Source organism: Mesorhizobium sp. YIM 152430 (assembly GCF_029210365.1).
Taxonomy (GTDB): Bacteria; Pseudomonadota; Alphaproteobacteria; order Rhizobiales; family Rhizobiaceae; genus Aliihoeflea.
Map to the genome: position 1 here is coordinate 53,623 of NZ_JARGES010000043.1, position 221,685 is coordinate 275,307.

Below are 221,685 nucleotides of genomic sequence, written 5' to 3' on the forward strand. Positions count from 1 at the left end.
CCTTCAATGCCTTTGCTTCATCGAGAAGTTGGGCATCGATCGACAAATTGACGGACTTTCGAGACGGTGAACGGTTCAACATGAGCAATTCTCCTGCGCATAAAATATGCTCAAATTCTACCCCTCGCAACTACCCCTCGATTTCCTCCCGCAGCATTTCGAGTTCCAGCCACTCCTCCTCCATGCGGGCGAGGTCGGCGCGCAATCCGTCGAGCGTCGCCGCCGCCTTGGCAAAGTCGTCGGGATCGCGGACGTAGAATTGCGGGTCGGCCATCTTCGCTTCGAGCACGACCATCTTCGCGGACGCCGCCTCCATCTCGCCGGGCAGCTTTTCGAGCGCGAATTTCTGCTTGAAGGAGAGCTTCTTCGATGCGTTGGCGGTGCCGGCCGGCCTGGGCGAACCCGCAGCCGGCTTCTCGCGCGGCTCGGATTTCGTCGGCTTCTGCGCAAACGCCTTCGTGCCGCGCTGGGCAAGCATGTCGGCATAGCCGCCGGCATATTCGATCCAGCGGGCGTCGCTTTCGGGCGCGACGGTGCTCGTCACCGTGCGGTCGAGGAAGTCGCGGTCGTGGCTGACGAGGATGACCGTGCCGGGGAAGCCCGCGACCAGTTCCTGCAAAAGGTCGAGCGTTTCCATGTCGAGGTCGTTGGTCGGCTCGTCGAGGACCAGGAGATTGGCCGGGCGCGCGAGAAGCCGCGCCAGCACGAGGCGCGCGCGCTCGCCGCCGGACAGTTCGCGGATCGGCGTGCGCGCCTGTTCGGGCTTGAACAGGAAATCCTTCATGTAGGAGACGACGTGGCGCTGTTCGCCGTTGACGACGACGCTGTCGCCGCGCCCGTCGGTCAGGTAATGCGAAAGCGTCTCGTCGAGATCGAGGTCGCGCTTCTGGTCCAGCGTGGCGATCTCGAGATTGACGCCGAGCCGGACCGTGCCGGCATCGGGAGAAAGTTCGCCGGTCAGCATCTTCAAAAGCGTCGTCTTGCCGGCACCGTTCGGACCGACGAGGCCGATCCGGTCGCCGCGCTGGATGCGGGTGGAAAAATCGCGCACGATCTGGCGCGGACCGAAGCTCTTGGCGATGGACTTGGCCTCGATGACCAGCTTGCCGGATTCATTGGCGTCGCTTGCCTGCAAATTCGCCTTGCCTTCGGCGCCGCGATGGGTGCGGAACTGCTGGCGCATGGAATGGAGTTCGCCGAGCCGGCGCATGTTGCGCTTGCGCCGCGCGGTGACGCCGTAGCGCAGCCAGTGTTCCTCGCGCACGATCTGCCGGCCGAGCTTGTGCTGGTCGCGCTCTTCCTCCTCCAGCACCTGGTCCCGCCATTCCTCGAAATGGGCGAAGCCCTTGTCGAGGCGGCGCGTCTGGCCGCGATCCAGCCAGACGGTCGTTTTGGAAACCCGTTCGAGAAAGCGCCGGTCATGTGAGATGACGACGATGGCCGAAGTCGAGCGGACGAGTTCGCCTTCGAGCCATTCGATGGTGGCCAGGTCGAGATGGTTGGTCGGCTCGTCGAGAAGCAGGATGTCGGGCTGTGGCGCCAGAACGCGGGCGAGTGCCGCCCGCCGCGCCTCGCCGCCCGACAGCGTCTCGGGCGCCGCAGAACCGTCGAGGCCGAGGCTTTCGATCAGATAGGTCGCGCGATGCGGATCGTCGGTCGGCCCAAGCCCCGCCTCGACATAGGCGAGCACGGTGGCGAAGCCCTCCATGTCGGGCGTCTGGCGCAGATAGCGGATCGTCACCGAGGGCTGGCGGAAGATCTCGCCGTCTTGTGCCTCGACGAGGCCGGCGGCGATCTTCAGCAGCGTCGACTTGCCCGAACCATTGCGGCCCACGAGCGCGATGCGGTCGCCGGCCTGCGCGGAGAGGCTTGCGCCGTCGAGCAGCGGCGTGCCGCCGAAGGAGAGTTTGATGCCGTCGAGATTGAGAAGCGGGGGCGCCATGGAATTCCTATTGGCCGGACGGATGGGCGATGAGGATCGCGCGGCCGGAGGTCAGGTGAACGGTCAGATCGCCGGTGACCTCGTTGGAGAGCGTCAGCGACGAGCCGAAGGGAACATGCTTCCCGTCCAGCGGCCAGCGAACGCCTTCGAGCGTCAAGCCGGTAAGGTCGGTCATCGCGACGACCGAGAACACGGTGCCCGGCAGATAGTCGAACCGAGATGCGCCTTCAAGCAGCGGAACGCCTTCCTGCGTGCCACTGGTCAGCAGGATGGCAAGCCCGCGCTCGGCCAGCCGCACGCCGAGCGCCAGATGCAGGAAAGCATGGTCTGCGCGCGGGCCGCCGAAGGCGCCGACCAGCGTCAGGGCGGTCGCGCCGCGCGCCAGCGCCGCCTCGACGGCGATCTCGCCATCGGTCAGATCCTTGGCGGGCGGGAAGATCTCGCGCGGAACGTCCGGATGGGCGGCATCGAGCTCCGCGTCGACGGAATCGAAGTCGCCGGTCCAGAGCTCGGGCACGAGGCCGAGCGGGCCGGCGTGGCGCATTCCCGAATCCGCCGCGATGACGCGGCTGCCCGCGACCTGGCGGGAAAGGCGCGGCGTCGGCTCGGCATCGCCGCCGAGAAGGATGGTGAAACGGGAAACGGGCGCGGTCATCGTGCGCCCCCTTAGCAAGGCTGAATGTGGAAGGGAACAGACGGCTTCCATCCGGCCGGCAACCGCTCTAGTTTGCGCGCCATGTTCATACCGTTCTTCCTCGAACTGAAAGCCGCGCGCATTCCCGTCTCGCTGCGGGAATATTTGTCGCTGCTCGAAGGCATGGACGCCCATCTCGTCGATTACGACGTCGAGGGCTTCTACTATCTGGCGCGCGCGGCGATGGTGAAGGACGAGCGCCACATCGACCGCTTCGACCAGGTGTTCGGCCATGTCTTCAAGGGTGTCGAGGCGGTGTCGGGGGAGAGCGCCGTCGACGTTGCGAACATTCCCGAGGAATGGCTACGGCGGTTGGCCGAAAAGCACCTGACCGACGAGGAAAAGAAGCTCGTCGAAAGCCTCGGCGGCTTCGAAAAGCTGATGGAGACGCTTAAGGCACGGCTGGAAGAGCAGAAGGGCCGCCATCAGGGCGGGTCGAAATGGATCGGCACCGCCGGCACCTCGCCCTTCGGCGCCTATGGCTACAATCCCGAAGGCGTGCGGATCGGCCAGGAAGGGAGTCGCCACCGACGCGCGGTCAAGGTCTGGGACAAGCGCGAATTCCGCAATTTCGACGATTCGGTCGAACTCGGCACGCGCAACATCAAGGTCGCGCTGAAGCGCCTGCGCCGCTGGGTGCGCGAGGGCGCGGACGAGGAATTCGACCTTGGCGGCACGATCAAGTCGACCGCCGAGCACGGCTATCTCGACGTCCAGACGCGCCCCGAACGGCGCAATGCGGTGAAACTCCTGATGTTCTTCGATGTCGGCGGCTCGATGGACGATCACATCCGCATCGTCGAGGAACTGTTCTCGGCCGCGCGCGCCGAATTCCGCCAGCTCGAATATTTCTACTTCCACAATTGCGTCTATGAGGGCGTGTGGAAGGACAATGCCCGCCGGCACTCCGAGGTCATCCCGACCTATGACGTGCTGCACAAATACGGCGCGGACTACAAGGCGATCTTCGTCGGCGACGCCTCGATGAGCCCCTACGAGATCGCCTATCCGGGCGGCGCTGTGGAGGACTGGAACGCGGAGGCCGGCATCGTCTGGCTGCAACGCGTCCTCCAGCACTGGCCGAAGGCCGTCTGGCTCAACCCGGTGCGCGAGAAGCACTGGGGCTACACGCATTCGATCCAGATGATTCGCGAGATCTTTTCCGAGCGCATGTTTCCGCTGACGCTGAACGGGCTGGAAAAGGCGACACGCGAGCTTTCGCGCAGCCGCTGACGCTTCCCTGACATGACCGGGGGCTTGCGCGAAGTTTGGCCCGGCGCCACCTTCCCGCTTGCCGTCAAGCGCCTTCGCCAGTTATGATTAACAAATCATGAAGACGCTCTCGATCGACATCCGCAAGGCCGACCCGCACGACGCGGATGCGATCGCCGGTGTGCATCACGATGCCTGGATCGGCACCTATGCGGGCCTGATCCCGCACGGCGCGCTGAACTCCATGCTGTCGCGCCGCGGCGCGCAATGGTGGGAAAAGGCGATCCGGCGCGCGGCGAGCGTCCTCGTCGTCGAGATCGACGGCCATGTCGTGGGCTATGCCACGCTCGGCCGCAACCGCGCCCGCGACCTGCCGCAGGACGGCGAGATCTACGAGCTCTATCTCCTGCCCGAATATCAGGGCATCGGCCTCGGCACCCGCCTCTTCAAGGCCGCGCGCGACCGGCTGAAGGCCCACGGCCTATCCGGCCTCGTCGTCTGGGCGCTGGAAGACAATGACGGCGCCCGCGCCTTCTATGAGGGCGCCGGCGGCCGCGACATTGCCGAAGGCGTCGAGATATTCGACCAGAAGGCGTTGAAGAAGGTCGCCTACGTCTGGAATTGAGGCGTTGGCGCTGCCGGCTTTGAACGGCGCGTCAGACGCGATGTCGAGGCGACGGGCAGGACGCCGCCTCCTCTCTCCGCCCATCACCCCTGAGACGCGACGTGACCTGCCGCTTCCTTGCATTGCAGCATGAGACGCGCTAACCGCTTGCGCACGATTTCCGAACTTTGCGAAGACAGGATCAGCGTATGCGTCTCGACGCCATTGCCATCGGCGACAACCCGCCTCACGACGTCAACGTCCTCATCGAAGTGCCGGCCGGCGGCCAGCCGATCAAGTATGAGATGGACAAGGAGGCCGGCGTGCTCGTGGTCGACCGCTTCCTCTATACGCCGATGCGCTACCCCGGCAATTATGGCTTCGTCCCGCACACTTTGTCGGAAGACGGCGATCCGATCGACGTCCTCATCTGCAATACGCGCGAACTGGTCCCCGGCTGCGTCATCAACGTGCGCCCGATCGGCGTCCTGATCATGGAGGACGACGGCGGCAAGGACGAGAAGATCATCGCCGTGCCGACCCCGCACGTCACGCGCCGCTACGAGAATGTCCACGACTATACCGACCTGCCGGAAATCACCTTGAGGCAGATCGAGCACTTCTTCGAGCACTACAAGGATCTGGAGCCGGGCAAATGGGTGAAGATCGGCGGCTGGCAGGGCGCCGAGAAGGCCCGCACCATGATCGTCGAGGCGATCGAGCGGGCGAAGTCGAAGGGCTGACGTCCCGACAATAATGCGATGCGAAGGCCCGGTCGATCCGGGCCTTCCTCGTTTCAGGCGATGGTCACGCCTGCCCTCTTCATGTCGTCGGTCATTGCGGCGAGCGATCCGGCAAGATCGATCGCACGGCAGGCATCCATGGCGACGGTGACGGAAAAGCCGAGCCTGGCGGCATCGAGGGCGGAATAGGCGACGCAGAAATCCGTCGCGAGACCGACCAGCGTCAGATGGCGGATGCCACGTTCCTTGAGATAGCCGCCGAGCCCGGTTGGCGTCGTGCGGTCGTTCTCGAAGAAGGCGGAATAGGAATCGATGGCGGGCCGAAAGCCCTTGCGGACGACCAGTTCGGCCTGCGTCCAGTCGAGATCGGCATGGAAGGCCGCGCCCTTGGTGCCCTGGACGCAATGGTCGGGCCAGAGCGTCTGCGTCCCGTAGTCCATCTCCACGGTCTCGAACGGCGCCTTGCCCGCGTGCCGCGAGGCGAAGCTGGAATGGCCCGCCGGGTGCCAGTCCTGCGTCAGGATGACGTGCGGCGCAGCCTCGATCATCCGGTTGACGATCGGCACGATGGCATCGCCGTCCTCGACGGCAAGCGCACCGCCGGGGCAGAAATCGTTCTGCACGTCGATCACGATCAATGCTTCCTCGGCCATGCGTCAGTCTCCCTCTTGCCGGCCCGCACCCTAGTCAGGGTCGTCGCGTGGGGCAACATTTCCGGTTCCCATGCCGATAGCCGCTGGCTAGTCTGCGTTGAGCGAACCGGAGACCACGATGCCGATCCTGAACCGCGCGAACGAGATGCACGATGAAATCGTCGGCTGGCGCAGGCACATCCATCAACATCCCGAGATCGGCTTCGAGGTTCACCGGACAGCGGAATTCGTCGCGCGCAAACTGGAGGAATTCGGCGTCAACGAAATCCATCGTGGCTTCGGCGAGAGCGGCGTCGTCGGGGTGATCCGCGGCCGCCTCGGCGACGGGCCGGTCATCGCGCTGCGTGCCGACATGGACGCGTTGCCGATCGTCGAGGCGACGTCGCAGCCGCACGCCTCGACGGTTCCGGGCGCGATGCACGCCTGCGGCCATGACGGCCACACGGCGATGCTTCTGGGCGCGGCGAAATATCTGGCCGAGACGCGCAACTTCAAGGGATCGGTCGTGCTCGTCTTCCAGCCGGCCGAAGAGATCGGCGGCGGCGCCCTGGCGATGATCGAGGACGGGCTCTTCGACCGCTTCGGCATCGGCCATGTCTATGGGATGCACAACATGCCGGGCATTCCCACCGGCCACATCGCGCTTCGTCCCGGCTCGATCATGGCCGCATCCGCCAAATTCAAGATCCGCGTCACCGGGCGCGGGGGCCATGCGGCGCGCCCGCACACCACCATCGACCCGATCGTCACCGGCGCGCAAATCGTCACCGCCTTGCAGACCATCGTCTCGCGCAACACCGATCCGGTGACGGCGGCCGTGGTGACGGTGACGAAGTTCGACGCCGGCACGGCCTACAACATCATCCCCGAAGTGATCGAATTGTGGGGCAGTGTGCGCGCGCTCTCGATGGAGGTGGCGAAGGCGACGGAGGACCGCATCGTCCATATCGCGACCAGGATCGGCGAGGCGGCCGGCGCGAGCGTCGAGGTCGACTACAACCAGACGATCTCGGTGACGCATAACGACCCTGATGAAGCGGCCTTTTCGGCGCAGATCGCGCGCGAGATCGTCGGCGAGGCGCAGGTCGACGCCGACGCCGCGCCGGTGATGGCAGGCGAGGATTTCTCGCGGATGCTCGAAAGGCGGCCGGGCACGCTGGTCTTCCTCGGCAATGGCGGTTCGGCCAATCTCCACCATCCCGAATATGATTTCGACGACGAGGCGATCCCTGCGGGTGTCTCGTATTGGGTCCGGCTGGTCGAGCGGAAGCTGGCCGCATGAAGAACGACGACGAATCGAAGCGCATCATCCGCCGCGTCGGCCAGGAAAGCGAAGCGACGATGGCGACGCGCGTGCGCCGCCACATGTCGGGCGCCGACGCCGATCCCGACGACTGGGTCGAGGTCTGGGGCACGCGGATCGGCCGCGTCTTCAGCGTCATCCTCGCCGCCGTGCTGGTCTGGTGGTTGATCGACTTCATCCGAACCTTATGACGAAGCCGGCGATCCTCGTCATATCGAGCCATGTCGTACGCGGGACGGTGGGCAACCGCGCCGCAGTCTTCGCGCTGGAAACGCTCGGGCATCCGGTCTGGGCCGTGCCGACCGTCACGCTGCCCTGGCATCCCGGACATGGACCCGCGACCCGCATCGTGCCGTCCGCGGACGCCTTCGCGGCGATGCTGGCCGACCTCGAACGGGCAGCATGGCTGGGCGAGGTGGGCGGCATCCTGACCGGCTATCTCGGCGGCGCGGAACAGGCCGCATCCATCGCCCGGCTGATCGCGGCGGTGAAGGTAAAGAACCCTGAGGCGCTCTATGTCTGCGATCCGGTGATCGGCGACAGTGGCGGGCTCTACGTGCCGCCGGCAACAGCCGAGGCGATCCGCGACCATCTCCTGCCGCTCGCCGACATCGCGACGCCGAACCGCGCCGAACTCGACTGGCTGGCGGGACGGGCGGGTGGAACGGCGGAGGAGATCGCCGCGGCCGCGCGCGATTTGCCGCCGCCGGCCATGCTCGTCACCTCCGCGCCGGCGGGCGAGGGCCGCATCGGAAACCTATGGGTCGAACGCGACACGGCGCTTCTGGCAAGCCACGATCTCGTCGCACGACCACCAAACGGGCTCGGGGACCTGACCGCCGCGCTCCTGCTCGCCCGACGGCTCGACGGGAAAAGCGCGCGCGAGGCCATTCGCCACGTCACCGCCGCCGTATATGAAATCCTGTCGAACGCTTCAGCCCGCGGCGCCGACGAACTGATGCTGGAGACGGATGCGGCGAGCCTGACCGCACCGAACGCGAGAGTGGACATTCGCAACTGCGCCGAAACGAAGCGGGAGCGTTTGACACACGCCTGATTGCCCCCGCGGAATTTTCCGGCTATCTCGACCCCATGAGCCATCTGCCCGACACCCTTCTTTCCGGTTATCGCGATTTCATGAGCGGTCGCTATGCGACCGAGAGCGAGCGCTATCGAACGCTGGCCAAGGACGGCCAGAAGCCCGAGACGATGGTGATCGCCTGCTGCGACAGCCGTGCCGCGCCCGAGACGATCTTCAACGCCAGTCCCGGCGAACTGTTCGTCGTTCGCAATGTCGCGAACCTGGTCCCGCCCTATCAGCCGGACGACAAGCTTCACGCAACGTCGGCGGCGCTTGAATTCGCCGTGCAAAGCCTCAAGGTGAAGCACATTGTCGTGCTCGGTCACGGTCGCTGCGGGGGCATTTCGGCCGCGCTCAATCCGATGAGCGAGCCGCTGTCGCCCGGCGACTTCATCGGCCGCTGGATGAGCCTCGTCGCCCCGGCCGCGCAGATGGTCGCCGGCAACAACATCATGACGCCCGGCGAGCGCCAGACGGCGATGGAGCGCATCTCGATCCGCTTCTCGCTCGCCAATCTGCGCACGTTTCCCTGTGTCGACATCCTGGAGAAGAAAGGTCGGCTGACGCTGCACGGCGCCTGGTTCGACATCTCGTCCGGCGAATTGTGGGCGATGGACCCGACGTCGGGCGATTTCGAGCGGCCCTGACCTACTCCGCGGACGCGGCAGGCGTAATGACGGTGCGCGCCAGCGCCGGCTCGGGATAGCGGCTCCACAGGAGCCACGACAGGATCGCGAAGAAGCCCATCGCCGGGATCACCGTCGCGATGCCGGTGACCGGGTCTCCGACCAGCGCCGCGATCATGCCGCCGACGAGCCCGCCGCCCATCTGGATGAAGCCGCTCATCGAGGCGGCCGCCCCCGCCATATGCGGAAAGGGGGCGAGGGAGGCCGTCGACATGGCCGGCATGACGAAGGCGATGCCGAACGCATAGATGCCGACCGGCGCCATGACAAGAAGAAAGCTCGGCTCGAAGGCGCGCATCCCGATGGCGAGCATCAGGCTGCCGGTGGCGATGAACCAGAGCCCCGGCTTGACGAGCTGGTAGGCGCTGCGCGTTCCCATCAGCCGGCGCATGACGACGGCGCCGATGAAGAACGCGCCCGACTGCATCAGCATTCCCAGGCCGAACTGGGTCGGGGTCAGCCCGACGCGGTCCATCAGCACGAAGGGCAGGATGGTGGCGAGCGTGTAGAGCGCGCCCACCGATCCGCCCATGACAAGGCTCGACCACATGAAATAGCCGCTGCCCGACAGCGAACGATAGGAGCGGACGAGCGCGCGCGGCCTGATGCACGAGGGATCGCGCATGACCGTTTCCGTCAACGCGAACTTGACGACGAGAATGACGGTGACGCCGAAGGCGAGCATGAATGCGAAGATCGAGTGCCAGCCGAAAAGCTCCATCGCCACGCCGCCGATGGTGGGTGAGAAGGCCGGGCCGATGCCCAGGATCATGCCGATCAGGTTCATGATCCGCGCCGAGCGCTCGTTGGTGAACAGATCGCGCACGATGGCGCGCGCGATCGCGACGCCGGCCGCCGCCCCGATGCCCTGCGCGAAGCGGGCGGCGATCAGAAGCTCGATCGTCGGCGCCAGGATGGCCGCCATGGTCGCGACAAGGTAAATGCCCATGAAGGCGATGGTGATCGGCTTGCGGCCATAGCCGTCGGACAGCGGCCCGCAAACGAGCTGGGCGAAGGCGAAGCCGGCGAAATAGAGCGACAGCGTCATCTTCACCGCCGCGTCGGTGGTGCCGAATGCGCGCACGATCTCCGGCATGGCGGGCGTGAACAGCGCCATCGAGATCGGCCCGATGGCAACGAGTAGAGCGCCGATGATCGAGACGCGCAATTCGCTCATCACCGGCGTCGACGCGACGGGCTGCGCCCCGACCGGCTGCCCTTGCTGCACGTTCATGCCGCCGAACTCCGCGCCTCGATCCGCGCATCCGACAGATTGCAGCGCACGGTCTTGAGCACCTTGAGCATGGCCGCCCAGTCCTTCGGGTCGACCGATTGCGCGGCCTGTATCCGCGTCTCGTCGCCGAATATCTTGATCTGGTCGAGAACGGCGTCGGCAGCATTGGTAAGGGCGATCAGCTTCGCCCGGCGGTCGGACGGGTCGGGAAGCCGCTCGATCAGCCCGCGCGCCTCTAGACGGTCGACATAGGACGAGACGGTCATCGCCTCGACGCCGATGCGCTCGGCCAGCACCGACTGGCGTACCGTGCCGGCGCGCGCGGCATGGGCGAGAAGCCGCGCCTCGGCGGGCGTCAGGTCCATGCCGGAGCCGGCGATGCGCCGGTCCATCTCCGCGCGCAACATGCGGGCGAGGTCGGTCACGAGGAAACCGAAGGATTCGGGGTCGATCTGTCGTGTCATGATATTAAGCTTACCTTATTATCATCCAAACTTAGTATTTGCCGTTTCAGGCGTCAAGCCGGCGTGGTTGCCGGCCGGAGCGCACCAGCCTAAATGTCGGCGACACGCCCCATCCAAGGACCTGCGAATGACCGTCGATCTTGCCCGCCACCCCCTTACCCATTGGACCGGCCCGCTTGGCCTGCCCGCTTTCGAGGTGATTTCCGACGACGATTTCGGCCCCGTCTTCGACGCCGCACTGAAGGCGCATGAGGCCGAGATCGCCGCGATCGCGGGCAATTCCAACCCGCCTTCGGTCGAAAACGTCCTCGCCGCGCTCGAACTGGCCGGCGAGGCGCTGGGTCGCGTCTCGGCGATTTTCTGGTGCAAGGCGGGCGCAGACACCAACCCGCAGATTCAGGCGATGGAGCGCGAGATCTCGCCGAAGATGGCGCGGCACTTCTCCGCGATCCACATGAATGCGGCGCTTTTCGCCCGCATCGACGCGCTTTACGCCCGGCGCGACACGCTCGACCTCGACGCCGAAACGTCGCGCGTCCTCGAAAAGACCTGGAAACGCTTCGTGAAGTCCGGCGCCAAGCTCGATGCGGTCTCCAAGACGCGGCTCGGCGCGATCAACGAGGAACTGGCCTCGCTCGGCTCCGCCTTCGGCCAGAACGTGCTTGCCGACGAGGCCGGATGGGTGCGTTTCCTCGACGCGGGCGATCTCGACGGCCTGCCTGATTTCGTCCGCGACGCGATGGCCGAAGCCGCTGCCTCGCGCGGGCAGGAGGGGCGCTACGCGATCACGCTCTCGCGCTCGATCTACGAGCCCTTCACCACCTATTCGACGCGCCGCGACCTGCGCGAGGAGGCCTGGCGCGGCTTCACCGCGCGCGGCGAGAAATCCAATGCCGACCTCGTGGCGAAGACGCTGGCCCTGCGCGCCGAAAAGGCGCGGCTGCTCGGCTATGACAGCTATGCGGCGCTGAAGCTCGACGACACGATGGCCAAGACGCCGGACGCCGTGCTGGGCCTGCTCGAACCGGTTTGGGAAAAGGCCCGCGCGCGCGCCGCCGAAGACCAGCGCGAACTGGAGCGCCTTGCCAGGACCGCCGGCGCGAACGAGCCCTTCGCGGCCTGGGACTGGCGCCACTATGCCGAAAAGCTGCGCGCCGAGCGCTATGATTTCGACGAGGCGGAACTGAAGCCCTATCTGCAACTCGACCGCATCATCGAGGCGTCATTCGACGTCGCCACCCGCCTTTTCGGCATCACCTTCGCTGAAAAGACCGGCATCGCCGCCTGGCATCCCGACGTGCGCCTCTTCGAGGTGAAGAACCCGGACGGCTCGCACCGTGCGACCTTCCTCGCCGATTATTTCAACCGCCCCTCGAAACGCTCCGGCGCGTGGATGAGCAGCCTGCAATCGGGTTTCGCGCTCGGCGACGGCCAGCCGCCGATCATCTATAATGTCATGAATTTCGCAAAGCCGCCGAAGGGCGAGCCGGCGCTGCTTTCCATGGACGAGGCGCGCACGCTTTTCCACGAATTCGGCCATGCGCTGCATGGAATGCTGACCGATGTCACATGGCCTTCGGTCTCGGGCACCTCGGTCTCGCGCGATTTCGTCGAATTGCCTTCGCAGCTTTATGAGCACTGGCTGACCGTGCCCGATATGCTGCGGAAACACGCAGTTCACTATCGCACGGGCAAGCCGCTTCCGCAGGACCTGCTGGACAAGATGCTGGCAGCGAAGAATTTCGGCCAGGGTTTCGCGACGGTGGAGTTCACCGCCTCCGCGCTGGTCGACATGGCCTACCATGCCGAAGCCGAAGCGCCGGCCGATCCGGCGGCGTTCGAGGCGCTAACGCTGAAGCGGCTCGACATGCCCGACGCCATCGCCATGCGTCACCGCACGCCGCATTTCAGCCATGTCTTCTCCGGTGACGGCTATTCGGCCGGCTATTATTCCTACATGTGGTCGGAAGTGCTGGATGCGGACGCCTTTGCGGCGTTCGAGGAAACCGGCGATGCGTTCGACGGCGAAACGGCCCGAAAGCTGAAGACGCATATTTATGCTGCCGGCGGATCGAAGGACCCCGAAGAACTCTATCTGGCGTTTCGCGGCAAGATGCCGACCGCCGCGGCGATGATGGCGAAGCGCGGCCTGACTTGAGATCAGGGGGATCGAGGGCACTCTGCGAAGCGGCTTCGGGCTCGCTCCAGCGATCTCGCTTCGCAAATCCAGCAGACAGAAAGGCCGGGCGCAAACCCGGCCTCTCGCAGTCAACTCAACTCATGCCAACTTTCAGGCGGCCTGCTTCTTCGGCTGGATCAGGCCGCGCGCGACGAGGAGTTCGGCGATCTGGACGGCGTTGAGCGCAGCGCCCTTGCGCAGATTGTCGGAGACGACCCACATGTTGAGGCCGTTCTCGATCGTCTGGTCCTCGCGGATGCGGGAGATGTAGGTAGCATCCTCGCCGGCCGAATCGAGCGGGGTGACGTAGCCGCCATCCTCGCGCTTGTCGATGACGAGGCAGCCGGGCGCGTCGCGCAGGATCTCGCGCGCCTCGTCGGCCGTGATCGGATTCTCGAACTCGATGTTGACCGCTTCGGAATGACCGATGAAGACCGGCACGCGCACGGCGGTGCAGGTGACCTTGATCTTCGGGTCGAGCATCTTCTTGGTCTCGGCCATCACCTTCCACTCTTCCTTGGTGGAGCCGTCATCCATGAAGACGTCGATATGCGGGATGACGTTGAAGGCGATGCGTTTGGTGAACTTCTTGGCCTCGACCGGATCGGCGACGAAGACGGCGCGGGTCTGGGTGAAGAGCTCGTCCATGCCTTCCTTGCCGGCGCCTGAGACCGACTGGTAGGTCGAAACCACGATGCGCCGGATGGTGGCCTTGTCGTGCAGCGGCTTCATCGCCACGACGAGCTGCGCGGTCGAGCAGTTGGGATTGGCGATGATGTTCTTGCGGGTGAACAGCGAGATCGCATCGGGGTTCACTTCCGGCACGATCAGCGGCACGTCCTGGTCGTAGCGGAAGGCGGACGAGTTATCGATGACGACGCAGCCCTGGCGGCCGATCTTCGGCGACCATTCCTTCGACACATTGCCGCCGGCCGACATCAGGCAGATGTCCGTGTCGGAAAAGTCGTACTGTGCGAGATCGCGCACCTTCAGCGTGCGGTCGCCATAGGAGACTTCCGTGCCCTGGCTGCGGCGCGAGGCGAGCGCGACGATTTCGTCGGCCGGAAAGCCGCGCTCTTCCAGAATGTTCAGCATTTCGCGCCCGACATTGCCGGTGGCGCCTGCGACTGCGATCTTGAAACCCATATCGTTGATCCTCGATCTCTCCGCGCTTCATCTTCGAGACCGCCCGCCGGCCATGAAGCGGACCTCTCCCTGGCCAGACCGGGGAGAGAACGGAAAGGCCAAGAAATCAGACGGTTTTCGTAGTCGTTTTGGAAAGCTTTGTGGCCAGGGTCGAACGAACGCGTGCGCGAGTCTCGCCGCGCCCGAAGGCGGCGGACGAAGAGGCCATGAATGCCAGTATGAGGCCGCGCATTGCAAATTTCCCGTTCGCAGCGGGTTTTACGCGCTTCTGCGGCGGAGTCAATCGAGGGAAGCGGCAGTCTGATATGCGTTTTTCGTTCCGACTCCCGGCCTGCCGACTGCCGCAATCTCAATGCGGTCCCGACCGTCCCCGCGTCTGCGCCATCAGTTCATGCACATAGCGCAATTTCTCGGCCACCGGTTCTGAGATCACGAACGGATAGAGGTCCGGCAGCCCCATGCAGCGGTTGATCTGGTTGGAGGCCTCGCACAGGATCAGCCAGCGCGTCAGGAGTTCGTCGAAATCGGCGGGCGGCTCGGGATCGGCCGCATGGGCGGCGATGGGCTGGTCGGCGAATTCGCCCTCATTGGGCGGAAGATCGTGATCGATCGCGGTGTCGAGCCGGCCGAGCGGCATGTTGAGCGCCGCCGTCATCTCCAGCGTATCATAGATGTGCAGGTAATGCGCCCAAGTCTCGGCCCAGTCCTCCCAGGCGTGGCTCGCCGCGTATTGGGAGATGAAATCCTGCTCCCAGCCCGGCCGCGGGCCGGCCTCGTAGTGGCGCTGGAGAGCCTGCATGTAATCCTCGCCTTCGTCGCCGAACAACGCGCGGAAGCGACCCAGCCACTGCCCGTCGTCGCGGATCAGGCGGTCCCAGTAGTAATGGCCGAGTTCGTGCCGGAAATGGCCGAGCAGGGTGCGGTAGGCTTCGCCCATCGCAACCCGCATCTTCTCGCGCTCCGGGCTGTCCGCCTCGGCGACGTTGAGCGTGATCAGCCCGTTGTCGTGGCCCGTCAGGACGCGCTCTCCCCCCGGACCCCCGCCAACGGGGTCGGCGAGGAAATCGAAGGCGAGGCCGATCTCATCGCGTGGATCGGCCTTGGGAAAGACGTCCAGCCCGAAATGGAGAAGTTGGTAGATCGCGCGTTTCTTGGCGGCCTCGGTGTGCGCCCAGCGCTCGGGATTTCCCTGGATCGACAGGTCGGGAATGGTCTTGTTCAAGGAACAGGCGCGGCAAAAACCGCCCTCGACCTCGGCAACCCAGTTGCAGGCGGCCGGCAGCGCGTTGGTGCAGGTGAAGCCGCCCTGTCCCGTCACGACGAAATTCTCCTGCATCGGATCGTAGAGGACGGGGGTGCCGCAGGCCAGGCACATGCCGTTCTCGAAATAGAGACGGCTTGAACATTGCGGGCAGGAAAAGAGCTTCATGGGAGGTCATCCGGGAGAGGTCGTCGAAACCGGGAAACTCGCGACGATCGCAGCCGTTCCGGCAATCGGCGCATGGCGCAAAAGAAAAACCGCCGGCACAAGGCCGACGGCTTTTCCTGCGAGATTGCCCCGGCTTTAGCGGACGATGTAGACGATCCGGCGTGATTCCGGCTCGATGACGACCGGCTGGCCGTTGATATAGGCGTAGCGATAGTCGTAATCGGGAATCTCGCGGATCTCGACGGTGTCCGGCACGCCGGCGCCGACGACCACCTCGCCCTCGAGATAGACCGGCTCGACTTCGTTCTCGACCACATAGCTGCGAAGCTGCGGGTCCGGATCGGTGAGGACGCCCTCCGTCAGGCCGCCGGTTGCGGCGCCCGCCACCGTTCCGACGGCAGCGCCGATCGGGCCGGCAACCAGAGCCCCGGCGATCGCGCCGGTCGCAGCGCCGGAAATTGCGCCCGCGCCGGTGGCGGTGTTCGCTTCATAGGTGGCGACCGGGATCATCTCGGCCGGGCGCTCAGTCACGACGATCTGAGTGCCGGCATTGTCTGCGACCAGATAGTCGGAATAGGCCCAGCCTTCCGCGCCGGCGGCCGAAACCTGGCACCATTTGGAGTTTTCGAGGCAGCCGGCGAGCGTGGCTTCGCCATTCGCGGCGATCGAGCCGACGATGGGATATTCCGGGCCGGGACCAGCGCGAACGTTCAAATCGGTCGTCGCGGTCACGGCGGTCTGTGCAAGAGCCGCCGACGAGGCGAGCAGCACGACGGCGATCGCCGCCGACGATGTCAGGATGTTTTTCATGTTCGTATTCTCCGCAGGGGGTGTCACCTTCGCGGTAACAACGGCGTGAATGGCGCCTGGTTCCCGCGCGGATGCGGGACGTTTGCGGGCGGATCACAATTCGGTCAACATGATCGGACAACCACAACGGGATAACGTGCGGGTAAGAAGCGTATGCAAGAGTGATCGGCAGGCCGGCGCTTTTGCGTCCGCGCGCCCGCATGGGCCACACTTCATCTCAGGCATTTCGAAAGGCAGACGGATGGCAGGACGGGGAAAGATTTTGCTGGGCGCGGTCGTGGCACTGGCGGCGAGCGTGTCGCTTGCAAAGGCGCAGCAATGCGGCAATGACGGTGCGGGCTTCGAGGCCTGGAAGGGCCAGTTCGTGCAGCGCGCGGCATCGAGCGGCATCGGACAGCGCGGCGTCGCGGCCTTGCAGGGCACGAGCTACGCGACGCGTACCATCGCGGCCGATCGCAAGCAGGGCGGCGGCTTCACGCTGACCCTCGACCAGTTCCTGGAACGGCGTGGCGGCAACGCCATCGTTTCGCGCGGCACCCAGTTGAAGCGGCAAAATGCCGATCTCCTCGCCCGCATCGAGCGAGTTTACGGCGTGCCCGCCGGTCCGCTGATGGCGATCTGGGGCATGGAGACCGGTTTCGGCGGCTTCCTCGGCAACGAGAACATCCTGTCCGCCGTCGCCACGCTCGCCTATGACTGCCGCCGTTCGGAATTCTTTTCCGGCCATCTGATCGGCGCGCTGCAACTCGTCGACCAGGGCAATCTCGACCCGGCCGCCAAGGGCGCGGCGCATGGCGAAATCGGCCAGACGCAGTTCCTGCCCGCCAATGTCGTGCGCTACGGCGTCGACGGCGATGGCGACGGTCGCATCGACCTGATCAACAGCCGCGCCGACGCGCTCGCCTCGACCGCGAACTTCCTGCGCGGCCATGGCTGGCGCGCGGGCGAGGGCTACCAGCCGGGCGAGCCGAATTTCGCGGCGATTCAGGGCTGGAACGCGGCCAGCGTCTATCAGCAGGCGATCGCCGTGCTCGGCCAGCGCATCGACGCGAACTGAGGCCGAACGGCCGGACATGAAAAAGGGGCCGCGCGGCCCCTTTTTTGTTGCCTGGACCGTCTCAGGTTCAGCCCTTGCGCTTCCTGGCCGCCAGCGTGCGCAGGCGCAGGGCGTTGAGGCGGATGAAGCCTTCGGCGTCCTTCTGGTCGTAGGCGCCGCGGTCGTCCTCGAAGGTGACGAGCGCGTCGGAATAGAGCGATTTTTGCGAGCGGCGGCCGGTGACGATGACGTTGCCCTTGTAGAGATTCAGGCGGACCTCGCCCTCGACGTCCTCCTGGCTCTTGTCGATCAGCGCCTGTAGCATCTCGCGCTCGGGCGAGAACCAGAAGCCGTTATAGATCAGCTCCGCATAGCGGGGCATGATGTCGTCCTTCAGATGCGCCGCGCCGCGGTCGAGCGTGATCGATTCAATCGCGCGATGCGCGGCGAGAAGGATCGTGCCGCCGGGCGTCTCGTAGACGCCGCGCGACTTCATGCCGACGAAGCGGTTCTCGACCAGATCGAGACGGCCGATGCCGTTGTCACGGCCGAGGTCGTTGAGGGCGGCGAAGAGGGTCGCCGGAGACATTTCCCTGCCGTCCAGCGCGACCGGGTCGCCCTTCTTGAAGGTGATGACGATGTCCGTCACCTTGTCCGGGGCGTCCATTGGCGAGATGGTGCGCTGGTGGACATATTCCGGCGGCTCCTGCCACGGATCCTCCAGCACCTTGCCCTCGGAAGACGAGTGCAGCAAATTCGCATCGACCGAGAACGGCGCCTCGCCTTGTTTGTCCTTGGTCACCTGGATCTGGTGCTGTTCGGCGAAATTGATCAGGTCGGTGCGCGACTTGAAGGTCCAGTCGCGCCACGGCGCGATGACCTTGATGTCCGGGTTCAGCGCATAGGCGGAGAGCTCGAAGCGGACCTGGTCGTTGCCCTTGCCCGTCGCGCCGTGGGCGATGGCATCGGCGCCGGTTTCGGCCGCGATCTCGACCAGGCGCTTGGAGATCAGCGGTCGCGCGATCGAGGTTCCAAGAAGATAGGTGCCCTCATAGACGGCATTGGCGCGGAACATCGGGAAGACGAAGTCGCGGATGAATTCCTCGCGCACGTCCTCGATATAGATCTGCTGGATGCCGAGCATCTCGGCCTTGCGGCGCGCCGGGTCCAGTTCTTCGCCCTGGCCGAGATCGGCGGTGAAGGTGACGACCTCCGCGCCCAGTTCCGTCTGGAGCCATTTCAGGATGATGGAGGTGTCGAGCCCGCCCGAATAGGCGAGCACGACCTTCTTCACGTCTTTCCACTTCGACATTCGGGGACCTGCTTGAGATGAATTCCGATGCGGGCGGTAGCGCCCGTCCGGTCGCTCTTTTAGCAGGAATGTCGGGCCGGACAAGGCATCCGGCCCGCCGCGTCAGTCGAGCGCGCGCGTTCGCCGCGAGCGGGTGCCGCGCCTAGCCGTCTCGAACAGGTCGTAGAGAACGGCCACGATGCCGAGCCCGATGACGATTGCGAGGTCGAGCCGCGGCACCTTCCACAAGATGACCGCGAAGAAGGCGACGAACCCGATCAGGGCGAGCGGCGGAGCCAGTCTGGCGGCAAGCATCGAATGCGTCCTTTGCTATCGCCCGTAGATCGCCTGGGGCAGCCAGTAGACGATCTGCGGGAAGGTGTAGAGCAGCGCCATGGTGATGAAGACCATGCCCACATAGGGCAGCGAGCCTGCGAAGATCTGCGTCAGGCGGACCTCCGGCGGCGCGATGCCCTTGAGGTAATAGGCCGACATCGCCATCGGCGGCGTCAGGAACGAGGTCTGGAGGTTGAGCGCGATCAGGATGCCGAAAAACAGCGGATCGATCTCGAAGATCACCAGGAGCGGCAAAAAGATCGGCACGAAGATGATGATGATCTCCGACCATTCGAGCGGCCAGCCGAGCAGGAAGATGATGAACTGGGCCAGGATCAGGAACTGGAAGGGTGTCAGATCCATGCCGACGACGAAGTCGCGCACCACATGCTCGCCGCCGAGATAGGAGAACACCGACGCGAAGACCCAGGAGCCGACGAACAGCCAGCAGACCATCGCGGTCGTGCGCACGCTCAGATAGACCGATTCGCGCAGGCGCCGCCAGGTCAGAGCGCGATAGGCGATTGCAAGGACCAGTCCGCCCAGCGCGCCGATCGCGGCTGCCTCCGACGGCGTCGCCAGACCGAACAGGATCGCCCCGAGGACCGACATGATGAGAATGGCGAGCGGGAAGAAGGAGGTGAGCATCATCCACATGAGCCGGGCGAACGGGATCGGCTCCTCGGGTTCGACCGGCTTCGGCGCAAGGTTCGGCTGCATCATAGCGCGAACGATGATGTAGACGAGATACATGCCCGCGAGCAGGAATCCGGGAAGAAGCGCCCCGGCATAAAGTCGCACGATCGAGGTGCCCGATGCCGCCGCATAGACGATCAGCATGATCGAGGGCGGGATCAGGATGCCGAGCGTGCCGCCGGCACAGATGACGCCCGAGGCGAAGCTGGTGTCGTAGCGCGCCTTCATCATCGCCGGAAAGGCGAGCAGGCCCATCAGCGTGACGACGGCGCCGACGATGCCGGTGGCCGTGGCGAAAAGCGCGCAGGTGATGAGCGCGGCGACCGCCATCGAACCGGGAAGGCGGCGCGAGGCGATGCTCAGCGTTTCGAACAGGCGGTCGACGATGTTGGCGCGCTCGACGATGTAGCCCATGAACAGGAACAGCGGGATCGCGGTCAGGACGTCGTTCGCCATCACCGAATAGGTCTGGTTGACGAAGAGATCGAAGATGCGGTTGTTGAAGAAGCCGCCGATCCAGGACTGCCACAGATCGAAGGACGAAACGTCCTGGTCGAGCATCCGGTTATACGGCGCCCACATGCGGTTGGCGTCGAAATAGGCGTAGTAGCCGAAGGCGATCGCCAGCGCCATCAGCGTGAAGGCGATCGGAAACCCCAGCATGATGACGAAGATGAACAGCCCGAGCATCACCAGGGCAATGACGGGATCGCTCATTGGCGGGGCTCCTCGGGCGTGACGACGTCGACGGCTTCGCTGCCGTGCTGAAGGACCGGCGCATTCTCGCGCAGCATGATGGTTTCGAGTTCCTCGACATCGGGCGCGGGCTGCGGCCATTCGTTCGTGCGCATGGTGACGAGGCAGCGGCAGACCTGCGCGATGCCCTGGATCAGAAGCAGGGCTCCCGCGGCGACGATGATTGTCTTGAACTGGTAGATGGGCATTCCGGCCGGGCTCATGGTGCTGACTTCCATGAAACCCCAGGAGCGGCTGGCATATTTCCAGCCGGAGATGACCAGCGCCAGAACGCCCGGAAAGAAGAAGAAGAAATAGAGGACGAACTCGACCTTGGCCTGCGTACGCGGCTGCCAGAGCCGGTAGATGAAGTCGCCGCGCACATGTCCGTTACGTGACAGCGTATAGGCGCCCGCCATCATGAACATGGTGCCGTACATCATGTAGCTGAGGTCGAAGGCCCAGGGGGTCGGAGCGCGAAACGCGTAGCGGACGAGAACCTCGTAGCCGACGCCGAGAGCCATGATGACGATGCACCACGCGAAGACCTTGCCGAACCACGCCGACAACTCGTCGGCGAATGCGATGAAGCGGAGCATGTACTGCCAATCCCGATTACAGATAAAGTCCGGCCCCTGACGAACAGGAGCCGGACGCAGAGCGCGCGGGGCTTGACCCTTAGCCTTCCATCTTCAGCTTGCCGGGGAAGTAATGCTCATAGGCAAGCGCCAGATCGGCGGAGTTCATCAGTTCGTAGAAGGTGACACGTTCGACCCATTCGCGCTGGCTGTCGAGCACCTTCTTCATGTAGGGGTCGGCCTCGAGCGTGGGGATGATCTTGTCCCAGGCATCGAGCTGCGCGGCGAGAATCTCCTGCGAGGTGCGATGCACGGTCACGCCATGCTCTTCCTGCAACTTGACCAGATCGGCCGAATAATTGTCGAGCGCGAGCGCCGTGTTGGCCGTACTCGCGGCCTCGACGCCATATTCGAGAATGGCCTTCAGGTCGTCGTCCAGCCCGTCGAAGACGTCGCGGTTGAACATGAATTCGAAGGATTCGCTCGCCTGATGGTAGGATGACAGGATGTAGTGCTTGGCGACATCCTGCGAGCCGAAGCGAAGATCCGACGATGGATTGTTGAACTCGAAGGCGTCGATGACGCCGCGCTCCATCGCCGGCACGATTTCGCCGCCCGGAAGCTGGGCGACGCTCATGCCCATTTCCTGGAGAAGGTCGGCGGCAAGACCGACGGTGCGATACTTGAAGCCGTTGATGTCCGCGACCGTTGTGACGGGCTCCTTGAACCAGCCGAAAGGCTGGGCCGGCATCGGGAAGCCGTAGAAGCTGACGACGTTGAGGCCCATGATGTCCTGGGTCAGTTCCTCGTAAAGCTCCTTGCCGCCGCCCTGGTGGAACCAGGCGAGCATGGTCGTGGCGCTGCCGCCGAAGACGGGGCCGGTGCCGAACAGCGAGGCCGCTTTGTGCTTGCCGTACCAGTAGACCGGGACGGTGTGGGTGGCGTCGATGATGCCGTCATTGACGGCGTCGAGCACCTGGAAGGCGCCGACGACGGCGCCGGCCGGCAGGAGCTCGAACTGGATGCGCCCCCCCGACATCTTCTCGACGCGCTCGATATATTGCCGTGCGAAATCCATCCAGATGTCGGACGAGGGCCACGACGTCTGCATCTTGATCGTGACGGGCGCCTGCGCCAGAACGGCGGGCGCGGCCAATGCGCCGGCCGCCGTTGCGCCGACGACCGTGGTTGCACCGGCGCCGAGGAACTTGCGACGCGAAAGCGATTTGTTTTCCATGATTGGTCTCCTCCCAAAGACAGCGCCGGCATTTCTCGCCGGCCCTGCCGGGGAGGATAGCTATTACGTTAACTAACGCAAGCGGGTGGCGCCCGTTGTGTTCCATCTACGACTAATGGCTAATATGAGCCGACCCGTCTTTCCGTGTCTGGATCACCTCCATGGACTTCCTGCCGACCACCGCCACCCTTCTCCAGTTCGCCGTCGCCACGATCGTGATCGCGATCACGCCGGGGCCGGACATGACGCTGTTCGTCGGCCGTGCGCTGTCCGAGGGGCGTTCGGCGGGCTTTGCCTGCATGATCGGCGCGATGACCGGGATCGTCATCCACACGGCGCTGGTCGCGCTCGGCCTGTCGGCGCTGATCGTCGCCTCGCCGCAGGCGTTCTTCGTCCTGAAGCTCGTCGGCGCGCTCTATCTCGTCTGGCTCGCCTACCAGGCGATCCGCCACGGCTCGGCCTTCTCGCCGGACATGGGAGAGGTCCGCGCAAGACGCTCGTTCTTCGCCAACTGGGCCACGGGGCTCGGGATCAATCTCTTGAACCCGAAGATCATCCTGTTCTTCATGACCTTCCTGCCGCAATTCGTCTCGGCGTCGGACCCGGATGCGCCGGCCAAGCTGTTCTTTCTGGGCGCGCTCTTCATTCCGCTATCGCTACCGATCACCGTGCCGATGGTGATCGCGGCCGACAGGTTCTCGGCGCTGCTGAAGCGCTCGCCGCGGGTGACGCGCATCATCGATTATGTGTTCGCAGGGGTATTTTCGGCCTTCGCGTTGCGCATCCTCATGACGCAGGCGCGGTAGGCTCGTCGCGCCAGCGGCCCGCATTGCGTCCGGCGACCAGCCAATAGGCGAAAGCTCCCAACGCACCGGCCACCGAGAACAGGATCGCCATTGCCGCACCATCCCCCGAGGCGCGGGGGCCGAAGACGATCAGCAGACCGATCGGCGCGGGTATGAAGGCGCCTGTCGCGACATGGACGAGCCAGTGCCGCCACCGTCGCCACTCCGCCAGGATGACGAAATTCAGGGCGGGAATGAGGGCATATGCGGCAAGGATCAGGAGGATCGTCGTCACTCGATCGGCCAGACCGTGCCTCAACCGAGTGAACTCGCCGGCGAGAAGCGCTCCCAGCAAAGCGGGAAGAAGAAGCGTCGCTCCGGCGGTAAGGAATGCGAGGGCGAGCCCCGTCACGATCGTGACGGTGCGGCTCACGATGGAGCCCGGCCGGCGTCGCCTCTCCACATTCCCGCATTGCGTCCGGCAATCGCCCAATAGGCGATGCCGCCGACGAGACCGGCGGCGAGCGTCAAAAGCATCAGGCCGGTATCGGTCGCGGCTGCGGGAGCGTCGAGCGCCGCAGCCATCTGCCAGCCGGCATAAAGCGCCACCGGTGCGCCGGCGAGCGCGTGGGCGAGCCAGGATCGCCAGCCGATGAGTTCGGCGGCGACCGCCACCAGCAGGAAGGCACCGAAGGACAGATTGGCGATGATCAGGGCGAAGAACGGCACGGTGACGAAGAGCGTCGGCCGCGCGGCCTCTGAGAATTCAGGGATGACCGCGACGACGGTCGAGGCGAAGAGAAGGTTGAGAAACAGGCTGGCGGCCAGGCAGGCGACGACGAAGCCGGCAAGGATCGCGACGAAGCGGACCAGATAGGTGACGAGGCGGTCCATCCTCGCCGGGCCTATTCGCCGTGGCCGGCGATCATCATAGCCTCGAGCGCCAGGCGCTCCGACTTCTTCATGCGCTCGGATTCGGATTTCAACTGGCCGCAGGCGGCGAGGATGTCGCGGCCGCGCGGGGTGCGGATTGGCGAGGCGTAGCCGGCGGCATTGACGTAGTCGGCGAATTTCTCGATCTGCTCCCAGTCCGAGCACTGGTAGTTCGAGCCCGGCCACGGATTGAACGGGATCAGATTGATCTTGGCCGGAATGCCGCGCAGCAGCTTCACCAGCGCCTTGGCGTCGTCCATCGAATCGTTGATGTCCTTGAGCATTACATATTCGAAGGTGATGCGCCGCGCGTTCGACAGGCCGGGATAGTCGCGGCACGCCTGGATCAACTGCTCGAGCGGGTATTTCTTGTTGATCGGCACCAGCAGGTCGCGCAGGTCGTCGTTGACGGCGTGGAGCGAGATCGCCAGCATGACGCCGAGCTCGTCACCGGTTCGGTAGATTTCCGGCACGACGCCGGAGGTGGAGAGCGTGATGCGGCGCTTGGACAGGGAGAGCCCGTCGCCGTCGGAGGCGATCAGCAGCGCCTTCTTCACCTCCTCGAAATTGTAGAGCGGCTCGCCCATGCCCATCATGACGATGTTGGTGATCTTGCGCCCTTCCGCCGGCACGATCGCGCCGTCCGGCGTATCGCGGTCGGGAAAATCGCCGAGCCGGTCGCGCGCAGTCATCAACTGGGCGAGGATTTCCTCGGCCGTCAGGTTGCGCACCAGCTTCTGCGTGCCGGTATGGCAGAAGGTGCAGGTCAGGGTGCAGCCGACCTGGCTCGAAATGCACAGCGTCCCGCGCCCTTCCTCGGGAATGTAGACGGTCTCGATCTCGACCGGGCGGCCGGCACCGCGCGGCGGGAAGCGGAACAGCCATTTGCGCGTGCCGTCCTCGGAGATCTGTTCCTCGACGATCTCCGGCCGGGCGATGGTGAAGGTTTCGGCCAGCTTGCCGCGCAGCTCCTTGGAGATGTTGAACATATGGGCGAAATCGGAGACGCCGCGCACATAGAGCCAGTGCCAGAGCTGCTGGACGCGCATCCTGCGCTGCTTTTCGGGAATGCCGATCACGCCCAGCGCCTCGGCCATCTCGGCCCGCGACATGCCGATCAGCGACGGCTTTTCCGCGCTCTTCGGGCGAAGGGCGGCGCGGGTCGCAGGTTCGGTCAGGTCGAGCGTCAGGGTCATCGTCCAGCATTCTTGAAATGTCGCGCATGGGTCGTCGCGGAAGTCCGCGAAACGCCCGCTTCTAACACGAACGGGCGCGCGCCGCTATTTTCGCGGTCGAGGCACTCACATAGGCGACGCTGCCGCAAATGAAAAGGCCGGGGCTCGCGCCCCGGCCGATTCGAAGATCGCGGCTGCGGGAACCTAGCTGCAACTCTGGATCGAGTTCAGCGCCGCGGTGATGCCGCGCAGCGAGAAGGTATAGTTGGTGTCGTTGCCGCGACCCGATTTGGCCGAGACCTTCATGTCCGCGCCGCCGCGCATGGCGGCGATCAGTTCGCCTTCCTGGGCGGCGTTCTCGAGCCAGGCCGACGTGCCGCGCGTGAACATCGAATAGGTCGAATTGCCGACCTGCACCGTCACCTTGGAATTGTCCTGGAAATTGTAGGACGCGATGAACTGCGGCTCGTAGGCGACGTTCTGGCCGGGCTTCTGGCTGACGAAGAAGAAGATGTCGCCATGGTTGAGGCTGGTCGGCTGCTTGTCGGTCGGAACCGTCAGCACGTAGCACACGCGCCCGCCGTCACCCTCGTAGGAATAGGTGCCCCAGGCATTGTGCTGGCCGATCTTGGTTGCGGACTGGGCGAGCGCCGGCGTGGCGAGAGCGACCATGCTGAGGCAGGAGAGTGTCGCGATTGTTCTGCGCATGGCTTACCTTTGATCCCTGTCTGATCGTTTTGGACTGCTTAACGAAACGGGCCGAGAGGCCCGGATTGCCTCGAATTTTACGGAAACGGGGTTACCAAAGAATAAACCGGCTGGCGAGCGCTTGCCGATCTCCGAGATTCCCTTCCCCTCATCCGGGCTGTCTGCCCGGCTTCGGGATCACTTCAAATCGCATGGGCGCATCCTTGTCGTGAGCGCCCGCTGTCCCGACCGGGATGTTGAACCGGGCAAAGGCGGCAATATTTTGACTGAATGTGTCAGGCCGTGAAGTTGGGACCGAACTTGGCGGTTGCGCCTGCGAAACGCGCCGCTTAGTCTTGCCCCGACTGCGGCACCACGGCCGTTCGGGAGAGTTTTCCGCTTCGCATGACGACGACGCCTGCACAGGACCACGCAAGGCTGGCCGCTCGCGTGGCCGTCGATCGCGACCGGGCCGCCTTCGAAATCCTGTTCGATCACTTCGCGCCGCGCGTGAACGGCCATCTGCAACGGCTCGGCATGGAACGCGGCCAGGCCGAGGATCTGACGCAGGAAGTGATGTCGGTGCTGTGGCACAAGGCGCATTTGTTCGATCCGGCAAAATCCTCGCTCGCCACCTGGCTCTACCGCATCGCGCGCAACCGTCGGATCGATCTGTTGCGCCGGGACAAGTCCCACCGCCTCGATCCGGCAGATCCGATCTTCGAGCCGGATGCGCCGGAGCCGGCGGACGAGGCGGTCGACGGCGCGCGTCGTGACGAGCGGGTGCGGCTGGCGATCGGCGCATTGCCGTCAGAGCAGGTCGAATTGATCCGGCTCGCCTTTTTCGCCGGGCTGTCGCACAGCCAGATCGCGGAGCGCACCGGCCTTCCGCTCGGCACCGTCAAGTCACGCATCAGGCTGGCTTTTTCGCGATTGCGCAAGGCTTTGGAAACCGACCCGCAGGTCGACACCGCCGACTGATCAGTCAGCCGGGACGGGCAAAACGCTCCAAGGCCGCCTCGGCGGCATTGCGATGCTCCGGCTTGATGTGAGCGCGGACATTGGCGATGGCCGCCGTCAGGACGGCGATGTCGTCGGTGAAGCCGAGGCCGAGGATGAAGTCGGGCACGAGGTCGAAAGGCAGGACGAAATAGGCGAGCGCCGCCAGAAGCGTGCCGCGCACACGCAGCGGCGTCGACGGATCGAGTGCGCAATAATAGGCGGCGACCAGTTCGTCGGCGAAAGGAATGTGGCGCGAGGCGCGCCTGAAGGTGCGCCAGAAGCCGCCCGCCACCCGGCGCGCCCGCTCCTGATGGGTGCGGCTGTCGCCCGGCTCGAGGATGTCATCGATGGTCGCCTGCTTCATGGCTTCCCGGTCCCGTTGATCGGAAATTACATGGGAGCCGGCGAGCGGCGCTTCAAGTTTCTGAAAGCCGATCGAACCGCTTCGCCATGTCGACATCGCGCTGCGACAGCCCGCCGACATCGTGCGACGTCAATCGGATGTCGACGCGGTTGTAGACATTCGACCATTCGGGATGATGGTCGGCCTTTTCGGCGGCGAGCGCGCAGCGCGTCATGAAGCCGAAGGCCTGGACGAAGGTCTTGAATTTGAAGCTGCGCGAAATGCCCTTGCCGTCCGCATCGCGCGTCCAGCCCGGCAGCGCGTCCAGCGCCGCCGGGATTTCCGCCTCAGAAAGCGCGTCCTTCGCCATCAGCGCGGCGTCCATGCCGGTTGGGGGACGTGCGCCCAGCCGCCGCGCGGCGCCTGCTCGACCTGTTGATCGAGCGGCCATGCCTCTTCGACGACATAGGGACCACCGCCGATCGAATCGCGCGAGGACATCATCACGAAGCGGCCAACCCGGAATGGAGCCGTCGAGAAATTGCCGCGCATGGAGAGGTAATGCGCGACCTCGCCGGGCGAGACGTTGCGCAGCCGCGCGATCGTGACATGAGGGGCGAACTTGCGGGCGTCAGCGGGCAGGCCGAGCCGCTGGCCGATCCGCTCGATCTCGCCCTGAAGCGCGTTCAATTCGGGCGAGGGTGCGACGCCGGCATAGATCGAATGCGGCTTCTTCGAGCCGAATGCGCCGACGCCGGACAAGGTCAGCATGAAGGAGTTGCGCCGAACGCGGTCGAGTGCGACGGCGATCTCATCCGCGACGTGGCCCTCCACATCGCCGTAAAAGCGCAGTGTCAGGTGATAGTTCTCGGGGTCGATCCAGCGGGCACCGGCAAGGCCGCCACGCAGGAGAGAGAGCGAAAGGGCGGCGTCGCGCGGAATTTCGAGAGCGGTGAAAAGTCGCGGCATGGTCTGGTCCTTCCCCAAATCCGGCCAGCTGCTGACTGGAGCAGACGGCTTTAACCGCTTCGGACGCCAAGATTGCCTGGAAGGCGCCGAAGCCGGGATGTCAGCCCGAAAATCGGGCGGCGAACCGGGCGGCGAAAAACAGCGCTTTGCAGTGCGGCATCTGCCGTCCGGGACTTTTCTCCGGCATTTCGAGACCGGCTCTGGCCCTCCTCGAATCGACTGCATCTTGCATTCAGCGAATCACCGGCGGCGATTTTGCGCAAGCGATTTTGCAGCGCAGCGTAATTCATCAACCGTTAACGTTACCCTTGCTCGGCAATATAGGCTTCGACCAATGGGAGGACGCCGTCGACCATGCGGTCGACCCCGGCCGCGCTCGGATGCATCCGGTCCTCCAGCGTCATGCCCGAAACGGTGGTCACGCCGTCAAGGAAGAACGGGTAGAGCTCGACGTCGAAGCGGCTCGCCAGTTCCGGATAGATGCCGTTGAAACGGGTCCCATAGGACGCGCCCAGATTCGGCGCGGCAAGCATCCCCATCAGCATGACGTCAATGTCGCGGGCATCGAGCCGCTCCAGCATCTGCGTCAGATTGCGTTCGGTGACGTCCGGGTCGACGCCGCGCAGCATGTCGTTGGCGCCGAGGCCGAGAATGACGAGTTGCGTGTCGTCCGGCACCGACCAGTCGAGACGGGCAAGGCCCGCGCTCGTCGTGTCGCCGGAGACGCCGGCATTGGCGATCACCACATCGTGACCGCGCGCCTTTAGCGCTTCTTCGAGCTTTTCGGGAAAGGATTCTCCTGGCCCAAGCTGGTATCCGGCCATCAGACTGTCACCGAAAGCGACGATCCGCACCGGTTCGGCTAGCGCCGAAGCGATACTTCCCAGCAAGGCCAGTCCGCCTGCGACCAAAACGCGTATGGAAGAATTGAACGCCATCACCCACAACCCATATGAAACCAGCCGGTTCGCCGGCCCCGTCAGGGAACGACCGTTCCCGCTTCAAGAAGCGCATATAGGAGCGATCGGCCTTGGCAGAACCCGTCATCGAGATGAAAGACGTTTCGCTCACGCTTGGCGAGGGTGCCTCGTCGGTTCATGTCCTCAAAGGCATCAGTCTCGACATCGCCGCCGGCGAGACGGCCGGCATCGTCGGGCCGTCCGGGTCTGGCAAGTCGACGCTGCTGATGGTGCTCGCCGGGCTGGAGCGCATCGATGCCGGTCGAATCCGGATCGCCGGCGAAGACCTGACGGCGATGAGCGAGGACCAGCTTGCCGCCTTCCGGGGTCGCAATGTCGGCATCGTCTTCCAGTCCTTCCATCTGATCCCCAACATGACGGCGCTCGAAAACGTCGCCGTGCCGCTGGAACTCGCCGGCCGGGACGACGCCTTCGCGGTTGCAGAACGTGAACTCACCGAAGTCGGGCTGAAGGATCGCCTGACGCACTATCCTGGCGAACTGTCCGGCGGCGAGCAGCAGCGCGTGGCCATTGCCCGCGCCCTCGCCCCCTCCCCGCGGCTCCTCATCGCCGACGAGCCGACCGGCAATCTCGACCAGGCGACCGGCCGGCAGATCGCCGACATGCTGTTCGCCAAGACAGTCGAGCGCGGCATGACCTTGATGCTCGTCACGCACGATCCGGCACTGGCGGCGCGCTGCTCGCGGCAGATCGCCATCCGGTCGGGGCGGATCGAGAGCGAGCCGCAATTGCAGGCGGTGCGGGCGTGACCTCCCGACACCTCGCACTCGCCTTCCGCTTCGCCGGCCGCGAAATGCGCGCCGGGCTGTCCGGTTTCCTGATCTTCATCGCCTGCATCGCGCTCGGCGTCGCGGCCATCGGCGGAGTCAATTCGGTCGCGCAGGCGATCACGCTCGGCGTTTCGAATCAGGGCCAGACGCTGCTCGGCGGCGACATGCGCTTCCAGCTCAACCAGCGCGAGACGACGCCGGACGAGGCCGAGTTCCTGGCCGAGCTCGGCGATGTGACGCACACCGCCGGCATCCGATCGATGGTGCGGCTCGAGGACGGCTCCGACCAGACGCTGGTCGAGGCGAAGGCCGTGGACGCCGCCTATCCGCTCTACGGCGCCGTCGAGACCACCCTCGCCGATCCCATCGCGACGCAGATCGAGGAACGCGACGGCATATATGGCGCGGTCGGTCCCGACATCCTGTTCCAGCGGCTCGGACTCCAGATCGGCGACCGGGTCATCCTCGGCGAGCAGATTTTCGAACTGCGCGCCGAACTCCTGAACGAGCCCGACGCGATCTCGGACGGGTTCGGCCTTGCGCCGCGCCTGATGGTCTCGATCGACGGCCTGCGTGCCTCGGGTCTGTTGCAGGAAGGCAGCCTCGTTGAACACGGCTACAAGATCCGCATGGCGGCCGGCACCACCGAAGAGGAGATCGAGGCCGTGCGCGATGCCGCTGCCGCACAGTTTCCCGAAGCCGGCTGGTCGATCCGCTCGCGCACCAATGCCGCGCCGTCGCTTTCGTCGAACATCGAACGCTTCTCGCAGTTCCTGACGCTGGTCGGGCTGACCGCGCTCGTCGTTGGCGGGGTCGGTGTCGCCAATGCCGTGCGCGCCTATCTCGATGCCAAGCGGGGGGTCATCGCCACCTTCAAGAGCCTCGGCGCCTCCGGTGCGCTGGTTTTCTCGATCTACCTGATCCAGATCCTGATCATCGCCGGCGTCGGCATCGCCATCGGGTTGGTGCTGGCCGCGATCATGCCGTTCGCGGCGAGCGCCATGCTTGCCAGCGTCCTGCCGATCCCATCCGAAGGCGGCATCTATCCCGGCGCGCTGGGATTGGCCGCGCTGTTCGGCCTGATGGTGACGCTCGCCTTCGCCATATTGCCGCTCGGCCGCGCCCGCGACGTGCCGGCCACCGCGCTCTTCCGTGAACTGGGGCTCGAGGGCCGCGGCCTGCCGCGTGCGGTCTACGTCTTGTCGGCCGCCGCCATCGCCGTCCTGCTGGCATTTCTCGCCGTCTGGTTTTCCGGCGACCGGCGGATCGCGACCATCTTCGTCGGCGCGACCATCTTCGCGTTCCTCGTCCTGCGTATCGTCGGAAGCCTCGTCCAGACCCTCGCACGCCGCTCGCCGCGCGTCTCGTCCACGGCGCTCAGGCTCGCGCTCGGCAACGTCCACCGTCCCGGAGCGCTGACGCCGTCGGTCGTCCTGTCGCTCGGCCTCGGCCTGACGCTGCTCGTCACGCTGGCTCTGATCGACGGCAATCTCAGGCGGCAGATCGCGGGTAATCTGCCCGAACAGGCGCCGAATTTCTTCTTCGTCGACATCCAGGCGAACGAGGTCGAGGATTTCGCCGCGCTGGTCGAGACCGAATCGCCCGAAGGCAAGCTCATCCGCGTGCCGATGCTGCGCGGCCGGGTGATGGAGATCAACGAGGTCGACGTGCGCGAGATCGAGGTTCCGCCGGAAGGCGCCTGGGTGCTGCGCGGCGACCGCGGCATCACCTATGCCCGCAACGCGCCGGAGAACTCCACCCTCACCGAAGGCGAATGGTGGCCGCAGGACTATGACGGCGAGCCGCTGGTCTCGTTCGCCGCCGAAGAGGGTGGCGAGATCGGGTTGAGGCTCGGCGACACGATCACCGTCAACGTGCTCGGCCGCAACGTCACCGCGCGGATCGCGAATTTCCGGCAGGTCGAATGGGAATCGATGGGCATCAACTTCGTCATGGTGTTCTCGCCCAACACCTTCGCCGGCGCGCCGCATTCCTGGCTTGCGACGCTTGCCGACGACACCGCGGACAACGCCGACGAAGCGCGCATTCTCAACGCCATCACCCGCAATTTCCCCTCGGTGACCTCGGTGCGGGTCAAGGACGCGCTCGACATCGTCAACCAGATCGTCGCGCAGCTTGCGGTCGCGATCCGCGCGGCGGCGGGCGTCGCGCTCGTCGCCTCAGTGCTGGTGCTCTCGGGCGCGCTTGCCGCCGGAAACCGCGCGCGGGTGCATGACGCGGTCGTGCTGAAGACGCTCGGCGCGACGCGGCGCACACTGATCACCGCCTTTTCGCTCGAATACACGATCATCGGGCTGGCCACCGCGATCTTCGCGCTGTTTGCCGGCGGCGTCGCGGCCTGGTTCGTCATCGCGCGAATCATGGGGCTGCCTTCGGCCTTCCTGCCGGAAGTTGCCGTGTCGACCATCGTCATCGCGCTGGTCCTGACGGTCGGCTTCGGCCTCGTCGGCACGTGGCGCGTGCTGGGCCACAAGGCGGCACCCGTCTTGCGCGAGCTTTAGAAACGGCTCACATTCACGTCAGCGTCGACGAATCGGGACCATTTGCCGCCGTTCACGCCACATTTCAGCGTCGGTTTGGTCTTGTGATCGCCGCACGGAATGCGCATATTCCGCCACAGGCAGTGCTGGAGTCCCGCCAGCGGCGCCTGGGCGAATGTCTGAAGTCAAGCCCGACACCGGACGGGACAGTAGCAAAGAGGACCATTCACATGGCTGACCTTCGTAATTATCAGGCGCGGTACGGGGCCGCCGGCGTCCAGGCCGATGCCTCTATCGACCAGGGCCTGCGCGCCTATATGCTCAGGGTCTACAACCTGATGGCGCTTGGCCTTGCCATCACCGGCGTTGCCGCCCTCGGCACCGTCACGCTCGCCACCACCTCCGACCCGAGCCAGGCCGTCGCCACGCTCGGCAACGGCTCGATGCTGACCGCGCTCGGCGCGACGCTCTACGGCTCGCCGCTGCGCTGGGTCGTCATGCTCGCGCCGCTCGCCATGGTGTTCTTCCTGTCGTTCCGCATCGACAAGATGAGCGTCTCGGCCGCGCAGACCACCTTCTGGGCCTATGCCGCGCTGATGGGCGTGTCGCTGTCGTCGATCTTCCTGGTTTATACCGCCCAGTCGATCACGCAGACCTTCTTCATCACCGCGACCGCCTTCGGCGCCCTGTCGCTGTGGGGCTACACGACCAAGCGCGACCTGACGGGCATGGGCTCGTTCCTGATCATGGGCGTGTTCGGCCTGATCATCGCCATGATCGTCAACATCTTCCTACAGTCCTCGGCGCTTCAGTTCGCGGTCTCCGCGATCGGCGTGCTGATCTTCGCGGGCCTGACCGCCTACGACACGCAGAAGATCAAGGAGATGTATTTCGAGGGCGACGGCGCCGTCGCCATGGGCCGCAAGGCCATCATGGGCGCGCTGCGTCTCTATCTCGACTTCATCAACCTGTTCCTGTTCATGCTGCAATTCCTGGGCAACCGCGAATAGGCTGCACAACATCCAGACGAGCAAGGGGCGGTCTTCGGGCCGCCCTTTTTCGTTGGTCCAGCGACCATGGCGATTTTCACTGCCGCAATGCTCGATTATGCAGGGATGTCCCGGAGAGACCGACTGCATGATCGCCATTCGTCCAGCCACGCGCAACGACCTTCCCGCCATCACCGAAATCTATGCCGACGCCGTCGAAAACGGGACGTCGAGCTATGAATTGACCCCGCCCGATCTCGCCGAGATGACGACGCGCTTTGCCGCGCTCGAGGCAGGCGGGTTTCCCTATCTCGTGGCCACGCGCGACGACCGCCTCGTCGGCTTTGCCTATGCCGGCGCGTTCCGGCCGCGCCCGGCCTACCGCTTCATCGTCGAGAACTCCGTCTATGTCGCGCCCGAGGCGAAAGGGCAGGGCGTCGGCCGGTTATTGATGGAGAAACTGATCGAAGCAGCGACCCGGCTTGGCTTTCGCCAGATGATCGCCGTCATCGGCGACGGGCGCCCCGACAGCGCTTCGATACGGCTCCACGCGAAGATGGGTTTTGCGGATGCCGGCAGGCTCGTCGGCACCGGCTACAAGCACGGCCGTTGGCTCGACACGGCCTTCATGCAGCTTGCGCTCAACGAGGGCGCGGATGCGCAGCCGGACCCCGCCTCGCTGCCCGAACGCCGGTTTCGCGGCGAGGCGTGACGGCGCTTCAGTCCGACGACGATCTGAGCGCCAGCGCCGCCGAGAAGGGGCCGATCACCGCGAAGAAGAGGGTGAGGGCGCACAGGATCAGGAAGGGCGGCAGGAAGGGCTGCGGGTCGTTCGCCGCGCCATGGGCGGCAGAGACGCCGAAGATCAGCACCGGGATCACCAGCGGCAGGATAAGGACGGAAACGAGTAGGCCGCCGCGCGGCAGCGAGACGGCGACCGCCGCGCCCACCGCGCCGATGAAGGCGATGGCCGGCGTGCCGGCGAAAAGCGTCGCCGAGGTCGCGAGGATCGCCACCGGCTCCATGTTCATGAACAGACCGAGCAGCGGCGAGGCGACGACCAGCGGCAGCACGCTCGCCGTCCAGTGCGCCGCACATTTGACGAAGATCGTGACGGCCAGCATGTGGCGCTGGTCGGCGAGGATCAGGAGATCGAGCGACCCGTCCTCGCGGTCGGCCTGGAACAGGCGGTCGAGGCCGAGGAGCGAGGCGAGCAACGCGCCGATCCACAAGATGGCGGGGCCGATTCGGGCGAGGAGGTTGAGGTCGGGTCCGACGCCGAACGGGACGACGGCGACGACAGCGAGAAAGAACAGGACGCCCACCAGCGCCCCGCCGCCGGCCCGAATGCCGAGCCGGATGTCGCGGTGGAGGAGGGCTAGCATGAGGGCAATGCCCAAGCGTTGTGGGATACCACCCCCACTCCGTCCCTTCGGGCCACCTCTCCCCCTGCCCGGGGGAGAGGAAACCAAGCTGGAAAAACGCCGACGATGCGGCGGCGCATTTCCTCTCCCCCGGGCAGGGGGGGCCGGAGGACGGGCGAGACCCGTGGCTCGCCCCGGCCAGGCGGCCGCCGAAGGCGGGCGGCGTGGGGGTACTTGCGCTGCGTCATGCGTTCACGCCGCCCATCACCATCTCCCGCGCTCCCCCGATCCCCAGCGGCACATGCGTCGCCGCCATGATCAGCCCGCCATCCTCCAGATGCGCCCTCATCAGCCCGGCGAATTGCCGTTCCGACCGCGCATCGAGCCCTGCCGTCGGCTCGTCCAGCAGCCAGACCGGGCGGTAGCTCACCAAAAGCCTTGCGATCGAGGCACGGCGCTTCTGGCCGGTGGACAGATAGCCGAAAGGCAGATGGCCGATGTCGGGCAGGCCGACCATCTCCAGCGCCTCGTCGATTTCGAGATGCGGCTCGCCCTCGAAGTCGCGCCAGAATCTGAGATTCTCCTCGACGGTGAGCGCCGTCTTCATCGCGTTCTGGTGGCCGAGATAGTGCGCCGACGAGGCGATCGTCTCATCGCCGGCGCCTTCGAGCGAAACGCTCCCCGCCGATGGCGCGAGAAGCCCGGCGACGACGCGCAGCAGGGTCGACTTGCCCGAGCCGTTCTCGCCGGTCACGACCAGCGCCTCGCCGGCCGAAATCGAAAAGTCGAGCGGACCGAACACATGTTCGCCGGCCCGTTCGCCGCTCAGCCCTGTCGCCATGAGCCGCATGACGGACCCCTTGCTAATTATCGATACGGACGACGAATTTTGCTCCGCCGCTCTCTAGAACTCTTCTACGAAATTCTCTATAGAACCGGCAACCACGCCAGCGGTCGGCGTGCAGATCATTTTGGCCGAACCAGCATAGCGCGCCGCCTTGAACGGCCCGGTTGCGAGGTGACGGACAGCGGAAATGACCGTACCCGCACCTTTGCGCGTGATGCACACTGGCGTTCGTCCCCATCGGCACCGACAGTTAGGGAACGCACGTGTCAAAATCTCTCGACAGCTTCAATTGCCGCCGCACGCTCGACGTGGCGGGCGCGCAGTACACCTACTACAACCTGATCGAAGCCGAGAAGAACGGCCTGACGGGCGTCTCGAAACTGCCCTTCTCGATGAAGGTGCTGCTGGAGAACCTGCTGCGCAACGAGGATGGCCGCACGGTCACCAAGGAATCGATCCAGGCCGTGGCGGGCTGGCTCGACGACAAGGGCACCGCCGGCGTCGAGATCGCCTATCGCCCCGCGCGCGTCCTGATGCAGGACTTCACCGGCGTTCCGGCCGTCGTCGATCTTGCCGCGATGCGCGATGCGATGGTCTCGCTCGGCGGCGATCCGGAGAAGATCAACCCGCTCGTGCCCGTCGACCTCGTCATCGACCATTCGGTGATCGTCGACGAGTTCGGCACGCCGATGGCGTTCGCCCGCAATGTCGAACTGGAATACCAGCGCAACGAGGAGCGCTACAAGTTCCTGAAATGGGGCCAGCAGGCGTTCGACAATTTCCGCGTCGTGCCGCCCGGCACGGGCATCTGCCATCAGGTCAACCTCGAATATCTCGCCCAGACCGTCTGGACCCGCGAGATCGACGGCGAGACGATCGCCTATCCGGACACCTGCGTCGGCACCGACAGCCACACGACGATGGTCAACGGGCTAGGCGTCCTCGGCTGGGGCGTCGGCGGCATCGAGGCGGAGGCGGCCATGCTCGGCCAGCCCGTCTCCATGCTCCTGCCGGAAGTCATCGGCTTCCGCCTCACCGGCAAGCTCAAGGAAGGCGTCACCGCGACCGACCTCGTGCTCACCGTCACGCAGATGCTGCGCAAGAAGGGCGTCGTCGGCAAGTTCGTCGAGTTCTTCGGCGAGGGCCTGTCGTCCATGTCGCTCGCCGACCGCGCGACGATCGGCAACATGGCGCCGGAATATGGCGCGACCTGCGGCTTCTTCCCCGTCGACGGCGAGACCGTGCGCTACCTGACCACTTCGGGCCGCGCGCAGGACCGCATCGATCTCGTCGAAGCCTATTCGAAGGCACAGGGCATGTGGCGTGAGGCCGGTTCGGCCGATCCGGTCTTCACCGACCAGCTCGAACTCGACCTCGGCTCGGTCGTCCCGTCCATGGCCGGCCCGAAGCGCCCGGAAGGCCGTGTCGCGCTCGGCGACATCGCCTCGGGCTTCGCCGCCGCGCTGACCAATGAATACAAGAAGACCGTCGATCTTTCCAAGCGCCACGCCGTCAAGGGCGCGGACTACGAGATCGGCCATGGCGACGTCGCCATTGCCGCCATCACGTCCTGCACCAACACGTCGAACCCATCGGTTCTGATCGGCGCCGGCCTTCTTGCCCGCAATGCCAATCGCCTTGGCCTGAAGCAGAAGCCCTGGGTCAAGACCTCGCTCGCGCCGGGCTCCCAGGTCGTCGCCGAATATCTCGAAAAGTCCGGCCTCCAGAGCGAGCTCGACCAGATCGGCTTCAACCTCGTCGGCTTCGGCTGCACGACCTGCATCGGCAATTCCGGTCCGCTGCCGCAGCCGATCTCTGACACGATCAACGAGAAGGAACTCATTGCAGCGGCGGTTCTTTCAGGAAACAGGAATTTCGAAGGCCGCGTCTCGCCGGACGTGCAGGCGAACTACCTCGCCTCGCCGCCCCTCGTCGTCGCCTATGCGCTCGCCGGTTCCGTCAAGATCGACCTGACCAGCGAGCCGCTGGGCGAGGATCGTGACGGCAATCCGGTGTTCCTGAAGGACATCTGGCCGTCCTCGATCGAGATCCAGGAGTTCATCGCCAGGCATGTGACGCGCGAACTCTTCGCGTCGAAATATGCCGACGTCTTCAAGGGCGACGAGAACTGGCAGAAGGTCGAAGTCTCGGCCGGCCAGACCTACACATGGGACGACGATTCGACCTATGTGCAGAACCCGCCCTATTTCGAAGGCATGGGCGCCAAGGCCGGTTCGTCCATCGCGCCCATCGCGGGCGCGCGCGTTCTCGGCCTCTTCGGCGACAAGATCACCACCGACCACATCTCGCCGGCCGGTTCGATCAAGGCGGCGTCCCCTGCCGGCAAATATCTCACCGACCATGGCGTCGGCGTCGCAGACTTCAACCAGTACGGCACGCGGCGCGGCAATCATGAAGTGATGATGCGCGGCACCTTCGCCAATATCCGCATCCGCAACCACATGCTCGGCGAAAACGGGCGCGAGGGCGGCTACACGATCCACTACCCCTCGAAGGAGGAGATGTCGATCTACGACGCGGCCATGCAATACAAGGCCGAAGGTGTCCCGCTCGTCGTCTTCGCCGGCATCGAATACGGCAATGGCTCCTCGCGCGACTGGGCGGCCAAGGGCACCAACCTGCTCGGCGTGCGCGCCGTCATCGCCCAGTCCTTCGAGCGCATCCACCGCTCCAACCTCGTCGGCATGGGCGTCATTCCGTTCTGCCTGGAGGACGGCACGAGCTGGAAGGATCTCGGCCTGAAGGGCGACGAGACCGTCACCATCGACGGGCTCGACCAGATCAAGCCGCGCCAGAAGATGATCGCAAAGGTCACCTTCGCGGATGGCTCCATGAAGGACGTGCCGATCTGGTGCCGCATCGATACGCTCGACGAGCTCGACTATTTCAAGAATGGCGGCATCCTCCACTACGTGCTGCGCGATCTCGCCGCCTGACCGTTCATCGCGGCCATCAAGGTCGCGTGATCTGAACCGGGGCTTCGGCCCCGGTTTTTTCGTCTATGGGGCAAAAAGTGCTGTGACCCGGCGAAAGCGATGTCATTTGACGTCGTTTGGCGCAAAACTTTCACCGCAACGTGACTTTCCGTTGACCTCGGGGCGGGCCTAACCTTATCCCGAACAGGCGGCGCCATGTCGGCTCGACCGCTCGCAACCGGAATGATGATGGGCAAGCGCCGCGCATTCGGGCTGATCGTCTTCACGACAATCTCCCTTTGGATATTACCGGTATCGGCAACCCCCGATATCGACAGGCCTGTCGCCGTCGTCGAATTGTTCACCAGTCAGGGATGCGATTCGTGTCCCCGCGCCGACGCGCTTCTTGAGCAACTTGCCGAACGCGGCGACGTGGTGGCTCTCGCCTTCCACGTCGATTACTGGGACTATCTCGGCTGGAAGGACACGCTGGGCCGGCCGGAAAACAGCGAGCGCCAGCGCGAATATTCGCGCATGTTCGGCAACCGCTCGGTCTATACCCCGCAGATTGTCGTGAACGGCTCGATCGACGTGAAGGGCTCGAAGCCCGCGCGCGTGGAATCGGCCTTGCGGCGGGCGCAGATGGCCAATTCGCTTGCCCTCGACATCGATCTCGCCTTCGCCGACGACAGCCTCGTGGTCAGGATCGGCGCCGGGGAGGCTCCCGCCGAGGCTGCGATCGTGATCGTCTATTTCGAAGAGCGGGTCGACGTTGCGATCCTGCAAGGCAAGAACCGCGGCCGGACCCACAGCTACGTCCATCCGGTAATGGCCTATCACGGGGCCGGCATGTGGCAGGGCAAGAGCCAGGAACTCAGAATGCCGCTTCACGACGTCCGCAAGAAGAGCAATGGCGGGGTCGCCGTCATCGTTCAGGAGATCAACGCCAACGGTCTGCCGGGAACGATCCGCGGCGCGGCGATGATCCACCATCGGCCCGGTTCCTGACGCGGTGGCAAGGCTCTGCTTTTATTTGGGGAATTGTTGACCGGAGTTGGTTCGATCCGACGTCGGCCCCGTGGGCGGGGGGCTTGGGGTTACGGAAACCGGGTCGGACCGAACCGTCTCAGGCAACGGGTGCAGACTGTCCTCGGATTGGGGCGGCAAATGGGATTAATTGCGGCGGAATTAAGTCACACAATCACCAATTCGGACAGCCTGTCCCGCGTCGTGAAATAGATGTGATCCAAGCGCCACAGTGCATTTGGCCTTGCAATCGCGCGCCGCCCGCGCGACCCTTCGCCTGTCGCGAAACTGTCACGAGGAGGTTCGCCGATGACCGATGGCGGATTTGGCGGAGGCACCGACGCTTCCGCAATACTCATCCCGCTCCATGAAGCCCGCCGCGAGCGCATGGAGCTTCCCGTCACTTTCCACCGTCTCGAACTCGATCTGATCCTGCGACTTTACGGCCGGATGGTCGCCGCAGGCGAGTGGCGTGACTATGCCATCGATCATCTGAAGGACCGGGCGCTCTTTTCGGTCTTCCGTCGCACCAGCGAAGTTCCGCTCTTCCAGATCGTCAAGACACCGGCGCTGGCCCGCAAACAGGGCGCCTTCTCGGTAGCCGCCGCAAATGGCGTGATCCTGAAACGCGGCCACGAACTGCCGCGCGTGCTCACCATATTCGATTCCAAGCTGAAGCTCGTCGGCGCCTGACGCGCGCGACGAACTCACGCACAGGGGCGTGATCATGCGGCGATTGCACGGTCGCCCGCCGCGGGCTATCTGGAAGCGATGAGCCAAACCACCGCCCCCGCAGCCAGATTGACCGATCTCGCCAACCCGACGCGGTTCATCGGCATCGTCGATCGTCTGCTTCCCTTGGTCTACGGCCTCGCCGCACTGACGCTCGCCGTCGGCCTCTATCTGAGCTTTGCCGCGCCCGAGGACTACCAGCAGGGCATCACGGTGAGGATCATGTATATCCATGTGCCCTTCGCATGGCTTTCCATGATGTGCTACTCGCTGATGGCCGTTTCCGCGCTCGGCACGCTGGTCTGGCGCCATCCGCTGGCCGACGTCGCGCTCAAGGCCGCCGCCCCGCTCGGCGCCGCCTTCACGCTTCTGGCCCTCGCCACCGGCTCGATCTGGGGCAAGCCGATGTGGGGAACTTGGTGGGTTTGGGACGCGCGGCTGACCTCGGTCTTCGTCCTTTTCCTCATGTATCTCGGCATCATCGCGCTGACCCGCGCGCTGGACGATCCGGGTCGCTCGGCAAGGGCGGCCGCCATCGTGACGCTGGTCGGCTTCATCAACATCCCGATCATCAAATTCTCGGTCGACTGGTGGAACACGCTGCACCAGCCCGCCTCGGTCATCCGGCTCGACGGCCCGACGATCCATTCCTCCATGCTGTGGCCGCTGCTCGTCATGGCCGCCGGCTTCACTCTCCTTTTCCTCGCCTTCCACCTGACGGCGATGCGGACCGAGATCTGGCGCCGCCGGGTCGCCGCGATGCGCCGGCTCGCTGCACGGCGCGCGGACGTGGAGGTGAGCGCGTGAGCCATGTCGCCTATGTCAGCGCCGCCTACGGGACGACGATCCTCGTCCTGGCCGGTATTGCGCTCTGGCTCGTCGCCGACCATCGCGCGCGACGGCGCGAACTCGCCGATCTCGAGGCGCGCGGCGTGCGCCGGCGTTCGCAGGCGAAGCCATGAGCATGGAGGCCGAGACCTCGAGGAAGCGCCTGCCCTGGCTGGCGCTCCTGCCGCTTCTGCTCTTCCTCGCGCTTGCCGGCGTCTTCCTGTTCCAGCTTCTGTCGGGCCGCGATGCATCCGTCGTCCCCTCCGCGCTGATCGGCGCGCCGGCGCCGCAGACGAGCCTGCCGCCGCTCGAAGGCTCGACGCTTCCCGGCATCGAGAGCGCCGCCTTCGACGGCAAGCTGACGCTCGTCAATGTCTGGGCGTCGTGGTGCGCGCCATGCCGGCAGGAGCATCCGTTGCTGATGGAGCTTGCCGAGGACGAGGACCTCGTCATCGCCGGCCTGAACTACAAGGACCGGCCCCAGCAGGCGCGGGCCTTTCTCGCCGAACTCGGCAATCCCTTTGACGCAATCGGCGTCGACGGCTCCGGGCGTACCGCCATCGACTGGGGCGTCTACGGCGTGCCGGAAACCTTTCTGGTCGGCCCGGACGGCATGATCCTCTACAAGCATGTCGGCCCGTTCACGGCCCGATCGATGCGCGACGGGCTGATGCCGGCGATCGAACGGGCGCGGGGCGGCTGATCAGGCCAGGAGCGCGCGGATCGTTCGTTCGAGAAGAGGACGGCCGCCGGGTGTCCAGCCCAGTGATTTCAGCCGGGAACACTCCATCTCGTTGATCGCCGCCCAATTCGCCCGCTCGGGCAGGGGATTGGGCGAGCCGGTCGCTGCCTGAACGATGGCGAGCAGATCGTGCCGGTCGACCATCATGTCGGAAACGTTGAGGATCGGCGGCGCTTGCTCGCGGAGCGCGATGCGGATGGCGGCGGCGACGTCCTCGCCATGGACTTCGGTGCCCGCGCGCGGGGCGATCGTCCTGCCGGCCAGATAATCCTCGAAAAGGTCCGCCCATTTGTGCCGGCGGCCCCGACCGGCAGGACCGTAGACGCCGGTGACGCGCAGGACGATCGACGTGAAATCTGCGTCCGCCATTGCGACCAACGCCTGTTCCGCGTCGCGCTTGACCTTGCCGTAGAGCGTGTCGGGGATCGCAGGCGTGTCTTCGTCCAGCGTCGTGCCGGCGGCCTTGGTTCCATAGACGGCGCGTGTCGACAGAAAGATCACGCGAGAAAGGCCGGCCGCCTTCGCCGCTTCGAACAACGCGACCGAGCCGTCGCGATTGCGCCGGACGAAGCTGGCCGGATCGTCGCCCTCACCGCCGCGATATCTGCCGGGCAGGTGGTCGAATGCGGCATGGACGACCGCGTCGAAGCCGGCGAAGGCTTCCGGCCTGAATGTCTGCGGTTCGAGATGGCCGCCGATGAAGCCGACCGGCCGGGAGAAGAAGCCGGCCAATGGTTCGGAGCGGCCGAAAACCGTCACCGCGTCGCCATCGGCCAGAAGCCGCTCGACGATGAAACGCCCGACATAGCCCGAACCGCCGGTGACGAGGACGCGTCTCATGGCGATGGATTGGCCAGCGTGTCGATGTCGGGGATGTTCTCGCCGGTGAGATAAGCGTGCCACAGATCGATCAGCGGGCGCAGCTTGCCGGCCTTCGGATGGTCGGCCTCCCACGGCTTTTCATACTGGAAGTGAATCACGCGCACCGACTTCCAGTCCCACAGCGCCGGCAGGGCGAACCAGGCATATTGCAGCATGTTGTCGAACACCGGCAGGCCGTGCCAATCGGGGAAGAACGCCTGAAGGAAGGTCTGGTCGGTGCGCCGCCAGTGCGCGCCGGGCGCGTCGAGCCGGGTCAGCATCGCGTCGAAGGTTGCGCGCGCGGGCTTTGCAACGAACACGCCGGAGTTCATCCGGTGAAAGTCGGCAAGGCTCTCATAGACGTTCGGCGCGGCGCAGAATTCGGGATAGCCGAAGAGCCGGTCGATGTTGCGGACCACGATCACGTCGGCGTCGATGAAGACGATGCGCTCGTAATCTTCAAGCTCCCACAGCCTCAACTTGGCGAAATTGTCGAGCGGGGTGTGAAAGTCCGGCTTGCGGCCCTTGGTAAAGGGCTTTTCCGCGTGGATGCGGGCGCGGGAATGGCGCTCGTTGAAGGCGTCGGAGGTGGGCAGGAGGCCCGCGCGGTGGAGTTTCGCGCCGAGTGCGGTCAAGGGCGCGAGCATCTGCGCGTCCACCCCGCCCGTGTGCATGACCACGATGTCGGCCGCCGTGCCGGTCAGCTTCAGCGAGCGGACGAGGGCGGTGGCGCCGAGGACGTAGTCGGGATTGGTGACGAGGGTGGCGTAGGCGTTGCGCTGCATGATGCGGTCTTGGGGCTCGGTCACGCGGCGGGCGACAGCAATTCTCTCGACAGTTGCGTCTTCGCATCGAGAAGTTCGATGCCGACGATATGACCTGCCTCGTCGAAATCGAAGGCGACGCCGGGCGAAACTTCCTCGCTATCGAGGACCTTCGCACTGGAAAGCCGGATATAGGCCGCGTTGGCGGCGGCGTCGTATTTCATGTGCGGGGTCATGGTCGCCTTGCCTTCCGATCGAAAAACACAGTCGATATACGGATATGGGCGTCGCTTTCCAAGCAAGCCACGCGAAGGGTGCGGTCGTCGAAAGCCGGAATCGCCTGAAACGACGCTCGGCGTCGCTGGCACTCAGCTAACGCTCTTCAGCGCCTTGCCTTCCGGGTCGCGGTCGAGCGTGGGGGCGATGTCCCTGGTCCAGGCGGAGACGGCAGGGATGCGGGAGCGGTCGACGCGGTAGGCGTATTTCTTCGCCACGTCCACGACCTCGGACAACAGCCCTTCGGCGAGCCGGATCGGGTCGAGGCCCAGCGCCATGAACTGTTCGTTCTGCACGACGAGCTCGTTCTCGGCCGCTTCCTTGCGCGGGTTGGGCAGATACGCGACCTTGGCACCGGCGATCTTCGCGACCAGTTCGGCCAGGTCGCGCACGCGATGCGTCTCGGTCATCTGGTTGAAGATCTTGACGCGCTCGCCGCGCCTGGGCGCGTTCTTGAGCGCGATCTCGATACAGCGCACCGAATCCTGGATGTGGATGAAAGCGCGGGTCTGGCCGCCTGTTCCGTGTACCGTCAGCGGATAGCCGATCGCCGCCTGGATCAGGAAGCGGTTCAGAACCGTGCCGTAGTCGCCATCATAGTCGAAGCGGTTGACGAGCTGGACGTGGCGGCGCGTCTGGTCTGTATGCGTGCCCCAGACGATGCCCTGGTGCAGGTCTGTGATTCTGACACCGTCGTTCTTGGCATAGAACTGGAACAGCAACTGATCGAGGCATTTGGTCATGTGGTAGATCGAGCCGGGATTGGCCGGATAGAGGATCTCCTGCTTCACCGTTTCGCCGGCCATCGTGTCGATGCCGACCGGGAGATAGCCCTCGGGGATCGCCGCGCCGACTGTCGAATAGCCGTAGACGCCCATGGTGCCGAGGTGCACCAGATGCGCATCGAGGCCGGTCTCGACCATCGCGTTCAGCAGATTGTGGGTCGCGCTGACATTGTTGTTGACCGTGTAGTTCTTGTGCCGGTCCGATTTCATCGAATAGGGCGCGGCGCGCTGTTCGGCGAAGTGGATGATCGCGTCCGGCCGTTCGCTCGCGAGCCACCCCTTCAAGAGATCGTAGTCGCGGGCGAGGTCGATCAGGTGGAAATGGATGCGCCGGCCGGTCTCCTGATACCAGATGCGCGTCCGCTCCTGGATCGAATCCATCGGCGTCAGCGACTGCACGCCGAGTTCGGTGTCGATCCAGCGGCGCGACAGATTGTCGAGGATGTGGATGTCGTGGCCTTCATTCGACAGATGCAGGCTCGTCGGCCAGCCCACGAAACCGTCACCGCCCAGAACCGCAATCTTCATCGAAGCACACTCCTTGGATCGTCAGGCCGAATGTCGCCGACCTATGTGACGTGGATATTACCAGAGCGACGTCTTGTAGGCGTCGTCCAGATCGCGGTCGATGACGGTCGCGGCAACGGAAAGGGCGAGCTGGTCGCGCAGCATTTCGCCCAGCGTCGGCATTTCGGAGCGCGCCGGCCAGGTTTCCGGCTTCCACAGCGCGGAGCGCATGAACGCCTTGGCGCAGTGCATGTAGGCGGCACGGATTTCGACAACGAGCGCGCTGATCGCCGGCTTGCCGTCGACGGCGAGACGATTGCAAAGCTGCGCGTCTGCGGTGATGCGGCCGATGCCGTTGACACGCAGCGTCTCGTTCATGCCGGGGATGAGGAAGAGAAGCCCCACCGTCGGGTTGACGACGATGTTCTGCCAGGTGTCGAGCCGGTTGTTGCCCGGCCGGTCGGGGATCGCCAGCGTGTGGTCGTCGAGGATCGCGACGAAGCCGGGCCGGTCGCCCTTGGGCGTCACGTCACCATTGCCCGCATCGTCGGACGAGCCGATCAAGACGAAGGGCGAGCGTTCGAGGAAGCGGCGCGCATGTGCGTCGAGCGCAGGCAGTTCCTTGCGGACGGCCCCGTCGCCGGGCTGCCGGTAATGCGCGCGCAAATCTTCGCGGCTGGTGATGAAATCCATGACGGAAGTCCTATTCGGCAGGTTCGCCCTTGCCCGTTTCGGCCAGCGAATGGCGCATGATCAGCGGCATCTGGGAAAGCGTGAAGGCGATGGTGATCGGCATCGTGCCCCAGACCTTGAAGGCGACCCAGAAATCGGTCGAGAAATTGCGCCAGACGATTTCGTTCAGCAGGGCGAGAAAGACGAAGAACAGGCCCCAGCGCAAGGTCAGCTTGCGCCAGCCTTCGGCGTCGAGCTTGAAGGCGGCCTCGAAGACGTAGCCGAGCAGCGCCTTGCCGAACATCAGCCCGCCGAGCAGCACCGCGGCGAAGAGACCGTTGACGATGGTCGGCTTCATCTTGATGAAGATTTCGTCCTGAAGATAGAGCGTCAGCGCGCCGAAGACGAAGACGACGACGCCGGAGACGAGCGGCATCATCGGCAGCGTGCGCGTCAGTGTCCAGGAGACGGTGAGCGCGATGGCGGTGGCGATCATGAACAGGAAGGTGGCGAGGAAGATCGGATCGCCGATCGAGCCCAGCGCCGGAAATATCTCGGTCAGCCACTCGCCTCGCAGGTTTGCGAAGAAGAAGACGAGCAGCGGCCCGAGTTCGAGCGCGAATTTCAGCAGCGGATTGATCTCCACCTTCTTCGGGTCGCCGGGTTCGCGTTCGATGATGCGTTCGCTCATGCTCAATTCACTCCAGCGATCGCCCGGGCGAAATCGCGTGCTTCGAAGGGTTCGAGGTCGTCGACGCCTTCGCCGACGCCGATGAAATAGACGGGCAGGCGATATTTGGCGGCGATTGCGACCAAAATACCACCGCGCGCGGTGCCGTCGAGCTTGGTCATCACGATGCCGTTGACGCCCGCCACGTTGCGAAAGATCTCGACCTGGTTCATCGCGTTCTGACCGGTCGTCGCATCGACCGTCTGGAGCACGGTATGCGGCGCTTCGGGATCGTGCTTGCCGAGAACACGCACGACCTTTTCCAGTTCGGCCATCAGTTCGGCCTTGTTCTGCAAGCGGCCGGCGGTGTCGATGATAAGAACGTCGGAGCCGTTCGCCTTGGCCTTTTCGAACGCGTCCCAGGCAAGTCCGGCCGCGTCGGCACCGAGCTTCGAGGCAACGACATCGGAGTCGGTGCGCTCGCCCCAGATCTTGAGCTGCTCGATGGCAGCGGCGCGGAACGTGTCGCCCGCGCCGAGCGTGACCTTCAGCCCGCCGGCGACGAGCTTGGCGGCGAGCTTGCCGATCGTCGTCGTCTTGCCGGTTCCGTTGACGCCGACGACGAGGATGACATGCGGTTTCACCGACAGGTCGAGTTCGAGCGGCCTGGCGACCGGGGCCAGAACCTTCTCGACCTCACTCGCCATGACCGCGCGCACCTCGGCGTCCGAGACATCACGCCCGAACCGGCCTTCGCTCAGGGAATCGGTGATGCGGATAGCGGTTTCCATGCCGAGATCGGCGCGCAGGAGCACGTCTTCCAGATCCTGCAACGTGTCCTCGTCGAGCTTGCGCTTGGTGAAGACGCCGGAAATGTTGGTCGAAAGCTCGCGCGAGGAGCGCGACAGGCCGTCGCGCAGCCGGTCGAACCACGGCCGCTGGGCGGCGGGCGCGGCAATGGGTGCCGAGGCCGGTCCGCGCTCGACGGTCCTCGACACGCGCACCAGCGCCGAGGGATCGGGCTCGATCTCGACCTTGCGCTTCAGGAATTCGGGAACGGCCGGCGCTTCGGCCCGCGGCGGCGGGGTGGGCGCCGGTTCCGGCGCGATCTCGGGCAGCGGCGCGGGCGGTGTCTCGACGGGCGCGGGCGGGATTTCCGTCGGCGGCTCGGGGAGTTCGGCCGGCGGGAGCGGAACCTCGGCCGGGGCAGGCTCAGGCGTCGGCTTTTCGACCGGAACCGGATCGACCGGCACTTCCGCCGGCGGCGCCACCGGCTCCGGCTCGGGAAACTCGCGCGGCTCCGGGGCCTGGTCCGGCGTCTCGATCGGCACTTCGGGAACGGGTTGCGGCCCAAGCGGGGCCGGCGCAGGCTCGACTTCGTCCGCCCGCGGCTGGCGCAAAAAATCCGGCAGGGCTGGCGCATCGACGGTTGGACCGGCCGCCCTCGACGCGATCTCCTCGCGCGGGGCTTCCTCGGCGGCCTCGTCCTTGCGGCCGAAGGAAAACATCTTCTTGAAGAAACCGGCCATCGAATTCCCTTATGCGGCGCGCTGGGCGCGCGTCGTTGCGGTCAGCCGCTCGCCGTCATGGCCGGTGACGACCGCTTCCACGATCTCGCCGGGCGCGCCGGCGTCGATGGCGGCCATGGTGAAGCCTTCGGTGCGGCCAATCCCGTCGCGCTCGACGAGAATGCGCTGGCACGTCCCGGCCAGCTTCGCCAGATGCCGGCGATAGGCGCCATCGCCGGCGCTGCGCAGCCGCGCGGCACGGTCCTTGACGATTTCGCGCCGAACCTGCGGCATCCGCGCGGCGGGCGTGCCCTCGCGCGGCGAAAACGGAAAGACGTGCAGATGCGTCAGCCCGCATTCCTCGACGATCTTCAGCGAATTCTCGAACATCGCCGCGGTCTCGGTCGGGAAGCCGGCGATGATGTCGGCGCCGAAGACCATGTCGGGACGAAGCCGACGCACATCCTCGCAAAAGCGGATCGAATCCTCTCGCAGATGGCGTCGTTTCATGCGCTTCAAAATCATGTCGTCGCCGGCCTGCAATGACAGATGCAGATGCGGCATCAGACGGGTCTCGGTGGCGATCGCCTCCATCAGTTCGGGATCGGCCTCGATGGAATCGATGGAGGAAAGACGCAGTCGCGCGAGGTCCGGCACCTGACGCAGCACCGTCCTCACCAGTTTGCCGAGCTTCGGCGCGCCGGGCAGGTCCGCGCCATAGCTCGTTATGTCGACGCCGGTCAGCACGATCTCGGCATAGCCGTTGCCGACGAGGCGCTTGACCTGATCGACAACCGCCCCCATCGGCACGGATCGCGAATTGCCGCGCCCATAGGGGATGATGCAGAAGGTGCAGCGGTGGTCGCAGCCATTTTGCACCTGCACGAAGGCGCGGGCGCGGCCCTCGATGGCGTCGACCATGTGGCCGGCGGTCTCGGTCACCGACATGATGTCGTTGACCCGCGCCTTTTCGAACTGGTTGATGCCGAAATCCGGCAAGGCACGGTAGTTGTGCGCCTTCAGCTTTTCCTCGTTGCCGAGAACCAGATCGACCTCTCCCATCTGCGCAAACGTGCCGGGCTCGGTCTGCGCCGCGCAGCCGGTGACGATGATGCGCGCATCCGGGTTCTCGCGCCGCGCCTTGCGGATCGCCTGCCGCGCCTGGCGCACGGCTTCGGACGTCACCGCGCAGGTGTTGAAGACGATCGCACCGCCCGCGAGTTCGCCAAGGCCGGCTTCCGTCGCCTCGCGGCGCATGACCTCGGATTCATAGGTGTTCATGCGGCAGCCGAAGGTGACGATGTCGAGGCCCTTGGTCATGCCGCGCTCGTCTCGTCTCGGCTCCACGCGCCGGTAACCGGATCGAACAGACCGGAAAATTCCCACTCGGCCGGGCCGGTCATGATCACATGGTCGTCCTCGCGCCATTCGATCAGAAGCGGGCCGCCGGGCACCGTCACCGTTACCAACCGGTCGGTGCGGCGGGTGCGGACGGCGGAGACGGCGGCGGCGCAGGCGGCCGAGCCGCAGGCGCGCGTCAGACCGGCGCCGCGCTCCCAGGTGCGGATCGTCATCGCGTCCCGTGCCGTCACCTGGGCGATGGTAATGTTGCAGCGCTCGGGGAAGATCGGATGGTTTTCCAGAAGCGGCCCGAAACGCTCCAGATCATACGACCGGACATCGTTCTCGACCCAGAAGATCGCGTGCGGATTGCCCATCGAGGCGACGGAGGGCGAATGCAGCACCGGCGCGTCGATCGGGCCGATCTGCAATTCGATCATGCGCGTGTCGTGGAACTCCTCGGCCAGCGGAATGTCCTGCCAGCCGAATTTCGGGATGCCCATGTCGACCGAGATCCGCCCGTCCTCGTGTTCCTGCGCGGTCAGGATGCCGGCGATCGTCTCGAAGGTGAAGACGCGCGCGCCCGTCTCGGCGGCCAATGCCTGCACCACGCACCGCATCCCGTTGCCGCAGGCCTGCGCCATCGACCCGTCCGAATTGATGATTTCGATGTAATTTGCGGTTCCCGGCGTCCTCGGATCGTGGATCGCCATGATCTGGTCGAAGCGCGTCGCGGGATCGGCGTTGAGCGCGATTGCGGCGGCCGGCGTCACGCGCTCCCTACGGCCGCGCATGTCGGCAACGACGATCTCGTTGCCGAGCCCGTTCATCTTCGCAAATGGCGCCCCATGGGCCAAAACCGTGCTCATGCGCCGCTATATGGCGGAAACGGCAGGCAATTACCAGTGTCGGCGCCGCTCAGAGCCGGACGGAATCGGCCCAGCCGAAGACCAGAAGCAGGATGACGAACAGCGCGATGGCGAGTGCCGCGATGGCAAACGCGATGCGGCTGGCCACCCGCGAGACGCTGCGCAGGCCGACCGCGCTGGCGATCAACGCCACCACCACGAAGAAGATGAACCAGCCGAACATTCAAAGCCCCCTCTGAAAGAACGGGGGGCAGCTTAAGCGATTCCTGAAGGAATGTCCCATGCCTCGCCCGGCTGGAGCGGACGGAAGCGCTCGCGCGCGATGCCGGCCGTGTCGAGCGCGGCGAGAAGCAGGTCGCGCGGCTCCTCGATCGCCTCGTTGGTGAGCTGGAACGTGCCCCAGTGGTGGCCGATGGCGAAATCGGCATTTGCGAGTTTCATGCCCTCCACCGCTTCGTTCGGGTCCTGGTGCTGGGCAGCCATGAACCAGCGCGGATCGTAGGCGCCGACAGGCAATATGGCGAGGCGGAAGCCGCCATGCTTTTGCGCCGCCGCGCGGTAGTTGATGCCGGAATGAAAACCGGTGTCGCCGACATGATAGATCTTGCCGGCGGGGGTCTCGACGACGAAGGAAGCCCAGAGCGCCATGCGCCGGTCGCGCATTCCGCGCGCCGACCAGTGATGCGCCGGCTCGCAGTGGATGGTGGCCGGACCGAATTCGAGCGCGTCACCCCAGTCCTGGACGTCGATGCGCATGTCGGGAACGTCCGTCCTGACGATCACGTCGTTGCCGAGCGGGGTGACGACCAGCGGGTCGTGCGCCGTCTTCAGGCGCGCGAGCGTCGCAAGGTCGAGATGGTCGTAGTGATTGTGCGTCAGGAGCACCAGATCGACCTTCGGCAGATCCTCGAAGGCGATGCCGGGCGGATTGATCCGCGCCGGGCCGGCGAACTGGAAGGGCGAGGCGCGCGTCGAGAAGACCGGATCGGTCAGGATGTTCAGCCCGGACACCTGGATCAGCATCGTCGCATGGCCGATCATGGTGACCCGCACGGCGTCGCCATCGATGGCGGCGTCGGGAATCGCGCCCGCGAAAGGGCTCGGGAAGTCTTTCGGCCAGCGTGCCCGCGTCTCCTGGAACTGCCAGCGCAGGAGATCCGAAAACCCGCGCGGCTCCTCGCCGCCGGGATTGAAGAAGGTGCGTCCGTCGAAGTGATCGCTGACGGGGCCGCTATAGTAGCGATTGCCGGTCTGGGCCTTCGCGATGCCTATGCCGCCGGCCATCGCCGCCAGTCCGCCCAGTCCCAGCCAAGTCAGCATGTGTCGCCTGTTCATCTTCATGAGCGGGAAATTACCCGATGGTTCCTCGTGCGCAAATGACATAAGCGTGGGTTCAAGCCCATCAGACTGTTGAATTTCGGCAACAGCACATCGTAAATTAACCTTGTTGAGCCGATGATGACCCGACCGTCGCCACAGTTGCGCGCGAATGGGCGCATCAAAGGGACGAACATTCAGGAACCTGCGGAGTGACCGGGCGTTGCTTCGACGGAGGTGGATCAATGACTCTGACAAAAAGCACGCTACTCATCGCAGTTTCCGCTCTGGCCGTCACCGGCTGCACGAGCGACCGGTTCTCGCGCGTCGACACCCGCCCGGCCGTGGTCGCGACGGCGCCCGCGCCGATCACGGCCGCGCCGGCCGGTCAGGTCTCGTCGAGCCAGTTGCCGCCTCCCACCCAGCCCGGCGTCACCAATCCCGGCCCGATCCAGCCTGGCATGGCGCAGGGCGCGTTCCCGGCGGCTCCCGGTTCCGAGGATGGCGGCACGCAGGTCGCATCGCTTCCGCCGCAAGGTGGCGCGCCAGTTTCGGCGGGCGGCGTCGCCGGCGTCTGGAACGCGCAGGTCGCCGGTCAGTCCTGCCGCATCGCGACGCCCCAGACGCGCTTCGGTGAAGGCTTCCGCGCCGGCCCGCTGCGCTGCCCCGCCCCGCTCGACGGCGTGCGGTCATGGAACGTTTCGGGCTCGACGCTGACGCTCTACGACGCCAATGGCAGCGCGCTGGCCAATCTGTCCTCGGCCGGCAGCGGGTCGTTCAACGGTCAGACCTCGAACGGCCAGCCGCTTTCTCTCACCCGGTAGGCGCAGGGCCTTTGCTCCATGCCGCATGACGGCCTGCCCGCATTCCGCTCGGTCCGCGATGCCTATCTCGACCGAGTGGAGCATGGCGAACTCGCGCGCGACGAGCGCCAACTTGCGCTGGCGGACCGGTTCGACCGTTTGGCGGCAGACATTCGCACCAAGCGCGTCGCCGTGAAATCGAGCGCGCTCGGCTGGCTGTTCGGCAAGCGCCGCGAGGCGCGCGAACTGGTGAAGGGTCTTTATCTCCACGGCGGGGTCGGGCGCGGCAAGACGATGCTGATGGACCTCTTCTTCGAACTCCTGCCCGTCAGGCGCAAGCGGCGCGCCCATTTCAACGACTTCATGGCCGACGTTCACGACCGGATCGGGCGGCATCGCGAGGCGCTGAAGCGCGGCGAGACGAAGGAGAACGATCCGATTCCAGTCGTCGCCGCCGCGCTCGCCGAAGAGGCCTGGGTGCTGTGCTTCGACGAGTTCACCGTCACCGACATCGCCGATGCGATGATCCTGTCGCGGCTGTTCACGGCGCTGTTCGAGCGCGGCGTGGTGCTGGTCGCCACCTCCAACGTCGCGCCGGACGATCTTTATCGCGACGGCCTCAATCGCGGCCTCTTCCTGCCTTTCGTCACCGTGCTCAATGCGCATTGCGAAATCCTGCCGCTCGACGGCGAGACGGATTACCGGCTGGAAAAGCTCGGCCGGATCCCGGTCTACATCACGCCATGCGCCGGCGAGGGCGAACGGCTGATGGACGAGGCCTGGGACGTCGCCAGTTCCGGCCACCAGACCCAGCCGCGAACCATCCATGTCAAGGGCCGCGAGATTCCGGTTCCGATGGCGAACGGGCGCGCGGCGCGGTTCGCTTTCGACGACCTTTGTGCCCGGCCGCTCGGTGCGCGCGACTATCTCGCCATCGCCGCCGAATTCGATACGATCCTGGTCGATTGCGTCCCGGCAATGGGCCTCGACCGGCGCAACGAAGCCAAACGCTTCATTCTGCTCGTCGATACGCTCTATGACCGGAAGATCCGGCTGATACTTTCGGCGGAAGTCCCGCCGCAGCACCTCTATCGGGCAAAATCCGGCGCTGAGGCATTCGAGTTCGACCGGACTGTCTCCCGTTTGATCGAAATGCAAAGCTCCGACTGGGTAAAGCCCAAAAGGGTCGCATAAAATTCTTACGTTTACGTAAGTCCGCAATCATCTAACCGATTGAAAGATTTGAGACTCAAAGAATCGGTTGAATTTTCAGGTCGTTCGGTCTATGCGACGCCGACTTCCGGGCGACCTCCCGTGCCCGCGTTGAAATGGTTGAAACGCATCTTCGGCTCCACGCCGTCGCAAACCAATCCAGGGGATTTCCATACATGGCTCGCAACAAGATCGCCCTCATCGGCTCCGGCATGATCGGCGGCACCCTCGCCCACATGATCGGCTTGAAGGAACTGGGCGACGTCGTCCTGTTCGACATTTCCGAGGGCGTGCCGCAGGGCAAGGGTCTCGACATCGCGCAGTCCTCGCCGGTCGATGGCTTCGATGCGAGCTTCACCGGCGCCAACGACTATTCGACGATCGAGGGCGCTGACGTGTGCATCGTCACCGCCGGCGTGCCGCGCAAGCCGGGCATGAGCCGCGACGATCTTCTCGGCATCAATCTGAAGGTGATGGAGCAGGTCGGCGCCGGCATCAGGAAATACGCCCCGAATGCCTTCGTCATCTGCATCACCAACCCGCTCGACGCGATGGTCTGGGCGTTGCAGAAGTTTTCCGGCCTGCCCAAGAGCCATGTCGTCGGCATGGCCGGCGTGCTCGACTCGGCCCGCTTCCGTTACTTCCTCGCCGACGAGTTCAAGGTCTCGGTCGAGGACGTCACCGCCTTCGTGCTCGGCGGCCATGGCGACACGATGGTGCCGCTGACCCGCTACTCGACGGTTGCCGGCATCCCCCTGCCCGACCTCGTCAAGATGGGCTGGACCAGCCAGGACAAGCTCGACAAGATCGTCCAGCGCACCCGCGACGGCGGCGCCGAGATCGTCGGCCTCCTGAAGACCGGCTCGGCCTATTACGCGCCGGCTTCCTCGGCGGTGCAGATGGCCGAAGCCTATCTCAAGGACAAGAAACGCGTCCTGCCCTGCGCGGCGCATCTTTCGGGCCAGTATGGCGTCAAGGACATGTATGTCGGCGTGCCGACCGTGATCGGCGCCGGCGGCATCGAGCGCGTCATCGAGATCGATCTCAACAAGGCCGAGCAGAAGATGTTCGAAAAGTCGGTGGAATCGGTAAAGGGCCTTTGCGACGCCTGCTCCGAAATCGCGCCCGCACTGAAGCAGTAAGGATTCCCCGGCATGAATATCCATGAATACCAGGCCAAGCAGGTCCTGAAGTCGTTCGGCGCACCCGTCGCCGAGGGCGTTCCCGTCATGAAGGCGTCCGAGGCGGAAGCCGCGGCGAAGTCGCTGCCCGGCCCGCTCTATGTGGTCAAGAGCCAGATCCATGCCGGCGGCCGCGGCAAGGGCAAGTTCAAGGAGCTTGGGCCCGACGCCAAGGGCGGCGTGCGCCTTGCCAGGTCGGTCGAGGAAGTCGTCTCCCACACCAATGAGATGCTCGGCAACACGCTCGTCACCAAGCAGACGGGCGATGCCGGCAAGCAGGTCAACCGCCTCTATATCGAGGACGGCGCAGACATCGACCGCGAGCTTTACCTGTCGATCCTCGTCGACCGCGCGGTCGGCCGCGTCGCCTTCGTGGTGTCGACGGAAGGCGGCATGGACATCGAGGCGGTCGCGCATGACACGCCCGAGAAGATCATCACCGTCGCGATCGACCCGGAAAAAGGCGTCACCGCGGACGAACTGAAGAAGCTCAACGCGGCGCTGGAACTGACCGGCGATGCGGCGACGGACGGCGAGACGCTGTTCCCGATCCTCTACAAGGCCTTCACCGAGAAGGACATGGCGCTGCTCGAGGTCAACCCGCTGATCGTCATGGAGAACGGCCGCCTGCGCGTCCTCGACGCCAAGGTCTCGTTCGACAACAATGCGCTCTTCCGCCAGGCCGACATCGTCGAACTGCGCGACACGACCGAGGAGGACGCCAAGGAAATCGAGGCGTCCAAATACGACCTCGCCTATGTCGCGCTCGACGGCAATATCGGCTGCATGGTCAACGGCGCCGGCCTTGCCATGGCGACGATGGACATCATCAAGCTCTACGGCGCCGAGCCGGCCAACTTCCTCGACGTCGGCGGCGGCGCATCCAAGGAGAAGGTGACGGCAGCCTTCAAGATCATCACGGCCGATCCGGCGGTGAAGGGCATCCTCGTCAACATCTTCGGCGGCATCATGAAGTGCGACGTCATCGCCGAAGGCGTGATCGCGGCCGTCAAGGAAGTCGGTCTCCAGGTGCCGCTGGTCGTGCGCCTCGAAGGCACCAATGTCGAGCTCGGCAAGAAGATCATCAACGAAAGCGGCCTCAACGTCATCTCCGCCGACGATCTCGACGACGCGGCGCAGAAGATCGTCAATGCAGTGAAGGGGGCCTGAGCCTGATGTCCATCCTGATCAACAAAGACACCAAGGTTCTCGTCCAGGGCCTCACCGGCAAGACCGGTACGTTCCACACGGAACAGGCGCTCGCCTATCACGGCACGCAGATGGTCGGCGGCATCCACCCCAAGAAGGGCGGTGAGACGTGGACCGGATCGAAGGGCGAGAGCCTGCCGATCTTCGCGACCGTCGCAGAAGGCAAGGAGCGGACCGGCGCCGACGCATCGGTCATCTACGTGCCGCCGGCAGGCGCGGCCGATGCGATCCTCGAGGCGATCGAGGCCGAGATCGGCCTCATCGTCTGCATCACCGAGGGCATCCCGGTCATGGACATGGTGAAGGTCAAGGCGCGCCTCGACCGTTCGTCCTCGCGCCTGATCGGCCCGAACTGCCCCGGCGTGCTGACGCCCGACGAGTGCAAGATCGGCATCATGCCGGGCAATATCTTCAAGAAGGGCTCGGTCGGCGTTGTCTCGCGCTCCGGCACGCTTACCTATGAAGCGGTCTTCCAGACCACCAATGCCGGTCTCGGCCAGACCACGGCCGTCGGCATCGGCGGCGATCCGGTCAAGGGCACCGAGTTCATCGACATGCTCGAAATGTTCCTCGCCGACGACGAAACCAAGTCGATCATCATGATCGGCGAGATCGGCGGTTCGGCCGAGGAGGACGCGGCGCAGTTCCTGCGCGACGAGGCCAGGCGCGGCCGAAGCAAGCCGATGGCAGGCTTCATCGCTGGCCGCACGGCGCCGGAAGGCCGCACCATGGGCCATGCCGGCGCGGTGATCTCGGGCGGCAAGGGCGGTGCGGAAGACAAGATTGCGGCGATGGAGGCGGCGGGCATCCGCGTGTCCCCCTCGCCGGCACGTCTCGGCACGACGCTGGTCGAGGCGTTGAAGGGTTAGTGAATGGTGAATTGTGAATGGTGAATGAGATGATGGATCGGCCGCCACGCTTCGGCCCAAACCATTCACCATTCACCATTTTCCCATTCACCCCAAAAAGGAGACGGAGCGCGCGCTCCGAGATTGAAAAAATGGCACGTCAGGACCAGGCCAACGACCGGGCTTCGCTCACCTCGTTCCTCTATGGCGGCAATGCCGCCTATATCGACGAGCTCTACGCGTCCTGGCAGGACAACCCCAATTCGGTCGAGCCGGAATGGCGTGAATTCTTCGCCGAACTGAAGGATGACGCCGAAAGCGTCCAGAAGGGCGCTGCCGGTGCGTCATGGTCGAAGAAGCACTGGCCGGTCGCCGTCAATGGCGAACTCGTCTCAGCGCTCGACGGCAATTGGGGTGCGCTCGAACAGCATTTCGAGAAGAAGTTCAAGGCCAAGGCGCCCGACGGCACCTCCGCGCTCTCGCCGGATCAGGTGATGCAGGCGACGCGTGATTCCGTGCGCGCCATCATGATGATCCGCGCCTTCCGGATGCGCGGTCATCTCCATGCCAATCTCGATCCGCTCGGCATCGCCGAAGCCAAGGAAGACTATAACGAGCTGTCGCCGGAAAATTACGGCTTCACGGAAGCCGATTACGACCGGCCGATCTTCATCGACCATGTGCTCGGGCTCGAATTCGCAACCATCCGCGAAATGGTCGAAATCCTCAAGCGCACCTATTGCTCGACGCTCGGCGTCGAGTTCATGCACATCTCCAACCCCGAGGAGAAAGCCTGGATTCAGGAGCGCATCGAGGGGCCGGACAAGGGCATTGACTTCACCGCCAACGGCAAGAAGGCGATCCTCGCCAAGCTGATCGAGGCCGAGGGCTTCGAGCAGTTCATCGACGTCAAGTACAAGGGCACCAAGCGGTTCGGCCTCGACGGCGGCGAGGCGCTGATTCCGGCGCTGGAGCAGATCATCAAGCGCGGCGGCGCCATGGGTCTGAAGGAGATCGTGCTCGGCATGGCCCATCGCGGCCGGCTCAACGTCCTGTCGCAGGTGATGGCGAAGCCCCACCGCGCCATCTTCCACGAATTCAAGGGCGGCTCCTTCGCCCCCGACGACGTCGAGGGCTCGGGCGACGTGAAGTATCATCTCGGCGCCTCGTCGGACCGCGAATTCGACGGCAACAAGGTCCATCTGTCGCTGACGGCCAACCCGTCGCATCTCGAAATCGTCAATCCCGTCGTGATGGGCAAGGCGCGCGCCAAGCAGGACCAGATCTTCGGCCGCACACGCGAGGAAGTCGTGCCGATCGAGGCGCGCGCCAAGGTGCTGCCGCTCCTGCTGCACGGCGATGCGGCCTTCGCCGGGCAGGGCGTCGTCGCGGAGATCCTCGGCCTGTCGGGTCTGCGCGGCCACCGCGTTGCCGGCACGCTGCATTTCATCATCAACAACCAGATCGGCTTCACCACCAATCCGCGCTTCTCGCGCTCCTCGCCCTATCCGTCCGATGTGGCGAAGATGATCGAGGCGCCGATCTTCCATGTGAACGGCGACGATCCGGAAGCCGTCGTCTACGCGGCCAAGATCGCGACCGAATATCGGATGACGTTCCACAAGCCGGCCGTCATCGACATGTTCTGCTACCGCCGCTTCGGCCACAATGAGGGCGACGAGCCAGCATTCACGCAGCCGATCATGTACAAGTCGATCCGCCAGCACCGGACGACCGTGCAACTCTATTCGGCGAAGCTGATTTCCGAAGGCGTCGTCTCGGAAGGCGAGGTAGAGAAGATGCGGGCCGACTGGCGCGCTCATCTGGAACAGGAATGGGAGTCGGGCCAGGCCTACAAGCCGAACAAGGCCGACTGGCTGGACGGCGCATGGACGGGCCTGCGCACGGCGGACACCCAGGACGAGATGCGTCGCGGCAAGACGGCGGTGCCGGTCAAGTCGCTGAAGGAACTCGGCAGGAAACTGACAGAAGTGCCGAAGGATTTCGAGGCGCACAAGACCATCCAGCGCTTCATGGACAATCGCCGCAAGATGATCGAGACGGGCGAGGGCATCGACTGGTCGACCGCAGAAGCTCTTGCCTTCGGTGCGATCCTGATGGACGGCAATCCGATCCGCCTCTCCGGCCAGGATTCGGAACGCGGCACGTTCTCGCAGCGCCATTCGGTCCTCTATGACCAGCGCGACGAGGATCGCTACATCCCGCTCAACAATCTGGGGCCGCAGCAGGCCAATTACGAAGTCATCAACTCGATGCTTTCGGAAGAGGCGGTGCTCGGCTTCGAATACGGTTTTTCCCTCGCAGAGCCGCGCGCGTTGACGCTGTGGGAGGCGCAGTTCGGCGATTTCGCCAATGGCGCGCAGGTCGTCTTCGACCAGTTCATCTCGAGCGGCGAACGCAAGTGGCTGCGCATGTCGGGTCTCGTCTGCCTTCTGCCGCACGGCTATGAAGGACAGGGACCGGAACATTCCTCGGCGCGCCTCGAACGCTTCCTCCAGATGTGCGCGGAAGACAACATGCAGGTCGCCAACGTCACCACGCCGGCGAACTATTTCCACATCCTGCGCCGCCAGTTGAAGCGCGACTTCCGCAAGCCGCTGATCATGATGACGCCGAAATCGCTCCTGCGCCACAAGCGCGCCGTGTCGACTTTGGCCGAAATGTCGGGCGAAAGCTCGTTCCACCGCCTGCTCTGGGACGACGCGCAATATCTCGGCGACCAGCCGATCAAGCTGGTCAAGGATTCGAAGATCCGCCGCGTCGTCCTGTGCTCGGGCAAGGTCTATTACGACCTTTACGAAGAGCGCGAAAAGCGCGGCATCGACGACGTCTATCTCCTGCGCGTGGAGCAGCTCTACCCGTTCCCGGCCAAGGCGCTGATCAACGAACTCTCGCGCTTCCGCAACGCGGAGATGGTGTGGTGCCAGGAAGAGCCCAAGAACATGGGCTCCTGGGCCTTCATCGACCCGTATCTGGAATGGGTGCTCGCGCATATCGACGCCAAGCACCAGCGCGTGCGCTATACCGGCCGTCCGGCCGCGGCATCGCCGGCCACCGGCCTGATGTCGAAGCATCTCGCACAGCTCGAAGCGTTCCTCGAAGACGCGCTCGGCGAATAGAAACGAACAAAGGCAAGGCAACCGAACGATGGCCACCGAAATCCGCGTCCCGACCTTGGGCGAATCCGTCTCCGAGGCAACCATCGGCAAGTGGTTCAAGAAGGCCGGCGACGCCATCGCCGCCGACGAACCAATCGTCGAGCTGGAAACCGACAAGGTGACCGTCGAGGTGCCCGCGCCCGCCGCCGGAACGCTCTCCGAGATCACCGTTCAGGAGGGCGAGACGGTCGAGGTCGGCGCGCTCCTGGGCATGATCGCCGCCGGCTCGGGTGCGGCCGCTGCCCCGAAGAAGGAAGAGGCGAAGCCTGCTCCGGCACCCGCCAAGGAAGAAAAGGCGGCCGCTCCGGCGAAGACCGGCGACATGCCGGCCGCGCCGTCCGCCGCCAAGCTGATGGCGGAGAAGAACGTCTCGGCCGACCAGGTTTCGGGTTCGGGCAAGCGCGGACAGGTCTTGAAGGGCGATGTGCTCGACGCGATCGCAAAAGGCCCCGCTGCAAAGGCCGAAGCGCCGCAGGCCGCCCGCGCGCCGTCCTCCGGCGACGACGCCTCGCGCGAAGAGCGCGTGAAGATGACGCGCCTGCGCCAGACCATCGCGCGGCGCCTGAAGGACGCGCAGGACACCGCCGCCATGCTCACCACCTTCAACGAGGTGGACATGAAGCCGGTCATGGATTTGCGCTCGAAGTACAAGGACCTGTTCGAGAAGAAGCACGGCGTGAAGCTCGGCTTCATGGGCTTCTTCACCAAGGCGGTGACCCATGCGCTGGCTGAAATCCCGGCCGTCAATGCCGAGATCGACGGCACCGACATCATCTACAAGAATTTCGCCCATATCGGCGTCGCGGTCGGCACCGACAAGGGCCTCGTCGTGCCGGTCGTGCGCGATGCGGACCAGATGTCGATCGCCGAGATCGAGAAGGAAATCGGCCGCCTCGGCCTCGCCGCGCGCGACGGCAAGCTCGGCATGGCCGACATGCAGGGCGGCACCTTCACCATCTCCAATGGCGGCGTCTACGGCTCCTTGATGTCGACGCCGATCCTCAACGCGCCGCAGTCGGGCATTCTCGGGATGCACAAGATCCAGGAGCGTCCCGTCGTCGTCGGCGGCCAGATGGTCATCCGCCCGATGATGTATCTCGCGCTCTCCTATGATCACCGCATCGTCGACGGCAAGGAAGCCGTCACCTTCCTTGTGCGCGTCAAGGAGACGCTGGAGGACCCCGAGCGCCTCGTTCTCGACTTGTAGGGCAGGGTCTGCGAGGCTTCAGCGATGGCCTACGATCCCGACATTCCGCCGATTCAGGTTCACCTGTGCGTCAGGGGCGGGAAGGCGGCCGTCGCCTGGTATGAGACCGCCTTCGCGGCGGTCGAGACCTACGAACAGATGGCCGAGGACGAGGCGCGCATCCTGCACGCCAACCTCGCTCTTTTCGACTCGGAAATCATGCTGCATGACGAGTTCCCCGAATTTGGCGGCGACGTGATGGGGCCGGACACGCGCGGCGGCGCCAGCATGACCGTTTCGGTCAATCTGGCGACGCCGGAAAAGGTGGACGCCGCCTTCGCAAGGGCCGTGGAGGCCGGGGCGGATGTCGTGATGAAGCCTGCCGACGTCTTCTGGGGCGCGCGCTACGCCAAGCTACGCGATCCATTCGGCCATGTCTGGGCGTTCAACGCGCCTTTGGGGAGTGGGAGATGACCCGCGGCATCCTCGTCATCACCGGCGCCTCGCGCGGCATCGGCGCGGCCACCGCCCGGCTTGCCGGCGCAGCGGGCTATGACGTCCTCGTCAACTACGTCGCCAACGCGGATGCTGCCGCCTCCGTCGTCGCCGGCATTCAATCCGCCGGCGGTCGCGCTTTCGCGGTTCAGGCCGACGCATCGACCGAAGCCGGCATCGCAACGATCTTCGCCGCCGCCGACAGGCGCGGCAAACTCGCGGGCCTCGTCAACAATGCCGGCGTGGTCGACGCCAGGTCGCGCGTCGACGAAATGGACGAGGCGCGGCTGACGCGGATGATGCGCACCAACATCGTCGGCCCCATGCTCGCCGCGCGCGAGGCGGTGCGCCGTCTGTCCACGCTTCACGGCGGTCAGGGCGGCCCCATCGTCAACGTCTCGTCGGTCGCCGCAAAACTCGGCAGCCCGGCCGAATATGTCGACTATGCCGCCTCCAAGGCCGCGATCGACACCTTCACGCTCGGCCTCGCCCGCGAGGTCGCGACGGAGGGTATTCGCGTCAATGCGGTGCGACCCGGCATTATCGACACCGAAATCCATGCCTCGGGCGGCCAGCCAGACCGCGTTCAGCGGGTCAGGGGCATGGTCCCCATGCTGCGCGAGGGCAAGGCCGACGAGGTGGCGCACGCCATTCTCTGGCTGTTGTCCGACGAGGCATCCTACACGACAGGCGCGCTGCTCGACGTCGGCGGCGGGCGCTAGAACGGTATCATCAGGAAGGACGGATCAATGAGCTATGATGTTGTGGTGATCGGCGCGGGGCCGGGCGGCTATGTGTGCGCCATCAAGGCGGCGCAGCTCGGCCTCAAGGTCGGGCTCGTCGAAAAGCGCGCCACGCCCGGCGGCACCTGCATCAATATCGGCTGCATTCCGTCGAAGGCGCTTTTGCACGCCTCCGAAATGTACGCCGAGGCGAGTCATTCCTTCGCCGCGCTCGGCATCGACGTCGGCAAGCCCAAGCTCGATCTCGACAAGATGCTCGGCCACAAGCAGGCGACCGTCGACGCCAACGTCAAGGGCCTCGAATTTCTGATCAAGAAGAACAAGATCGACTGGCTGCGCGGCACCGGCAAGGTGCTCGGCGAAGGCAAGCTTTCCGTCACCGGCGAGGACGGGGCGGAAAAGGAGATCGAGGCGAAGAACATCGTCATCGCCACCGGCTCCGACGTCGCGGGCATTCCCGGTGTCGACGTCAAATTCGACGAAAAGACCATTGTCTCGTCCACCGGCGCTCTGTCGCTCGAAAAAGTGCCGGGCACGCTCATCGTCGTCGGCGGCGGGGTCATCGGGCTCGAGCTCGGTTCGGTCTGGGCGCGTCTCGGCGCGAAGGTCACCGTCGTCGAATATCTCGACACGATCCTCGGCGGCATGGATGGCGATCTCGCCAGGCAGTTCCAGAAAATTCTCGCCAAGCAGGGCCTCGACTTCAAGCTCGGCGCCAAGGTTACCGGCGTAGCCAAGTCCGGCAAGGGCGCAAAGGTCACCTTCGAGCCGGTGAAGGGCGGCGACGCGGAGACGCTCGACGCCGAAGTCGTCCTGGTCGCGACCGGCCGCCGCCCGTTCGTCGACGGGCTCGGGTTCGAAGCTGCGGGCGTGGTGCTCGACGAGCGCGGCCGTGTTGCGGTCGACGATCACTTCCGAACCTCGATCCCCGGCATCTACGCCATCGGCGACGTGATCCGCGGCCCGATGCTTGCCCACAAGGGCGAGGACGAGGGCGCGGCGGTCGCCGAGATCATCGCCGGACAGGCCGGCCACGTAAATTACGACGTCATTCCGAGCGTCGTCTATACGAGCCCGGAAGTCGCCTCCGTCGGCAAGACCGAGGAAGAACTGAAGAAGGCCGGCATCGCCTACAAGGCCGGCAAGTTCCCGTTCTCCGCCAATGGCCGCGCGCGCGCGATGCTAAAGACCGACGGCTTCGTGAAGGTTCTGGCCGACGAGGCGTCGGACCGCGTGCTCGGCGTCCACATCGTCGGCTTCGGCGCCGGCGAGATGATCCACGAGGCGGCGGTGCTGATGGAATTCGGCGGTTCCTCGGAAGACCTCGCCCGCACCTGCCATGCACATCCGACCATGTCGGAAGCCGTCAAGGAAGCAGCTTTGGCCACCTTCTTCAAGCCGCTCCATATGTAGGCGGCGGCCACGCCGCTTTTCCGGCCGGGCCCCTCGCCCTTCATCCCTCCTTCCGTCTTGCGGCCGGAGAATGAAGGGTTGGAGGCATGTCCGGTGACCGGAACGCGTCAATCCGCCTTCGGCGCAGGCCCCACCACCGCCCAGTTGTGGCCGAACGGATCGTTGAACTGGCCGTAGAGATCGCCCCAGAAGGCGACTTCGAGCGGCATCTTCACCTCGCATCCCGCCGCGATCGCGCGGTCCCAGACGGCACGGGCGTCGTCGGCGATGATGTTCAGCGTCGTGCCCTGCGGCTCGACCCAGGGATAGCCATGTTCCGGCATCGCGTCGGCAATCATCAGCGTGCCGCCATTGATGACGAGTTCGCAATGCATGATGCGCTTGCCGTCATCCATCATCATGCGCTCGCCCTGCTCTTCGGCGCCGAGCGCGCGCTTGTAGAATTCGATGGCGGCGACCGCATCCTTCGACATCAGATGCGGCGTCACGCCGGGATAGTTGTAGTCCGACATCGATCCGTCCTCCGTGTCAGCGCTCGATGAAGGCTTCGAACCCGCCATAGATGAAGCGCTTGCCGTCAAACTGCATGTTTTCCATCGCAGGCTTCATGCGCGGGTCCTCGAACACCTTCTTCATCACCTCGTCGCGCCTGGCCTTGTCGGGATAGGTCGCCCAGGCGAAGACCACGATCTCGTCGTCCTTGGCCTGCACGGCGCGCGGGAACGAGGTCAGTTCGCCATAGGGCACGTCGTCGGCCAGACATTCGACATAGCCGGTCGCGCCATGCTCCAGCCAGACATCTGCCGAAACGCGTGCATGTTTCTTGTAGGTTTCGAGATTGGCCTTCGGGACGGAAAGCAGGAATCCATCGACATAGCTCATGGGAAGTCTCCTTTTCGGGTTGGTTCGGCACTATGACGAACGGCGGTCGACCGTGCCGACATCGCGATGGCGAAAAACTTCGCCCATGCCGGGGCAGGCGGTACGGAACCGGGTGGCGACGCAGCGATTGTACAGCCGCGATTGGAGAAATGAATGCGCGCAAGCGGAAAATTGCTGGCCCTCGGCGCGGCCCTCGTCACGGCCGCCGCCCTGCGCCGCGCATTCAGCTTGCCGCAGCGCGCCCTGCCCGCGCCGGCGCCGGCGCTCGACCTGTCCGACACGACGCTTGCCCGCATGACGCGCCCGGCGGTCGAGGCCCACCGCGGATTTTCCGGTGTCCATCTGCTCGCCGACGGCTCGGAAGCCTTCGCCACCCGCATGTCGCTCGCACGCCAGGCCGAAAAGACGCTCGACCTGCAATATTACATCTGGCGCGGCGACCGCACCGGCACCATGCTTCTGGAAGAGGTGCTCGACGCCGCCGAGCGCGGCGTTCGCGTGCGGCTTCTCCTCGACGACAACGGCATCGACGGGCTCGACCAGGTGCTGTTCGCGCTCGACCGGCATCCGCGCGTGGAGGTGCGGCTGTTCAATCCCTTTCCCCTCCGCTGGCCCAAGGTGCTGGGCTACCTCTTCGATTTCCAGCGCCTGAACCGGCGGATGCACAACAAGAGCTTCACCGTCGACGGACAGGCGACCGTGATCGGCGGCCGCAATATCGGCGACGAATATTTCGGCGTCGCCGACGGTCCGCTCTTCGCCGATCTCGACGTGCTCGCCATCGGCCCGGTCGTCGGCGAGGTTGCGGCGCAATTCGAGGATTACTGGAATGCCGCGTCATCCTTTCCCGCGCGGCTGCTTCTGCGCCGGGTCGGGCCGCGTCATCTGCGACGGTTGCGCAGGCGCAGTTCCATCGTCGAGCGCGATCCGACCGCGCGGCGCTTCCTGAAGGCGGTCCGCGACCTCGAAATCGTGCGCCAGCTCGCCGAGGCGCGACTGCCGATGGAATGGGCGAAGGTGACGCTTCTGCACGACGACCCCGGCAAGGCGCTCGGCCATCGCAGGAAGGGCGCGGGCGGCGAGGTGCGGCTTTCCGGTCTGCTTGAAAACGCGATCGGCGCGCCGAAGCGCGAACTCGCCATCATCGCGGGATACTTCGTGCCCGGAAAGCGCGGCGTCGCCAATCTGCGTGCCTTGCGTGCCCGCGGCGTCAAGGTCTCGATTCTCACCAACGCCTATGAGGCGACGGATGTCGGCGCGGTCCATGCCGGCTATGCGCCTTATCGGCGGCAATTGCTGCGCGCCGGGGTCCGGCTGTATGAAATGTGCGACAGCTCCCGCCGCGCTCCATCGCGCAAGGAACGCCGCAAGGGTTCCCGGCTCGGCGTCTCGAGCCGCCTGCGCGGCTCCGGAAGCAGTTCGGCATCTGCCCTTCGCGCCGGGGCGTCGACCCTCCACGCCAAGACCTTCGCGGTCGACCGCGAGCGGCTGTTCGTCGGCTCGTTCAATTTCGATCCGCGCTCGATCGATCTGAACACGGAGATGGGCATCGTGATCGATTCGCCGACGCTGGCCGGCCTCGTCGCCGACGCTTTCGACGACGTGGTGCCGGACAATGCCTATGAGGTGGCGTTGTCCGACCGTCGCGGACTGGTCTGGAAACGCCCGGACCTGTCGACACCGCTCCGGCGCGAGCCCGGCATGGGGCTGCGCGACCGGCTGGCGATCGGCATCCTGAAGCGTCTGCGCATCGAATGGCTGTTGTAGGTCAGAGTGTTTTGGCGAGCGCCTCGAGCTGGTCGGCGCAAATGCCCCAGCCCTCGTGGAAACCCATCTTCTCATGGGTCTCCTTGTCTTCGGCCCGCCAATGGCGCGCCCGCGCCGTGTAGCGTGTCCGGCCACCCTCATCGGCCAACGTGACGATGCCGGTGAAGAACGGCTTTTGCGACGGCACCCAGCCTTGCGTATAGGCATCGGTGAAGACGATCTTCTCGTTCGGCACGATCTCCAGATAGACGCCGTCATTGGGATATTCGTTTCCGTCCGGGTCGCGCATGACGATGAAGGACCGCCCGCCCGGACGGACGTCGACCTCGGCCTTCGCAATCGTCCACGGCGCCGGAACGAACCATTTCGGCAGGAGGTCGGCGTCGGTCCAGCAGCGGAAGAGCTTGTCGCGCGGCGCGGCGAGAAGGCGGGTGAGGACGAGTTCGTGTTCGGTTTCGGCTTTGGGTTCCGGGGTCATGGCGATCTCCTTCGTGGTGTCTGGTCCAAGGACGTTTCGACGCCGCCGGAACCGACATGGCAAACCGAAAAAACTAGCCGGCCTGCGCCTGCATCCGGTCGAGATGGCTGCGGATATGGGCGGCCTCGGCCGGATTGCGCGCGAGCGCGATGGCGCGGTCGAACGCCTCGCGCGCCTCGCGGCAGCGGCCGAGTTCGAGAAGCAGCCCGCCGCGCAGGCCGTGATAGTTGAAATAGCCCGCCAGCCGGTCGCCGAGCGGCTCGATCAGCTCGAGCGCGGCCTGCGGACCGTCCATCTTCGCCACCGCGACGGCCCTGTTGAGCGTGACGACCGGCGATGGTTCGATACGCTCCAGTATCCGGTAGAGAAGTTCGATCTCTCGCCAGTCGGTTTCCCCGGCCGTCGTCGCGCGCGCGTGGAGCGCGGCGATTGCCGCCTGGATCTGGTAGCTTCCGGGCTGGCGGTGCCGGAACGCCTTGTCCACGAGCGCCAGCCCCTCGCCGATCATCTTGGCGTTCCAGCGCGAACGGTCCTGATCGTCGAGAAGGACGATTCCGCCCGCCCCATCGATTCGCGCGGCGGCACGCGACTGCTGAAGCAGCATCAGCGCCAGCAGCCCCATGATTTCCGGCTCGGTCGGGAAGATGCGCAGCAGCAGCCGGCCGAGCCGGATCGCTTCCTCGCACAGAACGGACGCCGCTTCGCTCGCGCCCGGCCGGGAGGAATAACCTTCGTTGAAGACGAGATAGATCATCGCCGCGACCGCGCCGACACGGCTCGACCGCGCGACGGCGTCCGGCGTCTCGAACTGGCGGCCCGACGCGGCGATCTTCGCCTTGGCGCGGGTGATCCGCTGTTCCATCGCCGCTTCCGAGACGAGGAAGGCGCGCGCGATCTGCGGCACGGTGAGGCCCGAGACGATGCGCAGCGCCAGCGCCACCTGATGCTCGGCCGGCAGCGCCGGGTCGGAGCACACGAAAAGCAGGCGCAATATGTCGTCGCGATAGTCGCCATGGTCGATCCGGTCGGCAAGCGGCGTCTCGACGTCGTCGAGATCGGACAGCACCGGCTCTTCAGGCAGCGCAACGAGGCGCTTGTCGCGCCGCACCGCGTCGATGCCGACATTGCGCCCGACGAAGATCAGCCACGCGGCCGGATCGCGTGGGGCGCCGTTCTTCGGCCAGTTCTTCAGCGCCCTCAGACACGCCTCCTGAAACGCCTCTTCCGCGCGGTCGAGGTCGCGGAAATAGCGCAAGAGAGCGCCGACCGCCTGCGGGCGGGCGGCGGATATGAGCGTTTCGAGGGCGCGGGCGTCGGTCATGAAGCGTGCATGTCCTTGTCCCGCTCGCGCATGTAGCCGACCGGGCGGATTTCATAGGAGCCGCCGCCGGGATTGGCTTCGGCGAGGTCCTTCGAGAAGGCGAGCGCCTCATCGAGATTGTCGAAATCGACGAGATAGAAGCCGAGGAACTGTTCCTTGGTCTCGGCGAACGGGCCATCGATGACGAGCGGTTCGCCGCCAGCCTTGCGCAGCGTCGTGGCCGCCGTCGTCGGCAGCAGCCGCGCGACCGGGCCGAGCCTGCCGGACCGCTCGACCGGCTGGAGCACGGCGTCGAGGCGCGCCATGACGGCGTCGTCCTCTTCCTTGGTCCACTGGCCGACCGTGTCTTCGTGGTTGTAACAAAGAATGGCGTAGAGCATGTCCTGGCCTCGCGCGCTTGATCAAAAGACGAACGACGACAGGCGTAGCCGACAGATTTCGCTGCGGCAATTTCGAAAAAATGCGCGGCCGCGCAAACAAAAGCCCCGCCGGCGAAACCGGCGGAGCTTGGGCGACTTCCTGAAACCAGATCTTACGAAGCGGCTTCTTCCGAAGTCTCCTCAGTGGCCGGAGCGTTGGCAGCCTCGGCTGCGGCAGCCTCGTCGGCAGCCTTCTTGGCGGCGGCGTCTTCCTCGGCCTTCTTCTGGGCGGCGACGCGCTCCTGAGCCTTCTGGCCCGGCTCGGCCTTCTTCGGGTTGTTGCGGGCTTCGCGCTTGACGATGCCGGCCTGGTCGAGGAAGCGCAGCACACGGTCGGTCGGCTGGGCGCCGTGGTCGAGCCAATGCTGGATGCGCTCGTTGTTGAGCTTCACGCGTTCGCCATCCTTGGGCAGCGTCGGGTTCCACGAACCGACCTGCTCGATGAAGCGGCCGTCGCGCGGCGCGCGAACGTCGGCGATGACGACATGGTAATAGGGGCGCTTCTTGGAGCCCGCGCGGGACAGACGAATCTTCAGTGCCATTTCAGTTCTCCTGGAAAAGTGGTCTCAAGCGTTTTCGTGTTTCTCAGAGGCGATCGCCTCGTGATGGCGGATGACTTCGCGGACGATGAAGTTCAAAAACTTCTCCGCGAAATCGGGGTCGAGATTGGCGTCGTCGGCAAGCCGGCGCAGCCTTTCGATCTGGGTTTTCTCGCGCGCCGGGTCGGCCGGCGGCAGGCCGTGCTCGGCCTTCAGCCTGCCCACCGCCTGCGTGCAGCGGAAGCGCTCGGCGAGCATGTGGATCAGCGCGGCATCGATATTGTCGATCGAGGCGCGGTAGCCGGCGAGGAGGTCGCGCGCCCGCGCGGCGTCGTCTTGCGTCATGATCGTCCTCACTTCTTCTTCGGCAGGCCCGGAAGGCCGCCGAGCCCCGGAAGGCCACCGCCGCCCAGACCCGGCAACCCGCCCGGCAGGCCCTTGCCGAGACCGGAAGCCTGAACCTGTTTCTGCAAGGCTTCGAGCTGCTTGGGGTCCATCTTCGACAGATCCGGCATTCCGCCGCCCCCAAGACCGCCGAGGCCGCCCATGCCCCCAAGACCCATCTTGGAGGCCATGCCGCCCATCAGGCCGCGCATCATGCCGCCGCCCTTGCCCTTGCCGCCCATGGCTTTCATCATGTCGGCCATCTGGCGGTGCATCTTGAGAAGCTTGTTGATCGCGGCGGCATCGGTGCCCGAGCCGGCGGCGATGCGCTTCTTGCGCGAATGCTTCAAGAGGTCGGGATTGGAGCGTTCGGCCTTCGTCATCGACTGGATGATGGCGATCTGGCGCGCGAAGGTCTTGTCGTCGAAACCGGCGGTCGCGATCTGGTCCTTCATCTTGCTCATGCCGGGCATCATGCCCATGATCCCGCCCATGCCGCCCATCTTCTGCATCTGGCGAAGCTGGTCGGCGAGGTCGTCGAGGTCGAACTTGCCGGCCTGCATCTTCCTGGCCATCGCCTGCGCCTTTTCGGCGTCGATGGTCTCGGATGCGCGCTCGACGAGCGAGACGATGTCGCCCATGCCCAGGATGCGGTCGGCGATGCGCTTGGGGTAGAACTCCTCCAGCGCATCCATCTTTTCGCCGGTGCCGATCAGCTTGATCGGCTTGCCGGTGACGGCGCGCATGGACAGGGCCGCGCCGCCGCGCCCGTCGCCGTCCATGCGGGTCAGAACGAGGCCGGTGATGCCGACGCGCTGGTCGAAATTCTGCGCCAGGTTGACGGCGTCCTGGCCGGTTAGCGAATCCGCGACCAGCAGGATTTCGTGCGGCTTGGCGACGGCCTTGATCTCGGCCATCTCCGCCATCAGCGGCTCGTCGATATGGGTGCGGCCGGCGGTGTCGAGGATGACGACGTCATGACCGCCGAGCCTTGCCGCCTGCACGGCGCGCCGCGCGATGTCGACCGGCGACTGGCCGCTAACGATCGGCAGAGTGGGAACTTGAGTCTGCTCGCCGAGCTGGCGCAACTGCTCCTGCGCGGCCGGGCGGCGCGTGTCCAGCGAGGCCATCAGGATCTTCTTGCCCTGGCGCGCGGTCATCCGCTTGGCGATCTTGGCCGAGGTCGTCGTCTTGCCCGAGCCCTGCAAGCCGACCATCATGATGACGACCGGCGCCGGCGCGTTCAGATCGATGGTCGCGCCTTCCGCGCCCAGCATCTCGACCAGTTCGTCATGGACGATCTTGACGACCATCTGGCCGGGCTTGATCGACTTCAGCACTTCCGCGCCAACGGCCTTCGCCTTGACCTTGTCGGTGAAGGAACGGACGACCTCGAGCGCGACGTCCGCCTCGATCAGCGCACGGCGAACCTCGCGCAGCGCCGCCGAGACATCCGCCTCGGAAAGCGCGCCGCGGCCCGTCAGGCCGTTCAGGATGGAGCCGAGCCGCTCCTGAAGTGATTCAAACATCCGCCGTCCTTCATGTCTCGTGCATCATCGCCCGAGAGGTAATGCGTGCCGCGGCAAATCCCAACGGTCCAAAGCGGAACGACACCCGGGGGCGCATGGCGCTGCCGGGTGTTGACCTCCGGGATCGGCCTTTTCTCAAGGAAAAGTGTCCTGGTCGGCTGCTCGGAGTGGTCACTCGTCGCGGAAACTGGCGGCTTTTGACCGCAAAAATGCGACGGAGTCAAGGCAGGCGCTCTCTCCATCGTGAAGTGCAGCCCATGGACGCGGGTGACGGCGGACCTAGGTTAAGCGTGACCATTCGAAGGAGGTCGATCATGCGACACTCATTCCTGCGTGCCTGCATCCTCGCAGGCGCCCTTGCGGCGGGCGCGATCCCGCCCGCCATCGCCCATCACGGCTGGTCCTGGGCCGAAGAGGAATTCTCCGAACTCACCGGGACGGTCCGTTCCGTCTTCGTCGGCAATCCTCATGCGCGGCTGGAACTCGAAGTCGAGGGCGAGGTCTGGACGGTCGAACTCGCTCCGCCCGCGGCCACGGCGCGTTCGGGCTTCACCGAAGAGGCCGTGTCGACCGGCGATGAGGCGACCGTCGTCGGCCATCGCTCGCTCGATCCCGATAAGCGGGTGTTCAAGGCCGTCCGGGTCATCGTCGGCGAAGAGACCTATGACGTCTATCCGCGCAGGCTTCCGCCGGCCTGACGCGTGAAATTGCTTTCCGCACTGGAGACGCTCGCGCCCGTCGAGGCGCTGAAAGTCTCGTTCTACGCCTATCCGGTCGTGAATGGGCTGCACGTCCTGTCGGTCGGCACGCTGATCGTCTCGATCCTGCTGCTGGACCTGCGCATCCTCGGTGCCTTCGCCAGCCTGCCGGAAGATGCGGCGATGCGCGTTTTCCGCCGCCTCGCGCTGACCGGCTTTGCCGGCGCCGTCCTGACCGGCCTGCCGATGTTCGCGATCCAGGCGACGACCTATGCCGCAAACCCCGCCTTTCGCATCAAGATGGCGCTTCTCTTCGTCGCCGGGATCAATGCCGCGCTCTTCGCGATCCTGCGGTCGCCGCGCGCGGGACGCGGACTGGCGGCGCTCTCCCTCGTCCTTTGGCTCGGCGTTCTCTTCGCCGGCCGGTTCATCGGCTTCGTCGAATAGAAAAACGCCGCCCCGGCGAACCGGGACGGCGTTTTGTCACAAAAGCGAAACGTGTCGCCTCACCAGGGACGGACCCAGCCCTGGATCACGGTCTGCTTGTCGCGGTGATTGCCGCCCAGCACGGCGCCGAAATAGGCGGCAGCGGCGGAGATCAGCAGCGAGGCGGCGGTGATGAAAGCGGCGATCATGCCAATGCGGCGCGCCTGATCGGCCGTTTCGCGGGCGGTGGCCTCCAGTTGCTGGGCCTGCGCCCAGACCTCGTCGACGCGGGCCTGCGCCTCGGCTTCCTCGACGCCGGTGCGGGCGGCGACGACGCTGGCCAGATAGGCGCGGTCGGCTTCGGCAAGTTCGCCTTCCGTCACGGCGGTGACGAGAATGCGGCCGACTTCCGAGCGCAGTTCCTCATTGGCCGTGTCGGTCGCGGTGCCGGGCCGCAGCAGACGATCGGTCAGGAGCGCATTGGGGTCGATTTCCTCGACCAGCGTCGCCGCTCCGGAGGCAGCACCGCCGACGGCGCTGCCGACGGCGTTGGTCGCCGAGCCGAGAATGGCGGATGCGCTGGAGAAGGCCAGCACCGCGCCGACGAGCACGCCGAGCGCCCAGACCAGAAGGCCGTGCGAGCCGTCGCGAATGTCGGACTCGTCCTCGGTCGCGTCATAGTTGCGCCGCCGCAGCCGGCCCGTCAGATAGCCGCCCGCCATGAAGGACGACACCTGCACCCACAAAAGCCAGAGCGCGGCGGCGATGGCAAAGCCGACGAGCGACATGCCCGACCCTTCATAGGCGGAACTGAAGGTCAGTCCGAGCGCCGAGCCGAAAGCGAGAAGAACGAAGGAAATGGCGGAAGCCAGAACCGCGCCGCCGATGATGGCAGCCCAGTCGACATAGGATTTTTCGTCGCCGGTCGCGATTGCGGTCGCGCCGACGGGCGGCGTGGGAGCCGCGCCGTAATCAGGATTCATGGGACGTCTCCGGGTAGGCGCCTAGCGCAGGCCGAGAAGGGACAGGAGAAACAAGACGACCACGACGAGGCCGACGAGATAGATGATGCCGTGCATTATTGTGCTCCCAAGCGTTCAGTTGCTGTCGATCAACACGCGAATGTGACCTTCGTTCCCTTGCCGCCACAAAATCGCCATCGGTAAAGCCGGGCTCACCCGCCAGTCGCCACGATGGGCTGGCGCGACGAAACCATACCCTTGCCTTCGTCCAGATGAAGGTAGAGCGGATCGAAAAGAGCGAAGGCTTCGAGCTGGTCGACGTCGAGGATCGTCAGCATCTGCCCGTCGAAGGTGATCAGCCGTCTCTTGCGCAGTTCCTGAAGCACGCGGTTGACGTGGACGACGGAAAGCCCAGACATTTCGGCGAGGTCAGTCTGGCGCAGCGGCAGTGGCACGCTGTTGCCATCTACCAGACCGACGATGCGCGCGCGGCGATGGATTTCGCAGAAAAGGTGGGCGATCCGTTCGGCTGCGCTGCGCTGTCCCATGCTCAGGAGCCATTCGCGACTGATCGATTCCTCGACCAGCGTCGCCCACCACAGGGCGCGCATGATGCGGGGGTAGCGGTCCGTCATGTCGAGGATGCGCTGTTCGGAAATGACGCGCACGGCAACCTGCGTCAGCGCGGCGATCGAATGATCCATGCGCTTCAGCACGAAGACGCGCAGGTCGCAGATGTCGCCGGCGACGAAATAACCGAGAATCTGGCGACGGCCGTCCGGCAGCGCCTTATAGCGGATCGCATAGCCCTCGACGATGAGATTGACCCCGTTGGGATTGTCGCCTTCGCGGATGATGTCCTGGCGCGGACCGACGATGACGGGCAGGTCGGAAAGCGTCGACAGCGCCTGAACTTCTTCTTCGGTGAACTGGCTGAAATGCTCGAGCTTGCGGATCAGCGCGTCCATGGGTCGGTTCTCCAATGCCGGATGTGTTTCATCATCAGTTGCTAAAACGGCAGAGCGCTCGAAAGGTTCGCCTTCGACCGTCGGAACATTTGCGGGCGGGCATGGATTGCACCCCCATGACGATCGCAAACCGAGGGAGCATGAACATGCACCATATCGACGCGCGGATGCAGCGCTGCATCAACGACTGCCTGGCCTGCTATTCGACCTGCCTGTCGATGGCGATGGGCCATTGCCTGGAAATGGGCGGCGCCCATACCGAAAAGAAGCACTTCACATTGATGATGGCGTGCGCGGAGATCTGCCGGATGTCGGCGCATTTCATGCTGATCGGCTCGCCCCATCACGCTCATCTCTGCGCGGAATGCGCCGAGATCTGTAGCGAATGTGCGCAAGACTGCGAGCGAATCGGCGCCATGGACGAATGCGTCGCCGCGTGCCGGAAATGCGCGGAAAGCTGCCGGGCCATGACATGACCGACACCGGTGGCGATGACAAAACTGAACGACTTGAGATAACTGTTTGGCGATCCCGCTCCGAAGCCGAATAGTTGAGTATCGACTAACAAATGTGAAAGCCTGTTCATTCAGACTTCGCTAAAGCGAAGAGCCGTCCTGCGCAATGGTGTCGCAGGGCTTTGATTGTGGGCGGCCGGATCTCATTTTGCTCGATGTTCTTCTTTTGAAATTCGGCCGGCGGGGCCATGATTGCGCGCCGATCTCAGGTTTGGCGCAGCTTGGCTTGCGCGATCGCCATTTCAGCCAGGATCAGGATCTGACGCGCGAAGGCGACCGGTCGGCCAATGTGATGCTTCTGACCGAGGGGCTGGCCGCCCGCTACAAGCTGCTTTCGAGCGGGCGGCGACAGATCACCACCTTGCTCGTTCCCGGCGATTTCCTCGACCTGTCGAGCTTCTTGGTGCCGCGGCGCGATTTCGGCGTCGTCGCCGTGACGAATTGCAGAACCGTCGTCATCGAGCACGAGCAGCTGCGCCGCGTCTGCGAGGTGGACCCTTCGGCGACCCATCTGCTGTGGACCGAAACCTCGATCGAGGCCGCGATCCAGCGGGAGTGGCTGGTGTCGATGGGCCGTCGCTCGGCCAAGGGGCAGATGGCGCATCTCTTCTGCGAATTGATGGTGCGCCTGTCTGCCGTGGGACGCAGCGAACGCTCGGCCTTTCACCTTCCGCTGACGCAGAACGAACTGGCCGACGTGCTCGGCCTGTCGCCGGTTCACGTCAACCGCGTCCTGAAGGAACTGCGCCATGACGGCGTGATCGCCTGGTCGAATTACTGGATCGAGATCCTCGACTGGCAGGGACTGGCCGAAATCGCGGAGTTCAATCCTGCCTATCTCGGGCTCGAAGCCCCCGTGCCCGCAAAACCCGTTGCGGCGCGCCTGCACGAGCAGGCACCGGCCCCGACCTCCAAATAGGACGACGAAGGTCCGGCCCGATGGTCAGCCATAGGACGGCGTCCTGACTGGGCTGGTCGAAGGCAGATGGGCGTCCGCCTCCACCGATGCGCGGGCGTCGGTTTCGCCGATTTCGACGAGCAGACGCGCACGGGCACGGTTCAGCCGGCTCTTGATCGTGCCCATCGCGCAGCCACAGATCTGCGCTGCCTCCTCATAGGAAACGCCGAGCACGCCGATCAGCATGATGACTTCGCGCTGCTGTTCGGGCAGCCGTTCCAGCGCACCGCGGATTTCATGCCCGCGCGCCGACCACTCCTGTGTGGCGAGGACCGCAGGGCGGCCAGCCGCGTCGTCGGCGAGCGCGGGCGCCTCGCGCCCGGCCTTGCGAATCTTTGTGTAGAAGCTGTTGCGCATGATCGTGAAGAGCCACGATTTCATGGCGGTTCCCGGCTGGAACTGGTGGATGTTGGCGATCGCCTTCGTCAGCGTTTCCTGCACGAGGTCGTCGGCGTCGCTGACGTCACGATGGAAGGTCCGCGCGAAGGCGCGCAAGGCGGGTATCAGATCGACGACGTCGCGGCGCGACATTTCCGAGCTTGAAAGATCAGACGATCGGTTCAGTTCACCGGCCGCTGGTGGCATTCCCTGGCTCCGTCTTGTCAATGCGCACAGGCACAAGCGCTCGTGCGAGCAGGCCCACGGGCAGGAATGCTCGAGGACGCCGATCGTTCCGGCCCGGCGGGCAGAATTCGACGATTCCCCCGATCACGCCCTCTGGCAAAATTAGATCCTGGTCCCTAATGTTCGCGGCGATCAGGGAGGATCGCCGTGACTGCACCCTTTCGGCCGCTGATGGCCATCTATCGCGATTGGCTGAAGGAAAGGCATGGGCTCTCCTTTGCCGACTATCAGGCCATGTGGGAATGGTCGACGACCGACATCGACGCCTACTGGCAGTCGATCTGGGAGCATGACGGCGTTCATTCCCCGACACCGCATTCGGCGGTGCTCGCCGAGGACCGGATGCCCGGCGCGGTCTGGTTTCCCGGCGCGAGCGTCAACTACGCCCATCAGGTGTTCCGCCATTGCGAGGCCGCCGATGAAGCCGCCCAGCCGGCGATCGTGGCTGCCGACGAGCGCGGCAATCGCACCGAGATGTCATGGTCGGAGATGAAGCGCCGGACGGCCTCGCTCGCCGCGACCTTGCGCAGGATGGGCGTCGGCAAGGGCGACCGCGTAGCGGCCTATCTGCCCAACGTGCCGGAAACCGTCATCGCCTTCCTCGCCACCGCGTCGATCGGGGCGATCTGGAGCGTCTGTGCGCCGGACATGGGCACGCGCGCGGTGATCGATCGCTTCCAGCAAATCGAACCGAAGGTGCTGATCGCCGCCGACGGCGTTTTCTATGCCGGCCGCTCGCTTGATCGTTCGGGCGAGATCGAGGAAATCCACGCCGCGCTCACCAGCCGGCCGAAGCTCATCCTCAAGGAAAGCGGCCATGCGTCCACAAAGCTGACGCATGATCTGTCGCTCGGCGAGGCTCTTGCGCGCGACGATGCCGAAACGGCGTCCTTCCAGCCCGAATTCCTGCCCTTCGATCATCCGCTCTGGATCGTCTATTCCTCCGGCACGACCGGCAAACCGAAGGCGCTCGTCCACAGCCATGGCGGCATCATCCTTGCCGTATATGCCGCGCTCAAGCATCTCGACATCGGCCCGAGCTACGTCCGAAATTCGCTGGGAGAGCGGTTTCACTGGTATTCCAGCACCGGCTGGATCATGTGGAACTGCCAGGTCAACGGTCTTCTCGGCGGCACCACGATCTGCCTGTTCGACGGCTCGCCCAGCGGCAGCCGCGACGCACCGGACTGGAGCACGCTCTGGCGATTCGTCGCCGAAACGCGCGTCACCATGTTCGGCGCCGGCGCCGCCTTTTTCGGCAATTGCATGAAGGCGGGCGTCGATCCGGCGGCCGCCGGCGACCTTTCGGCCGTGCGCGCGCTCGGCTCGACCGGCTCGCCATTGCCGGAGGCCGTCCAGAACTGGGGCACCGAAGCCTTCGCGCGGATGGGACGTCCCGACATCTGGTGGTCGAACATTTCCGGCGGCACCGACATTTGCGGCCTCTGGATCGCCGGCAACCGCGAACTGCCGCTGGTGCCCGGCCGGATGCAGTGCCGCCAGCTCGGCGCCCGCGTCGAGGCATGGAACGAGGCCGGCGAAAGCCTCATTGGAGAGGTCGGCGACCTCGTTTGCGCGCGGCCCTTCCCGTCAATGCCGGTATTCCTGTGGAACGATCCCGACGGCAAGCGCTATCGCGATTCCTATTTCGACATGTTCCCCGGCGTCTGGCGCCACGGCGACTGGCTGTCGATCGGCGAGGACGGAAGCTGCGTCATCTATGGACGCTCGGACGCGACCATCAACCGCCACGGCCTGCGGATCGGCACGAGCGAGATCTACGCCGCCGTCGAGGATCTGCCGGAAATCCTCGATTCCATGCTGATCGACCTCGAATATCTCGGCCGGCAAAGCGAGATGCTGCTTTTCGTCGTCCCGCGTCCGGGCGAGGTGGCCGACGCCGCGCGCATCAAGGACGCGATCCGCCGGGCCGTGTCGCCCCGTTTCGTGCCCGACCGGGTGATCGAGGCGCCCGCCGTCCCGCGCACGCTTTCGGGCAAGAAGCAGGAAGTCCCGATCCGCCGGCTGTTTCTCGGCCATCCGATCGAAAGGATCATCTCGCGCGAGACGATGGCCAATCCCGAATGCCTCGATTTCTATGTCGCGCAGGCCGGGGTCCATTTGGAGGACGCGCGCAAGGCGGGCTGAACGCCTTGGCGTCTCATTTGGAAACCTATCGTGATTTCGGTGGAACCGCGAAGGGGGTCGGGCGTTTTCCCGGCCAGAAGATGGCTGCCCGATGGCAGCGCCCCGACTGGAAGGCCGACCGATGATCCCGACGAACCGTCTTGCAAAGCTTGCAGCCCTCGCACTGGCATCGGCGATCGCGCTGCCCGCAGTCGCCGGCGCGGTCAGCCTTCCCGATCTCGGTCCGGTTCCCGCTCCCCGCCCGGCGATGGAGGCGAGCGTCAGGGCCGCTGCGCCCCTGCCACAGCGCGAAGTCGTTCAGATCTCCACCAGCGCGCAGGAAATCCCCGATGGCCGGCGCGATGTCCGCGTCGTCGGCGCGAACTTCCTGCCCGATGCGAGCGAGGAGATCGACTTCTCGCGGTCCGGCGAGCAGGATTTCGCTGCGGTCGGCTATGCCGAATGGCTGGTCATGACGACCGTCCAGCGCATGTTCCAGACCTCGGACGAAAACGAGACGCTTCAGATCGCTTCGAACGACCGGTAAGCCTCAGAGGACTTCCAGCTTCACGCGCGCCACGCCCTGGTCGATCATGCCGACGGCCTGGGCCGCGCCGCGCGACAGGTCGATGACGCGCTTGCCGACGAACGGCCCGCGATCGTTGATGCGCACCACGACCGCCTTGCCGTTGCGCTCGTTGATGACGCGAACCTTCGTGCCGAAGGGCAGCGTTCTATGCGCCGCGGTCATTTCATGCATGTTGTAGCGTTCGCCATTGGCCGTGGTCCGGCCGTGGAACTTGCCGCCATACCAGGACGCGGAGCCGGTGATCGTCTGCAACACCTCCATCTTTTCGTCCGCGTGGGCAAACGAGCCCGACAGGCCGATGAGCGATGCGATGAGCGCCGCGCGGGACAAGGTGGCGGCGCGCGCGGTGTTGATATGGAACATTTCCTGAAGACCCCGGTTAACTGGATGTTTACGACTGCGTTTTCACGGGGGAGTGAACTGGCGGGCGGGTTTGACCAGAGCTTGAGACTCATGGGGCGATTCCAAGGCCATTTCCGGGCGTCGAATGGCTGCTTTGCGCCGTTTCCCTTGCGGCAGAACCCGGAGATCCGGCCATGACCGGCCATGGCCGTTTTGCTCCGCAAACCCCTGCTCTCCTGCGCGATGCCGGCCGTGCCATCGGCGGCGCGCTGGTCTTTTCCCTGCCCATGCTGATGACGATGGAAATGTGGCAGCTCGCCTACACGGTGCAGGCGTGGCGCATCGCCGTTCTCGTCGCAGTCGCCGTTCCGCTTCTTGTCGGGCTTTCCCATGTCATCGGCATCGGCAGGCGCCGCAAGCTGGCCGAAACGGCGATGGATGCGTTTTTCGCCTTCGGCATCGCCGCGTTCACCAGCGCCGTCGTCCTGACGGCGCTTGGCGTGCTCGCGCCTGGCATGTCGGTCGACGAGATCATCGGCAAGATCGCGATCCAGTCGGTGCCGGCGGCGATCGGCGCCCTGCTCGCACGCAGCCAGCTTCGCAGCGGCGCCGACGAAACGCTGGGCGATCGCGAGGAGACCTATGCGGGCGAGCTTTTCCTGATGATGGTGGGCGCGCTTTTCCTCGGCTTCAATCTGGCTCCGACCGAGGAGATGATCCTGATTTCCTATCTGATGACCGAATGGCACGGCATCGCCCTCATGGCGATTTCGATCGCGGCGATGCACGGTTTCGTCTTCGCGGTCGAATTCAAGGGCGGCAGCGAACTGTCGCAGGACACGCCGTGGTGGAGCGCCCTCTTGCGTTTCACTCTCCCCGGCTATGCGATCGCGGCACTGATTTCGCTGTTCCTGCTCTGGGTGTTCGGCCGGACGGAGGGACTCGCCATCGAGATGGTGGCGATGGCGGTGGTGGTTCTGGCCTTTCCGAGCGCCATCGGTGCCGCCGCCGCCCGTCTGATCCTGTGAGGACGTCGTGAGCGAGGAACCGCAGACCGAAAATCTGCCCGTCAACCGGGCGCCGCACCCGGCCGAATGGATCATCGGCGCGGCTTCGGCGCTCGGCGTGCTGGCGCTGGTTGCCTATCTCGCCGTCACCGCCATGACCGAGGCCGACGGCCCGCCGGACTTTGAGATCGCGATCGACGACGTTCTGGCCGGCTCCGGCGGGTGGCATGTGCGGGTCACGCTGCGCAATGTCGGCGACAAGACCGCAGCCGACGTGATGTTGCGCGGGGAGGTCGGTGCGGGGGAGACGAGCGAGTTGACCTTCGACTATGTCCCCGCCGGGTCGACGCGCCGGGGTGCGCTCGTCTTCGCGCGGGAGCCGGACGGGCTGGAACTGTCGGTCCGCTCCTATACCGACCCCTGATACGCGACGGCGGGGCGGAACAAGTAACAGGGTCTGGCTGTTGTCTGCCCAGATCGCGCTGAAAGCGCAGCCCGCCCCGAAGGAGAGACTGTCCAGATGATCCGTTTGATGCTCATGGCGCTCGGCGCCTATACGCTTTACCGCATGTATGCCCCGCTCGAAGGCGAAAGCGGGACGCGCGCGCTTCTGTCCGACACCCGCACCCGCACGGATCGCGGAACCCGGCGTGCCCGCACGGCCGGAGGCCGGTCGTGACCAAACTGGTCTACGAGGTCGTCGAGCATGATGGCGGTTGGGCCTACAAGCTCGGAGACGTTTTCTCCGAGCCGTATCCCACACATGACGCCGCGCGCGCCGCCGCGGAAAAAGCGGCTGCCGAGCAGCAGCTTGGCGGCAGGGACGAAGCGATCGAATACCAGGATCGCGACGGTGTCTGGCACGAGGAACAGGTGAGCGGCGGCGACCGCCCCGAGGTCGAGGTCAAGGACGGGGAATAGGCGAGGGCGGGAACGGCCGGCTGAGAAAGGGCGACCCCGCGGCACCGAACCTCCATTCGAGATCGACCGCTTTCGAGATTCCCACACGCCGGCCCGTCACCAGAACAGGCCGGCTTTTTCGTGTCAGGAGATCGCAAAGCGGACGTCCGTTCCAGCTCGCATCGACGCCGAGCGCCTGCGCAAGCCGCCCCGGACCGGCGCAAAGCAGCCGTTCGGCTTGCTGCCCGCGCCGCGTCCGCATAGCATTGAGGCCGCAATCGGGCTCGATCGCCCGCAGGAGCACCGCGCTGCCGGGCACGCACACGATGTTGAGACACCAGTGCAGGCCGTAGGATCGATAGACATAGGCCGTTCCGGCAGGCCCGAACATCGCGGCGTTGCGCAAAGTAGGTCCCCGAAAACTGTGCGAGGCAGGATCGTCCCTCGCATAGGCTTCCGTTTCGACGATCACCCCGCCCGTGACTGCGGCGACGAGGCGCACACCGATCAGGTCGCGCGCGACGTCCACCGGATGCCTGTCGAAGAATGCCGCATCGATCCCGTCAGGCATGAAGCGGCGGGTCGTCCTGCTCGTCCGGGTTGGGATTGGGCGCCTCGTCCGGCAATCTGTCGGGCTCCGGCTCCTCGATCGGTGGCGACGGCATGGGCGGCAGATCGGGACCGGGTTCGTTAGGCTGGCGCGGGTCGGGTGCGTGAAACAATCGGGACATCGCTGGCCTCCTCGCTCTTCAACCTCCTTCGGGACCAAGCGTTCCCGATGCGGTCAGCCGATTGCGAAATCATAGATGAGCTTGACCGCGAGAACGCTCAGCAAGGCGAGGATCGCCCGGTCGAATGCCTGTCTGGAAAACCGTCGCGCCAGGGCAGCGCCAACCGGCATGAAGGCGAGGATCGGGAACATGGCCAAGAAGGAAAGCGCAAGCCCCTGCCAAGTCAAAAGCCCCAACGCACCCATCATCGGCACCTGTGCCGCCGTCATCACGGCGAAGAAGATCGACACGGTCGAGATGAAATGCGTCCGCGTGAGCCCCATCGCATTGAGGAATGTCAGCGAGACCGGTGCCGACAGCCCGCCCGAGCCTTGCAGGATGCCGGCGACCGCTCCGGCCGGGACCGCAAGGCGGGTCGCGACTTCTCGGCTCAGCAACAGGTCGGGCCGCACCAGGCGCGCAACGATATAGAGCAGCACCGCGAGCGCCACGATCAGCAGCAGCGCGCGCGGCGAGAACGCCGCCAGCATCACCGTCCCGCCGATGACGCCGAGCGCGCCGGCCAGCGAGAAGGCGGCGACGAAGCGGTCGGGAAGACGGTCGCCGCGAAACAGCCAGGCTTGCCACAGATTGGTCAGAAGGTTCGGAACGAGCATCGTCACCACCGCCACGCGCACGTCGAACATCATGGCAAGCGCCGGCACGGCCAGCACCGGCGCACCGGCGCCGGTCGCGCCCTTGAGCACGCCGCCGGCGGCGAGGCAGAGAAAGGCGATGAGAAGTTCGGGCATGAGGCTCATGAACGTGTTGGCTACGCCTCGCGCGACCGGACTGCAACGAAAATTCTTTTCATGTGAACGAAATTGCGTTGCGCCAGCCCCCTAAACCGGAGTTTTGCGACCCTCCATCGGATCGATGCGATGGGAGATGCAGCCGCGCGATGATCCGTACGGGCGCGCATGACGGACCCACAGGCCGCCTGGTTGCATCAGCCTGCGCCGAGCGCCTTGAGAACGAAGTCCGAGACGCCCAGCGCATAGGCTTCGGCACTCATGCCGCGCCGGGCATGTTTCGGCCGCTTCACATACCAGTCCTGCAAGAGGGGCTTGATCAGTGCGGCGGCAAAGTGCGGATCGTCGACCCTGAAGACACCGCGCGCCGCGCCGTCCGAAAGCACTCTGGCGAAGATGGCCTCCGTTGCCGCCTCGCTGGCGATGGCACGCTTTCGCGCCGGCGCGGGGAACGACTTCGCCTCCATATAGGCGAACACGAAAAAGGGCTGCATCGCCTCGCTCAAGAGGATGTGCATCTCGATCAGCCATCGCAGATGCGCCGCCGGATCGTCCCGGACCTCCTCGGGCGCCGCGGCCAGAAGGTCTTCCGCCGCCGAGGACACCTCGCCGAGGATCATGACCAGCAGCGTTTCCTTTCCGTCGAAATAGGAATAGAGCCCGCCCATCGACAGCCCCGCCGCTTCGGCGAGGTCGCGCAGCGACATCGCCTGGAACCCCAGCCGGTTTGACAGCTTCAGCGTCGCCTCGATGATCTTCGCAAGCTTCGCGACGGCGACGTGTGGCTTGCGCGTGCGGATACGGTCGCGATGGCGCTCGAGGATGCGTGCCGCTGCGGCTTCGAGCGAATAGTCGCCATAGTGGGCCAGTCGTTTCTCCGGCGACAATGCATGGACCTTTCAGGAACGCGTGAAGCGAAGTTCGCGGGCCTCCGCATTAGCGCGACGGGACCGGATTGCCAATCTCGCACGTCTGCGATAATAAATCGAGCGCTCGCTCGATTTTTATGAACCCGCTTCGGTTGATCGCGAGCATCCGACGTCTCGTTCCAAGGAAATTCCCATGGACTTCACCATCTCTCCCCGCGTCGAGGACTATCGCCGCCGCATCGCCGCCTTCGTCGACGCGCATGTGCTGCCGCTCGAAGCCGAACGCGCGAATTACGACGCGCATGAGAACATCCGCACCGACGTGCTCGACACCGTGCGCGAAAAGGCGAAGGCCGAGGGGCTCTGGTGTCTCCAGTTGAAGAAGGAGACGGGCGGACAGGAACTCGGCCGCATGGGCATGGCGGTCTGCTATGAGGCGATGAACCGCTCGCTCTTCGGCCCCGCCGTCTTCAACTCCGCCGCGCCCGACGACGGCAACATGATGGTGCTGGAAGCCGTCGGCACACCCTACCAGAAGCAACGCTGGCTCCAGCCCATCGTCGAGGGCAAGGTGCGCTCCGCCTTCGCCATGACGGAGCCCTCGCCCGGTTCGGGCTCCGACCCGTCGATGATGCTGACCAGGGCCGAAAGGCGCGGCGACATCTATGTCGTCTCCGGCCGCAAATGGTTCATCACCGGAGCGGAGGAAGCCCAGCATTTCATCCTTCTCGCCCGCACCTCGGACGATCCGCGCAAGGGCCTGACCGCCTTCCTTTTCGACCGCGACCAGCCTGGCTGGCAGATCGACCGCCGCATCGAGATCATGGGACCGGAGGAACATGGCGGCCATTGCGAACTGACCTTCGACGGGCTCGAAATCCCGGCGAAAGACGTGATGCTGAACGAGGGCGACGGCCTCAAGGTCACCCAGATCCGGCTCGGGCCGGCGCGCCTGACGCATTGTATGCGCTGGCTGGGCCTGTCGAAGCGCTGCGTCGAGATCGCCACCGAATACGCCGCCCGCCGCGAGGGCTTCGGCCAGCGCCTTGCCGATCGCGAGAGCGTGCAGTTGATGCTCGGCGACCTCGCCATGAAGATCGAGATCGCGCGGCTTCTGGTGATGAAGGCCGCATGGGCGCTCGACCAGGGCTCCTTCGCGCGCAAGGAAGTCTCGATGGCCAAGATCCAGGTGGCGAACGTGCTGCATCAGGCCGCCGACACGGCGCTCCAGATCAACGGCGCGCGCGGCTATTCCAAGGACACGCCCATCGAGTGGATCTACCGCTATGCGCGCCAGGCGCGCCTCGTCGACGGCGCCGACGAGGTTCACAAGATGGTGCTGAACCGTCACCTGAACGAGGAGGGACAGGATTTCTGGCGCTGGCCGGTCGACGGATGAGGATACCCACGGCGAGTCGGCAAGATTGCGGCTTCCCCTTCCGCTCACAACGAATTGAGCGGCGCCCGCACCTCGGCTAAGAATTTGTTAACCATGTCGGCAGACGCTTCGTCTTGAAAAAGACGGGGGTCTTGAATGAACGGTTTCCTGAAACATCGCCGCGATGTCGCGCCCGGCCCGATGCTTGCCTTCGTCCTCGTCGCCTGCGGCGCGGGCATCTGGACGGTCACGACCTTCGCGCCGCTCCTGCGCTGAACCGAGGCGGGCATGAAAAATGGCGGCCCGCTTTCGCGAGGCCGCCATCCCTGGTCCGCCCTGGGAAGCCTAGAACGGCGAATCCGGGTAGTAGTACTGCTCGGCATTGTCGCCGGTGATCAGCACCGAGCCGATGATGAACTCGCCCGACACCGGCGCGTTGCCGACGAAGTTGAGCGCGGTCAGTTCGATCGCCGTACCGATCATCGCCGGCGGATAGGTGACGTTGGCCGGGACCATCTCGTCGCCATCCATCACGCGCTGGATCATCTCCTTCATGCCGGCGCCGCCAAGCACCCACATCTCGCCTTCGCGGCCCGCCTGGTTGATCGCCTCGATGGCGCCGACGGCCATGTCGTCATCCGAAGCCCAGACGGCGACGACGTCGGAATTGCGCGACAGGAGGTCCTGCGTTACCTCGAAAGCATCGTCGCGGTTCCAGTTGCCGTGTTCCATGCCGACGATCTCGATGCCCGATCCCTCGATCGCGGCCTCGAAGGCTGCGACGCGCTCATTGTCGATCGTGGTCGGGATGCCGCGCAGCACGATGATGTTGCCGCCGTCGGGCAGACGCTCCTTGAAGAACTCGCCCGCCACGCGTCCGAAGCCCGGATTGTCGCCGGCGACGTAGAGGTCCTCGATGTTTTCCTGGGAAAGGCCGCGATCGACGACCGTCACCCATTTGCCGGCTTCCTTGACCCGTGCGACCGGGCCGGTCAGCGGCTCGGATTCGAACGGCAGCACGACCAGCGCGTCGATGTTGCGCGTCGCCATCATGTCCTCGATGTCGGAGACCTGCTGGCCCGGATCGGAGGCCGTCGACAGGACGAAGTCGAGATTCTCGTAGCGCTCCTCGAGCGCGGCGATGGTTGCCTGCGCATGGAAGTTCATGCCGCCGGCCCAGCCATGCGTCGCCGCCGGGATCGACACTCCGATCACGGCCGACTCGGCGTCCTGCGCATGGAGCGGGTTGGCAAATGCGACGCCGAGCGCAAGCGCGCCGGCCAATGCTGTCAGTTTCATGGTCTCTCTCCCTTGGTTGGCTCTGCTTTTCGAGCTTTTTTGCCCGTCACCGTTCCGCCTTGCGCTGGCGTTGCAGGACGACGGCCAAAATGATGATCACGCCCTGGATCGCCCCGTTGAGATAGGGGCTGACCAGGTTTGCGAGATTGAGGATGTTGCCGATCAGGCTGAGGATGAGCACGCCGACGACCGTGCCCCAGACACGGCCGAAGCCGCCCTTGAGCACCGTGCCGCCGATGATGACGGCTGCGATGGCTTCCAGTTCCCACAAGACGCCCGTCGAACTGGAGGCCGAGCCGAGGCGCGGCACATACATGATGGTGGCGACGCCGACGAGGATGCCGAGCAGCACATAGGCCATCAGCCGCACGCGATCGACATGGACGGCCGAATAGCGCGCCACCTGCTCGTTGGAGCCGATCGCCGCGCAGTGACGGCCGAACGGCGTCTTGCGCATGATGATCTCGCCGACGATCGCGACCAGTGCGAAGACGATGATCGGCCAGGCGACGCCGAGAATGCCGCCATAATAGACCGGCCGGTAAACTTCCCTGACGGCGAAATCGAGCGACAGCGTGCCGCCATCCGCCAGCCAGGTGATCAGTGAGCGGAAGATGCCCATCGTGCCGAGCGTGACGATGAAGGCCTCGATCCGGGCCTGCGTGATGAGAAGTCCGTTGACGAGGCCGGCAGCGACGCCGACAACGAGCGCGGCCGCCATGCCGACCAGGATGACGCCCCAGCCGACGCCCATCGACGGCACCAGCGCGTTCATGATCAGGATCATCACGCCGGCGATGAAGGCCGCCATGGAGCCGACCGACAGGTCGAGCCCGCCGGAAGTGATGACGAAGGTCATGCCGACCGCGATGATGCCGATGAAGGCCGAGCGCGCCAGCACGTTGGTGACGTTGCCGTAGGACAGGAAATTCGGGTTCAGGAATGCGCCGAGCGCGACGAGGGCGATCAGCGCTATGACCGGCCCCCAGATATGGAAGTCGATGCGAAAGCCCGAACGGGCGGGCGCGACGGATGCGGTTTCGCTGGTCATGCTGCGGCCCTGCCTTCAAGTCCCATCGCGTGGCGCACGATCTGGTCCTCGTTGATTTCCTTGGACTGGAGAATGCCGGTGATGCGGCCCGAGCGCATCACCACCACCCGATGCGCAAGGCCAATGATTTCGGCCATCTCCGACGAGATGACGATCACGCTCTTGCCCGAGGCGGCGAGTTTGCGGATGAATTCGTAGATCTGCTGCTTGGTGCCGATGTCGATGCCACGCGTCGGCTCGTCGATGATGACGATGTCCGGTTCGGCAAGCATCGTCTTGGCCAGAAGCAGCTTCTGCTGGTTGCCGCCCGAAAGATTGCCGACGCGGATGTCGCGCGAAGGCGCGCGCACGTCGAACTCGGCGATTGCCCTGGTCAGCGCCGCGTCCTCGGCCCTGGCGTCGATCGAATAGCGGCCGAAGCGGTCGAGCGCGAGCAGCGTCAGATTTTCGCGCATCCCCTGTGTCAGGACGAGACCGCGCCCCTTGCGGTCTTCGGTGAGATAGACGATGCCCGCCCGCCGCGCGTCCTTTACCGACGAAATCGAAACCGGCCTGCCATTGACCTCGATCCGACCATCCGCGTCGCGCACGCCGATCAGCCCTTCCATCAATTCGGTGCGTCCGGCGCCGACGAGTCCGGCAAAGCCCAGGATTTCCCCGCGCGTCAGCTCGAACGAGGCATCCCTCACGATCGTCCCGACCGAGAAATCCCTGACCGACAGAACGATTTCGTCATTCGGGGAAGCCGCTTTCGGCGGAAACAGGTTGGACAGTTCCCGGCCCACCATCGCCTGCGCCATCTGGTCCTCGTTCATCTCCCCGGCACGGGCGACCGCAACGCGCGCGCCATCGCGGAAGACGGTGATCCGGTCGGCGATTCTCGCCACCTCATCCAGCTTATGCGAGGTGTAGAGGATCGCGGTTCCCGCCGCCTTCAGCCGCTCGATCTGGCGGAACAGCACCGCCGCCTCGCGATTGGTCAGCACCGCGGTCGGCTCGTCCATGATCAAAACGCGGGCATTTCTGGACAGCGCCTTGGCGATCTCCACCATCTGCTTGTCCGAGACGGAGATGTCGGAGACGCGGGCATTGGGGCTCACCCGCGTCTCCAGTTCGGACAGAAGCCTTGTCGCCTCCGCCCGCATCGCCTTCTTGTCGAGAAAGAAGCCGCGCTTCAGTTCCCGACCGAGAAAGATGTTCTCCTCGACGCTCAGTTGCTCGGCGAGGTTGAATTCCTGATGGATGAGGATGACGCCCTGGTCTTCGGCATCCTCGCTGGATGAAAAGGCGACCGGCTTGCCGTCGAGCAGGAGTTCGCCCTTGGTCGGTGACAGATAGCCCGACAGGATCTTCATCATGGTCGACTTGCCGGCGCCGTTCTCGCCGATCAGCGCGTGGACCTCGCCCGCATGAAGCGAAAGCCCGACCTCGTGCAGCACCTCGATCGGTCCGAAGGACCGTGAAACGTCGCGCGCTTCGAGGATTGCAGACCCGCTCACAGCTTGACGAAGCTCCCGTTCTTTGCCGACGAACGAACGCAGGCATCGATGAATTTCAAGCCCTCGACGCCGTCCTCGACGGTCGGATAGACGACGTCCGCCGGCACGGCCTCACCGGCCTGCCTCGCGCGGATCGCGCGTGCGGCCTCGGCATAGATGTTGGCGAAGCCTTCGAGATAGCCTTCAGGATGGCCGGGCGGGATGCGGCTGACGCGCGCCGCCGCGGCGCCCGCGCCCGCGCCGTTGCGGGTGATGAGGCGTTTGGGCGCGCCGAACGGCGTGAACCAGAGCCTGTTCGGTTCCTCCTGACACCATTCGAGACCGCCCTTGTCGCCGAAGACGCGCAGCTTCAACCCGTTCTCGCAGCCCGGCGCGACCTGGCTCGACCAGAGCATCCCGCGCGCGCCGCCGGAAAATCGCAGCATGATATGCGCATTGTCGTCGACGCGCCTGCCCGGCACGAAGCGGTGCAGTTCGGCGGCCAGTTCTTCGGTCTTCAGCCCGGTCACGAAGGACAGGAGATTGTAGGCATGGGTGCCGATGTCGCCGATCGAGCCGCCCGCGCCCGACTGCGCCGGATCGGTGCGCCATGCGGCCTGCTTGGAGCCCGCCTCTTCGGCCGCTTCCGTCAGCCAGTCCTGCGCATACTCGGCCTGCACCACGCGGATCGTGCCGAGATCGCCATTGGCGATCATCTCGCGCGCCTGCCGCACCATCGGATAGCCGGTATAGTTGTGCGTCAGCACGAACAGCGCATCGCTCTCGCTTGCAAGCTTGGCGAGCTTCTTCGCGTCGGCCAACGTCGACGTCAGCGGCTTGTCGCAGATGACGTGGATGCCGCGCTTCAGGAATTCGCGCGCGATCGGAAAGTGCATGTGGTTCGGCGTGACGATGGCGACGGCCTCGATGCCGTCCTTGCGCCGCGCCTCGCGCGAAGCCATGTCGCGGAACGAACCATAGATGCGCTTCTCGTCGAGCCCGAGCGCGCGGCCGGATTCCAGCGCCCGCTGCGGCGTCGAGGACAGCGCGCCGGCGACGAGTTGGAACTCGCCGTCGATGCGCGCGGCGATGCGATGCACCGCGCCGATGAAGGCGTCCTTGCCGCCACCCGCCATGCCGAGCCGGATCGGGCCTTTGCGCTTTTCGGACGTTCCGGTGATCGCCATCAGCCCAATCCCAACATGCGCCGATTGGCGGCTTCGTCGGTGCCGCTATCGGCGAAATCGTCGAACGCCTTTTCCGTCACCCGGATGATGTGGTTCTTGACGAACTCGGCACCCTCGCGCGCGCCGTCCTCGGGGTGTTTGAGGCAGCATTCCCACTCGACGACCGCCCAGCCGTCGAAATCGTTCGCCGTCAGTTTGGAGAACACCGCGCCGAAATCGACCTGACCGTCGCCGAGCGACCGAAACCGGCCGGCGCGGTTGACCCAGGGCTGGAAGCCCGAATAGACGCCCTGCCGCCCGGTCGGATTGAACTCGGCATCCTTGACGTGGAACATCCGGATGCGCTCGGCATAGATGTCGATATTGTCGAGATAGTCGAGACACTGCAAAACATAGTGCGACGGGTCGTAGAGCATGTTCGCGCGGGCATGGTTGCCGACGCGCTCCAAAAACATCTCGAAGGTCGTGCCGTCGAACAGATCCTCGCCGGGATGGATCTCGTAGCAGATGTCGACGCCGCATTCGTCCGCATGGTCGAGGATCGGCTTCCAGCGCCGTGCAAGCTCGTCGAAAGCTGTCTCGATCAGCCCGGCAGCGCGTTGCGGCCACGGATAGAGATAGGGCCAGGCGAGCGCGCCGGAGAACGACGCCAGCGCGCCGATGCCGAGATGCTTCGACGCCGTCAGCGCTTGTCTGACCTGGTCGACCGCCCATTCCTGCCGCGCCTTGGGATTGCCGCGCATGGCAGGAACGGTGAAGCCGTCGAACCCTTCGTCATAGGCCGGATGGACGGCGACGAGTTGGCCTTGCAGATGCGTCGACAACTCCGTCACCTCGACGCCGTTTTCGCGCGCCGCACCGGCAAATTCGTCGCAATAATCCTTGGAGGAGGCGGCCTTGTCGAGATCGATCAGGCGCGCATCCCAGCTTGGAACCTGCACACCCTTGTAGCCGCAGTCCGCGGCCCACTTCGTGATCGAATTCCAGGAATTGAACGGCGCTTCGTCGCCTGCGAACTGCGCCAGAAAGAGCGCCGGGCCCTTGATCGTCTTCATGCCTCTCCTCCCGGACGCCTCCACGCCCGTCTGCCGATTTTCGCAATTGCAGCGCAAAACTGCTGCGTTGCAGCGATGTAATCGATTGCATGAAACTAAAACAGAGAATGTAATGGATTACAAGGAGGTTTCCGCGGATGGCCGAAATGACGGATTGCCAAGACCGGCGAAGCCCTTCAAAAGCCCCTGTCACATGAGGACGGGTGTTGAAATGACGAAAGGCTTTCCGAAAATTCGCGACGTGGCGGACGCCGCGGGCGTATCGACCGCCACCGTCAGCCGGGCGCTGTCCGCGCCCGACCGCGTCTCCGCCGACACCCGCGCCATCGTCCTGAAGGCGATCGAGGAGACCGGCTACCGGGTGAATCACGCCGCGCGCAATCTGCGCCGCCGGCAGGCGGGCGGCATCGTCGTGCTCGTGCCGAACCTTGCCAATCCGTTCTTTTCGCAGATCCTGTCCGGCATCACCTTCGCCATGGCGACCTCCGGCTACAACGTCCTGATCGCCGACACGCGGCAGGCGCCGAATGCCGAGCACCGCATCCTCGACTATCTCCACAACAACCGCGCCGACGGCCTGATCGTGCTCGACGCCAACCTGCCCGAAGACGTTCTGTCGGCCGGCGATACGTCCAATCACCATCCGCCCATCGTTTTCGCCTGCGAATGGCTCGACGCCGACCCGCGCCCGACGGTGACCATCGACAATGAAGAGGGCGCAAGGCTCGCCATTCGCCATCTGGCCGACCTCGGCCACCGCCGCATCGGCCATCTGATGGGACCGCCGGACAACATCCTGACGATCACCCGCGCGAAGGGCGCCCGCGCCGCCCTTGCCGATCTCGGCCTTGCGTTACGCGAGGACTGGTTCTTCGACGGCGATTTTTCGCTCGCCTCCGGCGCTGCCGCCGCCCATGCCTGGCTGGCGCTGGAGGATCGCCCGACCGCAATCTTCTGCGCCTCCGACGCGATGGCCTGCGGCTTCATCGGCGAACTGCACCACAAGGGCGTGCGCGTGCCCGACGAGGTGTCGGTCGTCGGCTTCGACGACATTGAGATCGCCGCCCATTTCGTCCCCTCGCTCACCACCATCGCCCAGCCCCGCGCGCTGATCGGCGAGACGGCGGCACGCAAGCTTCTCGCGCTCATATCGGAAGGCCGCGAAAACGGCAGCGCCACTGGCGCATCCGACATCCTTCCCGTCCAACTCGTCGTCCGCGAAAGTTCCGCCCCGCCGCGCTGAGTCGAGGTCATTGGAAGTCCATTTCCCTGTCGGACCATTTTGAGGATTGAAATTCTCACTTTGCCGATCAGATCGAACGGCGCATACCCCTCCCGCCGCTGTCTTCTCCCCTATATTGTGAGCAGAAAATTCCACCTTCTCAGGAGAAACGGCAATGCGCATCGCAGCTCTGGCCATGACCCTCGCAATCGGCGCCGCCGCGCCCGCCTTCGCGCAAGCCCCTGAAGTGACCCCGCTCGTCACTGCCGAATGGCTGAAGACCAATGCCGGCGGCGAGAACGTCGTCGTGCTCGACATCCGCGACGAGATCGAAGGCACCGACCTCGGCGAAATGCCCTATATCGAAAACGCCGTCGTCGCGCCCTATGCGTCCGCCGGCTGGCGCACGGAGCAGCAGGGCGTGCCCGGCCAGTTGCCGCCGCTCGAACAGATCACGGCGCTGATCGGCTCGCTCGGCATCGACAATGACGATCATGTGGTGATCGTGCCTTGGGGCACGGACTCGTCCGAATTCGGCGGCGCGACCCGCGTCTACTGGACTTTCAAGCATCTCGGCCACGACGCCGTGTCGATCCTCGACGGCGGCTGGCGCCAGTACGACGCCGCCGGCCTGCCGCGCGTCGCCGAGACGGCAACGCCGAAAGCGGCCGAGTTCACCGCCAAGATCAATGACGACATCCTCGCCACGACCGAGGAAGTCCAGGCCGCGCTCGACGCCGGCGTGGCCCTCGTCGACGGCCGCCCGGCCGAACAGTATGAAGGCAAGTCGAAGAGCCCAGTCGTGCGCATCGAAGGCACCATCCCCGGCGCGGTCAACATCGAGCATTCCAAGCTCTACAGCGCCGAATATGCGAGTTTCGCCAGGCCCGAGACCGTCGAGGCCCTGTCGACCGCCGTCGGCCTTGCCAAGGATCAGGAGAACATCGCCTTCTGCAACACCGGCCACTGGGCCTCGATCGCCTGGTTCGGCCTCTCCGAAGTCCTCGGCAACAAGCAGACCGCAATGTATGATGGCTCGATGGCCGAATGGGCCGCCGACGAAAGCCGCCCGGTCGAGAACAAGTCGGGCACGTAGGCGCCACTTTCCCGGCAGCGGTCTGCCGGCTACGATCAACACTCCCAGGCACGAATGTCCGGCACGTCCGGACATTCGCTTTTTCAGTGAGACCGACCGGACATCATGACCGACGCCGCCTTTCCCCGCCCGAACTATTTGCCCGCAGCCATTCCCGACCGCGCGCCGATGCTTGTCGCCGCAGGTGCGCTCATTGCCGGCTTCCTGCTGATCGCGTGGCTGGTCGACCTGCGCCAGGCCGCGCTGTTCGTCCTCGGCGGCCTTCTCGGCGCGACGCTCTACCACGCCTCCTTCGGCTTCACCGGCGGATGGCGCCGCATGGTCGTCGAAAAGCGCGGGCGCGGAATGCGTGCGCAGATGCTGATGATCGCGGTAGCGGCAGTCGCGATGATCCCGCTTCTCGCCGCCGGCAGCCTCGGCGGACAGGCGCTTGCACCCGCAACCGCGCCGGTCGGAATCTCCGTCCTCGTCGGCGCCGCGATCTTCGGGCTCGGGATGCAGCTTGGCGGCGGCTGCGGCTCGGGCACGCTCTTCACCGTCGGCGGCGGCTCCTCGCGGATGCTGGTTACGCTCACGTTCTTCATCATCGGCGCGGTCATCGGCACCGCGCACCTGCCCTGGTGGCTGGGCCTGCCCGCAATGCCGGCCGTCAGCCTTGGCAACACAATCGGCATCGGCTCGGCGATCCTCGCCACCCTCGCCGCCCTCGGCCTCGTCGCACTGGTCACTGCCCTGATCGAGCGCCGCGTCCACGGCAATCTCGAAGCCGAGCCCGCGCCCGCCCGCCCCGGCTGGACGTGGATCCTCTCCGGTCCCTGGCCGCTCGTCGGCGCCGGCGTGCTGCTCGCGCTCCTCAACGTCGCGACGCTGCTTCTGGCCGGCCATCCCTGGTCCGTCACCTTCGGCTTCGGCCTGTGGGGCGCAAAGGCGGCGCAGGTCGCCGGCATTCCGGTCGAAACATGGGAATTCTGGAACTGGCCCGGCCCGCAACGGGCGCTCAATTCCTCCGTCCTGGCCGACACCGTCTCGGTGATGAATTTCGGTATCATCCTAGGCGCCGGCCTTGCTGCCAGCCTTGCCGGCAAGTTCGCGCCCAAGGTCGCCGTGCCGTTCCTGTCCATGCTGGCGGCCGCCATCGGCGGCATCCTGATGGGCTATGGCGCGCGGCTCTCCTTCGGCTGCAACATCGGCGCGCTGTTTTCCGGCATTGCCTCGGGCAGCCTTCATGGCTGGCTCTGGTTCGCCGCCGCCTTCGCCGGCTCCTGGGTCGGCGTCTGGGCCCGCCCTCTCTTCGGCCTCGACGGATTCGCGAAGAAATGACCGCGCGCAACACCGTCCTCTTCGGCGCCGCCCTCGCCGCCGCCACCGCGGCGATCGCCGTCGATCATGTCAACCATCCGGTCGAGCGCGCGGCGGCGCCCGTCGCCGGACAGGCGCAAACCGGCACAGCGCCCTGCGCGGCGGCAGCCCCATGCGCGGCCGCCGCTCCTTGCACAGCCGGCGCGCCCCTGGCCGCCCCTCCACCCCCGCCTGCACAAGCACCCTGCGCGGCTGCCGCCCCTTGTGCAGCCGCCGCGCCGCAAGCCCTGCGCGCGCCGCCCCCTCCGCCCGCACAAGCGCCCGCCCCACCGCAACTGGCCGCGCCGCCTCCGCCGCCGGCACCCCTGCCGGACCCGAACGCGGAAGCGCCCGATCTCGTGGTCGAGTAGCCATGACCAACGCCAAGGCCCGCGCCCGCGCCCGCGCCCGCGACGAGATCGCCTTTTGCGAGGCGCTTCTCGCCAAGGGCGGGCAGAACGTCCTGACCGAAACCTTTCGTGACGCATCCGGCGTGACGGTCTGGGATCATTACCCGCAAGGCGACGTCTTCGACCCCGCCTCCGGCGCGCAATGGTTCTACCATTGCCACCCGGCCGAAGACGGCGCGGCCGAACACGGTCATTTCCACTGCTTCATGCGCCCCGACGGCACCAACGGCCCGATCCACCACCTCGCGGCCATCGGCGTCGACCCTTATGGCAAGCTCCTGCGCATCTTCACGGTCAACCAGTGGGTCGTCGGCGACGACTGGCTCGACGCCGAGCAAACCATCCCGCTGGCCCAACGCTTCGACATGCAGATGCCGCGCCCGTCCTATCTGGTGAACCGCTGGCTCACCGCGATCTTCGCCGCCTATGAGGACGAGATCGCGCGCCTCATTGCCGAGCGCGACCGCGTCCTCGCCGCCCACACGCCGCCGCAAGGCATCGCCGCGCGCGAGGACCGCGCGCTCGAGGTCACCTCGGAACTACTGCTCGCCAAGTTTCATTGACGGATCGTATTCGACGCCCGGCACGTCCTTGATCACTGCCTGTCCGCAGCGCATCGCCTGGGCTTGTGCGTCATAGGCATAGGTCGGCGAGCCATGGAGATGCCAGCCCCTGGCAAGCGCGTTCGACACCTTGTGGCAGAAGCTCGAATCGTCGGGTCCGGTCAGCAATCGATAAAGCCGCATTTTCTGTCCTTATGATCCAGCCTTGGCAAGCAGTCGCTCGGCCTGTTCCAGATGAAGCCGCTCGACCATTTTTCCATCGAGCGAGATGACGCCCTTGTCGCGATTTTCCGGCAGGGCAAACGCCGCTCGGATGGCTTGCGCCTCCGCAACCGCCTCCGGACTTGGCGAGAACGTCGCATTCGCCGGGTCAATCTGCGCGGGATGGATCAGCGTCTTGCCGTCGAAGCCCATATTGGCGCCCTCGCGGCATTCGGCCCCGAACGCGTCCAGATCGCGAAAATCGTTCGACACACCGTCGAGAACATCGAGCCCGCCCGCCCGCGCTGCGAGCACCATCTGCATCAGCCACGGCGTCAGATAGCGCCGGTCGGGCGTCGCCAGGACGCCGGTATCCTTGACGAGATCGTTGGTGCCGGCGACGAGGCAGGCGAGCCGCGCGGCATTGTCCCGGCCGAGTTCGGCGATGGCGCCGAGATTGAGCATGGCGCGCGGCGTCTCGATCATCGCCCACAGCCAGCATTCGGTGTCGCCCCGGTCGAGCAGCCGGTCGGCGTCGAGCACGTCGCGCGGACCGTCGACCTTCGGCAGCAGCACCGCATCGGGCGAAGCCTCGCGCGCGGCGCGCAGATCGTCCCGCCCCCATTCGCTCGACAGCGCATTGATCCGCAGCACGATCTCCTTCGTGCTCGCGCCCCGCTCGGTGATGAACCGGCAGGCCGCCTCCCGCGCCGCGATCTTCTGCGACGGCGCGACCGCATCCTCGAGGTCGATCACCACCGCGTCGCAGGCAAGCGTCGCGATCTTGGCGAGCGCCTTGGCGTTTGTGGCGGGAACGTAGAGCACCGAACGGCGCGGGCGGTTGGGTCGCATGGTCATGCCGCTTTGTGGCCCGGCAGGGCGGTTGCTGCAAGGGCTTGCCCGCGCGCGCCGAACCTGATTCCCTCTACCCAAACGGGATTCCATTCATGCACCGCGACATCGTCATCGTCGGAGGCGCCATCGTCGGCGCGTCCATCGCCTGGTTCCTGCGCGAGGAAGGCTATGCCGGCTCCATCGCGGTCATCGAGCGCGACCCGAATTTCACCCATGCAGCGACGACGCTCTCCTGCGCCTCGATCCGCCAGCAATTTTCCATCCCCGAGAACATCCGCCTGTCGCGCTTCACGCTCCGGTTCTTCCGCGAACTCCAGTCCCGTGTCAGCGCCTCGGCCGACATCGCCTTTCGCGAGAAAGGCTACCTCATCCTCGCCAGCGAGGAAGGAAGCGACATCCTCGCCGCCAACCACGTCGTGCAATTGGCCGAAGGCGCCGACATCGCACTGCTTTGCGCATCCGAACTCGAAGCTCGCTTCGCCTGGCTCTCGGCCGACGGCATCGCCGCGGGTGCCTATGGCCGCAGCGGCGAGGGCTGGTTCGACGCCCACGCACTGCTCGGCCTCTTGCGCGCTGCGCTCAAATCCCGCGACATCGATCTCGTCCGGGGCGAGGTCACAGCCATCGACCGCCGGAGCGACCGGATCACCGGCATCACGCTCGCCGACGGAACGACGATCGAAACCGGCCTCGTCATCAATGCCGCCGGCCCCAATGCCGGAAACCTCGCAGCGCTTGCCGGCCTCGCGCTTCCCGTCGAGCCGCGCAAGCGCTCTGTCTTCGTCTTCGAGGCGGCGGATCGCTTCGACGATATGCCGCTTCTGGTCGATCCGTCCGGCGTCTATGTCCGGCCCGAAGGCGCGGTCTACATCACCGGCGGCGCAGAGAACCCCGCGACGGACGGCCCGGCCGACCCTGCCGATTTCGAACCCGACTGGCCGCTTTTCGAGGACAAGATCTGGCCGGTCCTCGCCGCCCGCATTCCCGCCTTCGAGGTGCTGAGGTCCGGCCGCGCCTGGGCCGGGCACTACGACTACAACAGCCTCGACCAGAACGCCGTCATCGGCCCGCATCCGGACGTCGCGAACTTCCTCTTCGCCAACGGTTTTTCCGGCCATGGCCTGCAACAGGCGCCCGCCGTCGGCAAGGCGCTCGCCGAATGGATCGTCCACGGAGAATACCGCACCGTCGACTGCACCGCTTTCGGCTATGGCCGCATTGCCGAAAACCGCCCTTTCCGCGAACTGAACGTGATCTGAGAATCTTTGCGTTGACCGGTTCCATTGTGTAAGGAAGCGCAACAATCGCAACGAAAACGGACTTCGGAAGATGGAAAAGTTCACCAAGCTGACGGGCGTCGCCGCGCCCCTGCCCATCGTCAATGTCGATACCGACATGATCATTCCGAAGGACTATCTGAAGACGATCAAGCGCACCGGCCTGTCCAGGGGCCTGTTCGCCGAGATGCGCTTCAACGAGGACGGCTCGGAAAACCCGGATTTCGTGCTCAACAAGCCGGCCTACCGCAACGCGCAGATTCTCGTCGCCGGCGACAATTTCGGCTGCGGCTCGTCGCGTGAACATGCCCCGTGGGCATTGCTCGATTTCGGCATCCGCTGCGTCATTTCGACCAGCTTCGCCGACATTTTCTACAACAACTGCTTCAAGAACGGCATCCTGCCGATCACCGTCAGCCCCGAAGACCTGGACAAGCTGATGGACGACGCCTCGCGCGGCGCCAATGCGACCCTGACCGTCGATCTCGAAGCCTGCGAGATTCGCGGCCCCGATGGCGGCATGATCAGGTTCGACCTCGACGCCTTCAAGCGCCATTGCCTCTTGAACGGGCTCGACGATATCGGCCTGACCATGGAAAAGGAGCCTTCCATCGAGGGCTTCGAGAAAAGCTACGCCGAGACCCGTCCCTGGGCCTGATCCGCGCATGACACCTTTCGTTCCCAAGCGTTTGGAGCAGGTCGCCTTCGGCCTCTTCCTGACCTTCTTCATGACCTTCATCATCACCGGCATATCGACCGTTCTGGCGGTCGGCCCGGATGCGCCGGGTTTTGCCGGTCTGTGGTTCGTGGCCTGGATGTCGTCCTGGGCCGTCGCCTTTCCGGCCGTGCTCGTCGTCGCGCCTTTCGTCCGCCGCATCCTGCGCGTCATCGTCCGGCCTGCCTGAATCGCGAAAAGCGGCCCTCGAGGCGGATTTCCTTGTTCCGCCACGAAAAACGGCTAAACCGTCGCCAAAGCTCTTCCAATCCGAGGATCGCACGCGTGACGAACCAGACCCTGACCCGATTTCTCGTCGAGCAGCAGCGCCAGCAGGACGCGCTGCCCGGCCAACTCCGTCTTCTGATCGAGATCGTCGCGCGCGCCTGCAAGGCGATCAGTCACTCGGTCAACAAGGGCGCACTCGGCGGAATGCTCGGCGATCTTTCCAGCGAGAACGTGCAGGGCGAGGTGCAGAAGAAGCTCGACGTCATCGCCAACGAGATCCTGCTCGAAGCCAATGAATGGGGCGGCCATCTTGCTGCGATGGCGTCGGAGGAGATGGAATCGATCTATTCGATCCCGAACCGCTTCCCGCGCGGCGAATATCTCCTGCTCTTCGACCCGATCGACGGTTCGTCCAACATCGACGTGGACATCTCGGTCGGCACCATCTTCTCGGTTCTCAAGGCCCCGGCGGGCGCGGAAGGCCGCGAGATCGACGAGCACGACTTCCTGCAAAAGGGCGCGACGCAGGTCGCCGCCGGCTACGCGATCTATGGTCCGCAGACGCTGCTCGTGCTCACGGTCGGCACCGGCGTCTACGAATTCGCGCTCGATCGCGACATGGGTTCCTGGCGCATGACGCAGGGCGACATCAAGCTGCCGAAGGGCTATGCCGAGTTCGCCATCAACATGTCGAACTACCGCCACTGGGCGCCGCCCGTGCGCCGTTATGTCGACGAGTGCCTGGCCGGCAAGGACGGCGTTCGGACGAAGAACTTCAACATGCGCTGGACCGCCTCCATGGTCGCCGACGTCCACCGCATCCTGAAGCGCGGCGGCGTCTTCATGTATCCTTGGGACGCCCGCAAACCCGAAATGCCGGGCAAATTGCGCCTCATGTACGAGGCGAACCCGATGTCGTTCCTGATCGAGCAGGCTGGCGGCGCAGCCTATGACGGGCGCGCCCGCATCATGGATATCGAGGCGACGGCCCTGCACCAGCGCGTCGGCGTGGTGCTCGGCGATCCCGAAGAAGTCGCGCGCGTCGTCGACTATCACCGCGAAGCTGACGAAGTGCCCGCACCGGCACCGGCCGCGCCACGCGCCTGACCGGGAACCGATCGGCGCCGTTGGGCTTAAACCCCTGCCATGCCGATCGCCCGCCGCCTGCCACAAAGCTTCACCTTGCCTATCCGATCCCTTATCGCCCGCTTTCGGCGGTGGCGCCCGCTTGCGCGCATCCTCGCCATTCTGGGCGCTCTCGGCGCGGCCGGCCTTCTCGCCCTGACCTTCATCCCCGACCACATCCTTTTTCGCCAGAGGCTGGCCTTCTCCATTCTGGAGATGAGCAGCGAGCGCGAGATGGTCGCGCTCGACCAGCGCACCCATGACGGGCTGACGCTGCGCTCCTGGTATGTCGCACCGCAGCAGGGACGGCCGGTCATCGTTTATTTCGCCGGCCGCGACGGCGACATCCTGCGCAAGCCAGCCCATCTGGCCGAACGCGTCGAGAGCGGTTTCGGTCTCGTTCTCGTCGGCTATCGCGGCTATGGCGGCAATCCGGGCCTGCCGCGCGAGATCGACATGCACCGCGACATCCAGGGTCTCGTCGCGCACCTGCAATCCGACAATCTCGCCGGCAGCGGGCTGATCTTCTACGGTTATTCGATGGGCTCCGCCTTCGCCGTCAATGCCGCCGCGCAGGTCGATCCGCTGGCGGTGATCCTGGAGGCGCCGTTGTCGAACTTCCTGGCCGCGGTGCGTCAGCAGGCCGGCTACGTGCCGGGCTTCCTCGTGCGCACCCGGCTCGACAATCTGTCGCGCATTCCGCAGATTCGCGCACCGATCCTGCTCCTGGCCGGCGGCCGCGACGCTGTGACGCCGCCCTCCTTCGCCCATGCGCTGGCCGCCGCCAATCCGGCCTTTGCCTCCGTCGAGACCTTCCCCGAGGCCAATCACTTCAACATCGTGCGCCTGGGCGGGCGCGAGGCGATCGGCGCGTTTCTCCAGGCGATCGAGAATCGGACGATGGCATCCGGAATGGCATCCGTCCGGTCGATCTTCTGACGGAAAGGCTGGACGGATCGGCCGCCGCGCAATATCAGCGACGGCGACACAATCTGTCGCGGCGCACGCGTGCCGGGCAATCTTTCTCGATCGGAGGTTCTTCATGGCATCGCGCAAGCTTCTTCTTCTTCCCGGCGACGGGATCGGCCCCGAGGCGATGGCCGAGGTCCGCAAACTGATCGCGGTCATGAATGACGAGATGAACGCCGGCTTCGAGGTCGAGGAGGGGCTGGTAGGCGGCGGCGCCTATGACACGCATGGCGCCTCGATCTCCGAGACCGACATGGCCAAGGCGATGGCGGCAGACGCGGTGCTGTTCGGCGCGGTCGGCGGGCCGAAATGGGACGGCGTGCCCTACGAGGTGCGCCCCGAGGCGGGGCTTCTTCGCTTGCGCAAGGACATGCAGCTTTTCGCCAATCTGCGTCCCGCGATCTGCTATCCCGCGCTGGCGCAGTCCTCCTCGCTCAAGCCCGAAGTCGTCGAGGGCCTCGACATCCTCATCATCCGCGAACTGACCGGCGGCGTCTATTTCGGCGAGCCCAAGGAGATCATCGACCTCGGCAACGGCCAGAAGCGCGGCATCGACACCCAGGTCTACGACACGTTCGAGATCGAGCGCATCGCCGGCGTCGCCTTCGAACTCGCGCGCACGCGTCGCAACGAGGTCTGCTCGATGGAAAAGCGCAACGTCATGAAGTCGGGCGTCCTGTGGAACGAGGTCGTCACCGCCACCCACAAGGCGAAATATTCCGACGTAAAGCTCAGCCACATGCTTGCCGATGCCGGCGGGATGCAGCTCGTGCGCTGGCCCAAGCAATTCGACGTCATCGTCTGCGACAACCTCTTCGGTGACATGCTGTCGGACGTCGCCGCCATGCTGACCGGTTCGCTCGGAATGCTGCCCTCCGCCTCGCTCGGCGCGCCCGATGCCCTGACGGGCAAGCGCAAGGCGCTTTACGAGCCCGTTCACGGCTCGGCTCCCGACATCGCCGGCCAGGGCATCGCCAACCCCATCGCGATGATCGCCTCGTTCGCCATGTGCCTGCGCTATTCGTTCGAGATGGTGGCCGAGGCCGACAGGCTCGAGGCTGCGATCTCGGCGGTGCTGGACGACGGCATCCGCACGAAGGACATCGCGTCGGAAGGCACCAAGACCGTCTCGACCGCCAAGATGGGCGACGCCGTCGTGGCGAAATTCCGCGCCGCTTCGGCTTGATTCCAGCTCGCGCCCGTTTTGCGGACCAAACGCATCGCGCCTGGCGCGATCCGCGACAAAGCGATCCTTTCCGGCCGATTGACCCCTGATCGGCCGGAATGCTATTCCAACGGCAACTGTCGGCGCCCGCCACGCGTTTGATCGCGAAGCCGCCCGAGCGCCAACGCATGTCGCCCTAAAGCAGGAACCGGTTTCGGGGTGACGACATGCGCCATTCGCACCAGCCTCAAGGATGATCATGCAGACCGCAGCCCTTGCCGTGACGACCGACGACGCTCCACAGTTTCCGCTCCCGGCGAACACCCATGCCGAGCGCGTCGTCTCGGTGACGCATTACACCGACAGCCTGTTCTCCTTCCGCATCACGCGGCCGGCCGCCTTCCGCTTCCGCTCGGGCGAGTTCGTCATGATCGGTCTGCCGAATGCCGAGCGGCCCGTGTTTCGCGCCTATTCGATCGCCAGCCCGGCTTGGGACGAAGAGGTCGAGTTCTATTCGATCAAGGTCCCCGACGGGCCGCTGACCCAGCACCTCCAGAAGATCCGGCCCGGCGACACGGTGCTGATGAAGCACAAATCCACCGGAACGCTGGTGCTCGACGCGCTGACGCCCGCAAAACGACTCTGGATGGTCGCGACCGGCACCGGGTTCGCGCCATGGGCGAGCCTTGTGCGCGACCCGGAAACCTATGAGAAATTCGATGAGATCGTCGTCACCAACACCTGCCGCGACGTTGCCGACCTCGCCTATGGCGATCAGCTCGTCGCCGCGCTGGAAGCCGATCCGCTGATCGGCGAACTGACGGCCGGCCGCGTCAAATATGTCGCCACCACCACGCGCGAGGCTTCGCCGCAGATGGGCCGAATCACGACGCTGATCGAAAATGGCGAGCTCTTCCGGCTGGTCGGCTGCGCCCCCTTCGATCGGGCGACGGACCGGGTGATGATCTGCGGCTCGATGGCGATGCTCAAGGACGTCAAGGCGCTGGTCGAGGCGCATGGGCTGGAGGAAGGCTCCAACAGCAAGCCGGCCGATTTCGTCGTCGAGCGCGCCTTCGTCGGCTAAGCCGGCTCGACGTCGCTGACGGATCGCGCGGCCAGCGCGTCGGCGAGCTGTTCTGCAAGCGTGGTCAACGAAGCCGGGATGGCTTCCCTTTCGATGGAGGTCATGAGGAAGCCGAGTTCGCCGACGGCTTCCTGCTCCTGGTTGCGCTTGGGGGTGTCCAGCATACCGGGCACTCCTCTTTTAACAAATGTTAGTCGCCTTCAAACGCAGCTATAGGCGGAATGATCCCGCCGTCAAACCGCCGAAGCGCGCTTTTCACGCGAATGTCAGGACGATGGACGCAAAAGGCGCCCGGATGGGGCGCCTCTGCAACAGGTTTGCGGAAGTCGGACCCGCTCAGCCAAGCGGCGGCAGTTGCGCGAGCAGATCCTCCATATGGATCGGAAATTTGCGCACCCGATGGCCCGTCGCGGCAAATACCGCATTGGCGATCGCGGGTCCGGCGCCACAGATGCCGAGTTCGCCGATGCCCTTCGAGCCGAGCGGATTGGAGTTCTCGTCGAAGCCCTCGATCATGTGAACGTCGAGCCGCGGCACGTCGCGATTGACCGCGATGTGATACTCCGCAAGATCGCGGTTCATGAACGCGCCGTAGCGCTCGTCCATCAGGCTCTCCTCCATCAGTGCCGCCCCGATGCCGAAGATCATGCCGCCCATGAGCTGCGAGCGGGCGGTCTTTTCGTTGAGGATGCGGCCCGCGTCGAAGACGCCGGTCAGCCGCCGCAGCCGGACTTCGCCGGTCACCACATCGACGGCGACCTCGGCGAATTGCGCGCCGTAGGAATATTGCGCCATGGTCTCATATGCCTTGCCGGGCTTGGCCGCGCCCTTCGCCGAGACGCCGCCCGACCCGTCGCCCAGTTGCGCGATCGGCAGCGAGCGGTTGCCGAGCGCGATGTTGGTGCCGTCGATCCGCAGATCCTTCGAGTTCGCGCCCTTCCACGCGCCATCGGCCTTCGCCGCGCGCTTCAAAAAATTGTCCTTCAGCGCCTTCACGGCCTCGAACACGGCCGTCCCGGTCGACCCGGCCCCGAAGGAGCCGCCCGAGCCGCAGGTCTCGGGAAAATCGGTATCGCCGAGCTTCACCGTCACATGCTCCGGCGCGACGCCCATCGCCTCGGCGGCGATCTGCGTCAGGATCGTGTAGGTTCCGGTGCCGATATCGGTCATGTCGAGCCGCACGGTCAGATGACCGTCGGTCGAAAGCTCGATCTCGGCTTCGGCCTCCTGCATCAGGTTCGGCCGGATGGCCGCAGCCATGCCGTGCCCGATCAGCAAGTCGCCCTCGCGGCGCGGGGCCGGCCCCTTCCAGCCGAATTTCTCCGCTCCTTCCTGGAGGCATCTGCGCATCTTGCGGGTGGAGAAGGGCTTGCCCGAATGCGGATCCTTCTCGGGCTCGTTGCGCACCCGGAACTCGACCGGGTCGACCCCGCATTCATGCGCCAGTTCGTCGATCATGCTCTCGAAGGTCAACGTCCCGACCGCCTCGCCCGGCGCGCGCATCGAGTCCGCCTTGGGGATGTCGCCTTCGACAATCCGGTGCTTCGTCCGTAACGCCTTGGTGGCGTAGCTCGCGCGGGTCGGCGAGGCCGCTGCTTCGGCGAAGGGATAGTCGCGCGCCATGATCGACAGCACCTCATGGTCGATCGCGACGATCTTGCCGTTGGCGTCGGCGCCGAGCTTCAACCGCTGGCGATGACGCGGCCGATGCGGCCCGTTGGCGAACACGTTGCGGCGGTGTTGCGCGATCCGCACCGGCCTTCCCGTCAGCTTCGCGCCCTGTGCGGCGAGGATCGCCTCGTTGTGGACGCCGAGCTTCGAGCCGAACCCGCCGCCGACATAAGGCGAGACGATCCGCACGTCGTCCGGGTCGATGTCGAACGTGTTGGCGAAGGCTTTGCGCCCGTCGCCGAGGATCTGGATCGACATGTGCACGGTCAGCCTGTCGCCATCCCATTCGGCCAATGTCGCGTGCGGCTCCATCGCGGCGGCGTGCTGGCTGGGCGTATGGAACTCTGCCTCCACCCTATGGGCGGCCTTCTCGTATTCGGCTTCGAAATCACCCGCTTCGGTATCGACTTCGTCCGACCCGTCGAGGCCGTCCGGCTTGACCGCTTTGTCCTCATGCGTCTCGGGATTGAAGATGGCGTCCTCCGCCTCGATCTCGCAGCGGACGCGTGAGGCGGCGTGGCGCGCTTGCTCGAGCGTTTCGGCGACGACCAGCGCAACCGGATAGCCGGTATGGCGCACTTCGTCGGATCGCATCATCGCGTGCGACTGCGCAAACCGTCCGCCCTTGGCGCGCTCGCCGAAAGGGATCTGCTTGGGCGTGTTCTTATGCGTGACGACGGCTTTCACGCCTTCGCACGCTTCAGCCTCCTTCATGTCCAGCGACACGATCCGTCCCCTGGCGACCGCCGATTCGACGATGTATCCGATGAGATGGGGCCTGTCGCCACGCCAGTCGGCGGCATAGGTCGCTTGTCCCGAAACCTTGAGCGGTCCGTCGACACGGTCGAGCGGTTGGCCGATCAGACCCTTCGATCCGTTCTCGCTCATGCTGCCTTCTCCTTCGCGGCAGTCATTTCCGTCAGGCTGGCGACGATCAGCCGGCGCATCAGCGGTATCTTGAAATCATTGTCGCCTTGCCCCCTCGCTCCGGCGAGTTCTGCGTCGGCTGCCTTTTCGAAAAGCGCGCGCGACGGCGCCTTTCCTTCGAGCACCTCTTCGGCCCGGGCCGCCCGCCAGGGCTTGTGCGCGACGCCGCCGAGCCCGATCCTGATCTTCAGGAAATGGCCTTCCAGAAGATCGAAGGCGATGCCGATGGAGACGACCGCGAAGGCATAGGAGGAGCGGTCGCGCACCTTCCGGTACATCTGGAATTCCTGCGCCTTGTGCAGCACGACATGCGTGATCAGTTCACCCTGCACAAGCTGATGGTCGATATGTGGCGTGTCGCCGGGAAGGCGGTGCAGCGCATCCGCCGGGATCGTCCGCACGCCGCCCTGCGGCAGCACCGTCTCGACATCCGCGCCGAGCGCCACCATCGCCACCGCCATGTCAGACGGATGGACGGCGATGCAGGTCTCGCTCGCGCCCAGGATGGCGTGGAAGCGGTTGAGCCCGCCGATCGCGTCGCAGCCCGAGCCCGGCGCGCGCTTGTTGCAGGCGCGCTGCGTGTCGTAGAAATACTGGCAGCGCGTGCGCTGGAGGAAATTGCCGCCGGTCGTCGCCCGGTTGCGCAATTGCTGCGTCGCGCCTGACAGAAGCGCGGTCGAAAGCAGCGGATATTTCTCCCGCACCACCGGATCGGCCGCCAGCGCGCTGTTGGTCACTGCCGCGCCGATGCGAAGCCCGTCTTCGGTATTCTCGATTTCCTCATGCGGCAGCCGGGAGACATCGACCAGCGTCGTCGGCCGCTCGATCTCGTGCTTCATCAGGTCGACGAGATTGGTCCCGCCGCCGAGGAACTTGGCATTCTCCACGCCGCAGGCGGCGACCGCGGCCTTGTCGTCGGCAACGCGGGAATAGCTGAACGGCGTCATGCCCGCGCCTCCGCAACTTCCAATATGGCATCGACGATGTTGTTGTAGGCTCCGCAGCGGCACAGATTGCCCGACATGCGCTCGCGGATTTCCTCATCGACGAGTTCGACCTTTTGCCGTGTCACCACGGAGGGCTCGCCGCGCTTCAATTCGTCCAGCAGAGCCGTCGCGGAGCAGATCTGCCCCGGCGTGCAGTAACCGCACTGGAAGGCGTCGTGCTTGACGAAGGCGGCTTGCAATGGCGACAGCGTCCCGCCCTTCGCCATGCCCTCGATCGTCGTCACTTCGTCCCCCTCATGAGCGATAGCGAGCGACAGGCACGAATTGATCCGCCGCCCGTTGACGATCACCGTGCAGGCGCCGCACTGGCCATGATCGCAACCCTTCTTGGAGCCGGTCATGGCAAGGTTTTCGCGCAGGAGGTCGAGCAGGCTCACCCTCGGATCGATGGTCAGATCATGGGGCGTGCCGTTGACCGTCAGTCGTAACGGTTGCATCCGCTGCCTTTCGTGGTTCCGCGCAAGGCGCGGGGCGATGGGTGGCACAGGCATGGCGCGGACGGGACGTGAGGCTCGTCTGCCATTTCGTTGGCCGAGGCGGGAAATCGGGAAAATCGCCTCGTTCCCCGGTACCGTCGTGCCCGATTGACACGCGCCATGCCTGCTTCGACGGACTAACCGCAAAGCGGCGGTCAATGTTCCTGCCGAAAATTTCAGAACGACTGAACGACGAGTTCGAAAGTGATCAGCACGGCAACGTCACGGGCAAGGCGGCCATGGCTCACGGCCCCGTCGAGACCGACGATGGCGATGTCGAGTTCGCACCTTCCATCCTGGTATCGACCGTCGGTGACGAGGAGTTCGGTCGCGTAGGACGCGACCTCCGGGCCGTCCTCGAAACGCGCTCCGACCGTGCTGCCGACCCCGAAAATTCGCGCTCGTTCGACCGAATTTCGGGCGCAAACCGCCTCGATAGCGGCCAGAACGGGCTCGTTCGGGCGCAAAACGAGCGCAAAACCATCCGGTTCCGAGGTGGTTTCAGCCCGTTTTGGAGCGAATAATCGGAAATTGGTCTCGGAATTGTCCTCGACCTCGAACCGCGCACCGTCCATTTTGAGGCCGGTGACGATGCAATCCGAGGCGACGATGCTGTCGAGCGGCAGGAGGTGCCCCATCCGCCCCGCCCACTCCCCATGGCAGTGCAGGAACGGCTCTCCATCGCGGATTCCGACGATCGCACCGGCCCGCTCTATGGTCGCCGCTGCAAGCGTGTGGGTGCGCGAATACCAGGCGACATGACCGGCATCCGGCGCCGCGCCGGGAATGACGTAGTCGAGTGGCGCAAGCGGCACCCCTGACAGGTCGACATAGCCGGAAAACCCTTGTATTCCATGAGCTTGGGCAATCGCCTCATTGACCGTAAGCCCAGCTTTCAGGTGCAATTCGACCGGCTCGATCCGGCATGGAACGGCGACAGCGCGCTCCGCCGCGACGGATCCGGGCTGGCGCATCGTGCGCATTCAGACCGCCAGCCCCGCATTGACGAAACCGCCATCGACCGCCAGCACCTGCCCGTTAACATAGCTTGCCTCGCTGGAGAGCAGGAAAGCCACCGCCTGCGCGATCTCGCGCGGCGAGCCGTAGCGCCCCTGCGGCACGCGCTCGCTCCACTGGCGGCGCACGTCGTCGGTATGGATCGACCTTGCCAGCGGCGTATCGACGGGACCCGGCGCAACAGCGTTGACGCGGATGCCGTGCCGGCCGAGTTCGGTCGCCATGATCATCGTCATCAGGTTCACGGCCCCCTTGGACGAGCCATAGGCGACCCGGCCCTTGTTGCCGGTGAGGCCGGAGACCGAGCTGATGTTGACGATGGAGCCCGAAGTGCCGGTCGCGATCCATTGTCGGGCCGCGGCGCGCGCGACGATGAAGGAGCCGGTCAGATTGACGTCGACGATGCGGCGGAAATCGGCGACTTCCGTCTCGACGGCCGGCTTGTCCATGCCGATGCCGGCCGAATTGACGACGCCGCTCAGCGGACCGGCCCTGGCGAAGGCCATTTCGACGTCCGCTTCGTCCGCGACGTTTCCGGCAGCGCCCGAAGCTCTCGGGCCGAGTCCGGCGCAGGCCGCATCGACGGCCTCTTGGCTGAGATCGAAGAGAAAGACGGGTATGCCGCGCTCGACGAGGAGCGCGGCGGTGTCGAGGCCGATGCCCGACGCGCCGCCGGTGATGAAGACCGCGCCCGCCATCAACTTGCCTTCGCCGTGAGGGCGGCGAGGTCGCCGCGCTTTTCGAGTTCCTCGCGGATCAGCTTCTTGGCGATCTTCCCATAGGCCGATTTCGGCATCTCGTCCCAGAAGACGAAGAGCTTCGGCATCTTGTAACGCGCGATCTTCGGCTCGAGGAAGGCGCGCATGTCGATGGTCCTAGCATCCGCGCCGGGGCGAGCGACGCAGACGGCGACGCCGATCTCGCCCCACATCGGATCGGGAACGCCGAGGACGGCGGTTTCGGAAATCTCCGGATGGGTCAAAATCTTCTCCTCGATCTCGCGCGGATAGATATTAGAGCCGCCGGATATGTACATGTCCGAGGCCCGGCCGGTGAGGTAGACGAAGCCGTGCGCGTCCATGTGGCCGAGGTCGCCGGTGCGGAACCAGCCATTGCGGAACGATTTGGCATTGGCCTCCGGATTGTCCCAGTACCCGGCGAAGACGGCCGGACCGACGACGCAGATCTCGCCCGTCTCGCCCACCCCTACCGCCTCGCCCGCATCGTTCTGGATCTCGACCTGGATGCCGGTCCGTTCGAAGCCGCAGGAACCGATCCGGGCTATCGCGTCGTCGGCCGAATGATGCGCGGGCGGCAGGACGGTGATGTTGCCGGTGACCTCGCCGAGGCCGAAATACTGGACGATGACCGGCCCGAGCTTTTCCAGCGCCTTGACCTGGTCCGTCCGGTACATCGGAGCGCCGGCATAGATGACGTAGCGCAGCGAGGAATGGTCGAAGCGATCGACCGACGGGTCCTCGACCATCAGTTTCAGGATGGTCGGAACGGTGAAGGCGTTCGACACCTTCCATTTTTCGACCAGTTGCCAGACGGTCGGCACGTCGAGCTTGTCGGTCGGCAGGAGGACGGTCTTCACCCCATGCGCGACCTGCGCCAACTGGTGGACGCCGGCCCCATGCGACAGCGGCGCGACCACGATCGAGGCGTCCGCGCTGGTCGTCCCCGGCATCAGGTCGCAGAGATGATTGGTGACGACGAAGCCCATCTGGCCATGGGTGAGGACGGCGGCCTTGGGACGGCCGGTCGTGCCGGAAGTGAAGAAGAACCAGCACGGATCGTCGCGGTCGACGACGGCCATCGGGACGGTCCGGCCCGCGTGACGGGCGACGATGGAATCGTAGTCCTCGCCGAATTCGGCTTCGCCGATGGCGATGAAGAAGCGGGCATCCGGCGCCTGTTCGCGCACGGCTTTGGCGTGACCGGCGAATGGAGCGGCGCAGATCATGCCGACGGCACCACTGGCCTTGGCCAGAAAGGCCACCTCGTCCGGTGACTGGCGGTAATTGGTCGGGACCCACACCGCTCCGATGCGAAAGCAGGCGAACATGGATTCGAACATCTGGTTGTTGTTGGCCGACTGGACCAGAACGCGGTCGCCCTTCTGCACGCCGAACGCGGTCGCGAGCGCATGGGCGAAGGCTTCCACGCGCGCCTCGATCGCCGCCCAGGTCCAGGTCTCGTCGCGCCAGACGAAGCCGATCTCGTCCGGATGCCGCCGGGCGGACTGGGCGAGAAAGTTCGCAAGATTCATCGTGCGGGTGGAAACTGGTCTCATCAACGTGTCCTGAAGGCTCATGCGGATTTGCGGGACGTTTCGGGAACGGGTGTGAAATAGACCGACTGGCGCTGCGCGAGCTTCTGTTCGACACGGGTCGCCTCGGCAGCCAGAAGCGCGCCGATCTCGGCCTGACGCGGCGGCTGAAGGCGGGTATCGATGGCGGCAATGGAAAGCGCGCCCATGGCTCGGCCGAACGCATCCCGGATCGCAACGCCGACGCCCCAGGAATTGGCGACGATCAGGCCGGGATTCAGCGCATAGCCTTGCGCGCGCGTCGCCGCGATGTCGGCGCGGATGCGTTCGGGCGGATAGAGCGGATAGCTTTCCGCCAGAACCGGCGCATTAGCTGCAAGCACGACTTCGATCTCGTCGTCCGGCAGCGCGGCGAGGATCGCGAGCGAGCCGGCACCGCATCCCAAAGGATGCTCGAACCCCGCCTGGAGTGCATGGGTGCGCACCGGATAGGTGCCCTCCTCGCGATGCAGGCAGACGGAGACGAGATCGCGGCGGACCGAGACGAAGGCGGAATCCTGCGTCTGGCGCGACAGGCGCACCACACTGTCCATGGCGAACTGAAGGAGGCCGTAGCGCGGCGCGGCGAGCGAGCCGAGCACATAGGATTCGGCGCCGAGATAGTAACGCCGCGTCGTCTCGTCCTGCTCCACGAAGCCCGCGCGCATCAGCGCGAGCAGCAGGCGGCGGGCGGTCGGTTTGTTGAGGCCCGAACCCTCGACCAGCGTCGACAGCCCTGCCCCGCGCCCGGCGTGCCGGCCCACGAGGGCCAACAGGCCGAGTGCCCGATCCACGCTCTGGGCTCCGCTGAAATCCACCCAATACTCCTCCCGGCCCCGCCAATAGGGTCCACATCATGGATAGGCAGCGTAGTCAGCCCGATGCCGGCTGTAAAGACGCAACGAATTTCGCCTTGCAATCTGGCCCCGCATCCTTATCGTCACACCGTTCGCGGCAGGATGCTGCGGTCCATATCGTGGACCAGATAGTCGGCGGGAGAGAGAACCCGACGGTCCGGGCCAATTAACGGAGGAAAACCAATGAACTTCCTGAAGACCAGCGCGACCGCGCTCACCTCGATTTTGGCGGGTCTCGCCATGATGTCGGCCGCGTCGGCGGAGACGTTCCGCCTGTCGCACAATACCGGCGACACGACTACCTGGCATCGCGGCGCCGAAAAATTCAACGAACTCGTCAAGGCCGCGACCGGCGACGAGATGGATATCCGCATCTTCCCGAACGCGCAGCTTTCCGGCGGCGACCAGATGCGCCAGGCCGAGATGGTCGGCCGCGGCGCCATCGAATTCGTCATCACATCGGCGATCAACGTCACGCCGCTTGAGCCGCAGATGGCCGTGTTCTCGCTCCCCTATCTCTATTCGTCCTACGAGGATGTCGACGCCACCGTGGACGGGGCACCGGGCGATGCGATGAAGGAGATCATGCTCAAGCACAACATCGTGGTGCTGGCATGGGGCGAAAACGGCTTTCGCGAAGTGACCAACAGCCAGCGCCCGATCACCAAGCCCGAGGATCTTGCCGGGCTCAAGATGCGCGTCGCCGGTCCGATGTATATCGACGTCATGAACGCGCTCGGCGCCAACCCGCAGCAGATGCAGTGGACGGAGACCTTTACTGCGCTCCAGCAGGGCGTGGTCGACGGCCAGGAAAATCCGGTCGGCGCCGTGATCATTCCGCAGCGCGTCTATGAAGTGCAGAAATACCTGACCACCTGGAAATATTCCTACGACCCGGTCTTCCTCGGCGTCTCCAAGCAGCTTTGGGATTCATGGGACGCGGAGACGCAGGAAAAGATGCAGGCGGCGGCAACCGAGGCGATGGCCTATCAGAAGCAGATCACCCGCGAGGACACCGACAAGGGTCTCGACACGCTGCGCGAGAACGGCATGGAGATCTACGAGCCGACCGCCGAGGAATTGCAAGCCTTCCGCGACGCGACCCAGCCCGCCTTCGACACATGGGCCGACAGGGTCGGAACCGACCTGGTGCAGACCTTCCAGGACGCCATCGCGGCGAACTGAGTGCTGAGGCCCGGTGGGGCCGAGGGGGCGCCGCAAGGCGCTCCCTTGTCGGCCCCGCCCATTCGAAAGCAGGCGCATGAACTTCATCCTGCGTGATTTCGAGAAGATCGTCTGCGTGGCGATCTTCGCGGCCATGACGGCTCTCGGCTTCGTCAACGTGGTCGTGCGCTACCTGACGAGCTATTCGCTGGCCGCGTCCGAGGAACTTCTGACCAACGGCTTCCTGCTGCTCACCGTGTTCGGGGCGGCCATCGCGGCGCGAACGGGCGACCATCTTGCCGTCACGCTCCTCCATGACCTCGTCCCGCCGCCGGTCCGCAAGGCGATCCTGGCGCTTGCGACCTTTCTGTCCGCGTTTCTTCTCGCGCTTTCCGCCTGGTTCTGCTGGCAACTCGTCACCAACCAGATGGCGAGCGGCATCCGTTCCTATGCGTTGCAGATTCCGGCCTGGTATTACAGCGTCGCCCTGCCTTTCGGCTTCGCCCTGATCCTGATCCGCTATCTGCAATATGCGCGTGACGCCTTTGCCGGCCGCGCCGAAGCCGAGGCCGCCAATGGCTGAGATGATCGGCATCGAGATGGGCGCCGGCACGCAGATGGTGCTGGTCTTCTTCCTGCTCCTGTTCCTCAAGGTTCCGGTCGCCTTCGCGCTCGGCCTGTCCTCGATCTATGCGATGTGGGTCCTGGGCTTCGGCCTCGATCTCGTCGGCGACCTGATCGCCACCGGCATCGCCAAGTTTTCCCTGCTCGCCATCCCGTTCTTCATTCTCGCCGGCACGCTGATGGGCGCGCTCGGCATCGCCGAACGGATGATTCGCTTCTTCCGCGTCCTGATCGGCGGCCTGCCAGGCGGCATGGGCGTCGTCGGCACCGTCGTCTGCCTCTTCTGGGGCGCGGTTTCGGGCTCGGGTCCCGCCTCGGTCGCCGCCATCGGCCCCCTGATCATCAAGGGGATGCACGAGGACGGCTATTCGCGCGCCTTCGCCGCCGGCCTCGTCTGCACGGGCGCTGCGCTCTCCATCGTCATCCCGCCCTCGATCGGGCTCGTAATCTATGGCGTGATCGCCGAGACCTCGATCTCGCAGCTCTTCATCGCCGCGATCATTCCGGGCCTGTTCCTCGGCCTGCTGATGCTTGCCACCCTGCCTTTCGCCAAGCGCCATACCCCGGCAGCCGGAATTTCGGGCGGCAGCCCCAGCGTCGAGGCGCTGATGCCGATGCCCGACGCCGGCCTGCCCTATGGAACGCGTCTGTGGCGGTCCTTCATCGATTCCTTCTGGGGGCTGGTGACGCCTGTGGTGATCCTCGGCGGCATCTACTCGGGCGCCTTCACGCCGACGGAGGCGGCGATCGTCGCCACCGTCTATGCCGTGCTGGTGGGCGGATTTGCCTATCGCACCTTGACCATTCCCAAGCTCTACGAAGCCACCGTCGCGGCAAGCGCCTCGTCGGCCGTCGTCATGCTCGTCGTCGCCTATGCCAGCCTGTTCGGCTGGGTGGTGACCGTGGACGATCTCGTCGGGCAGTATTCGGGCGCGCTGCTCGGACTTTCCGACAATCAATGGGTGATCCTCGTCGTCATCATGCTGATCCTGCTGATCGCCGGCATGTTCATGGACGCGATCACCATCATGTTCATCGCGCTGCCGATCTTCCTGCCGGTCGCGCGCGAACTGGGCTGGGACCCGGTCTGGTTCGGCGTGCTGGTGATGGTGAATCTCGCCATCGGCCTGTTCACCCCGCCGGTTGGCATCAATCTCTACGTGGCCGCCAACATCACCAAGCTGCCGCTGGAACGCATCGCCTATGGTGCACTGCCGTTCCTCGCCACCTGCGCGCTCGGCCTCGCCATCATTGCGGCGTTTCCGCAGATGTCGCAATTCCTCGTCAATGTTCTGAGGTAAACGTGTTTTCAATGACTTGCGAGTCAGGCCACAATGTCGCAGGCACAAATGCATGGCTGCCATGCAAATTGTTGCATTGCACCATCAATGGCACAAGCCTATCTTCGGATCGTCAACGGCCAACCTCCTCCCTGGCCCGAGACAATGACTGCGGTGCACCTCCTCCCGCACCGCACGAAATCAGGCCCGTCGGACCTCCTCCCCCGACGGGCCTTCTTTTTTGCCGAAATTCCGCATCTGCCGCCCGTCGATACGGGGTGGTTCCGCGCGCCGTTCGCCTTTATGAACGGCGGCGACGCAAGATTGTGACCGTGCGGGACGCCGGAAACGGCCAAACGTTTCAACGTCCCGCGATGAGGAGAAGTTGATGCCCCCTTATCGTTCCAGAACCACCACCCATGGCCGCAACATGGCCGGCGCGCGCGGGCTGTGGCGCGCGACGGGCATGAAGGATTCCGATTTCGGCAAGCCGATCATCGCGGTGGTGAACTCGTTCACGCAGTTCGTGCCGGGGCATGTCCATTTGAAAGACCTCGGCCAACTCGTCGCGCGCGAGATCGAGGCTGCGGGCGGGGTCGCCAAGGAGTTCAACACGATCGCCGTCGATGACGGCATCGCGATGGGCCATGACGGAATGCTCTATTCGCTGCCGAGCCGCGAGATCATCGCCGATTCGGTGGAGTACATGGTCAACGCGCATTGCGCCGACGCCATGGTCTGCATCTCCAACTGCGACAAGATCACGCCGGGAATGCTGATGGCGTCGCTGCGGCTCAACATTCCCACCATCTTCGTCTCCGGCGGGCCGATGGAGGCCGGCAAGGTGACCCTTTCGGACGGCAGGACTCATGCGCTCGACCTCGTCGACGCGATGGTGGCGGCGGCCGACGACACCATGTCGGACGAGGACGTCGCCGTGATCGAGCGCTCGGCCTGCCCGACCTGCGGCTCCTGCTCGGGCATGTTCACCGCCAACTCGATGAACTGCCTGACCGAGGCGCTCGGCCTGTCGCTGCCCGGCAACGGCTCGACGCTCGCCACCCATGCCGACCGCAAGCGGCTGTTCCTCGAAGCCGGCCAGCGCATCGTCGGCCTCGCCAAGCGCTACTACGAGAAGGACGACACCACCGCCCTGCCGCGCAACATCGCCTCGAAGGGCGCGTTCGAGAACGCGATGGCGCTCGACATCGCCATGGGCGGCTCGACCAACACCGTGCTGCACATTCTCGCCGCCGCGATCGAAGGCGGGATCGACTTCACCATGGACGATATCGACCGGCTGTCGCGCAAGGTGCCGTGCCTGTCGAAGGTCGCGCCGGCGAAATCGGATGTCCACATGGAGGACGTTCACCGCGCCGGCGGCATCATGGCGATCCTGGGCGAACTCGACCGCGCGGGGCTCATCCATCGCGACCTGCCGACGGTCCATTCGGCGACCCTCGGCGAAGCGATTTCGAGCTGGGACATCGCGGTCACCGACAATCCGGCCGCGCTCGAACTCTTCTCCGCCGCGCCCGGCGGCGTGCCGACCCAGGTCGCGTTCAGCCAGAACGCGCGCTGGAAGGAACTCGACATCGACCGCGAGAAGGGCGTCATCCGCGACGCGCAGCATCCGTTCTCCAAGGATGGCGGACTGGCCGTCCTGAAAGGCAACATCGCGCTCGACGGCTGTATCGTGAAGACGGCGGGCGTCGACGATTCGATCCTGAAATTCGCCGGTCCCGCCCGCGTCTTCGAAAGCCAGGACGACACGGTCAACGCGATCCTGACGAACAAGATCAACCCCGGCGACGTGGTCGTGATCCGCTATGAGGGGCCGCGCGGCGGGCCGGGGATGCAGGAAATGCTCTACCCGACCAGCTATCTGAAGTCGAAGGGGCTCGGCAAAGCCTGCGCGCTCGTCACCGACGGGCGCTTTTCCGGCGGCACCTCGGGACTTTCCATCGGCCACGTCTCGCCTGAAGCGGCCGAGGGCGGCGCGATCGGGCTGGTGCGCGAGGGCGACCGGATCGAGATCGACATTCCGGGCCGCACCATCCACCTCGCCGTCGACGACGCCGAACTGGAAGCACGCCGCAAGGCGCAGATTGCGGCCGGCTGGAAACCCGCCGAAAAACGCAAGCGCAACGTCACGCCGGCACTCAAGGCCTATGCCGCCTTCGCGACGAGCGCGGCCAGGGGCGCGGTGCGACAGGTGCCGGAGATCGACTGAACCAGCGCATGGGCGGGCGACTTTCCTTTTGAAAGGAATTCCGCGAGCGGCTAGACGAAAACCGGAAGTCCGCGCGAAGCGTTCGCACGGGACGAGTTTCAGAAGAGGCGCGGCCCGCATGGCGGCGCCATCACCAGGGAGGATGAGAGCATGAACCTGACGAAAACCCGCCTGGCGGGACTGACCGCGCTCCTGGCCGGCACGCTTCTGGCCGGCGGCGCACTGGCGCAGACCGAAGTGAAGCTCGGCTACGCGCTCGCCGTCGATTCGCATTACGGCGTCGCCGCCAACAAGTGGCAGGAAGTCGTCGAGGCCGGCACGGATGGCCGCTACACCTTCACCCACTTCCCATCCTCCGGCCTCGGCGGCGAACGCGAGGTTCTGGAAGGTCTTCAGATCGGCACGGTCGAGGCGACGATCGTCTCCTCGGGCACGCTGTCGAACTTCGTGCCGGAAGCCGGCGTCTTCGACATCCCCTTCCTGTTCCGCAATCTCGAACATGCCCGCGCCGTCATGGATGGCGAGGTCGGCGACGAGCTTCTGACCAAGTTCGAGGATGCCGGCATGGTCGCGCTGGCCTGGGGCGAGCAGGGCTTCCGCCACATCACCAACAATCGCGGCGCGATCGACGGCCCGGACGACATGGCCGGGCTGAAGCTGCGCACGATGGAAAACCCGGTCCACATCACCGCCTTCGAGACGCTCGGCGCCGCCCCGACGCCGATGGCCTGGCCGGAAGTCATCGGCGCGTTGCAGCAGGGCACGATCGACGGCCAGGAAAACCCGCTCTCCGTCATCACTTCGGCCAAGCTTTCGGAAGTCCAGAAGCATCTGACGCTGTCAGGCCACGTCTATTCGCCGGCCATGCTTCTCGTCTCGCCGGACCTTTGGAACGCCATGTCGGACGAGGACAAGGCCGTCTTCACCGACGGCGCGACCCAGGCCGTCGCCGCCATGCGTGGCTTCGTCGACGAGGTCGAGGCGAGCGGCGTCGAGGAACTGCGCGCGGCCGGCATGGAGGTCGGCGAACTCACCGACGAGCAGAAGGCCGAGTTCCAGCAGGCTCTCGCCGCCGCCTATGACCAGTATTACGGCCAGTACGATCGGGCCTTGATCGAGCAGATCACCGCCGTCGAATAGACCTGCCGGACGACCGGGCCGGTTTCGGCCGGCCCGGTTCCGGCGCCAATGACGCCTTCGCGCCAGTCAGGGTCTTCACGCTCGTAGGGATGTGCCCATGCGGACCGCCGAAAGGATCTTCGTCGAAGCGAACAAATGGGCGCTGATCCTGATTCTCGCCGCCATGTCGGCAATCGTCTTCGCCAATGTGACGCTGCGCTACACGACGAATTTCTCCATCGTCTGGGCCGAGGAAGTCGCGCGCTATCTGATGGTGTGGATGACCTTTCTGGGCGCCGGACTTGCGTTGCGCACCGGCGGTCTCGTCGCGATCACCAATCTGCACGACGCGCTTTCGGCAACGCCGCAACGCGTCATGCGCCTCATCGTCGTGCTGGGGCTGCTCGCCTTCTTCGCCCTGATGATCTGGGTCGGCTATTCCTATGCGTTGCGGATGCGCTTCCAGATGACGCCGGCAACCCGCATCCCCTTTTCGGCCATCTATGCGGCGATGCCGATCGGATTTGCGCTGATGACCGTCCACCTGCTTCTCATCGCCCGCCGCCTGGTGCGTGATAACGCGTTCGATCGCATTGCAGGCATCGACGAAAATTCGGCGGCCGGCGGCTGACATGACCGCGATCCTCTTCGGCTCCTTCCTGATCCTTCTCGTGCTCGGCTTTCCGATCGCCTTCGTGCTGGCGATTTCCGCCTTTCTGGCCGTGGCCTTCGGGTCGAGCTATCCGATGCTGGTCGTCGTCAAGGAGATGTTTTCGGGCCTCGATTCCTTCCCGCTGATGGCGGTGCCGTTCTTCGTCCTGGCGGCCGAACTGATGACCGGCGGCGCGATGACGATGGTACTCCTGCGCTTCGCGGCCCAGTTCGTCGGCCACCTGCGCGGCGGGCTCGGCTATGCGAATGTAATGTCGTCGGCGATGTTCTCGGGCATTTCCGGCTCCGCGCTCGCCGATGCCGCCGGCCCCGGCGCGATGATGACCCGGATGATGGAGAAGAGCGGCTACGACAGGGCCTATGCCGGCGCGCTGACCGCATCGGCCGCCGTGATGGGACCGATCATCCCGCCCTCGATCATCATGATCATCTATGCGCTACAGGTGCGCGAAGTCTCGGTCGGCGGGCTTTTCGTCGCCGGCATCGTGCCGGGCCTCATCATTGCGCTCGCTCTGTGCGCGACCAATTTCGTCATCAGCCGCAGGCGTGGCTACAAGAGCGACGAACCGCGCCCGCCGGTGCACGACATGATCCGCACGACCATCCATGCGATCCCGGCCTTGCTTCTGATCGTCATCATCGTCGGCGGCATCCGCTTCGGCGTCTTCACGCCGACGGAAGCCTCGGTCGTCGCCGTCTTCTACGCGCTCGTCTGCGGCATGTTCGTCTACAGAACGCTGAAGATCCGCGCCTTGCCGGAGATCATCCTGCGCGCCGCGCTGGTCAGCGTCTCCGTTCTGCTCATTCTGGCCGCGGCGCGCGCTTTCGCCTGGGTGCTGATCATCCAGAGCGTTCCGCAGACGCTGGCTGCCGCGATCATCGCGATGGAACTGTCGCCGATCGTCTTCCTGCTCGCCGTCAACGTTCTCCTGCTCGTCTTCGGCCTGTTCATGGACCCGCTGCCGGGCGTGATGGTGCTGGTGCCGATCCTGGCGCCGATCGCGACCATGCTCGGCATCGACCCGACACATTTCGCCGTCGTCGTCATCCTGAATCTGACGATCGGGCTGATCACGCCACCTGTGGGAAGCCTGCTTTTTGTGGTTTCGTCGGCGGTCGATCTGAAGGTCAGTCGGCTGGTGCGCGAAATGCCGCCCTTCCTCATCACTCATCTGATCGTGCTTTTGCTGATCACCTTCGTTCCCGCCTTGTCGACCTGGGCGCCCCGCGCCAGCGGATTTTGACCCCGCGTCAACATTTCGCCATCTTGACGGGAACTTAATTTCACGGAAAGCATTGGACTGTCATAAAGCGTGAAAAACGCGAGGAGGCGTCATGACGACGAATGTCCAGTTTCCCGAACCGGTGATTCTGCGCGCCGGAGACCGGCTGCTCGAAATTCGCGACGCCATGCAGGCGGCCAAGACGCTGGCCGAATCCTGGCCGGCGACGCGCGGCAAATGGTATCACGCCGCCAATCGCGCCTGCCGCAGCGCCGTAAAGGGTGAAACCTCTCCGCAACTGGCGCGCAGCATGTTCGCGCAGGCCGTGGACGAATCGCGCCTCGGCGCCTGATCCCCGCCCCGACAGTTTGTCGCGGATGATTTTGCATGGCTTCCATGCAATTTTTTTGATTGCCGAAATAATTCGCCGATCCTAGATAGAGGAAGTCGACGGATCGACCTCCTCCCCGATCCCGAGACGTCGGCGACGCACCTCCTCCCGCGTCGCCTTGAAATCGGCCCGCCGGACCTCCTCCCCCGGCGGGCCTTTTTCGTGCCTGCGACCCGTCGCGGCTTACGCCCTCTTAAGGGTCTGCCGACATAATCCGGGAATGGCACGACGCAGGAAATCGAAGTCCGGGAAATGGATCGTCACCGGTGCGCTCACGGCAGCGCTGGCGGGCGGCGCCTATCTGTGGCTCGGCGACGACGCGGCCAGACGGCTGCATGACGCGGCGCAAAATCCGCCGGTGAAGATCGAAAGGCCGATTGAGAAGAAGGCCGTGCGGCCGCCGGCGAAGGTCCAGCGCGCAGCACTGCCGAAAGCATCGGTCAGACAGGGAGCGAAGCCGGTGGCGCCTGCGGCGATGCCGGTCGACCGACCGCGCAAGATCGCGGTTCCCAGGCCGTCCCTGGCCGTCAGAAACTAGTCGGCGTTTTCCTCGATCTTCTCCATATCGTCGTCCGACAGGCCGAAATGATGGCCGATCTCGTGGATCAGGACGTGGCTGACGATGTCGCCTAGCGTCTCCTCATTCTCCGACCAGTAATCGAGGATCGCGCGGCGATAGAGCGTGATTCGGTTGGGACCGTCGCCCGATTGCGGGTTCCAGCGCTCGGCGATGCCCTTGCCCTCGAAAAGGCCGAGCAGGTCGAACGGCGTTTCGAGCGCCAGGTCGTCCATGATCTCGTCGTCGGGAAATTCCGCGATGAGAATGACGATCTCGCCCGTCAGTTGCCTGAAGGTTTCCGGCAGATGTGCGTAGGTTTCCAGCGCCAGCAGTTCGAACTCTTCCAATGACGGCGAGAGCTGATCATGCCAGGCGCGCGTTTTATAGATACGGCCCATGAAGCGCCATATAGACCCTTTGCCGGCCGATTTCGACCCCTTCGGGCGAATCAGCGTCGTTCGTCGTCTTCCAGAGTCCGCGCCTCGGAAGGCAGCATGACCGCGATGCCGTCGCGGATCGGATAGGCGAGCCGCGCGTGGCGCGAGACGAGTTCCTGCCGCGCCTCGTCATAGAGGAGGCTGGCCTTCGTCAGCGGGCAGACCAGAAGTTCCAGAAGCTTCGGATCGGCAAGGCGGGATCTGGCGGGCGGATGTGTCGTCATTGAAGGCTTCCGCCCTCCGGATCGCCATCGCGCGCGAGCGCCATCTCGGTGATCGCAATCAACGTTTCCGCGCGGGTCTTGAGGTCGGGCGCCTCGAGCAGCGCCTGCTTTTCCGCCGCGCCATAGGGCGCCATCATCGACAGAGCGTTGACCAGCGAGCGGTTTTCGGCCCGTCGGATCGAATCCCAGTCGGCCTCGAGGTCGTTCGCCTGCAGATAGGCCTGGAAGGCGCGCAGCAGGGCCGGACGGTCGAGTTCGCTCGTGTCAGACCCCTCGTCGAGATCGGCCACGAAGGGCAGGATGCGGCATTGCCGGTAGGGGGATTTGACATGCGCCTCATGGTCGAGCCGGAACCGGCAGACGCCCTGGACGGAGATCAGATAGCGGCCGTCACCGGTCTCGGTGAACGATGTCAGCCGGCCAAGGCAGCCGACCTCGCACAGTTCCGGTTCGCCGTCCTCGCGCAGCGCACCGTCGAGCGCCGGCTGGATCATGCCGATGACGCGCCCCTTCGCCAGTATCGCATCGATCATCGCCAGATAGCGCGGCTCGAAGATGTTGAGCGGCATCCGCCCGCCAGGCAGGAGCAGAGCGCCCGAAAGCGGAAAGACCGGCACCAGATCCGGAATGTCCCTTGCGCTGCGATAGCGTGCGTTTCCCGCCTGCACGACCTGCTCCATCATTGCCCCGGACCGGATGCCGGCCCACGCCGATAATGTGGTGCAGCCGTCGTCAAGCTCAAGGGCGGCGACGGCGCCGTCTCAGGAGAACAGGACGGACGACAGCTTGCGCCGCGCGGAAAGCGTCGCCGGGTCGGTCATGCCCCACGCCTCGAAGAATTTGAGAAGCTGGGCGCGCGCGCCGTCCTCGCGCCATTCGCGATCCGCCTTGACGATGGCGAGAAGCCCGTCCGCCGCCGCATTGCGCTCGCCGCGGGCGTTCTGGATCAAGGCGAGATCGAAGCGCGCCGCGTGATCGTTCGGATCGGCGGCCAGCCGCTTTTCGAGCGCGGCCGGATCGCCGAGGCCGGCGACCTGCTCGTCGAGGTCGAGCCGCGCCTTCACTGCCACGATGTCGGCATGATCCGCCTTGTCGGCCGGAACCTGGTCGAGGACCGACAGCGCGTCGTCCTTCTGGCCGGCGTCGAGCAGCAGCGTCGCGAGCGCGGCGCTCGCCTGCGGATGGCCGGGCTCTTCGGCAAGGACGGCCGAATAGATGCCGACCGCGCCTTGCAGATCGCCCGCCGCGCGCGCGTCGGCAGCGGCGGCGAGCGCATCCTCGATGGCGGGTGCCGCGCCGCCGGGACCTGCGACCTTGTCGATGAATTCGACGATCTTGCTCTCCGGCACCGCGCCCATGAAGCCGTCGACCGGCTGGCCGTCCTTGAAGGCGATGACGGCGGGGATCGACTGGATGCCGAGCTGGCCGGCGATGGCCGGATGCTCGTCGATGTTCATCTTGACGAGCTTGACCCGCCCCTTGGCCGACGTGACGACCTTTTCCAGCGCCGGCTGCAACTGCTTGCACGGGCCGCACCACGGCGCCCAGAAATCGACCAGAACCGGCTGCTTGCGCGATTCCTGCACGACGTCGGCACCGAAGCTGGCCGTCGTCGTGTCCTTGATCAGCCCATCCGCCGGCGCGGCGGAGCCGCCGACGAGACCGGCGCCCCCTTCCATCGAGGCGGCGAAGGCGGGCTGGGCGGGATCGCGGTGCATGGGAACTGTCCTTTCGAGAAAAGCGGGCGCGGCGTGTCGTCAATGTGGCGAAACCGTCGAAACATTCAAGATCAGCGGCTCGTGTCCGGTGGCGCGCAGGAATTTGACCAGGTCATCGGCGCCGATGGAGGTCGTCGCCGTGTTGACCAGCGGATGGGCGTTTATCGTCTCATGCGCCATCAGCGCGGCATCGAGAACGAAGGTGACGGCGCCGTCCTCATCGTTGATCGCGCCGAAGGCGGTGACGGCGCCGGGAAGGACGCCGAGATGGTCCATCAGCTTTTCCAGCTTGCCGAAAGAGACGCGCGAGGCCGCGCCGATGATGTGGTGGACTTGTTTCAGGTCGACTTCCGCCTCCTCCTCGACCGTCAGCAGGAAGAAGCGATCCTTCTTGTCCTTGAGGAACAGGTTCTTGGTGTGTCCACCGGCGATCTGGCCGCGCAGCGACTGCGATTCCCCGACCGTGAAAAGAGGCGGATGCTCGACGGTCTTAACGGCAATGCCGAGTTCGGCGAGCATGGCGAAAAGGTCGTCCGGGGTTCTGGGCATTGGCGCGCTCGCAACGTGACTTCGTGATGCGTCGTCATAGTCGCCAAGGCTCCGTTGCGAAAGCAGGATTGACAAGATTTCCCTGTTGCAATCGCATTCGAGTTCGGCCATATAGGCGCGGTTCCCGGCAGACGCCGGTTGCGAGCGGGTGTAGCTCAGGGGTAGAGCACAACCTTGCCAAGGTTGGGGTCGAGCGTTCGAATCGCTTCACCCGCTCCAGTTTTCCGAACATCAAAAAGCCGCGGCTCGTCCGCGGCTTTTGTGTTTTCGACTGTCAGTCCACATATCGCCTGCGTCAGGCAACGCGATGCACCTGCCGTTGCAGTAAGCACCACGGCGCGTCTGGCATTGGCTCAACTCTCCTTGAGGCGGACGGTCTTGACGATGGCGTGGACCGACGCGCCGCTGGCAAGCGCCATGCGCGCGCCGGAATGACGCGTGATCCGGGCGGTGAGCAGGTCGCCGTTGCAGTCAAGATCGACCAGCAGGTCATGCGGGCGGGCGGGCCGCAACGCGACGATTCGACCGGGAAACACGTTGAGCGTGCTGATTCCCTCCGGCGGCTGGGTGGCGAGGAGGATATCGGACGCGCGCACGAAGATCGATACCTGGTCGCCGGGCCGGTGAGCGGATGGCGGCAGGTGCCAGATGCCGGCTGCCGAACGGAAGAGCGAGAGGCCGCTTCTCGCATCCAGGCGGTCGAATTCCAGCCGCAGGCGCGAACCGCCCTCGTCGCCCTCCGCGCCGGGCAGGAGGTCGAGTCCGGCGAGAATTTCGCGTGCCGGTCCGGCCGCACTGACGCGGCCCCGATCGAGCACGACGATGTCGGAGGCGAGCCGTGCGACCTCGGCGACCGAATGGCTGACATAGACGACCGGCACGCGGGCTTCGTCGCGCAGGCGCTCGATGAAGGGCAGGATTTCGGCTTTGCGCGCATCGTCCAGCGAGGCGAGCGGCTCGTCCATCAGGATCAGACGCGGACTTGCGATCAGCGCGCGGCCGATTGCGACGCGCTGCCTCTCTCCGCCGGAAAGCTTTGCCGGCTTGCGCTCAAGCAGGTGCCCGATGCCGAGAAGCTCGACCGTTTCGGAAAAATCGCCATAGCGCTGCGCACGGGGCACGAAGCGGCGCCCATAGACGAGGTTCTGGCGCACGGTAAGATGCGGAAACAGACGCGCATCCTGGAAGACGTAGCCGATGCGGCGTTTGTGCGGACGCAGGAATGTGCCGTTCTGCGTATCGACAAGCACGCGGCCATCGGTGGCAATGCGTCCCTCTCGGGGTCGCATCAGCCCGCCGATCATGTTGACAATCGACGTCTTGCCCGACCCGGACGGGCCGAAGAGCGCGGTCAGCCTCCCGGCGGAGCGAAAGGCGATGTCGAGCGCGAAATCGCCCATCTGGTGGCGCAGCGCGACGTCGAGGCTCATGCGCCCTCCATCCGGCGCGAAACGCGCCGGGCCAGGACTTCGCTGGCGATGAGCGCAGCCATGGCGACGGCAATGGCGATCAAAGTCAACCGCATCGCACCCGCGCCGCCGCCGGGCACCTGCGTGAAGGTGTAGATAGCGGATGGCAGGGTCTGCGTCTCGCCGGGGATGTTGGAGACGAAGGTGATAGTGGCGCCGAACTCGCCCATCGCCTTGGCGAAGGCGAGGATGGTGCCGGCGATGATGCCGGGCAGCGCGAGCGGCAGGGTGACGGTGGCGAAGACGACGGCCGGATGCGCGCCCAGCGTGCCGGCCGCCTGTTCGAGCTTCGGGTCGACCGCCTCGATGGAAAGCCGGATCGCCCGCACCATCAACGGGAATGCCATGATCGCACCGGCGAGCGCGGCCCCGGTCCAACGGAAGGAGAAGACGAGGCCGAACACGGTTTCGAAGAACTGGCCGAGCGGGCCGCGACGCCCGAAGGCGAGAAGCAGGAGGTAGCCGGTGACGACCGGCGGCAGAATCAGCGGCAGATGGACGATGCCGTTGAGAAGCGCCTTGCCGGGGAAAGACCAGCGCGCCAGCGCATGGGCGACGAGGATGCCGAAGGGCAGGCTGGCGACCGTCGCCCAGCTCGCGACCCAGATCGACAACCGCACGGCGGTCCATTCGTCATCGGAAAGGGACAGCCACTCCATGCGTGTCAGTCGCCCGCAAGGACGGTGAAGCCCTGTTCCGCGAAGATCGCGCGCGCGATGTCCCCTTGCAGATAATCGAGGAAGGCGGCGGCGTCGGGATTGGCGCTATCGGCCGTCAGTGCGGCCGGGTAGATGATCGGATCATGGCTGTCTTCGGGAAAAGTGCCGACCACGCGCACGCCGGGTTCCGCCGTCGCGTCCGTCCGGTAGACGATGCCGAACGGAGCTTCGCCGAGCGTAACGAACTGGAGCGCGGCGCGAACGTTTTCGGCCTGCGCGACCTTGCCGGCCACATCGTCCCACACTCCGAGCGATTCCAGCGCCGCCTTGCCGTAGCGGCCGGCGGGCACGGCGTCGACATTTGCCATCGCGAGCCGCCCGTCGCCGAGCGCAGCAGCGAGGTCGAAACCGGGCCCGATTGACAGATCCACGGTGGAATCCGCCGGCGCGACGAGGACGATGCGGTTGCCGAGAAATCGCCGCTCGCTCGCCGCGTCGACCAGGTCGCGTTCGGCGAGATAGGCCATCCAGTCGAGATCGGCAGGGATGAAAAGATCAGCCGGCGCACCTTCCTCGATCTGCCTGGCGAGCGCGGAACTGCCGGCGTAGGAAATGGTCGCCGCGTTGCCGCTTTCCTGCGACCACGCGGCGCCGATGTCGTCGAGCGCGGTCTTCAGGCTTGCGGCTGCGAAGACTGTCACCGGCTCCTGCCCGCGCGCGGGAAACGCAAGCAGGGACAGGCCGATCGTGACGGCAGCAAGGAACCGGCGCATCTGAAATCCTTCGCAATGGCGACAATTTCAGATGAACATGACGATTTCCGATGCGCAAGGCCGGATCGGGTGCGGTTTTTCATCCACGATGCGACTGACGCGATCAGCGGCCCGGCAGAACCTCGATCTCGGAGCGGCGCGCCTTCACGGCCGGCAAACCGAGCACGAATTCGGCAAGATCGCGGGGCAGCGACAGGTTCACCTGCTCGTCGATATCGCCCCTGGAATCGGCGAGATCGGCGATCATGCCGCCGGCGACCGTATTGTTGGTCTGCGGGCTGATCAGGATGAAGGCGCCGGTGTCGCGGCAGTCGGCGAAGCGGTCGAAGAGCGCGTCTTCCGAAAACCGCAGCCGGACGCGGCCGATGGCGTTGACCGGCAGCGCCGAAGACTTCACCCAGCGGCCCACGCCGAGGTCGTAGGTCTCGTCGATGGATACACGCACGCGCTTCATGCGGCCGGCGGCCTTGAGCCACAGCCGCGCGCCGTCCTTCAGGCCGTCCGTCTGCAACGTGACGACCGTGGCGGTGAAATCGCGGCCGGTCAGCGGCGTCGCATCGGCCGCCGTGAGCACGTCGCCGCGCGCGGCGTCGACCTTGCGGTTGAAGACCAGCGTGACGGCAGCGCCAGCCTCGGCGACCTTCACGTCGCCGTCGAAAGTGACGATGCGGGCAACGCAGACCGCCTGCCCAGAAGGCGCCACGACGACTTTATCGCCGATGGCGACCGAACCGGCCGCGACCGTGCCCTGATAGCCGCGAAAGCTTTCGCCGGGGCGCGAGACGCGCTGGATCGGCATCCGGAAGGAAAGATCGGACGCCTTCGCGGTCGGTGCAATTTCCAGCGCCTCGATCAGCGTCGGGCCGGAATACCAGCCGATGTTCTCGCGGGCCGGCGTGACGATGTTCTCGCCCTTGAGCGCGGAGAGCGGGATGGCGGTGATCGCCATGTCGCCGAGCTTGGCGGCATAGGCGCGGAATTCGAGCTCGATGTCGTCGAAGACGGCGCGGTCATAGCCGACGAGGTCGATCTTGTTGACAGCCAGCACCACCTGCCGGATGCCCATCAGATGGACGATTGCGGCGTGGCGGCGCGTCTGTTCGAGAAGGCCGGCGCGCGCGTCGACCAGAAGCACGGCGAGATCGGCCGTCGAGGCGCCGGTCGCCATATTGCGCGTATATTGTTCGTGGCCGGGCGTGTCGGCGACGATGAAGGCGCGCTTCCGGGTCTGGAAATAGCGGTAGGCGACGTCGATGGTGATGCCCTGCTCCTGCTCGGCTTTCAGTCCGTCGAGCAGCAGGCCGAAATCCGGCAGCGACAGGTCGTTCTGCTTCGAACCTTTGGCGATCAATGCGGCGCGGTGATCCTCGGCGACGGATTTCGTGTCCCAGAGCAGCCGGCCGATCAGGGTCGACTTGCCGTCGTCGACGCTGCCGCAGACGAGGAAGCGCAGCCGGCGGCCGGATTCGGCCTCAAGGGAGACGGGATCGGCGTCGCGCTCGAATTCGGCGTCGAGCGGCAGGATTTCGGCGTCGAGGCTCATGGTCAGAAATATCCTTCGAGCTTCTTCTTTTCCATCGAACCCGCCTCGTCGCGGTCGATGGCGCGGCCCTGGCGCTCGGAAACGGTCGCGGTGTTGATCTCGTCGATGATGTCGTCGATGGTTTCGGCTTCGGAAAAGATGCCGCCGGAAAGCGCGAAGCAGCCGAGCGTGCGGAAGCGAATCGAGCCTTCCTGGCGCATCTCGCCGGGCCACAGCTCCAGCCGTTCGTCCTCGGCGAGGATGATCATGCCGTCGCGCAGCACGAAGGGTCGGCGCCTGGCGAAATAGAGATCGACGATCGGGATGTCCTCGGCCTTGATGTAGTGCCAGACGTCGAGCTCGGTCCAGTTGGAGAGCGGGAAGACGCGCACGCTCTCGCCGCGCGCGATGCGGCCATTGTAGAGGTTCCACAATTCCGGCCGCTGGTTGCGCGCGTCCCAGCGATGGTCCGGCGAGCGGAAGGAGAAGATGCGTTCCTTGGAGCGCGAGGCGTCCTCGTCGCGCCGCGCGCCGCCGAAGGCCGCGTCGTAGCGGCCGGCATCGAGCGCCTGGCGCAGCGCCTCGGTCTTCATCACGTCGGTGAAATAGGAAGAGCCGTGCTTGAGCGGGCTCAGACCTTCGGCCGCGCCGCGTGGATTGGTGTGAACGTGAAGGTCGAGATCGAGGTCGCGCGCCGTCTGGTCGCGGAAGGCGATCATCTGCGAGAACTTCCAGCCGGTGTCGACATGGAGAAGCGGAAAGGGGATCGGCTCGGGCCAGAACGCCTTGCGCGCGACATGCAGCAGGACGGAGGAATCCTTGCCGACCGAATAAAGCATGACCGGCCGCTCGAATTCGGCCGCGACCTCGCGGAAAATGTGGATGGCTTCGTTCTCGAGGGCTTTCAGATGCGGCGAAAGACGGCTGGATCGGCTGTTGTCGTCGGTCGTCTGGAGGCGGGCTGCTGCTGCGGTCATGTTGCGGGCACTTGCACTTTCGAGGAGGAGATCGGGGTGATCGGCGAGGCGGCGTCCCTGACGTGGAGCCCGCATTCGCGGGTCTGGTCCTGCTCCCACCACCAGCGGCCGGCACGCTCGGGTTCGCCCGGCTTGATCGCGCGGGTGCAGGGCTCGCAGCCGATCGACGGATAGCCGCGCGCATGAAGCGGATTGAGCGGCACGTCATGGCGCTCCGCATAGGCTTTGATCGCGTCGAGCGTCAGATCGGCGAGCGGATTGACCTTAAGGAGGCCGCGCTGGGCATCCCATTCGGCGAGCGGCGTTTCCGCGCGCGCGCCGGACTGGCCGCGCCGGACGCCAGTGATCCAGAACGCGGCACGGTCGAGCGCCAGCGCCAGCGGGCGCAGCTTGCGGATGTCGCAGCAGGCATGGCGCGCCTCGACGCTGTCGTAAAAGCCGTTGAGGCCGTATCGCGCACCATAAGCTTCGACGTCGATCGGCGCCGGACGATAGCGTTCGACGGCAAGGGCAAAGCGCCGCTCGGTCTCGTCGATCAGCGCGCGCGTCTCGTCGAACAGCCGGCCGGTATCGAGGGTGACGATCTCGATCGCGCCGGCCGTTCCCGAACGGGCGATGGCCGCCGTGATGACCTGGTCCTCGATGCCGAGCGAAGTCGTGAAGACCTTGCGGCCGGCAAAACGCGCGACGCGCTGGAGGCGCGCTTCCAGATCGAGGGAAGCGAGTCCGGCGGCCAGTTCATCGGCGGAGGCGGGCAAGTTCGTCATGACCGCAAGGATGCGGGATGGTGCCGCGCCGCGACAGGAAACGGGCTCTCATTTTGCCGTGGATGCGAGCAAATTCGAACCCGATTTGCCGAAATGGCGAAAATCGTGGACTTAGGCCCGCAAAAAGACCGACTGGAACGTCGCGACGGGCGCCTTGCGATCGGCCAGGGCGTAGATCTCGTCGATCAGGCCGCGCGCAGCGCCGGAATCGAAATCGGCGAGACCCAAAAGCTCGATGGCCTTGACCGTGAGTTCTTCGCGGTCGAGCGGATTTTCCGGATCGCCCTTGCAGGCCGCCCGGCGTTCTTCCAGCCAGATGTCGCCAACCCGCGCCTTGACGCTTGCGCCCCAGGCCCTCGGATAGGCGGCCTCGATCGCCGGATCGACACCGAGCGACGTGATCGCGCGCAGGTCGCGGGCAGCGGCGCGGTGGTCGCCATCGAAGGACGATGTCGTGACGGCGCCGGCGCGGATCGCCTCGGCGACGCAGTGCTGGAGCGAGAATTTGGCGCCGTAAGGCTCGGTCGGGTCCGGCCGGTCGCATACGTCGAGCGCGGCGCGATAGGTTTCGACACGGATTTCGTCGGGCGTCGCGCCGTCGAGGCGCGAATTGAGCCCCAGCGCCGCGTCGATGGCCGGATGCGTATGGCGACAGCAGGGCCACGGCTTGATCGAGGTCTGCACGAGTTCCCACGGGCCGTCCGCATCGGCCAGCACGGCATGGGGTAAAGGGTCTGGGCAAAGAGCCGCGAAGAAGCCCTTCTCGCCTTCCAGGATCGTGTCGGCGCCGGTGAAGCCTTCGCGCGCCAGAAGCGCCGCGATGACGCCGGATTCGGCCGCGCGCGCGGTATGCAGATGCTTGCTCATCGCCCCGGCCGACAGGAACTCCCAGACGCCGCCCGACTGCGTGCCGGCATTGCCGAGCGCCCAGACGGCCTGATCCTCGGAAAGGTCGAGAAGATGCGCGGCCGCCATCGCCGCGCCGAACGTGCCGCAGGTCGCGGTGTTGTGCCAGACGCGGTAGTGCGCCTTGCCGACCGCATTGCCGACGCGGCAGCAGGCCTCGTAGCCGTGAAGCACCGAAATCAGGAAATCCCTGCCGCTCGCCTGCAGCGTCTCCGCCAGTGCGGCGGCGGCGGGCACGACGACGGTGCCCGGATGGGTGACGGACGTACGATGAAGGTCGTCGAGTTCGAGGATGTGCGCCAGGCCGCCGAAATAGAAGGCGCGCCGGCCGGAATCGGGCGTCGACCACGAGGACAGCGTCGCGATCGCCTTGGCAGGCGCGGTGTCGCGCGCGGCGAGGGCGCAGGCGAGCGTGTCCACGACGAAGCCGGCGGCGCGTTCGAGGTCGGCGTCGGCGACGGGCTTGGTGCGTATCAGCCGGACGAGATCGCGGGTCAGCGTCATGGGTCAGAATTCCGTGGTCGAGATCATGATGAGGCGATCGTCTTCGTCGCGGGCTTCCAGCGCAAGACCCGTCTCGCCCGCCACTTCGGCAAGACGGACTTCGGTGCCGCAGAAGACCGGCGACATCGCCCGGAACGAGAAGGCGGACGGACGGCTGCCGGCGATCTTCCGCGCGCGCTCGAAAAGCAGCATGGCGACCAGCGGGCCGTGGACGATCAATCCCGGATAATGCTCGACGCCGGTCACATAGGGCCGGTCATAGTGGATACGGTGTCCGTTATAGGTGAGCGCGGAAAAGCGGAAGAGCGTCACCTCGTCGGGGGCTACGGTTTCCTCGGAGAGGACCGGTTTGTCCGCGCGCGAGACGGGCGGCTTGGCAGCCGCCGGATCCTCCGCCTCGCGATAGACGATGTCATGTTCCTCGGTGGCAACGACATTCCCGCGCTGAGCGATCTCGTGCCGAACCGTGACGAAGGCGAGCGGGCCGGAACGACCCTGCTTTTCGGTGACCGACAGGATGGTCGATCGCTTCTCGGCTTCGGCCCCGAAGGCGAGATCGCCGGGAAAGGCGAAGCGTCCGCCGGCATACATGCGCCGCGGCAGCGCGATCGGCGGGAGAAATCCGCCTTTCGCCGCATGACCGTCGGGGCCCGTTTCATCGCGCGGCGTCGCTTCGAGAAAATAGAACCAGTGCCAGAGCGGCGGCAGCGTCGCATCGGCTTCGGCGAACGCGGCCGACCAGTCGCCGAGCATGGCGCAGGCGCGCCTCGCGGGCGAGCGCACGATGTCGTCGGTGACGCTGCGGGTCCGGCCGACCCAGTCGCTGGTATCCGTCATGATCGCCTTCAGAACGAGCGGGGAAGGCCGAGCACCTTTTCGGCCACGTTGGAGAGGATCAGATTGGTCGAGATCGGCGCGATCTGGTAGAGGCGCGTTTCGCGGAACTTGCGCTCGACATCGTATTCCTCGGCGAAGCCGAAGCCGCCATGAGTCTGAAGGCAGGTGTCGGCAGCGCGCCACGATGCTTCCGAGGCCAGCATCTTCGCCATGTTGGCTTCCGGCCCGCACGGCTCGCCGCGGTCGAACATCTCGGCCGCGTGGCGCACGGCCAGGCGGGCGGCGTGAAGCTCGACATGATTGCGCGCGATCGGAAACTGGATGCCCTGGTTCTGGCCGATCGGCCGACCGAACACCTTGCGCTCCTTGGCGTAGTTCGTCGCCCGCTCGATGAACCAGCGGCCGTCGCCGATGCATTCGGCGGCGATCAGGATGCGCTCGGCGTTCATGCCGTCGAGAATGTAGCGGAAGCCCTTATGCTCCTCGCCGATCAGTGCGTCGGCGGGAATTTCGAGATTGTCGAAGAAAATCTCCGTCGTCGCGTGGTTGATCATGGTCGCGATCGGCGTGATCCGCATCCTGTCCTTCGGCGCCGCCTTCATGTCGACGATGAAGACCGACAGCCCGTCCGTGCGCGAGGGCAGCGAGCCCTTGGGCGCGGTGCGGGCAAGGAGGATCATCAGGTCGGAATGCTCCGCCCGGCTGGTCCAGACCTTCTGGCCGTTGACGACATAGACGTCGCCGCGCTTTTCGGCCGTCGTCGCGATCGACAGCGTGTCGGTGCCCGCGCCCGGCTCGGTGACGCCGAACGCCTGCAAGCGCAATTCGCCGCTGGCGATCTTCGGCAGGTATTTCTGCTTCTGCGCCTCGCTGCCATGCCGCAGGAGCGTGCCCATCGTATACATCTGGGCATGGCACGCGGCGCCGTTCGCACCCGAGGCATGGACTTCGGCGAGGATCGCCGCCGCAGCCCGCAAGGGCAGGCCGCTGCCGCCATATTCCGCCGGAATCAGCGCGGCGAGCAGCCCGGCTTCCGCCATTGCCGTAACGAATTCGGTCGGGTATGCGCGGGCGCGATCCACCTTGCGCCAGTACGCGTCGGGAAAGCGCCGGCACAGCGCGCGCGTCGTCTCGCGAATGGGTTCGAGGTCGTCGTCGGAAATGGGCTGAGCGGAATCCATCGGTCTCACGCAATTGCGGCTCGAGCCTGCAAATTGTGCCCGAACGGGCTCTAAGGCAAAGATAATTTCCTTTTAGCTATGATAGGTTTTCATTATATCGTGCCCGCATGGACATGCGGCATCTGCGCTATTTCATCGCCATCGCCGAGGAAGGTTCGCTGTCAAAGGCGGCCGAACGGCTCAACGTCGCGCAGCCGGCGCTGAGCCAGCATATGCGCAACATCGAGGAGGACCTGAAGGTCACGCTCCTCTTCCGCTCCTCGCGCGGCGTGCAGTTGACGGAGGCCGGCAAGCGGCTTCTCGAACATGGCCGGCTGGTGGTCGAATCCTTCGAGCAATTGTTCGACATCGTCGGCGGGACCGAGGTCGAACTGTCCGGCGAGGTCCGCTTCGGCCTGCCGGGAACGGTGAGCCAGGTGCTCTCCGCGCGGCTGATCGACGAGGCTTCCCGGCGCTATCCGAAAATCAGGTTGAGAATTGCCGAGGCGATGAGCGGCTTCATCTTCGACTGGCTGCGCGAGGGCAAGGTCGACATCGCCGTGCTCTACCGCGCCCGCGAGACGCGCGGACTGGCGCTGACGCCGGTGCTTTCGGAGGAACTGCGCCTGTTCGCAGCGCCGGGCATGGGCGTCGGCGCGGCGCAGCCGGGCGTCGACGCCGTGCGCTATGCGGACGCCATCGACCTGCCGCTGATCGTGCCGAGCCCCGGCCACGGCCTGCGCGACCTGCTCGACGAAATGGCGCTCAGTCATTGCGAAACGCCGCTCAACGCCCGCACGGAAATCGATTCCTATGCGCCGATCAAGACGCTGGTCGAACAGGGGCTCGGCTATTCGATCCTGCCGGCGATGGCGATCAAGGCCGAGACGGAGGCCGGTCGGCTCGTATCCTGGCGTATCGGCGAACCCGATCTGCGCCGCCAGCTTCTGGTCGCGACGCCGGCCGACAGGCCGATGAGCAGCGCCACCAAGGCGATCGAGAACCTGACCATGGAGATGTTGTCGCGGCTCGTCGGCGAAGGCATCTGGGACGCAAGGCTCCTGCACGCGGCGAGGGACGCGCCCCGCTCATGACGCCTTGCGGCCGCGTTTCGGACTGAACTCGTCGCGAAGCTTCTCCGTATGGCTGCCGAGCGGCGGAACGGGGCCGGGCGCACGCACCTCGCCATCGAAGCTCGCCGCGCGCGAGAACATGCGGATGGCGCCGCCGGGAACGTCCAGATCGACGAAGCGCGCCTGGGGATGATCCTCGATATCGGCGACTTCCGACACCTTGCCATAGGCGATCGACGCCGCCTGCAAGCGTTCGACGACCTCGTAACCGGTCAGCCGGCCCAGCGCGTCCTGCACCGCGGCGTCGGTATCCGCCCGGCGCGCCACGCGGTCGTTGTTCGTCGCGAAGGACGCGTCGGCCGCCAGATCCGGCCGGGCAAGGACGTCGATGCAGAGTTTTTGCCATTCGACGTCGTTCTGGATCGAGATCAGGAAGGATTCTCCGTCGGCCGCGTCGAAGATTCCGTAGGGCGCGATGGACGGGTGGGCGAGGCCGAGCCGCTTCGGGGCCGAATTGCCGTAGCGATGCGCGATCCAGGGCACGTTCATCCAGTCCATCAGCGAATGAAAGAGCGACACCTCGATATGGGCGCCCTCGCCCGTCCGCTCGCGCGAAATCAGCGCTTCGAGAATGGCTTCGTAGGCGTGCATACCGGTGGCGATGTCGCAGACCGAGACGCCGACCCGGGCCGGACCGTGCTCGGTGCCGGTGATGGAGGAAAGGCCGCTTTCGGCCTGGACGAGGAGATCGTAGGCCTTGCGCGTCGCCATCGGACCGTCAGCGCCATAGCCGGAGATCGAGCAGGTGATGAGGCGCGGATTGGCGGCGCGCAGCACATCATGGCCGAGCCCCAGCCGGGCGGCGGCGCCGGGGGCGAGGTTCTGGATGAAGATGTCGGCGCCCGCGAGCATTTCGCGCACCATGGCGAGATCGTCTTCGGCGCGCAGATCGACGACGCAGCTTTCCTTGCCGCCGTTCAGCCAGACGAAATAGGATGACGAGCCTTCGGCGAAGCGGTCATATTTGCGCGCGAAATCGCCCTCGGCGCGCTCCAGCTTGATGACGCGTGCCCCCGCCTCCGCCAGACGCTCCGAGGCATAGGGGGCTGCGACCGCCTGTTCGAGCGCGACGACGAGAAGACCGTCGAGTGGCCTCATCCGATTGTACCTCCATTTGTTCGTGCGGATCGTGGTCGCCAAAGCCGGCCTGCGCCAATACTTATGCGCTATCTGACCTATAACATTCTGTTTTGGCGGCAGACGGCGGATCGCGAAACGAAACCGTTGTCGGACATTCGGACTTAGCCTAGCCTTCACGCGAAAGAGCCGGAAGGGAGGAACGGATGGCCTATCCGCAGACGCGCCATGAGGTGCATTACGGCAACCGCATGGTGCGGGCTTTCGTCGAGCGGCCGCCGACCATCGACGCCATGTTCCGCGCGGCAGTCGCGCAGGCGCCGCAGCGCGACGCGCTCGTGATGGACGGGGAACGCTTGAGCTATGCGGCACTTGATGCGCGGGTCGAGGCCATCGCAGCCCGCCTCATCGCGCGCGGATTGACGAAAGGCGAGCGGCTCGCCCTGCTTCTGGACAACGGCTTCGCTTTTCTCGAATGCGTGCTGGCCGCGGCGCGCGCGGGATTGATCGTGGTGCGATGAACACGCGCCAGCGGCGGCCGGAGATCGAATTCGTCCTCAACCAGTGCCGTGCCGCGGCGCTGGTCCATGGCGCCGAGCACGCCGCCAACCTGCCGACGGAGGATGCGGTGCCGGATCTGCGGGCGCGCTTCGTCGTCGGGGAGGGGCCAGGGATCGCCTACGAGGAACTGGCAAGGCCGGCCGAACCCGCTTCGTTCCCGCAGGTGGCCGAAGACGACGTCTTCTGCCTTCTCTACACATCGGGGACGACCGGACGGCCCAAGGGCGCGAAGCTGACACATTTTTCGACCATCCACTCGACGATCAACTACGTCTCCGCGCTGGCGCTGACGCCAACCGATGTCGGGCTGCTGGCCGTGCCGGCCTCGCATGTCACCGGCCTTGTGGCGGTTCTTTTGACCATGATCCGCGCTAGCGGCACGACCGTGATGCTGCCCGCCTTCAAGGCGCGGCATTTTCTCAAAGTGGCGGCGCGTGAGAGGGCGACCTTCACGATCATGGTGCCGGCCATCTACAATCTGTGCCTGCTCGATCCCGACTTTGGCCGTTTCGACCTGTCGAACTGGCGCATCGCCGGTTTCGGCGGCGCCCCGATGCCGCAGGCGACGATCGACCGCCTTGCTGTGACGGCGCCTTCGCTCAATCTCGTCAACTGCTACGGTTCGACGGAGACCACATCGCCGGCGACGATCCTGCCGGTCGGCGACATCGCCACGCATCCGAAATCGGTCGGACGGCCGGTCGCGGGCTGCGACATCCTCATTCTCGACGAGCATGGCCGCGAAGTCGCGCCGGGCGAAAGCGGCGAACTGATGATCGCCGGCGCGATGGTCGTGCCCGGCTACTGGGAGAATCCGCAAGCCGACGCCGCCGGTTTCATCGACGGCTACTGGGTCTCCGGCGATGTCGGGTCGGTGGATGCCGAAGGCTACGTCCACGTCTTCGACCGCAAGAAGGACATGATCAACCGGGCCGGCTTCAAGGTCTACTGCATCGAGGTCGAAAGCGTCCTGTCGCGCCATCCGGCGATCATCGAAAGCGCGGTCGTCGGCCGCCCCGATCCGGTTCTCGGCGAAAAGGTCCACGCCTTCATCGTCGCGCAGCCCGAGGGAGCGGATGCACAGGCGATCCGCGCCTACTGCGCCGAGCGCCTGTCCGACTACAAGGTGCCGGACGCGATCACCTTCCTCGATGCCCCCCTGCCGCGCAACCCGAACGGCAAGATTCTGAAAACTGCGCTGCGCCAGATGCTGCCGGCGGACGATGTCGCTGCGGCGCGTTGACAAGTCGCGAGGCCGGGTGTCAATGTTGGAATGTCGGACATTCCGATAATGCCTTTGGGAGGAGGCGACGACGCTTGCAGGCCGGGAAGATGACCGTCCGGGACGGTATCGGAGCGCATCCGGGCTTGGTCACATGAAGATGGGGCGCATCGCCCCGCGATCTGTCATCCAGGGAGGAACCATGACGAAACTCGCGAAATGGGCGGTGCTTGCCTCCGCCACGCTTTTGTCCAGTGCCGCGCTCGCCCAGACCAACCTCATGATCTCGGCCTCGCTGCCGCAGGTTCATTTCTGGGTCGGCCAGCACATGGACCCCTTCGCCGACGCCATCGAGGCCGAGACCAATGGCGAGATCGCCTTCACGCGCTTTTATGCAGGCGAACTGACCTCGGTCGGCCGCGAGCTCGACGCGCTGCAGGGCGGCACGGTCGCCGTCGCGGCGCCGCTGCTCGCGCCCTATCACGAGGGCACGTTTCCGCTCTCCGACGTGACACAGCTTCCCACCATCGGCACCAATTCGGAACTGATGACCCGCGCCTTCCTGAAACTGATGGACGACGGCACCGAACTGGCCGACGGCAAGACCTTCTACCAATACGAGATCGAGCCAAAGGAAATCCGCGCCTGGCCGGTGGCGACGACTGCGGCCTATGCGATTTCCTTTGCCGGCGAAAATCCAGATTCGGTTTCCGGGCTGAGCGGCAAGCCGATGCGTGCCGGATCGGCGCTGCACACCATCTTCCTCAACGAACTGGGCGTCACGCCGGTCACGATGCCCTCTTCCGCATCCTACGAAGCGTTGTCGCGCGGCACGGTCGAGGGCACGATCCTGTCGATCGGCGACTGGCGCTCCTATTCGCTTCAGGACGTCCTGACCCACACGATCACCGGCGTCGCCGTCGGCCACTGGGGCAGCTATCTGGCGATCAACAATGCGACCTGGGAGATGCTGACGCCCGAGCAGCAGGAGACCTGGGACCGCGTCGCGCGTGAGATCGCCATGCAGAACGCCGCCGGCATCGACGCGCAGGACATCGAGGTGCAGGAAGAGGCTGAAGGCGCAGGCTCGGTATTCACGCCGATAACCGAGATGTCGCAGGAAATGCAGGACCACATCGCCACGGCTTCGACCAACACCTGGCAGACCTGGGTGGAGCAGACGGAAGCCGCCGGCCACCCGGGCCGCGCGACCGCCAAGCGCTGGGCAGAACTCGTCGTCGAGGAAGGCGGAGAACTGCCGGAAGGCGTCGCCGAATTCCTCGAACTTTGAACGGGTGTGGGCGGCGCTCCGGCGCCGCCTCCTTCTTTCGACCAAGGGATGATGCCAAGTGTCGCACAGCCTCGCCTTGTGGTTCGTCGCCTTCTGGTTCGCAGTCTTCCTCCTTCTCGGGCAGAACGTCGCCACGGTGCTGTTCGGCGCCGGCCTCCTTGGCATGTATCTGTGGGTCGGTCCGCAGCTCTTCCAGGGAATTCTGGGGCAGGACATCTTCTTCACCGCCTCGTCCTATTCGCTGTCGATCATTCCGCTCTATCTCCTGATGGCGCAGCTTCTGATGCGTGGCGGACTGATCGTCGATCTTTTCCGCGTTGGCCATCGTCTTTCGGGCTATCGCCGCTTTCCGCTCGGGGTCGCGACGCTGGTGACGGGCGGCATGTTGGGAGCGGTGTCGGGTTCGGGCTCGGCCAGCGCGGCAGCGCTGGCGACCCTCGCCGGCCCTGAGCTCGAGCGCGTCGGCTATACGCGCCGCTTCGCGATCGGCCTTGCAGCCGTCGCCGGTTCGCTGTCGGCCGTCATTCCGCCAAGCCTGATCGTCATCATCTACGGATCGATCACCACAGTGCCGATCGGCCAGCTCTTCATCGGATTGCTGGGGCCGGGTATCCTGTGTCTTGCGGTCTATGTCATCTGCATCCGCATCTTCGGCGAAGTCACGCCGGGCGCGATCGAGGGCGTTGCGCCGACCGGCGCGGAACATGTGGGCGGATCGAGCTTCGCTGCGAGCGCTTTTCTTGTCTTCCTGATGCTGGTCGTCTTCGGTGGCATATATGGCGGCGTCATCACGGTCGGCGAAGCTGGCGCCATCGGCGCCTTCACGGCGCTCGTCGGGCTGACATTCATGCGGCGCATCGGTATCGGCGACCTTGCCCATGCGCTCGCCGATTCGGTCAAGATCACCGCCATGCTGATGATGCTGGTCATCGGCGCGCAGATCTTCGCCCGCTTCCTGTCGATCTCGCGCGTGCCGCGCGAACTTCTCGCTTTGGCCGAGCCGCTCCTGTCGAGTCCCGGCCTGATCGCCGGCCTGCTCTTGCTGCTGTTGTTCCTTGCCGGGATGATTCTTGAATCGGCGGCGGTCATCCTGCTGATCGTGCCGATCGTCCTGCCCATCCTGCAAGCCGCCGGCATCGACCTGCTCTGGTTCGGCGTGATGGCGAGTTTCATGATCGCGCTCGGTCTCCTGACGCCGCCCGTCGGCCTGTCTGCCTATGCGGCATCGGCCGCCGCGCGCTATCCGGTGGCGCAGGTATTCCGGCCGGCAACGCAGTTCGCCATTGTCGCGGCCATCATCGTGGGCGGAGCGATGATCTTCATGCCCGGTCTCGTGACCTGGCTCCCGAGCCATATCCGCTAGGAGCCTTCGATGAATTTCTATCGCGGTCTTGGAAAGTTCGAATGGGGCATGGCCTCAATCGGTGCGGGTCTATGCCTGTTCGTGATGATGATGATCACCGTGATCAGCGTCTTCGGCCGCTATGTGCTCCAGACCGACCTCGTGCCGGGCGCCTACAACATCATCGAGCGGGTGGTCTTCCCGCTGCTGATCTTCTGGGCGTTGCCGCTAGCCCATCGCGAGGGCGTGTTCCCCAGGCTCGAAATCGTCGCGGACACCTTGCCCTTCGCCGCCCGCAAGCTTCTTGCGCTCGTCGTCGTCACGGTCGAACTCGCGATCTTCCTTCTCCTGACCTGGTATGTCGCGAAATTTGCCTGGGCAGGCTATTTGAGCGCGCGCACCATGCAGATCGGCTCGAGTTACTATCCCCTCTGGCCGCTCCTCATGATGGTGCCGCTCGCCTTCGGACTGATGATCATCGAGATGATCGCGATGCTTCTGCGCGACGGCAGGGCACTGGCCCGCGGGCGCGAGGACGAAGCGCCGAACGAGCAAGCCCCTACGGCGTGACGCCCGGCTCGATGCGCTGGTCGATGCTGAGACCAGCGAGCTCCCAACCGCGTTTCAAATCCGCGACATGCTTGCGCATCCACAATTCGGCATGGGCGCCATCGCGCCTCTCGATGCCGGCGACGACCTCGCGATGGGCCTCGACCAGCCGGCGTGCCGCCTGCGGCAGCTGCATCTGGAACGTCTCGAAGGCGGGATAGAGCAGGAGCCCGACCGGCTCGCGCGACAGGAGAAGCACCTTGTTGGCGGCTGCCGCCGAAACCAGCGAGTGGAATTCGAGGTCCAGCTTGCCGGGCGAAATGCCGCGTTCGACGACGGCGGAAGTGGCGTCGAGATTGGCCTTGAGGGCTGCGATCTGCGCATCGCTCGCCGCGCTTGCCGCAAGCTGTGCGGCCAGCGGCTCGAGCACCATCGCGACCTCCCACAATTCCTCGAACGTCACCTCGTGCATGACGAGTGCGCGGGTCGTGCGGGGGGCGAGATCGGCCGAATGCGGCACCGTGACGAGAAGCCGCTTGCGTCCCTCGCGTCGCACGAGCCCCTCACTTTCGAGCTGGCGGATGCCCTCGCGCACCGTCGAACGGTTGACGCCGAACTTCGCCGCGAGCTCGATTTCGCTCGGCAGGGGCTCACCGGGCTTCAGCGCGCCCGAAAGAATGTGCTTTTGCAGTTCCGTCGATACGGCCTGGTAGGCCGGCGGCACTTTCAGTTTCTCGATTTCCAAAGCGTCCCGCTCCGCACTCGATCCGGATTCGATCTAGCATGAATCCGCGTGCGGCAGGCAAGTTTTTGTCCGACAATCGGTCAGTTTGGTGAGGAGGGCGGCCGTATCGGGCCGCCCTGCCGAAATCTATCGAATGGCCGTCGGGTTGATGATGGCCTGGACACCGCCCGTCATCTTCGAATGGCCGAGAACGAACATGAATTCGGACACGCCGTCAGCGACGAGTTCCTCGGTGTTCATGTTTTCCAGGATGTAGATGCCGTTCTTCGCGATCAATTCCTGATGGACCTCGAAGACGCCGGTGCCCTCCTCGAATGGAATGACCTCGAGCCCCCATGTATCGGCGCCGACCGCGATCACGTTCTTTTCGACGAGCCAGCGCGCGCCGTCGAGGCCGAGGCCGGGTTCGGAGGTGATGTAGCGCTCATTGTCGTTGCCGACGAGCGACAGCCAGCCGGTATAGAACAGCACCACGTCGCCTTCGCGGATCTCGACGCCCTGCTTTTCGGCCTGCGCCTGGATCTCGGCGCTGTTGAAGGCGGTGCCTTCGGCCAGCACCTCCTCGCCGAAATGGTCGGTCATGTCGAGAACGACGCCGCGCGTGACGATGTTCGGCACCTTCTCGATGCCCAGTTTCGTCAGGCCATCGGCCTGCACGAAGAGGCTGTTCTTGTGGCAATTGTAGTAGACGTTGTTGATGCCGATATGGCCGAGGCCGTCGATCTGCGAGCCGGTGCCGACATAGCCCATATAGATGTCGTCATTGTAGTTGGTATTGGTCGGCCCAAGCCCGGTGCCGCCCGTCTGGCCGGGCTGGTTGATGACCAGCGCCCAGGAGCGCGGACCGAAGGCGGGTGTGTCCTTGTTGACTTCGACGCCGAGCGAATAGACCTTGCCTTCGGTGACGAGTTCGGCGGCGGCCAATGCGAGTTCGGGCGACAGCAGATTGGCCGCGCCGATCTCGTCCTCCGGCCCCCATTTCGACTTGCACCATTCCGGCGCATCGGCAGCATTGGCCGGCCATTCCTCCGTATCGGCGTCCTGCGCAAGCGCGCCGGTCGAAATCAGCGCCGCGGATGCGAGCGCCAGAAGGGGCAGGCGGTATGAATGCGAAAACATGTTCGTCCTCCCTGACGAGATCATGGCGGGGAGGCGGTCGCCGGCCCCGCAAGGCTAGTCGATTGGCATTTTCGTCTTCGTTCCTGTCTGTGCCTGCCCTCCTTGCTTCTCGTCAGATCGTGCGTCCGCCATCCACTTCGAGGATGACGCCGGTGATGAATTCCGCCTCGTCCGATGCGAGATAGAGACACGCATTGGCGATGTCCTTCGGCTGCGACATGCGCCCGAGCGGAATGGTGGAGATGAATTTCGCCCGGTTTTCCGGCGTGTCCTCGACACCCATGAAGGCGGAGAGGAGACCGGTCGCTCCCATCACCGGGGCGACGCAATTGACCCGGATCTTGTCAGGTGCGAGTTCGACGGCCATCGAGCGCGACAGGAGGTTCACCGCGCCCTTCGTCGAATTGTACCAGGTCAGGCCCGGACGCGGCCGGATGCCGGCGGTGGACCCGATATTGATGACGACACCGCCGCCCTGCGCGCGCATGACCGGAACCGTCGCGGCCGTCATGTGATAGAGCGACTTGACGTTGATCGCGTAGACCTTGTCGAATTCGTCTTCCGTGACTTCCATGATCGGCTTGTTGCGGTGGGTCCAGCCGGCATTGTTGACGACGATGTCGAGCCGACCGCCCTGCGTGGCGGCTTCCACGGCACGCTTGATGTCGGCCGCCTTCGTCACGTCGCCGCCGACGGCGACCGCGCCATTGCCGCAGGCTTCGGCCTGCGCCTTCGCCCCGGCTTCGTTCAGATCCATGATGGTGACGCGGGCGCCCTCGCGCGCGAACGTCGCCGCGATCTCCGCCCCGAAGCCGGAGGCTCCGCCGGTTACCAGTGCCGTCTTTCCCTGCAAACGCATAATCAGTTCTTTCCTTCAAAATCGATGGTGGAGCGGCACGTCGCCGCCCGAAATGATGGCATCTAGTCGTGCTTGACGACGATGGTCTTGACCACGGATAGGTCCTTCAGCGCCTCGAAGCCCTTCTCACGGCCATGGCCGGACTTCTTCATGCCGCCGAACGGAAGCTCGATGCCGCCGCCCGCGCCATAGGCGTTGACATAGACCTGGCCGGCGCGGACCTTGCGGGCGACGCGGGTCGCGCGATTGGCGTTCTGGGTCCATACGCCTGCGACGAGGCCGTAGTCGGTGCCGTTGGCAAGCGCCACGCTATCCGCCTCGTCCTCGAACGGGATGACCGAGAGCACCGGCCCGAACACCTCGTCGAGCGCCAGCGCATTGTCGCGCGGCACCCGGCCGAACATCTTCGGCGCGACGTAGTAGCCGCCTTCGGGAACGCCATCGGCGATGCTGCCCTCTGCGATCACCTCGATGCCGTCATTGCCGGCATTGCCGCAAAAGCGCTCGACGCGGCGCTTCTGGCCGGGATTGATGACCGGACCGAGATCGAGGTCCATGTCGGGCGTGCCTGCGGTGAGCCTGGCAAAGCGCTCGGCGACCGCGCCGACGATGCGGTCATAGCCGGACTTCTCGACCAGCAGACGCGAGCCCGCCGAGCAGGTCTGGCCGGCATTCTGGACGATGGCGTTGACGAGCGAAGGCAGCGCCGCGTCGAGATCGACATCGGCGAAGACGATCTGAGGCGACTTGCCGCCCAGTTCCAGCGTGCAGCCGATATGGTTCTTCGCCGCCGCGATCTGTACCATTGTGCCGACTTCCGGGCTGCCGGTGAAGGACAGGAAATCGAAGCCGCGATGGGCGGTTAGCGCCGCGCCGGCCTCCTCGCCCAGCCCCGGCACGATGTTGATCGCGCCTTCCGGGAAGCCGACTTCGGCGGCGAGTTCGGCCAGGCGCAGCGGCGTCAGGCAGGCGTCTTCCGCCGGTTTCATCACGGTCGCATTGCCGACCGCGAGCGCCGGGCCGAGCGTGCGACCGAACATCTGCGCGGGATAGTTCCAGGGGATGATCTGCCCGGTGACGCCGTGCGGCACGCGCTCGGTCAGCGCCAGATAGCCATTGAGGAACGGAATCGTGTCGCCATGCACCTTGTCGGCGGCGCCGCCATAGAACTCGAAATAGCGGGCGCAGGCGACGATGTCGGCGCGGGCCTGCTTCAGCGGCTTGCCGCAGTCGAGCGCCTCGAGCGCGGTGAGTTCATCGGCATGGTCCTCGATGGCGCGCGACAGCTTCAGCAGAAGCCGCCCGCGCTCGACGGCGGTGAGCCGCCCCCATGCGCCGTCCTCGAAGGCACGGCGGGCGGCCTTGTAGGCGCGGTCGACATCGGCGGCGCTTGCCGCCGCGATGCGCGCGACGACGGCGCCGGTCGCCGGCGCATGGACGTCGATCGTCCGGCCGGTTTCGTTGGCGTGCCACTTGTTGTCGACGAAGATGCCCTTGGCTTCAATGATCTGGCCGGCGGCGGGTCTGGACTGGATGTTCATCAGTGAACGGCCTCCACGAGTTCGGACTGCTGGATCTCGCCGCGCTCGATCGTGACGATCCGCTCGGCGAAACTCTTGAGCAGGCCCGGATTGGATTCGGTGATGATCAGGGACAGGGATCTGTCCTGATCGCGCAAGGCCCGCAGGGCCTCCGCATAGCGACTGGCGAGAACCGGGGCTAGGCCCTGAAAGGGCTCGTCCAGTAGCACAAGCTTGGTGCCGAGCATCAGCGCACGGCCGAGCGCCACCATCTTGCCCTGTCCGCCCGAAACCGAGCCGGCCGGGCGGGGCCCCATCTCCTTCAACTCCGGCAGGATCGAATAGACGCGGTCGAGCCTGCGTTTCGTCTCGTCCGGCGACAGATTGGCGACGCGGGCGGGCAGGCGGATGTTCTCCTCCACCGTGAAGGCGGAGAAGAGGCGGCGATCCTCCGGCGCATAGCCGATGCCGAGCGCGGGGCGCTCATGCGGGGCGATCTTGTCGATCGCCCGACCGTCCAGCACGATCGCGCCGGTCGAGGGCACGAGACCCATCGTCGCGCGCAGCGTCGTCGTCTTGCCGGCGCCGTTGCGGCCGACGAACGCGACCGTCTCGCCATGGTCCACGGAAAGATTGACGCCGCGCAGGATCGGCGTCGAGGCGATCGAGACGTGAAGGTTCTTCAGGTCCAGCATGATCAGCTCCCGATCACGGTGCGGATGACTTCGGGATCGGTCAGCACTTCATCCGGCGGGCCTTCCTTCTGGATGCGTCCCGCACTCCAGACCGCCACGCGATTGGCGTAGCGCGAAACCATTTCCATGTCGTGCTCGACGAAGACGGAGGTGACTTTCTGCGCCCGCAAAGCACCGATCAGCGTGTCCATGATGGCGAATTTCTCCGACGAGGCGACGCCGGAGGTCGGCTCGTCCATCAGGAGAACGGCAGGCTTCAAGGCCAGGGCCAGCGCGATGTCGACGAGCTTGCGCTTGCCTTCGGGAAGCTCGGAGGCAACGCGATCCTTCACGTCCGAACAGCCGACCTGCTCAAGGATTGCCTCGGCGTCGCCGCGCTGGGAAATGTCGGCAAGGCGCGTGAACATGCCGAGCCGGCCCGCGCGCGAGGCGGAGGCGAGCAGCATGTTCTCCAGCACCGTCTGCTCGGCGAAGAGCTGCGGAATCTGGAAGGCGCGGGCGATGCCGAGCCGTGTGATCGCGCGCGGCGAGGAGCCGAGCAGTTCCCTGCCCTTGAAGGTGACGCGACCGGCCTGCGGCTTCAGGTAGCCGGTGCAGATGTTGAGAAAGGTGGTCTTGCCGGCGCCGTTCGGGCCGATGATGGCGAGATTGTCGCCCTCGAAGACGTCGAGCGCGACGCCGTCGGCCGCCACCACGCCGCCGAAGCGGATCTCGATGTCGCGCGCGGACAGGAGCGCATTCATCGCACCGCCTCCCTGGCCTGCCCGAGCGGGCTCGGCTTCTCCCTCGTCCTTCGGCCCCGCCAGCGATTGCCGACATTGACCAGCGAACCGACGATTCCGGCCGGCGCGAAGAGGATGATGCCGAGCAGCATCAGGCCGAGCGTGAGCTGCCACGTATCGCCGAGATAGGCGGCGGCGGTGACGCGGATGAACTCGAACGAGAACGAGCCGGCCAGCGCGCCGAGCACCTGTCCGGCCCCGCCGAGGATGGCGACGAAGACGAATTCGCCCGAGCGCGTCCAGTAGGCGTAGTCGGGCGTGGCGATGCCCTGGAAGACGCCGACCAGAGCGCCGCCGACGCCGGCAAGCGCGGCCGAGACGACATAGACGACGAGCAGCGTGCGGCGCGGCGAGATGCCGAGATACTCGACCCGCGTCTCGTTGCTCTTGATCGCCTTCATGGCATGACCGACCGGACTGTCCATCAGCCGCCAGGCGCCGAAGATGGCGAGCGCGAGCAGGGCGAGGGAAACGTAGTAGATGCCGAATTCGTAGTTCGCCCGCGACATCTCCTGACCGAACAGCGTGGGCCGCGCGATTCGCAGGCCGTCCGATCCGCCGGTGATGTGAATGAATTTCTCCAGAAGCGAGAACAGCACCATCGAGAAGGCGAGGTTGAGCATGGCGAAGAAGATGTAGCGGTAGCGGACCACGAAGATGCCGACGAAGAGCCCGGCGAGGACTGAAATGGCGAGTGCGGCGAGAAGCAGCAGCACGAGTTCGCCGCCGCCGCCCATCCAGCGGCCGACGAAGCCGGCCGTATAGGCGCCGATGGCGAAGAACATCGCGTGGCCGAACGAGACCTGGCCTGCCTGAAGGAGCAGGATGATGCCGATCACCGGCAGCGCCTTGGCGAAGACGATGGTCAGGAACGCGTCCCATTGCGGGAAGACCAGCGGATTGAGCGCGGCCAGAAGGACGATCGCAGGGAAGATCACCCGCATCAGCATCAGATCTTCCTCGCGGTCGACTTGCCAAACAGGCCTTCGGGGCGGATCAGGAGCACCAGCACCATGATGAGATAGGGCATCACGACCTCAAGCTCGGGCGCGAAGAAGACGGCCGTGGAGCGACCGAGCCCGATCATGAGAGCGGCGACGGCCGCACCCTCGATCTGACCGAGGCCGGCCGTTGCCGCGACGGCGAAGGAAAGCACGATCATCTCCGCGCCCATGCCCGGCAGAACCGACGTGGTTGGCGAGGCGAGCGCGCCGCCGAGCGAGGCGAGCGTGACGCCGATGACGAAGGTGAGGAAGAAGACGCGCCGCGCATTGATGCCGATCGCCGTCGCCGCCTCCCGATCTTCCGTCACCGCGACGATGACCGAACCGGCGAGCGTGTAGCGCAGGAACCAGCGCAGGCCGATCAGAACCGCGAGCGCCACAATCGGCAGGAACAGCGTCTGGTAGGCGGTGTAGGTGATTCCGGCGACATTGACGTTGCCGAGCTGGCGCAGCGGATCGGAATAGAAATAGGGCTGCACGCCCCAGACGAGGCGCTGCACGTTCTCCAGCATCATGAAGACGGCGAAGGTGACGAGAAGCTGGAGCGTTTCCTCATAGCCGTAGATGCGCTGAAGCAAGAACCGCTCCATCAGGCCACCGACCGTGATGCCGACCACGGCCGCCGCGACGATGAACATCGGGAAGGCGAGCCAGGGCGACAGGCCCATGCCGGCCATGGCGATGCCCAGGCTGGCGGCCGCGTAGGCGCCGAGCGCGTAGAACGAGCCATGCGCCACGTTGAGGATGCGCATGACGCCGAAGACGAGCGTCATGCCGACCGCGACGAGAAAGACCAGCGCCCCATAGGCGATGCCGTCGAGCGCGGCGAGAACGAGAATCTGAAAGGACATGAGCCGTTCGAGGCCTTTGCGCAATTGAACGGGATCGATGCGGCCGCCGCGCCTTCGCAGAACCGGAAGCGAAGGCGCGGCGGATGGGGAGGATCATTCCTCGTGCTTGTATTCGCTGGCCTCCGTTTCGATGAAGGACGCGTCGAGCGTGCCGATCCATTCGAGCGAGTTCTGGCCCGGAGGCGCCATGATGCCTTCCGCGTCGAAGATCATCATGTCGTCGATGATCGGGAAGTCATAGCCTTCGACGGTGCGCGAGACGCCCATCAACTGCGCTTCGAGCGCCTGGTTGTCCTCGCGAATGGTCAGCGGACGGCCATAGCCCTTGAATTCGAGCCCTTCCATCGCCGCGATGACCTGCGCGCGATCCGGGAAATCACCGCCATTCGCCTCGGCCGCCTTGTCATAGGCAGCCTGCAACGCGGCGAATGCCTGCGCCATGTGGAACACCGAATAGATCGGATAGGCGCCGGTGCGCTCCCTGAACTTCTCGACGAAGGCCTTCATGTCCTCGTCGTCCTTGGTTTCGGGATGCAGGAAGTAGTGATCGCCGCGCGCCCCGACGATCACGCCGTCCGGCAGAACGCCGCCGAGGCGCTGGATCGACGATTCGGCCAGCGGCAGAACGAAGGTCGAGTTGTTGAAGAGGCCGCGCTGGCTGGCCTGCTGAACGAAAGTGTCGAGATCGCCGCCCCAGGACGTCGACAGGATGACGTCGGGCTGGGTAGCGAGAAGACGCGAGATCTCGGCCGAGAAATCCGGTGCTCCGAGGCGCGGGAAGAGTTCGGCCACCACCTCGACCTCGGGTTTCAGCTTCTTCAGCGCCGCCGAGAACAGTTCCCAGCTATCGCGCCCCCAGGCATAGTCCTGGTTGACGACCGCGATGGTCTCGAAATCGGGCTTGGTCTTCAGGAGATAGAGAAGCGCCGCCATCATTTCCGGCGTCGCATTGGCCTGCGTTCGGAAATTGTAGGTCGATTCCATCTCCTCGAAGATGCGCTGCGTGCCGCAATCCCAAAGGATGTTCAGCACTTCGAGGTCTTCCATCAGCGGCGTCAGATTGATGCAGTTTCCCGACGAGATGGAAGCCATCATCACGTCGACGTTCTCGTCCTGGACGAGACGGCGCACCTCGGTCGTCAGCGCCTCCGCGCCCGCGCCTTCGTCGACGAAGAAAAGCTGCACCTGCACGCCCTGAATGCCGCCGGCTGCGTTGAGATCCTCGGCGATCATCTGCGCCGCAGCCTGGGCGGGAACGCCGAAGACCGACGCGGCGCCCGACGTGAACGTCGTGATGCCGATCTTGATATTTTCCTGTGCCAGCGCGGGCTGCGCGACGGCGAGCGCGAACGCGGTCGCCAGCGACGCTAAGATGGGTTTGCCTTTCACGAAATTCCTCCCTTTTTATCGACGCCGAAAAGCGCCATTCTTCCGGTAAGAATGGTCCCCGGTTTGAAACGGGAAGGCAAAGACAGATTTGCTTGAAGGGCTATAACGCGTTCTTATGGCGAACGCTGCGCGAACCCCATGCGCGGCTTATGGCTTCGATATCACTTTGCCACTCGGACCTGTCCGTCATCAAATGGCGGCCGCGTCGCTAATTGGGTCGGCAGTATATTTTAGCCGGCTATAGAGCGTGCGATGATTATCTTCTGGATGTCCGACGTGCCTTCGTAAATTTGACAGACGCGTGCGTCGCGATAGATGCGCTCAAGCGGGAAATCGGCCATGTAGCCATAACCGCCGAACGTCTGCAGCGCTCCCGAAATGACGCGCTCGGCCGCCTCGGAAGCAAACAGCTTGGCGATTGCTGCCTCGGTGAGGCACGGCTCGCCCGCATCCTTCATCCGCGCCGCGTTCAGCACGAGCTGGCGGCCGGCCTCGATCTGCGTGCGCATCTCCGCAAGGCGGAAGGCGACGGCCTGGTGCTCCATGAGCGTCTTGCCGAAGGAACGGCGCTCCTGGGCGTAGGCGACCGCGTGATCGAAGGCGGCCTGCGCCATGCCGACCGACTGTGCGGCGATACCGATGCGTCCCGTCTCAAGGCTCGAAAGGGCGATGCGGTAGCCCTGGCCTTCCGCGCCGATCCGGTTTTCCTCCGGGATTTCCAGGCTTTCAAACAGAAGCGAGCAGGTGTCGGAACAGCGCTGGCCGAGTTTTTCCTCGACTTTTGCGACGACATAGCCGGGCGCATCCGTGGGCGTCAGAAAGGCGGTGATGCCGCCTTTCGGTCCGGCGCCATCCATCCGGGCGAAGAGGATCGTCCAGCCCCCGATCTTGCCCGAAGTGATGAATTCCTTGGCGCCGTCGATGACGTAGCGATTGCCCTCTTTGCGGGCGCGGGACTTGAGCGAGCCAGCATCCGAGCCGGCCTCGGCCTCGGTGAGCGCAAAGGCGCCGATGAACGCGCCCGCCGCCGCAGGACGCAGCACGCGCTCTTTCTGGTCCGCATTGCCATAGCGCTGGAGAATCGCGTTGAACGGCGCATTGTGAACGCTCATGACCGTCGAGACGGCGCCATCGCCGGCGGCGATCTCCATCAATGCAAGGGCGTAGGAAACATAATCCGCGCCGACGCCGCCATCCGCCTCGGGCACCGTCATGCCCATGAAACCGAGATCGGCCAAGCCCTTGATGACCTCCGGCTCGATGGTCTTTTCACGATCGCGACGGGAAGCGCCCGGTGCAAGCACGTCGCGCGCAAAGGCGCGGGCCGTGTCGCGGATCATCGTCTGTTCGTCGGTGAAGATCATCGGTTGGCTCTCATCTGCCGGTGAAGTCGGGTTTGCGCTTTCCCAGGAAGGCGGTGACGCCCTCGCGAAAATCTGCCGTTTGCGTGCCTGCGAGGAAGGCGGCGCGCTCGGCCTCGAGATGCTCCGCGAGCGGGCGCTCCAACGCCGCGTCGGTGAGGCGCTTGAACTGGCCGAAGGCGCGCGTGGCGCCGCGGGCGACGCGTGTCGCGATGTCGTTGGTCGCCGCCTCCAGCTCGCCGACTGGAACGACGCGGTTGACGATGCCGGCCGCAAGCGCCTGCCGTGTATCGAGTGACTCGCCCAGAAACATCAGTTCGGCCGCTTTCGCGCGCCCGACCTTGCGCGGCAAAAACCACGTTCCACCGCAATCCGGCGCGGAACCCACCTTGTCATAGGCGACGACGAACCGCGCGCCTTCCTCCGCAATGACCAGATCGGAATTGAGAACGAGCGAAAGACCGGCGCCGGCAGCGACGCCCCTGACTGCGGCGATCACCGGAGCATCCAGCGCCCGCAGGCGCACTAGCGCTGGGTGAAGCGCGTCGAGAAGCGCGTCGACGACCTCGGACGACCGGCTGAAATCCGAGCCGAACGTAGCGACGTCACCGCCAGCCACGAAAGCCCGCCCTTCGCCGGACAGCACGATGGCGCGGACGCCGTCGTCCTGCGCCACCTCCTCCACTGCATCCCGAAACGCTTCGGCCAGCGGCACGTCGAGCGCGTTGAGGACCTCGGGACGGTTGAGAATGAGACGGGCGATTCCCGTTTGCGGGCTGCGCTCGATCTTCACAAGTTCGGTCATGTTTTCCTCATGCCCTGCCGCACCCGCACCATCGCGTGCCGAAAGACCTATTCAGGGGAATGCAGGCAGGGTCAAGCTACCTGCCGCGATCGTACGGACTCTTGACAGCGGGGAGGATTCTTGAGCCCTAGAGCCTGACGAAAGCGGGAGCGAATGGCACAGAAGAAGGCGCATGAGGTTGACGGATGGCTTGCGCGCCCGCAAGGCGCGTTTCCGATCGTCCTGATCTACGGGCCGGATCGCGGCCTGGTCTCGGAGCGGGCCACGCTCTATGCCCGCAAGGCCGGCTTTCAACTCGACGATCCATTCTCCGTGACGCGGCTCGATGCCGGCGAACTCGAGAACGACCCTGGCCGGCTTGTGGACGAAGCCAATACGGTCGCCATGTTCGCCGACCGGCGACTGATCTGGATCAAGGGCGCCGGTTCCCACAAGGCGCTCGGCGCTTCGCTGAAGGATTTGTGCGCCACTCCGCCCGCTTCGACCCTCATACTCGTCGAGGGCGGCGATCTGAAGAAAGGAGCGCCGGTTCGCGCCGCCGTGGAGCAGGGATCGGCCGGGATGGCGCTGCCCTGCTATGTCGACCAGGCGCGCGCGATCGACGGCGTCATCGACGAGGTTCTGGCGCGCGACGGATTGACGATCGCGCCTGAAGCGCGCCAGGCACTGAAGTCATCGCTCGGCGGCGACCGGCTCGCCACCCGCTCCGAAATCGACAAGCTGGCGCTCTATGCCAGGGGCGATAGCAGGATCGAGATCGCGCATGTGACCGGCATCGTCGGCGACGTGTCGGCCAAGTCGCTCGACGACGCGACGGATGCCATCCTTGCCGGCGACATCGCCGGTTTCGACCGCGCCTTTTCGGGATGGGTTAATGCCGGCAACGCGCCATTCCAGCTCGTCTCGGCGGTGATGCGTCAGTTCCAGCAACTCGAATTGCTGCGCACGGCAGTCGATGGCGGGTCAAGCGCGTCTGGGGCGGTGACGGCTGCGCGGCCACCCGTTTTTTTTAGCCGGCGAAGCAATGTCGAACGCGCCGTTCAAAGATGGACCCCGTCTGCAATCGCCCGAGGGCTCGAGCGATTGCAATCGACGGTTCTTGCGATGCGAACGCGCTCGCAACTGGAAGAACCGACTGCCCGTCAGGCAATGCTGGCACTGGCAATAGAAGCGCGCCGCCTGCGCTGATCAACACCCGCCGACGGCCGTTTCACGTGAATCCGACTTGGTCTCAGTTTCGCTGGAGACGATGGCAGATCGTATCGAGCTGTTCGAGGCTCGAGTAACGAATCCTGATGTCGCCGCCACGCTGGCCGTGCGTGATCGAGACCTTCAGTCCCAGCGCGTCGGACAGGGTCTTTTCGAGTGCGATCGTATCCGCGTCCTTCTCAGGCGCATGACGTTCGGCTGTGCCATGCGCCTGCTTGACCGGCTGCTGCGCGAGCGATTCAGCCTGTCGCACCGACAGACCTTCATCGACGATGCGCCGCGCAAGTCCGGCTGGGTCCAGTGCCGTGACGAGCGTGCGTGCATGACCCGCCGAGAGCGACCCGTCCGTAACCATCGATCGGACATGATCCGGAAGTTTCAGGAGGCGAAGCGTATTCGCCACATGGCTGCGGCTCTTGCCGATGACCTGGCCCAGATCGGCTTGGGTATACTGATGTTCATCGATAAGCTTTTGATATCCTAGCGCTTCTTCAACCGGATTGAGATCCGCGCGCTGGACGTTCTCGATGATTGCAAGTTCAAGGGCGACGCGGTCGGTCACGTCGCGGATAACGATCGGCACAGAAGTCAATCCGGCGCGTTGCGCCGCGCGCCATCGGCGTTCGCCGGCGATGATCTCGTATCGTCCATCCGGCATCGTTCGGACTACGACGGGCTGAACGATCCCATGCTCGCGAATCGACTGGGTCAGGTCCTCAAGATCGTCTTCGGCAAAACTGCGGCGGGGGTTGCGCGGGTTCGGTGAGACGAATTCGATCGGCGCCGTTCGATCCGCAACAAGGTTGCCCGAAGGCGACGGGGCTGCCGGCTTGTCGAGATCGCCGATGAGCGCGGCGAGGCCGCGACCGAGCCGCTTGCGGGACAGATCCTCATTCATCCAACTCTCCCTTTATGCGGCGCGCAGCACACGTTCACGACGGATCACTTCCGACGCAAGTTGCAGATAAGCCTGACTTCCGGAACATTTCAGATCATAAAGTATGGCCGGCTTGCCATAGGACGGGGCCTCGGAAACACGCACATTGCGCGGAATGACCGTATCGTAAACCTTGTCGCCCATATGGGTACGAACATCCTGCACGACCTGATTGGCCAGATTGTTCCGGCCGTCGAACATCGTCATCACGATACCCTGGATGGTCAGACGTGGATTGAGGTTGGCCCGGACCTGGTCGACCGTGTGCAGCAACTGGCTCAAACCCTCGAGAGCGAAAAACTCGCACTGGAGCGGCACGAGAACCGAATCCGCTGCGGCCATGGAATTGAGCGTCAGCAAATTGAGCGATGGCGGGCAATCGATCAGGATGTAGTCGAAAAATGTTGCCCCCCCATCGGAAGATTCAATCGCGCTTCGGAGCCGAACCGCGCGATCCGGCGCAGCCGAGATCTCCATCTCGACGCCAAGAAGATCAAGCGTCGACGGCACAACCGACAAACCCGGAACCGCAGTCTTCACAGCCGACTGTGCAATGGTCGCTTCACCTATCAACAAATCGTAGGACGATATCTCACGTTCCACCCGATCGATGCCCAATCCGGTGCTCGCATTGCCCTGGGGGTCGAGGTCGACGATGAGCACCCGCTCGCCGATCGCCGCTAGGGCGGTGGCCAGATTGATCGCGGTCGTCGTCTTGCCGACACCGCCCTTCTGATTTGCCACTGTGATGATCCGTGGCTGCGATCCCACCATGATCAGTGCTCCAGACGCTGAACGTTGGACAATTCCAGAACGCGACTCATCGCGTCAACCATGCTGGCATGTTCTACCAGATCAAATTGCCAATGGTCACGCGCTGCGTGAATTTCCTGTTGGAAATCGCGCCCTTTTGGAAAGAGCGCGCGGCCTCGTCCCGGCGCAAGCCACCTCTCCGTAAGTTCGAGGAGCCTTTTCAGCGGCGCCAGAGCCCGCGCCGAAACGAGAGAGGGGGTCAGGAATTCTGTGGCGGCTTCAATGCGTTCGGACCGTATGACCACGGTTAATCCGAGCTCGACGGCGACCGAGCGAAGAAATGCCGACTTCTTCTGATTGCTCTCGACGAGCGTAGCCGTCAGTCCGGAAGGCGCTCCGAGGATGGCAATCACAAGACCTGGCAGCCCGCCGCCACTGCCAATGTCCGTCCAGTCCGATGCCGTCCCACGAAGTCGCCACAACTGGGCCGAATCAAGAATATGACGTATCCAGAAGTCATCTTGCGCGCCGCTCGCCGCCAGATTGATCGAACGGTTCCAGCGCTGGAAGAGTTTTTCGAAAGCCAGAAGCTGTTCATAAGTTTCACGTGAAACGCCCCCCGCTACACGATTGAGAGAATCATACTGATTCATGCCGCAAGCGACGCATGTTTGCGCTGAACATGCGCCAGAAGGAGCGACAAAGCAGCCGGCGTCATTCCCTCGATCCGCCCAGCCTGGGCAATTGTCTGCGGACGGGCTTCGATCAATTTCGATCGCATTTCATTCGACAATCCGACGATCGCATCGATGTCCAGATCAACCGGGATCTCCAACCCTTCCTGCTTGCGCAATCGCTCGACATCGGCACCCTGACGCTGAAGATAGACCGCGTAGCTTGCGTCAATCTCGACAAGTTCGCGCGTTATCCGATCAAACTTGCGAAGTTCGGGCCAAACTCGATCGAGGTCTTCGAACCGAATGGACGAGTTTCCCATCAGCTCATAGGCACTGCGCACCTTGCCGTCAGCATTGACGGCAAGGCCCTGCTTGATCGCGGCCGCTGACGACAATGTCAGCTCCCGCAAACGCTGCTTGAGTCCGGCCAGTCGTTCCGTTCGCGCAGCAAACATCTTCGCGCGCTCGGCGCCGACAATTCCGAACTTCAACCCAAGCGGCGTCAAACGCTCATCGGCGTTATCGGCACGAATTGACAGCCGGTATTCCGCGCGCGAAGTGAATATCCGATAGGGTTCGGTAACGCCCCGCGTGGTGAGATCATCGATCATGACACCGATATAGGCGTCGGCGCGGGACAGCGAGACGGGCTCACTGCCGCCCGCACGGATCGCGGCATTGAGGCCTGCAAGGATGCCCTGAGCCCCCGCTTCCTCGTAGCCGGTCGTGCCATTTATCTGCCCGGCCAGCAACAGGCCGCGACATGACCGCATCTCCAGGGCAGATGACAGTTCGCGCGGATCGACATGATCATATTCGATGGCATATCCCGGTTGAACGATCTCTGCCTTATGCAAACCCTCCATCGAGCGGATGAAGTCGATCTGAACGTCCCAAGGCATCGATGTCGAAACGCCATTCGGATAGACAAGATCGCTGTCCAGCCCCTCGGGCTCCAGAAATATCTGATGGCCGTCCCGGTCACCGAACCGGACGATCTTGTCTTCAATCGATGGACAATAGCGGGGACCGACACCCTCAATCGCGCCGCCATACATGGCCGACCTGTGCAGGTTCTCGCGGATAATGCGGTGTGAACGCTCGTTCGTTCGTGTGATGGCACATTCGATCTGCGGTATGGAGATCGAAGATGTCATGGACGAAAATGGAACCGGCACTTCGTCGGCAGCCTGACGTTCGAGCGCATTCCATTCGATCGATTCGCGCTTGAGCCGTGGCGGTGTGCCTGTCTTCAAGCGACCGAGAGGAACGCCGAGGCGCGAAAAGGTCGACGCCAGGCCATTCGTTGCCTGTTCGCCCATGCGCCCGGCGACAATTTTGTCGGGGCCGATATGGATCAGCCCCCGAAGGAAAGTACCGGTCGTCAATACCGCAGCACCGCAGGAAATATAGCCAGCAGTCTTGAGGTGGACTCCGATGAGCTTCGCATCGTGGATATCGAGGTCCAGAACTTCATCCGCGACGAGATGAAGATTCTCCTGCGCAGCAACGAGTTCCTGGACGGCCTGTGCATAGAGTTTCCGGTCGGCTTGGGTGCGTGGGCCGCGAACGGCCGGGCCCTTGCTGCGATTCAACAGTCGGAACTGAATGCCGGCCTTGTCGGCTGCGCGGCCCATGATTCCGTCGAGCGCATCGATTTCCCGCACCAACTGGCCTTTCCCAAGCCCCCCGATCGCGGGATTGCAGGACATGATGCCGAGATTATCGGCGCTCAGCGTCACCAGCGCAGTGACTGCGCCCATACGTGCGGACGCGCAGGCAGCTTCAACACCGGCATGACCGCCCCCAACGACGACGACATCGAATTTGGAGTGCTGTTTCACGTGAGTCATTTCCCTATGCAGAAGCGAGAAAAGATGTCGCCAAGCAGATCTTCGACGTCGATCGCGCCTGTCAACCGTCCAAGCGAATCTGCGGCTACTCGAAGTTCCTCGGCCGCCAGTTCAAAAGCAGGTGACTGGCGCGCGCGCGCAAGAGACTCACGGCATCGTTCCAAGTGCGCGACATGACGTTGCCGTGACGGCACGGTATCGTGGATTCTGGTTCGAGAATCAAGGATCGCGGAGATTTTCTCCAGAAGGTCATCGACGCCGAAACCCGTCTTGGTCGAGATCGCTGGACTAGCCGGCAAATGCGGACGGATGTCCGCTTTGCTCTGCACGATCATCACTTGCTCGGCCACGATATCAGGCACCGGTTGCGCGCCGTCATCCAGAACGATAACGAGGTCGGCCCCGCGTGTCGCGTTCCGGGCGCGTTCGACGCCGATCTGCTCGACCGGATCGGAGGTGGCACGCAATCCGGCGGTGTCGGTAATGCGCAGGAGCTTACCGTCAAGATCGAGACGAACTTCGATCAGATCCCGTGTCGTCCCCGGAATCTCGGTGACGATCGCAACGTCTCGTTTCGCCAAGTAATTGAAAAGACTTGATTTTCCCGTATTCGGCGCGCCAGCTACAACGAGGTGGAAGCCCTCGTTCACCGTCTCGGCAATTCTATAGCCGTCTAAATGAATGCCTATCCGAGCCTCAAGCGCCGCGAGTTGTTCGCGCACGAGGCTGCCGAATTCGGGTGGGACATCGTCCTGGTCGGAAAAATCGAGATCAGCCTCGATCCGCGCCCAGATCGACAGAAGTTCGCCGCGCCAACCCTCATAAAGCCGCCGCTGGGCGCCATCGGCATTCGACAATGCCAGCCGACGCTGAGCGTCCGTTTCGGCGACGATCAGATCGGAAAGCGCTTCCGCCGCAGTCAGGTCGATGCGGCCATTGAGAAAGGCGCGCATGGTAAAGGCGCCGGCCTCGGCCGGTTCAAGCCCATCGAACATGGCGAGGCGACGAAAGAGCGCCGCTGTGACCGCGCGGCTGCCGTGAAGCTGGACTTCCAGCACGTCTTCCCCCGTAAAGCTCGCGGGCGCCGGAAAATGGATGCATAGCGCGTCGTCGATCGGCGCGCCGGTTTCGTCACGAACGGTGCAGAGCACGGCACGGCGTGGTTCGAGCAATGGCCGGCCGGTCAGTTCCGGAATGATGGCTGGAACGTGCGGGCCGGATATGCGCAGGACGGCGACGCCGGCGGGCAGCGTGCCGCTCGAAAGCGCATAGATCGTCGTCGTCGAACGCATCAATCACTCCAATGCGAAACGGCGGACATGAACTGCCCGCCGGATCGATATGCCTGCAATCGTGACCGCGATCCGGTCAGGTATTCATCGAATCGAAGAAGTCGCTGTTGGTCTTTGTCTGCTTCAGCTTGTCCATCAGGAACTCGATCGCGTCGGTTGTGCCCATCGGCGCGAGGATGCGGCGCAGGACGAAAATCTTCTGCAGATCCTGACGCTGAACGAGGAGGTCTTCCTTGCGCGTTCCGGATTTGAGGATATCCATGGCCGGGAAGATTCGCTTGTCGGCGACCTTGCGGTCGAGGACGATTTCCGAATTGCCCGTTCCCTTGAACTCTTCGAAAATGACTTCGTCCATACGACTGCCAGTGTCGATGAGTGCGGTTGCGATGATGGTCAGTGAGCCGCCTTCCTCGATATTGCGCGCCGCGCCGAAGAAGCGTTTGGGGCGTTGCAGCGCATTGGCATCGACACCGCCGGTCAGGACCTTGCCGGAGGACGGCACGACCGTGTTGTAGGCGCGGCCGAGGCGGGTGATCGAATCGAGCAGGATGACGACGTCGCGGCCATGCTCGACGAGGCGCTTGGCCTTCTCGATCACCATCTCGGCGACCTGGACGTGGCGCACGGCCGGCTCGTCGAAGGTCGACGACACGACCTCGCCCTTCACCGAGCGCTGCATGTCGGTGACTTCTTCCGGCCGCTCGTCGATCAGGAGGACGATCAGATAGGCTTCGGGGTGATTATGCGCGATCGAATGCGCGATGTTCTGCAAAAGGACGGTCTTGCCGGTGCGTGGCGGCGCGACGATGAGGCCGCGCTGGCCCTTGCCGAGCGGCGCGACGAGGTCGATGACACGGGCCGACATGTCCTTAGACGTCGGAACCTCGAGTTCCATCTTGAAACGCTCGTTGGGATAGAGCGGCGTGAGATTGTCGAAATGCAGCTTGTGACGGATCTTCTCGGGGTCTTCGAAATTGATCGTGTTGACCTTGAGAAGCGCGAAATAACGTTCGCCTTCCTTGGGGCTGCGGATCGGACCTTCGACCGTGTCGCCCGTCTTCAAGGAGAAGCGGCGAATCTGGGAGGGTGAAATGTAGATGTCGTCCGGGCCGGGCAGGTAATTGGCATTTGCCGAACGCAGGAAACCGAAGCCGTCCTGCAGGATTTCGACCACGCCCTCGCCGATGATCTCGACCTCTTGTGCAGCGAGCTTCTTGAGAATCGCGAACATGAGCTCCTGCTTGCGCAGAACGCTTGCGTTCTCGACTTCAAGTGATTCGGCGAATGCAATGAGGTCGGTCGGACCCTTGCTCTTGAGCTCTTGTAGTTTCATTTCCTGCATATGCGCACTCGGCTGGCGATGGGGAAGTCGATAAAGACGTAGGAAGGCGGCGGCGCGGAAATACCGTCATGAAAGAAGCGGGCCGCGCGGCGAAAGGAAGGATTGTCTCTTAGCGTCGCACTATTGAAAGCGCAAGCCGCGCCATTCGAGCCTCAGAACGGCTTTACCACGACCAGGATGACGATGACAATCATCAACAGCGTCGGCCCCTCGTTCATGAGACGCCAGTGCCGTGCCGACTTCTGGTTGCGGTCCTCGGCGAAGAGACGCACGGCCTTGGAAAAATAGCCGTGCAGTCCCGACATGGCGACGACGAGAACGATCTTCAAGTGCAGCCAGCCGCCTGAAAAGCCGAAGCCCTGCCAGGCGAGCCACAGGCCCATAACCCAGGCAACCGTCATCGCCGGATTGATGATGGCGCGCAATAGGCGTTGTTCCATCACCTTGAACGTCTCGGATTGCGGCGTTCCGGGGCCGATTTCGGCGTGATACACGAAGAGCCGCGGCAGGTAGAGCATCCCCGCCATCCAGGAGACGACGGCGATCACATGGATCGCCTTGGCCCACAGATACGCCTCGGCCGGAAAGAGAAAAAGCGCAGCCGCGGTCAGGGCGAGGAAGATGGCAAGCGCAATGCCCGCACGCCTGCCGGGGCCCGTGCTGTTCGCGTTCGTGCGGCTCACTGCCTCGCTCCCCGAACCTGCGCGATCATCGCCTCGACATGCGCGATCGGCGTTTGCGGCGTGATGCCGTGGCCGAGATTGAAGATCAGCGGCCCGTCGCCGAGATTGTCGAGAATGGCCTTCACACCGTCATGAAGCGCGTCACCGCCCACGACGAGCCGCAACGGGTCCAGATTGCCCTGCACGGCGCCTTCGGCCTGCAAGCGCTGCGCCTGGCTCCAGGGAACGCTCCAGTCGAGACCGAGTGCCGTGACGCCCGTCTTGGCACGATACCCGTCATAAAGCGCCCCTGCACCCTTCGGGAAACCGATGATCGGCACGTTTGGATGAACGGCGCGAACCTTGTTCACGATCTGCTTCATCGGCTGAATGCAGTAAGCCTCGAAAGACGTTTCGTCGAGCACGCCGGACCAGGAATCGAAAATCTGAACGCAATCCGCACCCGCTTCGATCTGGCGGATGAGATAGTCAGCCGAGCAATCTGCCAGAAGCGCCAGCAGCTTTCGCATTTCGGTGGAGTGCCGGTAGCCGAACATGCGCGCCGGCGCCTGGTCTGGGGTGCCATGTCCGGCGATCATGTAGGTCGCCACTGTCCAGGGCGCGCCGCAAAAGCCGATCAGCGTCGTTTCGGTCGGCAGTTCGGAGCGAAGGCGCCGTACCGTCTCAAAGACCGGCGCGAGATGATCGTGGATGCGAGACGCGTCGAGCCGCTCGACCTCGTCGGCCGCGATCGGCGTCATTAGCGGGCCGCGCCCCTCCTCGAAGCGCAGATCGCGTCCGAGCGCATGGGGTATGACGAGAATGTCGGAGAACAGGATCGATGCGTCGAAGCCGAACCGGCGGATCGGCTGAAGCGTCACTTCGACGGCGAGATCTGGATTGTAGCAAAGGTCGAGAAAACTCCCCGCCGCTTTGCGCGTTTCCCGATACTCGGGCAGGTAGCGTCCCGCCTGCCGCATCATCCAGATCGGAGGCGGAAAGACGCTTTCTCCCTGCAAGACCTTCAGCATCTTCCGTTCGATCGACATTCGCGGCCTTTCCGTCGAGCCCCTTAAGAAATTAAAGAAATTTTTAAGGAGTCTTATGGTTCTTAGAGTCTGTTGGAATCGGGGTTTCCCGCTTCTCCCCGAACGTGTGCGCGTCGGCCAGTGGTTATATCGCCGCAAGGCGAATTGCGAAACCTGTTGACGATCAACGGGGATCGTCGCGATTCGCGGTTTTGTATCAATGCCTTGAGCCCGCCCGATCCGGCCTAGCTTCGTCCTCGGCGCGTGCAGGACAAGGCCACGCCCCCCGCAATTTCCCACAGGCTCGATTCCGGCCCACAGTTTGGCGAATTGTGGAGAAACCGCCATCTGATACATTGGCCCGCGAACGGCCCTGCCGCTCTCCCGCTTTATGCACAGTCGCCCACAGGGCAGGCAGAATCCCGTGAACAAACCGCAGAATTTCTTCCATCTCCACCTCATCTCGGATGCGACCGGCGAAACGCTGCTCGCGGCGGGGCGGGCGGCGGCGGCCCAATACAAGAACGCGCGCGCGATCGAGCACATCTATCCGCTGATCCGAACCGACAAGCAGCTCGAAAACGTCTTCGTCGATATCGAGGAAGCGCCGGGAATCGTGCTCTATACGGTCGTCGATCAGGCGCTGGCTGCCGAGATTGACCGACGCTCCCAGGCGCTCGGCCTGCCCTGCGTCTCGGTTCTCGAGCCCGTTCTGATGGTCTTCCAGTCCTATCTCGGGACGCCGGCCGGCCGCCGCGTCGGCGCGCAGCATGTCCTCGACGCTGATTATTTCCGCCGCATCGACGCGCTCAACTTCACCATGGAGCATGATGACGGCCAGTTGCCGCCGGACATCGAGGAAGCCGACATCGTGTTGATCGGCATCTCGCGCACCTCGAAGACGCCGACCTCGATCTATCTCGCAAATCGCGGCATCAAGACGGCGAACGTGCCGATCGTCATCGGCGTGCCGATCCCGCCGCAGATCGTAACGGCCAAGAAGCCGCTGGTCGTCGGCCTGATCGCGACGGCGGAACGGATTTCGCAAGTCCGCCAGAACCGCGTGCTCGGCGGGACCGGCTTCAACCATGGCGACTATGTCGACCGGCTTTCGATTTCCGAAGAACTGGCCTATGCCCGTCAGATCTGCAACCGGCATGGCTGGCCAATGATCGACGTCACCCGGCGCTCGATCGAGGAAACCGCAGCCGCCATCGTCGCGTTGCGTAACAAGACCCATCGCGAGGAGGCGTTGTGACGAAAAAGATCATACTGGCTTCGGGAAGCCCGTTCCGCAGCAGGATGCTGGAAGACGCCGGCATCGCCTTTACCGTGGAAAGACCGTCGATCGACGAACGCGCCGTGGAAGAGGCGGTTGCCGATACCGGCCTCCGGCCTGACGATCTGGCACAGATCCTCGCCGAGGCGAAAGCCGTCGATGTCAGCCAGAACCATCCGGGCGCCTTCGTCATCGGCTGCGACCAGACACTGTCTTTGGGAGAGGAACTTCTGCACAAGCCGGCCGACATGGAGGAGGCGCGCCGGCGACTCCTGAAACTGTCCGGCAGGACGCATCAGTTGAACAGCGCCGTCGTCATCGCCCAGGACGGCGAAGCGATCTGGCGGCACGTTCAGGTCGCGTCCCTGACGATGCGCGACCTTGATCCGGGTTTCATCGGGCGGCATCTTTCGGCGGTGGGAGATGCAGCGCTGTCGTCGGTCGGCGCTTACCAGATCGAAGGAAAGGGCATCCAGCTCTTCGACCAAGTCGAGGGCGACCATTTCACCATCGTCGGCCTGCCGCTGCTGCCGCTTCTGGCAAAGCTGCGCGAACTGGGCGCAATCGATGGCTGACATGCGCGATGCCTTCGTCATCGGCCATCCGATCGCGCATTCCCGCTCGCCGATGATTCATCGCCACTGGCTGGCCGCCCACGGGATCGATGGCGACTACCGCGCCGTCGATGTCACACCGGCCGATCTGCCGGAATTTCTGGAAAGGTTGCGACGCGGGGCGTTCGTCGGGGGCAATGTCACCATTCCGCACAAGGAGGCGGTCTTCGATGCCGTTTCGCGCCGTGATGCGGCAGCAGGCGCGATCGGTGCAGTCAACACGCTCTGGACCGAGCATGGCGAACTCGTTGGCGGCAATACGGATGCTTACGGATTCGCGGCCAATCTCGACGCCGGCGCGCCGCAATGGCGCGAGGCGCAGACAGCCTTGGTGCTGGGAGCCGGCGGCGCGGCCCGCGCTGTGCTCCACGCGCTGCGCGAGGCGGGCATCGGCAAGGTGACGGTCGCCAACCGCTCGGCCGTGCGGGCGGGCGAACTGGCTCTTTCCTTTCCGGGCGTCAAGCCAGCCGGCCTCGACCAGACGCCGGCGCTCCTCGCCAGGGCCGACCTTCTGATCAACACGACGGCGCTCGGCATGAAGGGCCAGCCGCCGCTCGATCTCGATCTCGCGTCCCTGCCGGACCATGCCGTCGTGACCGACATCGTTTACGCGCCGCTGGTGACGCCGCTCCTGGAGCGCGCCGCGGCACGGGGCCTTGCAACGGTCGATGGGCTCGGAATGTTGCTGCACCAGGCCGTGCCCGGCTTCGAGCGCTGGTTCGGTGTTCGCCCGCAGGTGATGCCGGACTTGCGTGCGCTGATCGTCGCCGATCTGGAGGCGACGCGATGAACCCCAAAATGCTGGTTGTCGGGTTGACCGGATCGATCGGAATGGGCAAGTCGACCACCGCGCGTTTCTTCCGCGAGGCGGGCGTGCCGGTCCATGATTCGGACGAGGCCGTTCATCGGCTTTATGCCGGCAAAGCCGCGCCGCTGATCGAGGCTGCGTTTCCGGGAACCGTCAAGAACGGCGTCGTCGACCGCGCTCTTCTCGGGCAGCGCATTCTGGGCGATGCCGAGGCGCTGAAGACGGTCGAGAAGATCGTTCATCCGCTGGTGCGTGCCGAGGCCGACGCGTTTGTGGAAGAACAGTGGGCGGCGGGCCGCAAGCTCGCCGTTCTCGACATTCCGCTTCTGTTCGAGACGGGCGGGGAGGGGCGCGTCGATCGCATCGTCGTGGTTTCCGCGCCGGCCGACATCCAGCGCGAGCGCGTGCTCGTCCGGCCGGGGATGTCGGTGGAGAAGTTCGAGGCCATCCTTGCCAAGCAGGTGCCGGACGCCGAGAAAAGGCGGCGCGCCGATTTCATCGTCGAAAGCGGCGAGGGATTGGAGGCGGCGCGCGCGGCGGTCGAGGCGATCGTGGCGAAACTGAAGGGCGAAGCGATATCCGATGCGTGAGATCATTTTCGATACCGAAACGACCGGCCTCGACCCGAACGAGGACAGGATCATCGAGTTCGGCGGCATCGAACTCGTCAACCGCTTTCCGACCGGGCGCAGCTTCCACGTCTATATCAATCCGCAAGGTCGTCAGGTTCATCCCGAGGCGCTCGCCGTCCACGGCATCACGGACGCCTCGCTCGCCGACAAGCCGACCTTCGACGGCATTCTCGCCGATCTCCTGGCCTTTCTCGACGGTGCGCATCTGATTGCGCACAATGCGAATTTCGACATCGGGTTTCTCAATGCCGAATTCGGGCGGCTCGGCGTCGACATGGTCGAGCCGTCGCGGGTGATCGACACGCTGGCGATCGCGCGGCGCAAGCATCCGATGGGGCCGAACTCGCTCGATGCGCTTTGCCGGCGTTACGGCATCGACAATTCGCGTCGGACCAAACATGGCGCGCTGCTGGATTCCGAATTGCTTGCGGAAGTCTATATCGAACTGATCGGCGGCCGGCAGGCGGCGCTCGTGCTCGACGTCCAGACCAACGTCGACGGCGACAGGACGGATGGGCGAACGGTGATCGAAATCCGGCCACGTCCACGGCCGCTTTCCCCCCGTCTCACCGAAAGGGAGATCGTCGCTCATGAAAAGCTTGTCGCAACGCTCGGCGACAATGCCATCTGGCGCGTGGTCGAACCGTCTTACGCTGCGGCCGCCAACGGCTCCTGAAACCGAAAAACCCGGCGCGAGGCCGGGTTTTTCAATGCTTGCCGCGTGAGGCGCTCAGGCGGTTCCGGTCGGCTGCGCGACCTTGGCGCGGGCCTGTTCCTCGGCCATGCGGCGCTGGAACATCTGAGCGAAATCGATCGGGTCGATCATCAGCGGCGGAAACCCGCCCTGGCGCGTGACATCGGCGATGATCTGGCGGGCGAATGGGAACAGCAGGCGCGGGCACTCGATGAAGAGCAGCGGCAGCATGTGTTCCTGCGGGAAGCCGTCGATGCGGAAGACGCCGCCATAGACGAGCTCGGCGTTGAAGACGACGGTCTTTTCGACTTCGGCCTTGGCGTTGATCGTCAGGACGACGTCGAACTCCTTATCGGCGATCGGGTTCGCATTGACGTTGACATTGATGTTGATGCCGGGCGGCTGCGTGCGTGTGCGAAGCGAGGCGGGCGCCCCCGGATTCTCGAAGGACAGGTCCTTCACATATTGCGAGATGACGTTGAAGGTCGCTCCCTGTTGCGCCTGGGCGCCGGGCTGCGCCGCGCCGCCGCCGTTCTGACCATTGGTGTTCTCAGGCGTTTCGGCCATGTCGTCGTTCCTCTCCTCGTCCAGATTGCGCGTCCGGACGGCTGTTGTTCAAGAAATCGGGCGTTCGCTAACACGCACGCCGGATCGTGACAAGTTTAACGGGGCGGCAGGCGCGGATCGGAGGGCGAGTGGGTCTGCGGCTCGCCGTCCTGCGACAGGTCGCGATAGTCGTCCGCGTCGAGATCGACCACCCCGTCGTGGGCGTGCCGCCTCGCCTGCCATGCCGCGTCCGTCTGCACTGTGGTCACGCGGATGCGCTCACGCAGGAAGCGCCAGCCGAGATCGCGAACGGGCGGCAGGAAAAGCAACAGGCCGACCGCATCGGTGACGAAGCCTGGAATGATCAGGAGGATGCCTGCAACGACGATCATCAAACCGTGTACGAGATCGCGGCCGGGTGAGCCGCCACGATGGAGTTCGGTGCGAATGCGCTGGATGGTGTTGAAACCCTGGACGCGGACGAGAATAATGCCCAGAAAGGCCGAGGCGAAGATCAGTCCGAGTGTCGCAAGGACGCCGATCTGACTGCCAATCGCGATGAAGGTAGCGATCTCGACCAGCGGCAGGGCGAGAATGATCAGGGGAATCAGCGGAAATCGCACGATGGGGGCCTCAAGAGCGGTTCGCCTTCATATAGGAAGGCCAGTGCGCATTTGAATGCGGAGGGCGGGCGATCTATATGCAAAAGACGACGGGCACGCTTGATTTCGTGCCGGAGAACTTCACCTAGAGCGCAAGACATGCGTGCAATGTGCGCGAAGAGCGATCTAAATTGTTGATCAGACATGGGAACCCCCCGGCAAACCGGTTAGGATCGATCCCGTGTTTCAGTGTAATGACGAACAGGGTCTTGGCGGACGACATGGAATTTTTCGATTTCGGAACCATCTTCTTCCTCGTCGCCGCCGCGGTGATCTTCTACCAGTTGCGCAGCGTGCTGGGACGCCGCACCGGAAATGAGCGACCGCCGCACGACCCTTATACGCGCCCCGATGCGGACAAGCAGGCGCCCGAGAACGTGGTCTCGCTGCCGCGTCGGCGCATGGGCGACGCTCCGCCTGCTCCCGATTTCGCTGCGATCGACGCCGTCGCGCCGGAAGGCACGCCCGTCAACAACGGTCTGCGCGCCATTCGCCAAGCCGACCCGAGCTTCGATCCCAAGCAGTTCGTCGACGGCGCCAAAATGGCTTACGAAATGATCGTCATGGCCTATGCGGACGGCGACCGGCGGACCTTGAAGAACCTCCTGTCGCGCGAAGTCCATGACGGTTTCGTCCAGGCCATCTCCGACCGCGAGACGCGCAACGAAAAGGTCCAGTCGTCCTTCGTCGGCATCGACAAGGCCGAAATCGTCGGTGCCGAGCAGAAGGGCTCGGAGGCGCACATCACGCTGCGCATCGTCAGCGAACTGATCTCGGCGACGCGCAACGCATCGGGCGAGGTGATCGACGGCGATCCCGAAACGGTGGTCGAGGTCAAGGACGTGTGGACTTTCGCCCGCGACACCCGCTCGCGCGATCCGAACTGGAAGCTGGTCGCGACCGAAGCGGAAGAATAGGTTCGGTCCGCTGGCATGGATGCGCCGGCTGCCCTCGATTTCCTCAGTTTCGACGCCATAGCGAACTGGTGGCAAGACGACCATCGCGCCGCCTTCGACGCGTTCCGCCTCTCCGCCTTTCGCCATCTGGAAAAGCCCTATCGGACGGGCGAATTCGGCATTACTGCCAGTGATCTGGAGCCTGCATTTGCCGTCGCGCGGGAAGGCATCGATGATGATGCGCGCGCGTTTTTCGAGCGACATTTCCGCCCGGCGCGTATCGTGGCCGACGGCTTCGTGACCGGCTTCTACGAGCCCGTGGTGGAGGCGAGTCCGAGGCATACCGAGCGATTTCGCTATCCGATTCTGTCACGGCCGGCCGATCTCGTCGATATCGATGAGGGAAATCGACTGGTGGGCTGGGACACCTGCATCGCCTTCGGCAGGCAGACGGCCGGGGGCACCGTGCCGTTTTTCGACCGCGGCGAGATCGAACGCGGCGCGCTCGACGGACGCGGGCTCGAGATCGCCTGGCTGGCCGACAAGGTCGATCTGTTTTTCGTCCACGTTCAGGGCGCAGCGCGGCTGGCCATGGCCGACGGAACGGAGCGCCGGGTGACCTATGCCGCGAAATCCGGCCATGCTTTCATCGGACCTGGCCGGATTTTGGCGAATCTCGGCGAAATTCCGCTGAAAGATGTCACGATGCAGTCGATTCGGGCGTGGTTTTCCGTCAATCCAGACCGGATTGACGAAATCCTGTGGCAGGATCGCTCGTTCATCTTCTTTCGCGATGCGCCGGTGGACGACCCGGCGCTTGGTCCGATCGCGGCCGCGAAGGTGCCGCTGACTGCCGGGCGATCGCTCGCCGTCGACCGTAGGCTGCACACATTCGCCACGCCGATCTTCGTGGAAGTACCGCAGATGGATTTCGCGCGGCTGATGGTCGCTCAGGATACGGGTTCGGCCATCGTCGGCCCGGCGCGGGGCGACATATTCTGCGGCTCGGGCGATGCGGCCGGAGAGAGCGCCGGAATCATCAAGCACCCGGCTTCCTTCACCATGCTGGTGCCGAACCCGGCAGCGGAGCGGATGGCATGACGCGCCGGACGAAGGGGATGACGAAGGAGGATCGGCTGCTCTGGTCCAGGGTTGCGCGGTCCGTGGCGCCGATGCGCGGCAAGTCCTTTCCCGACGAAATGGAAGAGGGATCGGTGGCTGAGGACGAAAAGGCGTCCGTTGCCCTGCCGCCGGTCATCGCCGAGGCGAAGCACCGGGCGGAGATCCTGCGCCGCGAACCGGTGCAGCGGCCCGTGATCGACCGGCCGACAAAGAAGAAGCTCGCCAAGGGTCGGCTGGCCATCGAGGGCAAGGTCGATCTGCACGGCATGACGTTGGCCAAAGCGCATGGCGTCCTGCTCGCCTTTCTGCACAATGCCTATGCGCAGGGGCGGCGGCATGTGCTGGTGGTGACGGGAAAGGGCTCGTCCATGGGCAGCGACGGGGTGATGCGCCGGCAGGTGCCGCAATGGTTCGCAACGCCGGCCTTTCGCGGCCTCGTCTCCGCGCATGAGGATGCGGCGCGCCACCATGGCGGGCAGGGTGCGATGTATGTGCGGCTGCGCCGGCGACCGGGAGATGCGGCATGACGCCCTTCGGCGAGAAGGTGCGCGCGATGCGCACCGAGCGCGGCATCGCGCAAAAGGAGATGGCGGCGGCGCTCGGCGTCAGCCCGGCCTATCTTTCGGCGCTCGAACACGGCCGGCGTGGCGTGCCGAACTGGGCGATGGTGCAGAAGATCATCGGCTTCTTCAACGTGATCTGGGACGAGGCCGAGGCTCTGGAGGAACTCGCGCAACGCTCGGATCCCCGCGTCACGGTCGACACGGCCGGACTGTCGCCCGAGGCCACCTTGCTTGCCAACAGGCTGGCGGCGCAGATTTCCATGCTGTCACCCGACGATATCGAGCGGATCGTCGCATTGCTCGACGAGATCGATCAGAAGAGCGCTTCGAGGTCTTCCAGCCGGTCGTTGACCAACCAGCCGTAATAGTTCTCTTCGGGCAGGCGCGGCGCCTCGCCGCGCGCGGCGCGCTCGGCATTCTCGCGCTTGAGGCGATAGGCGCGCTGTTCGGGGTTTCCGACATTGTAGAGCGTCGCGGTGATGCCCGGATTACCCGATATGTCGAAACCGGCGAGCCGCCTGTAGGCATCAATGGACGTCTTCAGTGTCGCCGCGACATAGGCAAGCGTCAGGTCCGGGTCCATGATGGTGCGGTAGACCGCCTGCGGGTCCGAGGCATCGAGCTTCGGCAGGCCCGAAACCTGATGGACGAGATCGCTCATTTGCAAGGCCGTGAGCGGGTTGAGCTGGCCGATGCCGAAGGTCTGGCCGGCATAGAAGGGCTGGAAGAAGACCGCGCCGAACCGGTTGTCGGGGTAGAATCTGTCATCGACGGACCGGCCGCGGAATTCGCGTTCCCAGATCATCTCGCGGCAGGACCACAGGTCGTAGCTGTCGGCGGCGACGGAATTGCATTCGGTAAATTCGGGCCGCCCGACAAAAGCGGCGATGTTTTCCCCGCCATGGGCGAACTGGAAGCTGGTCGACAGATAGGAGACCGCCTTGACGTAATAGGTCTGCAGCCGATCGTAGGCATCGACATTGTAGGTGTGCTCGCCGATGATGGCGCCCGCCATGTGAACGGGATCAAGATCGTATTGCGCGGAGACTTGGCGGATCTTCGCACGCAGCGATTCGTCCTGCTGGAAAAGCCGCAGAACGCGCTGATATTTCGCCTCATAGGTCGTCGAAAGCGCGCGCGTCCGGCTCGCCGAGCCGCCCGGAACGGTCGGCTGTTCGACATTGCGGTTGCCGGGCGGGATCTTGGTCACCGCAAATGCCTCGCCCACGCCAAGCGCGACCGACAGCGACAGGAAAAGTCCGGCTATTGCTTTCATGAGATTCGGGCCCTTGGCCAAAGCGGCGCGACCATAGTCAGCCGCCATCGGCCCGTCGAGCGTAGATTGCGCCAGCCGGGCGGTGATCGCTCACTTCGTCGCGAGGTGTTGCTGAAGGGTCTACAGAATGAAACGGGACAAATCTGTGTTCTTGGCGAGATCGCCGACATATTTGCGCACATATTCGGCGTCGATCGTGATCGATGAGCCGGATTGGTCGGGCGCATTGTAGGAAATGTCGTCGAGAACGCGCTCCATGACCGTTTGCAGACGCCGCGCGCCGATGTTCTCGACACTCGAATTCAGGTCGACGGCGATGCCGGCCAGTTCGTCGATGGCGTCGTCGGTGAAGTCGAGCGTCACGCCTTCCGTGTCCATCAGCGCGATGTACTGCTTGATCAGGCTCGCCTCGGTTTCGGTGAGGATGCGGCGGAAATCGTCCTTTTCGAGCGCCCGAAGCTCGACGCGGATCGGCAGCCGGCCCTGAAGCTCCGGCAACAGGTCGGACGGCTTGGTGACGTGGAACGCCCCCGACGCGATGAAGAGGATGTGGTCCGTCTTCACCGGCCCGTATTTGGTCGCGACCGTGGTGCCTTCGACAAGCGGCAGCAGATCGCGCTGGACGCCCTCGCGGGACGGCCCGGTGCGGCTGTCGTTGCCGGCCACCTTGTCGATCTCGTCGAGGAAGACGATGCCGTCATTCTGGGTGACGTCGAGCGCCCGCGCGATCACCTCGTCATTGTCGAGCAGCTTGTCGGACTCGTCGTTGATCAGATGCCCGTAGGATTCCTTGACCGTCGTCTTGCGCGTCTTGGTGCGCTGGCCGCCCATCGCCTTTTGAAGCATGTCGTTGATGTTGAGCATCTGCGCGCCCGGCATTCCGGGGATTTCGAAGCCGCCCATCGGGGTGCCGGTATCGGCAACCTCGACCTCGATCTCCTTGTCGTCGAGTTCGCCCGACCGCAGCTTCTTGCGAAAGGAATCGCGTGTCGCCGGGCTTGCCGTCTTGCCGACGAGTGCTTCGAGCACGCGTTCCTCGGCATTCAAATGGGCGCGCGCCTTGACGTTCTCGCGCATCTTGTCGCGCGTCAGGCCGATCGCGGTCTCGACCAGATCGCGGATGATCTGCTCGACGTCGCGGCCGACATAGCCGACCTCGGTGAACTTGGTCGCCTCGACCTTGATGAAGGGCGCGCCGGCGAGTTTGGCGAGGCGGCGCGAGATTTCGGTCTTGCCGACGCCGGTCGGCCCGATCATCAGGATATTCTTCGGCATCACCTCTTCGCGCATCTGGCCGTCGAGCTGCTGGCGGCGCCAGCGATTGCGCAAGGCAATGGCGACGGCGCGCTTGGCGTCCTTCTGGCCGATGATGTAGCGGTCGAGTTCCGAAACGATCTCGCGGGGGGAGAATGTGCTCATGAGTTTTCCATGTTCTGCGGTGCGTCCAGCGCCATCAGGTGGGCCGGGCCATATTGTGAATTGCGCGTGTCGATGTGGCGGAAGCCCGCCTTCTCGTATGCGCGGATCGCGCGGGCATTGCCGGGATCGGGGTCGATGATCAGGCGCGGCGCGCCTTCGGCAAAGAGTTGCGCCGCAAACTGTGCGATGATCGCGCTGCCATGGCCCTTGCCGACGAGATCGGCGGCACCGACCGATATGTCGAGGCCGAGCGTGCCCATGGGCTGATCGGCATAGGGATGGTCGTCTTCCAGATGCGGATCATAGGACTGGAGATAGGCGATCGGCGCCCCGTCGAGCTCGACGATCAGAGGCTCGGTCGAAATATCGTCCATCGCTGCCTCGATCTCGGCCACGCCCTTGTCGGGATCGCCCCACCATTCGCGCACATGCGCAGCCTGTAGCCAGTCGCGCAGCGTCGGCAGATCGTCCGCTTCCACGGCGCGGAAGGCGTAGCGCGGCCTATTCGGCATCCAGCACTTCCATGACGACGTTGGAATTCGTGTAGACGCAGATCTCGCCGGCAATCTTCATGGCGCGGCGTGCGATCTCCTCGGCATCCATATCGGTGTCGACCAGCGCCCGCGCGGCGGCGAGCGCATAATTGCCGCCGGACCCGATCGCCATGACGCCCTGCTCGGGTTCGAGCACGTCGCCATTTCCGGTCAGCGCCAGCGTCACGGATTTGTCGGCGACCAGCATCATCGCCTCAAGGCGGCGCAGATAACGGTCGGTGCGCCAGTCCTTGGCAAGTTCGACGCAGGCGCGCGTGAGCTGGTCTGGATATTGCTCGAGCTTGGCTTCGAGCCGTTCGAGCAGGGTGAAGGCGTCGGCGGTCGCGCCGGCAAAGCCGGAAATGACGTTGCCTTTGCCGATGCGGCGCACCTTGCGCGCATTGCCCTTCATGATCGTCTGCCCAAGGCTGACCTGCCCGTCGCCGGCGATCACCACCTTGTTGCCCTTGCGCACGGTGACGATGGTCGTCGCGTGCATGGAAGTCTCGTTGGACATATCATCTCCGATACTGTCTCCGGCAGACCCGGTGGCGTCTGCCGCCCGGCTCGTTATGTATGCTGCCGGGAAGGGTTTGCAATCCGCTCATCGAGGCTGGTATGAGGCGAACGCTATCCAAACGGCAAAGGCGCCACGACATGGCAGACGGCAAGAGCGCGCGCAGCGCGACGATCGAGCGCAAGACGAAGGAAACAGAGATCGCCGTCACGGTCGATCTCGACGGCACCGGACGGTCGCAGATTTCGACCGGCATCGGCTTCTTCGACCATATGCTCGACCAGTTGTCGCGCCATTCGCTGATCGACATGACGATAAAGGGCAAGGGCGATCTCCACATCGACGACCATCACACAGTCGAGGACACCGGCATTGCGGTCGGGCAGGCGATCGCGAAGGCTCTGGGCGAGCGTCGCGGCATCGCGCGCTACGCGTCGATCGACCTTGCCATGGACGAAACGCTGACCAAGGCGGCGATCGACGTTTCCGGCCGGCCGTTCCTGGTCTGGAACGTCGCGTTCTCGGCGCCGAAGATCGGCACGTTCGACACCGAACTGGTGCGCGAATTCTTCCAGGCTTTGGCGCAGAATGCCGGCATCACGCTGCATGTCCTCAACCATTACGGCGTCAACAACCACCATATTTCCGAGACCTGCTTCAAGGCGGTGGCGCGCGTGCTGCGCATGGCGGTCGAGCCGGATGCGCGGCAGGCGGGTAGGATTCCGTCGACCAAGGGCACGCTGAAAGGCTGAGACAATGACAAGCTTTGTCGTGATGGAGCCGCCGCTGCGCGACCCGGCTGAAAAGGCCGTGCTGGTGCGCGACGGGTTTCACTTTTTCGGCTTTCTCGTCCCGTTCGTCTGGTTCGCTTTTCACCGCATGTGGCGCGAGGCGATCATCGCCCTTGTCGCAGCCGTGGCGCTTTCGGTTGCCGGCGCCTATGCGGGTTTCGGCGGCGCGACGGGGTGGCTGTCACTGCTCGTCGGAATTTACGTCGGCCTCGAAGGCGCTGCGCTGCGCATCGCCTCGCTGAAACGCGCGGACTGGAACGAATGGGGTGTCGTCGAGGCGCAATCGGCTGCGGATGCCGAGATCCGCTACCTCGCCGACCGTGACGTGATCGCCGAGGCCAAGACGCCGCCGCGCGTCATCGCGCCGTGGTCGCGCAGCGCGCCTGCCGCGCGCCACAGCGGTCCGGCGCTCGGGCTGTTCGGCTATCCCGGGGCGAAGTGATGCGGGTCGCGATCATCGATTACGGATCGGGCAATCTGCGCTCGGCGACCAAGGCTTTCGAGCGCGCCGCGCGCGAGGGCGGCACGAATGCGCAGATCGAACTGACGGACGATGCGGAGCGTGTCGAATCGGCGGATCGGATCGTGCTGCCGGGCGTCGGCGCCTATGCCGACTGCCGCCGCGGGCTCGACGCCGTGCCAGGCATGGTCGAGGCGCTGATGGAGGCGGTCATCGCCAAGGGGCGGCCGTTTCTCGGCATTTGCGTCGGGATGCAGCTTCTCTCGACGCGAGGGCTGGAGAAGACGACCACGCATGGGCTTGGCTGGATAGCCGGTGACGTCAAGGAAATGGAACCGGCCGACCCGGCGCTGAAGATCCCGCAGATCGGCTGGAACACGATTCACGTGAAACAGGGCCACCCGCTCTTCGCCGGCATTGCGACAGGCGAAGGGGGATTGCACGCCTATTTCGTCCACTCCTACCAGCTTGCCGCCGAAAACCCGGCGCATGTGCTGGCGACGACCGACTATGGCGGGCCGGTCACCGCCGCCGTTGGCCGCGACAACATCGCCGGCACGCAGTTCCATCCCGAAAAGAGCCAGGCGCTGGGCCTGGCTTTGATCGCGAATTTCCTGAAGTGGAAGCCATGATCCTTTTTCCCGCCATCGACCTGAAGGACGGTCAGTGCGTGCGCCTGAAGCTGGGCGAGATGGACTCGGCGACCGTCTACAATCCCGACCCGGCGGCCCAGGCGAAGGCGTTCGAGGATCAGGGTTTCGAATGGCTGCATGTCGTGGATCTGAACGGCGCGTTCGAGGGCCAGTCGGTCAATGGCGCATCGGTCGAGGCGATTCTGAAGGCGACGAAGAATCCGGTGCAGCTTGGTGGCGGCATCCGCTCGCTGGTGAATATCGAAAGCTGGCTCGACAAGGGGTTGGCACGGGTCATTCTCGGCACGGTCGCGGTGCGCGAGCCCGAACTGGTCAAGGAAGCCTGCCGGCTCTTTCCCGGAAAGATCGCCGTCGGCATCGATGCCAAGGGCGGCAAGGTGGCGGTCGAGGGCTGGGCGGAAGCCTCGACGCTGGGCGTCGTGGAACTGGCGCAGAAATTCGAGGGCGCGGGCGTTTCGGCGATCATCTACACCGACATCGACCGCGACGGGGTGCTGACAGGCATCAACTGGGAATCGACCATCGCGCTTGCGGATGCCGTCTCGATCCCGGTTATCGCATCGGGCGGACTCGCTTCGCTGGCCGACATCGTGCGGATGACGATGCCGGACGCGCAGAAGCTCGAAGGCGCGATCTCCGGCCGCGCGCTTTATGATGGCCGCATCGACCCGGCCGAGGCGCTGGCGATCCTGAAAGGCGGGAAGGCGGTTGCACCGACACTGTTCGAGGAGCCGCGCGAATGACACTGAAAGCGCGCGTCATTCCGTGCCTCGACGTCAAGGACGGCCGCGTCGTCAAGGGCGTGAACTTCGTTGACCTGATCGACGCGGGCGACCCGGTCGAGGCAGCGAAAGCCTATGATGCGGCCGGGGCTGACGAACTCTGCTTCCTCGACATCACCGCCTCGTCCGACAATCGCGAGACGATCTTCGACATCGTGGCGCGCACGGCCGAACAGTGCTTCATGCCGCTGACGGTCGGCGGCGGCGTTCGGCAGGTTGCGGACATCCGCAAGCTGCTGCTCGCCGGTGCCGACAAGGTGTCGATCAACACCGCCGCCGTGAAGAACCCGGATTTCGTCGCCGAAGCCGCCGACAAGTTCGGCAACCAGTGCATCGTCGTCGCCATCGACGCCAAGAAGGTGTCGGCGGCGGGCGAAACGGATCACTGGGAAATCTTCACCCATGGCGGGCGGGAGAAGACCGGCATCGACGCGGTCGAATTCGCGCGGAAGATGGTCGATCTCGGCGCGGGCGAGTTGCTGCTCACGTCCATGGACCGCGACGGCACGAAGATCGGCTACGACCTAGCGCTCACCCGCAGCATCGCGGATGCGGTGCGTGCGCCAGTGATCGCGTCCGGCGGCGTCGGCAATCTCGACCATCTGGTCGAGGGCGTGCGCGATGGACACGCGACGGCGGTGCTTGCCGCCTCCATCTTCCACTTTGGTACCTATACGATTGCGCAGGCCAAGGCGCATATGGCACAAGCTGGATTGCCCATGCGGCTCGATCCTGCCGCATGAGCAATTCCAGGAAAAGTGCGTCGCGGTTCTCCGTCCGGAATTGCGGCGCGGCACGATCCGGAGGGTAGCATGGCGGAATTCACGCTCGCCGATCTGGAGCGCATCGTGTCCGAGCGCGGGCGCTCGGGGGAGGACGATTCCTGGACGGCGAAGCTGTTCGCCAAGGGACCGGAGCGGGCGGCCAAGAAGATGGGCGAGGAAGCCGTCGAGGCCGTCATTGCCGCGATCAAGCGCGATCGCGGCGAGCTCGTTTCCGAAACGGCCGACCTTCTCTATCATCTGACGGTGGTCCTGGCGCTCGCCGAAATCCCGATTTCGGATGTGATGGCCGAACTCGAACGACGCACCGGGCAGTCCGGCATCGCCGAAAAGGCGTCGCGTCCGCAATGAGCGCGCGCAAGCGACCACGCAAGGAAAAGGCGGGCGGCATGGACCAGCTCACGCCGGATCAGTTCTATTCGCCCTATCGCCGCTTCTCGGCCGAGGAATGGGCCGGCTTTCGCGCCGACACGCCGCTGACGCTGACGGAGGATGAAATCCGCCGGCTGCGCTCGATGGGCGATCCGATCGACCTCGAGGAAACGCGGCGCATCTATCTGTCGATGTCGCGGCTGCTGTCGGCCCATGTTGAGGCGAGCCAGCTTCTCTTTCGCCAGCGCCAGGTTTTCTTCCGGTCCGAAACGGCATCGAAGACGCCCTTCATCATCGGCATTGCGGGCTCGGTCGCGGTTGGCAAGTCGACCACGGCGCGCGTCCTGAAGGAATTGCTCCAGCGATGGCCGTCGAGCCCGAAAGTCGATCTGGTGACGACCGACGGTTTCCTGCTGCCCAATGCCGAACTGCGTCGCCAGAACCTGATGGAGCGCAAGGGCTTTCCCGAAAGCTACGATGTCGGCGCGCTCTTGCGCTTTCTGTCCGGCATCAAGTCGGGCGCCCGCAACATGCGCGCGCCGCTCTATTCGCACTTCACCTATGACGTTCTTCCGGGCGAGTTCGTCACCATCGACCAGCCGGACATACTGATCTTCGAGGGGATCAACGTCCTGCAAACGCGCGATTTGCCGAAGGACGGGAAGGTGGTGCCGTTCGTCTCGGATTTCTTCGATTTCTCGATCTATGTCGACGCCGAGGAAAGCCGGATCCGGCAATGGTATGTCGAGCGCTTCATGCGCCTGCGCGAGACGGCATTCCGCAACCCGGACGCGTTCTTCCATAAATACTCGCAGCTTTCGGACGATGCCGCGCTGGCGATCGCCGAAAACCTCTGGTCGAACATCAATATGAAGAACCTGATCGAAAACATCCTGCCGACCCGGCCGCGCGCGGACCTCATCCTGCGCAAGGGTGCCGACCATCTGGTCGAGGAAGTCGCGTTGAGGCGGCTGTAGCCTTCAGACCGTCACGCGCCTGAGAGTCAGATTGATCCGCCCGCCATTCTTCAAGAGCGTCGACGTGCCGGGATAGATGCGGTCGACGCCGTGGAAGGCCATTCGGCCTTGACCGCCAAGGATGACGACGTCGCCGGAACAAAGCCGCAGCGAACGGGTGGCGTCTGAACGCTCCGTTCCGCCGATGCGGAAGAGGCAATCGTCGCCGAGCGAAACCGAGACGACCGGCGCGCCGAATTCCTGTTCGTCCCGGTCCTGATGCAGGCCCATTTTTGCCGATGCGTCGTAGAAGTTGACGAGGCAGGCCTGCGGCGGCTTGCCGAACTGCGCCACGTCGTCCCACAGCTTCAATAGAGTTGACGGGATCGGCGGCCACGGAGCGCCACTCTCGGGGTGGGTCGGCTGGTAGCGATAGCCGCGATCCTTGTCGGTGACCCAGCCCAGATCGCCGCAATTCGTCATGCGCACGCTCATTTCCCTGCCGGTGCGCGGCATCCGCGGAACGTAGAGCGGAGCGGCTGCGACGACATCGCGGATTTCCGCGACGAGAGCCTCCTGCGCGGCGCGGTCGAAATATCCGGGCAGGTGACGGAAGCCGGAGGGCAGGACGAAACCGGCCATCAGTCGAAGCCGACCTTGCCGCGATTCTTCTTGATCGTGGCGCGGCCGGACTTGGCTTTCAGGCGGCGCTCGACGGAGCCTTTCGTCGGCTTGGTCTTGCGCCGCGGCTTGGGCGGCGGTTCGGCTGCCTTGGCGATCAGTTCCGCGAGGCGTTCGCGCGCATCGTCGCGATTTTGCTCCTGCGTGCGGAAGCGGCCGGCCTCGATGACGATGACGCCGTCCTTGGTGGCCCGCTGGCCGGCAAGCTTGATCGTGCGCTCGCGCACGCGTTCGGACAGGGAGGGCGAGTTCGCGGCGTCGAAGCGAAGCTGGACGGCGGTCGCGACCTTGTTGACGTTCTGGCCGCCCGGCCCCGACGAGCGGATGAACTGCTCTTCGAGCTCGCTTTCGGCGATCTCGATGTTCGGGACGATGGAAAGGCCGTCGCGTACCGTCATGACTTCCAGACGATGATCTCGTCAGCCGGCTTCTTAGTGATGTCGGGGACGAGCGCACCGTCTTCGGGATAGCCGGCGACGAGCAGGATCAACGCTTTTTCGTGCTCGGGCCGCCCGCAAATCTCGTTGAGGAAGCCCATTGGCGAGGGCGTGTGGGTGAGTGTCGCCAGGCCGGCATTGTGGAGGGCGGCGATGAGGAATCCGGTCGCGATGCCGACGGATTCCGGCACATAGTAATGCTTGACCCGCTTGCCCTCTGTCGTAAGGCCATAGCGCTGCGCGAAGATGGCGATCAGCCAGGGCGCGCTTTCGAGAAAGGGCTTGTTCGCGTCGGTGCCGAGCGGAGCCAGCGCGTCGAGCCATTCGTCGGACGCGCGGCCGGCATAGAAATCGCGCTCTTCCTTCTCCGCCGCTTCGCGAATCGCCTTCTTGGTCGCGGCGTCGCCGATGCAGACGAAGGTCCAGGGCTGCTGGTTGGCGCCGGACGGCGCGCCGCCGGCCGTCATGATGCAGGTTTGGATCAGTTCGCGCGGGACGGGCCTTGCAGAAAAATCGCGCACCGTGCGGCGCGTCTTCATCATCGCATGGAAGCCGGCAGCGCGGCGCAGCATCTCCGCTTCGTCGAGCGTTTTGAATTCCAGCGGTCGGTGTGGCGCGTGCTTCATTTCTTCTCCTCCGTCAGAGAAGATTTGCACCGGGCGCGGACAAAAGAAAAGGCCCGGACGCTGCCGGGCCTTGCCGATCCGTGGGCGCGCCTTATTCCGCCGCTTCCTGATAGCGGGGCGCGGCGTCCATGACGGTCGCGTCGACATGTTCCTCGAATTTGGTGAAATTGTCGGTGAACATGGTCGCGAGCCTTTCGGCCTGGCGGTCATAGGCGGCCTTGTCGGCCCAGGTGGAGCGCGGGTCGAGGATCGACGCATCGACGCCCTCGACCGCAACAGGCACCTCAAAGCCGAAATTCGCATCGGTGCGGAACTCGGCATCGCGCAGCGACCCGTCGAGCGCGGCGGCAAGCAGCGCGCGGGTCGCCTTGATCGGCATCCGCCTGCCGGTGCCGTAGGCGCCGCCGGTCCAGCCGGTATTGACCAGCCAGCAATCGACCTCGTGGCGGGCGATGAGATCCTTCAGGAGATTGCCGTATTCCGAAGGATGGCGCGGCATGAAGGGAGCGCCGAAACAGGTCGAGAAGGTCGCCTCCGGCTCGGTGACGCCCTTTTCCGTGCCGGCGACCTTGGCGGTGTAGCCGGACAGGAAGTGGTACATGGCCTGCGCAGGGGTCAGCTTCGCAATGGGCGGCATGACGCCGAACGCGTCGGCCGTCAGCATGATGATGTTCTTCGGATGCGGCGCGACGCCGGTTTCGCTGGCATTGGGGATGAAGTCGAGCGGGTAGGCGCAGCGCGTGTTCTCGGTCAGCGAGCCGTCGTCGAAATCGGGCACGCGGGCCGCGTCGAGGATGACGTTCTCCAGGACCGTGCCGAAGCGCCGGGTCGTGGCGAAGATTTCCGGCTCCGCCTCGGCCGACAGCTTGATCGTCTTGGCATAGCAGCCGCCTTCGAAGTTGAAGATGCCATCCTCGCCCCAGCCATGCTCATCGTCGCCGATCAGCGTGCGGGTCGGATCGGCCGAAAGAGTTGTCTTGCCGGTACCCGAGAGGCCGAAGAAGACGGCCGAATCGCCGTCGGGCCCGACATTGGCTGAGCAGTGCATCGGCATGACGGACTTTTCCGGCAGGAGATAGTTGAGCGCGGTGAAGACCGACTTCTTCATCTCGCCCGCATAGGACGTGCCGCCGATCAGCACGATCATGCGCGAGAAATCGACCGCGATGACGGTGTCGGTGCGCGAGCCGTGGCGTTCGGGATCGGCGCGGAACGATGGCAGGTCGATGATGGTCAGCTTCGGCACGAACCCGGCGAGATCGGCGGCGTCGGGACGGATCAGGAGATTGCGGATGAAGAGCGAATGCCAGGCATATTCGGTGACGACGCGGGTCGGCAGACGGTGCGAGGCGTCGGCGCCGCCGATCAGGTCCTGCACGAAGAGATCCCTGCCCTTGGCGTGGTCGAGAAAGTCGGCGTGAAGACAGTCGAAAGCCTCCCGCGACATCTTCTTGTTGTTGTCCCACCAGATGCGGGAATTCGTCATCTCGTCGGCGACGATGAACTTGTCCTTGGGCGAGCGTCCGGTGTGCTGGCCGGTGCGGGCGACGAGCGCACCATGGGCCGTCAGTTCCGCCTCGCCGCGCCGCAGCGATTCCTCGTAGAGTTCGGCAGGACCGAGATTGTAATGGACCTTGCCGAGGTCCGTCAGACCACTGGCGTCGATCCCGCAGGCGGGGTTGCGCTTACCGATTTCCGTCATCTGCTCCACCAAGAAAACCGCACCGAAGAAAAGGCGAGGCCCGGCATGGTAGCCGACCGAAAACGGCGGCTGGCAGCAGGGCTGAAAGGTGGAGAAACAGAAAAGCCTAGCGATATCAAATCATTAATCGATTTAAAATTGAGGGTCCGACGTTTAATCGGTTATATGTTCTTTAATGGTGGCGTGGCGTCGCCATATGCGGCGGAAGTTGCCCGGAGTCGTTTCGGGCGCGGGCTGTGACATGGCACGAAATCTGTGCCACATTTTGTACCAGATTTGTCCCGCAAGAGACGGCCCGCGTTTCTTTGGAAGAGCAAGGGACAGCCGCCTATGAAGGAGCCGCTTGAGATGGCAACGATCGCGCTTGTCGACGACGACCGCAACATTCTCACATCGGTCTCGATCGCACTCGAATCCGAGGGCTATCGCGTCGAGACCTATACCGATGGAGCGTCGGCGCTGGAGGGGCTTGGCGCGCGTCCGCCGAACCTTGCAATTCTCGACATCAAGATGCCGCGCATGGACGGAATGGAGCTTTTGCGCCGCCTGCGCCAGAAGACCGACTTGCCGGTGATCTTCCTGACCTCGAAGGACGACGAGATCGACGAACTCTTCGGCTTGAAGATGGGCGCCGACGATTTCATCCGGAAGCCGTTTTCGCAGCGCCTTCTCGTCGAACGCGTGCGTGCCGTGCTGCGCCGCGCCAGCGCCCGCGAGCCGGGCGCCAAGCAGACGACGCAGCAGGCCCGTTCGCTCGAGCGCGGACAGCTCGTCATGGACCAGGAGCGCCACACCTGCACCTGGAAGGGGGAGCCGGTGACGCTGACGGTGACCGAATTCCTGATTCTGCATTCGCTGGCGCAGCGCCCCGGCGTGGTCAAAAGCCGTGACGCGCTGATGGATTCGGCCTATGACGAACAGGTTTATGTCGACGACCGGACCATCGACAGCCACATCAAGCGGCTGCGCAAGAAGTTCAAGTCGGTCGACGACAGTTTCGACATGATCGAAACGCTTTACGGCGTCGGCTATCGTTTCCGCGAAGCCTGAGGCCAGGGCCCGGAGGGGCTTGATGGAAGTAGCCGGATGAGACATGGCGGCTGATACGGATCGACCCGTCAGGACGCTGCCACGCGCGGCGAGGCCGAGCGTGGTGCGCTGGACGCGCTCCTGGCGCGCCGTGCGCCGGCTGCTCGGCCAGTACATGTTCTCCAGCCTGACCAAGCGCATCCTGTTCCTCAATCTGGCCGCGCTCGGCGTGCTGGTCGTCGGCATCCTCTACATGAACCAGTTTCGCGACGGGCTGATCGATGCCCGCGTCGAAAGCCTGATGACGCAAAGCGAGATCATTGCCGGTGCGATCGCCGCCTCCGCCACGGTCGAGACGGATTCGATCACCATCGACCCCGAGAGGCTGCTTGAGCTTCAGGCGGGCGAAAGCCTGCCGCCGGACCAGCGCGCCCTCGACAGCCTCGAATTCCCGATCAACCCGGAAAAGGTCGCACCGGTCCTGCGGCGCCTGATCTCGCCGACCCACACGCGCGCGCGCATCTTCGATCGCGACATGAACCTCCTGCTCGATTCGCGGCATCTTTATTCGCGCGGCCAGATCCTGCGCTACGACCTGCCGCCGGTGGTGCCGGCCGAGCCCGGCTTTTTCGACCGGTTGCGGGTGATCTTTGCCGAGTTCTTCCGCCGCACGGACCTGCCGATCTATCGCGAGCAGCCCGGCGGCACCGGCACGGCCTTTCCCGAAGTCGTGGCGGCGGCCAACGGAACGGCGGGCTATCTCGTGCGGCTGTCGGAGCAGGGCGAGCAGATCGTCTCGGTCGCGGTTCCGATCCAGCGCTTCCGGGCGGTGCATGGCGTCCTGATGCTGTCGACGCAGGGCGGCGACATCGACCGCATCGTTGCGGCCGAGCGCCGCGCGATCCTGCGGCTCTTCGGTGTCGCGGCGCTGGTCACCGCGATCTTGTCCATGCTGCTCGCCTCGACCATCGCCAACCCGCTGCGCCGGCTTTCGGCCGCGGCGGTCCGCGTGCGCCGCGGCGGCAAGAACCGCGAGGAGATCCCCGATTTCTCCGACCGCCAGGACGAGATCGGCAATCTTTCGGTCGCGCTGCGGGACATGACGAACGCGCTTTACGCCCGCATCGAGGCGATCGAGAGCTTCGCCGCCGATGTCAGCCACGAGTTAAAGAACCCTCTGACCTCGCTGCGCAGCGCGGTTGAGACGCTGCCTCTGGCGCGGAATGATGAATCACGCGCGCGGCTGATGGAGGTGATTCAGCACGATGTCCGCCGACTCGACCGGCTGATCACGGACATTTCCGACGCCTCGCGCCTCGATGCCGAACTGGCGCGGGAGGACGCCGCGCGGGTCGATGTCGAAAAGCTCGCGCGCGACCTGACGCGCCTCCTGTCGGAGCAAAGCCGCGTCCATGCCAAGGTCATCGCCGTCGAATTCAAGGTCGAGAAGGCGCCGCATCAGGGCAAGGGTTTCCTGGTCAACGGGCATGATCTGCGGCTTGGGCAGGTCATCACCAACCTCGTCGAAAATGCCCGTTCCTTCGTCCCCGATGACGGGGGCCGGGTCGTCGTGACGCTCGCGCGCACGCAGCGCTGGGTGCTGATCACCGTCGAGGACAACGGACCGGGCATCCGCATCGAGAACATCGATCGGATATTCGAGCGATTCTATACGGACCGGCCCTCCGGCGAAGCCTTCGGCCAGAATTCCGGCCTCGGCCTTTCGATCAGCCGCCAGATCATCGAAGCCCATGGCGGGACGATCACGGCCGAGAACATCCCCGGCGGCAAGCCGGGCGATCTGCGCGGCGCGCGCTTCACCGTCAGGTTGCCGGCGGAGGACTGACCGCTTGAACCGGAACGTCCACGGCACGCTCGTCCTCTTGGGGGACCGGGGCTTGCTGATCACCGGTGCCTCGGGAAGCGGCAAGTCGAGCCTGGCCCTCGATCTGATCGCTCACGCCGAGGGGTTTGCCAGGTTGGTCAGCGACGATCAGGTGCTGCTTGAAAGTCGCTCCCGCGGCCGACTCGTCGGGCGCGTGCCGCCGGTCATTGGCGGCCGGATCGAGATTCGCGGCATCGGCATCGTCGCCCGCATCTTCGAAAAGCGCGCCATCATCGATCTGATCGTCGAACTCGTCGAACCCGACAGCATCGAACGGATGCCGGAGCCGATGGAGCGCGACGGCGTGCCTTTCGTCCGGGTCCCGTGGCGGGACTGTGCGCGGGCGCGGCAACATGTCGCCGCCGCACTCGACCGTGCGAAATCGGGACTTTAGGCCACAGTCAGGTCTCAAATGACAAGAAAACTGCGTGGCAACGGTGGATTCGGCCTTGTCAACAGCCGAAGTCGTGACAAGGATACCGGCCCTGTCGGAAGGGGAGAACAACCGGAACAAGACTGAGAAGCAAATCAGATCCGGTCGGCCGATACGGCATTCAGCACGACGCAAGCTTACGGAGCACCAATTGACCGAAACACGCACCGCGCGCTGGGGCCGGCGGAAACGTGCAGACAGGACCATCGACACCCGGACCTGTGTGGCATGATCGGCATCGTGCTCGTCACGCATGGCCGCCTGGCCGACGAGTTCCGTTCGGCGGTTCAGCATGTCGTCGGTCATCAGGACCAGCTCGAAACCGTATCGATCGAGGCCGAAGACGACATGGAACAGCGCCGCCTCGACATCGTCGATGCCGTGCGCCGTGCCGATAGCGGGGCCGGCGTCGTGGTCTTGACGGACATGTTCGGCGGGACGCCTTCCAATCTGGCGATTTCGGTGATGGAACCCGGCAAGGTCGAGGTGATCGCCGGCGTCAACCTGCCGATGCTGATCAAGTTGACCAGTGTGCGCAAGGCGGACGACATGGTGACGGCGCTCGAGGAGGCACAAAATGCCGGCCGCAAATACATCAATGTCGCAAGCCAGGTGTTGAACGCCAAATGAGCGAGACCGCCGACCGTCCGTCGATCGTCCGCGACCTGGCGATCGTCAACCAGCGCGGTCTTCACGCGCGCGCTTCGGCCAAGTTCGTTCAGACCGCCGGCGCTTTCGACGCCGTCATCGAGGTCGAGAAGGACGGCACGACCGTCGGCGGCACGTCGATCATGGGGCTGATGATGCTGGCCGCGAGCCCCGGCTGCTGCATCCGGGTCTCGGCCTCCGGTCCGCAGGCCGAGGACGCCATGCGCGCGATCGAGGAACTCGTCGCCAACCGCTTCGGCGAGGAAATCTGAAACAGCGCGGTTCACGACATAACGATGTCTTTATGTGCCATTGCCGATCGGGTGGTGGTCTGCTAGTTAGCGCGCCAGAATGGCCGCGCGCGGCCGATGACCCTTCATCCAAATTTCAGATCGGGAGCCGCCCATGGCCGCCAAGGATTATGTAGTCGCCGATATTTCGCTGGCCGATTGGGGCCGCAAGGAAATCGAGATCGCCGAAACCGAGATGCCGGGCCTGATGGCCTGCCGTGAGGAATTCGGCGCCGATCAGCCGCTGAAGGGCGCGCGGATCACCGGATCGCTGCACATGACGATCCAGACGGCGGTGCTGATCGAGACCCTGAAGGCGCTGGGCGCGGACGTTCGCTGGGCCTCGTGCAACATCTTCTCGACGCAGGACCATGCCGCGGCGGCGATCGCGGCGGGCGGCACGCCGGTATTCGCGATCAAGGGCGAGACGCTGGAGGACTACTGGACCTATACGGACCGCATCTTCCAGTGGCCGGACGGCGAGCCCAGCAACATGATCCTCGACGATGGCGGTGACGCGACCATGTACATCCTGCTCGGCGCGCGTGCCGAGGCGGGTGAGGACGTATTGTCGAAGCCGGGCTCGGAAGAAGAGGAAATCCTCTTCGCGCAGATCCAGAAGCGTCTCGCCGAGACGCCGGGCTTCTTTGCCCGCCAGCGCGACGCGATCAAGGGCGTGACGGAAGAGACGACGACCGGCGTCAACCGCCTCTACCAGCTCCAGAAGGCCGGTCTGCTGCCGTTTCCCGCGATCAACGTCAACGACAGCGTCACAAAGTCGAAATTCGACAACAAATATGGCTGCAAGGAATCGCTGGTCGACGGCATCCGCCGCGGCACCGACGTGATGATGGCCGGCAAGGTCGCCGTCGTCTGCGGCTATGGCGATGTCGGCAAGGGTTCGGCCGCCTCGCTCAAGGGTGCCGGCGCGCGCGTCAAGGTGACCGAAATCGATCCGATCTGCGCGCTTCAGGCGGCGATGGACGGGTTCGAGGTCGTCACGCTGGAGGACGCCGCGCCGACCGCCGACATCGTCATCACCACGACCGGTAACAAGGATGTCGTCACGCTCGACCACATGCGCCTTTTGAAGGACATGGCGATCGTCGGCAATATCGGCCATTTCGACAACGAGATTCAGGTCGCCGCCCTGCGCAACCTGAAATGGACCAACGTCAAGCCGCAGGTCGACATGATCTCCTTCCCCGACGGGAAGCGCATGATCCTTCTGTCGGAAGGACGCCTGCTCAATCTGGGCAACGCCACCGGCCATCCGAGCTTCGTCATGTCGGCCTCCTTCACCAACCAGGTGCTGGCGCAGATCGAGCTTTGGTCGAAGGGCGAGCGCTACCGGAACGAGGTCTATGTCCTGCCCAAGCATCTCGACGAGAAGGTCGCGCGGCTGCATCTCGACAAGCTCGGTGCAAAGCTGTCCGTCCTTTCGGACGAACAGGCAGCCTATATCGGCGTGACGCCGAAAGGTCCGTTCAAGCCGGAACATTACCGCTACTGACGCGAGTTGCGCGACACGCGGGCAACACCGGGGATTTTCTTCGGCGGCGTCACAGCCGCCGAAGTCGTTTCAAGGTGAGGCAAGCTTCACGCCGTCCGGGCGAGGCGATACATTGTCCTGATTCGTGGGGACGAGCCGGACGCTGAGGGGCAACCGGGGCAGGATGTGTCACTTCCCACTAGCGGTTGAGAGGTGGGACTTTGGGACGAGGCGAGGCGGAACCAGTGCGGACGAGCGCGCGCCGGCGCGCGGGCAGGTTCGGCGTCCGCGCCGCCATTGCCGCCCTGAGCGCGACGACGACGCTCGTTCCCGGTCCTGCCTTGGCGCAGGCGGGTCTTGAAGTAACGGACGTTGCACAGTTTTCGCTTTTGGCGGGGGTTGTCTCGGCAGCCTTCATTTCGGCCCTTCTCCTCATTCGCGAGCGCGGCCGCATCGACCGCGAGAACCGGCAGCTCAAATCCCGCCTCGCCGATCTCGGCACCGCCTTGCGGCGAGCCGAAGCGCTTCTCAACCTGCGCGACCAGCGCGTCGTCGTCTGGGAAGATCGCAATGCACGTCCCGAACTGATCGGCACGCTGCCGGCCGATGCGGGCGCGCCCGAAGATCGCGCGACGTTTCTCGCATTCGGACGCTGGCTTGTGCCGCAATCGGCCTCTGAACTGGAGCGCGCGCTCGGCCAGCTTCGCGACAAGGGAACGAATTTCGATCTCGTGATCGAGACGATTGGCGGTTCGGTGATGGAGGTTCATGGCCGCTCCAGCCTGTCGCATTGCGTCGTCCGGTTCAGCGCCCTGTCGCGCCGCCAGCGCGAAATGGCCGAACTTCAGCTCGATCATCAGCGCGTGCTGCGCGATCACGAAACGATCCTGGCGCTGATCGATGCCTTGCCCGCACCTTTCTGGCTCCGCGATGGACGCGGCAAGATCGAATGGGTGAACAAGGCCTATGCGCGGCTGGTCGACGGTGGCACCGTCGAGGCGGTGTTGCGGGACGAACGCGAGCTTCTCTCGGAAAATGCGCGCGAGGCCATGGCGCGGCATCATCTGGCCAAGCCCGTCTTCGAACAGACATTGTCGGTCGTGGTCGGTGGCGAACGGCATATGTATGCCGTGACCGATTTCGCCGCACCGGATGCGTCGGCGGGCCTGGCGCTCGACAAGACGGAAGTCGAGGCCATCCGCGAGGAATATCAGCGAACCATCATCAGTCACGCCGACACGCTCGACCAGCTTCAGACGGCGGTGGCGATTTTCGATGCCGACCAGAAGCTACTTTTCTTCAATCAGGCCTTTCAGAAATTGTGGGCGCTCGACCCGGCCTTTCTCGAAAGCGCCCCCGACCAGACCCTGTTGCTCGACCGGCTGCGCAGCGATGGCAAGCTGGCCGAACAGCCCGAATGGCGCCGCTGGAAGGAGACGATCCTGGCGGCCTATCGCGCCATCGATCCGCAGGAACATGTCTGGCATCTGCCCGATGGGCGCACGCTGCGCGTCGTCGGCAATCCGCAGCCCAAGGGCGGCGTGACCTGGGTCTTCGAGAACCTGACCGAACAGCTCAATCTGGAAAGCCGCTATCATACGGCCGTGCGCGTTCAGGGGGAGACGCTGGACAACCTGGCCGAGGGCGTGGCCGTGTTCGGCCCGGACGGAAAGGTTCGCCTCGCCAATCCGGCTTTTTCCCATTTGTGGAGATTGTCGGAAGGACTTGTCAGGACGGGCACCCACATCGCCGTTATCCGTGCGGCTTGCGAGGGCTATGCGGTGGCGAGCCCGTGGAGCGAACTCGTTTCGGTGGTGACCGGCTTCGACGAGGAGCGCCGCGACCGTCACGGACAGGTCGAGATGAACGACGGCACCGTGCTGCGCTATGCCGTCATCCACTTGCCCAACGGACAGGTGATGACGACATTCGTCGACGTGACGGACAGCGTCAATGTCGAGCGCGCATTGAAGGATCGCAACGAGGCGCTGGAACGCGCCGATCGGCTGAAGAACGATTTCGTCCAGCACGTTTCTTATGAACTGCGCTCGCCGCTGACCAACATCATCGGCTTCACCGAACTCCTGTCGCTGAACGGAACCGGGCCGCTGAACGAGCGCCAGCGCGAATATGTCGGCCATATCGGCTCGTCCTCGGCAGTGCTGCTGACCATCGTCAACGACATTCTCGACCTTGCGACCGTCGATGCGGGCATCATGCAGCTCGACATCGGCGAGATCGTCATCGACGAAGCGGTGCAATCTGCATCCGACCTCGTCGTGGAGCGGCTGCGCGAGCACAATATCAGGCTCGCCGTCGATCTTTCGCAGGCGCCCGCGACCATCCATGCCGACGGCCATCGGCTGCGCCAGATTCTCTACAATCTCCTGAACAATGCCGCCAACTACGCGCCGGAAGGATCGACCGTTCGCCTCGACGTGACGGCGATGCACGGCGACGTGGTGGAGTTCCGCGTCAGCGACGATGGGCCGGGCATGTCGCAAGAGGTCCTGGAGACGATCTTCCAGCGTTTCGAATCGCACCCGAATGGAGGCCGCAAGCGAGGGGCGGGTCTCGGCCTTTCCATCGTCAAGAGCTTCGTCGAACTGCATTCGGGAAAGGTAGAGATCAGGACGGGCAGGGATCAGGGAACGACGGTGATCTGCCGGCTGCCGGCGGTCGCCACGCAAAGCCGCGCGGCGGCGGAGTAGCCCTCGATGATCGATCGCCTGCTTGCAGACGAGGCCGACACGCGCGAGGCTGGCAACGACATTGCCGCAGCGCTGAAAAAGGGCGACGCGCTTGCGCTTCATGGGGATCTCGGCGCGGGGAAGACGACGTTGGCGCGGGCGATCATCCGCTCGCTCGCGGGCGATGCCGGTCTCGAAGTGCCGAGCCCGACCTTCACACTCGTCCAGACCTATCCCGGCCGGTTGCCGGTGGCGCATTTCGATCTCTACCGGATCGGCGACGCCGAAGAGATGCGCGAACTGGGGCTCGACGAGGCGCTGGCCGAGGGCGCGGCTCTTGTCGAATGGCCGGACCGGGCCGGCCTTTACCTTCCCGAAACAACGATTCACGTGAAACTTCTGGAGGAAGGCTCGGGCCGGAGAATGACGATGGACGGCCCGGAAGCGGTGATTGCACGGTTCCAACGCGCCTTCGACATCCGTCGATTTCTGGATGTTTCGGGACGTATGCGCGCCACGCGCGGCTATCTCGCAGGGGATGCGTCGGCGCGCAGCTACGAGACGATCGATTGCGCAGGCGGGCGTGAACTGCTGATGAACGCGCCGCGCCAGCCGGACGGACCGCCGATCCGCGACGGCAAGCCTTATAGCCAGATCGCCCATCTGGCCGAATCCGTTCTGCCCTTCGTGGCGGTCGACCGTGCGCTGCGCGCCAACGGATTCTGTGCGCCGGAAATCCGGGCTGCCGACCTCGATGCCGGGCTGCTGCTGATCGAGGATCTGGGCCGGGACGTCGTGCTGGCCGCGGACGGATCGCCGATCGCCGCGCGCTACCTGGCATCGGCCGAGATGCTGGCCGAAATGCATGGCCGGAAATGGTCGACCGACATCGCAATGGCAGACCGCTCGATCTATCATGTGCCGGCTTATGATCGTGAAGCGATGGCGATCGAGACCGAGTTGCTGATCGACTGGTATCTGCCTTTCGCGGCGGGACGGCCGGCAAGCGACACGGAGCGGCAGGCATTTCAGGCGGCCTGGCAGGCGCTTTTCGACCGGCTGGAGACGACGGAAAAAAGCCTCGTTCTGCGTGACTTCCATTCACCCAACATCATCTGGCGCGACGGTGAGACGGGAAGAGACCGCGTCGGCATCATCGATTTTCAGGACGCCCTGAGCGGGCCTTCGGCCTATGACGTAGCGTCGCTTTCGATGGATGCGCGCGTGACGATTTCCGAAGCGCTGGAAACCGACATTCGTAAAGCCTATGTCGAGGCGCGGGGAATGGGTTTCGACCGCACCGCATTTGACGAGGCCTATGCCATCATGGCTGCACAGCGCAATTCCAAGATCATCGGCATCTTCGTGCGGCTCGATATGCGTGACGGCAAGCCGCAATATCTCAAACACCTGCCGCGCATTCGCGATTATCTGGAGCGCGCGACGCGGCACGAGGCGATGGCCAATCTGCGAAGCCTTTACCGCTCGATGCGAGTTCTGCCGGAAGGAGAGAGATGAAGACGGCCGGGATGAAGGCGATGGTGCTGGCCGCCGGTCTCGGCACACGGATGCGGCCCATCACCGACACGATTCCCAAGCCGCTGGTCGCGGTCGGCGGGCGAACGCTGCTCGACCGCGCGCTCGATGCGCTCGAAGGGGCGGGGATCGAATCGGCCGTGGTCAACGTCCACCATCTTGGCGATCGGATCATAGCCCATTGCGCGGGGCGCACCCGGCCCGAAATCGTCATTTCCGACGAGCGCGACGGGCTTCTCGATTCAGCCGGGGGGATCGTCAACGCCTTGCCCATGCTGGGTTCGGCGCCTTTCATCCTGCTCAATGCCGACACGTTCTGGATGGATGCCGGGCGATCCAGCCTTGCGATGCTCGCCGACGCGTGGGACCCTTCTCGCATGGACATGCTGCTGATGCTCGTTCCGGTGACGCATACGACCGGCCATGGGACCAAGACGGATTTCCTGATCGACAAGGCGGGGCGCCTGACCCGCGCCAAGGGTGATCCGTCGGGCCTGGTCTATGCCGGCGCCGCGATCCTCGACCCCATCATCTTCGCCGGTGCAAAGACCGAGCCGCATTCGCTCAATCTCTATTTCGACCGTGCCATCGAAAGCGGGCGGCTGTTCGGCCATCTCATGGACGGCCACTGGATCACCGTCGGCACGCCCGAAGCCATTTCGGAAGCCGAGGCAGCCATCAGGACGCATCAGCCGGCGCTCGCATGACGATTTCGCCGAACGTCCTGAACATTCCGGCGGCGGCGCCCTTTCTGACGACCCTGATCGACGCCCTGCTCGACGGCCGGATCGTCGACGGCTTTCGCCATGACGGCGCGCCGCTCGGCATGGCAGACGTGACGATCTACGTGCCGACGCGGCGCGCGGCGCGCGAATTGCGCTCGAGTTTCGTCGATAAGCTGGGTGGCCGCTCGGCGATCCTGCCGGTGATCCGTCCGTTGGGAGAATTCGAGGACGACGGCTGGTTGTCCGCCGACGGCGCGCTGTTCGACCTGCCACCGCCGATCGAGCCCCTGGAGCGCATCGTTCGTCTGGCCCCGCTGGTGCAAGCCTGGAAACGTCGGCTGCCGGCTCATCTGGCGGCGCTTTATGGTGAGGAGCTTGCCATTCCAGCGTCGCTGGCCGACGCGGTGTGGCTGGCCCGCGATCTCTCTGCGCTGATCGACGAGATCGAGACGGAGGGCGGCGACTGGACGCGCCTGTCCGAACTCGTTCCGGCCGATCTGGCTGGTTGGTGGCAGATAACGCTCGAATTTTTACAGATCGTCACGAAAGCCTGGCCCGATCATCTTGCTGCCGTCGACCGGTCGAATCCGGCTGCCTATCGTGATGCGCAGATTCGCGCCGAAGCGAGGCGGCTGGCGACGCGCTCTACGCGTGGCCCGGTCATCGCCGCCGGGTCGACGGGCTCTATTCCCGCGACCGCGGAACTCCTACAAGCGATCAGCCGGCTCCCGCAGGGAGCGGTCGTGCTGCCGGGACTTGACCGCACGATCGACGTGAAGAGTTGGGAGGCGATTGGACGTGAAGACGCGCCGCCCTCGATTCACGGCCACCCGCAGACGGGACTGAAGAAGTTGCTTCAGTGGCTGGGCGTGGATCGTCGCGAAGTTGTGGACATAGGAACGGTCGCACCCGATCTCGCCGCGCGCATCGATCTTGTCGGGCAGGCGCTGCGTCCGGCTGAAACGACCGAGGCGTGGGCGCATGAACGCGACGTTCTGGACGCCGCGCTCGCTGCCGGTGCGCTGGAAGGCGTGACGCTGATCGAGGCGGCGAACGAGCGCGAGGAAGCGTTGGCGATCGCCGTGTCGCTGCGGCTTGCAATCGACACGCCGGACCATTCGGCGGCGCTGGTGACGACGGACCGCGAACTGGCGCGCCGCGTCGCCGGTGAATTGCGGCGCTTCGGCATCGTTGCCGACGATTCGGCGGGTACCTTGTTGTCGGCGTCGCCGCCAGCTGTCCTGATGCATCTCGCCGTGGAAGCGGCGTTGAGGCCGGGCGATCCGGTGGCGCTCTTGTCCCTACTCAAGCACCCGCTGCTCCATCTCGGCTTTCCGCGAAGTCTCGTACGCCGCGCGGCCGAAACCATCGACCTCGTGGCGCTGCGCGGCGGCACCGGTCGTCCTGATATCGCGAAGACGGGCGAGGATTTTGCGGCGCGCCTTGCCGCGCACGATTTGGCAATGCGGCGCGCCTTCTGGCTCGACCGCCTAGGCGCGGAGCGGCGCGCTGAAGCGGCTGAAATCGCGGTGCGCATTGCAGCCGCAGTCAAGCCTTTGGCAGAATTGCGAGAAGCTGACGAAATCGATCTGGCGCAGGCGCTTCGCGCGACGGTCGAAACGCTGGAGGCACTCGGGCGCGACGAGACGGGACGACTGGCTCCGATATATGGCGGCGAGGCGGGCAGCCGGCTGGCGGAATTCCTGCGTGGCCTTGCCGGTCTCGACGGTGCGCTGAGCTTCGCGCCCGGCGAATGGCCGGAGATTCTCACTGCCTTGGTTGCGGGCGAGACGGTGAAGCCGACGCCGGCCGGCGATCCGCGCGTTTCGATCTGGGGACCGCTCGAGGCGCGGCTTCAATGCGTCGACACGATGATCATCGGCGGGCTCAATGAGGGAAGCTGGCCGCGCAAGGCCGAGCCCGATCGGTTCATGTCGCGCATGATGAAGTCGGGGCTCGATCTCGAGCCGCCGGAGCGGCGGATCGGTCAGTCCGCGCATGATTTCACCATGGCGATGGCGAATCGCGAAGTGGTCCTGACGCGCTCGGCCCGAGCCGGCGAGGCGCCCGCCGTCGCTTCGCGCTGGCTGCAACGCCTCGTTACCTGCGCCGGGCCGGCGGGTGCGGCCCGGATGCGCAAGCGGGGGACGGAGCGGCTTGCCTGGGCGCGGCAACTGGACGAACGCGAGGAAGTCCCCTTCGCCAGACGGCCGGAGCCCAAACCGCCGGTCGACTGGCGGCCGAAACGCTTCTCCGTCACCGAGATCGAAACCCTGCGGCGCGACCCCTACGCGATCTATGCGCGCGAAATCCTCCGGCTCCACCCCGTCGAGCCATTGCTGCGCGATCCGGGCGCGGCCGAGCGCGGCACGCTCTTCCACGACATATTGCATGGCTTTTCGGTCGCCGCGATCGATCCGTTCTCACCCGATGCGACGGGTGAGTTGCTGCGAATCGGCCGCGAGGAATTCGACAAGGCGACGCTGCCTGCGGATGTGGACGCCGTCTGGTGGCCGCGCTTTCGGAAGATGGCAAGCCGCTTCGTCGACTGGGAGCGCTCGCGGCTGGGCGTCACGCGCCGGTTTGCCGAGGCCCGCGCGACACCGACGGAAATCGGCCTGACCGGCGTGACGTTGCGAGGCTTCGCCGACCGCATCGACCTGCGGGCCGCCGGCATGGCGGACATCATCGATTTCAAGACGGGATCGAACCCATCGAAGGCGCAAGCGCACACGTTGCTCGCCCCGCAGCTCGCGCTTGAAGCGGCACTGCTGACGCGAGGAGCTTTCGGCGATATCGGCGCGGCGATGCCGGCCGAACTGGCCTATGTCCGCCTGAAGCCCAATGGCAAGGTCGATCACGACCCGATTCACGAGTTGAAGGGCGTAAACAAGTCCATCAAGTCCGGACCGGAACTGGCGCAGGAAGCGTGGGAGCGGCTCGAGAAGCTTGTCGCGCACTATCAGCGGCTGGAAGCCGGCTATCGTTCGCGCGCGCTGCCCTTTAGGGAGGGTGACGTCAGCGGCAATTACGACCACCTCGCCCGCGTTCTCGAATGGTCCGCCGGCGGCGACGAGGGAGCAAGCGAGGAATGAAATTCCCCTTCGTCGTCCCCGAAACGACCATCAGCGACCAGGCCCGCGCATCCGATCCGAAAAACTCGGCCTGGGTCTCCGCAAATGCCGGGTCGGGCAAGACGCATGTTCTGTCGCAGCGCGTGATCCGGCTCCTGCTCGAAGGCACCGACCCGTCACGCATTCTTTGCCTGACCTATACGCGGGCGGCGGCGGCGAACATGTCGAACCGCGTCTTCGAGATACTGGGTTCCTGGACGGCACTCGACGACGGGGCGCTGGCAGGGAAAATCAGGGAACTCGACCGGCGCGAGCCGACGCGCGAGCGACTGGTCCGGGCCCGGCGGCTCTTCGCCGAGGCGCTCGAGACGCCTGGCGGACTCAAGATCCAGACCATTCACGCCTTCTGCGAGGCGATCCTGCACCAGTTTCCGCTGGAAGCGAATGTGGCCGGGCATTTTGAACTGCTCGACAACCAGATGGAAGCCGCTCTTGTCGCCGAAGCGCGCCGCTTGATGATCGCCGGCGCGTCCGGCGGCAACGAGCCGGAACTGGCGGAGGCCTTTGCCGACATCCTCGACATCGGCGGTGAAGCGGGGCTCGAAGGACTTTTGGGCGCCATCGTCCGCCGCCGCGAGGACCTGCGGTCCTTCGTCGATCAGGTCGGCCCGGCGCCGGAAAACCATGCGCCTCTTTTCGCCGCCTTCGGTTTCGCGGGGGGCGAGACGGCCGACGACATCCTGGCAGATGTCTGGCCGGACGGGTATTTCGGCCGGCCAATGGCCGCGCGCTTCTCAGAGCGTGCATTTGCCGCCGGCAAGGTCAAGGCGCAGCAATTCGCCGACGATCTCTTCGCGGCCTGTGATGCCGGCGATGCGGAAGCCTGTCTTCAAGCCCTGCGCAAGACCTTTCTGACGAAGAAGGGGCAGGTTTACGAGCCGCGCTCCACGAAGCAAATTCTCGCCAAGGGCGTGGCCGAGCATTTTGATGGTTTCGACGACGAGTTCGCGCGCATGGCGGCTGCGGTGCAGGCGGCGCTCGACCGGGCCGCATTGCTGGCGATGCTCAAGGCGTCGCGATCCGCGCTGATCGTCGCCGACTGGCTGATCGCGCGCTACGAGCGGCTGAAGAGCGCGCGCGGCTTTCTCGACTTCAACGACCTGATCCGGCGCACGGCGTCGCTGCTTGCGCGGCAGGGTGCCGGCGCCTGGGTCCACTACAAGCTCGACAAGGGAATCGACCACATCCTGCTCGACGAGGCGCAGGATACGAGTCCCGAGCAGTGGCGCGTCGTCAAGCGGCTCGCCGACGAGTTCTTTGCCGGCCAGGGTGCGCGAGACATCGAACGCACCGTTTTTGCGGTCGGCGACGAGAAGCAGTCGATCTATTCCTTCCAGGGCGCCGAGCCGGAGGCGTTCGCGGTTGCAGGACATGAATTCGCGAGACATGTCGAGGCGGCCGAGCGCAGCTTCGAGCGGGTGCGGCTCAGCCATTCCTTTCGCTCGACGCAGGACGTGCTGTCGGCAGTCGATCTTGTCTTCGCGCGGCCCGAAACGCGCAAAGGTCTGACGCGCGACATCGAGGACATCCGGCACAGTGCGATCCGCACCGATGCGCCGGGACAGGTCGAGGTTTGGCCGTCGCTAGCCCCGCAGGACGTCGAGGCGCCGGACGACTGGACGCAGGCGATCGACCATACTTCGGCACCGGCCGCCAGGCTTGCCGAACTGATCGCCAGGAGGGTAGCGGGCTGGCTGGCGAAGGGCGAACCGATCCCCGGTCGCAACCGGCGCATGATGGCGGGCGACGTGATGGTTCTGGTGCGCAAGCGCGGCAGTTTCGTCCATGCGCTGTCGCGTGAACTGAAGAACCGCCATGTGCCGGTGGCGGGTGCGGACAGGCTCGTCCTTGCCGATCACATCGCGGTGCAGGATCTGATGGCGATCGGGCGCTTCGCGCTCCAGCCGGACGATGATCTTTCGCTGGCCGCGCTTTTGAAAAGCCCGATATTCGGCGTCTGCGAAGAAAAGCTGATGGAGATCGCCCATCACCGCAGGGGATCGCTTCATGCCGCGATCCGAACAGCCAGCGAAACCGATGTCGAACTGAAGCTCGTCCGCGATCAATTGCAGACCTGGCGCGACGAGGTCGGCTTCATGCCGGCCTTCGAATTCTATGGGCGCGTGCTGGGACGTGATGCCGGCCGCGCACGCATTGTCGCACGGCTCGGACCGGAGGCCGGCGATGTGGTGGACGAGTTCCTGAGCTTTTGCCTTGCCGCCGAGCGCAGCGGCGCGGCCGGGCTCGAGGCGGTGCTGGCCCTGCTCGACGACGGCGGACCGGAGATCAAGCGCGAGATGGACCCGTCGCGGGGCGAGGTGCGGATCATGACCGCGCACGCTTCCAAGGGGCTGGAGGCGCCGGTGGTCTTCCTCGTCGACAGCGGTGCGGCGCCTTTTTCCGACAGCCATCTGCCGACCCTGATTCCCTTCGACCCGCCGCGCGGTCTGTGGCGGGGGCCGGGATTTCTGTGGCGCACCGGCGGCGAGACCAACAATGCGTTCGTGCGGCAGGTGGCGACGATGGTGCGCGAAAAGGCGGAAGAGGAATATCGCCGGCTGCTCTATGTCGGCATGACGCGCGCGGAGGATCGCCTGATCGTCTGCGGATTTCAGGGCAAGCGCGCGCCGGCGGACCTGACCTGGCATAAGATGGTGAGCGAAGCGCTCGGGGCCTCGGCGCATTCGCGCACCGAGCTGCATTCCGTGTCGGGCGACGAGATCATGGTCTATCGCGAAACGCCGCGCCGTCCGGTAGCGCTGGAGACGGATGGAACGGAAGCCCTGACCGGCGTTCCGGCATTGCCGGCCGCCCTGCGTGCGGCGCTGCCGCCGATGCCGATCCTTCCCCGACCACTAGCGCCGTCCGGTGTCGGCGCCGTGATCGAGCCGGCGAGCGAGCCGACAGCGACGCAAGCCTCGCCTATCTTCACGGCGGAGGCCGAACCATCGCGGGCACTCGAACGCGGCTCGGCGATCCATCGCCTGCTGCAATCCCTGCCGGATGTGGCGCAGGCCGAGCGCCAATCGTCGGCCAGACGCTATCTCGACCGGCTCGGCGATGGCTGGAGCGCAGACGAGCGTGAAATGATGTGGCGCCAGATCGAGACGATCCTCGACGATGCGGCCTTTGCCGGCGTCTTCGCTTCGGGGTCGCGCGCGGAAGTCTCGATCATGGGACGTGTGAGGATCGGCGGCGCTGAACGGGCGGTTTCCGGCAAGATCGACCGGCTGGTCGTAACCGATGCCGAAGTCCTGATCGTCGACTACAAGACCAACCGTCCGCCGCCGCGCCGCCTTGTCGATGTACCGCCCGGCTATGTGGCGCAGCTTGCGCTTTATCGTGAGTTGCTGCGGTCGCTCTATCCCGATCACGCAATTCGCGCCGCGCTGCTTTTCACCGAGGCGCCGATTCTGATCGATGTGCCGGAGGATGCGATGGACGCAATTCTTGCATCCCTTGCGGGTGAGGCAGTTTAGAGCCGGAAATCGCAATCGATGATGATGTCGCTCGCCAGCCCGTAAACGCGGGCGCGGGGACGTCTGGCCTGCGCCAGAAGCGAGATCGGACTGGTCGTCAGACCAGGCGGACCGGCTCCGATGATGAGAGGTGCGATCCCCACATGCAGCCGGTCGACCAGATCCGCATCCATGAAATGTCCGATCGTGATGCCGCCGCCCTCGATCATGATGCGCCGGAAACCGCGCTCGATCAGGCCGGCAATGATCGAGACCGCGTCCAGCCCTTCGGCGGACGAGGCGACCTTGAGCGTATCGACGCCGACCGGGCGATCGCGGTCGCCGGCCTGAACGACGAGGCAGCGCTCGCCTTCCAGCATTGCGGCCGAATCCTGAAGACGTCCGCGCGGATCGATGACCACGCGCACCGGATTGTCGCCCCTGACGAGGCGGACGGTCAGTCGCGGGTTGTCTTGGATCGCCGTGTTGGCGCCGACGATGACGCAATCGGCGAGCGCCCGGCAGCGATGCAGATGTTTGAGGCCCTCCATGCCCGACACGTCCGCGGCATCGCCGTCTATGGTCGCGACCCGGCCGTCGAGCGACTGACCGATCTGCGCGAAGACCAGCGGCTGGTCGTTTCGGCCGAGAAGCGGTGCGTAGAGTGCCCAGGCGGCGCGTTCGGCTGGCGTCCAGTCGGAATGCGCGCCGACCGTGCGGTCCTTGCGGGCCGCAAGCAGCCGATCCCAGACGCGATCGGTGACCGTGGCCGTCGCGACCGGCATGTCGGCATCGCCCGCTGCCCCGCTGGTCTCGACGCGCTCATGCTGGTTCATCGCTATCCATTTCCTCCCACATCGGCGTATCGAACGCATCCACGAAACGCTTGCGGAATTCGTCCATCCGCCATACGGGCGCATCGGGTCCGGGCACCGCGCCGCTTTCGAACGACCAACCTTCGATTGAATCCAATGTGGCGCTGTCGCCGATGAAGTGAACGGGGACGTCGCGATTTTGTTCGTTGCCGGAGACGAAGACCGCAGGCTGGTGGTCGCCGAGGACGACGATGAGCGGCGCCGGCCGCCCCTGCCGCTCGACGAAGGAGGCGACGGTCCGCAGCGAATAGTCGATCGACAGGCCAAATTGCGCACGCACGCGGTCGTGGTCGCGCCAGAGCGTCTCCGGGCTGTCGCCGGCCAGTGCCTGCGGGTTGAAGATCGTGCCGTCGCCGATCACGTCCCAGTCCACCAACTCCGGGATCGGCGTCCAGGGTGCGTGCGAAGAAATCAATGCGATCTCGGCGAAGACCGGCTTTCGATCCGGCTCGTCGAGCACCAGCCGCTCGAAGGCCGAAAGCGTGTACTGGTCGGGCATCGTGACCCAGTTGAAGGGCAAACCGCGATAGCCCAGATCGTCCTTCGCCAGAATCCGGTCATAGCCGAAATAGCTTCCCTCCGGCCACGCCATGGTGATGGCGGGCATCACCGCCACGCTATGCCAGCCGGCATCCGACGCAAGCGCCATCAGCGATCGGCGTGAACTGGCGAGCAAGGCGCGGTAGCGGCCCTGGCTGTCGATCCACAGGCCCGAAAGGATGCTGGCATGGGCAAGCCAGCTCTGCCCGCCGACCATGGGCGCGGTCATATAGGCCGAGCGAATCTCGAGGCCGGTCCTTTCGGCCGCCCGTTCCAATTCGCCGAGAGCCGATTTCGTCGATGTCGCATAAAGGGGGTTTTCGAGCGTCGACCTGCCATAGGATTCGATGAAGACAAGGAACACGTCGCGTCCTGCAAGACCCTGCATCAAGGGCCGGCCGGCAGGAACTGCGACGTCGTCCGACCGGGCTTCGACTTCGAGGCTGGCGATCTGGGCCTGAGCCGACCGGGCCGCCGAAACATGCGTCGCGAGAAGCTCGCTCGATGCGGTCGAGGCGCGGTCGGTCAGCACCAGCGCGCCGGCGAAGATGAGCAGGATCGCCACGGTTGGAACCGTGCGCCGTGCCGACAGGCGCGCGAGGACGCCGGTCGCCCACCAGATCGCAGCGACGGCGCCGGCAAGCGCCAGCACCCCGGCGGCGAGATAGAGGCTCGCCGCCAATGCTCCGCTCGTTCCCGTGGCCAACATCCAGCCCGCGTGCAGCAGCGGAAGGTCGTAGGCGAAGTTGAAGGGCCGGTTGAGCGAGGCATGGAGGCCGAGATCGGCGCATTTGACAAGCAGCGCGATGCCGAGCAGAGCTGTGAAAACGCCGCGCAGAGCCGACAGGGCCCGGTGATTGCGCGGAAGTACCGCGAGAAGGCCGGCGATCAGCGCGAGTTCGACCGGGAAACGCGCCATATGAGCGAGATTGGCGTCCTGCGGACGCGACGGCATCGCGAGGATGGCAAAGACGAGCGCGCAGGCGGCTGCGATCACCAGCAGGCGCGGCCGCTCAGACTGTCGCTTTGCGTGCATAGACGTCTCCTGAGCGGCCCTTGTCGATTGCGGCTGCGACATGAGTGCGGATGGCTGCTGCGCCGACCCATCGCGGCGACAGGAACCGCAGTTTTTCGCCGGTCATCAGGTTGAATTCGTAGGTGCCGAGCTTTTCGAGCCGAGCGATGCAGGCTTCAGCAACGTCGGCCATCGCCGGCAGGAATTCGAAGGCGAGTGCCCGAACCGGTCGCGAAAGCCCGGCAAGAACCTGATCCTCGAAACCTTCGACATCGATTTTGATGAAGGCCGGCTCGCCATGCGCGCAGATCAGTGCATCGAGCGTCGTCACCTCGATTTGCGTCGTTTCGTCCCAGACAACGGCATCGAAGCCTGAATCCCCCTTCACGGCGCTGTCGATATCGGCGCGCAGGGAGGAAACGGTCGGATGAAGGCTCGAAACCGACATCGACGAGCGACCGATACGCGGTCCGGCGGCGAGCGGAAGGACCGTGATGTCGGTCGGCAAGGTGCGTTTCAGGAAGCTGTAGAAAAGCGGCTGCGGCTCGAGCGTGACCACCTTCGCGCCGGTGCGGCGAAGCGCACGCGACCGGTTTCCGACATGCCCGCCAATGTCGAAGGCGACGTCTCCCGGTCCGGCGAACTGACGGTAGAACCGCCCTGTCCGGCCAATCCGGTGGGGGCGCGAATAATAGATGAGCAGTGAACGCGCGAGGCCCGCCGCGCTGCGCAGGCCGCTCATGCTTCCACCGGCTGGCGCAGGAGATGGCGGATATCGACGGCGAAGGACCAGGTGAGGAGAGCAAGGGCGGTGGCTGCGATCCAGACCGAATGCGGCGGCTGGATCTGCGGCAGGAGAAGCAGGCCGAGCGCGGCGATCTGCACGACGCAGACGGCCTTGCGGCGCATCGATTCCGGCAACGGCGCCTCCAGCTTCGGCGTCAGTCGGCCGGCGAAGAAGAAGGCGTAGCGCATCGCGCCGATCATGAGCACCCACGCTCCCGCCTTGTCGTGGGCGAAGGCGAGCGCGGACAGGACGAGGACGAAGAGCGCGTCGATTTCGAGATCGAAGCGTGCGCCGAAGGTCGAGGCGAGGCCGGTGCGCCGCGCCAGCCAGCCATCGACGCCGTCGAGCGCCAGGATGACGAAGGCGAGGCCGCCGATTAGTAGAGCCGCATCGCCGCTCGGTGCCGGCGCAAAAAGCGTGGCGGCGATCAAGGCGACCAGTCCGGCGCGCATCAGCGTCACCGCATTGGCCGCACCGAACGCCTTATGCGGATGGCTGGCGGCGATGCGCGTGATGATGCAGGCGGCGACGACGAGATAGAGCACGATGCTGGCCGCTCCCCAGCCCAGGCCGAGCGCATCGAAACCCATGGCGGCGAGCGCGGTGGCAGCGCCGATGCCCTGAACCCAAAGACCGGTTTGGGCCGCAAGACCGTGCGGCGCGCCAATTCCGGCAGTTCGGGTCGATGTGATCGTCATGTCGTGCTCCCGGCCTTCGAATATGGCGCGTGCTTTGCCGGCTGCAAGCCCTCCATTCGCTCTAGACCTTTGACTTTGCTCAACTCTGCGTCATTCTCTTCTCGTCTCACTGGGATGAAATACGACGATGGGCTACGATCGGATGTCACGCATCCTGCACTGGCTGACCGCACTGATCGTTCTGGCGATGATTCCGGTTGGCCTGGTGATGACGAATGTCGACGACCGGGCGATTCAGGATCCGCTTTTCATCTTCCACAAGAATGCCGGCGCGCTGTTGATCGTCCTGATCGCCCTGAGGCTTGCCTGGCGCGCGACCCATCGCGCGCCGCCCCTGCCCGACAGCCTGCCTGCGATCCAGAAATTCGCGGCGCGAGGAACGCATGTCATACTGTATCTGATGCTGATCGTGATGGCGGTGAGCGGCTATGTGCGGGTCAGGGCCGGCGGATTCCCCGTCGAGATGCTGGATGCGATCGGATTGCCCCATTTTGTTCCGCGTGACGATGCTCTAGCCGAGACGGCGAAATCCATCCATGCGCGCGCCAAGTTCGGCATCGGCCTGTTCCTTGTCCTGCATGTTGGCGCAGCCGCCTATCACGGTCTCGTTCGCCGCGATGGCGTCTTTTCGCGTATGTGGCCGCCTACGGCCTCGCCAACGCGAGTTCCTTGAGACGTGGTGCGCCTGCCGCGATGTCGGCGTCGGACGGATCGACGCCGGCGGCAAGCAGCTTTCGCGCGATCATGTGGTCGGCCGCGCGGTTGATCGAATCGACCGCCAGAAGCCGCGGCCCGGAAAAATGCCAGACCGAGAAAGCGTCGTCGTCGGGATTGCCCGAAACGACGAAGCGGTCGGCATCCAAGGAGAGACCGGCCGTCTGGAGCTTGATGTCGCCCTGGTCGGACCAGAACCACGGCACGTCGCGATAGGCGCCGGCCTTGCCGGTGATGGTGCGCGCGGCGTGCTTGGCCTGATCGCTGGCATTCTGCACCGATTCCAGCCGCACGGGACGGCCGGCGTGCCAGTGATGGAAACTCGCCGCGTCTCCGAGCGCGAGGATGCGGTGATCGGCGGTGCGCAACGCTTCGTCGACGACGATGCCGTTGGCGATTTCGAGACCTGCGTCCGCTGCGAGTTCCACATTCGGCACGACGCCGGTGCCGAGGATGACGAGATCGGCCGGAATGCGCGAGCCATCGGCGAGCCGGACGGCCGCGACATGCCCGTTCGATCCTTCCATGCTGGCGACGCCAATATCGACCTTCAGATCGATGCCGGCTGCCCGCGCGCGCGCGTCGGCATAGATCGAGATGGCGGGCGCGACGGAACGCCCGAGAACGCGCGGCGCCATTTCGAGAAGCGTCACCTGCTTGCCGAGGCCGGCCAGCGTGTGCGCGATCTCCATGCCGATGAAGCCGCCACCGACAATGACGACGGACTGCGCGGCTTCGGTCCTTTGCCGGATGCGGCCTGCATCGGCAAAATTGCGCAGCGCAAAGATGCCGTCCAGCGCCACGCCCTCGATTTGCGGCAGGCGCGGGCGCGCGCCGGTCGCAAGGACGATGTGGGAAAAGGGCAGCGACGAGCCGTCGTCGAGCGCCACGGTTCCGGCCTGCCGGTCGATGGATGCGACGCGGCGGCCGAAGACGAGATCGACGTCATTGTCGCGGTAGAAGCTTTCGGGCCGCAGCATCTGCGAGCCGCCATCCGGAGTCTTCAGGAAGGTCTTCGACAATGGCGGCTTGTGATAGGGAAGTTCGGTTTCGTCATTGACGAGCGAGATGCGGCCGGCAAAGCCCTCCTGCCGCAAGCTTGCGGCGGCCTGCGACCCGCCATGGCCGGCGCCGATGATGATGACCCGTTCTTCCACGCGCGCTCCGATCCCTTCTGCCGTTTCCGACTGCTATGTGCGACGGGGCGATGGCATGTGCAAGGCGTCAGGCCGCGGGGCGGGCAGGGCCAGCACGTCAAGATGGCCGACAGTGCAATGCAGTTGTGAGGCGGCCGCAAGGCGGCGCGCGCGCCAGGCATCGGCCGATTCGACGCCAGTTTCCCCCGCAGCCTTGGCGATGCCGGTCACCAGCGCGCGCTGCAATTCGGCATCGGCGGGTCCGAGCCGCCACGGACTTCGCGCCGTCGTCACGTTATAGCCGCGCTTTCGCATCGCATTGGCGAGATATCCGGCGCCGTCAGGGCCCAAAGCAGGGCCGAAGCTCTTTTCGCCGCGTTGGTGTGCATTGAACGCGTCGCGGATCGCGTCGTCGCCCGGATCGGACGGCACCCATTCGAGGATGCCGTCATAGCTGAGTGCGGCGTAGAGCCCGGTTTGCGACGTCACCAGCCGATCCGCGAGTGCGTCGATCCAGGAGGCGCTGGCCAGATCGAACAGGGCCGATGCGGTGACGAGCGTGGCGCTTTCGAACGGGATGTCGGCCGTGCGGGTGAGATCCAGTTCGACCGTCTCGATATCGGGACCGGACCGTCTTGCGGCTTCGGCGAGCAGAACCGGATCGTGGTCGACCAGCCGCCATCGGGCATGGGAACTGCCGATGGCACGCAGGGTCGAGCCGGTTCCCGAACCCAGATCGACGACGACAGGCGCGCTTGCCTGCTCCAGAAAACGGCGGACCTCGGCAAGCACCGACGCATCGCGTGCCGCAATGTCGGCTTTCTCGCGCAGATCGAGCCATTCGGAGGAAAAGCTCATCGGCCGATCTCCGTCAATGCGTGTGCCACGATGACTGCCGTATCCGACCACCTTGGCAGGCGCTCGGCTGCATGGCGCGCGGCTTCGGCGGCTTTGTCGTAGGCGTTCCGGTCGGTCAGGAGCCGTCGCAGAGCGTCCGCGAATGCCTGCGGATCGTCGGCCGGCACGAGTGCGCCGGCATCCGCCGGTACGACTTCCGGCACGGCGCCCACCGCGCAGCCGACGACCGGCAGACCGGCGGCGAGCGCTTCGGCATAGGCCATGCCATAGCCTTCATGGCGCGTTGCCAGGACGAAGATTCCGGCGCGTGCATATTCCGCGTCGAGCTCGTTCAGCGGCCCGGTGAAGGTGATGCGATCCGCAAGCCCGCGTTCCAGGATGCGTGTGTCGAGCCGGGCCTTCCATTCATTATCGCGCGATGGCCCGACGAAGCGAGCACTCCATTCAAGTGCGGCGACTTGCGCTAGGGCGTCGACGAGCACGTCATGGCCCTTGCGCCGAACGATGGAGGCGACGCAGAGAAGAAGGGTCGGGTTTCTTTTTTGTGTAAGTAATGACTTACGATTCGTTCCGGGCGGCGCGACATGCATGAGCGAGGCCGCGACCCCGAAATGCTCGACCAATCGGTGTCCCGTCGTTTCGCTTGTGCAAATGACGGCTGCCGCATGGCACAGTGCTTGACGCTCGTCGACCGCGAAGCGTGCCGCCTTCTCGACCGTAAGGCCGCCTTCGTCGGTAAGAGGGTGATGCACTAGCGCGGCGAGCCGCAATCGTTTCGCAGCCTTTGCCGCCAGATGCGGCAACCGCGCGAAGGCCAGTCCGTCCACCATAACGAGGGCACCGTCGGGCAGGCCGGCGAAGACCTCGTCGGCTGCGCGTCGCGTCTCCCGATCCGTATCCGGGTAGCTGCCGGGCAGCGAGACGATCTCGACGGTCCAGCCGAGGTCGCGCAGTCCATCGGCCAGTTTCCGGTCATACCCATAGCCGCCGGTAGGCGTGCCGATGTCGCCCGGCACGAGAAAATGAAGCTTTCTGATCACAACTCGCCTTCGTACCAGGCGCGCGCGACATGGCTCTCGTGAAGCTGGACGCGGATCTTGACCACCCGTCCATGGTCGCCGAGACCTTTCGTGCGCACCGTTGACGCAAGCTGGTCGTAGATGTGCTTGCACAGGAATTCGGTGGTGGTGATCTTGCCCTTGAAAGCCGCGATCTCATCGAGATTGCCGTAGCGCAGCGGGTCGAGCGCAGCCTTGAGCGCATCGGATGCGAGTCCGATATCGACGGTCAGGCCGTTTGCGTCGATGTCTTGGGTATAGAACGCGGCATCGACGACGAAGGTCGCGCCGTGCATGTTCTGGGCGGGGCCGAACACGGGCGAGGGCAGGCTGTGGGCGATCATGATGTGATCGCGGACTTCGACGGCGAACATTTACTCTCCTTGATAACGGATGCGGTGGCAAAGCGTCGCCGGAGCGGCGAGGATTTTCGCATAGTCACGGTCGACCGTGGCGAACGAGCTCGTCCCGGAGATCAGCGCATCCAGTGCCTCGTCGCTGGCAAGCAGATCGAGCGCCTTGGCAAGACGCCTTCGGAAATTCCAGCGCGGCGCATGGGTGGCGGGGATCGAGCCGACCTGCGAGGAGACGAGTTTCAACCGGCCGGCATGGAAATTGGCGCCCAGCGAGAGGTCGACGGGCTTATCGCCATACCAACTCGCCTCGACGATGCGCGCTTCGCGGCCGGAAGAGTCGAGCGCAGTCTGGAGGCCGGCGGCGCTGGCGCTTGCATGGATTGCGACGTCGCAATCTTTCGGCGTCTGGTCGGGCAGGGCAAAAGCGAGGCCAAGACGTTCGGCGATCATCCGCCGCGCGGCATTCACATCGACCAGCGTGACGTCCGTTCCGGGGATACGGCTGCACAGCCAGGCGGCGAGCGTGCCGACGACGCCCGCACCGATCACCGCGATCCGGTCGCCGGGAGCCGCGCGCGCGTCCCAGACGATGTTGAGCGCCGTTTCCATATTGGCGGCAAGGACTGCGCGGCCGGGTGGCAGGTCGGCCGGCAGCGTCGTCAGAGAGGAATCTGCGACGGCAAAACGATCCTGGTGTGGAAACAGCGAAAACGCGATTTCGCCTGCGCGCGGTCCCGAATCGATGCGACCGACATTGGCGTAGCCATATTTGACGGGAAACGGAAAATCCCCGGCCTGATGCGGGCAGCGCATTCGCTCGCGCTCGGTTTGCGGCACTGCGCCTGCGAAGACGAGCGATTCGGTGCCGCGGCTGATTCCGCTGAAAAGCGTCTCAACCTCGACCAGACCGTTGCCGGCGGGCAACGCTTCCTGCCGCAGCGCACATGTGTCGCGATCGGTAATCCATAGCGCCGTCGGCATTTCGTCCTCGCTCCGAGAGCGAAAAGCTAGATGCTTTCGGACACTTGGCAAGGCCGCAACCCCCACGAAAGGCGAATCGGCCAACAGTTATGCTCTATTGCAATGCAGCAGGCGACTGCTAGATTCATTGCAGGATGATGACAACAGCCCCGACCGGCCAGGCAAATTGCCGGCCGAGGCTCCGGGGGGCAATCGATGTACTACCAGTTCTATGAATTGAACCATGCCGCGCTGCAACCGGCGCGCGCTTTCGCCGATGCGGTCAAGCTTCTCTATTCGAACCCGCTCAATCCGATGGCGCATACGCCGATGGGCCGCACCATTGCGGCCGGCGCCGAGATGTTCGAGCGCACGACGCGGCGCTACGGCAAACCCTCCTTCGGCATTGCGGAAACCAGGATCGGCTTCGACAAGGTGGCGGTGCGCGAGCGTGTCGTCTGGAAGAAGCCGTTCGGCGACCTGATCCATTTCGAACGCGATGTGTCGAAGGAGCGCAAGGCCGATCCGAAACTGCTGATCGTCGCGCCCATGTCCGGGCACTACGCCACGCTCCTGCGCGGTACGGTCGAATCGATGATCCAGCACGCCGAGGTCTACATCACCGACTGGACCGACGCGCGCATGGTGCCGGTCGCGGCAGGGCGTTTCGACCTCGACGACTATGTCGACTACGTGATCGAGATGCTGCACCATCTGGGTCCCGACACCCATGTGATGGCGGTCTGCCAGCCTTCGGTTCCGGTGCTCGCCGCCGCTGCGGTCATGGAGGCGCGCGGCGATCGCTTCGCGCCGGCCTCGATGACGCTGATGGGGGGGCCGATCGACACCCGCCGCAACCCGACCGCCGTCAACAAGCTGGCGGAAGAAAAGGGCATCGAGTGGTTCCGCGACAATGTGATCATGCAGGTGCCGTGGCCCGAGCCCGGCTTCATGCGCAATGTCTATCCCGGCTTTCTGCAACTGTCGGGTTTCATGAGCATGAATCTCGACCGCCACATCATCGCGCACAAGGATTTTTACATGCACCTCGTCAAAGATGACGGGGATTCGGCCGAAAAGCATCGCGACTTCTACGACGAATATCTAGCAGTGATGGATCTGACGGCGGAGTTCTATCTGCAGACGGTCGACACCGTCTTCGTCCAGCACGCCCTGCCGAAGGGCACGATGCGCCATCGGGGCGAACCGGTCGATCCGAAAGCCGTAAGGAACGTCGCCCTGCTGACGATCGAAGGCGAGAACGACGACATTTCCGGCATCGGGCAGACGCAGGCCGCGCATGATCTGTGCGTCAACATTCCCGACGACATGCGCGCCCATTACATGCAGCCCAGGGTCGGCCACTATGGCGTCTTCAACGGCTCGCGCTTCCGCTCGGAAATCGTGCCGCGGATCGTCGACTTCATCGCCAGCAATCCCGGAGCGAGCAAGCGCGAGCGTCCCAGGCCACGGATCGTCGCCAACCAGGCCTAGCCGAAGACGAGCAGCGCGACGAGGCCGACCGTGCCGACGAAAAGCCGCCAGATGGCGAAGGGCGTATAGCCGCGCTTCGCCACGAAATCGAGCAGGAATCGCACGACGAAGACGCCGGCGATGAAGGCGGTGACGAAACCCACGGCGATGACCCAGAAATCGTCGATGGTGAGGATCTCACGGTTCTTGAACAGGTCGTAAGCGAAGGCGCCAACCATTGTCGGCATGGCAAGAAAGAACGAGAACTCAGCCGCCGAGCGCTTGTCGGCGCCCATCAGGAGCGCGCCGACGATGGTGGCGCCGGAGCGCGACGTGCCGGGTATCATCGCCAGACACTGGATGAAGCCGATCTTGAGGCAGACCGACAGCGGAAATTCGGCGACATGGGTGTATTTCGGTTCGATCGCGCGCCGATCGATCCACAACAGCACGAAGCCGCCGATGATCAGCATGACGCAGATCACCATCGGCGTCTCGAACAGCACCGTCTTGATGAAGTCATGCGCCAGCGCGCCGATGACCGCGGCAGGCAGGAAGGCAAGAAGAATGCCACCGACGAAATGTTGCGTCTCGCGGCTCTTCGGCAAAGTGATCGTGAGATGCCACAGCTTTGCGAAATAGACGCTGAGGATGGCCAGAATCGCGCCGAGCTGGATCAGCACCTCGAAACTGCGTCCGGTCGATTCGAAGCCGAGGAAATGGCCCGCAAGCAGGAGATGGCCGGTGGACGAAACCGGGATGAACTCCGTCAGCCCCTCCAGGATTCCGAGGAGAGCTGCAACGAGGAGGGATTGTTCTTCCATGGAAACTCCGGGGCGGGTCTGTCTCAAAGGTTCGCTTGTCAGGCGGACCGCGCTTGCCTATAGCTGCGCGCGCATCGTCGCTTTCGAACCCGAATCTGCGCCGAGGATTAGCCATCGGACCATCAAAAGGCCAGACTTTTCGGCCCGATGTCCCTGCGACATACCCACCGAGTACCCATGCTGACCCTTTTCCACCATCCGCTTTTCGCGTCCTGCCGTTTCATCCGCCTGGCCTTCGGCGAGTATGGCGAGGATCTGTCGCTGATCGAGGAAAAGCCCTGGGCGCGGCGCAAGGAGTTTTTGCAACTGAACCCGGCGGCGACGCTGCCGGTTCTGCTCGCCGAGGCCGACGAGCCGATCGTCGGCGCGTCGGTGATCGCCGAATATGTCGACGAAACACGCGGCGCGCTCAAGCGCGACAAGCGCCTGATGGCCGAAAACCCGATCACGCGCGCCGAAATCCGCCGGCTCGTCGACTGGTATCTGGTCAAGACCGATGGCGAGGTGACGAGGCATCTGGTGCGCGAGCGTGCCCTGAAGCCGCATATGCCGCCCGAGCATGGCGGCGGCTCGCCCAACTCGGCGGCGATACGGGCCGCCCGCGCCAATGTGCGCCAGCATCTGAAATACACCAACTGGCTTGCCGGCACGCGCAACTGGCTCGCCGGCCCGCGCCTGACCTATGCCGATCTCGCCGCCGCCGCCTCGATCTCGGTGCTCGATTACATGGGCGAGATCGATTGGACGGAACACGGCGCGGCCAAGGAATGGTATACGAGAATGAAGTCGCGCCCCTCCTTCCGGCCGCTCCTGGCCGACCGGTTCCGCGGCCTCACCCCGGCCTCCCACTATGCGGACCTCGATTTCTGACATGATCACCCCCCGAAACCCCGTTCCGGCGGCGCGTCTTCGGGAGTTCATCGACGCCGAGGCTAAAGCGCTCGGCTTCGACGCGGTCGCGGTGACGCGGCCCGACGCGATCGCCGAGGCAGGACCGCGGCTGGGCGCATTCGTCGCGGCAGGCCGTCACGGCACGATGGAATGGATGGCCGACACGCTTAAGCGCCGGGCTCATCCCAATGCGCTCTGGCCCGAGGCGCGCTCCGTCATCATGCTCGCCATGAACTATGGCCCGGATGAGAACCCGCTGGAACTGCTCGACCAGCGTGACCGGGCGGCGATCTCCGTCTATGCGCGCAATCGCGACTATCACGACGTCATCAAGGGCAAGCTGAAGACGCTGGCGCAGAAATTTGCCGCCCGAGCGGGGGCGGACGTCAAGGTTTTCGTCGACACCGCGCCGGTGATGGAAAAGCCGCTGGCCGCCGCCGCGGGACTTGGCTGGCAAGGCAAGCACACGAATCTGGTCAGCCGCGACTTCGGTTCCTGGCTGTTCCTCGGCTCGATCTTCACGACCGCCGAAATCGCGCCCGATGCGCCTGGAGTCGATCATTGCGGCTCGTGCCGCTCCTGCCTCGACATCTGCCCGACCAGGGCCTTTCCCGCGCCCTACCAGATCGATGCGCGGCGGTGCATTTCCTACCTCACCATCGAGCACAAGGGGCCGATCCCGCACGAATTCCGCGCCGCGATGGGCAACCGGATCTATGGCTGCGATGATTGCCTGGCCGTCTGTCCCTGGAACAAGTTCGCTCAAGCGACGCGCGAGGCGAAGCTTGCGGCCCGCGACGACCTGGCCGCGCCAGCGCTCGCGCATTTGCTCATGCTCGACGATCCGGCCTTTCGCGAGAAGTTCGCGGCATCGCCGATCAAGCGCATCGGGCGCGACCGCTTCATCCGCAATGTGCTGATCGCGGCCGGCAATTCGGGCGAGTCGGCATTGCTGCCGGTGGTCGAGAGCCTGCTCAACGATCCGTCGCCCTTGGTGCGCGGTGCGGCCATCTGGGCGTTGTCGCGGCTGGTCGAACGCGGTGATTTCGAGAAGAATCGGGCAAGGCTGGCACCGGGCGAACCGGACGAGGACGTCAAGGCCGAATGGGCGCACGCAATGGAACCGGCATGAAAAGAACCTTTTTCATTTTTGGAGCGGGCTATTCGGCGGGCGTGTTCGCGAGGAAGGCAATCGCTGCCGGGCATCGCGTGATCGGGACGACGCGCAGCGCCGCGAAATTTTCCGAGCTTGCTGCAATCGGAATCGAGCCCTTGGTCTTCGACGGCGGGATGCTTGGCGAAGACGGTGCAGGCGCGCTCGGCGAAATATCGCATCTCGTCGTATCGGCAGCACCGGACGAAGCGGGCGATCCGGTTCTGCGCACGGCAGGCGGAGCGATTCGTGCGCAGATGCCCAGCCTGCGCTGGATCGGCTATCTGTCGACGGTCGGCGTCTATGGCGACCATGACGGAGATTGGGTCGACGAGGCGAGCGATTGCTGGCCGGTCTCGAAGCGCTCGATCGCACGGCTTGAAGCCGAAGACGCATGGCGGGCGCTTGCAGCCCAAATCGGGACGTCGCTTGCGATCCTGCGCCTTTCCGGCATCTACGGTCCCGGCCGCAACGCCTTCGTCAATCTGGAGGACGGCAAGGCCCGGCGCATCGTCAAGCCGGGACAGGTGTTTAACCGCATTCATGTGGACGACATAGCGGGCGCGCTCACCCTTCTGGCGGAACGCGAGGCGGACGGGATTTTCAACGTCACCGATGACGAACCTGCGCCGCCACAGGACGTCGTCGCCCATGCGGCCGGCATCATGGGTGCCGATGCCCCACCGGAAGTCCCGTTCGATGCGGCGGAGATGACGCCGATGGCGCGTTCCTTCTATGGCGAGAACAAGCGCGTCTCGAACGCGAAACTGAAGGCGGCGGGCTATTCGTTCCGATTTCCGACCTATCGCCACGCTCTGGGCGCGATGTGGCGCGATCACACTTGGCGACGGGCGTCGCTTCGTTAGGATTTCGCTAACCGTGCCGGTCGCAGGCTTGGACTCACTGATTGCGGGGAGAATCACCGATGCGCGCGAGGAACTGGATCAAGGCCGCCTGTGTCGCCCTCGCGATGACGGCCGCGACGGGCGCCGATGCGCAGCTTGCCAAGGATCTTTTCGGCAATCAGCCGCTGCCGGCCGCCACCGAGGCCCGCGTCTATGGTTCCTATTCCAAGGGCTGCTTCGCCGGCGGCGTGGCCATCGCGCACGATGGTCCGAACTGGCAGGCGATGCGCCCATCGCGCAACCGCCGCTGGGGCCATCCCGACATGGTGCGGCTCGTCGAGCGCCTGTCGCGCGACGCGACCGCCGATGGTTGGCCGGGCCTTCTCGTCGGTGACATTTCGCAGCCGCGTGGCGGCCCGATGCTGTCGGGTCATGCCTCGCACCAGCTCGGCCTCGATGCCGACATCTGGTTCCAGCCGATGCCCGCGCGGCGGCTTTCGGCGTCAGAGCGCGAGACCCTCGAATTCGTTTCCATGTTGCGCGACGGCGAGCTGACGGTCGACGACCGCAAATGGACGCCGGCCCATGCCGGCATCCTGCGCCGCGCGGCGAGCTACCGCGAGGTCGAACGGATTCTCGTCCACCCCGGCATCAAGAAGAAATTGTGCGACACGGTGACGGGCGATCGTTCTTGGCTCGGCAAGGTTCGCCCCTTCTGGGGCCATGATTCGCATTTCCACATCCGTATCGGTTGCCCCGCCGGCTCGCCCGGCTGCCGGCCGCAGGAAGGAATCGGCCGCGGCGACGGCTGCGATTCCTCGCTCGCCTGGTGGTTCACGGACGAACCATGGCGACCGGCGACCGGGCCGCAGCAGCCGCGCGCGCGCGACGTGATGCGTTTGGCCGACCTGCCACGCGAATGCTCCGCCGTGCTACAGGCGCCCGCGCCGCAATCGGAAGCCATGGTGACGATCGGCGGTCCCGGCCGCACCATCGCCCCGACCGGAGCGCCGCCTGTCGCCGCAAATGCCTATGCACCGACGCCGGAGAGCGCCATACCGGTGCCGTTCCCGCGTCCGCAGCCTTGACTTGGCCGGCTGCGTGTGACCTTCAAACAGCTTGATCTGAAAAGCGACACGCGGCAGCCGCCCTGATGATTTCTGAAATCGACGCCGCCGGCGTCTTGCAGTTCCCCGTTCTCGTCGGAGATATTGGCGGCACCAATGCCCGCTTCGCCATTTTGCCGTCGCGCGAGGCGGCCGCGATCGAATTTCCGACCGTCGCGACGGCCGACTATCCCGACATCGATGTCGCCATCGAACGTGCGATCCTGACACGGACCGATATCAATCCGCGCTCCGCCGTCCTTGCAATCGCCGCCCCGGTGACTGGTGACGAGATCCGGTTGACCAATTGCCCCTGGACGGTGCGCCCGCGCGTGATGATCGCGCGGCTGGGCTTTGCGGAAGTCGTGATCCTGAACGATTTCGAGGCCCAGGCACTGGCCGTCGTCGCCATAGGACCGGATAATCTGGAAAAGATCGGCGGCGGTGCGGCAGACCCCGACGCGAGCCGCGTCGTGCTTGGCCCCGGCACGGGGCTCGGCGTCGCCGGACTTGTGCGCGCCGGCAATGTCTGGGTGCCGGTGCCCGGTGAGGGTGGTCATGTCGACATGGGCCCGCGGACGCCGCGCGATTTTGTCGTCTTCCCGCATGTCGAGCCGATCGAGGGCCGCATTTCGGGCGAGCAGATGCTGTGCGGTCGCGGCCTCGTGAATCTCTACCGTGCGGTTGCCGCCGCCGATGACGAGCCGGCGGAACTGGCCTCGCCGGCCGGCATCACGGCCGCCGCGCTGGCAAGGTCCGATCCGATGGCCGAAGAAGCGCTCGACATCTTCGTCACCTGCCTCGGCCGGCTTGCCGGCGATCTGGCGTTGATCTTCATGAGCCGCGGCGGCGTTTATCTCACCGGGGGGATCGCCCAGAAGATCGTGCCGGCGCTGAAACATCCCCGCTTTCGCGCCGCCTTCGAGGATAAGGCGCCGCATTCGGCACTGATGCGGGATCTGCCCGTTTTCGTGATGACACATCCGCTTGCGGCACTTGTCGGCCTCGGTGCGTTCGCGCGCACGCCCAAGGCGTTTCATATCCGCACCACCGGGCGGCATTGGCGCGCTTCGTGAGCAGCGTGCGGCCGATTGGCGATTGCATCGCCGGTTCCAAGGGGGCATAGGCAGGCGGCCCGGGCGCAAGCGGCGGGCGACAAGACGGGATTTCGACCACTTGGCAGAGGGCCAGACAGAGCAGCGCAAGGCCGAACCGGGCGAAATCGTCGCGGTGATGCGCCGGATTCTGGCCGAAAACGGCCGCGAATACCTGCCACAATACGCACTCGCCACGCTCTGTCTCGTTGCCGTCGCCGCGACCACCGCCTTCAGCGCATGGATCATGCGCGACATCATCGACGAGATCTTCTACCGCGAGAATTACGAGCTCGTGCCGTATATCTGCGGCGCGATCGTTGCGGCTTTCGCGATCCGCGGCATCGCCAGTTACGGCCAGGCGGTGATCCTCGCCCGGATCGGCAACAATCTGGTCGCACGCTACCAGCGCCGCCTGTTCGACCATCTGATGCGGCTCGGCCTCGACTTCTATTCGAGCGCCCGCTCCGGCCAGCTCGCCGCCCAGATCAGCCAGAACGTCACCGGCATTCGCGACATGCTGTCGATCACGCTGACGTCGATAGCACGCGATCTCGTTTCGCTGATCGGCCTCGTCGCGGTTATGGTCATGCAGGATCCGCTGCTCTCGGTGATCGGCCTCCTGATCGGCCCGCCGCTCGTCTATGCGGTCAACTACCTCATGCGCCGGCTTCGCCGCGTCACACGTGAATCCGTCGAGGTCAATTCGCATCTCTTCGGCGCCATGCAGGAGACGGTGCAGGGCATCGCCATCGTCAAGGCGTTCACGATGGAGGAACAGCTTTCGAAGAAGCTCTCGGAATTGGTGGCTTCGGCGGAAAACCGAGCCAACAAGATCGCGCGCGTTTCCGAGCGGCTGACGCCGATCACCGAGATGCTGGCGGGGCTCGCAATCGCCGGCGTCATCGGATATGCGGCCTATCGCGCCGCTTCGGCCGGCCAGTCTCCTGGCTCGGTCTTCGCCTTCATCACGGCACTCCTGCTCGCCTATGATCCCGCACGCCGTCTGGCCCGCGTGCAGGTCAATCTGGAGCGTTCTCTGGTCAATGCGCGCATGATCTACGAATTGCTCGACCAGGAGCCGCCGCAACGCGACGCGCCCGGCGCCAAGGAACTCGTCGTCGGCGCCGGCGGCATCGTCTTTCGCGGCGTTTGCTTCTCCTACGGTTCCGACAAGCGCGTTCTGGACGATGTGTCCTTCGAGGCCGAACCTGGCGGGGTCACCGCCATTGTCGGCTCGTCGGGCGCGGGAAAGTCCACGCTCGTCGCGCTCGTCCAACGATTCTACGACGTCGATTCGGGCCGCATCGAGATCGACGGACAGGACATCGCCGACGTCACCAAGTCTTCCCTGCGCGCGCGCATCGCCTATGTCTCGCAGCACCCCTATCTCTTCGAGGGCACGATCCGCGATAATATCCGCTATGGACGGCCCGATGCGAGCGATGAGGAAATCGAGACGGCCGCGCGGCTTGCCAATGCCGACGACTTCATCCGTGAAAGCGCTTTCGGATACGAGGCTCTGGTCGGCGAGAACGGCATCACGCTTTCGGGCGGCCAGCGCCAGCGCCTGTCGATCGCCCGCGCGATCGTGCGCAACGCGCCGATCCTGCTGCTCGACGAGGCGACGTCCGCGCTCGACAACGAATCCGAGGCGCGCGTCCAGGATGCGCTCGACACGGTGATGAAAGGGCGCACGACGATCGTCATCGCCCACAGGTTGTCGACGGTCGTCAATGCCGACAAGATCGTGGTCATGGAGGAAGGTCGGGTGGTCGAGCAGGGCACGCACCGCGCCTTGATTGCCGACCCGGCCGGCCTTTATGCACGCTTCCACCGGCTTCAGGGCGAGCGCAGCCTGGAAATCGTCGACGATCAATTGCTGAAGGAAAAGAGCGCATGAGCGATATGGGTCTCGTCGTCGTCGGCGCCGCCGGGCGCATGGGCCAGGCGATCACCCGCGCGGTTTCGGCCATCGAAGGTGTCCGGCTCGTCGGTGCGCTCGACCGCAAGGGCGCCCCCGCGATCGGGCGCGACGCGGGCGAACTGGCGGGATTGGGGCCGATCGGGATCGCAATCACCGACGACCCGCTGCCGCTTTTCGCCAATGCCGAAGGAGTGGTCGACTTCTCGGCGCCTGCCGCCAGCGTCGAATATGCCGGATACGCCGCGCAGGCGCGCATCGTCCATGTCATCGGCACGACGGGCTGTTCCATCGAGGACGAAGCGGCAATCGAGGCGGCCGCGCGCCACGCGACGATCGTCAAGTCCGGCAATATGAGCCTGGGCGTCAATCTCCTCGCCGCCATGGTCGAACAGGCGGCGCGCGCGCTTCCCGCTGCCGATTTCGACATCGAGATTCTCGAGATGCACCACCGTAACAAGGTCGACGCGCCGTCCGGGACCGCGCTTCTGCTCGGCGAGGCGGCGGCGCGGGGCCGCGACATCGCGCTGGCCGAAAGATCGGTTCGCGTGCGCGACGGCCATGCCGGCGCGCGCGAGGCGGGCACGATCGGCTTTGCGACGCTGCGCGGCGGCTCCGTCATCGGCGACCATTCGGTTCTTCTTGCCGGCACCGGCGAGCGCATCACCCTGTCGCATCAGGCAGAAGATCGCGCGATCTTCGCGCGTGGTGCCGTCCAGGCCGCTCTCTGGGCGAAGGACCGCAAACCCGGTCTTTATTCGATGCGCGACGTTCTCGGGCTGACTGGTTGACCATGGGTCAACGTCGCAGTGGGCGAATCTTGACGCGTGGTGCCGTTTATCCGTTGACACCCACTCCCCGCCCGCTTAGATCGGCGGCGCACCTAGCCCAGGTGGCGGAATTGGTAGACGCGCACGGTTCAGGTCCGTGTGCCGCGAGGCGTGGAGGTTCGAGTCCTCTCCTGGGCACCACTATCTTCGTGAGAGTGCGCTTCCCAAGCAATTCAACGGCTTTAGGCTCTTAAGGTCCACATTCCGGTACACCGGAGGTACACAATCGGGCTGCTGCGGGCGCTCGGCTTTGCCGAAAGAGAAGCTGTTGGCAGGGAAATTCAGTCTGGACTGGGCAGAAAGCCTCATCTGTTCGAGGGGTTGCAAACTGTCCTCGGGGCCTCCGGCAGACGCGCAACCGCCGGCCATCGCGACACCCGCCCAAGGCCCATTCGTCGATACGATGGATCGTTTCATCTTCCTCGCGATGCCGTCATCGCATGACGCCCGAGGCGGTTGAATTCATGCGGGCGAAGCCTTTGTAATGATTGAGGCTCAGCACACGTAGCACCATCGTCACAAAACTGTCATGAAACAGGTCATGATCATGGGCATCGCGTATGAATGAGTTCGTTTCCCATGACCGTATCCACGAGTTCGATTGCGTCTTCTAGAGCGCATGTTGCGTTCGCCGACATCAAGATCGCGGTCGGCATCGTGGCAGTTGTCGGAACCGTCTGTCTACTCGTGCTGGCCGCAGACCAGTGGTAGGGGATAGATCATTACGATCTCGTCCGCGATCCCAACGCCATCGCCAACAATCCCAACTATTTCGGCCTCGTCTCGAATCTCGGGATCGTCCTGTGGATGGCCGGCGCGGTCGGGTCGCTGCAAGCCCACGCGGCGGTGAAGCACCGGTCAGGCCGCAATTTCGGCAACCTCCTGCTTTTCGGGGGCACATTCTCCGCCGCTATGGGGCTCGACGATCTTTTCATGCTGCACGAATCGATCGCGACATTCGGCATCCCAGAAATCGTTGTCCTCGTACCGCACGCATTGCTACTGACGACGATGTGTTATCAGGCGTGGCTACTTCGATCTGCCACGCCCTGGCTATTGCTCGCATCCTGCGTCGGCGCCTTTGGCCTCTCAATGGCCATAGACGTCTATCCGGTCGATTTCGGCGGGCAGGTCTTCATCGAGGAGAGCTTCAAGCTTCTCGGCATCATGTTCCTGACTGCCTATCTCGTTATGACGAGCCAGAAGGCGCTGCGCGTCTAGTAGGCCGTTACAAGTGATTCGGTATTCGTCCGGCGGCGCGTTTGTGCGGCGCGGACGGTCAGTTGGCCCGCCGCGTAGTAGATCAGGAACGAGCCGATCGTATAGGGATAGAGGATGTCGACCTCGACGAAGGAGCGGATGAGAAGCAGAACCGCCAGTCCGAAGACGATGTAGGCGGCCTGATCTCGTCCGTGCGACAGAAGCCGCCCGAGATGGGCGAAGAGCACCCCGCCGACGAGAATGCAGATTAGCACGAAGCCGACCGCGCCAAGTTCCACCAGTGCCTCGATATAGGTGTTGTGGAAGTGGAAGCCGGTCCGGGTTGCGATGTAGAATTCGGCCCAAAGCCGCTCGGCCTCGGCGAAGCCCTGCACCCAGTAGCCTTGGTAACCGACGCCGAAAACAGGTGCCTGTGCGATGGATGCGAGGCCTTCCGACCAAAGATAGGTCCGCCCCGTCAGCGTCGCATCTTTGCCGAAGATTGCCAGCACAGCGTCGAGCGCGCCGGCATTGAGGGCGACGAAGATGCCGCCGGCGGCGAGGATCGCAAGGGTGATGAAGATCACCTTGCGTGCGGCAGGCGAGAACAGGAGCACCGCGCGCGCACCCACCATCGCGGTGAGCGTCAGCACGATGCCGATGAGCGATGTCGCCGATTGCGAAGCGACGAGCGCATAAGTCGAGATGCCGCCGATACCCATCGCGACAAATCGGGTGACGAAGGCTGCGTCGAGCAGGAAAGCAGCTACGAAGGCGAAATAGACGCCGAGAGATGCGTAGAACCCGAGCTGGTTCTTCGAGGAAAAGGCACCGACGAAACTGTATGTGCCGTCGAGCGGATCGAAATGATAGCCGCCGAAGGCAAAAGAATAGGCGAGCACCAGCGCCGCGCCGGCAAGAACGCCATAGCTCAGCGTCCGCGCGCCGATGACCCGCGCCGCGATCAGCGCGCAGACGATGTGCGTGGCATATTGCACGCTCGCGCGCGCGCTCGTGGCGGGGGCCAGCGACCAGAAGGTGGACAGGCAGGCGAGCACGCCGAACGCCAATATCCAGTGATAGCGCGCGTAGTTGCCGAGCACCCGGCGGTAATCGATGAGGACGAGCGGTAGCCACAACGCGTAATAGGCGAGCACGGCAGCCGGGCCGAAACGGGTCGAGTAGGCGAAGACGAAGACCGACAGCGCGACGGCGATCAGGCCGTAGGCGAAGTTGCGCTCCGGTGAGACGAAGGATGCCTTGGCGACCCGCATCTCGCCTTAGCTTGGCTGCTCGACTGCGGTAGCCGCGACCGGCTCGATCTTCACCTTGAGTACGTCACCCGGCAGAACCGGCGTATGCTCCTGAGCGGGCATTTCCTGCGGCTCGCCGTCGATCTCGCGCACGATGACGTAGCTGACGTCGGGCTCGGCGGCGCCGACCTCGGGCGCGATCGAAAGGGCTTCCTGCATCAAACTGTTGCTGGTCAGGATCTTCAAATTGGCCGCTTCGAGATTGGCTTCGGCCTGCTGGAGTTCCTGCGCGACTTCCGCGTCGCGGTCGTTGCGCAATGCGTTGGCATCCTGCGTCGCCTGGGCGATGTCCTGCTTGGCGCGCAGGGCGGCGGTTTCCATGTCGAGAACCCGGCCCTCAAGGTCGGCGACGGAGCGGCCGATGGACAGCACGCGCTCGTTGACGACGAGACCGCGGTCGGCAAGGTCGCCGATGCCGGCAAGCTGCTCGCGCGACAGTTCGATCTGCTCGTTCTGGCTCTTGATCTTCCGTTCGAGTGCGACGATCTCGCTTTCGAGCAGTTCCTTGAGATCGTCGATCGCGGCGAGTTGGCGCTCAAGCCGCTCAGCGCGCGCATCCCGGAAGGCGGTCTCGTCCTCGATCAGTTTCTGGCCCTGCCCGGTGCTGCGCAGTTCCTGGGGGAACTCGATGTCCGCGCTTCCGGTCGTTTCGGCTTCGAGACGCGCCTTTCGGGCGATCAGCCGCATCCGGTCGGCGCTGAGCACGTCGACGTCGCCGCTGGCATTGATGAAGTCGCGCTCGACCCGCTGTCCGGTTTCTGCCGAGCGGCGCATCCCGCCGGCGATGCTGACGGCCTTGAGAACGGTCAGATTCGGGTCGAACGGGTAGCGACCGGGCGTCGCGACGTCGCCGGTCAGGAAGAAGGGCCGATACTCGGCAAGCTCGACAGAGGCTTCCGGGCGATCCATGAGACCGAGCGTCTGCTGTAGCGCGTCGCCGATCTCGGTGGCGACGTCTGCCGTCGTGCGCCCGCTGGCCTCGACTTCGCCCACGATCGGGATGGAGATGACGCCCGCGGGGCCGACGACATATTCGCCGCTGATCGTCGACCAGTCGCGCACCGCATCCTCGGTCGTCTGCCATTCGACGATGCGGATGTTGAGCTTGTCCATCGTGCCGAGCGTGTAGACCTCGGCGGTCGCGAAGACCGAGCCTGCGAGGACGCAAAGCGCGCCGGCAAGGCCGCGGAAGATCGGGGAGCGTCTCATGATCAGTAGCTTCCGCGCGCCGCCACGACGACGGGTACGGTCCTGAGGATGATCTTCATGTCGAAGACGATCGACCAGTTCTCGACATAGTGCATGTCGTAGGCGACGCGCTGGGCATAGGACACGTCGTTGCGGCCGCTGATCTGCCACAGGCCGGTGAGTCCGGGGCGCGATTTAAGGTAGTAGCTCGCCGCCTTGCCGTAGAACTCCAGCTCCTTTTTCACGACGGGACGCGGTCCCACGATGCTCATGTCGCCGATGAGGATGTTGTAGATCTGCGGTAGCTCGTCGAGGCTGAGCTTTCGCAGGACGATCCCGACGCGCGTGACACGCGGATCGTCCTTCAGCTTGCGGGTCGCCAGCCATTCGTCGCGCGCCTCGGGATAGCGGGCGAAATGCGCGGCGAGGACTTCATCGCCATTGGGCACCATCGTGCGAAATTTCAGGCAGTCGAACACCCGTCCGTTCCGGCCGATTCGCCCATGGCGGTAGAGCACGCTGCCGCCATCCGACAGCTTGACCAGGATGCCGAGCATGAGGAAGAGCGGGCTGA

Annotated in this window: 231 protein-coding genes and 2 tRNA genes (2 of these 233 cut by a window edge); 110 read left to right on the forward strand and 123 right to left on the reverse strand. The window is 64.8% G+C overall.

All coding sequences use genetic code 11. The features are described 5' to 3' along the window. The 3 genes in view from PZ895_RS12445 to PZ895_RS12455 are tightly spaced (at most 48 nt apart) and all read right to left on the reverse strand, a layout consistent with a single transcriptional unit that may run on beyond the window. On the reverse strand, nt 1-82 hold the 5' end (the start) of the coding sequence (locus PZ895_RS12445; RefSeq protein ID WP_275839789.1) for a type II toxin-antitoxin system CcdA family antitoxin. 155 nt of this gene lie to the left of the window's left edge; only the first 82 of its 237 coding nucleotides appear in the window; it begins with the start codon at nt 80-82; its stop codon lies off the left edge, out of view. Nucleotides 83-130: 48 nt separating this feature from the next. Further along, nucleotides 131-1,942, reverse strand: coding sequence for an ATP-binding cassette domain-containing protein (locus PZ895_RS12450; RefSeq protein ID WP_275839313.1), 1,812 nt, complete (start codon nt 1,940-1,942; stop codon nt 131-133). A 7-nt stretch (nt 1,943-1,949) separates the two neighbouring features. After that, nucleotides 1,950-2,597: a thiamine diphosphokinase gene (locus PZ895_RS12455; RefSeq protein WP_275839314.1), complete on the reverse strand. Its 648-nt coding sequence runs from the start codon at nt 2,595-2,597 to the stop codon at nt 1,950-1,952. Between the two features lie 81 nt (nt 2,598-2,678). Between PZ895_RS12455 and PZ895_RS12460 the strand changes: the two genes are divergently transcribed. The 3 genes from PZ895_RS12460 to ppa all read left to right on the forward strand — a co-directional run bounded on the left by PZ895_RS12460 (nt 2,679) and on the right by ppa (nt 5,195). Next, entirely contained in the window at nt 2,679-3,869 is a 1,191-nt protein-coding gene (locus PZ895_RS12460) for a VWA domain-containing protein (protein ID WP_275839790.1), read from the forward strand. Nucleotides 3,870-3,966: 97 nt separating this feature from the next. Next, nucleotides 3,967-4,473 carry a GNAT family N-acetyltransferase gene (locus PZ895_RS12465; protein ID WP_275839315.1) on the forward strand — a complete coding sequence of 169 codons (507 nt, stop codon included), beginning with the start codon at nt 3,967-3,969 and terminating at the stop codon, nt 4,471-4,473. 188 nt (nt 4,474-4,661) lie between these two features. After that, nucleotides 4,662-5,195, forward strand: a complete 534-nt coding sequence (ppa, locus tag PZ895_RS12470) for an inorganic diphosphatase (RefSeq protein WP_275839316.1) — start codon at nt 4,662-4,664, stop codon at nt 5,193-5,195. Nucleotides 5,196-5,248: 53 nt separating this feature from the next. Here the strand turns inward: ppa and pncA are convergent, their stop codons facing one another. Next, the gene (pncA, locus tag PZ895_RS12475; protein WP_275839317.1) at nt 5,249-5,848 is read right to left on the reverse strand and encodes a bifunctional nicotinamidase/pyrazinamidase; all 600 of its coding nucleotides are present in this window, start codon (nt 5,846-5,848) and stop codon (nt 5,249-5,251) included. 118 nt (nt 5,849-5,966) lie between these two features. Between pncA and PZ895_RS12480 the strand changes: the two genes are divergently transcribed. From PZ895_RS12480 to PZ895_RS12495, 4 genes are read left to right on the forward strand one after another with little or no spacing between them, the layout of a single operon-like run. Next, nucleotides 5,967-7,130 carry a M20 aminoacylase family protein gene (locus tag PZ895_RS12480; protein WP_275839318.1) on the forward strand — a complete coding sequence of 388 codons (1,164 nt, stop codon included), beginning with the start codon at nt 5,967-5,969 and terminating at the stop codon, nt 7,128-7,130. Beyond that, the gene (locus PZ895_RS12485; protein WP_275839319.1) at nt 7,127-7,342 is read left to right on the forward strand and encodes a hypothetical protein; all 216 of its coding nucleotides are present in this window, start codon (nt 7,127-7,129) and stop codon (nt 7,340-7,342) included. Before PZ895_RS12480 ends, PZ895_RS12485 begins: the two co-directional genes overlap by 4 nt. Further along, the gene (gene pdxY, locus PZ895_RS12490) at nt 7,339-8,208 is read left to right on the forward strand and encodes a pyridoxal kinase PdxY (protein WP_275839320.1); all 870 of its coding nucleotides are present in this window, start codon (nt 7,339-7,341) and stop codon (nt 8,206-8,208) included. Before PZ895_RS12485 ends, pdxY begins: the two co-directional genes overlap by 4 nt. Before the next feature lie 35 nt (nt 8,209-8,243). After that, a complete protein-coding gene (locus PZ895_RS12495; RefSeq protein ID WP_275839321.1) occupies nt 8,244-8,879 on the forward strand; it encodes a carbonic anhydrase in 636 nt (211 codons plus the stop codon). 1 nt (nt 8,880) lies between these two features. Here the strand turns inward: PZ895_RS12495 and PZ895_RS12500 are convergent, their stop codons facing one another. Further along, nucleotides 8,881-10,152, reverse strand: a complete 1,272-nt coding sequence (locus PZ895_RS12500; protein ID WP_275839322.1) for a multidrug effflux MFS transporter — start codon at nt 10,150-10,152, stop codon at nt 8,881-8,883. Next, a complete protein-coding gene (locus tag PZ895_RS12505) occupies nt 10,149-10,616 on the reverse strand; it encodes a MarR family transcriptional regulator (RefSeq protein ID WP_275839323.1) in 468 nt (155 codons plus the stop codon). Before PZ895_RS12505 ends, PZ895_RS12500 begins: the two co-directional genes overlap by 4 nt. 127 nt (nt 10,617-10,743) lie before the next feature. On the opposite strand from PZ895_RS12505, the gene PZ895_RS12510 reads away from it, so the two are divergent. Beyond that, nucleotides 10,744-12,774: a M3 family metallopeptidase gene (locus tag PZ895_RS12510; protein ID WP_275839324.1), complete on the forward strand. Its 2,031-nt coding sequence runs from the start codon at nt 10,744-10,746 to the stop codon at nt 12,772-12,774. Nucleotides 12,775-12,906: 132 nt separating this feature from the next. Here the strand turns inward: PZ895_RS12510 and PZ895_RS12515 are convergent, their stop codons facing one another. The 3 genes from PZ895_RS12515 to PZ895_RS12525 all read right to left on the reverse strand — a co-directional run bounded on the left by PZ895_RS12515 (nt 12,907) and on the right by PZ895_RS12525 (nt 16,180). Further along, nucleotides 12,907-13,941: an aspartate-semialdehyde dehydrogenase gene (locus PZ895_RS12515; protein WP_275839325.1), complete on the reverse strand. Its 1,035-nt coding sequence runs from the start codon at nt 13,939-13,941 to the stop codon at nt 12,907-12,909. A gap of 349 nt (nt 13,942-14,290) precedes the next feature. Then, nucleotides 14,291-15,370, reverse strand: coding sequence for a putative zinc-binding metallopeptidase (locus tag PZ895_RS12520; RefSeq protein WP_275839326.1), 1,080 nt, complete (start codon nt 15,368-15,370; stop codon nt 14,291-14,293). 135 nt (nt 15,371-15,505) lie between these two features. Further along, on the reverse strand, nt 15,506-16,180 hold the full coding sequence (locus PZ895_RS12525) for a DUF1236 domain-containing protein (protein WP_275839327.1): 675 nt from the start codon (nt 16,178-16,180) through the stop codon (nt 15,506-15,508). Between the two features lie 241 nt (nt 16,181-16,421). Between PZ895_RS12525 and PZ895_RS12530 the strand changes: the two genes are divergently transcribed. Then, nucleotides 16,422-17,237: a lytic murein transglycosylase gene (locus PZ895_RS12530; RefSeq protein WP_275839328.1), complete on the forward strand. Its 816-nt coding sequence runs from the start codon at nt 16,422-16,424 to the stop codon at nt 17,235-17,237. A gap of 67 nt (nt 17,238-17,304) precedes the next feature. On the opposite strand, the gene PZ895_RS12535 is transcribed toward PZ895_RS12530, so the two are convergent. The 5 genes from PZ895_RS12535 to PZ895_RS12555 all read right to left on the reverse strand — a co-directional run bounded on the left by PZ895_RS12535 (nt 17,305) and on the right by PZ895_RS12555 (nt 22,089). After that, the gene (locus tag PZ895_RS12535; RefSeq protein WP_275839329.1) at nt 17,305-18,528 is read right to left on the reverse strand and encodes an argininosuccinate synthase; all 1,224 of its coding nucleotides are present in this window, start codon (nt 18,526-18,528) and stop codon (nt 17,305-17,307) included. Nucleotides 18,529-18,630: 102 nt separating this feature from the next. After that, nucleotides 18,631-18,822, reverse strand: a complete 192-nt coding sequence (locus PZ895_RS12540; RefSeq protein WP_275839330.1) for a hypothetical protein — start codon at nt 18,820-18,822, stop codon at nt 18,631-18,633. 15 nt (nt 18,823-18,837) lie between these two features. Next, the gene (locus tag PZ895_RS12545) at nt 18,838-20,256 is read right to left on the reverse strand and encodes a TRAP transporter large permease subunit (RefSeq protein WP_275839331.1); all 1,419 of its coding nucleotides are present in this window, start codon (nt 20,254-20,256) and stop codon (nt 18,838-18,840) included. Further along, nucleotides 20,253-20,873, reverse strand: coding sequence for a TRAP transporter small permease subunit (locus PZ895_RS12550; RefSeq protein WP_275839332.1), 621 nt, complete (start codon nt 20,871-20,873; stop codon nt 20,253-20,255). Before PZ895_RS12550 ends, PZ895_RS12545 begins: the two co-directional genes overlap by 4 nt. 79 nt (nt 20,874-20,952) lie before the next feature. Beyond that, a complete protein-coding gene (locus tag PZ895_RS12555; RefSeq protein ID WP_275839333.1) occupies nt 20,953-22,089 on the reverse strand; it encodes a TRAP transporter substrate-binding protein in 1,137 nt (378 codons plus the stop codon). Between the two features lie 161 nt (nt 22,090-22,250). Here PZ895_RS12555 and PZ895_RS12560 point away from each other — a divergent pair, with 161 nt between their 5' ends. After that, entirely contained in the window at nt 22,251-22,895 is a 645-nt protein-coding gene (locus tag PZ895_RS12560) for a LysE family translocator (RefSeq protein ID WP_275839334.1), read from the forward strand. Here the strand turns inward: PZ895_RS12560 and PZ895_RS12565 are convergent. From PZ895_RS12565 to PZ895_RS12580, 4 genes are all read right to left on the reverse strand, one after another. Beyond that, on the reverse strand, nt 22,876-23,307 hold the full coding sequence (locus PZ895_RS12565; protein WP_275839335.1) for a hypothetical protein: 432 nt from the start codon (nt 23,305-23,307) through the stop codon (nt 22,876-22,878). The two genes, PZ895_RS12560 and PZ895_RS12565, sit on opposite strands and share 20 nt — an antisense overlap. Continuing rightward, nucleotides 23,304-23,768 carry a hypothetical protein gene (locus PZ895_RS12570; RefSeq protein ID WP_275839336.1) on the reverse strand — a complete coding sequence of 155 codons (465 nt, stop codon included), beginning with the start codon at nt 23,766-23,768 and terminating at the stop codon, nt 23,304-23,306. The genes PZ895_RS12565 and PZ895_RS12570 overlap by 4 nt, the downstream gene beginning before the upstream one ends. 11 nt (nt 23,769-23,779) lie before the next feature. Next, nucleotides 23,780-25,003 carry a 23S rRNA (adenine(2503)-C(2))-methyltransferase RlmN gene (gene rlmN / locus PZ895_RS12575; RefSeq protein ID WP_275839337.1) on the reverse strand — a complete coding sequence of 408 codons (1,224 nt, stop codon included), beginning with the start codon at nt 25,001-25,003 and terminating at the stop codon, nt 23,780-23,782. 183 nt (nt 25,004-25,186) lie between these two features. Then, nucleotides 25,187-25,690: an invasion associated locus B family protein gene (locus PZ895_RS12580; RefSeq protein WP_275839338.1), complete on the reverse strand. Its 504-nt coding sequence runs from the start codon at nt 25,688-25,690 to the stop codon at nt 25,187-25,189. 384 nt (nt 25,691-26,074) lie between these two features. Here PZ895_RS12580 and PZ895_RS12585 point away from each other — a divergent pair, with 384 nt between their 5' ends. Continuing rightward, entirely contained in the window at nt 26,075-26,650 is a 576-nt protein-coding gene (locus PZ895_RS12585) for a sigma-70 family RNA polymerase sigma factor (RefSeq protein WP_275839339.1), read from the forward strand. Between the two features lie 4 nt (nt 26,651-26,654). Here PZ895_RS12585 and PZ895_RS12590 read toward each other — a convergent pair whose 3' ends face one another. The 4 genes from PZ895_RS12590 to PZ895_RS12605 all read right to left on the reverse strand — a co-directional run bounded on the left by PZ895_RS12590 (nt 26,655) and on the right by PZ895_RS12605 (nt 28,921). Further along, nucleotides 26,655-27,035, reverse strand: a complete 381-nt coding sequence (locus PZ895_RS12590; protein WP_275839340.1) for a YkvA family protein — start codon at nt 27,033-27,035, stop codon at nt 26,655-26,657. 52 nt (nt 27,036-27,087) lie between these two features. Next, nucleotides 27,088-27,384, reverse strand: coding sequence for a 4a-hydroxytetrahydrobiopterin dehydratase (locus PZ895_RS12595; RefSeq protein WP_275839341.1), 297 nt, complete (start codon nt 27,382-27,384; stop codon nt 27,088-27,090). Continuing rightward, entirely contained in the window at nt 27,384-27,983 is a 600-nt protein-coding gene (gene thpR / locus PZ895_RS12600) for an RNA 2',3'-cyclic phosphodiesterase (RefSeq protein WP_275839342.1), read from the reverse strand. Before thpR ends, PZ895_RS12595 begins: the two co-directional genes overlap by 1 nt. 302 nt (nt 27,984-28,285) lie before the next feature. After that, a complete protein-coding gene (locus tag PZ895_RS12605; RefSeq protein WP_275839343.1) occupies nt 28,286-28,921 on the reverse strand; it encodes an arylesterase in 636 nt (211 codons plus the stop codon). A 113-nt stretch (nt 28,922-29,034) separates the two neighbouring features. On the opposite strand from PZ895_RS12605, the gene PZ895_RS12610 reads away from it, so the two are divergent. The 4 genes from PZ895_RS12610 (at nt 29,035) to PZ895_RS12625 (ending at nt 33,935) form a co-directional block, all read left to right on the forward strand. Further along, nucleotides 29,035-29,712 carry an ABC transporter ATP-binding protein gene (locus PZ895_RS12610; RefSeq protein ID WP_275839791.1) on the forward strand — a complete coding sequence of 226 codons (678 nt, stop codon included), beginning with the start codon at nt 29,035-29,037 and terminating at the stop codon, nt 29,710-29,712. Between the two features lie 44 nt (nt 29,713-29,756). Beyond that, a complete protein-coding gene (locus tag PZ895_RS12615; protein WP_275839792.1) occupies nt 29,757-32,255 on the forward strand; it encodes an ABC transporter permease in 2,499 nt (832 codons plus the stop codon). Between the two features lie 209 nt (nt 32,256-32,464). Next, nucleotides 32,465-33,244, forward strand: coding sequence for a Bax inhibitor-1/YccA family protein (locus PZ895_RS12620; protein WP_275839344.1), 780 nt, complete (start codon nt 32,465-32,467; stop codon nt 33,242-33,244). Between the two features lie 127 nt (nt 33,245-33,371). Beyond that, a complete protein-coding gene (locus tag PZ895_RS12625; protein ID WP_275839345.1) occupies nt 33,372-33,935 on the forward strand; it encodes a GNAT family N-acetyltransferase in 564 nt (187 codons plus the stop codon). 7 nt (nt 33,936-33,942) lie between these two features. Here PZ895_RS12625 and ccmB read toward each other — a convergent pair whose 3' ends face one another. Together ccmB and ccmA are read right to left on the reverse strand one after the other, a co-directional pair. Continuing rightward, entirely contained in the window at nt 33,943-34,608 is a 666-nt protein-coding gene (ccmB, locus tag PZ895_RS12630) for a heme exporter protein CcmB (protein ID WP_275839346.1), read from the reverse strand. Between the two features lie 223 nt (nt 34,609-34,831). Continuing rightward, nucleotides 34,832-35,437 (reverse strand): heme ABC exporter ATP-binding protein CcmA, encoded by a 606-nt coding sequence (ccmA, locus tag PZ895_RS12635; protein ID WP_275839347.1) that lies wholly within the window; start codon nt 35,435-35,437, stop codon nt 34,832-34,834. Between the two features lie 260 nt (nt 35,438-35,697). Here ccmA and acnA point away from each other — a divergent pair, with 260 nt between their 5' ends. From acnA to PZ895_RS12665, 6 genes are all read left to right on the forward strand, one after another. Then, on the forward strand, nt 35,698-38,391 hold the full coding sequence (gene acnA / locus PZ895_RS12640) for an aconitate hydratase AcnA (protein ID WP_275839348.1): 2,694 nt from the start codon (nt 35,698-35,700) through the stop codon (nt 38,389-38,391). A gap of 195 nt (nt 38,392-38,586) precedes the next feature. Beyond that, nucleotides 38,587-39,378 (forward strand): DUF1223 domain-containing protein, encoded by a 792-nt coding sequence (locus PZ895_RS12645; protein WP_275839349.1) that lies wholly within the window; start codon nt 38,587-38,589, stop codon nt 39,376-39,378. A 327-nt stretch (nt 39,379-39,705) separates the two neighbouring features. Then, nucleotides 39,706-40,089 (forward strand): DUF2794 domain-containing protein, encoded by a 384-nt coding sequence (locus tag PZ895_RS12650; protein ID WP_275839350.1) that lies wholly within the window; start codon nt 39,706-39,708, stop codon nt 40,087-40,089. Between the two features lie 78 nt (nt 40,090-40,167). After that, the gene (locus PZ895_RS12655; RefSeq protein WP_275839351.1) at nt 40,168-40,935 is read left to right on the forward strand and encodes a heme ABC transporter permease; all 768 of its coding nucleotides are present in this window, start codon (nt 40,168-40,170) and stop codon (nt 40,933-40,935) included. Continuing rightward, nucleotides 40,932-41,090 carry a heme exporter protein CcmD gene (ccmD, locus tag PZ895_RS12660; RefSeq protein ID WP_275839352.1) on the forward strand — a complete coding sequence of 53 codons (159 nt, stop codon included), beginning with the start codon at nt 40,932-40,934 and terminating at the stop codon, nt 41,088-41,090. The genes PZ895_RS12655 and ccmD overlap by 4 nt, the downstream gene beginning before the upstream one ends. Continuing rightward, on the forward strand, nt 41,087-41,659 hold the full coding sequence (locus PZ895_RS12665) for a DsbE family thiol:disulfide interchange protein (protein ID WP_275839353.1): 573 nt from the start codon (nt 41,087-41,089) through the stop codon (nt 41,657-41,659). The genes ccmD and PZ895_RS12665 overlap by 4 nt, the downstream gene beginning before the upstream one ends. Here the strand turns inward: PZ895_RS12665 and PZ895_RS12670 are convergent, their stop codons facing one another. The 11 genes from PZ895_RS12670 to PZ895_RS12720 all read right to left on the reverse strand — a co-directional run bounded on the left by PZ895_RS12670 (nt 41,660) and on the right by PZ895_RS12720 (nt 51,271). Continuing rightward, nucleotides 41,660-42,538: an NAD(P)-dependent oxidoreductase gene (locus tag PZ895_RS12670; protein WP_275839354.1), complete on the reverse strand. Its 879-nt coding sequence runs from the start codon at nt 42,536-42,538 to the stop codon at nt 41,660-41,662. Beyond that, nucleotides 42,535-43,344 carry a glycosyltransferase gene (locus PZ895_RS12675; RefSeq protein ID WP_275839355.1) on the reverse strand — a complete coding sequence of 270 codons (810 nt, stop codon included), beginning with the start codon at nt 43,342-43,344 and terminating at the stop codon, nt 42,535-42,537. The genes PZ895_RS12670 and PZ895_RS12675 overlap by 4 nt, the downstream gene beginning before the upstream one ends. Nucleotides 43,345-43,364: 20 nt before the next feature. After that, a complete protein-coding gene (locus PZ895_RS12680) occupies nt 43,365-43,559 on the reverse strand; it encodes a DUF2283 domain-containing protein (RefSeq protein WP_275839356.1) in 195 nt (64 codons plus the stop codon). A 132-nt stretch (nt 43,560-43,691) separates the two neighbouring features. Next, nucleotides 43,692-44,912 carry an NAD-dependent epimerase/dehydratase family protein gene (locus tag PZ895_RS12685; protein ID WP_275839357.1) on the reverse strand — a complete coding sequence of 407 codons (1,221 nt, stop codon included), beginning with the start codon at nt 44,910-44,912 and terminating at the stop codon, nt 43,692-43,694. A 57-nt stretch (nt 44,913-44,969) separates the two neighbouring features. Continuing rightward, nucleotides 44,970-45,584 carry a pyridoxamine 5'-phosphate oxidase family protein gene (locus tag PZ895_RS12690; protein ID WP_275839358.1) on the reverse strand — a complete coding sequence of 205 codons (615 nt, stop codon included), beginning with the start codon at nt 45,582-45,584 and terminating at the stop codon, nt 44,970-44,972. Nucleotides 45,585-45,594: 10 nt separating this feature from the next. After that, on the reverse strand, nt 45,595-46,254 hold the full coding sequence (locus PZ895_RS12695; RefSeq protein ID WP_275839359.1) for a septation protein A: 660 nt from the start codon (nt 46,252-46,254) through the stop codon (nt 45,595-45,597). A gap of 2 nt (nt 46,255-46,256) precedes the next feature. After that, a complete protein-coding gene (ftsY, locus tag PZ895_RS12700; protein ID WP_275839360.1) occupies nt 46,257-47,762 on the reverse strand; it encodes a signal recognition particle-docking protein FtsY in 1,506 nt (501 codons plus the stop codon). Between the two features lie 9 nt (nt 47,763-47,771). Further along, on the reverse strand, nt 47,772-49,061 hold the full coding sequence (gene mtaB / locus PZ895_RS12705; RefSeq protein WP_275839361.1) for a tRNA (N(6)-L-threonylcarbamoyladenosine(37)-C(2))-methylthiotransferase MtaB: 1,290 nt from the start codon (nt 49,059-49,061) through the stop codon (nt 47,772-47,774). Further along, on the reverse strand, nt 49,058-49,939 hold the full coding sequence (gene dapF / locus PZ895_RS12710; RefSeq protein ID WP_275839793.1) for a diaminopimelate epimerase: 882 nt from the start codon (nt 49,937-49,939) through the stop codon (nt 49,058-49,060). The genes mtaB and dapF overlap by 4 nt, the downstream gene beginning before the upstream one ends. 61 nt (nt 49,940-50,000) lie before the next feature. Continuing rightward, nucleotides 50,001-50,174: a DUF1328 domain-containing protein gene (locus tag PZ895_RS12715; RefSeq protein WP_275839362.1), complete on the reverse strand. Its 174-nt coding sequence runs from the start codon at nt 50,172-50,174 to the stop codon at nt 50,001-50,003. Between the two features lie 32 nt (nt 50,175-50,206). Beyond that, entirely contained in the window at nt 50,207-51,271 is a 1,065-nt protein-coding gene (locus PZ895_RS12720; RefSeq protein ID WP_275839363.1) for an MBL fold metallo-hydrolase, read from the reverse strand. A 242-nt stretch (nt 51,272-51,513) separates the two neighbouring features. Between PZ895_RS12720 and PZ895_RS12725 the strand changes: the two genes are divergently transcribed. The 10 genes from PZ895_RS12725 (at nt 51,514) to lpdA (ending at nt 63,537) form a co-directional block, all read left to right on the forward strand. Continuing rightward, nucleotides 51,514-52,092 (forward strand): AprI/Inh family metalloprotease inhibitor, encoded by a 579-nt coding sequence (locus PZ895_RS12725; RefSeq protein ID WP_275839364.1) that lies wholly within the window; start codon nt 51,514-51,516, stop codon nt 52,090-52,092. A gap of 18 nt (nt 52,093-52,110) precedes the next feature. Continuing rightward, nucleotides 52,111-53,265: a cell division protein ZapE gene (gene zapE / locus PZ895_RS12730; RefSeq protein ID WP_275839365.1), complete on the forward strand. Its 1,155-nt coding sequence runs from the start codon at nt 52,111-52,113 to the stop codon at nt 53,263-53,265. A gap of 194 nt (nt 53,266-53,459) precedes the next feature. Next, on the forward strand, nt 53,460-54,425 hold the full coding sequence (mdh, locus tag PZ895_RS12735; RefSeq protein ID WP_275839366.1) for a malate dehydrogenase: 966 nt from the start codon (nt 53,460-53,462) through the stop codon (nt 54,423-54,425). A gap of 12 nt (nt 54,426-54,437) precedes the next feature. Beyond that, nucleotides 54,438-55,634, forward strand: a complete 1,197-nt coding sequence (gene sucC, locus PZ895_RS12740; RefSeq protein WP_275839367.1) for an ADP-forming succinate--CoA ligase subunit beta — start codon at nt 54,438-54,440, stop codon at nt 55,632-55,634. 5 nt (nt 55,635-55,639) lie between these two features. Then, complete coding sequence (sucD, locus tag PZ895_RS12745; protein ID WP_275839368.1) at nt 55,640-56,542, forward strand: succinate--CoA ligase subunit alpha; 903 nt, start codon at nt 55,640-55,642, stop codon at nt 56,540-56,542. Between the two features lie 131 nt (nt 56,543-56,673). After that, nucleotides 56,674-59,661, forward strand: coding sequence for a 2-oxoglutarate dehydrogenase E1 component (locus PZ895_RS12750; RefSeq protein ID WP_275839369.1), 2,988 nt, complete (start codon nt 56,674-56,676; stop codon nt 59,659-59,661). 28 nt (nt 59,662-59,689) lie between these two features. Then, nucleotides 59,690-60,907 (forward strand): 2-oxoglutarate dehydrogenase complex dihydrolipoyllysine-residue succinyltransferase, encoded by a 1,218-nt coding sequence (gene odhB, locus PZ895_RS12755; RefSeq protein ID WP_275839370.1) that lies wholly within the window; start codon nt 59,690-59,692, stop codon nt 60,905-60,907. Nucleotides 60,908-60,931: 24 nt separating this feature from the next. Continuing rightward, nucleotides 60,932-61,360, forward strand: coding sequence for a glyoxalase/bleomycin resistance/extradiol dioxygenase family protein (locus PZ895_RS12760; protein WP_275839371.1), 429 nt, complete (start codon nt 60,932-60,934; stop codon nt 61,358-61,360). Then, nucleotides 61,357-62,103: an SDR family oxidoreductase gene (locus tag PZ895_RS12765; protein ID WP_275839372.1), complete on the forward strand. Its 747-nt coding sequence runs from the start codon at nt 61,357-61,359 to the stop codon at nt 62,101-62,103. The genes PZ895_RS12760 and PZ895_RS12765 overlap by 4 nt, the downstream gene beginning before the upstream one ends. A gap of 27 nt (nt 62,104-62,130) precedes the next feature. Continuing rightward, nucleotides 62,131-63,537 carry a dihydrolipoyl dehydrogenase gene (lpdA, locus tag PZ895_RS12770; protein WP_275839373.1) on the forward strand — a complete coding sequence of 469 codons (1,407 nt, stop codon included), beginning with the start codon at nt 62,131-62,133 and terminating at the stop codon, nt 63,535-63,537. A 107-nt stretch (nt 63,538-63,644) separates the two neighbouring features. Here the strand turns inward: lpdA and PZ895_RS12775 are convergent, their stop codons facing one another. Both PZ895_RS12775 and PZ895_RS12780 read right to left on the reverse strand, forming a co-directional pair. Continuing rightward, a complete protein-coding gene (locus tag PZ895_RS12775) occupies nt 63,645-64,049 on the reverse strand; it encodes a VOC family protein (protein WP_275839374.1) in 405 nt (134 codons plus the stop codon). A gap of 16 nt (nt 64,050-64,065) precedes the next feature. Then, nucleotides 64,066-64,419: a DUF1428 family protein gene (locus tag PZ895_RS12780; protein ID WP_275839375.1), complete on the reverse strand. Its 354-nt coding sequence runs from the start codon at nt 64,417-64,419 to the stop codon at nt 64,066-64,068. Between the two features lie 153 nt (nt 64,420-64,572). Here PZ895_RS12780 and PZ895_RS12785 point away from each other — a divergent pair, with 153 nt between their 5' ends. After that, nucleotides 64,573-66,186, forward strand: coding sequence for a phospholipase D family protein (locus tag PZ895_RS12785; RefSeq protein WP_275839376.1), 1,614 nt, complete (start codon nt 64,573-64,575; stop codon nt 66,184-66,186). Between the two features lies 1 nt (nt 66,187). Here PZ895_RS12785 and PZ895_RS12790 read toward each other — a convergent pair whose 3' ends face one another. From PZ895_RS12790 to ffh, 6 genes are all read right to left on the reverse strand, one after another. After that, nucleotides 66,188-66,664 carry an SRPBCC family protein gene (locus PZ895_RS12790; protein WP_275839377.1) on the reverse strand — a complete coding sequence of 159 codons (477 nt, stop codon included), beginning with the start codon at nt 66,662-66,664 and terminating at the stop codon, nt 66,188-66,190. 73 nt (nt 66,665-66,737) lie between these two features. Beyond that, the gene (locus PZ895_RS12795; RefSeq protein ID WP_275839378.1) at nt 66,738-67,985 is read right to left on the reverse strand and encodes an RNA polymerase sigma factor; all 1,248 of its coding nucleotides are present in this window, start codon (nt 67,983-67,985) and stop codon (nt 66,738-66,740) included. Next, the gene (locus PZ895_RS12800) at nt 67,982-68,365 is read right to left on the reverse strand and encodes a YciI family protein (RefSeq protein WP_275839379.1); all 384 of its coding nucleotides are present in this window, start codon (nt 68,363-68,365) and stop codon (nt 67,982-67,984) included. Before PZ895_RS12800 ends, PZ895_RS12795 begins: the two co-directional genes overlap by 4 nt. Nucleotides 68,366-68,517: 152 nt before the next feature. Beyond that, nucleotides 68,518-68,946: a 30S ribosomal protein S16 gene (gene rpsP, locus PZ895_RS12805; protein ID WP_275839380.1), complete on the reverse strand. Its 429-nt coding sequence runs from the start codon at nt 68,944-68,946 to the stop codon at nt 68,518-68,520. A gap of 24 nt (nt 68,947-68,970) precedes the next feature. Beyond that, on the reverse strand, nt 68,971-69,288 hold the full coding sequence (locus PZ895_RS12810; protein WP_275839381.1) for a chorismate mutase: 318 nt from the start codon (nt 69,286-69,288) through the stop codon (nt 68,971-68,973). A gap of 8 nt (nt 69,289-69,296) precedes the next feature. Beyond that, a complete protein-coding gene (gene ffh, locus PZ895_RS12815; RefSeq protein WP_275839382.1) occupies nt 69,297-70,856 on the reverse strand; it encodes a signal recognition particle protein in 1,560 nt (519 codons plus the stop codon). A 314-nt stretch (nt 70,857-71,170) separates the two neighbouring features. On the opposite strand from ffh, the gene PZ895_RS12820 reads away from it, so the two are divergent. Together PZ895_RS12820 and PZ895_RS12825 are read left to right on the forward strand one after the other, a co-directional pair. Continuing rightward, on the forward strand, nt 71,171-71,554 hold the full coding sequence (locus tag PZ895_RS12820) for a DUF6152 family protein (RefSeq protein ID WP_275839383.1): 384 nt from the start codon (nt 71,171-71,173) through the stop codon (nt 71,552-71,554). A gap of 3 nt (nt 71,555-71,557) precedes the next feature. Then, nucleotides 71,558-72,001: a hypothetical protein gene (locus tag PZ895_RS12825; RefSeq protein ID WP_275839384.1), complete on the forward strand. Its 444-nt coding sequence runs from the start codon at nt 71,558-71,560 to the stop codon at nt 71,999-72,001. Between the two features lie 59 nt (nt 72,002-72,060). On the opposite strand, the gene PZ895_RS12830 is transcribed toward PZ895_RS12825, so the two are convergent. Both PZ895_RS12830 and PZ895_RS12835 read right to left on the reverse strand, forming a co-directional pair. Continuing rightward, nucleotides 72,061-72,963 carry a hypothetical protein gene (locus tag PZ895_RS12830; protein WP_275839385.1) on the reverse strand — a complete coding sequence of 301 codons (903 nt, stop codon included), beginning with the start codon at nt 72,961-72,963 and terminating at the stop codon, nt 72,061-72,063. Between the two features lie 191 nt (nt 72,964-73,154). Next, nucleotides 73,155-73,910 carry a Crp/Fnr family transcriptional regulator gene (locus PZ895_RS12835; protein WP_275839386.1) on the reverse strand — a complete coding sequence of 252 codons (756 nt, stop codon included), beginning with the start codon at nt 73,908-73,910 and terminating at the stop codon, nt 73,155-73,157. Between the two features lie 146 nt (nt 73,911-74,056). Between PZ895_RS12835 and PZ895_RS12840 the strand changes: the two genes are divergently transcribed. Both PZ895_RS12840 and PZ895_RS12845 read left to right on the forward strand, forming a co-directional pair. After that, nucleotides 74,057-74,386 carry a four-helix bundle copper-binding protein gene (locus PZ895_RS12840; RefSeq protein WP_275839794.1) on the forward strand — a complete coding sequence of 110 codons (330 nt, stop codon included), beginning with the start codon at nt 74,057-74,059 and terminating at the stop codon, nt 74,384-74,386. 187 nt (nt 74,387-74,573) lie between these two features. Then, nucleotides 74,574-75,344, forward strand: a complete 771-nt coding sequence (locus PZ895_RS12845) for a Crp/Fnr family transcriptional regulator (protein ID WP_275839387.1) — start codon at nt 74,574-74,576, stop codon at nt 75,342-75,344. Nucleotides 75,345-75,368: 24 nt separating this feature from the next. On the opposite strand, the gene PZ895_RS12850 is transcribed toward PZ895_RS12845, so the two are convergent. Further along, nucleotides 75,369-75,914: a sigma-70 family RNA polymerase sigma factor gene (locus tag PZ895_RS12850; protein WP_275839795.1), complete on the reverse strand. Its 546-nt coding sequence runs from the start codon at nt 75,912-75,914 to the stop codon at nt 75,369-75,371. A gap of 240 nt (nt 75,915-76,154) precedes the next feature. On the opposite strand from PZ895_RS12850, the gene PZ895_RS12855 reads away from it, so the two are divergent. Next, nucleotides 76,155-78,155 (forward strand): acetoacetate--CoA ligase, encoded by a 2,001-nt coding sequence (locus PZ895_RS12855; protein WP_275839388.1) that lies wholly within the window; start codon nt 76,155-76,157, stop codon nt 78,153-78,155. 121 nt (nt 78,156-78,276) lie between these two features. Next, complete coding sequence (locus PZ895_RS12860; protein WP_275839389.1) at nt 78,277-78,681, forward strand: hypothetical protein; 405 nt, start codon at nt 78,277-78,279, stop codon at nt 78,679-78,681. Nucleotides 78,682-78,684: 3 nt separating this feature from the next. Here the strand turns inward: PZ895_RS12860 and PZ895_RS12865 are convergent, their stop codons facing one another. After that, complete coding sequence (locus PZ895_RS12865) at nt 78,685-78,984, reverse strand: septal ring lytic transglycosylase RlpA family protein (RefSeq protein ID WP_275839796.1); 300 nt, start codon at nt 78,982-78,984, stop codon at nt 78,685-78,687. A gap of 275 nt (nt 78,985-79,259) precedes the next feature. Between PZ895_RS12865 and PZ895_RS12870 the strand changes: the two genes are divergently transcribed. The 4 genes from PZ895_RS12870 (at nt 79,260) to PZ895_RS12885 (ending at nt 80,993) form a co-directional block, all read left to right on the forward strand. Continuing rightward, nucleotides 79,260-80,093 carry a TIGR02587 family membrane protein gene (locus PZ895_RS12870; protein ID WP_275839390.1) on the forward strand — a complete coding sequence of 278 codons (834 nt, stop codon included), beginning with the start codon at nt 79,260-79,262 and terminating at the stop codon, nt 80,091-80,093. 7 nt (nt 80,094-80,100) lie between these two features. Next, the gene (locus PZ895_RS12875; RefSeq protein ID WP_275839391.1) at nt 80,101-80,496 is read left to right on the forward strand and encodes a hypothetical protein; all 396 of its coding nucleotides are present in this window, start codon (nt 80,101-80,103) and stop codon (nt 80,494-80,496) included. A gap of 96 nt (nt 80,497-80,592) precedes the next feature. Then, nucleotides 80,593-80,751 (forward strand): hypothetical protein, encoded by a 159-nt coding sequence (locus PZ895_RS12880; RefSeq protein ID WP_275839392.1) that lies wholly within the window; start codon nt 80,593-80,595, stop codon nt 80,749-80,751. Next, nucleotides 80,748-80,993, forward strand: a complete 246-nt coding sequence (locus tag PZ895_RS12885; RefSeq protein WP_275839393.1) for a DUF2188 domain-containing protein — start codon at nt 80,748-80,750, stop codon at nt 80,991-80,993. The genes PZ895_RS12880 and PZ895_RS12885 overlap by 4 nt, the downstream gene beginning before the upstream one ends. Here the strand turns inward: PZ895_RS12885 and PZ895_RS12890 are convergent. From PZ895_RS12890 to PZ895_RS12905, 4 genes are all read right to left on the reverse strand, one after another. Beyond that, nucleotides 80,977-81,543, reverse strand: a complete 567-nt coding sequence (locus PZ895_RS12890; RefSeq protein WP_275839394.1) for a DNA-3-methyladenine glycosylase — start codon at nt 81,541-81,543, stop codon at nt 80,977-80,979. The two genes, PZ895_RS12885 and PZ895_RS12890, sit on opposite strands and share 17 nt — an antisense overlap. Next, nucleotides 81,536-81,703: a hypothetical protein gene (locus PZ895_RS12895; protein WP_275839395.1), complete on the reverse strand. Its 168-nt coding sequence runs from the start codon at nt 81,701-81,703 to the stop codon at nt 81,536-81,538. Before PZ895_RS12895 ends, PZ895_RS12890 begins: the two co-directional genes overlap by 8 nt. Nucleotides 81,704-81,756: 53 nt before the next feature. Continuing rightward, a complete protein-coding gene (locus PZ895_RS12900) occupies nt 81,757-82,503 on the reverse strand; it encodes a sulfite exporter TauE/SafE family protein (RefSeq protein WP_275839396.1) in 747 nt (248 codons plus the stop codon). Nucleotides 82,504-82,691: 188 nt separating this feature from the next. Then, entirely contained in the window at nt 82,692-83,381 is a 690-nt protein-coding gene (locus tag PZ895_RS12905; protein ID WP_275839397.1) for a TetR/AcrR family transcriptional regulator, read from the reverse strand. 175 nt (nt 83,382-83,556) lie between these two features. On the opposite strand from PZ895_RS12905, the gene PZ895_RS12910 reads away from it, so the two are divergent. Continuing rightward, nucleotides 83,557-84,762, forward strand: a complete 1,206-nt coding sequence (locus PZ895_RS12910) for an acyl-CoA dehydrogenase family protein (protein ID WP_275839398.1) — start codon at nt 83,557-83,559, stop codon at nt 84,760-84,762. 324 nt (nt 84,763-85,086) lie between these two features. Here PZ895_RS12910 and PZ895_RS12915 read toward each other — a convergent pair whose 3' ends face one another. Genes PZ895_RS12915 through PZ895_RS12935 form a run of 5 tightly spaced genes read right to left on the reverse strand, consistent with a single transcriptional unit; the run spans nt 85,087 to nt 90,811 of the window. Next, complete coding sequence (locus PZ895_RS12915) at nt 85,087-86,040, reverse strand: ABC transporter substrate-binding protein (protein ID WP_275839399.1); 954 nt, start codon at nt 86,038-86,040, stop codon at nt 85,087-85,089. A 46-nt stretch (nt 86,041-86,086) separates the two neighbouring features. Then, nucleotides 86,087-87,091 carry an ABC transporter permease gene (locus PZ895_RS12920; RefSeq protein ID WP_275839400.1) on the reverse strand — a complete coding sequence of 335 codons (1,005 nt, stop codon included), beginning with the start codon at nt 87,089-87,091 and terminating at the stop codon, nt 86,087-86,089. Continuing rightward, the gene (locus tag PZ895_RS12925) at nt 87,088-88,590 is read right to left on the reverse strand and encodes a sugar ABC transporter ATP-binding protein (RefSeq protein WP_275839401.1); all 1,503 of its coding nucleotides are present in this window, start codon (nt 88,588-88,590) and stop codon (nt 87,088-87,090) included. The genes PZ895_RS12920 and PZ895_RS12925 overlap by 4 nt, the downstream gene beginning before the upstream one ends. Continuing rightward, complete coding sequence (locus PZ895_RS12930) at nt 88,587-89,756, reverse strand: Gfo/Idh/MocA family oxidoreductase (RefSeq protein WP_275839402.1); 1,170 nt, start codon at nt 89,754-89,756, stop codon at nt 88,587-88,589. The genes PZ895_RS12925 and PZ895_RS12930 overlap by 4 nt, the downstream gene beginning before the upstream one ends. Next, nucleotides 89,756-90,811 carry a sugar phosphate isomerase/epimerase gene (locus PZ895_RS12935; protein WP_275839403.1) on the reverse strand — a complete coding sequence of 352 codons (1,056 nt, stop codon included), beginning with the start codon at nt 90,809-90,811 and terminating at the stop codon, nt 89,756-89,758. The genes PZ895_RS12930 and PZ895_RS12935 overlap by 1 nt, the downstream gene beginning before the upstream one ends. A gap of 211 nt (nt 90,812-91,022) precedes the next feature. Between PZ895_RS12935 and PZ895_RS12940 the strand changes: the two genes are divergently transcribed. The 4 genes from PZ895_RS12940 (at nt 91,023) to PZ895_RS12955 (ending at nt 95,440) form a co-directional block, all read left to right on the forward strand. After that, nucleotides 91,023-92,054, forward strand: a complete 1,032-nt coding sequence (locus PZ895_RS12940; RefSeq protein ID WP_275839404.1) for a LacI family DNA-binding transcriptional regulator — start codon at nt 91,023-91,025, stop codon at nt 92,052-92,054. A 154-nt stretch (nt 92,055-92,208) separates the two neighbouring features. Beyond that, the gene (locus PZ895_RS12945) at nt 92,209-93,129 is read left to right on the forward strand and encodes a sulfurtransferase (RefSeq protein ID WP_275839405.1); all 921 of its coding nucleotides are present in this window, start codon (nt 92,209-92,211) and stop codon (nt 93,127-93,129) included. Between the two features lie 105 nt (nt 93,130-93,234). After that, complete coding sequence (locus PZ895_RS12950; RefSeq protein ID WP_275839406.1) at nt 93,235-94,449, forward strand: YeeE/YedE family protein; 1,215 nt, start codon at nt 93,235-93,237, stop codon at nt 94,447-94,449. Between the two features lie 391 nt (nt 94,450-94,840). Next, nucleotides 94,841-95,440 (forward strand): hypothetical protein, encoded by a 600-nt coding sequence (locus PZ895_RS12955; protein WP_275839407.1) that lies wholly within the window; start codon nt 94,841-94,843, stop codon nt 95,438-95,440. Here PZ895_RS12955 and PZ895_RS12960 read toward each other — a convergent pair. Then, nucleotides 95,417-95,623: a DUF1737 domain-containing protein gene (locus tag PZ895_RS12960; protein WP_275839408.1), complete on the reverse strand. Its 207-nt coding sequence runs from the start codon at nt 95,621-95,623 to the stop codon at nt 95,417-95,419. The two genes, PZ895_RS12955 and PZ895_RS12960, sit on opposite strands and share 24 nt — an antisense overlap. A 9-nt stretch (nt 95,624-95,632) precedes the next feature. After that, a complete protein-coding gene (locus PZ895_RS12965) occupies nt 95,633-96,499 on the reverse strand; it encodes a CoA ester lyase (RefSeq protein WP_275839409.1) in 867 nt (288 codons plus the stop codon). Between the two features lie 89 nt (nt 96,500-96,588). Here PZ895_RS12965 and PZ895_RS12970 point away from each other — a divergent pair, with 89 nt between their 5' ends. The 7 genes from PZ895_RS12970 (at nt 96,589) to PZ895_RS13000 (ending at nt 103,059) form a co-directional block, all read left to right on the forward strand. Beyond that, complete coding sequence (locus PZ895_RS12970; RefSeq protein ID WP_275839410.1) at nt 96,589-97,755, forward strand: FAD-binding oxidoreductase; 1,167 nt, start codon at nt 96,589-96,591, stop codon at nt 97,753-97,755. Between the two features lie 70 nt (nt 97,756-97,825). Next, complete coding sequence (leuD, locus tag PZ895_RS12975) at nt 97,826-98,431, forward strand: 3-isopropylmalate dehydratase small subunit (protein WP_275839411.1); 606 nt, start codon at nt 97,826-97,828, stop codon at nt 98,429-98,431. Nucleotides 98,432-98,438: 7 nt separating this feature from the next. Then, nucleotides 98,439-98,678: a DUF2798 domain-containing protein gene (locus PZ895_RS12980; RefSeq protein ID WP_275839412.1), complete on the forward strand. Its 240-nt coding sequence runs from the start codon at nt 98,439-98,441 to the stop codon at nt 98,676-98,678. Between the two features lie 95 nt (nt 98,679-98,773). After that, nucleotides 98,774-99,823 carry a class 1 fructose-bisphosphatase gene (locus tag PZ895_RS12985; protein ID WP_275839413.1) on the forward strand — a complete coding sequence of 350 codons (1,050 nt, stop codon included), beginning with the start codon at nt 98,774-98,776 and terminating at the stop codon, nt 99,821-99,823. A gap of 39 nt (nt 99,824-99,862) precedes the next feature. Continuing rightward, nucleotides 99,863-100,780, forward strand: coding sequence for a dienelactone hydrolase family protein (locus tag PZ895_RS12990; protein ID WP_275839414.1), 918 nt, complete (start codon nt 99,863-99,865; stop codon nt 100,778-100,780). Between the two features lie 103 nt (nt 100,781-100,883). Beyond that, on the forward strand, nt 100,884-101,996 hold the full coding sequence (gene leuB, locus PZ895_RS12995; RefSeq protein WP_275839415.1) for a 3-isopropylmalate dehydrogenase: 1,113 nt from the start codon (nt 100,884-100,886) through the stop codon (nt 101,994-101,996). Between the two features lie 238 nt (nt 101,997-102,234). Next, nucleotides 102,235-103,059, forward strand: coding sequence for a ferredoxin--NADP reductase (locus PZ895_RS13000; RefSeq protein ID WP_275839416.1), 825 nt, complete (start codon nt 102,235-102,237; stop codon nt 103,057-103,059). On the opposite strand, the gene PZ895_RS13005 is transcribed toward PZ895_RS13000, so the two are convergent. The 8 genes from PZ895_RS13005 to PZ895_RS13040 all read right to left on the reverse strand — a co-directional run bounded on the left by PZ895_RS13005 (nt 103,056) and on the right by PZ895_RS13040 (nt 111,286). After that, on the reverse strand, nt 103,056-103,223 hold the full coding sequence (locus PZ895_RS13005; protein ID WP_275839417.1) for a hypothetical protein: 168 nt from the start codon (nt 103,221-103,223) through the stop codon (nt 103,056-103,058). The genes PZ895_RS13000 and PZ895_RS13005 overlap by 4 nt on opposite strands. Nucleotides 103,224-103,395: 172 nt before the next feature. Continuing rightward, nucleotides 103,396-105,618 carry a xanthine dehydrogenase family protein molybdopterin-binding subunit gene (locus tag PZ895_RS13010; protein ID WP_275839418.1) on the reverse strand — a complete coding sequence of 741 codons (2,223 nt, stop codon included), beginning with the start codon at nt 105,616-105,618 and terminating at the stop codon, nt 103,396-103,398. After that, nucleotides 105,615-106,604 carry a xanthine dehydrogenase family protein subunit M gene (locus tag PZ895_RS13015; protein ID WP_275839419.1) on the reverse strand — a complete coding sequence of 330 codons (990 nt, stop codon included), beginning with the start codon at nt 106,602-106,604 and terminating at the stop codon, nt 105,615-105,617. The genes PZ895_RS13010 and PZ895_RS13015 overlap by 4 nt, the downstream gene beginning before the upstream one ends. Further along, nucleotides 106,601-107,155 carry a 2Fe-2S iron-sulfur cluster-binding protein gene (locus PZ895_RS13020; RefSeq protein ID WP_275839420.1) on the reverse strand — a complete coding sequence of 185 codons (555 nt, stop codon included), beginning with the start codon at nt 107,153-107,155 and terminating at the stop codon, nt 106,601-106,603. The genes PZ895_RS13015 and PZ895_RS13020 overlap by 4 nt, the downstream gene beginning before the upstream one ends. 161 nt (nt 107,156-107,316) lie before the next feature. Continuing rightward, nucleotides 107,317-108,123: a DUF296 domain-containing protein gene (locus PZ895_RS13025; protein WP_275839421.1), complete on the reverse strand. Its 807-nt coding sequence runs from the start codon at nt 108,121-108,123 to the stop codon at nt 107,317-107,319. Beyond that, the gene (locus tag PZ895_RS13030) at nt 108,124-108,855 is read right to left on the reverse strand and encodes an SDR family oxidoreductase (protein WP_275839422.1); all 732 of its coding nucleotides are present in this window, start codon (nt 108,853-108,855) and stop codon (nt 108,124-108,126) included. It abuts the gene before it with no gap. Continuing rightward, nucleotides 108,855-110,453, reverse strand: a complete 1,599-nt coding sequence (locus PZ895_RS13035) for an acyl-CoA synthetase (protein WP_275839423.1) — start codon at nt 110,451-110,453, stop codon at nt 108,855-108,857. Before PZ895_RS13035 ends, PZ895_RS13030 begins: the two co-directional genes overlap by 1 nt. A gap of 17 nt (nt 110,454-110,470) precedes the next feature. Continuing rightward, nucleotides 110,471-111,286 carry an IclR family transcriptional regulator gene (locus tag PZ895_RS13040; protein ID WP_275839424.1) on the reverse strand — a complete coding sequence of 272 codons (816 nt, stop codon included), beginning with the start codon at nt 111,284-111,286 and terminating at the stop codon, nt 110,471-110,473. Nucleotides 111,287-111,508: 222 nt separating this feature from the next. On the opposite strand from PZ895_RS13040, the gene PZ895_RS13045 reads away from it, so the two are divergent. The 9 genes from PZ895_RS13045 to PZ895_RS13085 all read left to right on the forward strand — a co-directional run bounded on the left by PZ895_RS13045 (nt 111,509) and on the right by PZ895_RS13085 (nt 120,569). After that, entirely contained in the window at nt 111,509-112,510 is a 1,002-nt protein-coding gene (locus tag PZ895_RS13045) for a DctP family TRAP transporter solute-binding subunit (protein ID WP_275839425.1), read from the forward strand. A gap of 76 nt (nt 112,511-112,586) precedes the next feature. Then, a complete protein-coding gene (locus PZ895_RS13050) occupies nt 112,587-113,072 on the forward strand; it encodes a TRAP transporter small permease (protein ID WP_275839426.1) in 486 nt (161 codons plus the stop codon). Continuing rightward, nucleotides 113,065-114,414, forward strand: a complete 1,350-nt coding sequence (locus PZ895_RS13055; protein WP_275839427.1) for a TRAP transporter large permease — start codon at nt 113,065-113,067, stop codon at nt 114,412-114,414. The genes PZ895_RS13050 and PZ895_RS13055 overlap by 8 nt, the downstream gene beginning before the upstream one ends. A gap of 367 nt (nt 114,415-114,781) precedes the next feature. Then, nucleotides 114,782-116,626, forward strand: coding sequence for a dihydroxy-acid dehydratase (ilvD, locus tag PZ895_RS13060; protein ID WP_275839428.1), 1,845 nt, complete (start codon nt 114,782-114,784; stop codon nt 116,624-116,626). 150 nt (nt 116,627-116,776) lie between these two features. Beyond that, nucleotides 116,777-117,766: a TRAP transporter substrate-binding protein gene (locus tag PZ895_RS13065; protein ID WP_275839429.1), complete on the forward strand. Its 990-nt coding sequence runs from the start codon at nt 116,777-116,779 to the stop codon at nt 117,764-117,766. Nucleotides 117,767-117,863: 97 nt separating this feature from the next. Further along, a complete protein-coding gene (locus PZ895_RS13070) occupies nt 117,864-118,376 on the forward strand; it encodes a TRAP transporter small permease (RefSeq protein WP_275839430.1) in 513 nt (170 codons plus the stop codon). A gap of 1 nt (nt 118,377) precedes the next feature. Further along, nucleotides 118,378-119,661, forward strand: a complete 1,284-nt coding sequence (locus PZ895_RS13075; RefSeq protein ID WP_275839431.1) for a TRAP transporter large permease — start codon at nt 118,378-118,380, stop codon at nt 119,659-119,661. A 91-nt stretch (nt 119,662-119,752) separates the two neighbouring features. After that, the gene (locus PZ895_RS13080) at nt 119,753-119,992 is read left to right on the forward strand and encodes a DUF982 domain-containing protein (RefSeq protein ID WP_275839432.1); all 240 of its coding nucleotides are present in this window, start codon (nt 119,753-119,755) and stop codon (nt 119,990-119,992) included. Between the two features lie 259 nt (nt 119,993-120,251). Continuing rightward, a complete protein-coding gene (locus PZ895_RS13085; protein ID WP_275839433.1) occupies nt 120,252-120,569 on the forward strand; it encodes a hypothetical protein in 318 nt (105 codons plus the stop codon). On the opposite strand, the gene PZ895_RS13090 is transcribed toward PZ895_RS13085, so the two are convergent. From PZ895_RS13090 to PZ895_RS13110, 5 genes are all read right to left on the reverse strand, one after another. Then, nucleotides 120,566-120,988: a metallopeptidase family protein gene (locus tag PZ895_RS13090; protein WP_275839434.1), complete on the reverse strand. Its 423-nt coding sequence runs from the start codon at nt 120,986-120,988 to the stop codon at nt 120,566-120,568. The genes PZ895_RS13085 and PZ895_RS13090 overlap by 4 nt on opposite strands. A gap of 50 nt (nt 120,989-121,038) precedes the next feature. Beyond that, nucleotides 121,039-121,251: a Trm112 family protein gene (locus PZ895_RS13095; RefSeq protein ID WP_275839435.1), complete on the reverse strand. Its 213-nt coding sequence runs from the start codon at nt 121,249-121,251 to the stop codon at nt 121,039-121,041. Beyond that, on the reverse strand, nt 121,248-121,919 hold the full coding sequence (locus PZ895_RS13100; RefSeq protein WP_275839797.1) for an LON peptidase substrate-binding domain-containing protein: 672 nt from the start codon (nt 121,917-121,919) through the stop codon (nt 121,248-121,250). Before PZ895_RS13100 ends, PZ895_RS13095 begins: the two co-directional genes overlap by 4 nt. 93 nt (nt 121,920-122,012) lie before the next feature. Then, a complete protein-coding gene (gene trxA, locus PZ895_RS13105) occupies nt 122,013-122,930 on the reverse strand; it encodes a thioredoxin (RefSeq protein ID WP_275839798.1) in 918 nt (305 codons plus the stop codon). Between the two features lie 78 nt (nt 122,931-123,008). Continuing rightward, on the reverse strand, nt 123,009-123,518 hold the full coding sequence (locus PZ895_RS13110; protein WP_275839436.1) for a prolyl-tRNA synthetase associated domain-containing protein: 510 nt from the start codon (nt 123,516-123,518) through the stop codon (nt 123,009-123,011). A gap of 144 nt (nt 123,519-123,662) precedes the next feature. On the opposite strand from PZ895_RS13110, the gene PZ895_RS13115 reads away from it, so the two are divergent. Continuing rightward, a tRNA-Gly gene (locus PZ895_RS13115) sits at nt 123,663-123,737 on the forward strand. 134 nt (nt 123,738-123,871) lie between these two features. Here the strand turns inward: PZ895_RS13115 and modC are convergent. From modC to PZ895_RS13160, 9 genes are all read right to left on the reverse strand, one after another. After that, complete coding sequence (gene modC, locus PZ895_RS13120) at nt 123,872-124,948, reverse strand: molybdenum ABC transporter ATP-binding protein (RefSeq protein WP_275839437.1); 1,077 nt, start codon at nt 124,946-124,948, stop codon at nt 123,872-123,874. Continuing rightward, complete coding sequence (gene modB / locus PZ895_RS13125) at nt 124,945-125,646, reverse strand: molybdate ABC transporter permease subunit (protein ID WP_275839438.1); 702 nt, start codon at nt 125,644-125,646, stop codon at nt 124,945-124,947. The genes modC and modB overlap by 4 nt, the downstream gene beginning before the upstream one ends. 5 nt (nt 125,647-125,651) lie before the next feature. Further along, the gene (modA, locus tag PZ895_RS13130) at nt 125,652-126,419 is read right to left on the reverse strand and encodes a molybdate ABC transporter substrate-binding protein (protein ID WP_275839439.1); all 768 of its coding nucleotides are present in this window, start codon (nt 126,417-126,419) and stop codon (nt 125,652-125,654) included. A gap of 103 nt (nt 126,420-126,522) precedes the next feature. Then, complete coding sequence (locus PZ895_RS13135) at nt 126,523-127,962, reverse strand: GTP-binding protein (RefSeq protein ID WP_275839440.1); 1,440 nt, start codon at nt 127,960-127,962, stop codon at nt 126,523-126,525. Nucleotides 127,963-127,964: 2 nt separating this feature from the next. Beyond that, nucleotides 127,965-128,918 carry a sulfate adenylyltransferase subunit CysD gene (gene cysD / locus PZ895_RS13140; protein WP_275839441.1) on the reverse strand — a complete coding sequence of 318 codons (954 nt, stop codon included), beginning with the start codon at nt 128,916-128,918 and terminating at the stop codon, nt 127,965-127,967. Continuing rightward, nucleotides 128,915-129,685 (reverse strand): phosphoadenylyl-sulfate reductase, encoded by a 771-nt coding sequence (locus PZ895_RS13145; RefSeq protein WP_275839442.1) that lies wholly within the window; start codon nt 129,683-129,685, stop codon nt 128,915-128,917. The genes cysD and PZ895_RS13145 overlap by 4 nt, the downstream gene beginning before the upstream one ends. Nucleotides 129,686-129,796: 111 nt before the next feature. Then, a complete protein-coding gene (locus PZ895_RS13150; RefSeq protein ID WP_275839443.1) occupies nt 129,797-131,095 on the reverse strand; it encodes an MmgE/PrpD family protein in 1,299 nt (432 codons plus the stop codon). 3 nt (nt 131,096-131,098) lie between these two features. After that, nucleotides 131,099-131,932: a MaoC family dehydratase N-terminal domain-containing protein gene (locus PZ895_RS13155; RefSeq protein WP_275839444.1), complete on the reverse strand. Its 834-nt coding sequence runs from the start codon at nt 131,930-131,932 to the stop codon at nt 131,099-131,101. 8 nt (nt 131,933-131,940) lie between these two features. Next, entirely contained in the window at nt 131,941-133,113 is a 1,173-nt protein-coding gene (locus PZ895_RS13160) for an acyl-CoA dehydrogenase family protein (RefSeq protein ID WP_275839445.1), read from the reverse strand. Nucleotides 133,114-133,220: 107 nt separating this feature from the next. On the opposite strand from PZ895_RS13160, the gene PZ895_RS13165 reads away from it, so the two are divergent. Then, nucleotides 133,221-134,186 (forward strand): LysR substrate-binding domain-containing protein, encoded by a 966-nt coding sequence (locus PZ895_RS13165; RefSeq protein ID WP_275839446.1) that lies wholly within the window; start codon nt 133,221-133,223, stop codon nt 134,184-134,186. Here PZ895_RS13165 and PZ895_RS13170 read toward each other — a convergent pair. Then, nucleotides 134,181-135,323 carry a CaiB/BaiF CoA-transferase family protein gene (locus tag PZ895_RS13170; protein ID WP_275839447.1) on the reverse strand — a complete coding sequence of 381 codons (1,143 nt, stop codon included), beginning with the start codon at nt 135,321-135,323 and terminating at the stop codon, nt 134,181-134,183. The two genes, PZ895_RS13165 and PZ895_RS13170, sit on opposite strands and share 6 nt — an antisense overlap. Nucleotides 135,324-135,508: 185 nt before the next feature. On the opposite strand from PZ895_RS13170, the gene PZ895_RS19370 reads away from it, so the two are divergent. From PZ895_RS19370 to PZ895_RS13190, 5 genes are all read left to right on the forward strand, one after another. Further along, nucleotides 135,509-135,823: an AMP-binding protein gene (locus PZ895_RS19370; protein ID WP_345803528.1), complete on the forward strand. Its 315-nt coding sequence runs from the start codon at nt 135,509-135,511 to the stop codon at nt 135,821-135,823. Beyond that, entirely contained in the window at nt 135,820-137,106 is a 1,287-nt protein-coding gene (locus tag PZ895_RS13175; RefSeq protein WP_345803529.1) for a fatty acid--CoA ligase family protein, read from the forward strand. The genes PZ895_RS19370 and PZ895_RS13175 overlap by 4 nt, the downstream gene beginning before the upstream one ends. A 181-nt stretch (nt 137,107-137,287) precedes the next feature. Then, complete coding sequence (locus tag PZ895_RS13180) at nt 137,288-138,376, forward strand: hypothetical protein (protein WP_275839448.1); 1,089 nt, start codon at nt 137,288-137,290, stop codon at nt 138,374-138,376. A gap of 58 nt (nt 138,377-138,434) precedes the next feature. Then, nucleotides 138,435-139,739, forward strand: coding sequence for a TRAP transporter large permease subunit (locus tag PZ895_RS13185; RefSeq protein WP_275839449.1), 1,305 nt, complete (start codon nt 138,435-138,437; stop codon nt 139,737-139,739). A gap of 9 nt (nt 139,740-139,748) precedes the next feature. Then, nucleotides 139,749-140,288, forward strand: a complete 540-nt coding sequence (locus tag PZ895_RS13190) for a TRAP transporter small permease (protein ID WP_275839450.1) — start codon at nt 139,749-139,751, stop codon at nt 140,286-140,288. On the opposite strand, the gene PZ895_RS13195 is transcribed toward PZ895_RS13190, so the two are convergent. From PZ895_RS13195 to PZ895_RS13245, 11 genes are all read right to left on the reverse strand, one after another. Beyond that, the gene (locus tag PZ895_RS13195) at nt 140,278-141,012 is read right to left on the reverse strand and encodes a GntR family transcriptional regulator (protein ID WP_275839451.1); all 735 of its coding nucleotides are present in this window, start codon (nt 141,010-141,012) and stop codon (nt 140,278-140,280) included. The genes PZ895_RS13190 and PZ895_RS13195 overlap by 11 nt on opposite strands. A gap of 126 nt (nt 141,013-141,138) precedes the next feature. Next, the gene (locus PZ895_RS13200; protein WP_275839452.1) at nt 141,139-142,131 is read right to left on the reverse strand and encodes a cyclase family protein; all 993 of its coding nucleotides are present in this window, start codon (nt 142,129-142,131) and stop codon (nt 141,139-141,141) included. A gap of 112 nt (nt 142,132-142,243) precedes the next feature. Then, nucleotides 142,244-142,990: a glucose 1-dehydrogenase gene (locus PZ895_RS13205; RefSeq protein ID WP_275839453.1), complete on the reverse strand. Its 747-nt coding sequence runs from the start codon at nt 142,988-142,990 to the stop codon at nt 142,244-142,246. 62 nt (nt 142,991-143,052) lie between these two features. Further along, a complete protein-coding gene (locus PZ895_RS13210) occupies nt 143,053-144,531 on the reverse strand; it encodes an aldehyde dehydrogenase family protein (protein ID WP_275839454.1) in 1,479 nt (492 codons plus the stop codon). Further along, a complete protein-coding gene (locus PZ895_RS13215) occupies nt 144,531-145,205 on the reverse strand; it encodes an ATP-binding cassette domain-containing protein (protein WP_275839455.1) in 675 nt (224 codons plus the stop codon). Before PZ895_RS13215 ends, PZ895_RS13210 begins: the two co-directional genes overlap by 1 nt. A gap of 2 nt (nt 145,206-145,207) precedes the next feature. After that, nucleotides 145,208-145,948 (reverse strand): ABC transporter ATP-binding protein, encoded by a 741-nt coding sequence (locus PZ895_RS13220; protein WP_275839456.1) that lies wholly within the window; start codon nt 145,946-145,948, stop codon nt 145,208-145,210. Next, complete coding sequence (locus PZ895_RS13225; protein ID WP_275839457.1) at nt 145,945-146,937, reverse strand: branched-chain amino acid ABC transporter permease; 993 nt, start codon at nt 146,935-146,937, stop codon at nt 145,945-145,947. The genes PZ895_RS13220 and PZ895_RS13225 overlap by 4 nt, the downstream gene beginning before the upstream one ends. After that, nucleotides 146,937-147,842, reverse strand: a complete 906-nt coding sequence (locus tag PZ895_RS13230; RefSeq protein ID WP_275839458.1) for a branched-chain amino acid ABC transporter permease — start codon at nt 147,840-147,842, stop codon at nt 146,937-146,939. The genes PZ895_RS13225 and PZ895_RS13230 overlap by 1 nt, the downstream gene beginning before the upstream one ends. A 93-nt stretch (nt 147,843-147,935) precedes the next feature. Beyond that, entirely contained in the window at nt 147,936-149,231 is a 1,296-nt protein-coding gene (locus tag PZ895_RS13235; protein WP_275839459.1) for an ABC transporter substrate-binding protein, read from the reverse strand. Nucleotides 149,232-149,461: 230 nt separating this feature from the next. After that, nucleotides 149,462-150,595 (reverse strand): acyl-CoA dehydrogenase family protein, encoded by a 1,134-nt coding sequence (locus PZ895_RS13240; protein WP_275839460.1) that lies wholly within the window; start codon nt 150,593-150,595, stop codon nt 149,462-149,464. A 10-nt stretch (nt 150,596-150,605) separates the two neighbouring features. Next, the gene (locus PZ895_RS13245; protein ID WP_275839461.1) at nt 150,606-151,397 is read right to left on the reverse strand and encodes an enoyl-CoA hydratase-related protein; all 792 of its coding nucleotides are present in this window, start codon (nt 151,395-151,397) and stop codon (nt 150,606-150,608) included. 153 nt (nt 151,398-151,550) lie between these two features. Here PZ895_RS13245 and holA point away from each other — a divergent pair, with 153 nt between their 5' ends. After that, a complete protein-coding gene (gene holA, locus PZ895_RS13250; protein WP_275839462.1) occupies nt 151,551-152,585 on the forward strand; it encodes a DNA polymerase III subunit delta in 1,035 nt (344 codons plus the stop codon). Nucleotides 152,586-152,628: 43 nt separating this feature from the next. On the opposite strand, the gene PZ895_RS13255 is transcribed toward holA, so the two are convergent. The 8 genes from PZ895_RS13255 to hemE all read right to left on the reverse strand — a co-directional run bounded on the left by PZ895_RS13255 (nt 152,629) and on the right by hemE (nt 161,171). Beyond that, nucleotides 152,629-153,504 (reverse strand): ParB/RepB/Spo0J family partition protein, encoded by an 876-nt coding sequence (locus tag PZ895_RS13255; protein WP_275839463.1) that lies wholly within the window; start codon nt 153,502-153,504, stop codon nt 152,629-152,631. 12 nt (nt 153,505-153,516) lie between these two features. Then, complete coding sequence (locus tag PZ895_RS13260) at nt 153,517-154,317, reverse strand: ParA family protein (RefSeq protein ID WP_275839464.1); 801 nt, start codon at nt 154,315-154,317, stop codon at nt 153,517-153,519. Between the two features lie 2 nt (nt 154,318-154,319). Further along, on the reverse strand, nt 154,320-154,949 hold the full coding sequence (gene rsmG / locus PZ895_RS13265; RefSeq protein WP_275839465.1) for a 16S rRNA (guanine(527)-N(7))-methyltransferase RsmG: 630 nt from the start codon (nt 154,947-154,949) through the stop codon (nt 154,320-154,322). After that, nucleotides 154,946-156,826 (reverse strand): tRNA uridine-5-carboxymethylaminomethyl(34) synthesis enzyme MnmG, encoded by a 1,881-nt coding sequence (gene mnmG / locus PZ895_RS13270; RefSeq protein WP_275839466.1) that lies wholly within the window; start codon nt 156,824-156,826, stop codon nt 154,946-154,948. Before mnmG ends, rsmG begins: the two co-directional genes overlap by 4 nt. After that, nucleotides 156,823-158,118, reverse strand: coding sequence for a tRNA uridine-5-carboxymethylaminomethyl(34) synthesis GTPase MnmE (gene mnmE / locus PZ895_RS13275; RefSeq protein ID WP_275839467.1), 1,296 nt, complete (start codon nt 158,116-158,118; stop codon nt 156,823-156,825). The genes mnmG and mnmE overlap by 4 nt, the downstream gene beginning before the upstream one ends. Before the next feature lie 76 nt (nt 158,119-158,194). After that, a complete protein-coding gene (gene rho, locus PZ895_RS13280) occupies nt 158,195-159,460 on the reverse strand; it encodes a transcription termination factor Rho (RefSeq protein ID WP_275839468.1) in 1,266 nt (421 codons plus the stop codon). A 152-nt stretch (nt 159,461-159,612) separates the two neighbouring features. Then, nucleotides 159,613-160,143: a protoporphyrinogen oxidase HemJ gene (gene hemJ / locus PZ895_RS13285; RefSeq protein ID WP_275839469.1), complete on the reverse strand. Its 531-nt coding sequence runs from the start codon at nt 160,141-160,143 to the stop codon at nt 159,613-159,615. Beyond that, on the reverse strand, nt 160,140-161,171 hold the full coding sequence (gene hemE, locus PZ895_RS13290; RefSeq protein WP_275839470.1) for a uroporphyrinogen decarboxylase: 1,032 nt from the start codon (nt 161,169-161,171) through the stop codon (nt 160,140-160,142). The genes hemJ and hemE overlap by 4 nt, the downstream gene beginning before the upstream one ends. Before the next feature lie 370 nt (nt 161,172-161,541). Between hemE and PZ895_RS13295 the strand changes: the two genes are divergently transcribed. The 5 genes from PZ895_RS13295 to dnaQ are packed head-to-tail and all read left to right on the forward strand — an operon-like array spanning nt 161,542 to nt 165,159. After that, nucleotides 161,542-162,408 (forward strand): pyruvate, water dikinase regulatory protein, encoded by an 867-nt coding sequence (locus tag PZ895_RS13295; protein WP_275839471.1) that lies wholly within the window; start codon nt 161,542-161,544, stop codon nt 162,406-162,408. Then, on the forward strand, nt 162,405-163,004 hold the full coding sequence (locus tag PZ895_RS13300; RefSeq protein WP_275839472.1) for a Maf-like protein: 600 nt from the start codon (nt 162,405-162,407) through the stop codon (nt 163,002-163,004). Before PZ895_RS13295 ends, PZ895_RS13300 begins: the two co-directional genes overlap by 4 nt. Beyond that, nucleotides 162,997-163,833, forward strand: coding sequence for a shikimate dehydrogenase (locus PZ895_RS13305; protein ID WP_275839473.1), 837 nt, complete (start codon nt 162,997-162,999; stop codon nt 163,831-163,833). Before PZ895_RS13300 ends, PZ895_RS13305 begins: the two co-directional genes overlap by 8 nt. A gap of 8 nt (nt 163,834-163,841) precedes the next feature. Further along, nucleotides 163,842-164,441, forward strand: coding sequence for a dephospho-CoA kinase (gene coaE / locus PZ895_RS13310; protein ID WP_275839799.1), 600 nt, complete (start codon nt 163,842-163,844; stop codon nt 164,439-164,441). After that, nucleotides 164,434-165,159, forward strand: coding sequence for a DNA polymerase III subunit epsilon (dnaQ, locus tag PZ895_RS13315; RefSeq protein ID WP_275839474.1), 726 nt, complete (start codon nt 164,434-164,436; stop codon nt 165,157-165,159). The genes coaE and dnaQ overlap by 8 nt, the downstream gene beginning before the upstream one ends. A gap of 54 nt (nt 165,160-165,213) precedes the next feature. On the opposite strand, the gene secB is transcribed toward dnaQ, so the two are convergent. Both secB and PZ895_RS13325 read right to left on the reverse strand, forming a co-directional pair. Further along, the gene (gene secB, locus PZ895_RS13320; protein ID WP_275839475.1) at nt 165,214-165,744 is read right to left on the reverse strand and encodes a protein-export chaperone SecB; all 531 of its coding nucleotides are present in this window, start codon (nt 165,742-165,744) and stop codon (nt 165,214-165,216) included. A 95-nt stretch (nt 165,745-165,839) separates the two neighbouring features. After that, nucleotides 165,840-166,346 (reverse strand): FxsA family protein, encoded by a 507-nt coding sequence (locus PZ895_RS13325; protein WP_275839476.1) that lies wholly within the window; start codon nt 166,344-166,346, stop codon nt 165,840-165,842. A 260-nt stretch (nt 166,347-166,606) separates the two neighbouring features. On the opposite strand from PZ895_RS13325, the gene PZ895_RS13330 reads away from it, so the two are divergent. From PZ895_RS13330 to PZ895_RS13345, 4 genes are read left to right on the forward strand one after another with little or no spacing between them, the layout of a single operon-like run. Next, nucleotides 166,607-167,302: a Tim44/TimA family putative adaptor protein gene (locus tag PZ895_RS13330; protein ID WP_275839477.1), complete on the forward strand. Its 696-nt coding sequence runs from the start codon at nt 166,607-166,609 to the stop codon at nt 167,300-167,302. Nucleotides 167,303-167,317: 15 nt separating this feature from the next. Continuing rightward, nucleotides 167,318-168,382 carry a murein transglycosylase A gene (locus tag PZ895_RS13335; protein WP_275839478.1) on the forward strand — a complete coding sequence of 355 codons (1,065 nt, stop codon included), beginning with the start codon at nt 167,318-167,320 and terminating at the stop codon, nt 168,380-168,382. Then, nucleotides 168,379-168,930: a Smr/MutS family protein gene (locus PZ895_RS13340; protein ID WP_275839479.1), complete on the forward strand. Its 552-nt coding sequence runs from the start codon at nt 168,379-168,381 to the stop codon at nt 168,928-168,930. Before PZ895_RS13335 ends, PZ895_RS13340 begins: the two co-directional genes overlap by 4 nt. Further along, on the forward strand, nt 168,927-169,331 hold the full coding sequence (locus PZ895_RS13345; RefSeq protein WP_275839480.1) for a helix-turn-helix domain-containing protein: 405 nt from the start codon (nt 168,927-168,929) through the stop codon (nt 169,329-169,331). The genes PZ895_RS13340 and PZ895_RS13345 overlap by 4 nt, the downstream gene beginning before the upstream one ends. On the opposite strand, the gene PZ895_RS13350 is transcribed toward PZ895_RS13345, so the two are convergent. From PZ895_RS13350 to hslV, 4 genes are all read right to left on the reverse strand, one after another. Beyond that, nucleotides 169,280-170,242, reverse strand: a complete 963-nt coding sequence (locus tag PZ895_RS13350) for a DUF1402 family protein (RefSeq protein WP_275839481.1) — start codon at nt 170,240-170,242, stop codon at nt 169,280-169,282. The genes PZ895_RS13345 and PZ895_RS13350 overlap by 52 nt on opposite strands. A gap of 120 nt (nt 170,243-170,362) precedes the next feature. Further along, nucleotides 170,363-171,661, reverse strand: coding sequence for an ATP-dependent protease ATPase subunit HslU (gene hslU / locus PZ895_RS13355; protein WP_275839482.1), 1,299 nt, complete (start codon nt 171,659-171,661; stop codon nt 170,363-170,365). After that, nucleotides 171,658-172,173, reverse strand: a complete 516-nt coding sequence (locus PZ895_RS13360) for a GNAT family N-acetyltransferase (protein ID WP_275839483.1) — start codon at nt 172,171-172,173, stop codon at nt 171,658-171,660. Before PZ895_RS13360 ends, hslU begins: the two co-directional genes overlap by 4 nt. After that, nucleotides 172,163-172,711 (reverse strand): ATP-dependent protease subunit HslV, encoded by a 549-nt coding sequence (gene hslV, locus PZ895_RS13365; protein ID WP_275839484.1) that lies wholly within the window; start codon nt 172,709-172,711, stop codon nt 172,163-172,165. The genes PZ895_RS13360 and hslV overlap by 11 nt, the downstream gene beginning before the upstream one ends. 140 nt (nt 172,712-172,851) lie before the next feature. On the opposite strand from hslV, the gene hisB reads away from it, so the two are divergent. The 7 genes from hisB to coaA all read left to right on the forward strand — a co-directional run bounded on the left by hisB (nt 172,852) and on the right by coaA (nt 177,528). After that, nucleotides 172,852-173,463, forward strand: a complete 612-nt coding sequence (hisB, locus tag PZ895_RS13370; RefSeq protein ID WP_275839485.1) for an imidazoleglycerol-phosphate dehydratase HisB — start codon at nt 172,852-172,854, stop codon at nt 173,461-173,463. 4 nt (nt 173,464-173,467) lie between these two features. After that, nucleotides 173,468-173,944: a DUF2628 domain-containing protein gene (locus PZ895_RS13375; protein ID WP_275839486.1), complete on the forward strand. Its 477-nt coding sequence runs from the start codon at nt 173,468-173,470 to the stop codon at nt 173,942-173,944. Next, nucleotides 173,944-174,594: an imidazole glycerol phosphate synthase subunit HisH gene (hisH, locus tag PZ895_RS13380; protein ID WP_275839487.1), complete on the forward strand. Its 651-nt coding sequence runs from the start codon at nt 173,944-173,946 to the stop codon at nt 174,592-174,594. The genes PZ895_RS13375 and hisH overlap by 1 nt, the downstream gene beginning before the upstream one ends. Continuing rightward, nucleotides 174,591-175,358 carry a 1-(5-phosphoribosyl)-5-[(5-phosphoribosylamino)methylideneamino]imidazole-4-carboxamide isomerase gene (gene hisA / locus PZ895_RS13385; RefSeq protein WP_275839488.1) on the forward strand — a complete coding sequence of 256 codons (768 nt, stop codon included), beginning with the start codon at nt 174,591-174,593 and terminating at the stop codon, nt 175,356-175,358. Before hisH ends, hisA begins: the two co-directional genes overlap by 4 nt. Next, nucleotides 175,355-176,140 (forward strand): imidazole glycerol phosphate synthase subunit HisF, encoded by a 786-nt coding sequence (hisF, locus tag PZ895_RS13390; protein WP_275839489.1) that lies wholly within the window; start codon nt 175,355-175,357, stop codon nt 176,138-176,140. Before hisA ends, hisF begins: the two co-directional genes overlap by 4 nt. 69 nt (nt 176,141-176,209) lie before the next feature. Next, nucleotides 176,210-176,530 (forward strand): phosphoribosyl-ATP diphosphatase, encoded by a 321-nt coding sequence (locus PZ895_RS13395; RefSeq protein WP_275839490.1) that lies wholly within the window; start codon nt 176,210-176,212, stop codon nt 176,528-176,530. Between the two features lie 38 nt (nt 176,531-176,568). Then, nucleotides 176,569-177,528, forward strand: a complete 960-nt coding sequence (gene coaA / locus PZ895_RS13400; RefSeq protein WP_275839800.1) for a type I pantothenate kinase — start codon at nt 176,569-176,571, stop codon at nt 177,526-177,528. A 3-nt stretch (nt 177,529-177,531) separates the two neighbouring features. Here the strand turns inward: coaA and PZ895_RS13405 are convergent, their stop codons facing one another. From PZ895_RS13405 to PZ895_RS13420, 4 genes are all read right to left on the reverse strand, one after another. Then, on the reverse strand, nt 177,532-178,149 hold the full coding sequence (locus tag PZ895_RS13405) for an alpha-ketoglutarate-dependent dioxygenase AlkB (RefSeq protein WP_275839491.1): 618 nt from the start codon (nt 178,147-178,149) through the stop codon (nt 177,532-177,534). Continuing rightward, nucleotides 178,149-178,586: an alternative ribosome rescue aminoacyl-tRNA hydrolase ArfB gene (gene arfB, locus PZ895_RS13410; protein ID WP_275839492.1), complete on the reverse strand. Its 438-nt coding sequence runs from the start codon at nt 178,584-178,586 to the stop codon at nt 178,149-178,151. Before arfB ends, PZ895_RS13405 begins: the two co-directional genes overlap by 1 nt. After that, complete coding sequence (locus tag PZ895_RS13415) at nt 178,583-179,251, reverse strand: nitroreductase family protein (RefSeq protein WP_275839493.1); 669 nt, start codon at nt 179,249-179,251, stop codon at nt 178,583-178,585. Before PZ895_RS13415 ends, arfB begins: the two co-directional genes overlap by 4 nt. A gap of 91 nt (nt 179,252-179,342) precedes the next feature. Further along, entirely contained in the window at nt 179,343-180,953 is a 1,611-nt protein-coding gene (locus PZ895_RS13420) for a phosphoenolpyruvate carboxykinase (RefSeq protein ID WP_275839494.1), read from the reverse strand. A gap of 348 nt (nt 180,954-181,301) precedes the next feature. Here PZ895_RS13420 and PZ895_RS13425 point away from each other — a divergent pair, with 348 nt between their 5' ends. The 11 genes from PZ895_RS13425 (at nt 181,302) to addA (ending at nt 198,294) form a co-directional block, all read left to right on the forward strand. Further along, on the forward strand, nt 181,302-182,003 hold the full coding sequence (locus tag PZ895_RS13425; protein WP_275839801.1) for a response regulator transcription factor: 702 nt from the start codon (nt 181,302-181,304) through the stop codon (nt 182,001-182,003). Nucleotides 182,004-182,046: 43 nt separating this feature from the next. Further along, complete coding sequence (locus PZ895_RS13430) at nt 182,047-183,828, forward strand: sensor histidine kinase (RefSeq protein WP_275839495.1); 1,782 nt, start codon at nt 182,047-182,049, stop codon at nt 183,826-183,828. 4 nt (nt 183,829-183,832) lie between these two features. Further along, nucleotides 183,833-184,261 carry an HPr kinase/phosphorylase gene (locus PZ895_RS13435; RefSeq protein ID WP_275839496.1) on the forward strand — a complete coding sequence of 143 codons (429 nt, stop codon included), beginning with the start codon at nt 183,833-183,835 and terminating at the stop codon, nt 184,259-184,261. Between the two features lie 267 nt (nt 184,262-184,528). After that, nucleotides 184,529-184,930 (forward strand): PTS sugar transporter subunit IIA, encoded by a 402-nt coding sequence (locus PZ895_RS13440; RefSeq protein ID WP_275839497.1) that lies wholly within the window; start codon nt 184,529-184,531, stop codon nt 184,928-184,930. Next, nucleotides 184,927-185,220 carry an HPr family phosphocarrier protein gene (locus tag PZ895_RS13445; protein WP_275839498.1) on the forward strand — a complete coding sequence of 98 codons (294 nt, stop codon included), beginning with the start codon at nt 184,927-184,929 and terminating at the stop codon, nt 185,218-185,220. The genes PZ895_RS13440 and PZ895_RS13445 overlap by 4 nt, the downstream gene beginning before the upstream one ends. A 133-nt stretch (nt 185,221-185,353) precedes the next feature. Then, nucleotides 185,354-186,751: an adenosylhomocysteinase gene (ahcY, locus tag PZ895_RS13450; protein ID WP_275839499.1), complete on the forward strand. Its 1,398-nt coding sequence runs from the start codon at nt 185,354-185,356 to the stop codon at nt 186,749-186,751. Nucleotides 186,752-187,026: 275 nt separating this feature from the next. Next, nucleotides 187,027-189,441, forward strand: coding sequence for a PAS domain-containing sensor histidine kinase (locus PZ895_RS13455; RefSeq protein ID WP_275839802.1), 2,415 nt, complete (start codon nt 187,027-187,029; stop codon nt 189,439-189,441). 6 nt (nt 189,442-189,447) lie between these two features. Further along, the gene (gene tsaE, locus PZ895_RS13460; RefSeq protein WP_275839500.1) at nt 189,448-190,938 is read left to right on the forward strand and encodes a tRNA (adenosine(37)-N6)-threonylcarbamoyltransferase complex ATPase subunit type 1 TsaE; all 1,491 of its coding nucleotides are present in this window, start codon (nt 189,448-189,450) and stop codon (nt 190,936-190,938) included. Then, the gene (locus PZ895_RS13465) at nt 190,935-191,663 is read left to right on the forward strand and encodes a nucleotidyltransferase family protein (RefSeq protein WP_275839501.1); all 729 of its coding nucleotides are present in this window, start codon (nt 190,935-190,937) and stop codon (nt 191,661-191,663) included. Before tsaE ends, PZ895_RS13465 begins: the two co-directional genes overlap by 4 nt. Further along, nucleotides 191,660-194,776: a double-strand break repair protein AddB gene (addB, locus tag PZ895_RS13470; RefSeq protein ID WP_275839502.1), complete on the forward strand. Its 3,117-nt coding sequence runs from the start codon at nt 191,660-191,662 to the stop codon at nt 194,774-194,776. Before PZ895_RS13465 ends, addB begins: the two co-directional genes overlap by 4 nt. Further along, nucleotides 194,773-198,294 (forward strand): double-strand break repair helicase AddA, encoded by a 3,522-nt coding sequence (gene addA, locus PZ895_RS13475; protein WP_275839503.1) that lies wholly within the window; start codon nt 194,773-194,775, stop codon nt 198,292-198,294. The genes addB and addA overlap by 4 nt, the downstream gene beginning before the upstream one ends. Here addA and PZ895_RS13480 read toward each other — a convergent pair. From PZ895_RS13480 to PZ895_RS13495, 4 genes are read right to left on the reverse strand one after another with little or no spacing between them, the layout of a single operon-like run. Next, a complete protein-coding gene (locus PZ895_RS13480) occupies nt 198,291-199,109 on the reverse strand; it encodes a RibD family protein (RefSeq protein WP_275839504.1) in 819 nt (272 codons plus the stop codon). The two genes, addA and PZ895_RS13480, sit on opposite strands and share 4 nt — an antisense overlap. Then, nucleotides 199,096-200,724: a sulfatase-like hydrolase/transferase gene (locus PZ895_RS13485; RefSeq protein WP_275839505.1), complete on the reverse strand. Its 1,629-nt coding sequence runs from the start codon at nt 200,722-200,724 to the stop codon at nt 199,096-199,098. The genes PZ895_RS13480 and PZ895_RS13485 overlap by 14 nt, the downstream gene beginning before the upstream one ends. After that, nucleotides 200,702-201,445, reverse strand: a complete 744-nt coding sequence (locus PZ895_RS13490) for an FkbM family methyltransferase (RefSeq protein ID WP_275839506.1) — start codon at nt 201,443-201,445, stop codon at nt 200,702-200,704. Before PZ895_RS13490 ends, PZ895_RS13485 begins: the two co-directional genes overlap by 23 nt. Then, a complete protein-coding gene (locus PZ895_RS13495) occupies nt 201,442-202,188 on the reverse strand; it encodes a CDP-alcohol phosphatidyltransferase family protein (RefSeq protein WP_275839507.1) in 747 nt (248 codons plus the stop codon). Before PZ895_RS13495 ends, PZ895_RS13490 begins: the two co-directional genes overlap by 4 nt. A 127-nt stretch (nt 202,189-202,315) precedes the next feature. On the opposite strand from PZ895_RS13495, the gene PZ895_RS13500 reads away from it, so the two are divergent. Next, complete coding sequence (locus tag PZ895_RS13500; RefSeq protein WP_275839508.1) at nt 202,316-202,861, forward strand: cytochrome b; 546 nt, start codon at nt 202,316-202,318, stop codon at nt 202,859-202,861. Here PZ895_RS13500 and PZ895_RS13505 read toward each other — a convergent pair. From PZ895_RS13505 to PZ895_RS13525, 5 genes are read right to left on the reverse strand one after another with little or no spacing between them, the layout of a single operon-like run. Beyond that, a complete protein-coding gene (locus PZ895_RS13505; RefSeq protein WP_275839509.1) occupies nt 202,833-204,059 on the reverse strand; it encodes an FAD-dependent oxidoreductase in 1,227 nt (408 codons plus the stop codon). The two genes, PZ895_RS13500 and PZ895_RS13505, sit on opposite strands and share 29 nt — an antisense overlap. Before the next feature lie 33 nt (nt 204,060-204,092). Continuing rightward, nucleotides 204,093-204,896: a class I SAM-dependent methyltransferase gene (locus tag PZ895_RS13510; RefSeq protein ID WP_275839510.1), complete on the reverse strand. Its 804-nt coding sequence runs from the start codon at nt 204,894-204,896 to the stop codon at nt 204,093-204,095. Beyond that, on the reverse strand, nt 204,893-205,936 hold the full coding sequence (locus PZ895_RS13515) for a glycosyltransferase family 4 protein (protein WP_275839511.1): 1,044 nt from the start codon (nt 205,934-205,936) through the stop codon (nt 204,893-204,895). The genes PZ895_RS13510 and PZ895_RS13515 overlap by 4 nt, the downstream gene beginning before the upstream one ends. After that, complete coding sequence (locus PZ895_RS13520; protein WP_275839512.1) at nt 205,933-206,328, reverse strand: 6-carboxytetrahydropterin synthase; 396 nt, start codon at nt 206,326-206,328, stop codon at nt 205,933-205,935. Before PZ895_RS13520 ends, PZ895_RS13515 begins: the two co-directional genes overlap by 4 nt. Beyond that, nucleotides 206,329-207,291, reverse strand: a complete 963-nt coding sequence (locus tag PZ895_RS13525) for a zinc-binding alcohol dehydrogenase (RefSeq protein WP_275839513.1) — start codon at nt 207,289-207,291, stop codon at nt 206,329-206,331. 195 nt (nt 207,292-207,486) lie between these two features. Here PZ895_RS13525 and PZ895_RS13530 point away from each other — a divergent pair, with 195 nt between their 5' ends. Continuing rightward, nucleotides 207,487-208,764, forward strand: coding sequence for a polyhydroxyalkanoate depolymerase (locus PZ895_RS13530; RefSeq protein ID WP_275839514.1), 1,278 nt, complete (start codon nt 207,487-207,489; stop codon nt 208,762-208,764). On the opposite strand, the gene PZ895_RS13535 is transcribed toward PZ895_RS13530, so the two are convergent. Continuing rightward, nucleotides 208,761-209,567 carry an undecaprenyl-diphosphate phosphatase gene (locus PZ895_RS13535; protein ID WP_275839515.1) on the reverse strand — a complete coding sequence of 269 codons (807 nt, stop codon included), beginning with the start codon at nt 209,565-209,567 and terminating at the stop codon, nt 208,761-208,763. The two genes, PZ895_RS13530 and PZ895_RS13535, sit on opposite strands and share 4 nt — an antisense overlap. Before the next feature lie 177 nt (nt 209,568-209,744). Here PZ895_RS13535 and PZ895_RS13540 point away from each other — a divergent pair, with 177 nt between their 5' ends. The 10 genes from PZ895_RS13540 to PZ895_RS13585 all read left to right on the forward strand — a co-directional run bounded on the left by PZ895_RS13540 (nt 209,745) and on the right by PZ895_RS13585 (nt 218,631). After that, a complete protein-coding gene (locus PZ895_RS13540) occupies nt 209,745-210,437 on the forward strand; it encodes a glutathione S-transferase family protein (protein WP_275839516.1) in 693 nt (230 codons plus the stop codon). A gap of 1 nt (nt 210,438) precedes the next feature. Further along, on the forward strand, nt 210,439-211,590 hold the full coding sequence (queG, locus tag PZ895_RS13545; protein ID WP_275839517.1) for a tRNA epoxyqueuosine(34) reductase QueG: 1,152 nt from the start codon (nt 210,439-210,441) through the stop codon (nt 211,588-211,590). Then, nucleotides 211,587-212,477, forward strand: a complete 891-nt coding sequence (locus PZ895_RS13550; RefSeq protein WP_275839518.1) for an SDR family NAD(P)-dependent oxidoreductase — start codon at nt 211,587-211,589, stop codon at nt 212,475-212,477. Before queG ends, PZ895_RS13550 begins: the two co-directional genes overlap by 4 nt. Nucleotides 212,478-212,581: 104 nt before the next feature. Further along, the gene (gene mepA, locus PZ895_RS13555; RefSeq protein ID WP_275839803.1) at nt 212,582-213,544 is read left to right on the forward strand and encodes a penicillin-insensitive murein endopeptidase; all 963 of its coding nucleotides are present in this window, start codon (nt 212,582-212,584) and stop codon (nt 213,542-213,544) included. Between the two features lie 65 nt (nt 213,545-213,609). Then, nucleotides 213,610-214,638 (forward strand): glucokinase, encoded by a 1,029-nt coding sequence (locus tag PZ895_RS13560; RefSeq protein WP_275839519.1) that lies wholly within the window; start codon nt 213,610-213,612, stop codon nt 214,636-214,638. Between the two features lie 157 nt (nt 214,639-214,795). Beyond that, nucleotides 214,796-216,559, forward strand: coding sequence for an ABC transporter ATP-binding protein (locus tag PZ895_RS13565; RefSeq protein ID WP_275839804.1), 1,764 nt, complete (start codon nt 214,796-214,798; stop codon nt 216,557-216,559). After that, on the forward strand, nt 216,556-217,371 hold the full coding sequence (dapB, locus tag PZ895_RS13570; RefSeq protein ID WP_275839520.1) for a 4-hydroxy-tetrahydrodipicolinate reductase: 816 nt from the start codon (nt 216,556-216,558) through the stop codon (nt 217,369-217,371). Before PZ895_RS13565 ends, dapB begins: the two co-directional genes overlap by 4 nt. A 95-nt stretch (nt 217,372-217,466) precedes the next feature. Beyond that, a tRNA-Leu gene (locus PZ895_RS13575) sits at nt 217,467-217,551 on the forward strand. Between the two features lie 438 nt (nt 217,552-217,989). Beyond that, on the forward strand, nt 217,990-218,121 hold the full coding sequence (locus tag PZ895_RS13580; RefSeq protein WP_275839521.1) for a hypothetical protein: 132 nt from the start codon (nt 217,990-217,992) through the stop codon (nt 218,119-218,121). A 96-nt stretch (nt 218,122-218,217) separates the two neighbouring features. Continuing rightward, on the forward strand, nt 218,218-218,631 hold the full coding sequence (locus PZ895_RS13585) for a hypothetical protein (RefSeq protein ID WP_275839522.1): 414 nt from the start codon (nt 218,218-218,220) through the stop codon (nt 218,629-218,631). Here the strand turns inward: PZ895_RS13585 and PZ895_RS13590 are convergent. The 3 genes in view from PZ895_RS13590 to PZ895_RS13600 are tightly spaced (at most 6 nt apart) and all read right to left on the reverse strand, a layout consistent with a single transcriptional unit that may run on beyond the window. Continuing rightward, on the reverse strand, nt 218,628-219,884 hold the full coding sequence (locus PZ895_RS13590) for an O-antigen ligase (RefSeq protein WP_275839523.1): 1,257 nt from the start codon (nt 219,882-219,884) through the stop codon (nt 218,628-218,630). The two genes, PZ895_RS13585 and PZ895_RS13590, sit on opposite strands and share 4 nt — an antisense overlap. A gap of 6 nt (nt 219,885-219,890) precedes the next feature. Beyond that, nucleotides 219,891-221,132: a polysaccharide biosynthesis/export family protein gene (locus PZ895_RS13595; RefSeq protein ID WP_275839524.1), complete on the reverse strand. Its 1,242-nt coding sequence runs from the start codon at nt 221,130-221,132 to the stop codon at nt 219,891-219,893. A 2-nt stretch (nt 221,133-221,134) separates the two neighbouring features. Further along, nucleotides 221,135-221,685: the 3' portion of a sugar transferase gene (locus PZ895_RS13600; RefSeq protein ID WP_275839525.1), read on the reverse strand. It continues 130 nt past the right edge of the window; only the last 551 of its 681 coding nucleotides appear in the window; the start codon falls outside the window, past its right edge; it ends in the stop codon at nt 221,135-221,137.

Coding starts and splice junctions, on each gene's coding strand:
- PZ895_RS12455 (WP_275839314.1), bottom strand. CDS start 2,597: ATGACCGCGCCCGTTTCCCGTTTCACCATCCTTCTCGGCGGCGATGCC.
- PZ895_RS12560 (WP_275839334.1), top strand. CDS start 22,251: ATGGACTTCCTGCCGACCACCGCCACCCTTCTCCAGTTCGCCGTCGCC.
- addB (WP_275839502.1), top strand. CDS start 191,660: ATGACGATTTCGCCGAACGTCCTGAACATTCCGGCGGCGGCGCCCTTT.
- PZ895_RS12840 (WP_275839794.1), top strand. CDS start 74,057: ATGCACCATATCGACGCGCGGATGCAGCGCTGCATCAACGACTGCCTG.
- PZ895_RS13595 (WP_275839524.1), bottom strand. CDS start 221,132: ATGAGACGCTCCCCGATCTTCCGCGGCCTTGCCGGCGCGCTTTGCGTC.
- thpR (WP_275839342.1), bottom strand. CDS start 27,983: ATGCCGCGACTTTTCACCGCTCTCGAAATTCCGCGCGACGCCGCCCTT.
- PZ895_RS13240 (WP_275839460.1), bottom strand. CDS start 150,595: ATGATCTTCACCGACGAACAGACGATGATCCGCGACACGGCCCGCGCC.
- mepA (WP_275839803.1), top strand. CDS start 212,582: ATGACGGCCGCGACGGGCGCCGATGCGCAGCTTGCCAAGGATCTTTTC.
- PZ895_RS12495 (WP_275839321.1), top strand. CDS start 8,244: ATGAGCCATCTGCCCGACACCCTTCTTTCCGGTTATCGCGATTTCATG.
- PZ895_RS12820 (WP_275839383.1), top strand. CDS start 71,171: ATGCGACACTCATTCCTGCGTGCCTGCATCCTCGCAGGCGCCCTTGCG.
- rpsP (WP_275839380.1), bottom strand. CDS start 68,946: ATGGCACTGAAGATTCGTCTGTCCCGCGCGGGCTCCAAGAAGCGCCCC.
- hslU (WP_275839482.1), bottom strand. CDS start 171,661: ATGAGCACATTCTCCCCCCGCGAGATCGTTTCGGAACTCGACCGCTAC.
- PZ895_RS12915 (WP_275839399.1), bottom strand. CDS start 86,040: ATGAAACTGACAGCATTGGCCGGCGCGCTTGCGCTCGGCGTCGCATTT.
- ahcY (WP_275839499.1), top strand. CDS start 185,354: ATGGCCGCCAAGGATTATGTAGTCGCCGATATTTCGCTGGCCGATTGG.
- PZ895_RS12555 (WP_275839333.1), bottom strand. CDS start 22,089: ATGGAAAACAAATCGCTTTCGCGTCGCAAGTTCCTCGGCGCCGGTGCA.
- PZ895_RS13565 (WP_275839804.1), top strand. CDS start 214,796: ATGCGCCGGATTCTGGCCGAAAACGGCCGCGAATACCTGCCACAATAC.
- PZ895_RS13550 (WP_275839518.1), top strand. CDS start 211,587: ATGAAAAGAACCTTTTTCATTTTTGGAGCGGGCTATTCGGCGGGCGTG.
- PZ895_RS13135 (WP_275839440.1), bottom strand. CDS start 127,962: ATGAGCCTCGACGCCGAAATCCTGCCGCTCGACGCCGAATTCGAGCGC.
- PZ895_RS13335 (WP_275839478.1), top strand. CDS start 167,318: ATGGATGCGCCGGCTGCCCTCGATTTCCTCAGTTTCGACGCCATAGCG.
- PZ895_RS12945 (WP_275839405.1), top strand. CDS start 92,209: ATGCGCATCGCAGCTCTGGCCATGACCCTCGCAATCGGCGCCGCCGCG.
- PZ895_RS12580 (WP_275839338.1), bottom strand. CDS start 25,690: ATGCGCAGAACAATCGCGACACTCTCCTGCCTCAGCATGGTCGCTCTC.
- PZ895_RS13420 (WP_275839494.1), bottom strand. CDS start 180,953: ATGACGGAAATCGGTAAGCGCAACCCCGCCTGCGGGATCGACGCCAGT.
- sucC (WP_275839367.1), top strand. CDS start 54,438: ATGAATATCCATGAATACCAGGCCAAGCAGGTCCTGAAGTCGTTCGGC.
- PZ895_RS12765 (WP_275839372.1), top strand. CDS start 61,357: ATGACCCGCGGCATCCTCGTCATCACCGGCGCCTCGCGCGGCATCGGC.
- tsaE (WP_275839500.1), top strand. CDS start 189,448: ATGATCGATCGCCTGCTTGCAGACGAGGCCGACACGCGCGAGGCTGGC.
- zapE (WP_275839365.1), top strand. CDS start 52,111: ATGCCGCATGACGGCCTGCCCGCATTCCGCTCGGTCCGCGATGCCTAT.
- PZ895_RS13020 (WP_275839420.1), bottom strand. CDS start 107,155: ATGCCTGTGCCACCCATCGCCCCGCGCCTTGCGCGGAACCACGAAAGG.
- PZ895_RS13560 (WP_275839519.1), top strand. CDS start 213,610: ATGATTTCTGAAATCGACGCCGCCGGCGTCTTGCAGTTCCCCGTTCTC.
- PZ895_RS13225 (WP_275839457.1), bottom strand. CDS start 146,937: ATGCTGATGCGGGTGATCTTCCCTGCGATCGTCCTTCTGGCCGCGCTC.
- mdh (WP_275839366.1), top strand. CDS start 53,460: ATGGCTCGCAACAAGATCGCCCTCATCGGCTCCGGCATGATCGGCGGC.
- PZ895_RS13170 (WP_275839447.1), bottom strand. CDS start 135,323: ATGAGGCCACTCGACGGTCTTCTCGTCGTCGCGCTCGAACAGGCGGTC.
- PZ895_RS12465 (WP_275839315.1), top strand. CDS start 3,967: ATGAAGACGCTCTCGATCGACATCCGCAAGGCCGACCCGCACGACGCG.
- hisF (WP_275839489.1), top strand. CDS start 175,355: ATGACACTGAAAGCGCGCGTCATTCCGTGCCTCGACGTCAAGGACGGC.
- PZ895_RS13090 (WP_275839434.1), bottom strand. CDS start 120,988: ATGGGCCGTATCTATAAAACGCGCGCCTGGCATGATCAGCTCTCGCCG.
- PZ895_RS13350 (WP_275839481.1), bottom strand. CDS start 170,242: ATGAAAGCAATAGCCGGACTTTTCCTGTCGCTGTCGGTCGCGCTTGGC.
- PZ895_RS12625 (WP_275839345.1), top strand. CDS start 33,372: ATGATCGCCATTCGTCCAGCCACGCGCAACGACCTTCCCGCCATCACC.
- arfB (WP_275839492.1), bottom strand. CDS start 178,586: ATGACGGTACGCGACGGCCTTTCCATCGTCCCGAACATCGAGATCGCC.
- cysD (WP_275839441.1), bottom strand. CDS start 128,918: ATGACCGCAGCAGCAGCCCGCCTCCAGACGACCGACGACAACAGCCGA.
- PZ895_RS13180 (WP_275839448.1), top strand. CDS start 137,288: ATGACGAAACTCGCGAAATGGGCGGTGCTTGCCTCCGCCACGCTTTTG.
- PZ895_RS13005 (WP_275839417.1), bottom strand. CDS start 103,223: ATGCTGGACACCCCCAAGCGCAACCAGGAGCAGGAAGCCGTCGGCGAA.
- PZ895_RS12670 (WP_275839354.1), bottom strand. CDS start 42,538: ATGAGACGCGTCCTCGTCACCGGCGGTTCGGGCTATGTCGGGCGTTTC.
- PZ895_RS13200 (WP_275839452.1), bottom strand. CDS start 142,131: ATGTTTTCGCATTCATACCGCCTGCCCCTTCTGGCGCTCGCATCCGCG.
- PZ895_RS12540 (WP_275839330.1), bottom strand. CDS start 18,822: ATGCTTGCCGCCAGACTGGCTCCGCCGCTCGCCCTGATCGGGTTCGTC.
- PZ895_RS12750 (WP_275839369.1), top strand. CDS start 56,674: ATGGCACGTCAGGACCAGGCCAACGACCGGGCTTCGCTCACCTCGTTC.
- PZ895_RS12585 (WP_275839339.1), top strand. CDS start 26,075: ATGACGACGACGCCTGCACAGGACCACGCAAGGCTGGCCGCTCGCGTG.
- PZ895_RS13585 (WP_275839522.1), top strand. CDS start 218,218: ATGGCCGGCGCGGTCGGGTCGCTGCAAGCCCACGCGGCGGTGAAGCAC.
- mnmG (WP_275839466.1), bottom strand. CDS start 156,826: ATGACTCACGTGAAACAGCACTCCAAATTCGATGTCGTCGTCGTTGGG.
- modC (WP_275839437.1), bottom strand. CDS start 124,948: ATGAGCCTCGACGTCGCGCTGCGCCACCAGATGGGCGATTTCGCGCTC.
- PZ895_RS12720 (WP_275839363.1), bottom strand. CDS start 51,271: ATGCTGACTTGGCTGGGACTGGGCGGACTGGCGGCGATGGCCGGCGGC.
- PZ895_RS13150 (WP_275839443.1), bottom strand. CDS start 131,095: ATGACGCTGACCCGCGATCTCGTCCGGCTGATACGCACCAAGCCCGTC.
- ccmA (WP_275839347.1), bottom strand. CDS start 35,437: ATGCGGCTCATGGCGACAGGGCTGAGCGGCGAACGGGCCGGCGAACAT.
- odhB (WP_275839370.1), top strand. CDS start 59,690: ATGGCCACCGAAATCCGCGTCCCGACCTTGGGCGAATCCGTCTCCGAG.
- hisB (WP_275839485.1), top strand. CDS start 172,852: ATGGCAGACGGCAAGAGCGCGCGCAGCGCGACGATCGAGCGCAAGACG.
- PZ895_RS12890 (WP_275839394.1), bottom strand. CDS start 81,543: ATGCCTGACGGGATCGATGCGGCATTCTTCGACAGGCATCCGGTGGAC.
- PZ895_RS12795 (WP_275839378.1), bottom strand. CDS start 67,985: ATGACCGACGCCCGCGCCCTCGAAACGCTCATATCCGCCGCCCGCCCG.
- PZ895_RS12910 (WP_275839398.1), top strand. CDS start 83,557: ATGGACTTCACCATCTCTCCCCGCGTCGAGGACTATCGCCGCCGCATC.
- PZ895_RS12935 (WP_275839403.1), bottom strand. CDS start 90,811: ATGAAGACGATCAAGGGCCCGGCGCTCTTTCTGGCGCAGTTCGCAGGC.
- PZ895_RS12955 (WP_275839407.1), top strand. CDS start 94,841: ATGACCAACGCCAAGGCCCGCGCCCGCGCCCGCGCCCGCGACGAGATC.
- PZ895_RS12760 (WP_275839371.1), top strand. CDS start 60,932: ATGGCCTACGATCCCGACATTCCGCCGATTCAGGTTCACCTGTGCGTC.
- PZ895_RS13030 (WP_275839422.1), bottom strand. CDS start 108,855: ATGGCGGGCGCGGTCTTCATCACCGGCGGCGCGTCGGGCATCGGCCTC.
- coaE (WP_275839799.1), top strand. CDS start 163,842: ATGCTGGTTGTCGGGTTGACCGGATCGATCGGAATGGGCAAGTCGACC.
- PZ895_RS13495 (WP_275839507.1), bottom strand. CDS start 202,188: ATGACGATCACATCGACCCGAACTGCCGGAATTGGCGCGCCGCACGGT.
- PZ895_RS12980 (WP_275839412.1), top strand. CDS start 98,439: ATGACACCTTTCGTTCCCAAGCGTTTGGAGCAGGTCGCCTTCGGCCTC.
- PZ895_RS13260 (WP_275839464.1), bottom strand. CDS start 154,317: ATGGTGGGATCGCAGCCACGGATCATCACAGTGGCAAATCAGAAGGGC.
- PZ895_RS13050 (WP_275839426.1), top strand. CDS start 112,587: ATGAACTTCATCCTGCGTGATTTCGAGAAGATCGTCTGCGTGGCGATC.
- ccmB (WP_275839346.1), bottom strand. CDS start 34,608: ATGCTAGCCCTCCTCCACCGCGACATCCGGCTCGGCATTCGGGCCGGC.
- PZ895_RS12940 (WP_275839404.1), top strand. CDS start 91,023: ATGACGAAAGGCTTTCCGAAAATTCGCGACGTGGCGGACGCCGCGGGC.
- PZ895_RS12930 (WP_275839402.1), bottom strand. CDS start 89,756: ATGGCGATCACCGGAACGTCCGAAAAGCGCAAAGGCCCGATCCGGCTC.
- PZ895_RS13405 (WP_275839491.1), bottom strand. CDS start 178,149: ATGGCCGGTTTCGTCCTGCCCTCCGGCTTCCGTCACCTGCCCGGATAT.
- PZ895_RS12715 (WP_275839362.1), bottom strand. CDS start 50,174: ATGTTCGGCTGGTTCATCTTCTTCGTGGTGGTGGCGTTGATCGCCAGC.
- secB (WP_275839475.1), bottom strand. CDS start 165,744: ATGGCCGAAACGCCTGAGAACACCAATGGTCAGAACGGCGGCGGCGCG.
- PZ895_RS13035 (WP_275839423.1), bottom strand. CDS start 110,453: ATGAGACCAGTTTCCACCCGCACGATGAATCTTGCGAACTTTCTCGCC.
- coaA (WP_275839800.1), top strand. CDS start 176,569: ATGGACCAGCTCACGCCGGATCAGTTCTATTCGCCCTATCGCCGCTTC.
- PZ895_RS12900 (WP_275839396.1), bottom strand. CDS start 82,503: ATGAGCCTCATGCCCGAACTTCTCATCGCCTTTCTCTGCCTCGCCGCC.
- PZ895_RS12535 (WP_275839329.1), bottom strand. CDS start 18,528: ATGTCGAAGTGGAAAGACGTGAAGAAGGTCGTGCTCGCCTATTCGGGC.
- PZ895_RS12895 (WP_275839395.1), bottom strand. CDS start 81,703: ATGTCCCGATTGTTTCACGCACCCGACCCGCGCCAGCCTAACGAACCC.
- PZ895_RS13540 (WP_275839516.1), top strand. CDS start 209,745: ATGCTGACCCTTTTCCACCATCCGCTTTTCGCGTCCTGCCGTTTCATC.
- PZ895_RS13205 (WP_275839453.1), bottom strand. CDS start 142,990: ATGCGTTTGCAGGGAAAGACGGCACTGGTAACCGGCGGAGCCTCCGGC.
- PZ895_RS12500 (WP_275839322.1), bottom strand. CDS start 10,152: ATGAACGTGCAGCAAGGGCAGCCGGTCGGGGCGCAGCCCGTCGCGTCG.
- PZ895_RS13010 (WP_275839418.1), bottom strand. CDS start 105,618: ATGAGCGAGAACGGATCGAAGGGTCTGATCGGCCAACCGCTCGACCGT.
- PZ895_RS13230 (WP_275839458.1), bottom strand. CDS start 147,842: ATGTCCTTTCAGATTCTCGTTCTCGCCGCGCTCGACGGCATCGCCTAT.
- leuB (WP_275839415.1), top strand. CDS start 100,884: ATGGCATCGCGCAAGCTTCTTCTTCTTCCCGGCGACGGGATCGGCCCC.
- PZ895_RS13340 (WP_275839479.1), top strand. CDS start 168,379: ATGACGCGCCGGACGAAGGGGATGACGAAGGAGGATCGGCTGCTCTGG.
- PZ895_RS13330 (WP_275839477.1), top strand. CDS start 166,607: ATGGAATTTTTCGATTTCGGAACCATCTTCTTCCTCGTCGCCGCCGCG.
- PZ895_RS13465 (WP_275839501.1), top strand. CDS start 190,935: ATGAAGACGGCCGGGATGAAGGCGATGGTGCTGGCCGCCGGTCTCGGC.
- PZ895_RS12545 (WP_275839331.1), bottom strand. CDS start 20,256: ATGAGCGATCCCGTCATTGCCCTGGTGATGCTCGGGCTGTTCATCTTC.
- PZ895_RS13165 (WP_275839446.1), top strand. CDS start 133,221: ATGGACATGCGGCATCTGCGCTATTTCATCGCCATCGCCGAGGAAGGT.
- PZ895_RS12610 (WP_275839791.1), top strand. CDS start 29,035: ATGAAAGACGTTTCGCTCACGCTTGGCGAGGGTGCCTCGTCGGTTCAT.
- modB (WP_275839438.1), bottom strand. CDS start 125,646: ATGGAGTGGCTGTCCCTTTCCGATGACGAATGGACCGCCGTGCGGTTG.
- ppa (WP_275839316.1), top strand. CDS start 4,662: ATGCGTCTCGACGCCATTGCCATCGGCGACAACCCGCCTCACGACGTC.
- PZ895_RS12505 (WP_275839323.1), bottom strand. CDS start 10,616: ATGACACGACAGATCGACCCCGAATCCTTCGGTTTCCTCGTGACCGAC.
- PZ895_RS13590 (WP_275839523.1), bottom strand. CDS start 219,884: ATGCGGGTCGCCAAGGCATCCTTCGTCTCACCGGAGCGCAACTTCGCC.
- PZ895_RS13510 (WP_275839510.1), bottom strand. CDS start 204,896: ATGAGCTTTTCCTCCGAATGGCTCGATCTGCGCGAGAAAGCCGACATT.
- PZ895_RS12785 (WP_275839376.1), top strand. CDS start 64,573: ATGCGCGCAAGCGGAAAATTGCTGGCCCTCGGCGCGGCCCTCGTCACG.
- sucD (WP_275839368.1), top strand. CDS start 55,640: ATGTCCATCCTGATCAACAAAGACACCAAGGTTCTCGTCCAGGGCCTC.
- lpdA (WP_275839373.1), top strand. CDS start 62,131: ATGAGCTATGATGTTGTGGTGATCGGCGCGGGGCCGGGCGGCTATGTG.
- PZ895_RS13580 (WP_275839521.1), top strand. CDS start 217,990: ATGACCGTATCCACGAGTTCGATTGCGTCTTCTAGAGCGCATGTTGCG.
- PZ895_RS12655 (WP_275839351.1), top strand. CDS start 40,168: ATGAGCCAAACCACCGCCCCCGCAGCCAGATTGACCGATCTCGCCAAC.
- dnaQ (WP_275839474.1), top strand. CDS start 164,434: ATGCGTGAGATCATTTTCGATACCGAAACGACCGGCCTCGACCCGAAC.
- PZ895_RS13375 (WP_275839486.1), top strand. CDS start 173,468: ATGACAAGCTTTGTCGTGATGGAGCCGCCGCTGCGCGACCCGGCTGAA.
- PZ895_RS13415 (WP_275839493.1), bottom strand. CDS start 179,251: ATGAAGCACGCGCCACACCGACCGCTGGAATTCAAAACGCTCGACGAA.
- PZ895_RS13535 (WP_275839515.1), bottom strand. CDS start 209,567: ATGGAAGAACAATCCCTCCTCGTTGCAGCTCTCCTCGGAATCCTGGAG.
- mnmE (WP_275839467.1), bottom strand. CDS start 158,118: ATGCGTTCGACGACGACGATCTATGCGCTTTCGAGCGGCACGCTGCCC.
- PZ895_RS13015 (WP_275839419.1), bottom strand. CDS start 106,604: ATGACGCCGTTCAGCTATTCCCGCGTTGCCGACGACAAGGCCGCGGTC.
- PZ895_RS13160 (WP_275839445.1), bottom strand. CDS start 133,113: ATGGATTCCGCTCAGCCCATTTCCGACGACGACCTCGAACCCATTCGC.
- PZ895_RS12870 (WP_275839390.1), top strand. CDS start 79,260: ATGACCGGCCATGGCCGTTTTGCTCCGCAAACCCCTGCTCTCCTGCGC.
- PZ895_RS12525 (WP_275839327.1), bottom strand. CDS start 16,180: ATGAAAAACATCCTGACATCGTCGGCGGCGATCGCCGTCGTGCTGCTC.
- PZ895_RS12665 (WP_275839353.1), top strand. CDS start 41,087: ATGAGCATGGAGGCCGAGACCTCGAGGAAGCGCCTGCCCTGGCTGGCG.
- PZ895_RS13430 (WP_275839495.1), top strand. CDS start 182,047: ATGGCGGCTGATACGGATCGACCCGTCAGGACGCTGCCACGCGCGGCG.
- PZ895_RS13055 (WP_275839427.1), top strand. CDS start 113,065: ATGGCTGAGATGATCGGCATCGAGATGGGCGCCGGCACGCAGATGGTG.
- PZ895_RS13190 (WP_275839450.1), top strand. CDS start 139,749: ATGAATTTCTATCGCGGTCTTGGAAAGTTCGAATGGGGCATGGCCTCA.
- PZ895_RS13145 (WP_275839442.1), bottom strand. CDS start 129,685: ATGACGAACTTGCCCGCCTCCGCCGATGAACTGGCCGCCGGACTCGCT.
- PZ895_RS12480 (WP_275839318.1), top strand. CDS start 5,967: ATGCCGATCCTGAACCGCGCGAACGAGATGCACGATGAAATCGTCGGC.
- PZ895_RS12515 (WP_275839325.1), bottom strand. CDS start 13,941: ATGGGTTTCAAGATCGCAGTCGCAGGCGCCACCGGCAATGTCGGGCGC.
- PZ895_RS13095 (WP_275839435.1), bottom strand. CDS start 121,251: ATGACGACACATCCGCCCGCCAGATCCCGCCTTGCCGATCCGAAGCTT.
- PZ895_RS12605 (WP_275839343.1), bottom strand. CDS start 28,921: ATGGCGTTCAATTCTTCCATACGCGTTTTGGTCGCAGGCGGACTGGCC.
- hisH (WP_275839487.1), top strand. CDS start 173,944: ATGCGGGTCGCGATCATCGATTACGGATCGGGCAATCTGCGCTCGGCG.
- PZ895_RS12615 (WP_275839792.1), top strand. CDS start 29,757: ATGCGCGCCGGGCTGTCCGGTTTCCTGATCTTCATCGCCTGCATCGCG.
- modA (WP_275839439.1), bottom strand. CDS start 126,419: ATGCGCCGGTTCCTTGCTGCCGTCACGATCGGCCTGTCCCTGCTTGCG.
- leuD (WP_275839411.1), top strand. CDS start 97,826: ATGGAAAAGTTCACCAAGCTGACGGGCGTCGCCGCGCCCCTGCCCATC.
- addA (WP_275839503.1), top strand. CDS start 194,773: ATGAAATTCCCCTTCGTCGTCCCCGAAACGACCATCAGCGACCAGGCC.
- PZ895_RS12645 (WP_275839349.1), top strand. CDS start 38,587: ATGTCGGCTCGACCGCTCGCAACCGGAATGATGATGGGCAAGCGCCGC.
- PZ895_RS12800 (WP_275839379.1), bottom strand. CDS start 68,365: ATGCTCTACGCCATTCTTTGTTACAACCACGAAGACACGGTCGGCCAG.
- rsmG (WP_275839465.1), bottom strand. CDS start 154,949: ATGAATCAGTATGATTCTCTCAATCGTGTAGCGGGGGGCGTTTCACGT.
- rlmN (WP_275839337.1), bottom strand. CDS start 25,003: ATGACCCTGACGCTCGACCTGACCGAACCTGCGACCCGCGCCGCCCTT.
- PZ895_RS12460 (WP_275839790.1), top strand. CDS start 2,679: ATGTTCATACCGTTCTTCCTCGAACTGAAAGCCGCGCGCATTCCCGTC.
- PZ895_RS12530 (WP_275839328.1), top strand. CDS start 16,422: ATGGCAGGACGGGGAAAGATTTTGCTGGGCGCGGTCGTGGCACTGGCG.
- PZ895_RS12880 (WP_275839392.1), top strand. CDS start 80,593: ATGATCCGTTTGATGCTCATGGCGCTCGGCGCCTATACGCTTTACCGC.
- PZ895_RS12520 (WP_275839326.1), bottom strand. CDS start 15,370: ATGAAGCTCTTTTCCTGCCCGCAATGTTCAAGCCGTCTCTATTTCGAG.
- PZ895_RS13045 (WP_275839425.1), top strand. CDS start 111,509: ATGAACTTCCTGAAGACCAGCGCGACCGCGCTCACCTCGATTTTGGCG.
- PZ895_RS13210 (WP_275839454.1), bottom strand. CDS start 144,531: ATGAACATCCAGTCCAGACCCGCCGCCGGCCAGATCATTGAAGCCAAG.
- PZ895_RS13520 (WP_275839512.1), bottom strand. CDS start 206,328: ATGTTCGCCGTCGAAGTCCGCGATCACATCATGATCGCCCACAGCCTG.
- PZ895_RS13440 (WP_275839497.1), top strand. CDS start 184,529: ATGATCGGCATCGTGCTCGTCACGCATGGCCGCCTGGCCGACGAGTTC.
- PZ895_RS12835 (WP_275839386.1), bottom strand. CDS start 73,910: ATGGACGCGCTGATCCGCAAGCTCGAGCATTTCAGCCAGTTCACCGAA.
- pdxY (WP_275839320.1), top strand. CDS start 7,339: ATGACGAAGCCGGCGATCCTCGTCATATCGAGCCATGTCGTACGCGGG.
- PZ895_RS13485 (WP_275839505.1), bottom strand. CDS start 200,724: ATGCACGCAAAGCGACAGTCTGAGCGGCCGCGCCTGCTGGTGATCGCA.
- PZ895_RS13345 (WP_275839480.1), top strand. CDS start 168,927: ATGACGCCCTTCGGCGAGAAGGTGCGCGCGATGCGCACCGAGCGCGGC.
- rho (WP_275839468.1), bottom strand. CDS start 159,460: ATGCAGGAAATGAAACTACAAGAGCTCAAGAGCAAGGGTCCGACCGAC.
- PZ895_RS12595 (WP_275839341.1), bottom strand. CDS start 27,384: ATGGCGAAGGACGCGCTTTCTGAGGCGGAAATCCCGGCGGCGCTGGAC.
- PZ895_RS13110 (WP_275839436.1), bottom strand. CDS start 123,518: ATGCCCAGAACCCCGGACGACCTTTTCGCCATGCTCGCCGAACTCGGC.
- ilvD (WP_275839428.1), top strand. CDS start 114,782: ATGCCCCCTTATCGTTCCAGAACCACCACCCATGGCCGCAACATGGCC.
- PZ895_RS12780 (WP_275839375.1), bottom strand. CDS start 64,419: ATGAGCTATGTCGATGGATTCCTGCTTTCCGTCCCGAAGGCCAATCTC.
- PZ895_RS12570 (WP_275839336.1), bottom strand. CDS start 23,768: ATGGACCGCCTCGTCACCTATCTGGTCCGCTTCGTCGCGATCCTTGCC.
- PZ895_RS12650 (WP_275839350.1), top strand. CDS start 39,706: ATGACCGATGGCGGATTTGGCGGAGGCACCGACGCTTCCGCAATACTC.
- PZ895_RS12950 (WP_275839406.1), top strand. CDS start 93,235: ATGACCGACGCCGCCTTTCCCCGCCCGAACTATTTGCCCGCAGCCATT.
- PZ895_RS12860 (WP_275839389.1), top strand. CDS start 78,277: ATGATCCCGACGAACCGTCTTGCAAAGCTTGCAGCCCTCGCACTGGCA.
- hisA (WP_275839488.1), top strand. CDS start 174,591: ATGATCCTTTTTCCCGCCATCGACCTGAAGGACGGTCAGTGCGTGCGC.
- PZ895_RS13075 (WP_275839431.1), top strand. CDS start 118,378: ATGACCGCGATCCTCTTCGGCTCCTTCCTGATCCTTCTCGTGCTCGGC.
- PZ895_RS13530 (WP_275839514.1), top strand. CDS start 207,487: ATGTACTACCAGTTCTATGAATTGAACCATGCCGCGCTGCAACCGGCG.
- PZ895_RS12690 (WP_275839358.1), bottom strand. CDS start 45,584: ATGGATTTCATCACCAGCCGCGAAGATTTGCGCGCGCATTACCGGCAG.
- PZ895_RS12675 (WP_275839355.1), bottom strand. CDS start 43,344: ATGCAGCGCAACGCCTACGCCACCCTCGTCACCAATCCCGACTACGTC.
- PZ895_RS12510 (WP_275839324.1), top strand. CDS start 10,744: ATGACCGTCGATCTTGCCCGCCACCCCCTTACCCATTGGACCGGCCCG.
- PZ895_RS13425 (WP_275839801.1), top strand. CDS start 181,302: ATGGCAACGATCGCGCTTGTCGACGACGACCGCAACATTCTCACATCG.
- PZ895_RS13395 (WP_275839490.1), top strand. CDS start 176,210: ATGGCGGAATTCACGCTCGCCGATCTGGAGCGCATCGTGTCCGAGCGC.
- PZ895_RS13085 (WP_275839433.1), top strand. CDS start 120,252: ATGGCACGACGCAGGAAATCGAAGTCCGGGAAATGGATCGTCACCGGT.
- PZ895_RS12920 (WP_275839400.1), bottom strand. CDS start 87,091: ATGACCAGCGAAACCGCATCCGTCGCGCCCGCCCGTTCGGGCTTTCGC.
- PZ895_RS12865 (WP_275839796.1), bottom strand. CDS start 78,984: ATGGAGGTGTTGCAGACGATCACCGGCTCCGCGTCCTGGTATGGCGGC.
- PZ895_RS19370 (WP_345803528.1), top strand. CDS start 135,509: ATGGCCTATCCGCAGACGCGCCATGAGGTGCATTACGGCAACCGCATG.
- PZ895_RS12685 (WP_275839357.1), bottom strand. CDS start 44,912: ATGAAGATTGCGGTTCTGGGCGGTGACGGTTTCGTGGGCTGGCCGACG.
- PZ895_RS13500 (WP_275839508.1), top strand. CDS start 202,316: ATGGGCTACGATCGGATGTCACGCATCCTGCACTGGCTGACCGCACTG.
- PZ895_RS12960 (WP_275839408.1), bottom strand. CDS start 95,623: ATGCGGCTTTATCGATTGCTGACCGGACCCGACGATTCGAGCTTCTGC.
- trxA (WP_275839798.1), bottom strand. CDS start 122,930: ATGGAAGGGGGCGCCGGTCTCGTCGGCGGCTCCGCCGCGCCGGCGGAT.
- PZ895_RS13215 (WP_275839455.1), bottom strand. CDS start 145,205: ATGCTGGACCTGAAGAACCTTCACGTCTCGATCGCCTCGACGCCGATC.
- PZ895_RS13360 (WP_275839483.1), bottom strand. CDS start 172,173: ATGCCGAATAGGCCGCGCTACGCCTTCCGCGCCGTGGAAGCGGACGAT.
- PZ895_RS12695 (WP_275839359.1), bottom strand. CDS start 46,254: ATGAGCGAACGCATCATCGAACGCGAACCCGGCGACCCGAAGAAGGTG.
- PZ895_RS12965 (WP_275839409.1), bottom strand. CDS start 96,499: ATGACCATGCGACCCAACCGCCCGCGCCGTTCGGTGCTCTACGTTCCC.
- hslV (WP_275839484.1), bottom strand. CDS start 172,711: ATGTCCAACGAGACTTCCATGCACGCGACGACCATCGTCACCGTGCGC.
- PZ895_RS12775 (WP_275839374.1), bottom strand. CDS start 64,049: ATGTCGGACTACAACTATCCCGGCGTGACGCCGCATCTGATGTCGAAG.
- PZ895_RS12970 (WP_275839410.1), top strand. CDS start 96,589: ATGCACCGCGACATCGTCATCGTCGGAGGCGCCATCGTCGGCGCGTCC.
- PZ895_RS13175 (WP_345803529.1), top strand. CDS start 135,820: ATGAACACGCGCCAGCGGCGGCCGGAGATCGAATTCGTCCTCAACCAG.
- PZ895_RS13065 (WP_275839429.1), top strand. CDS start 116,777: ATGAACCTGACGAAAACCCGCCTGGCGGGACTGACCGCGCTCCTGGCC.
- PZ895_RS13480 (WP_275839504.1), bottom strand. CDS start 199,109: ATGAACCAGCATGAGCGCGTCGAGACCAGCGGGGCAGCGGGCGATGCC.
- ftsY (WP_275839360.1), bottom strand. CDS start 47,762: ATGGCCGGTTTCTTCAAGAAGATGTTTTCCTTCGGCCGCAAGGACGAG.
- PZ895_RS13295 (WP_275839471.1), top strand. CDS start 161,542: ATGCACAGTCGCCCACAGGGCAGGCAGAATCCCGTGAACAAACCGCAG.
- PZ895_RS12485 (WP_275839319.1), top strand. CDS start 7,127: ATGAAGAACGACGACGAATCGAAGCGCATCATCCGCCGCGTCGGCCAG.
- mtaB (WP_275839361.1), bottom strand. CDS start 49,061: ATGACCAAGGGCCTCGACATCGTCACCTTCGGCTGCCGCATGAACACC.
- dapB (WP_275839520.1), top strand. CDS start 216,556: ATGAGCGATATGGGTCTCGTCGTCGTCGGCGCCGCCGGGCGCATGGGC.
- PZ895_RS12990 (WP_275839414.1), top strand. CDS start 99,863: ATGCCGATCGCCCGCCGCCTGCCACAAAGCTTCACCTTGCCTATCCGA.
- PZ895_RS13255 (WP_275839463.1), bottom strand. CDS start 153,504: ATGAATGAGGATCTGTCCCGCAAGCGGCTCGGTCGCGGCCTCGCCGCG.
- PZ895_RS12550 (WP_275839332.1), bottom strand. CDS start 20,873: ATGCTCCGCTTCATCGCATTCGCCGACGAGTTGTCGGCGTGGTTCGGC.
- PZ895_RS12680 (WP_275839356.1), bottom strand. CDS start 43,559: ATGACCCCGCACATGAAATACGACGCCGCCGCCAACGCGGCCTATATC.
- PZ895_RS13245 (WP_275839461.1), bottom strand. CDS start 151,397: ATGACCGAACTTGTGAAGATCGAGCGCAGCCCGCAAACGGGAATCGCC.
- PZ895_RS13490 (WP_275839506.1), bottom strand. CDS start 201,445: ATGAGCGGCCTGCGCAGCGCGGCGGGCCTCGCGCGTTCACTGCTCATC.
- holA (WP_275839462.1), top strand. CDS start 151,551: ATGGCACAGAAGAAGGCGCATGAGGTTGACGGATGGCTTGCGCGCCCG.
- PZ895_RS12790 (WP_275839377.1), bottom strand. CDS start 66,664: ATGACCCCGGAACCCAAAGCCGAAACCGAACACGAACTCGTCCTCACC.
- PZ895_RS13080 (WP_275839432.1), top strand. CDS start 119,753: ATGACGACGAATGTCCAGTTTCCCGAACCGGTGATTCTGCGCGCCGGA.
- PZ895_RS12850 (WP_275839795.1), bottom strand. CDS start 75,914: ATGTCGCGCCGCGACGTCGTCGATCTGATACCCGCCTTGCGCGCCTTC.
- PZ895_RS12725 (WP_275839364.1), top strand. CDS start 51,514: ATGACTCTGACAAAAAGCACGCTACTCATCGCAGTTTCCGCTCTGGCC.
- PZ895_RS13220 (WP_275839456.1), bottom strand. CDS start 145,948: ATGAATGCGCTCCTGTCCGCGCGCGACATCGAGATCCGCTTCGGCGGC.
- PZ895_RS13000 (WP_275839416.1), top strand. CDS start 102,235: ATGCAGACCGCAGCCCTTGCCGTGACGACCGACGACGCTCCACAGTTT.
- PZ895_RS13070 (WP_275839430.1), top strand. CDS start 117,864: ATGCGGACCGCCGAAAGGATCTTCGTCGAAGCGAACAAATGGGCGCTG.
- PZ895_RS12590 (WP_275839340.1), bottom strand. CDS start 27,035: ATGAAGCAGGCGACCATCGATGACATCCTCGAGCCGGGCGACAGCCGC.
- PZ895_RS12830 (WP_275839385.1), bottom strand. CDS start 72,963: ATGAATCCTGATTACGGCGCGGCTCCCACGCCGCCCGTCGGCGCGACC.
- ffh (WP_275839382.1), bottom strand. CDS start 70,856: ATGTTTGAATCACTTCAGGAGCGGCTCGGCTCCATCCTGAACGGCCTG.
- pncA (WP_275839317.1), bottom strand. CDS start 5,848: ATGGCCGAGGAAGCATTGATCGTGATCGACGTGCAGAACGATTTCTGC.
- PZ895_RS13025 (WP_275839421.1), bottom strand. CDS start 108,123: ATGCGCACGATGCGCCAGCCCGGATCCGTCGCGGCGGAGCGCGCTGTC.
- PZ895_RS13305 (WP_275839473.1), top strand. CDS start 162,997: ATGGCTGACATGCGCGATGCCTTCGTCATCGGCCATCCGATCGCGCAT.
- PZ895_RS13525 (WP_275839513.1), bottom strand. CDS start 207,291: ATGCCGACGGCGCTATGGATTACCGATCGCGACACATGTGCGCTGCGG.
- PZ895_RS13445 (WP_275839498.1), top strand. CDS start 184,927: ATGAGCGAGACCGCCGACCGTCCGTCGATCGTCCGCGACCTGGCGATC.
- queG (WP_275839517.1), top strand. CDS start 210,439: ATGATCACCCCCCGAAACCCCGTTCCGGCGGCGCGTCTTCGGGAGTTC.
- PZ895_RS12620 (WP_275839344.1), top strand. CDS start 32,465: ATGGCTGACCTTCGTAATTATCAGGCGCGGTACGGGGCCGCCGGCGTC.
- hemE (WP_275839470.1), bottom strand. CDS start 161,171: ATGTCGATCGAACGGAAGATGCTGAAGGTCTTGCAGGGAGAAAGCGTC.
- PZ895_RS12450 (WP_275839313.1), bottom strand. CDS start 1,942: ATGGCGCCCCCGCTTCTCAATCTCGACGGCATCAAACTCTCCTTCGGC.
- PZ895_RS13155 (WP_275839444.1), bottom strand. CDS start 131,932: ATGACGGATACCAGCGACTGGGTCGGCCGGACCCGCAGCGTCACCGAC.
- PZ895_RS12810 (WP_275839381.1), bottom strand. CDS start 69,288: ATGACGCAAGACGACGCCGCGCGGGCGCGCGACCTCCTCGCCGGCTAC.